General features: G+C 41.8%; 194 protein-coding genes, 2 tRNA genes and 2 riboswitches (2 of these 198 only partly in view). Of the genes, 127 read left to right on the top strand and 69 right to left on the bottom strand.

Translation table 11 applies throughout. The features are described 5' to 3' along the window. The 6 genes from CXF88_RS05510 to CXF88_RS05485 form a co-directional block, all read left to right on the top strand. On the top strand, window positions 1-408 hold the 3' portion of the coding sequence (locus CXF88_RS05510; RefSeq protein WP_101085918.1) for a phosphoribosyltransferase family protein. The gene continues 159 nt to the left of window position 1, outside the view; the window shows 408 of its 567 coding nt (coding positions 160-567); the start codon falls outside the window, past its left edge; it ends in the stop codon at window positions 406-408. A gap of 175 nt (window positions 409-583) precedes the next feature. Then, entirely contained in the window at window positions 584-2,497 is a 1,914-nt protein-coding gene (locus CXF88_RS05505) for a U32 family peptidase (protein WP_101086306.1), read from the top strand. Between the two features lie 194 nt (window positions 2,498-2,691). After that, a complete protein-coding gene (locus tag CXF88_RS05500) occupies window positions 2,692-3,027 on the top strand; it encodes a DUF3622 domain-containing protein (protein WP_101085917.1) in 336 nt (111 codons plus the stop codon). 126 nt (window positions 3,028-3,153) lie between these two features. After that, window positions 3,154-3,819 carry a hypothetical protein gene (locus CXF88_RS05495; protein ID WP_101085916.1) on the top strand — a complete coding sequence of 222 codons (666 nt, stop codon included), beginning with the start codon at window positions 3,154-3,156 and terminating at the stop codon, window positions 3,817-3,819. Between the two features lie 312 nt (window positions 3,820-4,131). After that, window positions 4,132-4,346: riboswitch (cobalamin riboswitch) on the top strand. 140 nt (window positions 4,347-4,486) lie between these two features. Continuing rightward, a complete protein-coding gene (locus CXF88_RS05490; RefSeq protein WP_101085915.1) occupies window positions 4,487-6,466 on the top strand; it encodes a TonB-dependent receptor in 1,980 nt (659 codons plus the stop codon). Between the two features lie 120 nt (window positions 6,467-6,586). After that, on the top strand, window positions 6,587-7,327 hold the full coding sequence (locus CXF88_RS05485; protein ID WP_101086305.1) for an HDOD domain-containing protein: 741 nt from the start codon (window positions 6,587-6,589) through the stop codon (window positions 7,325-7,327). Here the strand turns inward: CXF88_RS05485 and CXF88_RS05480 are convergent. Continuing rightward, entirely contained in the window at window positions 7,310-8,212 is a 903-nt protein-coding gene (locus CXF88_RS05480) for a LysR family transcriptional regulator (RefSeq protein WP_101085914.1), read from the bottom strand. The two genes, CXF88_RS05485 and CXF88_RS05480, sit on opposite strands and share 18 nt — an antisense overlap. 154 nt (window positions 8,213-8,366) lie before the next feature. On the opposite strand from CXF88_RS05480, the gene metE reads away from it, so the two are divergent. Together metE and CXF88_RS05470 are read left to right on the top strand one after the other, a co-directional pair. Further along, the gene (metE, locus tag CXF88_RS05475) at window positions 8,367-10,658 is read left to right on the top strand and encodes a 5-methyltetrahydropteroyltriglutamate--homocysteine S-methyltransferase (protein WP_101085913.1); all 2,292 of its coding nucleotides are present in this window, start codon (window positions 8,367-8,369) and stop codon (window positions 10,656-10,658) included. 338 nt (window positions 10,659-10,996) lie between these two features. Beyond that, complete coding sequence (locus tag CXF88_RS05470) at window positions 10,997-11,209, top strand: dodecin (RefSeq protein WP_041412796.1); 213 nt, start codon at window positions 10,997-10,999, stop codon at window positions 11,207-11,209. Between the two features lie 12 nt (window positions 11,210-11,221). Here CXF88_RS05470 and queG read toward each other — a convergent pair whose 3' ends face one another. Together queG and CXF88_RS05460 are read right to left on the bottom strand one after the other, a co-directional pair. Next, window positions 11,222-12,451, bottom strand: coding sequence for a tRNA epoxyqueuosine(34) reductase QueG (gene queG, locus CXF88_RS05465; protein ID WP_157822774.1), 1,230 nt, complete (start codon window positions 12,449-12,451; stop codon window positions 11,222-11,224). Window positions 12,452-12,491: 40 nt separating this feature from the next. Continuing rightward, window positions 12,492-14,375 carry a diguanylate cyclase gene (locus CXF88_RS05460; protein WP_101085912.1) on the bottom strand — a complete coding sequence of 628 codons (1,884 nt, stop codon included), beginning with the start codon at window positions 14,373-14,375 and terminating at the stop codon, window positions 12,492-12,494. A 422-nt stretch (window positions 14,376-14,797) separates the two neighbouring features. On the opposite strand from CXF88_RS05460, the gene CXF88_RS05455 reads away from it, so the two are divergent. Then, complete coding sequence (locus CXF88_RS05455; RefSeq protein WP_101085911.1) at window positions 14,798-15,232, top strand: DUF3069 domain-containing protein; 435 nt, start codon at window positions 14,798-14,800, stop codon at window positions 15,230-15,232. Between the two features lie 156 nt (window positions 15,233-15,388). Here the strand turns inward: CXF88_RS05455 and CXF88_RS05450 are convergent, their stop codons facing one another. The 4 genes from CXF88_RS05450 to CXF88_RS05435 form a co-directional block, all read right to left on the bottom strand. After that, complete coding sequence (locus CXF88_RS05450) at window positions 15,389-17,077, bottom strand: NAD-dependent malic enzyme (RefSeq protein WP_101085910.1); 1,689 nt, start codon at window positions 17,075-17,077, stop codon at window positions 15,389-15,391. Between the two features lie 284 nt (window positions 17,078-17,361). Next, complete coding sequence (locus CXF88_RS05445) at window positions 17,362-17,826, bottom strand: DUF1456 family protein (protein ID WP_101086303.1); 465 nt, start codon at window positions 17,824-17,826, stop codon at window positions 17,362-17,364. A gap of 523 nt (window positions 17,827-18,349) precedes the next feature. Next, the gene (locus tag CXF88_RS05440) at window positions 18,350-19,615 is read right to left on the bottom strand and encodes a divalent metal cation transporter (RefSeq protein WP_101085909.1); all 1,266 of its coding nucleotides are present in this window, start codon (window positions 19,613-19,615) and stop codon (window positions 18,350-18,352) included. A gap of 12 nt (window positions 19,616-19,627) precedes the next feature. Beyond that, window positions 19,628-20,167, bottom strand: coding sequence for a PH domain-containing protein (locus tag CXF88_RS05435; RefSeq protein WP_101085908.1), 540 nt, complete (start codon window positions 20,165-20,167; stop codon window positions 19,628-19,630). Between the two features lie 223 nt (window positions 20,168-20,390). On the opposite strand from CXF88_RS05435, the gene CXF88_RS05430 reads away from it, so the two are divergent. Both CXF88_RS05430 and CXF88_RS05425 read left to right on the top strand, forming a co-directional pair. Further along, window positions 20,391-22,958 carry a TonB-dependent receptor gene (locus tag CXF88_RS05430; protein ID WP_101085907.1) on the top strand — a complete coding sequence of 856 codons (2,568 nt, stop codon included), beginning with the start codon at window positions 20,391-20,393 and terminating at the stop codon, window positions 22,956-22,958. Window positions 22,959-23,052: 94 nt separating this feature from the next. Next, complete coding sequence (locus CXF88_RS05425; RefSeq protein ID WP_101085906.1) at window positions 23,053-23,685, top strand: glutathione S-transferase family protein; 633 nt, start codon at window positions 23,053-23,055, stop codon at window positions 23,683-23,685. Between the two features lie 61 nt (window positions 23,686-23,746). Here the strand turns inward: CXF88_RS05425 and CXF88_RS05420 are convergent, their stop codons facing one another. The 4 genes from CXF88_RS05420 to CXF88_RS05405 all read right to left on the bottom strand — a co-directional run bounded on the left by CXF88_RS05420 (window position 23,747) and on the right by CXF88_RS05405 (window position 27,997). Next, window positions 23,747-24,247 (bottom strand): DUF4447 family protein, encoded by a 501-nt coding sequence (locus CXF88_RS05420; protein WP_101085905.1) that lies wholly within the window; start codon window positions 24,245-24,247, stop codon window positions 23,747-23,749. A gap of 91 nt (window positions 24,248-24,338) precedes the next feature. After that, window positions 24,339-24,740 carry an SMI1/KNR4 family protein gene (locus CXF88_RS05415; RefSeq protein ID WP_011636316.1) on the bottom strand — a complete coding sequence of 134 codons (402 nt, stop codon included), beginning with the start codon at window positions 24,738-24,740 and terminating at the stop codon, window positions 24,339-24,341. Window positions 24,741-24,915: 175 nt separating this feature from the next. Beyond that, entirely contained in the window at window positions 24,916-25,695 is a 780-nt protein-coding gene (locus tag CXF88_RS05410) for a GTP pyrophosphokinase (RefSeq protein ID WP_101085904.1), read from the bottom strand. 214 nt (window positions 25,696-25,909) lie between these two features. Further along, window positions 25,910-27,997 (bottom strand): M13-type metalloendopeptidase, encoded by a 2,088-nt coding sequence (locus CXF88_RS05405; protein WP_101085903.1) that lies wholly within the window; start codon window positions 27,995-27,997, stop codon window positions 25,910-25,912. Between the two features lie 293 nt (window positions 27,998-28,290). Between CXF88_RS05405 and rsuA the strand changes: the two genes are divergently transcribed. Then, on the top strand, window positions 28,291-28,980 hold the full coding sequence (gene rsuA, locus CXF88_RS05400) for a 16S rRNA pseudouridine(516) synthase RsuA (RefSeq protein WP_101085902.1): 690 nt from the start codon (window positions 28,291-28,293) through the stop codon (window positions 28,978-28,980). 183 nt (window positions 28,981-29,163) lie between these two features. On the opposite strand, the gene CXF88_RS05395 is transcribed toward rsuA, so the two are convergent. The 3 genes from CXF88_RS05395 to CXF88_RS05385 are packed head-to-tail and all read right to left on the bottom strand — an operon-like array spanning window position 29,164 to window position 31,234. Further along, on the bottom strand, window positions 29,164-30,102 hold the full coding sequence (locus CXF88_RS05395; RefSeq protein WP_101085901.1) for a DUF4097 family beta strand repeat-containing protein: 939 nt from the start codon (window positions 30,100-30,102) through the stop codon (window positions 29,164-29,166). Beyond that, window positions 30,099-30,740 (bottom strand): hypothetical protein, encoded by a 642-nt coding sequence (locus CXF88_RS05390; RefSeq protein WP_101085900.1) that lies wholly within the window; start codon window positions 30,738-30,740, stop codon window positions 30,099-30,101. Before CXF88_RS05390 ends, CXF88_RS05395 begins: the two co-directional genes overlap by 4 nt. Beyond that, window positions 30,737-31,234, bottom strand: a complete 498-nt coding sequence (locus CXF88_RS05385) for an RNA polymerase sigma factor (RefSeq protein ID WP_101085899.1) — start codon at window positions 31,232-31,234, stop codon at window positions 30,737-30,739. Before CXF88_RS05385 ends, CXF88_RS05390 begins: the two co-directional genes overlap by 4 nt. 299 nt (window positions 31,235-31,533) lie before the next feature. Between CXF88_RS05385 and CXF88_RS05380 the strand changes: the two genes are divergently transcribed. Next, window positions 31,534-33,396: a methyl-accepting chemotaxis protein gene (locus CXF88_RS05380; protein ID WP_101085898.1), complete on the top strand. Its 1,863-nt coding sequence runs from the start codon at window positions 31,534-31,536 to the stop codon at window positions 33,394-33,396. A 155-nt stretch (window positions 33,397-33,551) separates the two neighbouring features. Here CXF88_RS05380 and rpiA read toward each other — a convergent pair whose 3' ends face one another. From rpiA to CXF88_RS05365, 3 genes are all read right to left on the bottom strand, one after another. Continuing rightward, the gene (rpiA, locus tag CXF88_RS05375) at window positions 33,552-34,211 is read right to left on the bottom strand and encodes a ribose-5-phosphate isomerase RpiA (protein WP_011636324.1); all 660 of its coding nucleotides are present in this window, start codon (window positions 34,209-34,211) and stop codon (window positions 33,552-33,554) included. A 64-nt stretch (window positions 34,212-34,275) separates the two neighbouring features. Then, window positions 34,276-35,088 (bottom strand): mechanosensitive ion channel domain-containing protein, encoded by an 813-nt coding sequence (locus CXF88_RS05370; RefSeq protein ID WP_101085897.1) that lies wholly within the window; start codon window positions 35,086-35,088, stop codon window positions 34,276-34,278. Window positions 35,089-35,099: 11 nt separating this feature from the next. After that, the gene (locus CXF88_RS05365) at window positions 35,100-36,464 is read right to left on the bottom strand and encodes an ATP-binding protein (protein ID WP_101085896.1); all 1,365 of its coding nucleotides are present in this window, start codon (window positions 36,462-36,464) and stop codon (window positions 35,100-35,102) included. A gap of 346 nt (window positions 36,465-36,810) precedes the next feature. On the opposite strand from CXF88_RS05365, the gene pbpG reads away from it, so the two are divergent. The 7 genes from pbpG to CXF88_RS05330 all read left to right on the top strand — a co-directional run bounded on the left by pbpG (window position 36,811) and on the right by CXF88_RS05330 (window position 42,860). Next, window positions 36,811-37,719: a D-alanyl-D-alanine endopeptidase gene (gene pbpG / locus CXF88_RS05360; RefSeq protein WP_101085895.1), complete on the top strand. Its 909-nt coding sequence runs from the start codon at window positions 36,811-36,813 to the stop codon at window positions 37,717-37,719. 170 nt (window positions 37,720-37,889) lie between these two features. Then, entirely contained in the window at window positions 37,890-38,534 is a 645-nt protein-coding gene (locus CXF88_RS05355) for a cupin domain-containing protein (protein WP_101085894.1), read from the top strand. 84 nt (window positions 38,535-38,618) lie between these two features. Continuing rightward, window positions 38,619-39,239, top strand: a complete 621-nt coding sequence (locus tag CXF88_RS05350; protein WP_242445097.1) for an FMN-binding negative transcriptional regulator — start codon at window positions 38,619-38,621, stop codon at window positions 39,237-39,239. Window positions 39,240-39,338: 99 nt separating this feature from the next. Next, window positions 39,339-40,637, top strand: coding sequence for an MFS transporter (locus CXF88_RS05345; protein ID WP_101085892.1), 1,299 nt, complete (start codon window positions 39,339-39,341; stop codon window positions 40,635-40,637). A gap of 241 nt (window positions 40,638-40,878) precedes the next feature. Beyond that, window positions 40,879-41,229 (top strand): HopJ type III effector protein, encoded by a 351-nt coding sequence (locus CXF88_RS05340; RefSeq protein ID WP_101085891.1) that lies wholly within the window; start codon window positions 40,879-40,881, stop codon window positions 41,227-41,229. A gap of 200 nt (window positions 41,230-41,429) precedes the next feature. Then, window positions 41,430-41,978 (top strand): prepilin-type N-terminal cleavage/methylation domain-containing protein, encoded by a 549-nt coding sequence (locus CXF88_RS05335; protein WP_101085890.1) that lies wholly within the window; start codon window positions 41,430-41,432, stop codon window positions 41,976-41,978. Window positions 41,979-42,359: 381 nt separating this feature from the next. Beyond that, window positions 42,360-42,860 carry a hypothetical protein gene (locus CXF88_RS05330; RefSeq protein WP_101085889.1) on the top strand — a complete coding sequence of 167 codons (501 nt, stop codon included), beginning with the start codon at window positions 42,360-42,362 and terminating at the stop codon, window positions 42,858-42,860. A 117-nt stretch (window positions 42,861-42,977) separates the two neighbouring features. Here the strand turns inward: CXF88_RS05330 and CXF88_RS05325 are convergent, their stop codons facing one another. The 3 genes from CXF88_RS05325 to CXF88_RS05315 are packed head-to-tail and all read right to left on the bottom strand — an operon-like array spanning window position 42,978 to window position 47,670. Further along, window positions 42,978-44,267, bottom strand: coding sequence for a cytochrome c (locus CXF88_RS05325; RefSeq protein WP_101085888.1), 1,290 nt, complete (start codon window positions 44,265-44,267; stop codon window positions 42,978-42,980). Continuing rightward, complete coding sequence (locus CXF88_RS05320; RefSeq protein ID WP_101085887.1) at window positions 44,264-44,800, bottom strand: 2Fe-2S iron-sulfur cluster-binding protein; 537 nt, start codon at window positions 44,798-44,800, stop codon at window positions 44,264-44,266. Before CXF88_RS05320 ends, CXF88_RS05325 begins: the two co-directional genes overlap by 4 nt. Further along, window positions 44,797-47,670 carry a molybdopterin cofactor-binding domain-containing protein gene (locus CXF88_RS05315; RefSeq protein WP_101085886.1) on the bottom strand — a complete coding sequence of 958 codons (2,874 nt, stop codon included), beginning with the start codon at window positions 47,668-47,670 and terminating at the stop codon, window positions 44,797-44,799. Before CXF88_RS05315 ends, CXF88_RS05320 begins: the two co-directional genes overlap by 4 nt. Window positions 47,671-48,577: 907 nt before the next feature. Between CXF88_RS05315 and CXF88_RS05310 the strand changes: the two genes are divergently transcribed. From CXF88_RS05310 to CXF88_RS05285, 6 genes are all read left to right on the top strand, one after another. Next, window positions 48,578-50,206, top strand: a complete 1,629-nt coding sequence (locus CXF88_RS05310) for a methyl-accepting chemotaxis protein (RefSeq protein WP_101085885.1) — start codon at window positions 48,578-48,580, stop codon at window positions 50,204-50,206. 360 nt (window positions 50,207-50,566) lie between these two features. Then, window positions 50,567-51,853, top strand: a complete 1,287-nt coding sequence (locus CXF88_RS05305) for an acetyl-CoA hydrolase/transferase C-terminal domain-containing protein (protein WP_101085884.1) — start codon at window positions 50,567-50,569, stop codon at window positions 51,851-51,853. Window positions 51,854-52,587: 734 nt separating this feature from the next. Further along, window positions 52,588-53,700, top strand: coding sequence for an agmatine deiminase (aguA, locus tag CXF88_RS05300; RefSeq protein ID WP_101085883.1), 1,113 nt, complete (start codon window positions 52,588-52,590; stop codon window positions 53,698-53,700). A gap of 95 nt (window positions 53,701-53,795) precedes the next feature. Further along, the gene (locus CXF88_RS05295; protein WP_101085882.1) at window positions 53,796-55,499 is read left to right on the top strand and encodes an amidase; all 1,704 of its coding nucleotides are present in this window, start codon (window positions 53,796-53,798) and stop codon (window positions 55,497-55,499) included. Between the two features lie 966 nt (window positions 55,500-56,465). Then, window positions 56,466-56,738 (top strand): hypothetical protein, encoded by a 273-nt coding sequence (locus tag CXF88_RS05290; RefSeq protein ID WP_101085881.1) that lies wholly within the window; start codon window positions 56,466-56,468, stop codon window positions 56,736-56,738. A 115-nt stretch (window positions 56,739-56,853) separates the two neighbouring features. Then, window positions 56,854-57,339: a hypothetical protein gene (locus CXF88_RS05285; protein WP_101085880.1), complete on the top strand. Its 486-nt coding sequence runs from the start codon at window positions 56,854-56,856 to the stop codon at window positions 57,337-57,339. 491 nt (window positions 57,340-57,830) lie between these two features. Here the strand turns inward: CXF88_RS05285 and CXF88_RS05280 are convergent, their stop codons facing one another. Continuing rightward, window positions 57,831-58,874 (bottom strand): IS110-like element ISShfr7 family transposase, encoded by a 1,044-nt coding sequence (locus tag CXF88_RS05280; protein ID WP_101085879.1) that lies wholly within the window; start codon window positions 58,872-58,874, stop codon window positions 57,831-57,833. A gap of 704 nt (window positions 58,875-59,578) precedes the next feature. Between CXF88_RS05280 and trxC the strand changes: the two genes are divergently transcribed. Together trxC and CXF88_RS05270 are read left to right on the top strand one after the other, a co-directional pair. After that, a complete protein-coding gene (gene trxC / locus CXF88_RS05275; RefSeq protein WP_101085878.1) occupies window positions 59,579-60,001 on the top strand; it encodes a thioredoxin TrxC in 423 nt (140 codons plus the stop codon). A gap of 94 nt (window positions 60,002-60,095) precedes the next feature. Further along, entirely contained in the window at window positions 60,096-60,542 is a 447-nt protein-coding gene (locus CXF88_RS05270; RefSeq protein WP_197708410.1) for a DUF3465 domain-containing protein, read from the top strand. Window positions 60,543-60,627: 85 nt separating this feature from the next. On the opposite strand, the gene CXF88_RS05265 is transcribed toward CXF88_RS05270, so the two are convergent. The 3 genes from CXF88_RS05265 to metH form a co-directional block, all read right to left on the bottom strand. Then, window positions 60,628-61,782 (bottom strand): lipase family protein, encoded by a 1,155-nt coding sequence (locus CXF88_RS05265; RefSeq protein ID WP_101085877.1) that lies wholly within the window; start codon window positions 61,780-61,782, stop codon window positions 60,628-60,630. Window positions 61,783-61,810: 28 nt separating this feature from the next. Further along, a complete protein-coding gene (locus CXF88_RS05260; RefSeq protein ID WP_157822773.1) occupies window positions 61,811-62,296 on the bottom strand; it encodes a DUF6795 domain-containing protein in 486 nt (161 codons plus the stop codon). Window positions 62,297-62,849: 553 nt separating this feature from the next. Next, window positions 62,850-66,566, bottom strand: a complete 3,717-nt coding sequence (gene metH / locus CXF88_RS05255; RefSeq protein ID WP_101085875.1) for a methionine synthase — start codon at window positions 66,564-66,566, stop codon at window positions 62,850-62,852. A gap of 283 nt (window positions 66,567-66,849) precedes the next feature. Between metH and CXF88_RS05250 the strand changes: the two genes are divergently transcribed. From CXF88_RS05250 to CXF88_RS05205, 10 genes are all read left to right on the top strand, one after another. Continuing rightward, complete coding sequence (locus CXF88_RS05250; protein WP_101085874.1) at window positions 66,850-67,593, top strand: histidine phosphatase family protein; 744 nt, start codon at window positions 66,850-66,852, stop codon at window positions 67,591-67,593. A 182-nt stretch (window positions 67,594-67,775) separates the two neighbouring features. Further along, window positions 67,776-67,909, top strand: a riboswitch (cobalamin riboswitch). Between the two features lie 78 nt (window positions 67,910-67,987). Continuing rightward, window positions 67,988-68,797, top strand: coding sequence for an ABC transporter ATP-binding protein (locus tag CXF88_RS05245; protein ID WP_101085873.1), 810 nt, complete (start codon window positions 67,988-67,990; stop codon window positions 68,795-68,797). Further along, window positions 68,790-69,896, top strand: coding sequence for an iron ABC transporter permease (locus CXF88_RS05240; protein ID WP_101085872.1), 1,107 nt, complete (start codon window positions 68,790-68,792; stop codon window positions 69,894-69,896). Before CXF88_RS05245 ends, CXF88_RS05240 begins: the two co-directional genes overlap by 8 nt. A 154-nt stretch (window positions 69,897-70,050) precedes the next feature. Continuing rightward, window positions 70,051-71,106, top strand: coding sequence for a nicotinate-nucleotide--dimethylbenzimidazole phosphoribosyltransferase (cobT, locus tag CXF88_RS05235; RefSeq protein ID WP_101085871.1), 1,056 nt, complete (start codon window positions 70,051-70,053; stop codon window positions 71,104-71,106). 9 nt (window positions 71,107-71,115) lie between these two features. Then, on the top strand, window positions 71,116-71,901 hold the full coding sequence (locus tag CXF88_RS05230; protein ID WP_101085870.1) for an adenosylcobinamide-GDP ribazoletransferase: 786 nt from the start codon (window positions 71,116-71,118) through the stop codon (window positions 71,899-71,901). Further along, the gene (gene cobU, locus CXF88_RS05225) at window positions 71,901-72,431 is read left to right on the top strand and encodes a bifunctional adenosylcobinamide kinase/adenosylcobinamide-phosphate guanylyltransferase (protein WP_101085869.1); all 531 of its coding nucleotides are present in this window, start codon (window positions 71,901-71,903) and stop codon (window positions 72,429-72,431) included. Before CXF88_RS05230 ends, cobU begins: the two co-directional genes overlap by 1 nt. Beyond that, the gene (locus CXF88_RS05220) at window positions 72,431-74,002 is read left to right on the top strand and encodes a cobyric acid synthase (RefSeq protein ID WP_101085868.1); all 1,572 of its coding nucleotides are present in this window, start codon (window positions 72,431-72,433) and stop codon (window positions 74,000-74,002) included. The genes cobU and CXF88_RS05220 overlap by 1 nt, the downstream gene beginning before the upstream one ends. Continuing rightward, complete coding sequence (gene cobO, locus CXF88_RS05215; RefSeq protein WP_101085867.1) at window positions 73,999-74,637, top strand: cob(I)yrinic acid a,c-diamide adenosyltransferase; 639 nt, start codon at window positions 73,999-74,001, stop codon at window positions 74,635-74,637. The genes CXF88_RS05220 and cobO overlap by 4 nt, the downstream gene beginning before the upstream one ends. Window positions 74,638-75,320: 683 nt before the next feature. Further along, window positions 75,321-75,779, top strand: coding sequence for a hypothetical protein (locus CXF88_RS21895; protein ID WP_157822772.1), 459 nt, complete (start codon window positions 75,321-75,323; stop codon window positions 75,777-75,779). 245 nt (window positions 75,780-76,024) lie between these two features. Next, a complete protein-coding gene (locus CXF88_RS05205) occupies window positions 76,025-76,225 on the top strand; it encodes a hypothetical protein (protein ID WP_157822771.1) in 201 nt (66 codons plus the stop codon). A 56-nt stretch (window positions 76,226-76,281) separates the two neighbouring features. On the opposite strand, the gene CXF88_RS05200 is transcribed toward CXF88_RS05205, so the two are convergent. Both CXF88_RS05200 and CXF88_RS05195 read right to left on the bottom strand, forming a co-directional pair. Further along, window positions 76,282-77,091, bottom strand: coding sequence for a transporter substrate-binding domain-containing protein (locus tag CXF88_RS05200; RefSeq protein WP_101085864.1), 810 nt, complete (start codon window positions 77,089-77,091; stop codon window positions 76,282-76,284). A 149-nt stretch (window positions 77,092-77,240) separates the two neighbouring features. Then, window positions 77,241-77,597 carry a helix-turn-helix domain-containing protein gene (locus CXF88_RS05195; protein WP_101085863.1) on the bottom strand — a complete coding sequence of 119 codons (357 nt, stop codon included), beginning with the start codon at window positions 77,595-77,597 and terminating at the stop codon, window positions 77,241-77,243. Window positions 77,598-77,707: 110 nt separating this feature from the next. Between CXF88_RS05195 and CXF88_RS05190 the strand changes: the two genes are divergently transcribed. From CXF88_RS05190 to CXF88_RS05180, 3 genes are all read left to right on the top strand, one after another. After that, window positions 77,708-79,075: an aldehyde dehydrogenase family protein gene (locus tag CXF88_RS05190; protein WP_101085862.1), complete on the top strand. Its 1,368-nt coding sequence runs from the start codon at window positions 77,708-77,710 to the stop codon at window positions 79,073-79,075. A gap of 137 nt (window positions 79,076-79,212) precedes the next feature. Next, window positions 79,213-80,007, top strand: coding sequence for a 2OG-Fe(II) oxygenase (locus tag CXF88_RS05185; RefSeq protein WP_101085861.1), 795 nt, complete (start codon window positions 79,213-79,215; stop codon window positions 80,005-80,007). A gap of 580 nt (window positions 80,008-80,587) precedes the next feature. Next, a complete protein-coding gene (locus CXF88_RS05180) occupies window positions 80,588-81,169 on the top strand; it encodes a hypothetical protein (RefSeq protein ID WP_101085860.1) in 582 nt (193 codons plus the stop codon). A gap of 110 nt (window positions 81,170-81,279) precedes the next feature. Here CXF88_RS05180 and CXF88_RS05175 read toward each other — a convergent pair whose 3' ends face one another. The 4 genes from CXF88_RS05175 to CXF88_RS05160 form a co-directional block, all read right to left on the bottom strand. Then, on the bottom strand, window positions 81,280-83,004 hold the full coding sequence (locus tag CXF88_RS05175; protein WP_101085859.1) for a pseudouridine synthase: 1,725 nt from the start codon (window positions 83,002-83,004) through the stop codon (window positions 81,280-81,282). Between the two features lie 90 nt (window positions 83,005-83,094). After that, window positions 83,095-83,880, bottom strand: a complete 786-nt coding sequence (gene bla, locus CXF88_RS05170; protein WP_101085858.1) for a subclass B1 metallo-beta-lactamase — start codon at window positions 83,878-83,880, stop codon at window positions 83,095-83,097. Between the two features lie 296 nt (window positions 83,881-84,176). Next, window positions 84,177-84,560 (bottom strand): VOC family protein, encoded by a 384-nt coding sequence (locus CXF88_RS05165; RefSeq protein ID WP_101085857.1) that lies wholly within the window; start codon window positions 84,558-84,560, stop codon window positions 84,177-84,179. 65 nt (window positions 84,561-84,625) lie between these two features. Beyond that, the gene (locus CXF88_RS05160) at window positions 84,626-85,948 is read right to left on the bottom strand and encodes an AarF/ABC1/UbiB kinase family protein (protein WP_101085856.1); all 1,323 of its coding nucleotides are present in this window, start codon (window positions 85,946-85,948) and stop codon (window positions 84,626-84,628) included. A gap of 180 nt (window positions 85,949-86,128) precedes the next feature. Between CXF88_RS05160 and CXF88_RS05155 the strand changes: the two genes are divergently transcribed. Continuing rightward, complete coding sequence (locus CXF88_RS05155; RefSeq protein ID WP_197708409.1) at window positions 86,129-87,703, top strand: sulfotransferase; 1,575 nt, start codon at window positions 86,129-86,131, stop codon at window positions 87,701-87,703. Window positions 87,704-87,830: 127 nt separating this feature from the next. Here CXF88_RS05155 and CXF88_RS05150 read toward each other — a convergent pair whose 3' ends face one another. The 3 genes from CXF88_RS05150 to CXF88_RS05140 all read right to left on the bottom strand — a co-directional run bounded on the left by CXF88_RS05150 (window position 87,831) and on the right by CXF88_RS05140 (window position 90,756). Continuing rightward, window positions 87,831-89,015, bottom strand: a complete 1,185-nt coding sequence (locus CXF88_RS05150) for an aspartyl/asparaginyl beta-hydroxylase domain-containing protein (protein ID WP_101085854.1) — start codon at window positions 89,013-89,015, stop codon at window positions 87,831-87,833. A gap of 111 nt (window positions 89,016-89,126) precedes the next feature. Further along, window positions 89,127-90,155: a sulfotransferase gene (locus CXF88_RS05145; RefSeq protein WP_101085853.1), complete on the bottom strand. Its 1,029-nt coding sequence runs from the start codon at window positions 90,153-90,155 to the stop codon at window positions 89,127-89,129. Window positions 90,156-90,213: 58 nt separating this feature from the next. Continuing rightward, the gene (locus CXF88_RS05140; RefSeq protein WP_059746537.1) at window positions 90,214-90,756 is read right to left on the bottom strand and encodes a hydrolase; all 543 of its coding nucleotides are present in this window, start codon (window positions 90,754-90,756) and stop codon (window positions 90,214-90,216) included. Window positions 90,757-90,887: 131 nt separating this feature from the next. Between CXF88_RS05140 and CXF88_RS05135 the strand changes: the two genes are divergently transcribed. The 11 genes from CXF88_RS05135 (at window position 90,888) to CXF88_RS05070 (ending at window position 104,887) form a co-directional block, all read left to right on the top strand. After that, window positions 90,888-91,925 carry a DUF2235 domain-containing protein gene (locus CXF88_RS05135; protein WP_101085852.1) on the top strand — a complete coding sequence of 346 codons (1,038 nt, stop codon included), beginning with the start codon at window positions 90,888-90,890 and terminating at the stop codon, window positions 91,923-91,925. Window positions 91,926-92,173: 248 nt separating this feature from the next. Further along, window positions 92,174-92,992, top strand: coding sequence for a cobalamin-binding protein (locus CXF88_RS05130; RefSeq protein WP_277949082.1), 819 nt, complete (start codon window positions 92,174-92,176; stop codon window positions 92,990-92,992). A 613-nt stretch (window positions 92,993-93,605) separates the two neighbouring features. Then, window positions 93,606-95,240: a hypothetical protein gene (locus CXF88_RS05120; protein WP_101085849.1), complete on the top strand. Its 1,635-nt coding sequence runs from the start codon at window positions 93,606-93,608 to the stop codon at window positions 95,238-95,240. Between the two features lie 680 nt (window positions 95,241-95,920). Continuing rightward, a complete protein-coding gene (locus CXF88_RS05105; protein ID WP_101085846.1) occupies window positions 95,921-96,244 on the top strand; it encodes a hypothetical protein in 324 nt (107 codons plus the stop codon). Window positions 96,245-97,000: 756 nt separating this feature from the next. Continuing rightward, a complete protein-coding gene (locus tag CXF88_RS05100; RefSeq protein ID WP_101085845.1) occupies window positions 97,001-98,260 on the top strand; it encodes an HlyD family efflux transporter periplasmic adaptor subunit in 1,260 nt (419 codons plus the stop codon). Between the two features lie 77 nt (window positions 98,261-98,337). Beyond that, on the top strand, window positions 98,338-98,559 hold the full coding sequence (locus tag CXF88_RS05095) for a hypothetical protein (protein WP_101085844.1): 222 nt from the start codon (window positions 98,338-98,340) through the stop codon (window positions 98,557-98,559). A 140-nt stretch (window positions 98,560-98,699) separates the two neighbouring features. Further along, window positions 98,700-99,398, top strand: coding sequence for an ABC transporter ATP-binding protein (locus CXF88_RS05090; protein WP_101085843.1), 699 nt, complete (start codon window positions 98,700-98,702; stop codon window positions 99,396-99,398). Window positions 99,399-99,408: 10 nt separating this feature from the next. Further along, window positions 99,409-100,722, top strand: a complete 1,314-nt coding sequence (locus CXF88_RS05085; protein ID WP_101085842.1) for an ABC transporter permease — start codon at window positions 99,409-99,411, stop codon at window positions 100,720-100,722. 30 nt (window positions 100,723-100,752) lie between these two features. Beyond that, on the top strand, window positions 100,753-101,961 hold the full coding sequence (locus CXF88_RS05080) for an FtsX-like permease family protein (protein WP_101085841.1): 1,209 nt from the start codon (window positions 100,753-100,755) through the stop codon (window positions 101,959-101,961). A gap of 164 nt (window positions 101,962-102,125) precedes the next feature. After that, window positions 102,126-103,529 (top strand): sigma-54 dependent transcriptional regulator, encoded by a 1,404-nt coding sequence (locus tag CXF88_RS05075; RefSeq protein ID WP_101085840.1) that lies wholly within the window; start codon window positions 102,126-102,128, stop codon window positions 103,527-103,529. A 2-nt stretch (window positions 103,530-103,531) separates the two neighbouring features. Next, complete coding sequence (locus tag CXF88_RS05070) at window positions 103,532-104,887, top strand: ATP-binding protein (protein ID WP_101086301.1); 1,356 nt, start codon at window positions 103,532-103,534, stop codon at window positions 104,885-104,887. 265 nt (window positions 104,888-105,152) lie between these two features. Here CXF88_RS05070 and CXF88_RS05065 read toward each other — a convergent pair whose 3' ends face one another. The 3 genes from CXF88_RS05065 to CXF88_RS05055 all read right to left on the bottom strand — a co-directional run bounded on the left by CXF88_RS05065 (window position 105,153) and on the right by CXF88_RS05055 (window position 107,486). Beyond that, window positions 105,153-105,962, bottom strand: a complete 810-nt coding sequence (locus CXF88_RS05065; RefSeq protein ID WP_101085839.1) for a DNA-binding domain-containing protein — start codon at window positions 105,960-105,962, stop codon at window positions 105,153-105,155. A 2-nt stretch (window positions 105,963-105,964) separates the two neighbouring features. Next, complete coding sequence (locus tag CXF88_RS05060) at window positions 105,965-106,903, bottom strand: DUF692 domain-containing protein (RefSeq protein ID WP_101085838.1); 939 nt, start codon at window positions 106,901-106,903, stop codon at window positions 105,965-105,967. Between the two features lie 124 nt (window positions 106,904-107,027). After that, window positions 107,028-107,486 (bottom strand): hypothetical protein, encoded by a 459-nt coding sequence (locus CXF88_RS05055; RefSeq protein WP_101085837.1) that lies wholly within the window; start codon window positions 107,484-107,486, stop codon window positions 107,028-107,030. A 412-nt stretch (window positions 107,487-107,898) separates the two neighbouring features. Here CXF88_RS05055 and CXF88_RS05050 point away from each other — a divergent pair, with 412 nt between their 5' ends. Continuing rightward, window positions 107,899-108,282 carry an MAPEG family protein gene (locus CXF88_RS05050; protein ID WP_101085836.1) on the top strand — a complete coding sequence of 128 codons (384 nt, stop codon included), beginning with the start codon at window positions 107,899-107,901 and terminating at the stop codon, window positions 108,280-108,282. A gap of 146 nt (window positions 108,283-108,428) precedes the next feature. On the opposite strand, the gene CXF88_RS05045 is transcribed toward CXF88_RS05050, so the two are convergent. Further along, window positions 108,429-108,683, bottom strand: a complete 255-nt coding sequence (locus CXF88_RS05045; RefSeq protein WP_101085835.1) for a hypothetical protein — start codon at window positions 108,681-108,683, stop codon at window positions 108,429-108,431. Between the two features lie 120 nt (window positions 108,684-108,803). Between CXF88_RS05045 and CXF88_RS05040 the strand changes: the two genes are divergently transcribed. Further along, window positions 108,804-109,391, top strand: a complete 588-nt coding sequence (locus CXF88_RS05040; protein WP_242445096.1) for a uracil-DNA glycosylase family protein — start codon at window positions 108,804-108,806, stop codon at window positions 109,389-109,391. A gap of 91 nt (window positions 109,392-109,482) precedes the next feature. Here CXF88_RS05040 and CXF88_RS05035 read toward each other — a convergent pair whose 3' ends face one another. Then, complete coding sequence (locus CXF88_RS05035) at window positions 109,483-109,983, bottom strand: YcxB family protein (protein WP_101085834.1); 501 nt, start codon at window positions 109,981-109,983, stop codon at window positions 109,483-109,485. A gap of 147 nt (window positions 109,984-110,130) precedes the next feature. Continuing rightward, window positions 110,131-112,779 carry a [protein-PII] uridylyltransferase gene (gene glnD, locus CXF88_RS05030; RefSeq protein ID WP_101085833.1) on the bottom strand — a complete coding sequence of 883 codons (2,649 nt, stop codon included), beginning with the start codon at window positions 112,777-112,779 and terminating at the stop codon, window positions 110,131-110,133. A gap of 81 nt (window positions 112,780-112,860) precedes the next feature. Between glnD and CXF88_RS05025 the strand changes: the two genes are divergently transcribed. The 3 genes from CXF88_RS05025 to CXF88_RS05015 all read left to right on the top strand — a co-directional run bounded on the left by CXF88_RS05025 (window position 112,861) and on the right by CXF88_RS05015 (window position 117,327). After that, window positions 112,861-113,574, top strand: coding sequence for a 16S rRNA pseudouridine(516) synthase (locus CXF88_RS05025; RefSeq protein WP_101085832.1), 714 nt, complete (start codon window positions 112,861-112,863; stop codon window positions 113,572-113,574). A 64-nt stretch (window positions 113,575-113,638) separates the two neighbouring features. Then, window positions 113,639-114,595 (top strand): LysR family transcriptional regulator, encoded by a 957-nt coding sequence (locus CXF88_RS05020; RefSeq protein WP_101085831.1) that lies wholly within the window; start codon window positions 113,639-113,641, stop codon window positions 114,593-114,595. Between the two features lie 335 nt (window positions 114,596-114,930). Continuing rightward, complete coding sequence (locus CXF88_RS05015) at window positions 114,931-117,327, top strand: OmcA/MtrC family decaheme c-type cytochrome (RefSeq protein WP_101085830.1); 2,397 nt, start codon at window positions 114,931-114,933, stop codon at window positions 117,325-117,327. 697 nt (window positions 117,328-118,024) lie between these two features. On the opposite strand, the gene CXF88_RS05010 is transcribed toward CXF88_RS05015, so the two are convergent. The 7 genes from CXF88_RS05010 to punC form a co-directional block, all read right to left on the bottom strand. Further along, window positions 118,025-119,560: an MFS transporter gene (locus tag CXF88_RS05010; RefSeq protein ID WP_101085829.1), complete on the bottom strand. Its 1,536-nt coding sequence runs from the start codon at window positions 119,558-119,560 to the stop codon at window positions 118,025-118,027. A gap of 282 nt (window positions 119,561-119,842) precedes the next feature. Continuing rightward, window positions 119,843-120,181, bottom strand: a complete 339-nt coding sequence (locus CXF88_RS05005) for a PBPRA1643 family SWIM/SEC-C metal-binding motif protein (RefSeq protein WP_011636389.1) — start codon at window positions 120,179-120,181, stop codon at window positions 119,843-119,845. Between the two features lie 219 nt (window positions 120,182-120,400). Continuing rightward, entirely contained in the window at window positions 120,401-123,307 is a 2,907-nt protein-coding gene (locus CXF88_RS05000; protein ID WP_101085828.1) for a valine--tRNA ligase, read from the bottom strand. Window positions 123,308-123,340: 33 nt separating this feature from the next. Continuing rightward, window positions 123,341-123,790 carry a DNA polymerase III subunit chi gene (locus CXF88_RS04995; protein ID WP_011636391.1) on the bottom strand — a complete coding sequence of 150 codons (450 nt, stop codon included), beginning with the start codon at window positions 123,788-123,790 and terminating at the stop codon, window positions 123,341-123,343. 466 nt (window positions 123,791-124,256) lie between these two features. Then, on the bottom strand, window positions 124,257-124,949 hold the full coding sequence (locus tag CXF88_RS04990; RefSeq protein ID WP_101085827.1) for a hypothetical protein: 693 nt from the start codon (window positions 124,947-124,949) through the stop codon (window positions 124,257-124,259). A gap of 234 nt (window positions 124,950-125,183) precedes the next feature. After that, window positions 125,184-125,966, bottom strand: coding sequence for a transporter substrate-binding domain-containing protein (locus CXF88_RS04985; RefSeq protein WP_101085826.1), 783 nt, complete (start codon window positions 125,964-125,966; stop codon window positions 125,184-125,186). A gap of 190 nt (window positions 125,967-126,156) precedes the next feature. Further along, window positions 126,157-127,440 (bottom strand): purine nucleoside transporter PunC, encoded by a 1,284-nt coding sequence (gene punC, locus CXF88_RS04980; protein ID WP_101085825.1) that lies wholly within the window; start codon window positions 127,438-127,440, stop codon window positions 126,157-126,159. Between the two features lie 203 nt (window positions 127,441-127,643). Between punC and punR the strand changes: the two genes are divergently transcribed. Further along, the gene (punR, locus tag CXF88_RS04975; protein ID WP_101085824.1) at window positions 127,644-128,546 is read left to right on the top strand and encodes a DNA-binding transcriptional activator PunR; all 903 of its coding nucleotides are present in this window, start codon (window positions 127,644-127,646) and stop codon (window positions 128,544-128,546) included. A gap of 110 nt (window positions 128,547-128,656) precedes the next feature. Here punR and pepA read toward each other — a convergent pair whose 3' ends face one another. Then, window positions 128,657-130,165 (bottom strand): leucyl aminopeptidase, encoded by a 1,509-nt coding sequence (gene pepA / locus CXF88_RS04970; protein WP_101085823.1) that lies wholly within the window; start codon window positions 130,163-130,165, stop codon window positions 128,657-128,659. 273 nt (window positions 130,166-130,438) lie between these two features. Here pepA and lptF point away from each other — a divergent pair, with 273 nt between their 5' ends. Next, the gene (gene lptF, locus CXF88_RS04960; RefSeq protein WP_101085822.1) at window positions 130,439-131,551 is read left to right on the top strand and encodes an LPS export ABC transporter permease LptF; all 1,113 of its coding nucleotides are present in this window, start codon (window positions 130,439-130,441) and stop codon (window positions 131,549-131,551) included. Further along, complete coding sequence (gene lptG / locus CXF88_RS04955; protein ID WP_101085821.1) at window positions 131,548-132,606, top strand: LPS export ABC transporter permease LptG; 1,059 nt, start codon at window positions 131,548-131,550, stop codon at window positions 132,604-132,606. The genes lptF and lptG overlap by 4 nt, the downstream gene beginning before the upstream one ends. A gap of 151 nt (window positions 132,607-132,757) precedes the next feature. Here lptG and CXF88_RS04950 read toward each other — a convergent pair whose 3' ends face one another. From CXF88_RS04950 to CXF88_RS04935, 4 genes are all read right to left on the bottom strand, one after another. Further along, the gene (locus CXF88_RS04950) at window positions 132,758-133,267 is read right to left on the bottom strand and encodes an RDD family protein (protein ID WP_101085820.1); all 510 of its coding nucleotides are present in this window, start codon (window positions 133,265-133,267) and stop codon (window positions 132,758-132,760) included. Between the two features lie 27 nt (window positions 133,268-133,294). Next, window positions 133,295-133,549, bottom strand: coding sequence for a DUF2960 domain-containing protein (locus tag CXF88_RS04945; RefSeq protein WP_011636402.1), 255 nt, complete (start codon window positions 133,547-133,549; stop codon window positions 133,295-133,297). A 72-nt stretch (window positions 133,550-133,621) separates the two neighbouring features. Next, window positions 133,622-133,897, bottom strand: coding sequence for a DMT family protein (locus CXF88_RS04940; RefSeq protein WP_277949081.1), 276 nt, complete (start codon window positions 133,895-133,897; stop codon window positions 133,622-133,624). Window positions 133,898-134,289: 392 nt separating this feature from the next. Further along, the gene (locus tag CXF88_RS04935) at window positions 134,290-134,784 is read right to left on the bottom strand and encodes a GNAT family N-acetyltransferase (protein ID WP_101085818.1); all 495 of its coding nucleotides are present in this window, start codon (window positions 134,782-134,784) and stop codon (window positions 134,290-134,292) included. A gap of 115 nt (window positions 134,785-134,899) precedes the next feature. Between CXF88_RS04935 and CXF88_RS04930 the strand changes: the two genes are divergently transcribed. Then, window positions 134,900-135,472, top strand: coding sequence for a DsrE family protein (locus CXF88_RS04930; protein ID WP_101085817.1), 573 nt, complete (start codon window positions 134,900-134,902; stop codon window positions 135,470-135,472). A gap of 18 nt (window positions 135,473-135,490) precedes the next feature. Here the strand turns inward: CXF88_RS04930 and CXF88_RS04925 are convergent, their stop codons facing one another. From CXF88_RS04925 to CXF88_RS04915, 3 genes are all read right to left on the bottom strand, one after another. Then, entirely contained in the window at window positions 135,491-136,234 is a 744-nt protein-coding gene (locus CXF88_RS04925; RefSeq protein WP_101085816.1) for a transporter substrate-binding domain-containing protein, read from the bottom strand. A gap of 51 nt (window positions 136,235-136,285) precedes the next feature. After that, complete coding sequence (locus tag CXF88_RS04920; protein WP_101085815.1) at window positions 136,286-136,930, bottom strand: DUF2913 family protein; 645 nt, start codon at window positions 136,928-136,930, stop codon at window positions 136,286-136,288. A gap of 157 nt (window positions 136,931-137,087) precedes the next feature. Beyond that, window positions 137,088-137,621: a DUF4136 domain-containing protein gene (locus CXF88_RS04915; protein WP_162024288.1), complete on the bottom strand. Its 534-nt coding sequence runs from the start codon at window positions 137,619-137,621 to the stop codon at window positions 137,088-137,090. A gap of 238 nt (window positions 137,622-137,859) precedes the next feature. On the opposite strand from CXF88_RS04915, the gene CXF88_RS04910 reads away from it, so the two are divergent. Then, window positions 137,860-138,171, top strand: a complete 312-nt coding sequence (locus CXF88_RS04910) for a DUF1289 domain-containing protein (protein ID WP_182744840.1) — start codon at window positions 137,860-137,862, stop codon at window positions 138,169-138,171. 9 nt (window positions 138,172-138,180) lie between these two features. On the opposite strand, the gene CXF88_RS04905 is transcribed toward CXF88_RS04910, so the two are convergent. Together CXF88_RS04905 and CXF88_RS04900 are read right to left on the bottom strand one after the other, a co-directional pair. Next, window positions 138,181-138,768 carry a TetR/AcrR family transcriptional regulator gene (locus CXF88_RS04905; protein WP_101085812.1) on the bottom strand — a complete coding sequence of 196 codons (588 nt, stop codon included), beginning with the start codon at window positions 138,766-138,768 and terminating at the stop codon, window positions 138,181-138,183. A 132-nt stretch (window positions 138,769-138,900) separates the two neighbouring features. Continuing rightward, window positions 138,901-140,322 (bottom strand): coniferyl aldehyde dehydrogenase, encoded by a 1,422-nt coding sequence (locus CXF88_RS04900; RefSeq protein WP_101085811.1) that lies wholly within the window; start codon window positions 140,320-140,322, stop codon window positions 138,901-138,903. 257 nt (window positions 140,323-140,579) lie between these two features. On the opposite strand from CXF88_RS04900, the gene CXF88_RS04895 reads away from it, so the two are divergent. Continuing rightward, window positions 140,580-141,011: a universal stress protein gene (locus CXF88_RS04895; RefSeq protein WP_101085810.1), complete on the top strand. Its 432-nt coding sequence runs from the start codon at window positions 140,580-140,582 to the stop codon at window positions 141,009-141,011. Window positions 141,012-141,052: 41 nt separating this feature from the next. Here the strand turns inward: CXF88_RS04895 and CXF88_RS04890 are convergent, their stop codons facing one another. The 3 genes from CXF88_RS04890 to CXF88_RS04880 are packed head-to-tail and all read right to left on the bottom strand — an operon-like array spanning window position 141,053 to window position 144,024. Beyond that, window positions 141,053-141,613 carry a DUF924 family protein gene (locus tag CXF88_RS04890; RefSeq protein WP_101085809.1) on the bottom strand — a complete coding sequence of 187 codons (561 nt, stop codon included), beginning with the start codon at window positions 141,611-141,613 and terminating at the stop codon, window positions 141,053-141,055. Between the two features lie 4 nt (window positions 141,614-141,617). Continuing rightward, on the bottom strand, window positions 141,618-143,300 hold the full coding sequence (locus tag CXF88_RS04885; RefSeq protein WP_101085808.1) for a PH domain-containing protein: 1,683 nt from the start codon (window positions 143,298-143,300) through the stop codon (window positions 141,618-141,620). After that, on the bottom strand, window positions 143,293-144,024 hold the full coding sequence (locus CXF88_RS04880) for a PH domain-containing protein (RefSeq protein ID WP_101085807.1): 732 nt from the start codon (window positions 144,022-144,024) through the stop codon (window positions 143,293-143,295). The genes CXF88_RS04885 and CXF88_RS04880 overlap by 8 nt, the downstream gene beginning before the upstream one ends. A gap of 252 nt (window positions 144,025-144,276) precedes the next feature. Between CXF88_RS04880 and CXF88_RS04875 the strand changes: the two genes are divergently transcribed. From CXF88_RS04875 to dinB, 19 genes are all read left to right on the top strand, one after another. After that, window positions 144,277-144,603: a winged helix-turn-helix domain-containing protein gene (locus CXF88_RS04875; protein ID WP_101085806.1), complete on the top strand. Its 327-nt coding sequence runs from the start codon at window positions 144,277-144,279 to the stop codon at window positions 144,601-144,603. Between the two features lie 40 nt (window positions 144,604-144,643). Then, on the top strand, window positions 144,644-145,612 hold the full coding sequence (locus CXF88_RS04870; protein WP_101085805.1) for a magnesium transporter CorA family protein: 969 nt from the start codon (window positions 144,644-144,646) through the stop codon (window positions 145,610-145,612). 111 nt (window positions 145,613-145,723) lie between these two features. After that, a complete protein-coding gene (locus CXF88_RS04865) occupies window positions 145,724-146,302 on the top strand; it encodes an alpha-ketoglutarate-dependent dioxygenase AlkB (RefSeq protein ID WP_242445119.1) in 579 nt (192 codons plus the stop codon). A gap of 377 nt (window positions 146,303-146,679) precedes the next feature. Then, entirely contained in the window at window positions 146,680-148,101 is a 1,422-nt protein-coding gene (locus CXF88_RS04860; RefSeq protein ID WP_101085803.1) for a DASH family cryptochrome, read from the top strand. A 119-nt stretch (window positions 148,102-148,220) separates the two neighbouring features. Next, the gene (locus CXF88_RS04855; protein ID WP_101085802.1) at window positions 148,221-148,520 is read left to right on the top strand and encodes a BolA/IbaG family iron-sulfur metabolism protein; all 300 of its coding nucleotides are present in this window, start codon (window positions 148,221-148,223) and stop codon (window positions 148,518-148,520) included. A 163-nt stretch (window positions 148,521-148,683) separates the two neighbouring features. Further along, entirely contained in the window at window positions 148,684-149,808 is a 1,125-nt protein-coding gene (dctP, locus tag CXF88_RS04850; RefSeq protein WP_101085801.1) for a TRAP transporter substrate-binding protein DctP, read from the top strand. Window positions 149,809-149,895: 87 nt separating this feature from the next. Beyond that, a complete protein-coding gene (gene luxS, locus CXF88_RS04845; RefSeq protein ID WP_011636421.1) occupies window positions 149,896-150,405 on the top strand; it encodes an S-ribosylhomocysteine lyase in 510 nt (169 codons plus the stop codon). Window positions 150,406-150,606: 201 nt separating this feature from the next. Continuing rightward, window positions 150,607-152,682 (top strand): TonB-dependent receptor, encoded by a 2,076-nt coding sequence (locus CXF88_RS04840; RefSeq protein ID WP_101085800.1) that lies wholly within the window; start codon window positions 150,607-150,609, stop codon window positions 152,680-152,682. 458 nt (window positions 152,683-153,140) lie between these two features. Beyond that, window positions 153,141-154,475, top strand: coding sequence for a Na(+)-translocating NADH-quinone reductase subunit A (locus CXF88_RS04835; protein ID WP_101086299.1), 1,335 nt, complete (start codon window positions 153,141-153,143; stop codon window positions 154,473-154,475). After that, a complete protein-coding gene (locus CXF88_RS04830; RefSeq protein WP_101085799.1) occupies window positions 154,475-155,674 on the top strand; it encodes an NADH:ubiquinone reductase (Na(+)-transporting) subunit B in 1,200 nt (399 codons plus the stop codon). The genes CXF88_RS04835 and CXF88_RS04830 overlap by 1 nt, the downstream gene beginning before the upstream one ends. Continuing rightward, window positions 155,667-156,452, top strand: coding sequence for a Na(+)-translocating NADH-quinone reductase subunit C (locus tag CXF88_RS04825; RefSeq protein ID WP_101085798.1), 786 nt, complete (start codon window positions 155,667-155,669; stop codon window positions 156,450-156,452). Before CXF88_RS04830 ends, CXF88_RS04825 begins: the two co-directional genes overlap by 8 nt. Then, window positions 156,452-157,084 (top strand): NADH:ubiquinone reductase (Na(+)-transporting) subunit D, encoded by a 633-nt coding sequence (locus CXF88_RS04820; protein WP_101085797.1) that lies wholly within the window; start codon window positions 156,452-156,454, stop codon window positions 157,082-157,084. The genes CXF88_RS04825 and CXF88_RS04820 overlap by 1 nt, the downstream gene beginning before the upstream one ends. A 5-nt stretch (window positions 157,085-157,089) precedes the next feature. Next, window positions 157,090-157,698, top strand: a complete 609-nt coding sequence (nqrE, locus tag CXF88_RS04815) for an NADH:ubiquinone reductase (Na(+)-transporting) subunit E (protein WP_101085796.1) — start codon at window positions 157,090-157,092, stop codon at window positions 157,696-157,698. A 46-nt stretch (window positions 157,699-157,744) separates the two neighbouring features. After that, window positions 157,745-158,992 (top strand): NADH:ubiquinone reductase (Na(+)-transporting) subunit F, encoded by a 1,248-nt coding sequence (gene nqrF, locus CXF88_RS04810; protein WP_101085795.1) that lies wholly within the window; start codon window positions 157,745-157,747, stop codon window positions 158,990-158,992. Between the two features lie 121 nt (window positions 158,993-159,113). Continuing rightward, on the top strand, window positions 159,114-160,127 hold the full coding sequence (locus CXF88_RS04805; protein WP_101085793.1) for an FAD:protein FMN transferase: 1,014 nt from the start codon (window positions 159,114-159,116) through the stop codon (window positions 160,125-160,127). A 70-nt stretch (window positions 160,128-160,197) separates the two neighbouring features. After that, entirely contained in the window at window positions 160,198-160,422 is a 225-nt protein-coding gene (gene nqrM, locus CXF88_RS04800) for a (Na+)-NQR maturation NqrM (RefSeq protein ID WP_011636430.1), read from the top strand. A 233-nt stretch (window positions 160,423-160,655) separates the two neighbouring features. Then, window positions 160,656-161,126, top strand: coding sequence for a bacterioferritin (gene bfr / locus CXF88_RS04795; RefSeq protein WP_101085791.1), 471 nt, complete (start codon window positions 160,656-160,658; stop codon window positions 161,124-161,126). Window positions 161,127-161,138: 12 nt separating this feature from the next. After that, complete coding sequence (bfr, locus tag CXF88_RS04790; protein WP_059746496.1) at window positions 161,139-161,606, top strand: bacterioferritin; 468 nt, start codon at window positions 161,139-161,141, stop codon at window positions 161,604-161,606. Window positions 161,607-161,741: 135 nt separating this feature from the next. Next, window positions 161,742-162,821 carry a DNA polymerase IV gene (dinB, locus tag CXF88_RS04785; protein ID WP_101085789.1) on the top strand — a complete coding sequence of 360 codons (1,080 nt, stop codon included), beginning with the start codon at window positions 161,742-161,744 and terminating at the stop codon, window positions 162,819-162,821. 109 nt (window positions 162,822-162,930) lie between these two features. Here the strand turns inward: dinB and CXF88_RS04780 are convergent, their stop codons facing one another. Then, window positions 162,931-164,394 carry an aminoacyl-histidine dipeptidase gene (locus CXF88_RS04780; RefSeq protein WP_101085788.1) on the bottom strand — a complete coding sequence of 488 codons (1,464 nt, stop codon included), beginning with the start codon at window positions 164,392-164,394 and terminating at the stop codon, window positions 162,931-162,933. 182 nt (window positions 164,395-164,576) lie between these two features. Here CXF88_RS04780 and CXF88_RS04775 point away from each other — a divergent pair, with 182 nt between their 5' ends. The 4 genes from CXF88_RS04775 to CXF88_RS04760 all read left to right on the top strand — a co-directional run bounded on the left by CXF88_RS04775 (window position 164,577) and on the right by CXF88_RS04760 (window position 170,981). Further along, entirely contained in the window at window positions 164,577-166,118 is a 1,542-nt protein-coding gene (locus CXF88_RS04775) for a leucyl aminopeptidase family protein (protein ID WP_101085786.1), read from the top strand. Window positions 166,119-167,015: 897 nt separating this feature from the next. Further along, window positions 167,016-168,305, top strand: a complete 1,290-nt coding sequence (locus CXF88_RS04770) for an NCS2 family permease (protein ID WP_101085784.1) — start codon at window positions 167,016-167,018, stop codon at window positions 168,303-168,305. 281 nt (window positions 168,306-168,586) lie between these two features. After that, window positions 168,587-169,696 (top strand): glutamate 5-kinase, encoded by a 1,110-nt coding sequence (gene proB / locus CXF88_RS04765; protein ID WP_101085781.1) that lies wholly within the window; start codon window positions 168,587-168,589, stop codon window positions 169,694-169,696. 10 nt (window positions 169,697-169,706) lie between these two features. Next, a complete protein-coding gene (locus CXF88_RS04760; protein ID WP_101085779.1) occupies window positions 169,707-170,981 on the top strand; it encodes a glutamate-5-semialdehyde dehydrogenase in 1,275 nt (424 codons plus the stop codon). Window positions 170,982-171,063: 82 nt separating this feature from the next. On the opposite strand, the gene CXF88_RS04755 is transcribed toward CXF88_RS04760, so the two are convergent. Next, complete coding sequence (locus CXF88_RS04755) at window positions 171,064-171,399, bottom strand: hypothetical protein (RefSeq protein ID WP_101085776.1); 336 nt, start codon at window positions 171,397-171,399, stop codon at window positions 171,064-171,066. Between the two features lie 630 nt (window positions 171,400-172,029). Here CXF88_RS04755 and dnaK point away from each other — a divergent pair. The 12 genes from dnaK to secF all read left to right on the top strand — a co-directional run bounded on the left by dnaK (window position 172,030) and on the right by secF (window position 188,381). Beyond that, window positions 172,030-173,946, top strand: coding sequence for a molecular chaperone DnaK (gene dnaK / locus CXF88_RS04750; protein WP_101085774.1), 1,917 nt, complete (start codon window positions 172,030-172,032; stop codon window positions 173,944-173,946). 111 nt (window positions 173,947-174,057) lie between these two features. Then, window positions 174,058-175,188 carry a molecular chaperone DnaJ gene (gene dnaJ / locus CXF88_RS04745; RefSeq protein ID WP_011636444.1) on the top strand — a complete coding sequence of 377 codons (1,131 nt, stop codon included), beginning with the start codon at window positions 174,058-174,060 and terminating at the stop codon, window positions 175,186-175,188. 103 nt (window positions 175,189-175,291) lie between these two features. Further along, entirely contained in the window at window positions 175,292-176,524 is a 1,233-nt protein-coding gene (locus CXF88_RS04740) for a DEAD/DEAH box helicase (protein ID WP_101085771.1), read from the top strand. Window positions 176,525-176,646: 122 nt separating this feature from the next. After that, window positions 176,647-177,453: a M48 family metallopeptidase gene (locus tag CXF88_RS04735; RefSeq protein WP_101085770.1), complete on the top strand. Its 807-nt coding sequence runs from the start codon at window positions 176,647-176,649 to the stop codon at window positions 177,451-177,453. 79 nt (window positions 177,454-177,532) lie between these two features. Further along, a complete protein-coding gene (locus CXF88_RS04730) occupies window positions 177,533-178,150 on the top strand; it encodes an FKBP-type peptidyl-prolyl cis-trans isomerase (protein ID WP_101085769.1) in 618 nt (205 codons plus the stop codon). A gap of 83 nt (window positions 178,151-178,233) precedes the next feature. Then, on the top strand, window positions 178,234-179,046 hold the full coding sequence (dapB, locus tag CXF88_RS04725) for a 4-hydroxy-tetrahydrodipicolinate reductase (RefSeq protein ID WP_101085767.1): 813 nt from the start codon (window positions 178,234-178,236) through the stop codon (window positions 179,044-179,046). A gap of 174 nt (window positions 179,047-179,220) precedes the next feature. After that, window positions 179,221-180,378, top strand: coding sequence for a glutamine-hydrolyzing carbamoyl-phosphate synthase small subunit (carA, locus tag CXF88_RS04720; RefSeq protein ID WP_101085765.1), 1,158 nt, complete (start codon window positions 179,221-179,223; stop codon window positions 180,376-180,378). A gap of 23 nt (window positions 180,379-180,401) precedes the next feature. Then, window positions 180,402-183,623, top strand: coding sequence for a carbamoyl-phosphate synthase large subunit (gene carB, locus CXF88_RS04715; RefSeq protein ID WP_059746481.1), 3,222 nt, complete (start codon window positions 180,402-180,404; stop codon window positions 183,621-183,623). A gap of 230 nt (window positions 183,624-183,853) precedes the next feature. After that, on the top strand, window positions 183,854-184,330 hold the full coding sequence (gene greA, locus CXF88_RS04710) for a transcription elongation factor GreA (protein WP_101085763.1): 477 nt from the start codon (window positions 183,854-183,856) through the stop codon (window positions 184,328-184,330). Window positions 184,331-184,788: 458 nt separating this feature from the next. Beyond that, window positions 184,789-185,505: a hypothetical protein gene (locus CXF88_RS04705; RefSeq protein ID WP_101085761.1), complete on the top strand. Its 717-nt coding sequence runs from the start codon at window positions 184,789-184,791 to the stop codon at window positions 185,503-185,505. 136 nt (window positions 185,506-185,641) lie between these two features. Further along, window positions 185,642-187,453, top strand: coding sequence for a protein translocase subunit SecD (secD, locus tag CXF88_RS04700; protein WP_101085759.1), 1,812 nt, complete (start codon window positions 185,642-185,644; stop codon window positions 187,451-187,453). A gap of 4 nt (window positions 187,454-187,457) precedes the next feature. Next, window positions 187,458-188,381, top strand: coding sequence for a protein translocase subunit SecF (gene secF, locus CXF88_RS04695; RefSeq protein WP_101085756.1), 924 nt, complete (start codon window positions 187,458-187,460; stop codon window positions 188,379-188,381). A gap of 67 nt (window positions 188,382-188,448) precedes the next feature. On the opposite strand, the gene yhbY is transcribed toward secF, so the two are convergent. Then, on the bottom strand, window positions 188,449-188,748 hold the full coding sequence (gene yhbY / locus CXF88_RS04690) for a ribosome assembly RNA-binding protein YhbY (RefSeq protein WP_011636455.1): 300 nt from the start codon (window positions 188,746-188,748) through the stop codon (window positions 188,449-188,451). Window positions 188,749-188,838: 90 nt separating this feature from the next. Here yhbY and rlmE point away from each other — a divergent pair, with 90 nt between their 5' ends. The 14 genes from rlmE (at window position 188,839) to rpsO (ending at window position 201,991) form a co-directional block, all read left to right on the top strand. Continuing rightward, window positions 188,839-189,468 (top strand): 23S rRNA (uridine(2552)-2'-O)-methyltransferase RlmE, encoded by a 630-nt coding sequence (rlmE, locus tag CXF88_RS04685; protein WP_101085754.1) that lies wholly within the window; start codon window positions 188,839-188,841, stop codon window positions 189,466-189,468. Window positions 189,469-189,513: 45 nt separating this feature from the next. Continuing rightward, window positions 189,514-191,487, top strand: coding sequence for an ATP-dependent zinc metalloprotease FtsH (gene ftsH / locus CXF88_RS04680; protein ID WP_101085752.1), 1,974 nt, complete (start codon window positions 189,514-189,516; stop codon window positions 191,485-191,487). 69 nt (window positions 191,488-191,556) lie between these two features. Continuing rightward, entirely contained in the window at window positions 191,557-192,390 is an 834-nt protein-coding gene (folP, locus tag CXF88_RS04675; protein ID WP_101085750.1) for a dihydropteroate synthase, read from the top strand. 54 nt (window positions 192,391-192,444) lie between these two features. Then, window positions 192,445-193,782, top strand: coding sequence for a phosphoglucosamine mutase (gene glmM, locus CXF88_RS04670; protein ID WP_101085747.1), 1,338 nt, complete (start codon window positions 192,445-192,447; stop codon window positions 193,780-193,782). A 139-nt stretch (window positions 193,783-193,921) separates the two neighbouring features. After that, window positions 193,922-194,704, top strand: coding sequence for a triose-phosphate isomerase (gene tpiA / locus CXF88_RS04665; RefSeq protein WP_011636460.1), 783 nt, complete (start codon window positions 193,922-193,924; stop codon window positions 194,702-194,704). A gap of 4 nt (window positions 194,705-194,708) precedes the next feature. Then, on the top strand, window positions 194,709-195,044 hold the full coding sequence (gene secG / locus CXF88_RS04660) for a preprotein translocase subunit SecG (RefSeq protein ID WP_059746473.1): 336 nt from the start codon (window positions 194,709-194,711) through the stop codon (window positions 195,042-195,044). 13 nt (window positions 195,045-195,057) lie between these two features. Continuing rightward, window positions 195,058-195,144, top strand: a tRNA-Leu gene (locus CXF88_RS04655). An 81-nt stretch (window positions 195,145-195,225) separates the two neighbouring features. After that, window positions 195,226-195,301: transfer RNA gene (locus CXF88_RS04650), tRNA-Met, on the top strand. A 169-nt stretch (window positions 195,302-195,470) separates the two neighbouring features. Continuing rightward, on the top strand, window positions 195,471-195,926 hold the full coding sequence (rimP, locus tag CXF88_RS04645) for a ribosome maturation factor RimP (RefSeq protein WP_041413431.1): 456 nt from the start codon (window positions 195,471-195,473) through the stop codon (window positions 195,924-195,926). A 31-nt stretch (window positions 195,927-195,957) separates the two neighbouring features. Continuing rightward, window positions 195,958-197,457: a transcription termination factor NusA gene (nusA, locus tag CXF88_RS04640; RefSeq protein ID WP_101085745.1), complete on the top strand. Its 1,500-nt coding sequence runs from the start codon at window positions 195,958-195,960 to the stop codon at window positions 197,455-197,457. A gap of 25 nt (window positions 197,458-197,482) precedes the next feature. Beyond that, window positions 197,483-200,128 (top strand): translation initiation factor IF-2, encoded by a 2,646-nt coding sequence (gene infB, locus CXF88_RS04635; protein WP_101085743.1) that lies wholly within the window; start codon window positions 197,483-197,485, stop codon window positions 200,126-200,128. Window positions 200,129-200,194: 66 nt separating this feature from the next. Then, on the top strand, window positions 200,195-200,626 hold the full coding sequence (rbfA, locus tag CXF88_RS04630) for a 30S ribosome-binding factor RbfA (protein ID WP_101085742.1): 432 nt from the start codon (window positions 200,195-200,197) through the stop codon (window positions 200,624-200,626). Beyond that, complete coding sequence (gene truB, locus CXF88_RS04625) at window positions 200,626-201,579, top strand: tRNA pseudouridine(55) synthase TruB (RefSeq protein ID WP_101085740.1); 954 nt, start codon at window positions 200,626-200,628, stop codon at window positions 201,577-201,579. Before rbfA ends, truB begins: the two co-directional genes overlap by 1 nt. A gap of 142 nt (window positions 201,580-201,721) precedes the next feature. After that, window positions 201,722-201,991, top strand: a complete 270-nt coding sequence (gene rpsO, locus CXF88_RS04620) for a 30S ribosomal protein S15 (protein WP_011636467.1) — start codon at window positions 201,722-201,724, stop codon at window positions 201,989-201,991. Window positions 201,992-203,094: 1,103 nt separating this feature from the next. On the opposite strand, the gene CXF88_RS04615 is transcribed toward rpsO, so the two are convergent. Then, window positions 203,095-205,131: an EAL domain-containing protein gene (locus tag CXF88_RS04615; RefSeq protein WP_101085738.1), complete on the bottom strand. Its 2,037-nt coding sequence runs from the start codon at window positions 205,129-205,131 to the stop codon at window positions 203,095-203,097. A 398-nt stretch (window positions 205,132-205,529) separates the two neighbouring features. On the opposite strand from CXF88_RS04615, the gene pnp reads away from it, so the two are divergent. From pnp to deoD, 10 genes are all read left to right on the top strand, one after another. Next, window positions 205,530-207,626 (top strand): polyribonucleotide nucleotidyltransferase, encoded by a 2,097-nt coding sequence (gene pnp / locus CXF88_RS04610; protein WP_101085736.1) that lies wholly within the window; start codon window positions 205,530-205,532, stop codon window positions 207,624-207,626. A 147-nt stretch (window positions 207,627-207,773) separates the two neighbouring features. Beyond that, on the top strand, window positions 207,774-208,685 hold the full coding sequence (gene nlpI, locus CXF88_RS04605) for a lipoprotein NlpI (protein ID WP_101085734.1): 912 nt from the start codon (window positions 207,774-207,776) through the stop codon (window positions 208,683-208,685). A gap of 76 nt (window positions 208,686-208,761) precedes the next feature. Beyond that, entirely contained in the window at window positions 208,762-210,342 is a 1,581-nt protein-coding gene (gene prfC / locus CXF88_RS04600; protein ID WP_101085732.1) for a peptide chain release factor 3, read from the top strand. 268 nt (window positions 210,343-210,610) lie between these two features. Then, complete coding sequence (locus tag CXF88_RS04590) at window positions 210,611-211,372, top strand: TatD family hydrolase (protein WP_101085728.1); 762 nt, start codon at window positions 210,611-210,613, stop codon at window positions 211,370-211,372. 177 nt (window positions 211,373-211,549) lie between these two features. After that, on the top strand, window positions 211,550-212,812 hold the full coding sequence (locus tag CXF88_RS04585) for a NupC/NupG family nucleoside CNT transporter (RefSeq protein WP_101085726.1): 1,263 nt from the start codon (window positions 211,550-211,552) through the stop codon (window positions 212,810-212,812). Window positions 212,813-213,174: 362 nt separating this feature from the next. Then, the gene (locus CXF88_RS04580; RefSeq protein ID WP_101085724.1) at window positions 213,175-214,020 is read left to right on the top strand and encodes an outer membrane protein OmpK; all 846 of its coding nucleotides are present in this window, start codon (window positions 213,175-213,177) and stop codon (window positions 214,018-214,020) included. Between the two features lie 378 nt (window positions 214,021-214,398). Beyond that, window positions 214,399-215,172, top strand: coding sequence for a deoxyribose-phosphate aldolase (deoC, locus tag CXF88_RS04575; protein ID WP_101085722.1), 774 nt, complete (start codon window positions 214,399-214,401; stop codon window positions 215,170-215,172). A 127-nt stretch (window positions 215,173-215,299) separates the two neighbouring features. Continuing rightward, a complete protein-coding gene (gene deoA, locus CXF88_RS04570) occupies window positions 215,300-216,631 on the top strand; it encodes a thymidine phosphorylase (protein ID WP_101085721.1) in 1,332 nt (443 codons plus the stop codon). 12 nt (window positions 216,632-216,643) lie between these two features. Beyond that, window positions 216,644-217,861, top strand: a complete 1,218-nt coding sequence (locus CXF88_RS04565; protein WP_101085719.1) for a phosphopentomutase — start codon at window positions 216,644-216,646, stop codon at window positions 217,859-217,861. 102 nt (window positions 217,862-217,963) lie between these two features. Beyond that, window positions 217,964-218,674: a purine-nucleoside phosphorylase gene (gene deoD / locus CXF88_RS04560; protein WP_059746461.1), complete on the top strand. Its 711-nt coding sequence runs from the start codon at window positions 217,964-217,966 to the stop codon at window positions 218,672-218,674. Between the two features lie 76 nt (window positions 218,675-218,750). Here deoD and CXF88_RS04555 read toward each other — a convergent pair whose 3' ends face one another. Next, window positions 218,751-219,443, bottom strand: coding sequence for an AhpA/YtjB family protein (locus CXF88_RS04555; RefSeq protein ID WP_101085717.1), 693 nt, complete (start codon window positions 219,441-219,443; stop codon window positions 218,751-218,753). 162 nt (window positions 219,444-219,605) lie between these two features. Between CXF88_RS04555 and serB the strand changes: the two genes are divergently transcribed. Both serB and CXF88_RS04545 read left to right on the top strand, forming a co-directional pair. Next, window positions 219,606-220,592 carry a phosphoserine phosphatase SerB gene (gene serB, locus CXF88_RS04550; RefSeq protein WP_101085715.1) on the top strand — a complete coding sequence of 329 codons (987 nt, stop codon included), beginning with the start codon at window positions 219,606-219,608 and terminating at the stop codon, window positions 220,590-220,592. Between the two features lie 118 nt (window positions 220,593-220,710). Beyond that, the gene (locus CXF88_RS04545; RefSeq protein ID WP_101085713.1) at window positions 220,711-221,619 is read left to right on the top strand and encodes an alpha/beta fold hydrolase; all 909 of its coding nucleotides are present in this window, start codon (window positions 220,711-220,713) and stop codon (window positions 221,617-221,619) included. A gap of 150 nt (window positions 221,620-221,769) precedes the next feature. On the opposite strand, the gene CXF88_RS04540 is transcribed toward CXF88_RS04545, so the two are convergent. Next, window positions 221,770-224,154, bottom strand: a complete 2,385-nt coding sequence (locus CXF88_RS04540; protein ID WP_101085711.1) for a PilZ domain-containing protein — start codon at window positions 224,152-224,154, stop codon at window positions 221,770-221,772. A 428-nt stretch (window positions 224,155-224,582) separates the two neighbouring features. On the opposite strand from CXF88_RS04540, the gene radA reads away from it, so the two are divergent. Further along, window positions 224,583-225,962 (top strand): DNA repair protein RadA, encoded by a 1,380-nt coding sequence (gene radA, locus CXF88_RS04535; protein WP_101085709.1) that lies wholly within the window; start codon window positions 224,583-224,585, stop codon window positions 225,960-225,962. A gap of 86 nt (window positions 225,963-226,048) precedes the next feature. Here radA and CXF88_RS04530 read toward each other — a convergent pair whose 3' ends face one another. From CXF88_RS04530 to CXF88_RS04515, 4 genes are all read right to left on the bottom strand, one after another. After that, window positions 226,049-226,414 (bottom strand): PilZ domain-containing protein, encoded by a 366-nt coding sequence (locus CXF88_RS04530; protein ID WP_101085707.1) that lies wholly within the window; start codon window positions 226,412-226,414, stop codon window positions 226,049-226,051. Window positions 226,415-226,571: 157 nt separating this feature from the next. After that, window positions 226,572-227,924 carry a YjiH family protein gene (locus CXF88_RS04525; protein ID WP_101085705.1) on the bottom strand — a complete coding sequence of 451 codons (1,353 nt, stop codon included), beginning with the start codon at window positions 227,922-227,924 and terminating at the stop codon, window positions 226,572-226,574. A gap of 367 nt (window positions 227,925-228,291) precedes the next feature. Next, a complete protein-coding gene (locus CXF88_RS04520) occupies window positions 228,292-229,233 on the bottom strand; it encodes a U32 family peptidase (RefSeq protein ID WP_101085703.1) in 942 nt (313 codons plus the stop codon). A gap of 9 nt (window positions 229,234-229,242) precedes the next feature. Continuing rightward, window positions 229,243-230,244, bottom strand: coding sequence for a peptidase U32 family protein (locus CXF88_RS04515; RefSeq protein ID WP_101085701.1), 1,002 nt, complete (start codon window positions 230,242-230,244; stop codon window positions 229,243-229,245). Between the two features lie 140 nt (window positions 230,245-230,384). Between CXF88_RS04515 and CXF88_RS04510 the strand changes: the two genes are divergently transcribed. Next, window positions 230,385-230,686 carry the 5' portion of an SCP2 sterol-binding domain-containing protein gene (locus CXF88_RS04510; RefSeq protein ID WP_101085699.1) on the top strand. 196 nt of this gene lie beyond the right edge of the window, so 302 of the gene's 498 nt are visible here — the first part of the coding sequence; the start codon lies at window positions 230,385-230,387; the stop codon falls past the right edge of the window.

Here is a 230,686-nt window from a genome sequence, read left to right as displayed (position 1 = left end):
AAGAAAGTTGAAACTGACCATATAGCCGTTAGAACGTCTTCTTATTATGGTATTGGCACTGACAAACAAGATAAGAATATCAAAGTACACGGTTTGCATTACATTATTGAAAATGCCAATGCTAGCGATGGTTTGTTGATCGTTGATGACGTATTTGACTCTGGCCGCAGTATTGATGCACTTATTGGTAAATTAAGAAAGTTCATGCGTTTGAACATGCCAACCGATATCCGTATCGCATGCCCTTATTACAAGCCAAAAAACACTAAAGTAGACTTAAAACCTGAATATTTTATTCATTCATCTGAAGATTGGTTAGTGTTTCCCCATGAAGTGTCTGGGCTTAATCCGCAAGAAATTGCTGAAGGCAAAGCTGACTTTAAAAACATCCAAGAGTTGTTTTTATAAGCTATATTCAGCAGTTGTTTAAGCGGTAATTAGCAACGAATTTACTTAGAACTTTGTTCAAAGTTTGCTAAAGTATAAAGCTATGTGAGTGCGTCAACATACTTATGTCAATGCGACAATATTAGTATGCTGGCGCACTTTTTTATCCGAATCAATGCGAAATTTAATTAACATTATGGTTTCTGTAGAATTGTTCACCCCTGAGGCGCCTGTAAAGCGCCAACTTGAACTGTTAGCACCGGCTAAAAATGCTGATTATGGCATTGAAGCTATTCGTCATGGTGCTGATGCGGTTTATATTGGCGGCCCTGCATTTGGCGCGCGTCATAATGCTGGCAACAGCGTTAAAGACATCGCTCGCTTAGCTGAATTTGCTCATCGTTACCATGCCCAAGTGTTTGTGGCGCTCAATACCATTTTAATGGATGACGAGATTGATAAAGCGCAAAAGCTTATTTGGCAACTTTATGAAGCCGGTGTCGATGCCTTGATTGTTCAAGACATGGGGGTTTTACAATTAGATCTTCCACCTATCGCGTTACATGCGAGTACCCAAACTGATAACCGTAGCCCAGAAAAAACGGTTTTTTTCGAACAAGTCGGTTTTTCACAAGTCGTGTTAGCTCGTGAGTTGAATATTCCACAAATTCGCGACATTGCTGCTAGCACAAAAATGAAGTTAGAGTTCTTTATTCATGGTGCGTTATGTGTCAGTTATAGCGGTTTATGTAATTTAAGCCATGCATATTCTAATCGCAGTGCTAATCGCGGTGAATGTTCACAGATGTGTCGATTACCGTGTAATTTGACTACGCGTGAAGGTGAAGTATTAGCTGAAAATAAGCATTTATTATCACTAAAAGACAATAACCAAACGGATAATTTAGAAGCCTTAATTGATGCGGGCATTAGCTCATTTAAAATTGAGGGCCGCTTAAAAGACATTACTTACCTCAAGAATGTTACCGCACATTACCGTCAACAACTGGATGCCATTATTGCTAAACGCAATGATGTAGAATCTATTTCTCATGGTCGTTGCGAGTTTAATTTTACGCCCGATCCTGATAAAAGTTTTAACCGCGGTAAAACAGATTATTTTGTCAATGAACGCACTGAGGCCATTGAGCATTTTAGTTCGCCTAAGTTTATCGGTGAAAAAGTGGGCCGTATCACCCAAGTAGGTAAAGACTTTATTAAAATCGATACCAGTGAAAGTGGCAAAGACATTCATTTTAACAATGGTGATGGCTTATGTTTCTTTGTTGAACATTATGAAACCCAGCGGTTGTCTGACGATAAGCTCTCCGGTGTGCGCATTAACCGCGCCGACGGTAATACCTTGTATTTAACTGAGGTGCCTAAAGATCTTAAAATTGGCGTGATGATGTTCCGTAACTTCGATCATAAGTTTGAAGCTATCTTAAATAAAGATTCTGCCACGCGTAAAATAGCTGTTGATATGCAATTTTTTGATACCGATGACGGCGTCGGATTAACCATCACCGATGTACACGGTATAAGTGCAACCGTTACCTTAGCCTGTGATAAAGCCCCTGCGAATGATCAAGCTAAAACGGCAGAAAATCTGAAAAAGCAACTTAGCAAACTTGGCAGCAGTGATTTTGTATTGAATAAGGTTAATTTACTGACGGAGCAAATGTGGTTTTTACCTGCCTCTGTGGTAAACGAGCTACGCCGCGATGCTGTGAGTGCATTAATGGCCACAAGGGTGACGAGTTACCAACGACCAGAGCGTTGGGTGCACGATAAAACGGCGCGTTTCCCACAAAAAGCATTGAGCTTTTTATCTAACGTGGCTAACGAAAAAGCTAAATCGTTTTATCATCAGCATGGGGTGATTCAAATTGAAGATACCTATGAGAAAAATAACGTGTTGCATGATGCACCGTTAATGGTGACCAAACATTGTTTGCGTTACAGCTTTAACTTATGCCCGAAAGAAGTTGAAGGGATTAAAGCCGACCCAATGTTTTTAGACGTCGGTAAAGATAAATTGAAGTTGGTGTTTGACTGCCATAAATGTGAAATGATGATTGTTGGTTCTAACCAATTAGTGAAACAATAACCGCATCGCAGCGAGATTTTATTCATCATATTTTCTCCAGTGGCAGCATTACGCTTGCCACTGAGTTAATTTTTCAAATAAGCTGCAAAAATAACCATTAAATAGCTGCCCAAACTCGTGCGTTTCGAGTACACTGCGCGGCTGAAATTTCATGGGTTTTAGCCTGTGATACCTTAAGTAGGAAAGAATAGATTATGAGCGATAGCAAAAAGTATGCTTTACGTGTTATTCAAATTGAAAACACGTGGAAAACCGAAATCACTCGTCGTATGACATCGACTAAAACCATAGTATCAAAAAGCCAAGATGGTTTTGCTTCAGAAGCAGAAGCTACTGCATGGGGCGAGCAATCACTGCAAGGTTTTTTATCTAAGCAAGTTGATCGTAACAAGCGTAAAACTGAAAAGCACCTTAAAGCTAAAAGTTTAGCAGCGGCTATAGCTGCAGAATCTGCCGTCGATGAAGAAGAGTTATTCGATGCTGAAGATGAAGACGATGCTGAAGACGAAGATGACGAAGAACTAAACTAACATCTTACCAACGATGTAAATGTTATCGATAAGTGTCAATTTTTGTATGTTCAGGATAGGATATACCTAATTAGAATGATTTTTAGTCAACTTATCTCTTTCTTGACCAAATAAGGATTCATTTGGATGAACAAGATTGCTGCAATTATCGGCTGCTCGGGCTGTCTAGGAATTATGTTCCTGTTCCCGAGTAGTGCATCTGCGACACTTCCAGCACTGATGGCATTTGGCGAAGATGACAACTCATCAGGTGCTATGGTGATGTCTGAGGATGTTCAAAAACTCACGGCCCTATCTGAAAAATTTGGCTTTTTACCGCCATTAGATTGGAAGCTTGCATTCAGCGATAAACGTGGCGATATGACAATGGCTGAGTTTATTCCATCCAATGAATCATTAAATGATTGGTCTCGTTTAGTCTGTATGCAGGGGTTTAAAGGCTTAGCAAATGACGTTGAACCCGACCAGTTTTTAGATTCGATGGCGGCGACATATCAAGAACATTGTGAAGGCAAAATTGTTTATCAACAGCTAGGCAGTTCTAAAGTCGATGGGCTCGAGGCTGTACATGGTTTATTAGGCTGCACCAGTATGCCTAATATTCATCATTCTTCCACAGTGGTTGAAGCGTCTTATGTTTCCAGCCCGCAAGGTGAGATGGGCTATTTTACGGTGATAAGTGATGACGAAAATGTCTACTTAATCCATAAATCCATTCGTACAGCCATTTTTACCACAGAGACAGCTCCTATCACTATCGATAATTATCGTAACTTCATGAGCCAACCTTAACGTCGACATTTATCGCTAACATTGACGACATATTCATATATTAGCGCTGTGTTGATATAATTAGTGCCGTGTTGATAGCGTTGTTGGCCATTTCTAGTGTCACTCTCGCAACATGTTGAATGCCCGACAAGTTGAATAATCTGTGAGTTAAGCTTTTGTTAGTATCAACTTCACCTTAGGATCCGTTATAATCGCCGCGCTAATATTTTGGGATGTCACTCATTAGTCAGACAGTACTATGGTACTCAATGCTAACGCAGACATAACAACAGATATTTTTCAATCATGAGTTGAATATCAACTTATGATAATTTAATAGTCAATCTTTACGGTGCTTGCTTTGAAACGATAGACCAAAGCAGGATAATCGGGAAACCAGTGTAAATCTGGTACTGCCCCCGCAACGGTGATTGGTGAGAGTCAGGTGCGCAATAACCTTGCGTTAATCATCTCGACTCGCGTGCGTTTACCTTTAGTGTAACGCCATAACCTTAGTCCGGAGACCGGCCTTAAAGGTGATTTCGATGATTTCGGTGGGCAGATCTCGAAATGTAATGTGATACCGCTTGTGGGCTTATTTATAGAACCTTTCTGTAGAATAAGGCCCAAGAGGAGTTTTATATTGCGGCGTTATTGCCCCATTTTTCCTTTCAGGAGTTAAAGGTAAATGGGTACTAAACCAACAAAAATTGCACTGTTATTAAGTGCTGTCTTCAGTGTCGCAAGTGTTAATGCTGTTGCGATTGAATCAGTTGTTACATCCCCCTCGTCTTCGGCTATCAGCATGGATGAAACCATTGTGGTTATTGGCCGAAATGCTGCTAAGCCATTAAATATTGCTGCCAATGTTAATGTCATTGATGCTGCTGATATTCAAATGAGCGGCGCCACCAATTTAACCGATTTATTACGTGGACAATCTGGTATTCAGGTGTCGGATAATAACTCGGGCAGTGTATTTTCTATGCGTGGGTTTTCTGCATCACAAGCCGCTAATAACACGCTGATCTTAGTTGATGGACGCAGACTGAATAATATTGATATTGCGGCACCGAGCATTGAGTCGATCCCGATTAACTTAGTTGAGCGTATTGAGATTTTATCAGGCAGTGCAGGGGTACTATATGGTGACCAAGCTGTTGGCGGCGTGATCAATATCATTACCAAAGCACCGACAGAAACGGGTGGTGGTTTACAGGTTAGTGGTGGCAGTTTTGATACCTATGAAGCTAAGGGCGATATTTCAGGGGCTATCAACGATGCATGGCGTTACTTTTTAGCGGCCAGCTATAACGAAAGTGATAATTACCGCGATAATAATGACAATGAAACTAGTTCTATTCTAGGTCGCTTACAATATCAAACAGATACCGAAGACTTCTATGTTGAAGTTAATCATTTTGATAACGATCGCCAAGCACCAGGCGCGCTAACGCTGGCGCAGTACGAAGCAGATCCTCGCCAAGTAGCATCATTTTCTGAAGGTGAATTCTCTCATGAAATAACCACAGCATTGCGCAGCGGTTATCAATACCAGCTGAATAATATTTGGGCCTTAGGTGCTGATTTAACCTACTCGGATACATCAACCACGAGTCTGTTATTTGGTGGAGCAGGGCGTATTGAGCGCGACTTATTAAGTTTCTCACCTAAAGCTACTGCTAACTATCATTTAGAACATGGTGATTTAAATTTTGTTGCTGGTATTGATGTGAGTAAAGGTGAAGCTGATTTCGATACACTTTATACGCAACGAAATAATGAACAAACACAAAAGAGCGCTTATGTGCAAGCATCGGTACCGATAACGCCGACATTATCTTATGTTGTTGGTGGCCGTTATTCTGAAGTGACTGACGATTTATATGACCAATTACTTTACCCTAATCGTGTTGAAATCGATAATGACGCTCATGCTTTTGAGTTAGGTCTAAATTATCGCCCAAGCAGCGAACATCGTTTTTATGTCCGCGCAAATGATAACTTCCGCTTTGCTAAAGTCGATGAACAAGCTTACACCCCGCTTGATGTACAAGGTTTGAATCCACAAACAGGTCGCTCTTATGAAGCCGGTTGGGACTTTACTACCTCGACGCAAACATTGAAAATTAATGCTTATCAACTTGAGTTAGAAGATGAGATTGTTTACGAAGGCGGTCGTACAGATGGGCCTTATGGTGGTGGTGCTAACGTAAACGCCGATGAATCTCGCCGCTTTGGTGTGAGCACTGCTTATGATGTGCAGTTATCAAATGACTGGCTGGTAGGTGCTTCGTACGACTATATTGATGCCGAGTTTACTCAAGGTGAGAACGATGGCAAAGCGTTATCTTGGGTGGCAAAACATTCAGGTAAAGCCTTCGTAAGCTATGATTTTACTGATAATTGGCAAGCGTTTGTTGAAGGTGTATACACTGGCGAGCGTTACATGGAAGGCGACAACAGTAATACCGGTGATAAGTTAGACAGTTATGTATTAACCAACTTAGCCTTAAATTATCGTCGTAATGCATGGACGGCCAGTTTGCGCGTAGATAATTTGTTAGACGAAGATTATGTTGGCACTGGTTATTACTCGGCTTATGGCAGTGGTTATTATTCTGGTACTGGTCGCTCAATTAGACTGACTGCGGGTTATCGTTTCTAGATTATCTTTTTTTAGCGAATAACCTTTCGAAAGCCAGTAAACTATTACTGGCTTTCGTTTTAATATATCGTTAAATTAATGAATAAAGTGATTTATTCTAAGAAAAGGTAATTGATGAATATGACTAATCTTGAGCAACAAGTCCTTACTCAAGTTCAAGCTATTATTGGCAATGAAGAGCAAGTCATTGGTCGTCGTGGCATATTAATTCCATTAAAAAAATCTCTGATTAACGAAGCAGATATTCGAGTCGTTATCGATATCATTTCAGCGGATCCTGCTTTGGCAGCACATTTATTGTTACGCAGTAATACCGCGCAAACAGCAGGTGTCATATCAACAAAAAGCCGTAGTGTAAAAGATGCCTTAATCCGTTTGGGCCAAGTGAACATTTATCGCTACGCGTTTTCGTTTTACCTTAAAGAAAGGCTTGATGAACTTTCTGAGCCTTACAAAAAACTGGTTCAAGGCTATTGGGCATTAAATGAAACCATTGCGGTGGATTGCATACAACTGTTACGTGAAGACAACGACATTGGTGTAGGCACTAAAATCGATGCGGATGAAATGCAAACATTAGCGTTGTTTAGTGTGTTTGGGCAGGTGATTGCGTTAACCGCTTTTGCTTATTTAAATGCTGAGTTGTCTCGACCAGTATCGTTAAAAGTATTGAAGTCGCTTATTGATAAACAACAACAGCAGTTATCGCTCGAAGCATTTGCGTCATTAGGGCTAGATGATGATTTACGCGAAGAATTTTTGATTGCACATAACTTACGCCAAACACAAAACCCTGATTCTCCAGGACTTGTGCTTCGACGCGTACTGTCTAAACGAGGTTTATTAATCAACCCGTTGTAGATTTATGCCTTCACTTGCTACCAGTTCGAGCCACTTTTGGATTAAATTTGCATTAGTGGCATCGCGACGATAGGCCCCAAACAAAGGACGTTTTAGTCCTTCTGCTCCTAATTTTACCGCAGTAAGGCTTAGCCCCTGACTCTCTCGGATAGACCAAGTTGGTAGGGTTGCTACACCATCATTACAGGCTACTCTTTGTAACAGCATAGAGGTTAAATCGCATTGCTTTTGCTCGCCAGGTTCAATACCAGCGGGCTCTAAAAAGTGTTTGTATATGTCTAAACGCGCCAAAGGCACGGGGTAACTAATTAAGGTTTGCTTTGCCAATTGCGCTGGCGTGACAAACGCTTGTGCCGCTAATGCGTGATCACTAGCAACGACTAACTTTACTTCAAAATCAAATAGATGCTGATATGCGACGCTATGTCCTGGCACAGGATCAGATGTTAGCACTATATCTAAACTCCCTGTCTCCAACGCATTGAGTGAATCAAATAAATGACGGCTCGAAATGTCAATTTGAGCTGCTGGCGCATGCTGTTTAAATTGCTCAATAACGGGCATTAACCAACGAAAACAACTGTGGCATTCAATGCCGAGCTTAAGCTGTTGGCTTTCACCTTCTAAACCGCGTTTAAGATCTGACTCGGTTGCAATCACTTTCGGTAAGATTTCTTCCGCTAAATTCAGCAGACGTGAACCTTCGTGAGTAAACGTTAACGGTTTACTTTTACGAACAAAAATAGTTGAGTTAATTCGTGTCTCTAACTCTTTTATTTGATGAGAAAGCGCCGACTGGGTTACAAACCGTTTTTTAGCTGCACCCGCTAAACTGCCACTTTCCTTTAACGCCATCAAGGTGCGAAGGTGTCTAAGCTCTATCATTTTCTCTCCACATGAATCTTGCTCAACTAGCTGATGAAATCAATTCGATTGCTTGACAGCAGAGTAACACAATAAACTTCTAGACGTCCAGACGCCTATGTAGCTTTTCTACATAAATGGCTATAAATTTTTGCTCAACGAAAAGGAAAGCAGTATGAAAATTTCAAGTTTAGGATTTCCCCGCATAGGACGTCAGCGTGAATTGAAGTTTGTTTTAGAACGTTATTGGCGCGGTGAAGCAACATTAACGGAGCTGAAAAACGTTGCCAGTGAATTAAAACGCACTCATTGGCAGTGGCAAGCAGATGCGGGTGTTGAATTACTGCCAGTAGGGGATTTTGCTTATTATGACCAGGTGCTAACCCTGAGCGCGACCTTAAATGTGATCCCCGATCGTCATCGGGCCACTCAAGCTGATGGCAGCCCAGCCGCTGTCGATATTGACACCTTATTTCGCGTGGCTCGTGGCCGTTCGCAAAGCGGTCAACATGCGTGTGCGGCAGAAATGACCAAGTTTTTTAATACTAACTACCATTACCAAGTGCCAGAACTAAGCGCTGATCAAACATTTGAGATTGCCTTCGAACAATTGTTTGATGAAGTCACAGAAGCACAGCAATTAGGTCATCAAGCAAAACCTGTGCTGCTCGGTCCGGTGACGTATTTATACTTATCTAAAAGCCTTTCTGAGTTTAATAAGTTGACGTTGTTACCGCAGTTATTGGTTGCCTATCAACAAATTTTGTCTCGTTTTGCTGCCCAAGGTGTGAGTTGGGTACAGCTTGATGAACCGGTATTAGCGGCAGACTTAACCGATGAGTGGCAGCAAGCCATTAGCCACAGTTATCAAACGTTAGCGCAACAAAAGCCAGCATCATTAAAGGTTTTACTCGCCAGTTATTACGGTTCTATTGCCCATCATCAAGCATTGGTGAGTGCATTACCGGTTGAGGGGCTACATCTTGATTTAGTCACCGCGCCAGAACAGCTTGATGTGTTTGTTAATGCTTTAGGCGTTCAGCAGGTACTTTCTGTTGGGGTGGTTAATGGCCGTAATGTGTGGGCTGCTGATGTTGATGTGATTGCACAGAAGGTAACCGAGTTAGCGACCATGTTAGGCGATCGTTTGTGGATTGCACCTTCATGTTCATTGTTGCATTGTCCTGTGGATGTCGAGGTTGAAAGACAATTAATTACGCCATTACTTGGCCAATTAGCTTTTGCGAAACAAAAATTATTTGAACTTAACGAAATTCATCAATTAATCGTTGAGCAAGGTTCAGCAACTAGCCAAGCGATTATTGATCGTTGCCAGCAACGCCGCTTGGCAAAAGCTGCCGCAGCTAATCAGCAGGTTGTAGAACGTGTGTCGCAGCTAACCGCTGATGATTTTGAACGTAACAGTCCATTTGCCCGCCGTATCATTGCCCAACAACAAAAGTTAGCGCTGCCATTATTACCCACAACCACCATAGGTTCATTTCCGCAAACGCCAGCTATTCGGGGTTTACGCAGTCGCTGGCGTAAAGGCGAAATCAATGACAATGATTACCGTTCACAGCTTGAGCAAGTCACTCAAGACACCATTTCTCGTCAACTTAAACTGGGTATCGACGTGCTAGTTCACGGCGAAGCTGAGCGTAATGACATGGTGGAGTATTTTGGTGAACAATTAGAGGGCGTTGGGTTTACTCAATTTGGTTGGGTGCAAAGTTATGGTTCTCGTTGCGTTAAGCCGCCGTTAATTTATGGCGATGTGTCTCGCCCCAAACCAATGACGGTCGACTGGGCTACCTATGCGCAAAGCTTAACCGACAAGCCTGTTAAGGGCATGCTAACGGGTCCGGTGACCATTTTACATTGGTCGTTCGCTCGTGAAGATATTCCACGTAAAGATATTGCTAACCAACTTGCATTAGCAGTACGTGACGAAGTGGTTGATTTAGAGAAAGCGGGTATTGGCATTATTCAAATTGATGAACCTGCATTTCGTGAAGGTTTACCGATTAAACAAAGCCAATGGGCAGATTATTTAACCTGGGCGGTGGATGCGTTTAAGTTATCGGCTGCAGGTGTTGAAGATGCAACTCAAATCCATACACACATGTGTTACAGCGAGTTCAATGACACCATTAATGCCATAGCGGCGATGGATGCTGATGTTATCACCATTGAGACGTCACGTTCGCGTATGGAGCTACTGAGTGCCTTTGAAGATTTTCATTATCCTAATGAAATTGGTCCCGGTGTGTATGACATTCATTCGCCAAATATTCCAACCGTTGATGAAATGGTCGACTTAATAACTAAAGCGTCGCAAAAAGTGCCGGTGAAACAGTTATGGGTTAATCCTGATTGTGGTTTAAAAACCCGTACCTGGGATGAAGTTGAGCCCGCGCTGCGGAATATGATTGAAGCGACTAAAGTGCTTCGACGTCGGTTCTAATTGGGATGAACTCGTTATAGATAACATTGATTTAAATGAAAATAATTTATCAATATTAGCTGGCAGACATGGCGAAGCCAAATGTAGACTTGGCAATTGTATGTAGTTGTATGTAGTTGTATGAAGTTGTATGAAGTTGTATGAAGTTGTATGAAGTTGAATTTGGTTGTTCTCTGTTGAGAGTAGTTGAAAAAAACTTATCTTAGGGAAAAACGGTGTGAGCCCCCCGGATTCAACGGCTTACCGTTATCTGTTTATTATTCAACGATACTGCGGTGAATAGCGCTATTGTTTACTACACTGAAACTAAAGATGTGCAGTTAACAATAGGAGCTATTATGAGTCACACTTATAAAGTCATTGAACTCGTGGGATCATCACCAATAAGTTCAGATGAGGCGGTCAAAAATGCGATTGCAGAAGCCAATAAAAGTTTACTACATTTGCGTTGGTTTCAAGTTATCGAAACTCGTGGTCATTTAGAAGAAGGCCTAATTGCTCATTGGCAAGTGACCATTAAAGTGGGTTTTACCTTAGACTCTAATGCCTAATGCTTATTTTGTTTATGCGTCTCTTGGTAAACCCTTTTGTATTGATCTGATCACTCGTTGAGTTTTACGTGAAAGCGCCGACTGTGGCGCTTTTTGTATTTGTTGAACTAATGCCCATTCAATATGCTCAAGTACCATATCATCCACTTCTTCACTGTGTTTACGTTGCTCTAACGCATTAATAATGGCCGGATTAGCAGGGGCATTACCTAATGCAATCGCGATATTACGTAACCAACGTTTATGACCAATTCGTCGAATCGCACTGCCTTCTGTTTGGCTGAGAAAATAAGGTTCAGACCAAGCAAATAGAGTCAGTAAATCGGGTTGAATAAGCGCACTGCGAGTATGAAAATCAGTTTCTTTTGTCAGTGGTGCTTTAGCATTGACTGGGCACACTAGCTGGCAGTCATCACAGCCATAAATACGATTGCCTATAAGCGGGCGAAACTCTTCTGGGATAGCGCCCTGTAATTCAATGGTCAAGTAAGAAATACAGCGTCTTGCATCGACAACATAGGGCTCGACAATCGCATCAGTTGGGCATGACTTTATGCAGGCTACGCAAGTGTTGCAGCCTTCTTCAATCGGGATATCTAACGGTAACGGTAAGTTAATGAGTAACTCGCCAAGAAAAAACCAGCTGCCTGCATCTGGGTGTAAAATTAACGAGTGTTTGCCTTTCCAGCCTAGTCCGGCTTTATCGGCTAATGGACGTTCTAAAATAGGTGCAGAATCCACAAAAGGTCTAAAATCAGTCGTATCAAAGTCGAGCTGTTGGCAATACTGGTTAATTTTATCGCCGAGCTTTTTAAGCCGTTGTCGGATGAGTTTATGGTAATCACGTCCACCCGCATAACGAGAGATATAACCAAGATTTGGGTCGGTTAAATTACTGGCAAAGCCAGCGTCAGGCGGTAAATAGTCCATCCGAGCACAAATCACTCTAATGGTTCCGGGATGTAACTCAGCGGGTCTAGCACGCATCATTCCGTGATTAGCCATGTAAGCCATCTCACCGTGATAACCTTTATCTAACCAGTCTTGTAATGCTGCCTCATGCTGAGTTAAGTCGACATCAGCAACACCAATATGAGCAAAGCCAAGTTCTTTACCCCAAAGCTTGATTTGCCTATTGAGCACATCAAGTTGAACCGCGGTCAATGGACAGGGCTCGGGGATTGAATTGATCTCAAGATCGGTAATTGGATCAGGCGTTAATACTGCGGTCGTTGTTGTCATAACACTATCATTGAGTAAACACGCTAAAATTATACGCGTTTTACTCAGCTTTGACACAATTTCGACCAGCAGCTTTGGCTGAATAGAGTGCTTTGTCCGCTTTTAGCAACAACGGAGATAACTCTGTTTCATTACTATAACTCGCCACTCCAGCACTGATGGTTTGATGTAAGTTCGGCGAAATCTGAGTCCAGTCGTAATCAGCAATGGTCTCAATTAACCGATTAGCGATTTCAATGGCTTTCGCTTTGTCGATATTAGGTAATAAAATCAAAAACTCTTCACCACCAACACGTCCAACAACATCGGTATCGCGCATCATACTAGTACTAATAGAGGCCAGTTTTACCAGTACTTTATCGCCCATGTCGTGGCCTAAAGTGTCGTTAACGATTTTAAAGTGGTCGGCATCAAAAGAGATGATTGAAAAAGGTTTACCCGACTGTTGTGATGATTTCAGGAAATAATTGCCTTGAGAATAGGTGTCACGTCTATTGGAGAGCTTAGTGAGCTCATCAGTTAGGGCTAAACGTCTAAAGAGCTGTTTTCGCATGACTTGCTTGTAAGCAAACATTGATACGATAATTAAAATAATCGCAACTAAGATTATAATGATGATTTGCATGCTTTCGTTACGCTGTAAAATCTGTAACTGTTGTTCTTTATCTTTGTCGCGTTGTATTAACCATTCGTTTTCGGTTTGAATTTTGTTGGTGTTAAAGCGCGCTTGCATTTCTGAGTTGCGATCAGACATATTTTGCTTATCAAGTGCCATGTGCATTTTAATAAATTTTTGTAATGTTTTTAATGCGTTTTCAATATCACCTTTAGCTTGGTAGATATCGCTTTTGAGATAGATGTTTTCATTTTCACCGCGTTCATTGCCACCACGGTTAAAATCAATTGATGCAAGCTGACTGTATTCAAGTGCCTTATCTAATTCATTTTTAGCTAAATATACTTGTGCTAGGTATAACATTAATGAGCTATGCGGCCCATCATGACTGACTGGGATTTCTTTTTCTGCTTCCTTTAACAGCACTAGTGCTTCATCTATTTTATCTAGCTTAATCAGATTACCTGCAATATTGGTTTTGGCATCTGCAATCGCAACGTTATCTTTTTGGGTTTTCCAGAAGGCGAGCGACTGTTTAAATCGAGCTGTAGACTCATCGATACGTCCAAGCTCTAAAAGTGAAAATGCGATCTGATTATTGATGTTATCAGCTTCTATTTGTTGATTGGCCTTAAGGTAAGCTTGTTCAAGTTTTATTTGGTATTTAAGAGCGGTTTCAGCATCACCAAAACGCCGATAACTTGCAGCAAGTTCACTCAAGTTATCATTTGCCCAATAAGTTAAATTAAGATTTTCATACAATTGTTGCGATGTAATTAAATCTTCTAATGCAGATGAATAGTTGCCTTGATAGGACAGCATTGCCCCTCGAATGCTGCGGCCGTCAGCGATAAGTCGAGGATCTTCAAGTTCGTATGCATTATTTATTGCATTAGAAAGATCGTCCAGAGCTTCGTCTAATTGCCCTGAAAACTGTTTGTAATAGCCCAAACATAATAATAAATCGGTATGAATTGCGGATGGATAGGGTTCTGAATATATCAGCAGTTGCTGCTCTGCATATTTAATGGCGTTGGTAAGTTCACTCTCTGTAGTAGAAGGCTGGTTCCAGCAGTTTAAACGGACATAGAGTTTTTGACGGATCTCATCGTCAGAGGCAATGATCCGCTTATATTCGTTGAGTAGCTTTTCGCCAGCGATCTGATCAATATAATCAGCTAAATCTATTTTTTTATAGATAGCATCAGCTTTGTCGTTGTCGTAATAAGCGGCAAAGACTGAAGTAGGTAAAAAATATATTGCGATAAAAATAGCAATAAAAAAGTGAAAATTTAGTGATTTATTCAAAATAATAAGCTGCTTTTTTATTTATAGTTTTTGTTGGCAACAATAATCATTGTGTAGGCGTAGTTATAGCACTTTTATATACATCTTTACTATCGATGAGCAATTATTGTGCACAATGGGTGTTTTATCAATGATAAATTGATGTGACCTGCAGATTAAAGTCCATATTTAGAGGCTGATCTGCTCATTAAGTTAATATATCGACGGAGTATTACTTTAAAAACTGATAATACAAACAGTAAAAAATCATGTCATAATTGGATTAGCTTGTTTTCATTTACATGAGTAAAAGACATATCACTGCATAGATATGGCATTAAGAGTGCGTTTGTTCTGGCCTAATTTCAATAAATAATTTGATTATTATGCCATCAAACATTCTGATGCCAATCCATGTGTAGAATGTTAATTGAGAGATAACCATGACCAAAGTTGACCCGCAGTATCAAGACGTAGCAAAACAAATTTCGTATAACGTAGCAAACAAAGTACTGCCGATGGACAAGTTACCTGAAACATTACTTGAGGCCTATGAAGGCTTGTTTAGCGAACTTATTGAAGATAAAGCCAATACATTTACTCATGCTTGGGATGCATTACCTGCGAGTGCGCAAAAGTTAATGACCAAAGCAGAGTTTCATGGCTTTTATATTGCCAATGCGTGGATGCAGTTAAGCCGTGTTGCGCAAGAAATTGCTGATAGTGCTGACTCTGAAGAAGAGATGAATAATAACGAATATGATGGTGTCTTCGGACGCTTAGCTGAGCAGTCGTTGAAAGAGTGTTTACGTAAGCTTAAAAAAGCGCGCACCGACCGCCCATTGTTGAATAGTTTTAAGCTAGTGATGTCGGCATAAATTTACTGTTATTACAGACATAAAAAATCCCAACTTAGGTTGGGATTTTTTTATGGTTAAAAAGCGCATAACCTTTTCAATCAATGAGTTTCACTATCACACTAATGACAATCAGCGCTTTACAATTCTAAAGCGCTGAGTCGTACTTAATTATTGTTAGAATGAGGTACGTTTGTAACGACGATATTCAGGTTCCCAGAAGTTAGCCTCAATCGATTGTTGCAGTAACTCATCGGTACAAGGTAATGCTAAACCTTGATCAATGGCAGCTTTAGCAACAGCAAAAGCAATATATTTACTGACAGCTTGAATATCTTCTAGGCGAGGTAATAGCGAGCCAACACCCTCTTTGCCTAATGGCGAACACTCCGCTAAAGCACGACTTGAAGCCATTAACATTTCATCAGATACACGCCTTGCACCACAAGATAATACGCCTAAGCCAATACCTGGGAAGATAAAGCTATTATTACATTGTGCTATCTCAAAGGTTTCGCCATTGACGACCACAGGTTCAAATGGGCTACCCGTTGCCACGAGTGCTTGGCCCGATGTCCAATTAAGAATGTCCTTCGGGGTCGCTTCTACACGGCTCGTTGGATTCGATAATGGGAATACAATTGGACGTTTACAATGGCTGTGCATTGCTCTAATGATTTCTTCAGTAAATAAACCAGGAGAGCCTGATACTCCAATAAGTACCGTTGGCTTGGCATTGTTAACCACATCAAGTAACGAAATATTGTCACTGTAATTGTCCCATGCTTCTATCGTGGCACAGGGTTGCGCTAGCTTCTGTTGGAATGGAAGTAGATTAGGCATGTTATCGAGTAATAAGCCCCAACGATCGACCATAAACACTTGTGAGCGAGCTTGTTGATCGCTAATGCCCTCAGATACCATTGTCGCCACAATCGCTTCGGCAATACCACAACCAGCGCTACCCGCACCCAAGAAGGTAATACGTTGCTCGCTAAGTTTACTGTTAGCGGCTTTACAAGCTGCCAGTAGTGAGCCTACCGTAACGGCTGCAGTGCCTTGAATATCATCATTGAAACTGCAATATTGATCTTTATATCGTTCAAGTAATGGCATGGCATTTTTTTGTGCAAAATCTTCGAACTGAATTAAGGCATCAGGCCAGCGACGGCTGACTGCTTGCATAAATTCTTCAACAAATTCAGCATATTCATCACCGCCAATACGTTGATGACGCCAGCCCATATACATAGGGTCTTCAAGAAGTTGTGGGTTATCAGTACCAACATCTAAGGTCACCGCAAGACAATACGCCGGGCTTATGCCGCCACAACTGGTGTATAGCGATAATTTACCAATTGGGATCCCCATACCGCCTATGCCTTGGTCGCCTAAACCGAGAATACGTTCTCCGTCCGTCACCACGATGACTTTGACTTTATGGCGGGTTGAGTTATTTAAAATATCATCAATGCGATCTTTGTTAGGATACGAAATAAATAAACCGCGGTTACGACGATAGTTTTTTGAGAAACGTTCACAGGCTAAACCAACCGTAGGCGTGTAGATAATTGGCATCATTTCACTGATGTTATTACGCACTAAACGATAAAATAAGGTTTCGTTAGTATCTTGAATGTTGCGTAAATAAATGTGCTTATCGAGATCATTGGTGAAGTTTTTAAATTGTGCGTAAGCGCGAGCGGCTTGCTCATCAATGGTTTCAATGACCCAAGGAATGAGGCCTTCGAGGTTGAAATAAATTCGTTCTTCTTCACTAAATGCACTGCCTTTATTAAGCAGGGGTGATTCAAGAATCGCTGGGCCGGCAAAAGGAAGATAGAGGGGGCGTTTGTTATCGTCCATGGGGAACCTTAATGTGTGAGATCCAGTTAGATCGTTATTAGAATTGGGCTGGTTTTTTGTGCTTGTAGATTATCACGTCTGATCTTTTTTGTGGTCTGTTAAGTGAGTAAAATCACATAATTGTTAGGTACTTTTACTCACCTCTTACTATTGTGTCATTGCTATGTGAACAATCGTATGGTGTAAATGCAAAATTATTATTGTTTAAATGTAAATCTCACAAACAAAAATGCGCAGCCTAAGCTACGCATTTATAAAGCATTATCTCAACAACTTGGCAGGTTTTACTTACCGCGATGTTTGATTGATAAACCTTTAACGAAATTTCTTAATACCTGGTCGCCACAAGGTTTATAGTTTTTATGATCAGGGTTACGGAATAGCGCACCTAGCTCAGATTTAGTCATTGAAAAATCTGCTAAAGCTAATGCGGCAATAATATCTTCTTCACGCATTTCAAGCGCAACGCGTAATTTTTTGAACATAAGGTTGTTAGTCAATTGCTTTAAAGGTGCTGGTACTTCAGCTCCTGGCTTTAATCCACGATTTTGAATGATCAAACCATCTAAGAATTGACACATTAATGTGTCATTACACGCTTGATAACCTTCTTCTTCCTCTTTTTTCAACAGCGCAATAATTTGCTCTGAAGACATGTCTACTTTGGCTTGGCTGAAAATGTTAATCATTTTGGCATTTGAATAGTCAAACACAAAGCGAATACGGCGAAGAATATCATTGTTAATCATAAGGTTCTCTGGCGCGGATGCGCATAAATGGTTTAGGTCAATTGACGAAACACTAGTATAACGGGTAATCATTGATTAGTCAGATTAATCCTGCTTGAACTGCAATCGATTTCTAACGCTGCTAGTGCCGCTTCGCTGCTAGTGCCGCTTCGCTGCTAGGGCGACCTTCGGTCTGCTAGTATCGCTTCGCTGCTAGGGCGAGCTTCGGCCTGCTAGTGTCGCTTCGCTGCTAGGGCGACCTTTGGTCTGCTAGTATCGCTTCGCTGCTAGGGCAAGCTTCGGCCTGCTAGTGTCGCTTCGCTGCTAGTGCGACCTTCGGTCTGCTAGTGCGACCTTCGGTCTGCTAGTGCGACCTTCGGTCTGCTAGTGCGACCTTCGGTCTGCTAGTGCGACCTTCGGTCTGCTAGTGCGACCTTCGGTCTGCTAGTGCGACCTTCGGTCTGCTGGTATCGCTTCGCTGTTAGGCTGTTGATTTTATAGGATCTAGCCGCGTAGCGTCCTAGCCTCTAGGCTTTTAGTGAGATTATTTTGTGAGATACCAATAAATAAACAAAATAGCGAAGCTAACTAAATACAATAAACCAATCCAAGACAATCCAACCATCACCCGGCCATAACGATGTTTTTTAGCCAAGGTGTCACTGGTCATTAAACGGAAGTTAAGCCAAGCAAAAATAACGGTAGTCATAAAGGCAAGGATCATCACAAATTCAAGCAGCGGTAATAAGGCGCCTTTAAAGAATAAAATGAGTAATAAACCCAGCGCGCTGATCCCGAGCATCACCTGGGTTAAATAACTGCGTGTGGACGTGTTGTTAGACAGTAATCGCCAGCCCATATCAAGTGTGCGGCTATAACCATCAATTACCGTCACTGTGGTGCTAAAAATACATAAAAACGCGACTATCCCAATGAGATAGCGGCTTTCATTGCCCATAACTTGGCTATAGAGGGTGATCAATTGCGACGCAAATACCGCGCCAGAGTCAGAAAAACGCTCGCCACTGCCGTGCATCACTAATGCGCCTAATGCTAAAAATACAATCGCCAGTAATGCCGTGGTGACATAGCCTAGATTAAAATCAAAAATAGCCTGCTTGGCGGTTACCGTTTGAGTTTTACGTTTTTCTATTAACCATAATGAGTTCCAAGTACTGACCTCTATCGGAGCAGGCATCCAACCCATCATCGCCACTAAAAAACCGACATACGCCCATTGCCAAGGAGATTCGCCAACCACTGGAGTGCCGAATCCGCTATGACGATTAAAAGCCAATGCCACGGCGACTAAGGTGGTTAACGTAAGAGCCAACATGATAATTTTGGTCATTTTATCAAGTAGTTTGTAGTGGCCGAAAATTAATAATGCTAATGAGCTGACCAATACAATTAGCGCTAATACATCAATCGATAGCGGAATAAACTGGGTTAGCATGGCCGCCGTTAACATACATACCCCCGCCGTACTGGCAATGGCGGCAATAACATTAAGCCCCGTAAACAGCATCAAATACCCGCGGCCTTGCTTTTGATAACCGTGCAATAAACTCTCATCAGTTGCTGCTGTGTAGCGAGCGCCAGCGGCGAAGAAAGGATACTTAACGATATTGACTAATAAAATGAGCCACGCCAGTTGCCAACCAAATTCGGCACCCGCTCGAGTTGAGGCGACTAAGTGAGAAGCGCCAATCGCGGCGGCGGCCATTAAGATCCCAGGTCCTGTGGCTTTAAAAAGTGTGTTAACACGAGATACCCACGGTAAGGCTGATGCAGTTTGTTGATTAAGCATGTTAAAAAAGACCTAGTTTGATTGTTTAGCGGTTAATGATTGTTCAATACGCAAAAGAGTAGCGTTCATTTGTTGTAGATTGTCGAGGATTAATGCATCGGTATTGGAGCGGGCCGATGTGTGGTCTTTCCGTTCAGTGAGTTGTGTTTTTTGTGCCAGTACTTGTGCTCTAAAATCGACTACATTTATGACGCCCGTTAAGTTAATTAACGCCCCAGCACCAGATTGCCCGGCGGTTTCTACGGTAAGTTTATGTATGCTAAACATGCGCATGATGGGGCCTTGGATAAGCGCCATATCGGTGATTTTATCCAATGGAACGGTATTTTCTGTTCGAGTAAACAACCCTTTGCGGACGATGAGTTTTTGCTCGGTTAATTCAGCACTCATGTTATTGATGTAACGCTTTGTCGCCAGTAATCCTAGGGGAAACCATAATAATAACAATGGAATACCAACAACACTTAGGCAAAAGACTAAGCCGCCAGACAATAACCAGTACAGACCTAGGTTTGCATGAAAGTGGGCACTAACTAGCGTTTTGTCACTCATCTGACCTCCATATCAAAAGCATTTAAATTCACTTTTTTTAAGTATTTATTCTTGTTTAAGTGGCTGGTTACATTTACATTACGGGCTTGTGTTGACTTTGTTAAGAAATGACTTAACTTAGTTGCGTAAGTATAAATCCGCACGAGTTGCGCGTCGTTATAGCTTTAACGGCAGTGTGCAACAGTCAAGGATGTAAAACAATAAATTAACGTTAAGGATGATCATGAAAAAAACTAACCTACTGCGTAGTGCTTGCGCTATCGCCATATCACTGTCCCTTGCCCCTATCGCATTCGTTTCTCAAGCTGCTGAAGCCGGTGCTGAATCAAAAGTTGAACGAATTGAAGTGACTGGTTCTCGTATCAAACGAACTGATATTGAGGGACCTTCGCCAGTACAATCGTTGAATAAAGACGATATCGCCAACATGGGTTTCGATAACCTACAACAATTGCTTGAGCGTATGCCTGCAAACGGTTCTGGTGCATTTTCTACTCGTGGAAACAGCCAAGATTCTACCGCTAACGGTGGTGCATCAATCAGTTTACGTGGCTTAGGGCCAGATGCCACTTTGGTACTTATCAATGGTCGCCGAGTGGGATCGAGTGCCTTTGCTGAAGGTATTTCGAATTCATTTGTTGATATCAACAATATCCCAGTATCAGCGATTGAGCGCATTGATATTCTTAAAGACGGTGCTTCAGCCATTTATGGTTCTGATGCTATCGCTGGTGTGGTTAACATCATATTAAGAAAAGATATCGAAGGGCTTGAAATTAACCTAGGTTATGGTGATGACAGCGGTACGGGTTATGACGAAACCACAGCCAGCTTAGTGTGGGGCGTAAAAGCCGACAAAGGCAGTGCGTCAATTATTCTTGATTACTTTACCAATGGCACCTTGTCAGCAAGCGATATGGGTCGTTTTGGCACCGCTAACCAATCACCTTACGGCGGTGAAGATTACCGTTCATCACGAGGCTTTCCAGGGTATTTTTATGTTAATGGTGTGAAAACTATCGATCCTGATTGCCCCGCTGAGAATGCCACAGCAAGTGGCAGTTGTTTGTTTGATTACGGTCCATACAATTTAACCATTCCAACGTCTGAGCGTGTTGGTGCTATTGGCCAATTTGATTACATGCTAGGTGAAGATTTAACTGCATTTTTAGAGTTATCTGTACAACATAACACCTCTGAAGCGGGTGGTGCACCAACGCCATTAGATGAAGATGCTGGTTTAACCGTGCCTGGTTCTCATCCTAACAACCCATTTGGACAAGACATTGATATCGGCCGTTACCGTACGGTTGATGCTGGCGCTCGTCGTTGGGATATCGAATCAGATACTATGCGTATTGTTGCCGGTCTTCGTGGTGTAATAAACGATTGGGACTGGGAAGTATCAGCGCAACGTGGTCGCAGTGAATCAACTCAAACAGGTGACCGTTCACAAGGTTGGGTAAGAACTGATTACTTACAAGCCGAAATTGATGCGGGTAATTACAATCCTTTTGGCGGCACGATTAACTCAGCAGATGTAATTGATCGCATCACTACTAGCCTAGTAAGACAAGGTAAGTCGAGCATCACAGCTTATGATGCGAGTATTTCGGGCCATGCGTTTACTATCGCCGACCGCGATATCATGATGGCTGCAGGTGCAGAGTATCGCGAAGAAAGCGTTAGTGACGTGCCAGATGAGCAGTTCCAGCGCGGTCTGATTTTTGGTACTGAAGCGGTGTCTGCATTTGGTTCACGTGATCAACATGCTGCCTATGTAGAATTATCAATTCCTATTGCAGATAACTTTGAACTGCAGTTAGCGGGTCGTTATGACAGCTACAGTGACTTTGGTTCAACCACTAACCCTAAAATTGCCTTCCAATGGGGCATTAGTGACGAGATAACTGCACGTGGTTCTTGGTCAACTGGTTTCCGTGCACCATCGTTAGCGCAAATAGGCTTAGGTCCATCTGAAAAAAGTGACTTTTTAATTGATAGCTATCGTTGTGAAGCTGATAACGTAGATTGTGAGTTATTGGATTACAACTTTATATTTGCCGGTAACCCTAACCTTAAAGCTGAAGAGTCAGAAACGTGGAATGTGGGCATTATTTGGGCTCCAAGTCAGCAGTTTGATATTGGTGTCGATATGTACAATATCCTCCAAGATCACAAGATTGATTCACTGCAAAACCAGGTTCTTTATGATGAAAATTGTAATGATCAAAACAGTACGGTCTGTTTGCGAAATGCACCGCAAGCAGGTCAGACATTTGGTCCGCTTGATGTGATTAAATCTGGATTCGTCAATATTGGTTCACAAGAAGTTCAAGGTGTGGATTTATCAACTCATTATGGTCTTGAATTAAACCGCTATGGTGACGTTAAGTTTGGTCTAGAGTACAGTTACTTAATCAGCTTTGAAAAAGAAATTGATGGCGAGATCATTGATTACACTGGTGAGTATGAGTATCCACAACACCGCTGGTTAGCTACAACTAACTGGAACATGGATGACTTTGCCGCTAACGTTAACTTAAGTTACATCGGCGAGTTTGAAGATTTCAACGAAACCCGTACCGTTGATGCACAGTTGTTAGTTGATATGTCTGGTTCATATCGTTTCAATGACACGGTTAAGCTATCTGTAGGTGTTAATAACGTGTTTGATGAAGAGCCATCATTTGCGATTGGTGATGGTGATGCAGACCTATATGGTTACGCAATGGGTGTACATAACCCATTAGGCCGTTATATTTATACTAAAGTCACAATGAAGTTCTAATGACAACGTCATAAGATAACAACAGCCACATTCACTTAAGGTGCAATGTGGCTTTTTTATTCTCATTAACCTCATCATACAAAATGGAGCCAAAATGATTACGTTATACGGAACCCAAAAAAGTCGTGCGCTACGCGTATCTTGGCTTTTAGAAGAGTTAGGTATTGCATGGCAGTTTTATGCTATCGATTTTGCTAATGGTGAACATAAAAGTGACGCATTTTTAGCCCTTAACCCTAGTGGCAAAATGCCAGTACTCACAGAGGGTGATTTTGTGTTAAGCGAATCTGCGGCCATTATGCGTTATTTAGCGGAAAAGTACGGCCAAGGTAAATGGTTGCCAAAACCGGGTACTCAAGAGTCTGCTATCCATGAACGTTGGATGAGTTTTGTCATTAGTGAGCTTGAACAACCGATTTGGAGTATTGCAAAGCATCGTTTTGCGTTGCCAAAAGAACTGCGTGTAGACACTATGTTTACTGTAGCTAAATGGGAGTTTGATCAGGCGACAGCTATTGCTGAAACTTGGATACCGGAGTCTGGGTTTGTATGTGGCAGCGAGCCAATGGTCGCCGATATACTATTAAGCCAAACATTAGGGTGGGCTTTAGGATTCAAGCAAGACATTCCGCCAAAGTTGTCAGCGTATCGTGATAGGCTAAAGCAACGTCCTGCTTTGGCTGCTGCGCTCGCCAAAACAGTAGTACTTGCCGATGTCGCTAAATAACCGTTATTAAAAAGGAAGCCCGAAGCTTCCTTTTAGTGATTGACTGTCAAAATAGAGGTTTTTATAACTGAGTAGCGGCCCATTTTGCACGGCTTTCTCGGCTTTCGCTCATGCCGTTATCAGCACGATAAGCTTTATAGGCTTCGGCATCGAGCGCGACTAAGCTTACATCCACTTCAAGTACGAGTTTACATTCTTTTTTAATACGCCAAGCTGCGGCATTGTACAATTCAGTTAATGGTAAAGTGCTTAAAAATTCTGGATTGTATTGGGTATATAGCGCTTGAGTCGGATACACCACAAAGGCTAACCGACGCTTAGGCTCTTTTTTAAATAGCTCTTCAATACCGTCAGAGGTGTTGAGCACTTGCATTTCGATAATATCATCGATTTCTAGTAACTTTTTTTGAGCCGGAATCGGTGCTTTTTTCTCGCCAGATTCCCATGCCATCACGTCTTCATTACTGGCTTTAGTGATGCTAGCAACCTGTTCAGTTGTTAGGCCTAAAGACTGACGTAAACATTGAATTTCAATTGCATTTAAACCGGTATTTTTCGACATGATCGTTCTCATTGTTAGTGATAATTTGTTTGATAACCGTTTATTATCTCGCGTTGGGTTAGTTAACTCCAACCGAGGCTAATAAATAAGATTATCGATTAAGCCATACGTCTTCGGCCCAATGCCAAAATGATTCCCATACTTTGTCGCTAAATCGGCCTTTTTTCCAAAACAACACTTGGCTTTCTTCATCAATACAATAAAAGCTATCACCGATTTGGCAAATGGCAATTTGTTCGCGAGGTAATCCAATAGACCAAGCATAACAAGCCACTTCAGGTAAGTAGGTATGTGAAGATGGATCGGCAGCGGTAACAGGTTCAAGCGTGCCATAAATAACATCGCTGCCATACAGTAAGAATTCTTTTAGATCGTTGGGTAAACCAATTAAGATCTGTTCTTCAACTTCTACAAGTTGCTCAAAAGTTGGCAATTCTAACGGCACCGGTACGGTTTCGCTTAATTCTTGTAGTTGTTCAATAATGTCATTCATCGCATTGTCCAGCAGATCGTTTTGTAATGGGCGCGAGTATAGCAGAAGTGATTGTTGCGGATCTTGTTTGGCAAAAAAAAAGCGCTCATATGAGCGCTAAAAGGGTGGAAACTTACTGTGATTAGAAAAACGTTAGGGGTTGTGAGTTATTCATAATAAGGATAGTTATCAGTATTTATGCTACTTGTTGTTGTGAACTATATAAACTTTGACGTTTATAGCTTAACCACGCTTTATGATACTGCTTGTGCGAGTCTTGACGAAGCTTGGCTATCATGGCTTGCTCAATGTCATTTAAGTGTCTAGATGTGGCTTTCGCCTGAGACTCAATCTGTTGGATTTGCTCATAAACATGATGTTCAGGGCCACTTTTTATGTCGGCAATATCATTTAAATGAAATTGTACTTCAACCACCATTTGGCTAACGGGTAATTTCACTAATACATTTAAGTCACGATAACCTGACACTTTAGGATGAGAAAAACGATTTTTTAATTGCACAATTTCGGTGTATTGGCTCAACTGTTGGTAACTTGATAGCAAGCTTTTTACGTCATAGGCCACCACACTTGCCCGTGCTATATCGGTTAGTTGGCTGGCGTCGCCATTAAATTTTGTTTGCACTTTTTGAGCAGCACGCTGATAACTTTTGGTCGCAGGAATAATGGTTTTAGTATTACTTGATTGATCAATGAAGTGGAGTAGGTCAATCAGTTCTTGCTGCGCCGCCGGTGCCCGAGACATCAGAGCATGCAAGTTATCACTATCTTGTGTCACCAAGTCGCTGTTGTGATCGTAAAGTGCCATTAGCTGCTCAATATCATTAGATGATTTTTGGCTGAAGTCAGATGGCTGAGCTAGCTTGGTGTATTTAAGCTCGTTAGGCTGGGCAATAGCACCACGTGTAGACAGTAAAATTAAGAATATAAAGAAGGTACGAAACAACTTATTCATTGAATAGCTCCAGCATAATGTCTGTTAATCCAATGTACCGCTTTTTGGCTGAATAGGGGCTGAATGAACAAGGTTTAATGATATATATTAACTTGGCTATGTGTTCTATTCGTTTTTATTATCAAGTGGTTAGTTTTTTTATAATAAAAAAGGGCATCTTTCGATGCCCTTTTTTTGTGTAAATGTGACCTAAGTCAGTCATTCGTCTTGGTGATTACCAAATTTTTACGCGACTAGCAGGCTCAATGTACATTTTGTCGCCTTCTTTCACGTCATAAGTGCTGTAGAACTCAGGCATGTTAGATAACGCACCTAATGCACGGAAATGACCAGGTGAATGCGGATCAGTTGCAACGCGGTTACGCATGGCTTCTTCTTTCATCTTCACACGCCAAATTTGAGTGAAGCCCATGAAGAAACGTTGATCGCCTGTTAAGCCATCAATAACCGGTGCTTCTTTACCGTCAAGTGACATTTTGTAAGCTTTATAGGCGATAGTCACACCTGATAAGTCACCAATGTTCTCGCCTAATGTTAAGCTGCCATTCACGTGTAGGTCGTCAAACACTTGATAACCATTGTACTGAGCGATTAATGCATTGCCTTTTGACTCGAATGCTTTTAAGTCAGCTTCGGTCCACCAGTCACGCATGTTACCTTCGCCATCAAATTTAGCACCTTGGTCATCAAAGCCATGGCCCATTTCGTGGCCAATAACAGCACCAATACCACCATAGTTAACCGCATCATCAGCTTCTAAGTTGAAGAAAGGCGGTTGTAAAATCGCAGCAGGGAACACGATTTCGTTCATGGTTGGGTTGTAGTAAGCGTTAACGGTTTGTGGCGTCATGTGCCACTCGTCTTTGTCAATTGGTTGGCCTAACTTAGCAAGACTTTTGTTATGCTCAACAATCGCTGCACGCTTGGCGTTACCGACTAAATCATCTGCTTTAATGGTTAGTTTGCTGTAGTCATCCCACTTGTTCGGGTAACCAATTTTAGGATTAAACTTAGCCAATTTATCTTTTGCAGCAACTTTAGTATCAGCACTCATCCAATCTAATGAATCAATGCTTGAACTATAAGCGCCACGTAGGTTTTCAACTAACTGTTCCATGCGGGTTTTAGCTTCTGGTGCAAAGTGACGTTTCACATACACTTTACCCACTACTTCGCCTAGCGTGTCACTCACAGTGCTCACGCCACGCTTCCAACGAGGTTCTTGTTCTTCTTGACCATTAAGCGTCTTAGAGAAAAACTCAAAGTTTTCGTTATCTAATGCTTCAGATAAATTGCTGGCATTATGAGTTAATGCCATCCAAGTCATGTAGTTTTTCCAAGTATCAAGGTCGTTATTTTTAAGCACCTCGTTTAAGCCTTGGATATAACTTGGTTGGTTGATAATGATATCTGTTTGCTTGTCGCCGCCAAGCGCCGCTAAATAACCATCCCAGTTAATTTCTGAAGCCAATTCTGGCAAATTCTTAACTTGGTATAGGTTGTATGTTTTAGTACTGTCGCGCGTTTCAACAACGTCCCAATGCTTTTCTGCAATTTGAGTTTCAAGTGCAAGAATGGCTTCAGCGTTGGCTTTTGCATTTGGTAAGCCAGCAAGGTTGTACATTTTCTCAATGTGTTCAACGTAGGCTTTACGGATGTTGACGAAGCGTTCTTCTTGATTAAAGTAGTAATCTTTCTCTGGCAGGCTTAAACCATATTGCCAAATGTGTGTGGCATAACGGCTTGAATCTTTAGCATCAATTTCAACATAGAATGCTAGCGGTGTACCGCCACCGTTTGCTTGGTTTTCACCAAAAAATGCGGTTAATTCTTTTTTATCTTTCAGGGCTGCAATTTTATCCAAATCAGCTTGGATTGGTGCAATACCTAATTTATCAAGCGTTTCAACATCCATGAATGAGCGATATAAATCAGCCACTTTCTGTTCATCTGTGCCATCGGCTAGATTCGGCGTCGCGCTTAAATCTTCAATAATGGCTTTAACGTCATCACGTGCATTTTCACGTAAGTCGTAAAATGCGCCAATGTTGGTACGGTCGCTAGGGATTTCTGCATTTTTCATCCATGCGCCGTTAACATACATATAAAAATCGTCTTGTGGGCGCACTGACTTGTCGATGTTGTCAAACGTGATGCCAGACGTAAGTGCTTTTTCTACTGCAGCAGCAGTAGCTGTTTTTGCGACATCTGCAGCAGGCGTAACGACTGCCTTGTCATCACTACAAGCACTCAAGCCTGCAATTAATGAGGCGCATAGACCGCCAATAACCAATTTTCTCATGTTGTTTCCTTTGCTTGATGTAAAAAGCCCTTCAATGGGGCATTGCGATCAGTGTCGCTTAATTCAGTAATAACCCCTTTATCCAAAGGGAAAAGCTATTACTTTTTATTGTGAATTGTATGTTAAGGCCTTATCCGCCTATAAAACAAGCCGCAAGGAGGCCTTTTTAGCGTGTTTTTTGTGAGGATGTGTAACCAAAAATTACCTTAGCGGTGAAAAATATCGGTGATTGATTTCTATTTAAGCGTGTAAGCAGCATAATAGCGTCAATATTTTTAGATTGAGTAATCATTGTGCGTTTAGACAAATTTATCTGTGAAAGTACCGAACTGACTCGGTCATTGGCCAAGAGAGCCTTGCATCGTGGTGACGTTACCTGTGATGGTGTTGTGGTCAAAAACTCAGGTTTTAAAGTACTACCACAAATGTCGGTGCATTTAGACGGCATATTAATTAGCGTGATTGGCGAGCGTTACATCATGTTAAACAAACCGGTAGACACCATTTGTTCAACCATCGATGAAGAATATCCATCCGTATTGAGTTTGATTGATATTGAGAAAATGGACACTTTGCACATTGCTGGTCGATTAGATGTCGACACCACAGGCTTAGTGTTAATTACCAGCGATGGTCAGTGGTCGCATAAAATCACTTCGCCAAAGAAAGATTGTGGCAAACGCTATTTGGTTGAATTAGCCGAACCTATTGATGACAGTTTAATCCAGGTATTTGCCGATGGTGTTGAGCTGCGCAATGAAGATGAGCTGACCAAGCCTGCTTTGCTCGATATTATTGACTCAACTCATGTGCGATTGACGATTAGCGAAGGTAAGTACCATCAAGTTAAGCGTATGTTTGCCGCGGTGGGTAATAGAGTGGTTAATTTACACCGTGAAGCGGTAGGTGATATCGAGTTAAACACGGACTTAGCCGCAGGTGAATGGCGCTTTTTAACCGATGCTGAAATGAAATCTGTGTAGTCATTATTTGAATATATAAAAGTGCCCGGTTGTCACCATATAATGATTACCGGGCATTTCTTTATCTGCTCATTGCAAATCAATTTCTACTCAATACAAAATCACTTTTTCAATACAGAATCAATTGCGACCAAAGCGCTCTTTTATAAGCATCGCTTACCCCGAGCTAATGTTATTTTACACTTATTGAGTCAGGCTAATTTTGCCACTAATGGTATTGATGTTGACTTGGCCTGTGCCAGCTTGAGTTTTGAACTGCAACGTTTTGGCTGGTGAGTACTTTTGTTTTAGCGGTTTATCATCGGTTAATTGATTGTCGATTTTTCCACCAGGGCCGCCATCAATCATAAAACTGATGTTAGGCATACCAGCAAACGTTAGTGCCATATCTCCACTTATGGTTTCGAGTTGAGCTTTGTTTAAATCGGCCCCTAAGGTTAATTGTGCATCGCCACTGATGGTAACAATATTCAACTCAGTGACTTGGTTAACGATTGCGGTTATGTCACCAGACACTTGGTCGACAGACAAATGTGTAAAAGCGCTTTGGCTTTTTAGTTCGCCACTGACTAAGCGCAGCTCAGCCTCGCCTTGGCTATTGCTATCAGTGATATCGCCCGATACTGTTTCGAGGTTAATTTTTCCTGCTAGCTCAGAGGTATTAATATTGCCTGACACCGTGGTGAGTTTAGTATTGCCACTAAGTTGTTGGGCGTTAATGTTGCCGCTGACTAACGCTAACGATATTTGGCCATTTAGCTGTGATAATTGATAACTGGCTGATACTCCCTCGGCATCTAAACCTAGCTGTTTTGGCAGGTAAATGGTCAGTTGTGACCCTTGTTTATTATTGCCCTGATAACTGCGGGGTAATTTATCTTCTACAATAACGCTATTGCCTTTAACCTCAAATATTAAGCCTTGGCTTAACTCATCAAGTTCACCTTTAATCTGAATGCTATTTTTATCCCAACTGACTAGCTCAACGTTACCCCGTTGTATTTTCATGCTGACCGAAGGGTTATCTGTGACCGTTAATTGTTGGTCAACGGCTTCTTTGGCCATTGAGATAAAACTGATACCGATTAACGGCACGATTAACACGTATTTAAGAATGCTCATATTGTATTTCCTTGTGGTGTCTGTTTAGACGTAAATGGGAGCTTTTGGCCTTGCTGCAATAGGGTTATTTGACGTTGCATGATCCAGCGCCATAATTGCCACATTTGTTGATTAGTCGGTTGTTGTTTCAATGCCGCTTGTACTTGTTTTGAGGCGGTATCCAGCTCGGCTAATGCTTGGCTAATATCGCTCTGTATCTGTTGTGGAGCATCAGTTGATGATAATTGCCAACTCACGGTGTATTGGTTTTGATTAAAAACATCCAGTTGGGTCTGATGAGTCATGGCTATTTGATCGACTAGCTCAGCTAATGTTGTCTCAGCTAATGTTGCCTGGGTGTGTGTTGGTGATGTTACTAGGCTTACCTCAGTATTCAATGTCGACCCTGGGGCGGTTGAGGTTATTGTGGCAGTTTGCGGCAGCAATGAATTACCCTCTGGGCGTTGCCAAAGCAGGATGGTCAGCATACAAAAAACTGCAACGCTAGCGGCGATAAGCCAAGGGCGAACCAGATGTTTTTTTTGCTGAGATTGAGGTGGTAACTTAGCTGCAATCGCTGGCCACAAATCGGTTGTAGGTTGCATCTCTAGCGGCAATGACTTGATTAGGCTATCGAGGTCTTGCGGTGACGGGTTCATGCAAGCATCTCCTGTAAAAATTGTTTAGCATTATGGTACTGCGCTTTACTCGTGCCCTCGGCAATGTTGAGTAGGGCGGCAATTTCTTTATGTTGATAACCTTCAATTGCACACAGTACAAATACCATACGAGTCCGTTGAGGTAATTTGGCAATACACTTATCCAATTGGTGATATTCATCAAAGGCAACCGTGGGTATGTCCTGCGGCTCAAGTTGCTCTGTCGGTATAAAGCGTCGCCACCACGATTGTTGTACCTTTAATTCGTTAATCGCTTGGCGGACGCACAAGCGATGCAACCAGGTGGTAAATTGGCTGTCGCCTCTGAATTGGTCCAATTTATGCCATAAGCGTATAAAACAAACTTGGGTCATATCATCAGCAAGTTGAGCTTGGCCACTCAATCTAAAGCAAATGGCGTAAACCCGCTTATGATGGCGCCGATAGAGTTGCTGGAATGCCTGTTTGCAGCCAGTAACCGCTATTGCGACCAACTGACTGTCGTCAAGTGCCGCTAAGTGGCTTAATTGCTCGGTTTTTGACTGATTAATAGTGGCATCCTTAATGTCACAACATATCCAATATGATGGTGTAGTTATTTGACAGCCTCAAGTCGGCAAAAGGTTTATATGAGTGTTTATAAATAATCACTTTTCTTTTAAAAAGTTTAGCTTTATTCATGTTTGCCGATAACTAATTGCTATACTGATGTTGCAAGATTGATCTAAAAATCCTTATCAGATCATAAAATAATAACAATAACGTTAAATCTTACTCTTGGGTGGTAGAAAATATGCTTATTCGTTCGAAACTTATTTTAAGTTCGATCATTTCAATCTCCTCAGTACTCGCGATGTTCGGGTTACAAAATTATTCTGAATCAGTCCTGTTGGAATTATCAACCGCATCGAGCAGTATTGTTGAAATTGAAAAAAAAGTGCTTGAATTACGTACTGAAGAAAAGGATTTTCTCCATCGTGCAGATACTGTTTATATTGAAAAATTTAAACATAGCATGAATGATATTTTGGCTTATATGGCTGAAGTACGTGTTGCGCTAGAACATCAAGATATGAATGTTGATGCTTTAGATGATTTTGAAAACAACCTCAATGATTATAAAACGATATTCAATGAAATTACTGCACTAAAAATTGAGATAGGCCTAACTCCCGAGTCAGGTTTATATGGCGATTTGCGTTCGGCAGTTAAAAAAGTTGAAACTGTGCTGAGTGATAATGCTGAGGATGCTCTGCTAGTGGCAATGCTACAACTGCGTCGCAGTGAGAAAGACTTCATGCTCCGTCGTGATCCTAAATATGTACAAGCTTTTGATGACGGAATTGGCCGTTTTTTAGCTCAAGTACAACAGTCTACTTTGTCTTTCTCTGACAAGGAGCAATTGAGCGCAGATATTAAAGATTATCGAGTGAATTTTAACAATTTAGTCAATAAAGAAGTGCTATTTGGTTTGTCGGAGCAAGACGGTAAAATGGCTGAGTTGCGTGATAAAATTTATCAAACCGATAATGATACCGTTACCCTGCGAGAGGAAACCTTGGCCGAAATTGAACATGGTAAAAATCAGGCTTTCATTATTGGCTTAAGCATATTTTTGTTAATCGCTGCAGTACTGTGTATTTTCACCTATTTAATTATTCGTAGCATTATTAAGCCGGTGCAAGATATTACCTATGTGATTTCGTCAATTGAAAAAAGTAAAGATTTATCAATGCGTTGTGATGAGTCTGGTAATGATGAAATATCGAAAATCGCCTATCACTTCAACCAAATGGTCATGACTTTTCAAGAATTGATTCAACAAGTGGACGAGTCGGTTACTGCAATGAATGAGTCGTGCCAAGAGCTGTCTCGAAATGCTATGACTGCTTCTAAAGGCGTATTACGCCAGCTTAATGAAACCGACATGGTCGCTACAGCCGTTACCGAAATGGGGGCTACCATTGACGAAATTGCCAAGAATACTGAATTGGCGGCCAGTAAAGCCAGCCAAACTCATGAGAATGCTCAATCTGGTCAACAGGGCGTAGAACTCACCGTTCAAAAAATCACCTTGCTAGCGAAGCAATTAGCCGATTCAGCCGCTGTAGTTACCGAACTTGAGCGAGACAGTGTCACTATTGGCAGTGTGCTTGATGTGATTAGAGGCATTGCTGATCAAACAAACTTATTGGCATTAAACGCGGCGATTGAAGCAGCAAGAGCAGGTGAACAAGGTCGTGGTTTTGCGGTTGTTGCCGATGAGGTGCGCACGCTAGCCCTGCGAACACAAACGTCGACCCAAGAAATTACTAGCATTATTTCAACCTTACAAGCGCGTACTCATTCTATTGTTGAGCTTATGCAAGAAAGCCAGCAGCAAGGGCGAGAGAGTGCTGAACAAGCCGCCATCGCGGGTGATGTTTTACGAACCATTACCAATGACGTGACCAATATTATGGACATGAGTACTCAAATTGCTGCGGCAATTGAGGAGCAAAGCATGGTTGCCGCAGAAGTGGGTAAAAACGTGGTGGTTATCCGTGATATTGCCGATGAATCATCGCAAGCAGCGGAAGAGAATGCCGCGGCTTCTGAAGATGTGAGAGTACGAGCCAAAGCACTGCATGAAGCGGTGAGCCAGTTTAGAGTGTAAGTCGTTGTCATTGCAGAACAGGTACTAAAACAGGTACTAAAATAGATACTAAAATAGATACTAAAACAGATAAAAAAATGGCCTAGCAGTAATGCTAGGCCATTTTTTTGTGCTGTTGCTAAACATTCAAGTTAATCAAGCGAATGGTTTAGTTTTTATAGTGTGATGGTGTTAACGCCATCAGGGGTGCCTACGAGTAGTACATCGGCACCGCGGTTAGCAAATAAACCGTTAGTCACTACGCCGACAATGGCGTTGATTTTAGTTTCCATTACTTTAGGGTCTAAAATTTTCATATTGTAGACATCTAAAATAACGTTGCCGTTATCGGTTATTACGCCTTGACGGTAAACGGGGTCGCCACCTAATTTTACCAGCTCACGCGCCACATAAGATCGTGCCATCGGGATGACTTCAACAGGCAACGGAAACTCACCTAAAATGGGCACTTGTTTAGTATTATCTACAATACAAATAAACCGTTTAGCTACCGCCGCGACAATCTTCTCGCGCGTTAATGCAGCTCCGCCACCTTTAATCATATCCATGCGGTCGTTAATCTCATCCGCGCCATCAACATAGACATCAATCAAATCAACACTGTTTAAATCAAATACTTCAATTCCGAGTTCGATGAGTTTTTTCGTTGATGCTTCAGAGCTTGATACCGCACCTTCAATATCATCTTTCATGGTGGCAAGTGCATCAATGAAGTGATTGACTGTAGAGCCTGTACCTACACCGACGATGGTGTCTTTTTTGACATACTGCAGCGCTGCCCAACCTGCCGCTTTCTTCATTTCATCTTGAGTCATAGCAAATTCTCCATTTTAACAATCAAAAAGTGTTATCTAACAATTGAGTCGATTATAGCGTAAATTACTGAAATACCGTTTGTTGTACATCATAAAATTGGGCATTTTTAAATGCGCTTAATACCCTGATATTGATGTCACTGATAAACTTTTTCTCTAATCTTACGTCCATCACATACGCTTTGACTGTGATGGTTTGTAAAAACTGGCCAAAGTCGTGCTCGTTACCTAAGTTGACAATAATGGGCTTATTTAAAAAGGTATATGGTGAGCATTGCGTCGCTTCTCTGGCCAGCGCGATGGCTTTGTTGTGATCGGCATTCATTGGAATGGTAAAACTCACTACCACCATTTCATCTAAAGCGCCGCTATTTGCATTGGATACTGCAGTTTTTAACGCCTCAGCATTAGGCACCATCACGGTATTATCATCAAAGGTACGCAGCCAAGTTACGCTCCATTCCAGTTTAATGACTTCACCATAATGTCCAGATAACGTTACCATATCACCAACGCGATAAGGCGGGTTGATCATAATAATAAACCCAGCAATCATGTTTTTGGCCGGTTCTTGGGTAGCTAAACCCACCACAATACTGATTGAACCTACCACTGCAAGGATTAAGTTCTCATGTGGATCGATAATGCCAACGATCGAATAAACAATCACACTCAGCCACACAAATAAACGCACAAAAGGGTATGACCGATTCCAAATTAAGCGGTATTTAGGCAAGGCTTTATTCAGTTGATTTAAGCAAAATTGGATCAGTACCAATAACAGCCACGCCATTAGACACAGCAGTAAAATACTGATTATTCGGTCAAACGAAATGATCTCTAAAAATGCTTGTAATGCTTTACGGGAATCTTCCATAGTCGCCTCGTTTAATTAAACAACTTATTGTGATTCACCAAATGGCTGGCGACAATTTTACTGAGTGTTGGAGTAATAAAGTAGAAATGCTCGGCAAAATCTTGTTGTGAATATTGCGCAATAATAAGTCCTTGGCGAGCTAAATATTCTAACTGCAAGCTGCTTTGTTCAATCGTAATGACAAAAATATGTGCATGCTGACTCACTCGTAAGCCACCATGAACATAAATCTCTGCTAATGAAAATAGGTCATTGTCTTGGCATTGTTGCAATACAGATGAGTTAATGCGGCAAATATCAATGCCATTATTTGAACGACTATTTGAACGACTATTTGAACTATTATCCGAACCGATATCGACTTGGTGCGCGAGAGAATACTGTAGCAACAATGATGCTAATTTGGGGTGCCCTTGGCTGATAGTGTACAGCTGTTTTAGCTGGTCTTTATAAGGATTAACAATATCCGCTTGATTATTATTGGTTTGCTCAGCTTGCTGTGCAGTGCTTTTTTTGGTGTTTTTATCGGCTGCAGTAGCGGTTTCTTTGGTCATCACGTCGTTACTGATTAACCCTAAATCAAGCAGATGCTTTGTTTGTATTGTGGCTAATTCGGTTTCACTGAAATAATCGAGCTGAAAAACATGCTTAATAAAGTGATGAATTTGGTACTGTGCGCTTAATCGTTGCCATGCAAATATTTCACAGCTTATGATCCAACAATGATGTTTACGCGTTTCCATCACGATAGTTGCAAAGGTTACCAAGGCTCGATTATTTCCCATCACTCTCAACATCAGCTTGTGCATATCATCTATCATAATTAGCTGTGGTGGTTGCTGGTTGATGGCGGCAATCGTTTCGGTGATGGTGTTTGGTGGCGTAATACCAAAACAATAACAAACATGGGCTATCGCGTCATTTGCGCCTAATGGCGCTTGATAAAAACTCATCAATAGCCACTTGGACGGCAACGGTTTTACGTCAGGCATCGGTGCTTTTTTAGTGTCTTCGGCGATAATGGTTTGCAGTAAAGGCGGCAGTTGGCCTAAAAAAGATGATCCTCCAGCTCCAGCAGGCGAGACAATGGCACTAATTTCGCCGTGATGATTACGCCATTGCTTTATCACATCGGTAATTTGCTTGAGTTGTTTTTCTCGGCCAACGAAATCATCACTGGCATAAAGTGACTGATATAGCATCACCTGAGTAATTGGACCCCGACGAGCTTGAAGCGGATATTGGTTGGCGATAGTCTTGAGCGACATCTGCCCTTTTTGCGCTTCATCAGCCTCTGTTTTTAGGGTAGCTTTAGAGGTCAATAAGCTATTGAGCCATGGGTTTAATCGACTAAAAAAACGCAAGTTAATGTCCATCTATACTCTCTTTTTAAACGACTTATTCAATCTTAACATGAAGACAACAAAAAGCGTTATCTGTGCAGAAGCTCATCTTCTTGTGCCCTTTATTCAATAACAAAGACCTCACTAATCGATTGCCAACACTATGACTAAAATAGCTCGCTTGGCGAATGCAGGGTTATCGTTTAGCTGTTTATCACTTAACTTGAGCCGGATTGAGATGAGTCATTGCGAATGCTTTTGACTCAAACTGCGCCAAATTCACTAAAAACTTACTAATAGTGATTATTTATCTATTGTCGGTCTAATCCTTTATCGTATACTCAGTGGACTTATTAGGTTTATTTTTCAAGTGATGTTAATGAAACTTCGTTTCTTTTTTGCCTGCGCTTTATTATGTTCAACTTCGTTGAGCAGCCCAATGTCTTTTGCAGCACAAGTTGTGCAAATCAAACCTCAACAAGAGTTAGCCTCCGGTAGTGCTATGTTGGTCGACTTAGCCACCAATGAAGTTTTATATTCAAGTAATCCAAATCAACCTGTGCCTATTGCGTCAGTTACCAAGTTAATGGCTGCCATGGTGACATTGGATGCCAAGCTTGCATTAGATGAAAAAATCTCAGTAAAAATTACTGACTCACCTGTGATGCGCAATATTTATTCACGAGTGCGTTTAGGCAGCGTGGTGACTCGTGAAACCATGTTGTTATTAACATTAATGTCGTCAGAAAATCGTGCCGCGACCTCACTTGCACATAATTATCCAGGTGGATTTAAGGCTTTTGTGCGTGCAATGAACGACAAAGCGACCGCACTGGGCATGAGCCAAACCCGTTATGTTGAACCAACAGGCTTGTCACCTGACAATGTATCTAGCGCTAACGATCTCATATTATTGCTTAAAGCCAGTCAAACGTATCCGTTATTAGGCAAGCTGAGCTCGACTACTAAAAAGCACGTTAACTTTGAATCACCACGTTATGCCCTAGATTTTCAAAACACCAATAAACTGGTATTTAAAAATAATTGGAATATTGCATTAACCAAAACGGGCTTTACCAATAAAGCGGGCCATTGTTTAGTGATGTTAACTGAAATGAACAAGCGTAAAGTGGCATTTGTGGTACTGGACTCATTTGGTAAATACACCCACATGGCAGATGCCAACCGATTAAAGAACTGGCTAGAAACCGGACGTACAACACCGATCCCTGCATCGGCTAAAGCCTATAAAAAACAACGTCAAGCGATTCTGAATAACAGTATTTAATCGCTGAATGACCACAATTAACGCCCATTCACTTTGTTGAATGGGCTTTTTTTATCAATTTACTTTTGATGTTGGCTTATTCACATCCATAGGTACCATAAAGTACCTGCTGTTTTATCGATTGTTAAAGCCTTACACTAGTGGCAATTAAACGGTTGTAAGGTAGCAATATGTTAAACATGGATCTTAGCCAACGAGTGGTGATAAACACAGCCGATCTTGAATGGCAAAATAGCCCCGCAGCGGGCGTATTACGTAAACGCCTAGCGCGCGAAGAGGCTGAGCGTGGCCATGCGACCAGCATTGTAAACTATCAAGCTGGTGCTAAATTTAACTCACACCCTCATCCGTTAGGCGAAGAGATTTTAGTGCTCGACGGGGTGTTTTCTGATGAAACCGGTGACTATCCTGCAGGCACGTATTTGCGTAATCCTGAAGGTTTTGTCCATGCGCCATTCAGCGTAGAAGGTTGTACGTTGTTGGTTAAGCTGCACCAGTTTCAACCTACAGACTCACAACAAGTGGCCATTAATACCAATGAGACAGAATGGTTGCCGGGTCATGGTCAGTTGCAGGTTATGCCGCTACACCAACATGGTACTGAGTCGACTGCATTAGTTAAGTGGCCTGCGGGGACACATTTTCAACCACACCGTCATTTTGGCGGCGAAGAAATCTATGTTATTAGCGGAGAGTTTATCGATGAACTGGGTCGCTATCCTGCAGGTACGTGGATCCGCAGTCCGCATTTAAGTCAGCATAATCCGTATGTGGAGCAAGACACGGTGATTTTGGTCAAAGTAGGCCATTTGTAATAATCGCTACAAACCCATAAAACGATGGCATTTATTCGTCAGATTCACTATAAAGACTTTATAGACTATTTTAGTAAAGAGTGAATGATGCAAGTGCCTGATAAGTGGGATATGGGATCTAGAGAGTTAATACATCTGTTTATCAACCAATATGGTTTTGCGACTGTTGTGTCTAACGATTTAGAGGGCTCACACTTACCGTTATTACTCATTGCCTCAGAGGGCGAAAATGGTACCTTATATGGCCATTTTGCTCGTAGTAATCCGCATTGGAAAAGTATTGCGGGTACTAGAGTCCTTTGTATTTTCAATGGCCCTCACTCTTATATCTCACCCACTTGGTATGACTCCTATCCAGCGGTTTCGACTTGGAATTACAGCGTAGTACATGCAAAAGGCATTATTGAATTAACTGATGATGCGACCACCGCACAAGTACTCGAATCTACCATCCAACAATATGAACCTTCATTACTACAAAGTGGTGGCTTTATTGCCGATGATTACCAACAAAAACTAGCCAAGGGCATTGTTGGTTTTAAGATTGTCATCGATGAGTTACAAGGTAAGCAAAAATTAGGGCAGCACCGTAACCAAAGTGATCAACAAGGTGTGGTTCAAGGATTATCGCTGTCAAATAGAGCTGATGAAAAACAGCTATTAGCTTATATGATCAGTAATAACATAGGATTAGGCAATAAATAGTGGTTCATCCGCGCAAATGCCGTTAGGATTAGCTCTATAACAACCCCATCAATTTAGTCTGTCATAATCTATTTCAGCATCACTCTTTAAGGATAAAAAGTGCATAGCGATATTTCTGTAGCGCGGTTTAAGCAATTTCCACGATTAATGTGGATACTGTTATTTGGCTCGTTTATTACTCGCGGTAGTTATTACATGGTGTGGCCATTTTTGGCTGTCATTTTGTATGAAAAATTTGCTTTAAGCGCCACAGAAGTGGGTTTAGTACTATCGAGTGCGGCGATTATATCGGTATTTACCAGCTTTATTGGTAGTGCACTGTCAGACCGAATCGGCCGCCACAAGCTAATGTACTTTACCGGTGTGCTTTATATCATCTCGTTTTCATTACTGGCGCAAGTCGATTCCGTCAAAGGCTATGTTGTCGTCATGACACTGTGTTCTATTGCGACTGCAATATGGCGGCCACTAACGTCTGCCACCATTGGCGACATTATTGACGATCCTAAAACCCGTGAGTTGGCGATGCAATCACTGTATTTTATCGTTAACGTAGGTTGCGCCGTAGGGCCAATGTTAGGAATATGGTTGGGCTTAACCGGAAAACAATCGAGTTTTTACATTACCGCTGCGGCTTTTGCTGCTTTATTGGGGTTATTATTTTGGGGTTTTAGGCATCAAGCTCGCCAGACTCATTCATCGGCTCCAGAGCTGGTTGCAGATGGACTCATTCCAGTTATGGGCGATGCAACAGCTGCTGTTAAGCGTAAACCTGCTATGATGAATCGAAAGCAAATAATGTCGATTTTATGGCAAGATAAATTACTGCAAGGTCTTATTTTTGCAAACATTTTGTGTATGTTTATTTACGCGCAAATGGACAGTTCGCTGATCCAATATCTTACTCGTTCAAATGCCCCCGATTTATTAACACTGATTTCGGCAATGATTTTTACCAATGCCTTAGTCATTATCTCGACCCAATTTTTATTGTTAAGATTAATGGCTGGTTACAGTTTGGTGCATCGGATTCAGTTTGGATTGATGCTGTTGGTTTGTTCACAAGTTTGGTTAGCGTATAACCCCATTGATTTGTTTTGGGGCTGGATTGGCGCTGTTGTTGTTATGAGCCTAGCAGAAACCATTTTATTCCCAACGATGAACGTGCACATTGACAGGCTAGCCCCTAAACATTTACGTGGGGCGTACTTTGGCGCAGCTTCATTTTATGATTTGGGGTTTGCATTTGCGCCGCTGGGCGGCGGGATTATACTGGATCATCTTGGTGGATATTGGTTGTTTATCATCGGCGCATTATTGTCGTTGGTGGTGATGTATTTATACAGTAAGTTGGAAAGGTTACCACGGCCAGATTTTACTGCACTAAAGTTGGATTAAGTGTCGATGGTCTATGCTTGCAAACTTTATTGAATTTAACATTGTAGTAGGCAGTTACAGAGGGTATAGGCCTCGCTTTGCTTTTGAGCTTTTTAATCGTTTGCTTGAGTCTTTTTCACTATAGTAAATGTGATCATTTTGATAAGGTCTCGAACTATAGTGTCGGGAGTTTTACTGTTTATTTTTCTTTTAATTCAATTTTATTTTAACTTTAACTTTAAATTAGGGCAGGGCCAATTTTATGCCATCAACGGCTATTAACCCGTTTATTTCATCGCTAACATCGCAAGCAGATACTATCCGTTTTGAAGAGACTATGGCTGTCATTGATGGCCAGTATGACTTCTCGATAAGTGCATTTAAAAATGGTGATCAGCTTAATGACGCTGGGGAAAATTCTGGTTCTTGTAAGGTGTTTGCGTTTGGGCAAATTCATCAGTTAACGGTGCAACAAACCTTGGCTATGTTTGGCCAACATTACCGAGATGTTGTGGCGACGCCGCAAGGGACGGATCATCAAAATATTCGCCAGTTTATGCAACATGGCTGGGATGGTATTTTATTTTCGCAACAGGCATTAAAGGCTAAATAACCTAGGTGCTAAACAAGGCTTAATACAACAAGGCTTAATACAACAAGGCTCAATACAACAAGGCTCAATACGCAAAACTATGATGAAAGCCTCTATAACTTAAGCTCGTGTTTAGGTTAAAATAACGTCTCATGTAATTGTTTTAAGTAAACTCTTTCTAGCTGAGCAGTTTGTTTACTGTATCAGGAGGCATTCATCATATGATCAAACTTAACCGCAGTATCGTTTCCTCTCGTCAATCCGGTTTCACCCTTATAGAGCTTGTCGTTGTCATTATTATTCTTGGCGTATTGGCTGTTGTCGCAGCGCCTAAGTTTATTAATTTAAAAACAGATGCACATATTGCAGCAATCAAAGGTGCCACAGGCTCAATTAAAACAGCAGTGATGTTATTTAAAACAAAAACATTAACCTCAGGCAATGCGCTTACAGATACGGTTGAATTCTCGGGTGTTAAAGGCAGTCATTACCAACCTTGGGCCGCAGCGGCCAATACTAGTGGTAGCGGTTTTAATGCCGGTTATACAACGTCGTCAGAAATCTTTAAAGCGGCTGGGTTAGAAATGAATGATTGGTCATATCGCATTTTTACATCTAATAGCAGCTATGCTGTTGTTGCAGCCCCAAAAAGTGCACTTGCCCTTGCAGAGCCGACTGCAGCCGAAGTTATTGCAACCAGTTGTTACTTTCAGTATCACTGGCAGAGTACTGGAGAGCCTGTCATCACAACGGTAATCGTTGGGTGTTAACGGTATTATTAAAATCTAAAGGGGCAAACGCACTCTTGTTTATCAACTTTTTTGTATATTCGCTGCTTTTCTGTGTCCCTTTATCATCGATAAAAAAGTCTTAACGAGTAACGTCATAAGGATTAAAACATCAAATATTGCTGGGGTTATGCGGAACGAATAAGGTGTTGTTTTCACAATTGGTATTGAAACAAAAGTAACGATTCTACGCGAACATTAATTAACAATAATATAGATTAGTGTCGACAATAGAGCGCAATACAACTACCTTTGCACCCATATCAACCGTAATATTAATAGTATTGGTTTTTTTAACGGTCAGGCATATCGCTGGTTAACTATTATGACAAGCGCCTATTTAATCGCAAAGGAATCCATTTTATGAATCGACATATACTACCTCTAATCATTATCAGCACCTTAATGGTGTGTGCTTCCGGTTACAGCGTTGCTAAAGACAACGACTCGCATGGTAATAGCGGTAAACACAAATCTGAAAAACATGAAAAAAAGCATGACAAGAAGCATGACAAGAAGCATGATCACGAACAGGAAGAAACTTATCAGACCTATTTTAGTAACGATCGCCAAGTCATCGTTAATAATTACTATTATACCAACCGTGATGCTAAGCATTGTCCACCAGGATTAGCCAAAAAACACAATCGTTGCCAACCACCGGGCAGTGCTAAGCAATGGCGAAAAGGCTACTCGTTACCTGCTGATGTTGTTTACTACGATGTACCATCAGCGCTTACTGTTCAGTTAGGTCGTACGCCAGAAGGACAAAAGATTGTCCGTGTTGGTACTGATTTGCTGTTGATTAGCATTGGTACAGGTATGGTAATTGATGCAATACAAGACCTTAACGATGTGTTGTAACCTCGTTGGGTAAACCTTATTATGGCGTTAGTTTTGCCATTAATCGTTAGTGAAACGAAAAAGCCGACCAAATGTCGGCTTTTGCATAAACGGATATTCTACAACGGACTACAATGGTTAATCGCGTTCGAATATCACTTCTTTTAAATCATTAATTGTATTCAAATCTACATCACCTGGCTGATTACTCCATGTGACGCGCAGATAATTGCTTAAGTCTTTAAGCTGTTCATCACTTAACTCATCGGCATAACCAGGCATGGCATAAAAGCTGGTGGTGGTATTGTAATGTTGGCTCTTTATACCTTTAAGCATTACCGCAACGATATTGTGCGGGCTGGCTTTATCTAATGTGGCGTTACCGGCCATTGCCGGAGCAACATTAGGTCGACCTTCACCATTTTGACCATGACATCCAGCGCAATATCCCATGTATAGGTTATATCCTGGTAATTCACGCTGGTGGCCGTTAAAGGTCAGTGGTTTGGCTTCTACAGTCTCGTCAGTATCAAGTAAGTAACTGCTTACTGCATGCATGTCGGCATCGGTTAAGTGACTAAAGCTGTGGTATACCACAGGATACATGCCACCAAATACTGTACCTTTACGAGAATAACCTTCAGTAAACAGAGACTTTAAATCGTCATGAGTCCAGTTTTGTCGGTTAAGTTCAGCAGGGGTAATATCTGATGCTTCTAAGCCCTCGATAACGGCGCCTTGAAAATGCTTATCCTGCTCCATGGCAAATAAGCTGTCTCTAGGAGTATGGCATTCACCACAATGGCCTAGCGCATTGACTAAGTAATTACCTCGGTTCCAGGGCTCACTTTTGTCTTTCTTGGGGGCAAATTTTTCAGCATCATGAGCGATTAAGTTCCACGCCTTGAGACCAAATCGAACGTTAAAAGGGAAGGAGACATCATTGTCGAGATTAGCTTGCTTGATGGGTTTGGTGCTCATCAAGTAGGCATAAATCGCTTTGGTATCTTCATCGGTCAATAGGCTATAAGACGTGTAGGGCATAGCGGGGTACAAATTACCGTTAATACCGACACCGTGATGCATGGCATCAAAAAATTCGTCATAACTGTATTTGCCAATTCCGGTATCTTTATCTGAGGTGATATTGGTTGAGAATACCGCCCCAAACGGGGTTTCGAACGGCAGTCCACCGGTTAACTCTCGTCCGCCTACCGCGGTATGACAAGCCACACAGTCGCCAATCTTCATCAGATAAGCCCCACGTTCGATATCGCTACTGTTATTGCTCGCCTTATCAGCCGCGCTGCTGGAACAGGCGAACAAACCCAAGCCTAAAATTAGGCCTAAGCTGAGTAAAAGATTTTGGCGGAGATGTTTTTGCGCCTTTATTAAACGGCTTAAGTGATATTGATATAATGGCTTCATGACAGAGTTAGCCCCTCTGTCTTGAGGATCAAATCTTTGATCGCCGCATAGTATTTTACATAACCCGTACAACGACAGACGTGTTCGCCCAAGGCATCTTCAATGACTTGCTCAACTTGATCTTTGGCTATAGGTTTACGCTCTAGTCGTTCAATCAGTGCAGTCGATTCATTGACAAAGCCTGAAGTACACCAACCACATTGAAACGAGAAATGTTCTAAAAATGTTTGCTGTACAGGGCTAAGTGCAGTGATTTCACCTTGGGCATTTTGCTTAGCATGACCTTCAATAGTGCGAATCGATTTGCCATTGAAACGCTCGACGCCATTGATGCAAGTACGAACCGATTCGCTCATACCTTGTTCGTCATCGACGATTACAGTGCAGGCATGACATACACCCGCGCCGCAACCAAATTTAGTCCCGGTGAGATTTAAATACTCATGCAAAAACTCAATCATCATGATGCCATCGCCAACGTCAATCGGGCCCACAGCTTGGTTATTTATGGTTAACTTAATTGACTGGCTCATGCCATGGCCTCCTTGATTTTTTTCGCTGTCATTGGTAATTCGTAAAAACGCACTGCGGTAGCTTGGTAAACGGCTTCAACCAGCGCGGAAACAACAGGTATCATCACCACTTCGGCGATGCCTCGGCTAGGATCGGTTTCGGACAACTGCGGTAAAATAGTATGTCGCTGGCTCCAAACACCAACATGTCGCGCTAACGGCACCTTATAACGATTGATATTCCAGGTGCCATTACCAGCGCCGGCTTCAAATGGGGGTAATTCTTCATGCAATGCATGGCCAATTCCCATAGCAAGACCGCCTTGAATTTGGCCTTCAACTAACTCATTCACAATCACTTTACCGGCTTCTAACCAGGTATGAGAGCTCAATAAACTGACTTCGCCATTACCTTCATTAACGGCTACTTCTACTAAAGTGGCGCATGGAGCGTAGTAAGTCACCATGGCGTTATTCAGCTCGGCTTTAGGATAGCTCATCGCTTGACGATCAATTAAGTGATAGCCGTTTGAACTCATGCGGGCTTTGCGATCCGCGCTGCCATGATACTTGTCACCCTCGCCGTATTGCAGTGCCAATGCATCCAGTGCAATGCGTTCTTTGGTACCGAAAATCTCAAAATCAGCTTCGGCCCAAGCCCAACGGTTAAAGGCATGACCCATTACGCCAACCACTAAGCCCAAATCGTGGGCTCGTTTAGCGAGAATGTCGATTGAAAGCGGCGGGAATCCCATAGCGGTAAGCTTGCCATCAGTCCAGCGGCCGTCGCGAGAGTGATTGAGATTAGTTTTGCCCATTGGGGTGTTGAAATACAACTCGTTCCAAATCGACACCGCAGCAGGCCAGAGTCCGTGACGATAAATAATATCGGCGGCAATACGAGTGACATGGCTTTGATAATATGCCGACATAGATGCCGACGATGCCATGGCTTTAACCGGTGTCCAACGTGGATTTGCCGTCATTTCATCTTGGCGCTGCTGCGAAATAATGTATGGATTGTCGGTTTGCACTAATTGCATTGCATCCCAAATATCTATCTCAGCAAGTTTCACTTCATGAGCAAAACTACCTAATGACTCGCTGACTACCACGGCTTGTGACGTTTGAGTACCAGTACCCATTTCGATAAAACCAATTTCTAAGGTTATTTTACCGTCTTTAGATAATCTAACCGCCGCACTTGGTGCTGCAGCACCGGTACCATAATCTTTCGTCGCAATACCAAAACCAACGCCGTAAAGCATGCCTGGGTTTTTAGCCTCATAACGCGCTTTATTATCTGCACGGTTTTGCCACACAGGGTCTAGTTCGGCCATGTCGAGCATTTCACGGTATCTAAGCGTGCCATTAGGGATAGCACCTTGAGTATTACGCTGTCCTGACTCCATCACGTTAGCCGCGCGTAACTTAAAGGGATCAACCTTTAACTCAGCGGCCATCTCGTGGATCATGCCTTCCATTGCGGTCATCGATTGCAATGTACCGTAACCGCGCATCGAGCCTGCATCAGGGTTACGTGACGCATAAGATGTGGCGATAATATCGTTACGTGGGGTGTAGTAAATGCTTTGCATTGCCGTCGCCCCAACAGAGGTGACCGATGGGCTGAAATTAACTCGACCACCGCCATCAACTGTCATCTGTGAGGTTAACGCTTGAATTTTCAAGGTTGCTTTATCAACGGCTAAACGACTTTTCATGATGAAAGGATGACGCTTAAGACCGGATTGAAATTGCTCGAAGCGGTCGTTAGCTAACCGAACCGGACCGTTGGCGTAAATGGTTGCCAACACGCCATAATACGGGAATATTGAGTGATCTTTAGCGCCAAAACCGCCACCAATATAAGGAGAATGCACTACTAGATTTTTGACTTTGTCAGCCAATGGTCCAGATGACAGCATGTGTACGGCCATCTCTTGAAAGTCTTGCGGCGACTGAGAGGTAATAACGGTATGAAAGGTTTGGCTGCTGGCATCAAACCAGCCATTAAAGGCCTCAGGCTCCATCATCATAGGATCGATGATTTGAGTGCGATATTCGCGCTCTAATACTTGCCACTGTTGATCTGCTTTGGCACTCGCAATCTGTTTTTCTATCTCGCCAGCATAATACAGCCCGCGCTCAGAAACCGAGCCTTGAGCATTAGCATCACCTGACCATACCGGTTTGTGGTGCTTAACGCTGGGGAAAAATAGTCCATCGTGTAGTGGGCTATAAGTATCTTCACGGGCACCTTTTTCGCCTTCAACCCGAATAAGACGCCAGCTGGCATAAGGGTCTTTAGTGTCTGACACAAAGGGCGTTTTTTCACCAAAGCGCAATAAAGTATTGTCGAACTGCAACAATGACTTAGCTTGTTTAAATGCAGGGAAACTATCGAATAATAATATGGCTACCGCATGACCAAGATAATCTGCTGTTTGTCCCTCGGGCAATAACATATTGTCACCGTAAAACTCAGGCAATTTAACTTTGTCGCGGGCAAGGTCTGCTGCAGTAATGACTTTATAAGGCTTAGCTGAAGCCGGGAGGTGGTCGAGGGAGAACCCTTGATAGACATGGGATGCATCTGCAGCGCGTAAGATAAACGCGTAGCCTTGTTGTTTTGGCCAGCCTGCCATGTCCATTGCCCGGTAGTCACGACCATAAACTTTTTGACCGGTGACTTTAGCAATACCGTCGTTACGAAATTTGGGTTTAGATTGGCCGCTAACCTGAGTTTGCCATTGTGCAGCCAGTTCAGGCGAAATGATGGACGCATTGGCCCGACTCATTTCCCACAGTAAAGGCGCGGAATATACCGCGACCCCGCCAATAACACATTGTTTTATAAAGGTCCGTCTCGACGCGTTAGATACATCCATATCTCACCTCAGTTATTCTAAAGGGGAAAATCAGACGGCCTATTCATTGTCGCCCGATTTAGGCTTATTCACTTGATTGTCATTGCATAATTTTTGATTGCGCTGAATCTAAATTAGCACTATGTACGGTAACATACTGATTTAGGAATGCATATTTACGATTGTGATAGGGTTTCTCGGTTGCTTGCCGTGAAGTTGAATAATTCATCTTTTTGATGATTTAATCTGCGAATAAAATGATTGAGTAATTGAACGTCTCATAAAAACCGTTTCGTTTATACTTAAATTATTAAAAAGTCATCACGAGTAATATTTTATTCATTTAGAGGTGCTGATATATTTTTACTATTTAATCAATTATATAGTAAACGATCGGTGATCTCGTTAACTGTATATCTTGGACTCGATCCAAAGTAATTATTTAATTTTAGTCAGTTAAAGTAAATTCTCGATAACGATAATTATATTTTTTCATTTATTTTAGCTAATATATTGAATTGTAAGCTTAAAGTTATCGAGTTGTTTGTGTTTGTCGTTGCTTTTGGTTGCTAGTTAACTTTAACGTAAACTGCTTGTTGCTGATTTAGCTGCGCATATCTGCAAAGTGTTTTTTATAAGACCAAGATTCTAAGTTCTCCAACTTATTTTTGTCGTGTTGAATCGTTTTATCATTATTTAAAAAATTTAGTTTACAGATTTTTAATACCTTGAACAAAATCATATATATCGATGAGTATAGGCATAAAAATGTGATTTATATATTTGATTGGAGTTATATTTTATATTACATTAAAATTCTCAATAACATAATTGTAACATTTGCATTGGTTATTGTTTTTCATCGTAAAGTTCCTCCAAGGATTGATCGAGCTTTTATAGTTAATTTATTTTTACTTGGTGGTCTATTATGCTGAATTTTAAAATTAAACAAAAAATGCTCATTAGTTCGTTAATTCCATTAGCCATTCTCATCATAATTTGTGGCATTGCTGTCAATATGATGGGGAAAATCGAAGATGGAGTGATGAGGATCTATTCTGATCGGGTGGTGCCATTAGAAGATTTAAAAATCATTGGTGATGACTATGCTGTCTTAGTCATTGATGCAATAAACAAAGCCAATGCTGGCGGCTCAACCGCTCAAGATGCTGCTGAGACATTAATGAGTGCAAAAAGTAATATTGATACCCTGTGGAAAAAATATTTAGCCACTACGTTAACACCCAAAGAGAGCCAACTTAGTATTGAAGCCAATGATATGTTTGGTCCTGCGGATGAGAGAATTGATTTTCTTATCAATAAACTGCAAAACATGTCGGGGAATATTTCAGGTCAATTGACCGATGATATTATGCCTTTATATGGCGTAATTGATCCCATTAGCGGTAAAATAGCCGAATTAGTGTCATTGCAAATAAAAGTAGCAGGCGATGAATGGCGATTAACTCAAGATATATACCAATCATCAGTTCAGTTATTTATTTTCTTTACGTTATGTGCAGTTGTTATCAGTGTCGTGTTAACCATTTGGGTGCTGCGCAGTGTGATGAGGCCTGTGACTGATATTTTGATGAAACTAAAGCTCATCAAGCAAAACTCAGATTTAACCCAAGTGTTTACTCCTTATAATGATGATGAATTAGGCATGATTTCAACGAGCCTTACAGGCGTTATCACCCATCTAAGAAGCATTATCGAATCAATTTCAGATGCCGCTAATACCATCAATATTTCATCAGAAGAGTTGCAGCGTTTCACAGAAGACACTAACCATAGAATGATACAGCAGCAAGATGAGTCAGAACAAACTGCAACGGCTATGAATGAAATGACCGCAACAGTGGCTGAAGTCGTTCAAAGTACCAATTTTGCTGCTGAACAGGCGAAACAAGCTAATGATCATGCTGAAAATGGTAATATTATTGTTCGAAATTCAATCGACAGTATATCGCAGTTATCTAATCAAATTGGCACCACGGCGGAGGTGATATCTCATCTCGCTAAAGAAAGTCAAAACATTGGTCAAGTGTTAAGTGTCATTAAAGGTATTGCCGAGCAGACTAACCTTTTAGCCCTAAACGCCGCCATTGAAGCCGCAAGAGCCGGTGAACAAGGTCGAGGATTTGCTGTTGTTGCTGATGAAGTTCGTACTCTAGCTAAGCGTACTCAAGACTCAACACTGCAAATTGAAACCATGATTGGCGGGTTACAAAAAAGTGTCGTGCTTGCGGTTTCTTCAATGGATGAGGGCTTGGTTCTAGTTAATAATGCCAACGATAAAACGAGTAGTGCAGGTGTTGTGCTAAGTGAAATTGTCACTTCGGTCGACAGTATCAATGAGCTTAATACCCAAATAGCTACCGCTGCAGAAGAACAATCCTATGTGGCTGAGAGCATCAATAAAAGTATCATCGCAATAAATGATATTACTAAAGCCTCATCAGCGGCGACTGAAAAACTCACCCATTCTGTCAACGACTTACAATCACTGGCTCGTTCAATGCAACGTCAAGTGGCGACATTTAAAATAGCCTAACGTTTTTATTGATGAGGGCTGAGTTAAACTTCAGCCCTTCCTCGCAATCTCTCAGTTAATTTATCCGTACAACCTGTATGGCTAAAAAGCTAGCGAGGGCAGTGTTATATAATTCCCTTTAATTATGTTGGTTTTTTATCCTTTTGAGCATAACGGCGGCGATATTGTGATTGGCGTTAAAGAGTCGTTTTGATTAACTGAAGCAGCCGTAAGTTAGACATCACTTATTATCAATTAACGTCCTATATGTCTCAATTTCTCCACTATTTTGTGCTAGTTCAACGTTACCATCGTCAACACTATTAAAGGGGTAATTTACCGCTTACACTACAAATAGCTTAATTACCTTGAGTAATATTAATGAAACCAATTATTTGTAGCAGTGCTTTAGAGGCCGTATCCTTAATTGAAAACGGTGAAACCTTGTGGACTCATTCGATGGGGGCAACGCCAAAATTACTGCTCGATGCATTAGCCCAACATGCGTTAACAAAGCATGGTTTAACATTATTGCAGTTGCATACCGAGGGCGCTGAGTCGCTAAGTGATCCCCGTTTAAGGGATCATCTTCGCCATCGTTGCTTTTTTACTGGTTCACCCACAAGGTCACTGCTACAACAAGGTGATGCCGATTATGTGCCAATTTTTCTCTCTGAGGTGCCCAAGTTGTTTCGTTCCGGCGAACAGCATATCGACACCGCCATCGTTCAAGTTTCCCCACCAGATAAACATGGTATCTGTTCTTTAGGCATATCGGTAGAGGCAACCTTAGCAGCCTGCCAAATGGCGGGAAAAATCATTGCTCACATTAACCCCATGATGCCTCGCACCCATGGTGACGGTTTTATTCATTACAATAAGTTCGCTGCCGTGTATGAGCAGAGCATGCCGCTACCACAACACCTATTCGCCCCAAGTGATGCGATAAGCTTGGCCATCGGCCAGAATGTGGCCAAATTGGTACTTGATGGCGCTTGCTTACAAATGGGCATTGGCGCTATTCCAGATGCCGTGCTGGCGTGCTTAACCGAACATAAAGATTTAGGCGTTCACACTGAGTTATTTTCTGATGGTGTGCTTAATTTGGTCGAGCTTGGCGTGATCAATAATAGCCGTAAGAAAGTCCATCCCGGCAAGACAGTGACAGGCTTTGCATTAGGTAGCCAACGACTTTATGATTTTGTTGATGACAACCCATCGGTAATATTCATGGATATTGAGCAGGTTAATGACACGGCTATTATCCGTAAAAACCCTAATGTGATGTCGATAAACTCAGCACTGCAGGTCGATATTTCAGGGCAAGTTTGTGCTGATTCATTGGGTACTCAAATATACTCAGGTGTAGGCGGTCAGATGGACTTTATACGCGGCGCGGGGCTTTCTGAAGGTGGTCGTTCTGTTATCGCATTACCCAGTACTGCGGCTAATGGCACCGTGTCGCGGATTGCCACCGTTTTATCGCCAGGCGCTGGCGTGGTAACCACCCGTGCGCATGTACACTATATTGTTACTGAGTATGGAACCGCTTATTTACGCGGAAAATCGTTACGAGAACGAGCCCGTGCGCTTATCGACATTGCCCACCCTAAGTTTAGAGAACAGCTTTGCCAAGAAGCTTTTGATATGTGGCGACTTAAGGTTTAATCATTGTTGATTTATGAATCTTGTCATTCCGGTAATGCTTATCAGCCGGAATCCAGTTCTTCTTTTATTGTTTAGATTTATGGCCTGCGACCACATCAATTTTAGAAACAAGAGTCGATCGCAAGGTTCCACCCTGCACGGGCCAAGAGGGGATCAACAGCCATCCCTTCTTTACTGTTTATAAAAGAATTAGCAATCTGATAGGCAGGATGCCTGAATGCCTTGAAGCACATGGTCAATGATGTTGCCGACATCACTATGACATTTCCAATATCAATATAGGTCAGATATGCATGAAAGGCCTGTCAGGCTGATGGATTCTTTTTAAAGAGTCTTCAACGTCCTCAAGTTCAAAGTTCAAAGTTCAAAGTTCAAAGTTCAAAGTTGAATTTGTCCATTTCCTGGTCGAGAAAACTAACTCCGTTTCTGCCCTAAAGTAATTTCACTCATCTAATGTGCAATAAACTTACAAGCATTTTATCGTATAAATTCTTATCTATCCTATGCATACAACTATTTAGCGCAAGCAGTCTTAAATGATATGATATACAGTCATATTTCAACGAAGCTAAAACTCACCTAGTAGGACGTGGCAATTTCGGCCTAGCTATCCGTGTGATGAATACGCTATTTCGATTTGTTTATTTGATTAATGTTAGGTGTATTTCTATTCTGTCGTCCTATGTTAGGGCGCTCACCCTTATCGTTTTTAAGCATTACTGGAGATAAAATTCATGACAAACGTGAATGTGGATGCCACGCAGTTAACCACTAAACCATCTCAAGATGGTTTTAGCATGCCCGCCGAATGGGCGGCGCAGCAAGCTGTGTGGATGATTTGGCCATATCGTCCTGACAACTGGCGCTCTGCAGGGGCTTATGCTCAGGCAACCTTTGCTAAAGTGGCCGATGCCATTGGTGCTGTTACCCCAGTTTACATGGGGGTACCTAAGGCGTTTTTGGCAGAGGCCAAAACGGTTATGCCTTCTCACGTTACGTTGGTCGAAATAGATAGCAACGATTGCTGGGCTCGCGATACAGGTCCTACTGTAGTGGTGAATGCCAAGGGCGAATGCCGAGGTGTTGACTGGGGCTTTAATGCCTGGGGCGGTGATAACGGTGGTTTGTATTCACCATGGGATAAGGACGAGCAAGTCGCGCAACAAATGCTTACGCAGCATGGTTTTGAGCGTTATCAGGCTCCGCTTATTCTTGAAGGTGGTTCAATTCATGTCGATGGTGAAGGCACCTGCATGACCACGGCTGAATGTTTACTTAACAGCAACCGCAACCCAGATTTGACTCGTGAACAGATAGAAGCATTACTGGCTGAATATTTAAATGTGCAGCAGTTTATCTGGTTGCCAGACGGCGTATTCATGGATGAGACCGACGGACACATTGATAATATATGCTGTTTTGCTCGCCCAGGCGAAGTGGTTTTACACTGGACTGATGATCAAACCGATCCGCAGTATCCTCGCTCAAAAGCCGCTTTGGATATTTTGCAAAATACTGTTGATGCACAGGGGCGTAAGTTAAAAGTCCATTTACTACCACAGCCTGGTCCTTTGTATTGCACAGAAGAAGAAGCGCAAGGCGTAGTAGAGGGGACTGGTGTTCCACGCACCGCGGGTGAACGCTTAGCGGGTTCTTATGCGAACTTTTTGATTACCAACAATCGCATTGTGTTCCCACTACTCGACCCAGCAACTGACGATATTGCAGCTCAAAAATTGCAAGAAATTTTCCCTGAGTATGACATTGTCGGTGTGCCTGCCCGTGAGATTTTATTAGGTGGTGGTAACATCCATTGCATCACCCAGCAGATCCCCTCTGGACAGTAAGTAAAAACCAACGAGAACACAATGACCATTAATGTCACTATTGTTTTAATAAAATTGACTGTCAATACTTTTGGCTTTTAAGAAGAGGTCGTAACATGTTCGAAGTCACTGAGGTTTCTATTGCCGAGCTGCGTGCAGCCCTCGAATCCGGTCGCACCACAGCGGTTGAGTTAGTGAAGTCTTATTTAGCTCGGGTTGAGGTTTATGACGGCCCAGCGACACAGACCAAGCTAAATGCGCTGGTGGTTCACAATCAAGATGCGATTAAGGAAGCTGAAGCTTCTGATGCGCGCCGAGCGCGTGGTGAAACGCTGAGTCCACTCGATGGTATTCCTTACACTACCAAGGACAGCTACTTAGTTAAAGGGCTCACTGCGGCTTCTGGTAGTCCAGCGTTTAAGGACTTAATTGCTCAATATGATGCATTTGCTGTTGAGCGCCTGCGCGAAGCGGGTGCCATTTGCTTAGGTAAAACCAACATGCCACCTATGGCTAATGGTGGTATGCAGCGCGGTCACTATGGCCGTGCCGAAAGCCCATACAATGCTAATTATCTTACAGCTCCCTTTGCCTCAGGTTCTTCCAATGGCGCGGGTACTGGTACCGCCGCAAGTTATTCTGCTTTCGGCCTAGCTGAGGAGACATGGTCGAGCGGTCGTGGTCCTGCATCGAACAATGGCCTGTGTGCATATACTCCATCACGCGGTGTAATCTCTGTGCGCGGTAACTGGCCGTTAACACCGACGATGGATGTTGTAGTGCCTTATACTCGTACTATGGCCGATATGCTTGAAGTACTTGACGTTATTGTGGCAGACGACCCTATTACTCGTGGTGATTTATGGCGTCTACAACCTTGGGTTGATATCCCAAAAGCATCAACCGTGCGTCCAGCATCGTATCTGGATCTTGCCGCTCAAGCTGACACGCTTAAAGGCAAGCGTTTTGGGGTGCCGCGCATGTACATTAATAAAGACGAATTGGCTGGCACCAGCGAAAACCCGGGCATTGGCGGCCCGACTGGTCAGCGCATTAATACTCGAGCGTCGGTGATCGACCTTTGGCAAGCTGCACGCAAAGCGCTGGAATCTGCCGGAGCTGAGGTCATTGAAGTGGACTTCCCGCTGGTTTCCAACTGCGAAGGTGACCGACCTGGTGCGCCGACCGTGTTCAATCGCGGCATCGTCACGCCTGAGTTTCTCGAGGATGAGCTGTGGGCACTATCGGGCTGGGCTTTAGATGAATTTTTACGTGCTAACAATGACCCTAAACTGAACAAATTAGCTGACGTTAATGGGCATTTGATTTTCCCGCATGACTTAGGCACTTTGCCAAACCGTGAGGGCGACCTCGCAGCTGGCATGGATGAGTACGTCAACATGGCCAAAAGAGGTCTCAAGTCGTATAACCAAATCGATAGCATACCGGATGGTCTGCGCGGCTTAGAGAAGACGCGCAAGTTGGATCTGGAAGACTGGATGGACGAGCTCAAACTTGATGCAGTGCTGTTCCCAACCATGGCAGATGTAGGTCCAGCAGATGCGCACATTAATCCTGCTTCAGCTGACATCGCCTGGAGCAACGGTATTTGGGTCGCTAACGGCAATCTTGCTATTCGCCACTTAGGTGTACCAACAGTTACTGTGCCGATGGGGACAATGGCCGATATTGGCATGCCAGTAGGGTTAACTTTCGCAGGCCGTGCTTATGACGACAACAACCTGCTGAGGTTTGCGGGTGCATTTGAAGCGACAGGCAGCAAGCGCCTGATCCCTACACGCACACCAGCGCTTAGCTGATAAGCCTCAAGAAGTGAAAAACGGGATTGGTTACTGCGCGCCAATCCCGTTTTTTTAACTCAAATGTAGATACATCTTTAACTTATTTTCTATATACAGTGGGCGGGTCATACACACTAGATCAAAGTCGCAAGTTTCACTCTGCACGGACCAAATCCACTGTCGTTCCGGTAATGCTTGTGAGCCGGAATCCAGCTCTTTTTTTATTCTTTAGATTTTATGGCCTGCGGCCACTAACGTCGTGGCGCTTCACCCACACCAGAGCAAAGGGGTAAAGCGCTTGTACCCCTTTGCAAACCCTCAGCGTTCCGGCAACATTTTCAAACAGCGAAAAGGTCGCGACGGAAATAGATCCAGCTTTTGACCTCGCTTGTAGATTGCCTCGGACTTATTCGAAAATGCTAACGCTTCCGATGGTACATCCTGTACCGCGAAAGCTAGCCTGACGTCCTGTCAGGCTCACGCTATTTTCTTCAACGACCTCAAGTTCAGAGTTGATTCAATACCTTTTAAGCCAGTATTACTAAATCATTTATTGCCCCAAAGTTACTTAGAACCAAAGCTCTATTTAACAATGCTTACCTTCGTTTTCCATACAAAATTTAATTGATATTGCTCTTTTACAGATGTCATTTTTACTGCCTAGATTGCATAATTTAATGAACTGGTTTTATATACAGGTATAATGAGATTTGGCTTAATTTAAATCAAACAACTCATTAAGTCAGCCTAAAGTCGTAACGTAGGCTTAATTAGAAAACTATAATTGGTTGATAATATTGAAAATAAATTTTATCTTTTATTTTTTTAACAACATTAACGCGCAAGCTCGTTTTATTTTAGGATGTTGAGAGTATTTTATCGCTTTACATCAAAGACATAGAGAATGTAGGATGATATAAATCAATAACTTGAACAGCCGACTTTATCGGGCGAGCCGTTCAATAAGCTGTTAGGTAATCAAAGATGAGTGCTAAGAAAAATGTAGTAGTTGTCATGCTTTGCCTTATTCCTACAGCAACTCTTTTATTTTTTGTAGATTTTAATAATGACTGCCTTAAAGAAAGTGAAGCCAAATTAATATTCGAGAAAGCTGTTCAATTAGAGAAAAATGGTGATCTTAAAGGGGCTCGCATAAAGTACAAAGTCATTGATGCAAATGCATGTAAAAATTATAAATTACGTGGTGAAGCATTTAATAAAGCAGTAGCGATTCAAAAGGTACTTATAAAATCATGACTATTGCTCAATCACCTAACAAAAAGTTGGTGTTCGCACCTGCGGTGCTGGGACGTTTATACTTCACTCGTTCCTCGTTACGTGTCACCGCCCCACAACAAAAGCGTTAGGTTTTATGAGCATCAGTCAGTATTATTATATCGGCAATAATCAGAATTTATTCTTTGGAGTATTTTCTCTTTCTTTGATTGGCTATATTTTATATACCTTTGGGCTACCTGTCGTTAATGTTACTTTTTGGTCGGTAGTTGGGTATTCTCTTTACGCTGCCTTTATATTCCTATTTGCGTGGTTAGCTCATTTTTCTTTTAAAAATTACTTTAGGTTACGTGGTCATAAACGTGTAATAACTATTAATGACAAATCTATTATTTTTCCTGAGTTAGGTGACTCTTTAAAAGTTATAGAGCTCAGGTTTACTGATATAACCGAGGTGTATTTTGGCGCAGGCAGACATGGTTTACCTAACAACTTAATCATTAAGTATGGCTACGATGGTCACGCATATATTGCCAAGGATTATTTAAAACACCAAGATTTTGAGGCTATTTGTTCGTTGTTTAGAAAAGCCTTAAAAATAAATCAGATAAGTGTAAAATAAAACCTAACACATATGAGCCTTCTACCAGTCAATAGGCGAGCCTAACTTATTTGACTGCTTTTGCAGTCAAATTAAAATCAATCAACAAATTCATCTACTTCGTCTGTCATTTAGCTGTCAAATCATCGTTTACAGCAAACACATATAGAGGCTCTCTTAGTGCGATCTTATCGCTGCCTGACTCTTTTCAATCCGTTGAAATATCAGGGCACTAGACATTTATCGGTTAACCCTAAGATGGCACTATTCAAGTCAGAGGTGCTTTTTTCACAGTTAGTTTCAGGCTCATTTAGGGTGTAAACGACTTTGTTGATTGCATTTATTAATGCGCGCCAATAAGGTGTCTAATCAAGGCAATGTAGCTTAAATAGCATTTGGCATAGTGATGATGGTGAGAAGTCATTGCTTCATTAGCCACATCATTCACGGTCATGCTCGCTTCTCTTTTTAAGAGTATCTAGTTAGACGTTCAGCTCACCTTATTGCGCGACTTATCCTTTTAAGAATCGTTGTTCATCAAACACCGTTTTGTTCTTCAGCATGAAATAGACGCAGCGACCAAGCTTATGTGCCAGTGCAGACAACGCCTTTGCTTTACTCATTCGTTTTTGTAATCGATTAAGGTAGTTACGTGCTTTGTCATTGCCTCGCAGGTACAGCACCGCTGCTTCTGAGAATGCCCATTTCAAATGAGCATTACCGATTTTATTGCCATTGGTGCCATAGGTTTTACCCGCTGATTCTGCTTTGCATTTGACCAATCGAGAGTATGAAGCAAACTTTTGTACTGACTCAAATCGACTGATATCACCGATTTCATAGAGGATTGTCAGTAACAAAATCTTGCCAATACCTGGTACTGTTTTCAGTAATTCTAAATAGACGGGATTATGATTTTTGGCCTGTTTTTCAATGAACCATTCAACCTGTGCGAGTTCCTTTGCATAACAATCAAGTAGTGCCATGTCTAAATCAATGTTGCGTTGGACGATAGGATCTTGATATTGCTCGCGAAGTTTTTTTCTTGCAGAGATGTTTTTAAGGTTAAGTTCAGTGGCAGGTAAATTGTATTGGCTGTTGGTGTTAACCACATGACCTTTGAGCATGGCCCCGTGACGGACAATCTTCATTCTTCGGCGCAGTAGATCACGAGCTGCGCGCATTTCACTTGGATAATCATAAGCTATTGGAAAGTTACCACCACGCAGTAGTGTGGCAATTTTAAAGGAATAGACTTTATCATTTTTGGTTTTACCACCGTGAATCGCCTTCATATAAAGCGCATGACCTAAGATAAAATCAATCCCAAGTTCAGCACACCAGTCTGATACCCAATACCAGCAATGCATGCACTCAACCCCGACAATTACATTGCCGATATAAGGTTCTAGAATGAGTAATAAGTCATCTTTACTGGCACCTATCTTTTTATGAGCTACAACTTCCCCTTTAGAATCAATGATACAGACATAAAGTAAACGTGCATGTAAATCGATACCACAGTAGTATGGATGTGAGTTATTATAAAATCTCATTGAGCTTTCTCCTGTTGGTTTAGTCACCTTAAGCATACCGCTGATGCGGCTTGCTAGGGAGGGGGCTCAATGAGTATCAAGGCGTTCAAACGGACAAAAAAACAGTTGGCTGTTTCACTCCGTTCACAATTTTAGCAAACAATTTTTTGCCGCTTAACGTGGCGTTACACATAGACATTTTAACCTGAAACTCACGAATTAGAATTAATGTTCTAACTCGGAAATGTCCAAAAATCAGTTAGGCTTGCTTAGAAATTTACAAATTCAACTCTAAACAGAGGCCGTTGTAGAAAATAGCGTGAGCCTGACAGGACGTCAGGCTAGCTTTCGCGGTACAGGATGTACCATCGGAAGCGTTAGCATTTTCAAATAAGGCCGAAGCAGGCTGCAAATGAAGTCCAAAGCTAGAGCTATTTCCGTCGCAATTTTTTCGCTGCTGTTGTTTGGTTAAATAGCGAAAATGTTGCCGGAACGGCAGGGGTGATCCAAGAGGGGATTGCTGTTGATCCCCTTTTGGTCCGTGCAGGGTGGAACCTTGCGATCTTAGTTCAAACGAAGTTTGAAAATTCTGGTGTGGGCGAAGCGCCACGACGTTGGTGCCCGCAGGCCATAATATGATAAAAAATTAAAACGATTATTCGTTTAACACACCAACAAGGTTTATGATTAAAGAGTCTCGATAATGAAGTTGATGAGGTCTAATCATGATAATAGCTTGCCCCCATTGCGATACCTTAAATCGCGTACCTGAAGAACGTCTTGAACAACAACCAACTTGTGGGAAGTGTAAACAAAGCCTATTCGTTGGTGAACCGATAGAGCTCACTGCCGTCAATTTTAGCCACCATGCTAATAAATCAGAGTTACCACTGGTGGTCGACTTTTGGGCCAGCTGGTGCGGTCCGTGTAAAAACTTTGCGCCGGTATTTACTCAAGCAGCCAAGAAATGGGAACCTAAGTTTCGTTTCGGCAAGCTCAACACCGAAGAGCAACAAGCCCTTGCTGCCCAATTCAATATTCGCTCGATCCCAACCCTGATGGTATTTAAACAAGGCAAAGTGCTTGCACAACAATCCGGTGCTATGCCTGCATCATCATTTAACCAATGGCTAGAGTCGATTAAATAGATTTTGGACGTTAGATTACTCATTCAAAACGCGATAAACTATCGCGTTTTTGCTTAGCTTTATTTTGATTGTTGTTTAAAAGGAATTGATAAACATGAAAAAACTCTTAGTTATCTGCTTACTTGGCCTCGCGATATTTGGCTATTTAGGCAAAAACGTTGAAACCACTCAAATTGTACAAAACGTTTATGCTGACTATACCGCTGGCAGTGATAGTGCGTTACAAAATGCCATTGATAATAAGCAGAGTAACCTTCAAATCGGTGGTTCAGGGTATGTGGTAAAAATACTTTCCGATGATCTTAAAGGCAGCCGCCATCAACGATTTATTCTAAAAATAGCCAGCGGAAACACGCTATTAGTTGCCCATAATATTGATTTAGCCCCACGGATAGAAAACTTAAATGTCGGTGATACCGTCGAATTTTACGGTGTTTATGAATTTAACAACAAAGGTGGCGTCATCCATTGGACTCACCACGACCCACGCGGCCAGCACCAAAGCGGTTGGTTGAAGCATAATGGCAGCGTCTATAAATAAACAACCATTAGGTTTAAAAGATTAAGACTCAATTTACATTGAGCCTTAAGGGGGCTTATAAGATTTATCTACCGCTACTTATCTATTACTTGTGTACTGATTTAATCGCGTCTTTCACGCTGCTATATAAGCGTGAAAGCATTTTATTGAAAATGGCTCGAATAGTGGCATAAGTTAAGTCAACTACGGTTGTGACTACAGCCCCTGCAAAAGACAACATATGGCCAAGTAGTCCTCTGACATCGTCGGCGAAAGAATCTGCCGCGGCAGCAATTTTTTCAAGGGTTTTAGCGACAAGATCATAGAATGTCAAACCGTAAGATGCCGTCGCTTGCGCTACAATTGCGCCATAATAGCCTGCCTCTTTTAAGACCGTAATTAATGCTGCGCTGAGTTTGTCACTCCACTGGTCTGAATAGCTTGCTTGATTGCGGTTTTCATAACGTAATTTTACCGGCTTTAAATATTCGCTAGCTTTAACATGTAAATGGCCCCAATGCTCAGTGTTTGCAGAGACTAAATAACCTGGTTCGGCTCCAGCTTTAGGATCCATACCATGAGCACTAATCCTCAAACCTTGACTGTTATCTAAGCGATATTCCACTCCTTGATAAGGCGCATGAATAAAAGGCCATAAAGGCACTTTTGGGACTACATCAGCGCCGTGGGTGCAGCGAAAAATTTGATTTAGTCTATGGGTGTTAGCCGAGGCAAAACCTTGTTGTCCAACTCTTGGGGAGCCAAAAGTGTATAAATTAATATTTGAAGCGTAGTTATTAACAGATGCCCAGTCTGCAGCTAGAGAAGCTAGTGCGCCACCTAAGCTATGACCGACAAAATGTATCGCTTTTCCGGGATTTGATATACGCCACTTATCCAAAAAAGTCGCAATTTGTTGTCTTAGTGAAGCAAAAGCATTATTAAATCCAGCGTGCACTATTTGGTTACCATCACCGACGCTTAAACCAAGTTGCGCATTCGTTCCCCAATCTGCAATAAGCTGAGTACCACGAATAGCGATGATTGCATCTCCTAGGTATTGTCCTTTACCTAATCCCATAACAGCAAAACCCGACTGGCGATTAAAAATAAATCCGCCTGTTTTTCCTATACCTTTGCTATTAATGGCAAAGTATTTTTCTATGTAGGTATTTCCAAATATGTCAGCATCCTCTGCATCAATTAAACTATAAACATTTGCTGCTAGTTCTGACGCTAACTTAGGCGATAATTGATTCATAAACTGTCCTTGTCATTTAATGGCTTTATTAATCGTATTTTTCTCTTTTCTGTACTTCCAATCGTTCTAATTCTGGCCAGCGACAAATACTCAATACCTGATAGCGCACAACACCACTAGAGAACGCTTCATCAATGATTTCATTTTTAACTTCTTCATTTGATACGTCGCAGTTTAATTGCGTCAACCTTTCAGCTAAATATGAAATATGTTTTTCGCCTGTAGATACCGATAGCCAAAGTCTTAGATCTGAATGACTTCCTTCAGCGATTTTAATCGTTTGAGATACACGTGTTTCTGCAAAAGGCTTATTTGGATGTGCTGTGCTGTAAATGATTTCAGGAAAGCTAAATTTTCCATCAGCGTCTGTAGTGGTGTAGTCCCATTCTTTTTCTTCCATGACACCAGAGTATTGATAACCTCTTTTTAGCTTAATACCGGCTAGAGGTTTTCCCTCATGGGTTAAGCTACCTATCACTTCAGGAAATACTTCGACATCGACTTTTTTAAACATGCTAAACATTGACTCCTCCGAGTAGCAACTAACGGCGACAATCAGACACAGGAATGCAAAAATCCCAATATATGCTCTATAGGCCATAGATGAAGCAACTCCCTGCTTTGTAATTCAGATGATTATTTTTTAAACGAAGTTATTGTAGAGTGATTCTTTAAGGGTATCTATTATTATAAATGACTATTTTTTATAGTGTAATGATGAAAAGGGTATGTCCAGTTGAGATGTTTTTACTTTATCCAGCAGTAAATTAAATTGAGAAGATCAAAGACGTTTTAAGTTATTTATTGTAAAAACGACGAAGCGTTATCCCGGCTAAAAAGCATTGCCGGAATAACGCTTGATTTGACCCGTGCAGTATGGAGTCTTTTGACCAAAATCCAAACCAAGTTTGGACATAAAAAAGAGTAACCGTGATGACTCAAGGTTACCCTTTTTTCAGGTTCACTTTTTATTCAGAAGCACTCTTTATTCAGAAGCACTATCTACTCTGGGTCTCTCTTTATTCAGGATCTCTTTCTACTCTTGAACCATTCTATTCGAAATAAATCTATTCTGGATCATAGTCCAATATCGGTGACAACCATTTCTCTGCTTCTGCCAACGTCATGCCTTTACGCTGGGCATAATCTTCTACCTGATCTTTACCAATATTAGTCACGCCAAAATAGCGTGATTTCGGATGGGCAAAGTACCAGCCTGAAACAGCAGCCGTTGGGTACATGGCAAAGCTTTCGGTGATGTTCAAATCAATCGTTTCATCTGGTTTGAGCAAATCCCATAACAAACCTTTTTCAGTGTGGTCTGGGCATGCTGGGTAACCTGGCGCTGGGCGAATGCCTTTATAACGTTCGCGAATTAACGCTTCATTGTCGAGCACTTCATCGGCGGCATAACCCCAAAACTCTTTACGAACACGTTCGTGCATACGCTCGGCAAAGGCTTCGGCTAAACGGTCTGCTAAGCATTTGAGCATAATCGCGTTGTAGTCATCGTGATTGGCTTCAAAACGGGCAACATGTTCATCAATACCGTGCCCCGTCGTTACCGCAAAACCGCCCATGTAATCAGCAACGCCTGAATCTTTTGGAGCGACAAAATCTGATAAACAGAAGTTGTCGTTACCCACGCGTTCAAGCTGCATACGTAAATGATGGGTGGTCATTTCCAATGTGGTGCGGCTTTCATCGGTATACAGTTCAATGTCGTCATGGTTGACGGTATTGGCTGGGAATAAACCGATTACTGCTTTGGCGGTAAGCCATTTTTCAGCAATAATTTGCTTCAACATGGCTTGGCCATCGGCAAATAATTTAACCGCTTCTTCACCAACGACTTTGTCTTTTAAAATTTCAGGGTAATGACCGTGCAGTTCCCAGCTTCTAAAGAACGGTGTCCAATCGATACGTTCGACTAGGTCTTCTAATGGATAGTCATCAAACACCTGGCGACCTAATACATTAGGCGTAAATGGGGTGTAGTTTTCCCAGTCGTGTTTGCAACGGTTTTCGCGCGCCGCTTCAATCGACACGATGGTTTTACGCTTGGTTTGCGACAAACGTTTTTCACGCATCATGTCGTATTCTGCGTAGGCTTCGTCAATGGTTGCTTGGCGAGTGGCGTTATTAATCAGCTTAGACACCATAGGTACAGCGCGAGATGCATCGGCAATGTAAATTGCGCCGTGTGGGTAATGCGGTGCTATTTTTACTGCAGTATGAATTTTAGAGCAGGTTGCACCACCGATAATAGCAGGGATGGTTAAGCCTTCACGGTGGAAGGTTTTCACGTTGTGGACCATTTCATCCAAACTTGGCGTGATTAAACCAGACATGCCGATAATGTCGATATTATGCTCTTTTACTGCATCGAGAATTTTATCAACCGATACCATGACCCCAAGGTCGACCACTTCGTAGCCGTTACAGGCAAGTACTACTCCAACAATATTTTTACCGATGTCATGCACATCACCTTTAACGGTGACCATTAAAATTCGGCCGTTTGACTGGCCTGCAACCTTTTCAAGCTCAATATATGGGTTTAGGTAAGCGACGGCTTTTTTCATTACTCGTGCCGATTTGACCACTTGCGGTAAGAACATTTTGCCAGCACCAAATAAGTCGCCGACCACGTTCATGCCGTCCATCAGCGGTCCTTCAATAACATCGAGCGGGCGCACGGCTTCTTGACGAGCAGCTTCGGTGTCTTCATCAATAAATTCGGTAATGCCTTTAACCAATGCGTGCGATAAACGTTTGGATACCGGCCAGCTGCGCCAGGCTAAATCTTCTTTTTTGGCCACTTGTGAGCCATCGCCTCTAAAGCTTTCAGCGATGTCGAGTAGCTGCTCGGTGTTGTTTGAGTCGGCTACCGGACATGGTAAGTTTTGAACTACGTTTTCAACCCGTTTTTTGAGCTCTGGTTCAATATCATCGTATATGGCTAACTGACCAGCGTTAACAATACCCATGTCCATGCCGGCTTGAATGGCATGGTATAAAAACACCGCGTGAATGGCTTCGCGTACTGGGTTGTTACCGCGGAACGAGAATGACACGTTAGACACGCCGCCTGAGATCATTGCGTGTGGCAAGGTGGCTTTGATGTCTTTTATCGATTCGATAAAGTCGACTGCATAGTTGTCGTGTTCATCAATACCGGTGGCAATGGCGAAAATGTTAGGGTCAAAAATAATGTCTTCTGGTGGAAAGCCAACAACATCAACCAAAATGCGATAAGCACGGGTACAGATTTGGGTTTTACGCTCACGTGTATCGGCTTGGCCGTCTTCGTCAAAGGCCATTATAATGGCTGCCGCACCATAGCGTTTTACTAAGGTGGCTTGTTCAATAAATTTGGCTTCGCCTTCTTTCATCGAAATAGAGTTAACAATCGACTTGCCTTGAACGCATTTAAGCCCAGCTTCAATCACTTCCCACTTTGATGAGTCAATCATGATGGGCACGCGGGAGATGTCGGGCTCAGAGGCGATTAAGTTTAAAAACTTCGCCATTGACGCCACGCCATCAAGCATACCTTCGTCCATGTTGACGTCGATAATTTGCGCGCCATTTTCAACCTGCTCGCGCACGACATCTAAGGCTTCTTCAAACTTTTCTTCTTTAATTAAGCGTAAAAACTTAGCCGAACCGGTCACGTTAGCGCGCTCACCGACGTTAACAAATAACGAGTTTTTGTCGATGGTGAGTGGCTCTAGGCCCGATAAACGACACGCCACAGGTATATCTGGTATCTGTCTTGGTTCGTGTCTGAGCACCGCTTCACGAATAGCACTAATGTGTGCGGGTGTACTACCACAACAACCGCCGACAATATTGAGCATGCCTTCTTGCGCCCATTGATTAATGACTTCGGCCATTTCTTCTGGGGTTTCATCGTAGCCACCAAATTCGTTGGGTAAGCCAGCATTTGGGTGGGCAGAGACATAACATTCGGCAATACGTGATAATTCTTCAACGTACGGGCGCAGCTCTTTTGGTCCGAGGGCGCAGTTAAGGCCAATCGATAACGGCTTGATGTGGCGTAAAGAGTTATAAAAGGCTTCGGTGGTTTGGCCGGTTAATGTACGACCAGAGGCGTCGGTAATAGTGCCAGAGATCATAACGGGTAGGCGATCGCCAAGTTGATCGAATACTTTTTCAATCGCAAATAGGGCGGCTTTGGCGTTTAAAGTATCAAAAATGGTTTCAACCATAATGATATCGGCGCCACCTTCAATTAAGGCGCTGGTGGATTCAACATAAGCGTCGACTAATTGGTCGAAACTGACATTACGAAACGCTGGGTCGTTAACGTCTGGACTGATAGAGCAAGTACGGTTGGTTGGGCCTAATACACCAGCAACATAACGTGGTGAACCTGTTTGCGCGGCCACTTCGTCGGCCGCTTGGCGGGCGACTCGGGCGCCAGCAAGGTTAATTTCAGCGGCTAGCGACTGCATATCGTAGTCGGCCATGGCAATGGTGGTGGCATTAAAGGTGTTGGTTTCAATAATGTCGGCACCGTTTAGCAGGTACTGAGTATGAATATCTTTAATGATTTGCGGTTGGCTGAGTACTAATAAGTCGTTGTTGCCTTTAACATCGCAATGCCAATCTTTAAAACGCTCGCCACGATAATCTTCTTCTTCCAACTTATAGTCTTGGATCATGGTGCCCATGGCGCCATCTAAAATCACAATACGCTGCGCTAACAATGCATTAAGTTGTTCAAGTGTTTGACTGTAAGAAGTCGATTTCGCCATAACAGTTACCTTTTTATCACTATGTTGCTTGATACCTTGATTGAGATAAGCATACCCTTATTTTTACAATAGTAGGGCGATAACATCATTGCTGTGCACAAGTGTTGTAAATAACAGTTATACACAACGGTTGCTTTAACCGTTGCAGGCAATTGCCTTGGACAATTACTGCGTACAATGATTATCTTCTAAATGATTATCTTTTAAGATAGTATTTTAGACATATAAACGTATAGACGTCCATAGTACGCGAATTTTTATCACTAGAGCAAGGCTGAATTAAATGAAACAAGCCAAGATAATATTAATGCGCCATGGAGAATGCGAAGGTGGGGCAATATTTCGCGGCCAAACCGATGTAAAGCTCACCGACACTGGAATGGCCCAAATGCAGCAAGCGTTTGCTGAACTGCAATATCCAATTAGCCATGTGTTTAGTTCGCCATTGCAACGGTGTCAGCAATTCAGCCAGCCTTTAACGCAGCGATTAACATTACCGTTAACGACGATACCAGCACTGCAAGAAATTGATTTTGGTGTCTGGGATGGGCAATTGTTTGATGCAATTTATCAGCAAAATCCAGGTAAATTTGATGCTTACTGGCATAACCCATGGTTGGCTGATAGCACGCCTGATAAAGCCGAGTCGGTAAGCGATTTTGCTGCGCGAGTAGAAGCCGGGCTCATGAGCGTGGTTGATGAACTGTGGCGCTCACGTCATCAGCAGCACTCTTGTTTACTGTCTATCGACGAACAACAAGGGCAAAGCTTGCCGCAAACTGCTCAAGCTGTCGATTGTCCCCATGCGTTAGTGGTTACTCACGGTGGGGTGATGCGCTGTTTAATGGGCTACGTGCTTAAGGTTGGCCAATCTAGCGGAATATTCGCTAACCTAGCGATCCCCTATGCTGCTATTATGGTGCTCGATGTATATTGGCCTGATGATGTTGATAAGGTTGACGCTTTTCAAGCGACAGCAATGAATAGCAATACCGCTAAAGTGAGCTTTACATTACATTGGCCGTAACACTTCATTGGCTGAGCGTTACAACCATAGTGTCATTATTTTTGCGCCATAATTTGCATAATAATCTGCGCCATAACGTGCGTAGTCATTAGTGTCACAATTTGCATAGTTATTTGCAAAGTTATTTGCAAAGTTATCAGCGCCGTAATTTGAATAGTTATTTGCGTCATAATTGTCGTAATAATCTGCGTCGAAACCATAGTGCCTTTCAAGGTATTGGGAATTGGGATAAGCCCAAACTGTACCCGCAACTGTAGATGTACCCATCGAATATGGGGACATAAGTCAGATACCAGCTTTGAATCGCCTCAATATCCATGCCTAAGCGGGTGACTTAGGGGAGTTATTAAATAGATGTTTGTGTTAATTAATTGGACATGGCGGGCTAACTTTCATGTCTGAATCTGTATTAGATGTAAATCATCTTTTTTGGCAAGTCGATAATAAAACGATTCTGGCGGACATTCATTTCAGTTTGCCTAAAGGCCAGATGCTAGGACTAATTGGTCCCAATGGCGCAGGAAAGTCGAGCCTGTTACGCTGCTTATATCGCTATATTGTGCCGACCAGCGGCGATATTGAGATATTTTCTAAACCCATCAGTGAGTATTCCTCTAAGTTGTTAGCGCAGAATATTGCTGTGGTGCAACAAGATACCCCGCATTATTTTGACATGACCACCGAGCAATTAGTGTCGATGGGGCTTACTCCGCATAAAGGCTTGTTTGACTCAAACACAGCCCAAGACCGTGAACGTGTGGTGAGTGCCTTAACCAAAGTGGGATTACAGCAAAAAGCTCAGCAACAATATGAACTGTTATCTGGCGGTGAAAAACAACGTGCCCTAATTGCCCGAGCCATTGTGCAACAGCCGCATATTCTTATTTTAGATGAACCGACCAATCACTTAGATATTCGTTATCAAATTCAAATTCTTGAACTCGTTGCATCTTTAGGCATCAGTGTTATTGCTTCTATACACGATCTGAATTTAGCCAGTGCAATGTGCGATAAATTACTGCTACTCGACCAAGGACGATTAATTGCTAAAGGTACCCCAACAGAAGTGCTAACCGAGCGGCAAATTAGTGACGTGTTTGGTGTGTGCTGCGACATTAATCTTCACCCACAACACGGTAAGCCGCTGATCAGTTATTTTTATGGTTACCAACCGAGTCAGAAAGGATGCCCCGATCATGATTGATGCATCGCAACGTCGCTACTATGTTTGTTTCAGTCTGTTGGTATTGGCTACACTGCTTACCCCGATATTTGCCGCCAGTTTTGGGGCGGCTAACATTCATCTTAATGACGTATTAATGATATTTAATACCTTATTGGGCGGCGACATGCCGAGTGCGATTGAAGGCAGTGAACATGCGGTTACGATAACCCAACGTATTGTGCTTGAATTACGCTTACCGAGAATTTTGTTGGCCTTTGTGGCTGGCGCAGGGTTGTCTATAGCAGGCAGTGTATTACAAACCGTGACCCGCAACCCGTTGGCCGACCCGTATTTGTTTGGCATTAGCTCCGGGGCGTCATTTGGTGCAGTGCTGGTGGTGTCGTTATTCAGTCAAACCGGTTTGTTTGCCGAAATGTTTTCTGGTGTATTGACTATAGCGCCAAGCTTTACCGCGCAACCTTGGTGGTCTTGGTCGACATTAAGCATACCGATAGGAGCATTCATCGGCGCCAGTTTATCGGTGTTGGTGGTGTTTATTTTGTCGGGACCTGGTCGAAGTAGCCAAGTTGAACGTATGTTGCTGTCTGGTGTAGCAACGTCGTTTCTGTTTGGGGCATTGACTAGCTTGCTGTTGTATTTTTCAACCCCTCAAGCTGCGGCGTCAGTACTGTTTTGGAGTTTAGGCAGTTTTGCTAAAGCCAGTTGGTCTAATTTACTCTTACCCAGTGTGACGGTAGGGGTGAGTTTATTGATTATGTTGGCATTTAGACGGCAAATTATGGCGCTGCAAGCGGGTGATGAAACGGCTCATACATTAGGGATTAATGTCGCAAAATTGCGCTTAAGTATGTTGTTACTGTGTTCGCTTATTACGGCAATGTTGGTGGCAACTTGTGGTGGCATTGGTTTTGTTGGTTTGATGATCCCGCATACGGTTAGGCTATTATTTTCCGGACGTCAGCCGATGATCTTAACCGCGATGTTAGGTGGCTTATTTATGGTGTGGATTGACGTGATAGCACGATGCATTTTATTTAACCAAGAATTGCCTGTCGGCATTATTACAGCTGCATTGGGCAGCGTGTTTTTCTTGTTTATTTTGCGTCAACGCCGTTAAACACTGAGCTCTTTTTATAGGCACATAGCTAAGCACATAGCTAAGAATTAGATAAGCACATAGATAAGCACATAGATAAGCTCTTTGATAAGCACTGTATGAGTGCTGCAATACATCATATTGAATTTTATCTGCCCGAATTGTTGGAGTCGCCATGTTTGTTATAGAAGCCGTTAAGTCAGATGTTGATGCCAATATTCAACATAAGATTAATCAAAAAACCAAACCATTAGGGGCATTAGGGCAGCTAGAAACCTTGGCGCTACAGATTGCTCGGGTGCAGTACAGCGGCGATAAACAGTCGTTAAGCACACCGCTGCAAATCACTAAACCAACGATGTTAGTGTTTGCTGCCGACCATGGCATTGCCGCTTACGGCGTGTCGATTGCGCCAAGCGAAGTGACCACTCAAATGGTGCATAATTTTGTCCAAGGCGGCGCGGCAATTAATGTGTTTTGTCGCCAAGTCGGGTTTGAGCTTGAAATTATCGATTGCGGAATATTACAACCGCTTACAGGCCAAGCCAATGTTATCGACCAACGCTTAGGCGCAGGCACTAAGGCTATGCATTTAGCTGCGGCTATGCCACTTGAAAAAGTCGCCCAAGGGTTTGAATTTGCTCGACAGTTGGTTGCTCGCCATGTTGATGCCGGTTGTAATTTAATTGCTTTAGGTGAAATGGGTATCGGCAATACTTCTGCTGCGACTGCGGTAATGTCAGCTATGCTCAATATTGATGTTGAGCAATGTGTTGGTAGAGGCACGGGAATTGATGATGCTACCTTGGTTATTAAAACAAAACTCATTAACCAAGCACTTGATTTACATCAACATGAGTTAGTTTCTCCTGAAGCTATTTTGGCTCACGTTGGCGGTTTTGAAATAGTGCAAATGACCGGGGCGATACTGGCAGCTGCGGAACAAAAAATATTAGTGGTGATTGATGGTTTTATCGCTACTGCTGCAGCATTAGTTGCGGTAAAATTATCTCCACAATCAAGAGACTATTTAGTTTTTGCTCATGAGTCGCAAGAGCAAGGACATAAGCTTCTGTTACAACAGCTACAAGCAACACCATTGTTGTCGCTGGGATTAAGACTTGGAGAAGGCACTGGCGCTGCGTTAGCGTTACCGTTAATTCAAGCTGCGGTGAATTTTTACAATCAAATGGCCAGTTTCGATGATGCTGGCGTTAATAATGTGGTTTAAGGGAACAACATGTCTGGCGAGATAAAATGGTTGCGGCAGTTAAATTTATTTTTTGTGGCGATGAGTTTTTTTACTCGGATCCCCGTTCCATCGTGGGTGGTGATTGATAGCGATAAGCTCAACAAAGCTAGCCGTTATTTTGGTTTAGTGGGCTTACTCATTGGCTTAATTTGTGCGTTGGTATTTTGGCTTGCACAGCTGATTTTACCGGCAAGCATTGCCATTTTATTAGCCATGGTCGCGGGTGTATTAGTGACCGGCGCCTTCCATGAAGACGGCTTAGCCGATACCGCAGATGGTTTTGGTGGGGGTTGGACGGTAGAAGACAAGCTGCGCATCATGAAAGATTCGCGTTTGGGCAGTTATGGTGCCTTGTCGCTGGGATTAGTGTTATTGCTAAAATGGCAATTGTTAGTCGAACTGGCTTTATATAGCCCAATGGCGGCGGTCAGTGCGCTTGTAGCAGGCCATACACTCAGCCGCGTTGTGGCATCAAGCTTGATTTTTAGTGAGCAATACGTCCGTGATGACGACACCAGCAAATCAAAGCCGATTGCCCAAGACCAGCAATTAAATGATTTATTTATTTTAATCGCCAGCGGTATTTTTGTGTTGTTATGGCTTAACGGTTTGGCGGCGTTTGTGCTATTTATTACCTTGTGGCTAGTACGCATTTTGTTAGGCGGCTTTTTCCGTAAACAAATTGGTGGCTACACCGGTGACACACTAGGCGCTGCGCAGCAAATCAGCGAAGTGTGTTGTTACTTAGTTATTTTAGCGGTTGGATTAAGCTAATGATTCATTTGGTGTTAGGCGGTGCGCGTAGCGGTAAAAGTCGATATGCAGAGCAATGTGTGGCGGAATACGCTGCTATTGGTTATTCCTGTGTTTACTTAGCCACAGCCACAGCGTTAGACCATGAAATGTCTGCGCGCATTAATCAACACCAACAAGACCGTATGTCCAGCGTCCATAGCTGGACATTGCACGAACAAGCTTATGACGTTGGCCAAACATTGGTGGCGATAGATAAACCACAACAAGTCATATTGCTCGATTGCCTGACGTTATTATTAACCAATCACTTATTGTTAAATGACGGCGCCTCGTGGGCCACGCAAAAGTCATTACTCATCGACAGTTTGTCTGCTTTGCAAAGCGATGTGGTGTTAGTCAGTAATGAAGTGGGCTCGGGCATAGTTCCCATGGGTGAGTTAAATCGTCGTTTTGTTGATGAAGCGGGCTGGCTCAACCAAGAAATAGCCGCAATATCTGATCAAGTCACTTTGGTGGTCGCAGGCCTACCGTTGGCCTTAAAAGCATAATGTCATTGGTTGACGATCAATCTTCAATCGCCCCACCATTACGTGGCGCATTAATGGTGCAAGGCACCACCTCTGATGCGGGTAAAAGCACGCTTGTTGCCGGTTTATGTCGTTTATTTTCCCGTCAAAACATTAATGTCGCGCCTTTTAAACCACAAAATATGGCGCTAAACAGTGCTGTAACTGTCGATGGCGGTGAAATTGGCCGAGCCCAAGCATTGCAAGCTATTGCTTGTGGTTTAGCGCCCCATACAGATTTTAATCCGGTGTTGTTAAAACCAAGTTCTGATACCGGCGCCCAAGTCATTATTCACGGTAAAGCGTTAACTACATTAGAAGCCAAGGCCTTTTTCGGACCCGAGAGTTATGGTTATAAAACCTTAGCGTTAGCGGCAGTGATGCAATCTTACAGGCGCTTGCAGCAACAGTACTCGTTAGTGGTGATTGAAGGGGCGGGCAGTCCGGCAGAAATCAATTTACGTGAAGGTGATATTGCCAATATGGGCTTTGCCGAAGAGGCAGATTGCCCAGTGATCATTATTGCTGATATTGATAAAGGCGGTGTGTTCGCCCATTTAGTTGGTACGTTGGCATTATTAAGCTCGTCTGAGCAAGCGCGAGTAAAAGGCTTTGTGATAAATCGTTTTCGCGGTGATATCAGCTTGTTGCAGCCAGGAATTGATTGGCTTGAAGCCTATACCAACAAACCTGTATTAGGCGTATTACCATATTTGCACGATCTACATCTAGACGCTGAAGATGCGTTAATTGATACCCCTCAAAGCTCATTACCGACAGCATTATCTGCCAACCAGCGTATGTCTGTATTGGTGTTAGTGTACCCAAGGATCAGTAATCATACCGACTTTGATCCGCTGCGTTTACACCCGCATATTGATTTTCATTATGTGAGTATGCAGAGCATGGCTCAATCATCCCATTGGCCCGCTGCAGATTTAGTCATATTACCTGGCAGTAAGAATGTTCGTGCAGATTTAGCTTTTGTACGTGAGCAAGGTTGGGACATCGCCTTAACAAAACATTTACGTTATGGCGGTAAAGTCATCGGCATTTGTGGCGGTTACCAAATGCTCGGTGAGCTTATTGATGATCCTTTAGGTATTGAAGATAATGCTGGTTGCAGTGACGGATTGGGCTTATTACCGATTACGACCGTATTAACTGCCAGCAAAACCTTAACTCAAGTAAGGGGTCACTTACGCTTACAAGACCAGCAGGCAGAGTTTAGTGGTTACGAGATCCATTGTGGTGAGTCTTCACTCACTCAAAGCGACGTTATCCAGCCGCTATTGATTGAACAATACGCCCAGCAGCCAATGGCGATGACCAAGCTTGATGGCATGGTGAGTAATGACCAGCAAATTTTAGCGACCTATGTGCATGGATTATTTGACCATCCCGCTGCATGCCAACTTATTTTGCAATGGGCTGGCTTAGACAGTCGCCATACTATCGATATTAACCAAATTCGCGAGCAGCAACTAAATCGTCTTGCCGACGTATTAGAAGCGCATTTGGACATGAATACATTGAAAGGAATAATCTCATGACAACTGATAACCACGAAAATGAACAAGCTAACACTATTGATGCAAGCAAAGCTGAACGTCATAAAGCCCGCCAGCAGAAAGTCAAAGTGGGCGTTGATGCCAAAATTGCCGCAGCGCAAGACGAAAAAGGTATTTTGCTGGTACTAACCGGTAACGGAAAAGGCAAATCGACATCTGGTTTTGGTTCGATTACCCGCGCTGTGGGCCATGGTCATAAAGCCGCAGTGGTGCAATTTATTAAAGGCACTTGGGCTTGTGGTGAACGTAATTTACTCGAAGGTGCTGGAGTGCCATTTCATGTAATGGGTACCGGCTTTACCTGGGAAACTCAAGACAAAGAAAAAGACACCCAAGCAGCAATGGAAGCCTGGCTTGAGGCAGAAAAACTGCTTAAAGACGAATCGATTAATATGGTGCTGCTTGATGAGCTGACTTACATGGTCAGTTACCACTATATCGAACTTGAGCGAGTATTAACGGCATTAAGAAATCGCCCAGCGATGCAGCATGTGATTATTACAGGCCGCGCTTGTCATCGTGACATCATTGAATTAGCCGATACGGTCAGCGAAGTACAGCCGATTAAACATGCGTTTAACGAAGGTATTAAAGCCCAGTTAGGCTTTGATTATTAAAGTTATTTTTTATTTTTAATTATGGCCTGCGGCCACTAACGTCGTGGCGCTTCGCCCACACCAGATCTTTCAAACTTCGTTTGAATTAAGATCGCAAGGTTCCACCCTGCACGGGCCAAAAGGGGATCAACAGCAATCCCCTCTTGGATCACCCCTGCCGTTCCGGCAACATTTTCAAAGAGCGAAAAGGTCGCGACGGAAATTGATTTAGCTTTAAATCGCGTATTTAATCGTCTTCGACCTTATTCAAAAATGCTAACGCCTCCGATGGGGCGTCCCTTCCCCTCGAAAGCTAGATGGCCATCCTTGGCCAGCTCACGTCATTTTCTTCAACGTCCTCAAGTTCCAGAGTTGAATCAAACCTATTACAAGCAAGGCAAGTAACTTATTTATGATCCATTATGTGGCAGTAAGGTATATCTGGCAAAATTCATAAACGGGTAATATAAAAGCTAAAATATCGAAAAAGCTCTCTTAAAAGATGTAATCAGAACAGGTGATTAGCTACAAGACTGTGCAAAAAACAACTACCGCAAAAAAGCAAATTCCTATAGCATCTTGCGTTTAGTAAAAAGTGACCGATTAATATGGATGTGGCATAGGCCAAGTCCAACAAGCGATTTATTTTTTGCAAAAAACGCAACGCATAAAAACTAGAACGCTATATTTATCAGGGAGGTTCCGTGAAAGCATCTGTTCTGCTAACAATATTTCTAATGCTGCCGGCAGTAGCGCAGGCGGAAACTTGCAATCTAAAAAATGCAGAAGTTTACATTAACCTTATATCTGATTTGAAAAACTCCATTAACCCTATAAATAGGTTTAATGTTAAATACATTTACACCCAAATGCGTGCAGTTGATATTCCAAAAAATGAAATACCTGACAAAATCGCTAATTATACAGCGTTGCTTTACTACCTCCATGAAAATATTACAATCCATGGAGTTTATGCACCACCAAATAGCGCGTGCAACAGATATATTTACAAAATATCCGGGGCACCTGATGAATACAAAAAACTTAGCTACGTAGCTGTTGGGCTCATGGATAATAAAATTACAAACATTTCATTTGAGGAAGATGATACACCAATTGAGGGTAAAGCTTTTTCTACACTTTCATATAGCGAGGTCAAGTAAATATAACTCATATGAGCCTCCTGCCAGTCAATAGACGAGCCATTTTATAAAATCCGTACTTGACTGTTTTTACAGTAAAATTTTAATCAATCAACTAAATTATTAATCAAAGTATACACATTAAGGAGCTGTTGATGACTCGTACTGATATGATTCAAAAACTGCAACAATTCGCCCCAATAATTACGTTGGTGACAGGAACTGAGGACATGGGCTTTTAGTTTTCAGAGGTTGTACCTGACGGGGTGATCTATTCTGAATCAGGCATGTTATTGGAATATTCAAGTGGTCAGTGGCCGCCTAGTGAATGGGAAGATGATACTGATGAAGAGTTAACGTTGTTACGACAAGAGTTTTTGCTAGATGAAACTTGGCAAGTTATACCTTGGGCAGATTTGGAAGATAAAGAAATTGCCCAGTGGCTTGAAGATGTTCAGAACATCTAATGCGGAAGTTAGGAATAACTGAGATAAATCACTGCAGAGATGTCATGACTAACAATCTATTTTTGTACAGCTTGAGTTAAAGCCTTTATGTCAGTTGTTTGTATGATTGATTGTGAACTTAAATCTTCACCAAACCAGCGAGCAGTTATACTTTCAAGTTGGCCACTTTGAGTTAGGGTGTTTAATGCTTGGCGCATACTTTTGGCTAATGCTTCATCTGTATCTTTATGGGTGGCAATACCAATGGGCATGTTTACCACAGGCAATACAGCGGTAAAATCGCTTAGTTTAAAGCCCATTTTTTTAACGTCTTCGCGAAAACCCACTTCGTTATTGTAAATCAAATCTACGCGGTCAAAATTAAGCATTCTTAACGCCGCTAGTTGGCTTCTTACTAGGTATACATTGGGATGTATTCCATCGAGTTTAAGCCGATCTAGTGAGGCATCGTTTCGCGATAATGCCATTGAGTAACGATTAATATCATCTATGGTTTTAAGCTGAATGTCGGGACGATTACTTTTTCGATAGATCATATCTTGCACAGTATAAAAGTCGCCTATCCATTTGAAATAGGCTAAGCGTTTGTTGGTATTGGCAATTGAAAAAATGAACGTATTCGGGTACTTCTGCGCATTATAATAAGCGCGGCTCCAAGGCATGATTTTAATATTGATATCAAAATCAAGATATTGCTGGCTAGCATGTAAAATATCGATCGAAAAGCCTACCAATTCTCCTTGAGAATTTAGCGACTGAAATGGAGGATAACTTTCTGTGTAAAAAGTGACTGCAGGTCTAGCATTTGAAACTGGCGAACTGAAAAATATAATGATGAAAATCACCACAGATAAGTAGCGGAACATAAATAACAACACCTTAATTTAAGGCTTCCATGCACTTCATATCCGTTTTTATAACAAGTCTAACATAGTGTTATTATTTTGTGATCATTAACCCGTTGTGTTGTCAGATAATTAATCATCTGTGATGTTCAACAGGCCATCGTACCTTGTTAAACAATATATTCATCAGCCCAATCTTTTAAACGTTCTAAAATATCCAATGCAGTTCGGCCAAGTTCGGTAATGCTATAAGACACAGCAATAGGACGGTCACTAATCACATGTCGAGTCACCAGTCCTTGGGCTTCTAATTCTTTAAGGCGCTGATCGACCATTTTTTTACTCGCCCCGCCTAACATGCGCGATAAATCATTAAATCGCACTGGACCATCTTGCAAGTGCCATAATATCGATGCTTTCCATTTACCGCCTAATACCCGCATTCCACGCTCGACCGAGCAGGGTTCAGCACAAGCATTAATAACTTTTTTTTGACCGTTAGTCATTGTTTCAATTTTAGTTTTCATTAATTTAGCTTAAGTTATTCTAGGTTACTAAAAGTATACTGGTTGCTTTTGTATTCCATTGTAGCAAAATAGACATCAATTAGACTAGTACCATTAAGGAATGTTTCTCCATGGCAGTATTAACCTCTTACGATCCCGCTAGTTATCACAAAGTCGATGGCGGAGAGCATATTGAAGCCACTGCGGTTGGCAGTGTTGAAACCTTAGCGATATCTCAGTTACCACAAGTTGTCGCCAACGCTCAAGTTGCACAAAAGGCGTGGGCTCGTTTGTCATTAATTGAACGCCAACAATATGTGGTTAAGGCATATCAGCAGCTCGTGGCAGTGCAAGATGAACTGGCAACATTAATTGGCCAAGAAATGGGTAAAGATTATCGCCGTGCCACCTATGAAGTTGGCGGTACAGTGCAAAATGCACCTTATTTTGCAGGTGAAATAAGCGATGCACTAACCACTGAACAAGTTGATAATCGCACCGAATTACAATATCGACCATTAGGTGTAGTGGCAGTGATTTCGCCGTGGAACTATCCGATAGCCATGGCTAACAACTTACTGATGCCTGCCTTAATTGCGGGTAACAGTGTGATATTAAAGCCGTCTGAACAAACTCCGCTGGTGGCCGAGTTATTCATTAATACCCTTAATAAGGTGCTGCCAGAACATGTGTTGCAAGTGGTTCAAGGTGATAAAGCCCTTGGCCAAGCATTAGTGGCAGCAGACATTAATATGGTGGCGTTTACTGGGTCGATGGCCGCAGGTAAACACATTATGGCCAATGCTGCGTCTGGCTTAAAAAGGTTAGTGATGGAGCTTGGCGGTAATGACCCCTTGATTGTGATGGCTAGCGCTAATATCGATTCCGCGGTTAGATTTGCAGTCGCTAGTTCGTTTGAAAATGCCGGACAGATGTGCACTTCAACAGAGCGCGTTTACGTGGATGAGCGTATTGCTGATGAGTTTGAACAAAAGGTGTTGGCTTTAGCCAGTCGTTACCGTGTCGGTAAATGGGACGACGCGAATGTGAATATTGGCCCTATAGTGAATCCAACCCAACACCAAAAAGTGCTTGAACAGTTGCAAGATGCCAAAGCCAAAGGAGCGAGCTTTTTACTCGGTAGTGATGAGTATCCATTACCGTTTATTCAGCCTACTGTGGTCTCCGGTATTACCCCTGACATGCTCCTAGAACGTGAAGAAACCTTTGGCCCTGTGGTGGCTATCAGCCGTTTTAGTGATATTGATGAAGCCATTCGTCGTGCTAATAACAGTCACTATGGTTTAGCTGCAGTCGTGTTTGGTGGTCAAGGTGCCAAAGCCGTTGCTGAACAACTTGAAGCTGGCATGGTTGGGGTTAATCAAGGTGCTGGTGCGGGCAATGCTCCATGGGTAGGAGCAAAGCATAGTGGTTTTGGTTTTCATGGTACTGCTGCAGGGCATCGCCAATTTGCCCAAGTGCGAGTGATGAGTTATTAATTTCTGGGTTTAACCCATATTGATGAGTAAGCCGTCATTAGTAAGCTTTTATTTGTAGAACATCATTAGTAAACAGTCATTAGCACACTTTTTAGTAAAGCATTGCTAGCCCATTTTATGGTTAAAGGTATAAACAAATGAACACAACAAGTGTAAATTCAGATTATTTTGTGGTGGCACTAGAACCCGGCGCTGAACATCCAGCTTTGCCAACATGGGCTAATCATCAAGCTAATGTGGCTGAGCTTAATGAAGCAGAGCTGACGGATGCTGAGCGGGCTAACGTGAGTAAAAAAATGTTAGCCGAAGTACCTGGTGCGTTCCAATTAATGAATGTATTGACGCCAGCTGAGTGCAAACGGTTAATTTCGGTCAGTGAGTCGATGGGCTTTTTACCCGACGCCGCGGTGTCATTACCACGCAATGTACGCCATAACGACAGCTTAACCTGGGTGGTTGATAACACCACAGAGCAAGTGATTTGGAGTAGAGTTAAGCATCTTATGGATGATAACTTGGGCATTTTTGGTGGTAAAGCTGCTTTAGGATTAAATAATCGTTTTCGTTTTTATCGCTATAACGAAGGCGATTTCTTTAAGCCACATTCAGATGGTTCGTGGCCTGGAAGCCAAGTTGTAGATGGTCAGTTAGTGCGAGATGCCTTTGGTGATCGCTACAGTCTGCTGACATTTTTAATCTTACTGACAGAAGACTTTGAAGGCGGTGCAACGCGCTTTTTAGTCAATGCCGACAACCCAAGCTTACCAGCAAAACACGGCGATAATATGCGCCAAGTTGATGTGCGAACGCCTGCGGGGAGTGTGTTGTGTTTCCCACATGGCATGCATCCGCTGCATTGTATTCATAGCTCAGAGCCTATTTTCTCTGGGGTTAAATACATTATCCGCACTGATGTGTTGTTTGAGTTGTAACATTATTCATCAATATGGGTTAGCTTATTGATAAGCTAACCCATTAGTTAACCACTGTATTATTTTAACTAAATAAAGCACCAGGTTCGCTTTTTTAGTGCCGTTGTTGTACTTTTTCTCCTTGCTTAATCCTCGTGAATTAAGTCGATGTTGGTAATCCGCCATGTATTTTCTGCTCCATATAAGCACGCTGCTATCAAACTGACTCGCTTATCTCTTTCAAGAATAAACTGCTATAAAGCTGATCAAATAAGCTTACTCTTCGAGGGTGCTATTGTGATGGCGAATGCTCGTCAAATAAAATTATCAGCGTAAATAGCCAGTGATATGACTAGCATTTTTACCCATTAGCATTGACAAAAACATACTGATAGCCAGAGGTGATACGGTGCAATAAATCAATTAAGTAAACAGATAAAAAGCCGATGAGTTTTTTACTATTGAGTTTATCAATCGGCGCTGTTGCCCCCGAGTACACTAGATTCATTAACGCGATTTAATGTGCCGCAGTACTTGCTATTTGACTGACTAAACTATCTAATTGCGCCGCTTTCCTAACCACATATATAGAGACGTTTACATGAAATCAGTACTGTGTAGTTTGTTTGTTGTCAGTGTTATTAGCCTAGCTGGATGTGCTGCACCGCAGAATAATTTCGCGTCTAAAGTGAAAGCCGAAGGTGAGCAACACCTCGACTTGTCTCAACAGTGGGAACAAGGACAAAAAGACCTCAGAAAAGGTAACAGTTTATTAATCGATGGGCGTGAGTTAATCGGTAAAGGTAAAAACCAAATTCGTGAAGGTGAAGCGTTAATAGCACAAGCCAAACAAGCTGCGCAGCAACAACGTCAACTATTTCAGTCGATGGCGAATACATTAAACGGCGCTCAAAATGGTGCCAGTGCAGTAATGTTAGTCGACAGGTTAGATGATGTAGCCGATGCTTGGGAAGATGCTGATGATAAGTATGCAGATGGTAAAGAGCTGATTGAAGACGGCAATACCAACGTTGCTGAAGGCGAGAGTTCAATTGAACAAGGCCAAAACATGGTGACGAGCGGACGTAGTAGAATGCAACAAGCGGAATCTACCTACCAACAACGTACTGGTAAAGGTTTAGTCGAGCAAATGCATTTAGAAGAGCAACCTAGTAACTTCTAATCAATAGAACTGAGACTAATCAAATAAACCGATATTGTTAATTCAATATCGGTTTTATCGTTTCTAGCGGATTTACTTTCAGCAAAAAGCGATTATATTATACGACTGCTCTATTCAAAATCGGCTTTGATTTCAAACACCATATCTTCGCCGGTCACTGGATGATTTAAGCCTAAATATTGGGCGTGTAAATGCAATCTGTTGGTCGCAACACCGTATAAATCATCACCTACTATTGGCATGTGCAATCCGTCATGATGAGCACAATGCATGCGTAACTGATGGGTTCGCCCCGTTTTAGGATACAAGTGAACTAAGGTTTGATGTTGTTGACGCTTAAATACCTGCCAATGCGTCTCGGCATGCTTGCCATGTTCATAACACACTAGCTGCTTAGGACGGTCGTCTAAATCTACCCGCAATGGCAAACTAATATCACCCTCATCTTGGCTAGGCACCCCATCAATTAACGCGATATAACGTTTGGTCACGCTGCGTTGAATAAACTGTTGTTGTAGGGCTTTGTTGGCTTCTTTGGTGAGAGCAATCACCATTAAGCCTGAGGTCGACATGTCTAGGCGATGGACTATCAGCGGCCCCGTCGCATTGGGGAACAGCTGCTGCATACGGCTAAACACCGAGTCGGTGATATTTTTGCCAGGTACCGATAATAGTTCCGCAGGTTTATTAATAATCACCATCGCATCATCTTGATAAATAATATCAATGTGCTGATCTTTACCCGGATTAATCAACAGTGGATCGTTATCAACTTGCATGCCTTTTAGCATGTGAGTCAAAATAGGTCGGCATTTTCCGTGACAAGCGGGGTAGAAGTTTTTGTGCTGTTTTATCTCAGATTTAGGCGATGAACCCCACCAAAACTCTGCCATGGCAATCGGGGTCAATTGATGTGTAAACGCGTATTGTAATAACTTAGGTGCCGCACATTCACCCGCACCTGCAGGTGGCAAATGGTTAGGTGCGTCATTGAAAATATCGTTTAAATCTCGCGCTTCACCCAAGACATTTAAAAACTGATATTGAGCAAAAAGTTTGTTTTGTAATCCATTTGAAAGTTGTTTGCGCTGACGTTTAAGCTGTTTGATTTGCTGCGCAAGTGCATCTAAGGCCACTTTAGTGACTTCGATTTGAGTCTGCCACTGTTGCTTTAACGCGTTCAGCTGATGCTTTTGCTGCACACTTTGACGGCTTAACTCGATAGACAATGTTTTATGGGTATCGTCGTTAATGCTTGCTTGCGCTAATGCATCATCTGCTTGCTCACGTAGCAGCTTACGCATTTTACGACCTTCAACTATTGCGTTACGTTGCTGCTCAAGCTCACTTTCCGCTTGGTGTTGTTGCGCAGTTAACGTCGCGGTTAATGTTGCCAGTACTGGATTAGCTTCTTGCTGACTAATCGACAGATTAATTTGGTTAATCTGTTTATTTTCATGACTGAAAAAACTGTCTTGGGTCAGCATATCAAACACCGGCGGCACAAACGGCGGCAAGATATTTTGATCGGCTAACTTACCTGAAAATGCGGCTAAAAAACCAAGTTGCCCAAGGGTGTCTTTGACCACCAACACACCAAACATCTTACCAATCACCATGCCAAGGTCATGTTCGCTGTCTAAGCCAAAATTATGTCCCCAGGGATTCGTCTCAAGTAACTCCTGCTGCAACTGCTGTGCTGCCAGTATCGTCAATGGATGAGGTTGATAATAAAACGGGAAGGTAAAAGATTCAGGCAACCCTTGTTCGGCAAGCGTGTTATTGAAAGCTATCGCATCATTAAAAGGAATAAAGCACGGGTCGTTAACAGACATCAAAAACACACTCACTACACTAAAGGGCGGCTATTTTACCCTTTCAAACTAGCAGATGCATTATTTACTGAGCTCGGTTGTTTTGGAATGTTAATCTAAACGTAGTTTGGCAAGGAAATCGTTAACCAACCCTTGAGTATGATCAAGCAACTGAGCATTACCAATGGCGCCATGCCCTGGCACAATAACCTCAGCGTCAGGATATGTCGCTTTAACCTTACTAATCGTTACTGGCCAATCGGTTAACGATGCCTCTGCAATGTAGCCCATACTCTTACTGTGAGCGCTTTTTACCAGGCAGCCGCCAAAGAGTAATTGTGCCTTCGGGAGCCAGACCACAATGTTATCAATTGTATGGCCAGCGCCTAAATAGCGAGCTTCGAGTAAACCATTAGCTAGGATAAATGAGTCACCATCAAACGGCTGGTTTGCGAGAGTTTGATGTTGTGTGGTCAATATTTTCTGAGTCATTGCAGACACATGAGTGCTAACCCCAATACTGTTTAAATAACCTATCCCAGCCGTGCGGTCGGCATGAGAATGAGTCGAAATACTGGCTTTGAGTACAAACCCTTGCTGCTTTATCCACTCGACTAACGCAATAGTGTCTTTCTCGCTCCATGGAGTATCGATTAAATACGCCTCTTTGCCTTCAACAACCACTAAGCCATTAGCATCGACCAAACCAAAGTCTTCAGTTTTGAAATATGACTGATATTCAAATAGTTGGATTTGTGTCGCTTGAGCTTGGTTAGCCGTAACCAAAGCATTGCTACTGAGCGGTGTAATAGTCAGTTGGCCTGATGACTCAGCGCTCATCGCAAGCGGTACACAGCAAATAAAACCAACTAGTAATATCAATATTCGTGAAAACATAATGGTACTCAATTAACGTTCAGTCAAAGTTCAGTCGAAAAGAATAGGCGTTAAAGTGTATCACTGAATTTGTGAGTAATGGATAACATAGAGGGAAGTCATGCTTGATGACATTGGTTGTGTGAAGCGGATAGTGTTGAACGAATCGATGGGCAATAGCCTTAAGCTATCAATTCTTAAGCTATGAATTCTTAAGCTATGAATTCTTAAGCTATCAATAATAGATGAAACCGTACTGGTTTCATCTATATTTGGACATAGTTATTGATAATAGACGTTACTATAAATAACGACGATTATGCCTTTGGTCTGTGTAATACGCAGACTTTGTTACCAGAAGGGTCGCGTAAATAAGCTAGATATAATGGACCATTTGGACTGTCGCGAACACCAGGAGCATCTTCGCAAGCTTCGCCACCACTTGCCACACCAGCAGCATGCCAAGCATTGGCTTGCTCTGCGCTATCGGCATGAAAACCTATGGTGCTGCCATTACCATTACAAGCGGGTTCACCATTAAGTGGTTTAGTGAGGGCAAATACACCTGCGCTAGTAACATAAAAACAACGGCCTTTAGGATCAATCATCCCAGGTTTAATGCCTAGTGCGCCAAGTGTGGCGTCGTAAAAGGTTTTTGATTTGTCGATATCATTAGCACCAAGCATGATGTGGCTGAACATTGTGACTCTCCTTGTTGGGGTGAATAAACACCAATTTTATATATCTATTTTACTTATTTGTTAACTTATTCGTTTTTACTATTAACTACCTGATTAAACAGGGCGTGTACATTAATATTGGCGTTAAGTTTAGCGGCTAATAAATACATGCCTGCTAACTTCCGATGTATGAAAATAGCATCGGTTGGTGGTGTGTGCCATTCATTTTGTTGAGTGCTCATGGCTTTACCTGCCTGAGTGATCCTTTTAGCCAAATTACTTGCACCAAAATCATACGTTCCTTGAGTACGTAATGGCTCACAAGCTTGGTAAAAAATATCAATAATCAGTTGTTTTTGTTGTGGGTCGATGGCGTCTTGAAAAAAGCCGATCTGTTGTGCCGCTTGTATCATTTGTTGTTTATCATCGGCAATCGCACCTTGCATCAATTGCATATAACCTTGCGATAATGTGTCGCTAATGGTGCGAGTGGCGCCAAAGTCGAGTAATACAATTTTCTGGCTGTCGGCTTGATACTGGAAATTGGCAAAATTAGGATCGCTTTGCACCAGTTGAAAACAAAACAGCTCTTTAAAACACAGCTCCATCAACGCGCTGGCAACCTTGTCACGCACATCTTGCGGATACTGTTCGACCGATTCAATTGCGGAGCCTTCAACATATTGCATACACAAAATGCTGTCGTTGCTCAATTTCGGATACACCTTAGGCACGACGAAGTGAGGACTGTCGCCTAACTGTTGCTGATAGAGTGCGATTTGCTGTGCTTCAAAGTGATAGTCTGCTTCGTTATGTAACTGCGCTTTAGCTTCGGCCAATAAAGTATCGAGTTTTACGTTAGCGGGGATTAACCGCGAGACTTTTAATAGGCTGGCAACGTTATCTATGTCGCTGTCGATGCTGTCGCGGATCCCTGGATATTGAATCTTTATCGCCAGCTTTTCGCCAGTATCCAAATAGGCTAAATGTACTTGGCCGATAGATGCGGCGGCAAACGGGCGCAGTTCAAATTGGGCAAAAGGTGCTAGCCAGTCATGGCCCCAGTGCTGAACTAATAATTGAGTTAATTGTTTGTGCGGCATGGCTTTAGCGTCAGAACGCAGCTTCGCCAATATTTCAGCCAATTCAGGAGGCACTAAGTCACCGGCATCCATTGACAACATTTGCCCCACTTTCATGGCAGCGCCGCGCAGTTGCGACAGCTTATCTGCCACATGACCAATGTTTTTAGGGGTCATCATCAGTTGTTGCATTGACGGCGATTTACCCTGGCTAAGCTGCTTTGCCCCTTCTAACAGCACATTACCCGCAAGGCGAGAAGCCAGTCCGCCCATTTTTGATAATCGGGACAATCGACTGGTTGGCACTTTAGCTTCATTATTTTTCATCAGATCTCACTTGTGTCGCATGAACTCGTAGCGAATATAAATAATTGTACGCTGAAGTTGATTATTTCGTTCAATATGAGCCAATAGCGTGGTCAAAATTTACTATTTTCTATGTTACTCTGATTTTAGAGGCATTTAAGCCATTCTTTGGGTGAGCAAAACAATAATAAGGACCCTAGTTTGAGTATTATTGAACAATATTTAAGTCAAGCTGAAGCGCTGTTTCAGTCTAAAAACTATTCATCGGCCAGAATGTACGCACGAAAAGTGGTTAAGCGTGATGATAAACACCTTGGGGCATTGAGCTTATTAGGTCAGATTCATTTACAGCAACAACAATATAATGAGGCCGAAAACTATTTTGTCAGTGCAGCAACTATTGATCCCCATGCGGTTTCAGTGTTGACTGGCTTATTGGCTATTGCTGAAGTGAAACAAGACTTTTTCTTGGCGAAAACGTATTTATTACAATTAATTAATACCCAAAGTAACCTAGGGAAAAATCAATACAAACTCGGATTAGTCGCCACTAAAGTCGGTGATATGGCCTTAGCTGAACAATGTTTTGAATGGTGTGTAGCAAATGATTTTTCTGAACCCGCTGTGCAGCTTAATTTAGGTCATATATATAAAGCCAAAGGCGACACGTTACGAGCGGCAGATTTTTATCAGCAATATATTCAATTAAGCCCAAAGCAAGTGGGTGTAGGCTATTGGAGTTTGGCAGATTTAAAGCAGTATCGATTCAGCACGGCTGATGTAACCTTATTGCAAGGTTTTGCAACCGATGAGTCGTTAAGCAAACAAAATCAGGCGTTGGTGTATTTTGCTTTGTGTAAAGCTTACGAGCAAACACAGCAAATCGATAAAGCCTGTGAGTCGATGTTATTAGCCAATCAAATAATGGCGCAGCACAGACCTTTTAAACAAGCCCAGTTTGCCAATATTGTGTTGTCACTACTTTGGCACACACCATCGCCACATATTGATAGCTTGCCGACCGCGAGTCAAACACCAATTTTTATTGTAGGGATGCCTCGTTCTGGTACCACATTAGTAGAGCAGATTTTGGCTTGTCACAGTGACGTTGGCGCGACCGATGAGTTACCGTTTATGGAACGCTTTGCGCTGCAAATGGACATGTCGGGTGGCTATAATGCAAGACTAAGCCAGCTTTCTGCCAGTCATATCGATCAATTCCGCCAACGGTATTTAGCTGAAGTGAATCATTACTTTAGCGATGCACCAACCTATGTAATCGATAAAAACCCAAATAACTTTTTACACATTGGGCTAATTAAAACCTTATTTCCTCAAGCAAAAATCATTAATGTGGTACGTAATACCGTCGACAATGGCTTGAGTGTATTTAAGCAGTTTTTCAGTTTTGGCCATGACTATTCGTATTCGTTTGCGGGTATTTCAAGTTACTGGCAACATTATTTAGACATCATGCAACATTGGGATAGGTTGTACCCTAATGAGATTTTACATGTTTGTTTTGAGCAATTAGTGCGTGAACCAGAGTCACAAATTCAACGCATATTAGATTACTGTGAGTTAACGACTCAAGCGCAATGTTTTACCTTTTATGAGTCTGACCGAGCCGTATTAACGCCTAGCGCTAGTCAAGTTAGGCAGCCTATGAATCCTAAGGCAATTGGTCAGGCAGACAAATATCAAGCTTTTATACCTGAGCAAATAGCCGAGTTGGATGCCATTGCGAAAAAAGCAGCACTGCAATTCTTTAGTTAAGCAGAACTTGGAATAAGAATTTGCTATAAGCCAAAACAACCTAGTTTGGCTGACTTTATAGAAATGGCGCCTCAGGGCGCCATTTTTGTATATATTCTCAGATAAACCTATGCAGGTATTCGTCTTACTAACTCACTTTACCGTGACAGGCTTTATAGCGCTCGCCACTGCCGCAGGGGCAAGGACTATTGCGAGATGGCGGTGCAGCAATAGTGCGGGCGTTATTTTTAGCTGCTGTTTTTGGTATTATTGTTGATGTTGATGTTGCTGATGCAGATTTTACGGATGCTAAATTTGCACTTTTTGGTGAGCTTTTTGGTAAAGTAATAGCCTGTTTGCGTGTTGCTAATTGCTCACTAAGTTCAACATTCATACACGCCACGATAACCAATTGTTCGAACGCCTTTACCGCTGAACCAGAATGGGTCAGTTGTAGTGACTTAGCGCACTGTAGTGCTTTTATCATGGTTTGTTCACGTAACGCATGATAATGCGGCCAACCTGCTTTAGTGCACTCATATTGCAGCCATAACATCCGCCAATCGGCCACAAACTCTGCGATGACTACTGAAAATGCATTCACTTCGGCAATCTGATTTACAGGGTTGTGTTTAACCTCAGTTAACAGCTCATTAGTTAAGTATTCAACCTCAGCAACAGGCATGATCACTGGGGCATTAAATTGCTCGGTGATGAAGGTTGTAGGTGAGTCTGGGTTAAAACCGACGAATTGACTGTTTAATGTTGTTGATTGATCATCTGCGATTGAACGCGAGTGTTGAAACACCGTGCGCCAAAATTGACTAGAACCGGCTAAATCAACCACTAAATGAACTCGGTATTGGTCGCTGTTATTCTCCACTTTGTGGAGCTTCCACGAGTCGAAAATCCAACACTCTCCGGCGCCCATGTGCACTTGTTTGTCATGGCAAAAAAACTGTACTTGTTCAGTGGTGGTAATGGGAATATGCACTCGAACCCGTTTATACCAATGATAATTAATGTCTGAATGCAGTGGCACTTGTGCACCTGGCGCTAAGCGCATTAACCTTGATCGGCTGAGCACCTCACCAAAGGAGGCGAGGATTTGTTTTATGTAAGGGCTTTTTGCTAACGCCGCAGTGGGCTGCATTGGCCCTTTAAAGTCATTATTAAACTCGCCATTGACAGAGATTAACGGAATAGCCGAATTGCCCTGAAAACCTTCATGATGAGTTACCCAATCTGCTTCGGTAAATTGTTCGATCTCTTTGGTTAATTGACCAACATCAAAGCGAAAAGGTAACTGATAAAACTCATGGGGTAACTTCATAATTGGGCTCTCTGTAATACGGCGCTTAATGTTATGATTTTCTACACAGGTATTTTTACCCGTTCTACTGACTATTTACAAATGACTTACTCAAATGACTAACTCAAACGGCTAACGCAACTGGCCATGGCATTGTTTAAATCGTTTGCCAGACCCACAAGGGCAGGGACTGTTACGAGATACATTTTGCTCGCTTGGCGTAGCGAGTTTTTCAGTTGGTTCGGGTGTCAGTGCTACAGGCTCTGCAATGTCGTGTTGCTGCCATTGAGTGTCATAGATGGGATGACCGCGCTGGCGTAAATGACGATTGATTTTGTTCAGTGTTGTAGAAATATTTGGCCAGATTTTGGCGATGTCATGGTAATTCTCAAGCCATTTATTGGGTTTGGGTGTCGAGATGGTGTAGCGAGAATGCGCTAATGGCTTACTGCATAATTGCGCTAAAGCAGGGTCAAAATCCGTACCGGTAAATTGGCATAGTTGCTTAACGGTTTTCGCAGGATCTGCAATTAATTGATCATAAGACACCATGCACCAGCGATTACTGTCAATCTTTTGCAATGAATCCATAATCGCTTCATTAGCGGATTGCCATTGAAACGCGGCAATAGCCTGTAATGGCTGGCGATTAAGTTGCTGCCATTTTTCTGGTAACAGTAGCGACCAATTACGCTTATCCCATCCCGGTAGATTTGGGTAAGTGACAAACTTATTCGACCGCCACGCTTGCATAATACTGCTGATGTTTTCTTTAGGCTCCCTCACTAAATAGATAAATAAAGCGTCGGGAAACAGCGCATTAAAAAAGTCGACCCGCAAACTGTTTTTTGGGGTTTTTTCTAAAAAGCGGATATTAGTCGTATCAATACTATCGGGTTTATTACCCTGATTATCTTGCAGCGCATCGCTAAAACGTAGCAGTAATTGCTGGCGTAATTCGTCATCGATATCTTGTTCCGTTAACGCATTAGAACTAAATTGACGATAGGCGATATTCAGCTTGGGTATGGTTTCAATTAGCGCATGACTTTCGCCGCCAATGGTCCATATAGACTGGCTTTTTGATAGAACTTCAAACAACAAAGTGCTGCCTGAACGAGGCGCGGATAAAATAATAATGGGCCGATCAAATTGATGCATAGCGGTATGATGTTATTGTTATATTTTTTAACATCATACCCACACCGATATCATATGGCTACTTTATCAATTTCAGTAGAGCCTTAAAGCGGTCACCTTGGGCAACATGTTGTAGCTCAAACAGTAGTGATTCAACATTGGTGAGATTGGCACCATCATTAAGCATCATTTGCACCCCAAGTACTTTATTGTCTGTACCCCTTGATGCAACAGCATCGGCAACAAGATGCACTTGATAGTCGTTGGCCAGTAAATCTTTGCACGTTTGGTAAACGCAAACATGGGTTTCGATACCCGCAAGAATGACATTATTGCGGTTTAATGCTTTAAGTTGTTGTTTTGCTTCTTCACAATGCCAGCCACTAAAGTGCTCTTTAGCGATAGGTTTAGTTGTTTGCGATAATATTTGTGCGAGTTCGTCGCTGGTATGGCCTAATTTATTGGGTAATTGTTCTAACCAAATAATCGGAATATCAAATAGTTGTGCACCTTGAATTAATACTGCAAGCTTTTGGTGTAGTTGAGCTGATTGCTGCATAACCTGGGCTAGCTTGCCTTGTACGTCTACAATCATTAATACACTTTGTTCTGCTGTTATCATGGTCAGTTACTCGAATGATTAAGTGAGCTGTCGAGTATTGGTTATTTTTACCGTGGTGCAAATAAGCATTTAGTCTATTATGGCTATGATAATTTTTATGAATGTTCACTCAAAGAATGTCAGGGATTGATATGAATAAACGTATTGTCATTTGTGCCGATGGAACCTGGAATCGGCCAGAAAAAGATCTTGAAAAAGATCACGCCACTAATGTACTTAAACTCGCCAGAGCCATCAAACCCATTGCTGATGATGGTGTACCGCAACAGGTGTTTTACGATTGGGGAATTGGTTCGTACTATGACTCCATGATTGGTGGGGCAACTGGGCGCGGCTTACATAAAAACATTATGGATGCTTATCGCTACATAGTGCAAAACTACTCTCCTGGCGACGAGATATACCTGTTTGGTTTTAGCCGTGGTGCATACACAGTGCGTTGTTTGTGTGGCCTCATCAATAATTGCGGTATTGTCACTCGGCCAGATGCCAAGCTTATTCAGCAAGCGTTTGACCACTATAAAATGAAAACTCAACCTTTTTCACCAGATGGTGATCGCTCTGTGGCATTTCGTCTGCAACATTCGCATCCTTCACGTGAAGTGGCTTTTGTTGGCGTGTGGGACACCGTAGGGGCGATGGGGATCCCGCTGTCTTTTTTAGGCATGTTTGAAGATAAAGATGAGTTTTATGACGCCAAGTTAGGCCGAAATGTCAAAGTGGCTCGCCATGCACTCGCGTTAGATGAGCATCGCAGCGATTTTGAACCCACCATTTGGGCACCTCGTACCAGCATAGACATACAGCAGGTTTGGTTTATTGGCGCCCACAGTAATATTGGTGGTAGCGTTGCCCCCAATGATGACGGTAGCACCTTGTCTGATATAGCGTTGCAGTGGATGATAAGCCAAGCGCGAGCAGTTAACTTAACGGTCGAGTTACATTTAGCCGATGCTTTATTGCCTAATCCTATGGCGGATATTCAAGATTCATATCGCAGCTTTTATCGGGTTAAAAAACGCTTTATACGCGAGCTTGACCCCGAGCAAGCGCTGATATTATTACATCAGTCGGTTAAAACGCGCTGGCTGAATGACAGTAATTATCGACCGAAAAATTTAGTAAATTACATTGATAACCATGGTTGGCCCGATAAACTGGTGCAATAATCTGTGTTAACACCATCATTAAATAACGAGTGTTAGCAACCACTAATAGCAACCACTAATAGCAACCACTAATAGCAACCACTAATAGCAACCATTAGTACTACTAATAGTCACAACTAATAGTCACCACTAATAGTCACCACTAATAGTCACCACTATTACTATTCATTACTAAAAACATTTCGATTAAGGACAGTATTTTGCTACGTGTATTTTTATCGCTCATCACAGTGATTGGGCTCTCGTCTATATCACTCATTTTACCCGCGGCTGAATCGACGGCTTCAGATGATTTACAAGATAAGCCGCCGGCAAAACGGATTATTGCTTTATCGCCTCATGGAGTTGAAATGCTGTTTGCTATTGGTGCCGGCGACTCAATTGTTGCCACCACCGATTATGCCGATTTCCCTGCAGCAGCTAAGAATATTCCGAGTATTGGTGGTTATTACGGTATTCAAATCGAGCGAGTGATTGAACTGAATCCCGATTTGGTGCTGGTGTGGCAAAGCGGTAATAAAATGGAAGACATTAATCAGTTACGTGATTTAGGTTTTACCGTTGTGAATAGTGATCCTAAAAGCTTAGCTGATGTTGCGACGGATATTGAACTGCTGGGTAAACTCACCGGACATTCGGTTAAAGCCAAGCAAGTGGCCGATGACTATCGTCAGCAATTGGCTGATATTACGTTGCAAAACCAAACGAAGCCTGCGGTAAAAGTGTTTTATCAATTATGGTCAACACCGTTGATGACAGTTGCTAAGGGCAGTTGGATCCAAAACCTTATTGAAGTGTGCCATGGTGAAAATGTGTTTTATGATGCAGCAAGTGAGTATCCACAAATTAGCATCGAAAATGTGTTACTAACTGGCGCACAAGTGATTTTACAAAGCCAAGATGAAGGCAATATTTTAGGTATTAATTGGTCTGACTGGCCTGAGCTACCCGCGGTAAAAAACCAGCATATATATCAGTTTGATGCCGATTTACTGCATCGGGCAACCCCAAGGGCAATTCAAGGCGTTAATGCGGTTTGTGAGGCGTTGGATAAAGTAAGAAAGTAAGACTTTATTTCGTCGTGCAGCATAATCGATTTCTTATTTCGTCGTGGCGGTATATTCGATTACTTATTCCGTCATCCCGGTAATGATTGTGAGCCGGGACCCAGGTGTTTGCTTGTTGCTTTTATGGCCTGCGGCCACTAACGTCGTGGCGCTTCACCCACACCAGACCAAGAGGAAACCAACGGCTGTTCCCTCTTGGAACTCCCAGCCGCCCCGCAACATTTTCAAACAGCGAAAAGGTCGCCATGGGGATAGATCCAGCTTTTGACTTCGTTTGAAATCTTCTTCGGCCTTATTCGAAAATGCTAACGCTTCCGATGGTACATCCTGTACCGCGAAAGCTAAGCTCACATCCATGTGAGCATCACGCTATTTTCTTCAACGGCCTCAAGTTCAGAGTTGAATCTGTCCTTTTTAAAGACAAGAGAACTAACTCGTTTTTGACCCAAAGTGATTTAGAATTATAACGTGCCTCATACAAATAGTCATGACAAAAGCAAAGCCATTGGCTTTTTTATGGATGCTTACACAGGTGCTTTATTTTGTACAACATATTGATTAATTAGTTTATATTGGTCTCGATACCATTCTGTTCTGTAGGGAATTTACAAATATGTCAATTGAATTAGTTAAAGAACAAATTCGAAGGTTCCTTTCCTCAGATACTCCTGAAGTGCTGGCTATTAAAGGTGATTGGGGGGTCGGTAAGACTTATAGCTGGGAGCGGTACATAGAAGAATTCAAACATGAATGCGTTTTGAAATCATACTCCTACGTTTCACTGTTTGGGATTAATTCTATTGCTGAGCTAAAACAAACTACGTTCCTAAACACGATTGATACCAAGCAAATTGGAGAATCGCCTAACATCAAAGGCTATTCAAAAAAAGTTGCTGATCTGATTAAGGATACAAAAATACCCTATGTGAGTAAGTATGTCGGAGGTATCGGTAGCCTTATTAATTCACTTTCTCAATTAGCAATGAACAAAACGATAGTCTGTTTTGATGACTTAGAGCGCCATAGTAACGGTATCAGTATCAAAGACTTTATGGGATTAGTTTCTTTCTTCAAGGAGCAAAAAGGGTGCAAGGTTGTCTTATTGCTTAATGAGCAAGCTGGGGACGCAACTTTCGAAGATTACAGGAAGTACAAAGAGAAAATAGTCGATAGACAACTCCACTTCGAACCTACCGCAGGACAGTGCTTTGACACTATGTTTGCTGAAGACTTCGAGTTCAGGCATTACGTTCGTGATTGCTGTGTTGGACTAGATATTAAAAATAAACGAGTAATCAGAAAGATAGTTGAGCACACGAAGGAATTCTTAGAGTTGGTCAACGGCTTCGATGAAAGCATCAAGAGGCAAGTGATTCACTCTACTATAGTGCTTAGTTGGTGTTACTACTGCCATGGTGCTGATGAAAAATGCATTCCAGAATTTGCGTTTGTAAACCAATCTGGGATTAGGAAGGAAAATGAACAGGTGGGATGGACGAAAGAAATAACCGTTCGTTGGAATATTACGTTAAATCGATATGGTTACGGATATACCGATGAGATAGATTTGGCTGTTGCTCGTGGTATTGAGCAGGGGTTTCTTGATAAAGAAAAGTTAATTCCTCTATGTATACATAAACAGAAAGAGTTTGAAATTCAAAATGCTAGTGCTAAATGGGATGAGGCTTGGAAGCTTTTCCATGGATCATTTAATAGTAACGAAAAAGATATTACTTTAGCATTTGAAGAGGGAATGCGAGATATAGCGTCTAGTACTTCTGCTTCTCAATATAGCTCTGGTTTGAAGGTGTTACGTACGATTGGAAAGGATGAAAAAGCGGATGAGTTGATTGAGTTTTTCATTGACTCGAAGCGTGGGAGTCCCGAAGATTTTGATGTAGATAGTGTTTTCTCATTTGAGATTAAAGACGAGCGGTTTATTGAAAGATTGCGTAAAGCTTACTTAGAGTTAAAGCCAGAGCCGACAGTGAAAGATATATTGGACTTGAGGAGTGGTTCAAATTCTTACAACTCGTCTGAAGCTGAAATATTAGCAAGGCTCAAGACAGAAGAGATTTATGATTTATTCATGAGCTTTGAAGGTGAAGAGCTAACGGATTATATTCGAGTCTTTATGCTACTTTCAGGGAGCAGCCAAGATTTGGCCACTAAGGTTAATGAAGCCCTTGATAAAATTGCAAGTATCAGTGAATTAAATAAAGACAGAATGTGTAAATTTCGAAACTAGTAAAGCATTAATGCTGGTCGCATGAGTATGCAACTTTTTCATATCCTAACTGATTCTCGAACTTCTAATTTAGCTAAGCCCATATCAAGATTTTGTTCATAAATGACTTAGAAGTCTTGTTTAAAAATGTACAAATTCAACTCTGAACTTGAGGCCGTTGAAGAAAATAGCGTGAGTCCAGACATGGATGTCTGGCTAGCTTTCGAGGGGAAGGGACGCCCCATCGGAAGCGTTAGCATTTTCACTCTTTATTGCAAAAAGGGCCGAGGCAGGATTCAAATACGGTTTAAAGCTGGCTCAATTTCCGTCGCAATTTTTTCGCTGCTGTTGTTTGGTTAAATAGCGAAAATGTTGCCGGAACGGCAGGGGTGATCCAAGAGGGGATTGCTGTTGATCCCCTTTTTGCCCGTGCAGGGTGGAACCTTGCGATCTTAAGCGTTAGTGGCCGCAGGCCATATCTTAAACCAACGTTTGTCTAAAAAACGAGTTAGCCTCAGCTTACAAATGTATAAATTCAACCTTGAACTTGGATCTGTTGAAGAAAATGCTTACAGCATCATGTTAAGTAAAAGTTACCTAAAATGTATATATGGTATCGACCAAGTCCAACAAGTGATTTATGCTTTGTAAACCGTGTTAAGCACAAATACTAAAACATTATTTTTTATGGATATTTGATAATGGATATGACTCAAAAAGAAGTTGCAGTTGTTAAAGCTGCCATTAAATCACGAAACAAAAGTAAACTGTTCCAGCCAGTGTTATTTGCGATATTAGTTGGCCTTTTAATCGCCATGTTGTTTGGCGTTTTACCTGAAGAACAGTTTGCCTATTTGGCTATTCCCTTAGTTATTTTAACGATATTGTTGCCACAACTTGGTGCTTCACCTAAATATAATGAACTAGTTGATATACTTGAAAAAAAACTACCGCAACACGACACAGTGGAAAGTGTTTTGTCTCAAGAGTTAAATAAAATACAAGCTAATCAAAAAGCCAAATAACTGTCGTTTTTCGGGAATGCTTGTTTTAGCAATTTGTCATTTACTTATTGTTGGCGTTAAACCAAGTTGAACGGGTTTGTTAGCAAAGTAAATCAGTATGTCTCGATTTAGAAATTTAGTGTGGTCAGAGTAAACTTTTATAAAAAGTAAATTGAAACATTGGCTTCTCTAAAATGCTTCTGCCCATAAATGACTCAGATACCTCAGCTTGAAATGTCTAAATTCAACTCTGAACTTGAGGCCGTTGAAGAAAATGACGTGAGCTGGCCATGGACGGCCAGCTAGCTTACGAGGGGAAGGGACGCCCCATCGGAAGCGTTAGCATTTTCGAATAAGGCCGAGGCCGGCTACAAATACGGTTTAAAGCTGGCTCAATTTCCGTCGCAATTTTTTCGCTGCTATTGTTTGGTTAAATAGCGAAAATGTTGCCGGAACGGCAGGGGTGATCCAAGAGGGGATTGCTGTTGATCCCCTTTTGGCCCGTGCAGGGTGGAACCTTGCGATCTTAAGCGTTAGTGGCCGCAGGCCATAAAGTACATAAGTACAAAGCAAACCATAAGTGTCCGCTCGGACACTTTCTCAATAACCGGACAGTTTTCAGCGCTGTCCGCGGACACTTTTAGGGTGTTCGGTTATCTTTTTAAATTTATATCATTATGAAAAACAACAATAAATAACTATTGGCATGGCTTGTGCTTTATCTTGGCATAAATGTGAAGAGGTGGGTGCGGTCAGCGCGTTACCTAAGGACCTGAGATGATTAAAGACACAAGTAGCCAAGATACTGTTATTGCGCCTAAGTTAGGCCGTAAATTGCGCTTACCCTTGATGATAGGTTGTGGTGCAATTTTGATGAGCGCGTTGGTGTGGGCGAGTTTAAGTCATGACAGTAATCAACGTTCGGTTGATGGTGCAGATTTACGTTTGGCAACCTTAACCCGTGGCACGTTGGTGCGTGATATTGCCACTACCGGTAAAATTGTCGCGGCCAATGCGCCCATTTTATATAGCACGGAAGAAGGTGTGGTGACGCTATTAAGTCAGCCTGGTGATGAAGTTGAGCTGGGGCAAGTGGTAGCCAAGATTGAAAGTCCGCGTTTACAAAGTGAATTGCAACAACAGCAGTCGATGCTTGAAGGCATGCAGGGCAGTTTAGAGCGCGCCAAGTTAGATGCCCGCCGTGAGCAATTGCGTGTTAGCCAGATTTTAGACATGGCGAAAGTCGATTTAGAAGCGGCTGATCGTGAAAGTCGTCGTGGTGATCAATTGATTGAGTCGAGTTTGATCAGCAAAATCGATTTTGAAAAAAGCAAAGATGATTTACATAAAGCCAAATTATTACATAAGCATGCCCAGCAAGAAGTCGAGCTTATGCGTGACACCCTCAGTTTTGAAATTAAAAACCGTACCCTTGAAGTACAACGTCAAGCGCTAGTGGTGAGGGAGTTAACTCGTCAAGCCAACGCCTTGAGTATTATCGCGCCGGTTAGCGGCATTATTGGTAACTGGCTGGTGGAGCAAAAAGCCCGTATTGCCGCCAGCCAACCAATATTAACTGTGGTCGATTTAACTGCCTTTGAAGCTGAGTTGGCTGTGCCAGAGTCTTATGCCGATGAACTGGGTTTAGGGATGGATGTCGAGCTGAGTTTTGGCAACGTTAATGTGGTAGGCCAATTATCGTCAATTTCACCCGAAGTCCGTAATCGTGAAGTGACCGCCCGAGTGCGTTTTGCTGACAGTAACACCTTATCGTTACGTCAAAATCAGCGTTTGTCTGCCCGAGTCTTACTGGAAAACAGACCCAATGTGTTGATAGTGAAACGCGGTGATTTTCTCAATATGGGCGGCGAAGTGGCGTATCAAGTGAGTGACGCTGTTGCTCATAAGAAAGTCGTTAAATTGGGCGCACGCAGTATGAGCCAGGTTGAAGTGCTTGAAGGCGGTGAAGCAGGTGATGTATGGGTGATATCCGGTACCGAAACCTTTAAAAATGATCCAACAATTCAAATCCGATAGCTAAGTTGATAATTAAGTCGATAGCTAAATCAATAACGAATCAAATAACCAAACACTCAACTGAGTAAGGACATTCTATGACTTTTATTCAACGTAGACAGCTTATCGCGCTACTGGCGTTATTTATTCTCGCAATAGCGGTGAGTTATCGCATTGATAATCATACAGATTGGTTATCGGTTAGTTTGCAATTAATTGACATGAGTAGCCAGGTTTCGAATCGATTAAGAGATATTAGTCCTACCGTTAGTTTGCATATTGATATTAGCGACATGGTCAAGATTAAGCTGCTGTTTTAGCCATGACTGATACTAACGGCACTGACGCCAATAACATTAAAAACAAAAGTATTTAACAAAGCCGTATTCAGATTTGCAAGATTGACATTATCAGCCCTAGGCGCTGGGATGCGACAACCGAATTAACCAAGGAAGCCATTATGTTATCCATGAAAAATATCAGTAAAGTATTCAAAACTGACTTAGTTGAAACCCATGCGCTACGCGACTTTAACCTTGAAGTACAAGAAGGTGAGTTTGTTGCGGTGACAGGCCCGTCTGGTTCAGGTAAAACCACCTTTTTGAATATTGCGGGTTTGCTCGAAGGCTTTACCTCTGGCGAGTTCAGCCTTGATGGCGTTAATGTGTCGAATTTAAGTGACAACAAAAGCGCTAAAGTCCGTAATGAAAAAATTGGCTTTATCTTTCAGGGGTTCAACCTTATTCCCGATCTTAATCTGGCCGAAAATGTTGAAGTGCCGCTGCGTTATCGCGGTATGAATGCCAGTGAGCGTAAGCGCCGAGTCGAGTCCGCATTAGAACAAGTCGGCTTAGGTGCGCGGATGAAACACTTACCGACGCAATTGTCTGGCGGACAACAACAACGTGTCGCTATTGCGCGTGCATTAGCAGGCGAACCACGGTTTTTATTAGCCGATGAACCAACCGGTAATTTAGACAGCTTAATGGCGCGCCAGGTGATGGAATTACTTGAAAATATCAATCAACAAGGCACCACTATTATTATGGTGACCCATGACTCAGAGCTTGCGCGTCGTGCCCAGCGCAATATTCAAATTGTTGATGGTCAAGTGTGTGATTTTTCGATGTACCAACCAGCTGCTACCGGCACTCGCTAAGGGGAACACTATGTTTTTTTACTATTGTGATTTAGCGTGGCGAAGTATCCGTAAAACACCGATGTTATCGATGTTGATGGTATTAGCGATTTCGATTGGTATCGGCATTACTATCACTACGCTCAATGTCTATAAAACTATGTCTTATAATCCGGCGGGCGATCGCAGTGAGGTGATTAATTCAGTGCAGTTGTGGAGCCAAGGCTTGGATACCTGGGATGAGTTTATTCCAAGCATCACCTATATGGATGCGATGAACTTGCGCAATAACAAAGAATTAAGCCTCAAAGCAGCGACTTATCGAACCGGCTTAGCATTACAATCTGACAATCCTAAAATTGAACCCGTGTTGAACAGCGTTAGGTTAACCGACAGAGACTTTTTTCGGATTTTTTCGGTACCCTTTATTTATGGCAGTTACTGGGATGCCAGTGTTGATTTACGCCCAGCTTACCAAGTAGTGATTAGTCAAAAATTAAACTTACGCTTTTTTGAAGGTAAAAATAGCGTAGGCAAAACACTCTTTTTAGACCGTAAACCTTATCAAATTGTTGGGGTGATTGATGACTGGAATCCGCAACCTAAATACTACGATCCACTTAATGGTGCGTTTAATGATGCTGAAGAGATATTCATTCCGTTCTCGTTAACAGGCCAAGAAGAATTTGATGTATGGGGTAACACCAGCGGTTGGAAGTTCGAACCCATGATCACATACAGCGACCGCTTAGCGTCAGAAAAAGTATGGATTCAATTTTGGACTGAACTGAACACCGATGAGCAGAAACAAAGCTTTTTAGGCTGGTTAACGCGTTATGTTGAGCAGCAAAGAGCGCTCGGCCGCTTTACTGATACCGCTAAAACCCCTAGCGAGTCAGTGCAAATTAGCGACATCGCGAAATGGCTCGAAGATAACGATGTGGTGCCTAAAGATAATAAAATATTAGTCGGCTTAAGCTTGCTGTTTTTAAGCGTGTGCTTGGTGAATATTCTCGGGCTGTTGCTAACCAAGTTTTTAAAGCGTGCGCCAGAGGTGGGTGTTCGTCGTGCTATTGGTGCCAGCCGTGGACAGATTTTTAGTCAGTATATGGTCGAAGTGGGTATGATTGGTTTTATTGGTGGTGTGATTGGTTTGTTATGGGCTTGGGGGTCGTTAACGGCGCTGCACAGCTATTTTTCAATGGACCAAAGTGTCACTGGGCTTGATGCCAGTATGTGGATTATCACGCCATTAATTGCTATCTCTACCGCGGTATTGGCTGGGGTTTACCCTGCTTGGGTGGTGTGCCGCACTAAACCCAGTGTGTATTTAAAAGCCCAATAACTCCAGTTAAGCTTAAGAAAGGACATCACCATGTTACATATCAAACCGATTTTATCCAGTTTAATGCGCAGTAAAAGTGCGCCGGTTTTATTGCTATTGCAGATTATTTTGTCGGTTGCGATAGTCGCCAATGCGAGCTTTATTATTAACGAACGTTTGTCGCTAATGCAGCGAGAATCTGGCTATGCCGAAGATCAGATCCTGACCTTTAACCTGTATAACTTTGATCCCGCTATCGACAACATGAAACAAAACCAAGTTGACCAACAAATTTTGCGTTCGCTGCCCAATGTAATTGATGCCAGTTACAGCAATATGTTGCCGTTAAGCGGCAGCGGATGGATGGATCGCTATGTTGACGGCCCAGATGCAGATACCGCTAAAAGCACCCCTGGGTTTGCCTTTTATTTGGGTAATGAGCACTTACTCAATGTGATGGGAGCGAAGTTAATTGCCGGGCGAAATTTTACCGCCGATGAAATTAATACCAGCTTAGATGACAGCGGCATGATGGCGTTAGTGTCGCAACCGTTAGCCAAAGCCTTTTGGGGCGATGAGTCGCCTTTAGGTAAAACCATGTATCAAGGTGAGCAAGCCGTGACCATTATAGGCATAGTGGATAAGCTGCAAGGTGCTTGGGTTGACCACGAAAACTTTGAATACAGCGTGATCCAGAATATCGATTTTGGTGGCAGTAGTAGTAATAAATCATACATGGTGCGGGCATTACCTGAACATATTCCAGCGTTAGAAGAAGCCATTAGTAAAGCCTTGCATGCAGAAAACCCAAACCGTGTAGTGGAGAACTTCCAAACACTCACCACGATTAAAAATTTAACTTACAGTAACCACCGTTTAATGGCGACAGTGTTAAGTATTATGGTGGTGTTATTGCTGTTAATTACTGCGTTGGGATTAACCGGTATGGTGATGTTTAATATTCAACGCCGCACCAAACAAATAGGCACTCGCCGCGCGCTGGGTGCACGTAAACGTGACATTATTGAATACTTTATGGTGGAAAATTACCTAATTTGTATTGTCGGTGGGGTCATCGGTGGCATGCTATCGTTGGTACTTGGGCAGCAATTAATGTCACTGTATAGCTTACCTATGGTACCGGTGATTTATCCGATTATCTCTGTTATTGGTTTGCTGGTTGTAACTACGCTAGCGGTAATAGTGCCCGCAGCTAAGGCGGCTAATATTTCACCCGCCATGGCAACGCGCAGTGTGTAATTTGTTAAACTGCGGCGCTTGCGCTTAACAATAATGTGACAGTGAGGTCTTCTGTCATGTTATTGTTTATTTACGTTTGTGAGTAAATGTTTATTGTATAAACATGCAGTTGCATAAACATGTTTTTGTATAACAGCAACCTAATTGGACTCAAACATATTCTAATGGATAATATTTTAATTGTTGATGACAATCACGCCATTTGCCAAGCGCTTGCGCTAATGATTGAGCTGCATGGCTATCAAGCTATTTTTTGTCACTCACCTGATGCGGCTATTGAGATTGTGACTAATAAAGAGATCAGCTTAGTCATTCAAGACATGAACTTTAGCCGTGATACCACCTCGGGTGAAGAAGGCAAGCAACTGTTTTACGCATTGCGTCAGTTACAGCCTAATTTACCGATTATTTTAATGACTGCGTGGACCCAATTAGAAACCGCTGTCGAGTTGGTTAAAGCGGGGGCAGCTGATTACATGGGGAAACCGTGGGATGACGCTAAGCTGCTCAATAGTATTAGCAACCTATTATCAATTTATCGACTGTCTCAGCAAAATAGCCAATTAACCCGGATAGACAGTGAACGCATGTCGGCCATTAATGGCGCCGATTTATGTGGCTTAATTTTTGGTAGTGGCGCCATGCAGCGCTGTGTTGATTTGGCATTGCAAGTTGCGCGATCCGATGTGTCGGTGATGATCACTGGCCCAAATGGTGCGGGCAAAGACAAAATAGCCGATATTTTACAGGCCAACTCGCCATTAAAAGACAAACCGTTTATTAAGGTCAACATTGGTGCTTTACCAATGGATTTATTAGAGGCCGAATTGTTTGGCGCCGAAGCGGGTGCTTTTACGGGCGCCAATAAAACCCGTATGGGCCGTTTTGAAGCTGCCGATGGTGGCACATTATTTTTAGATGAAATTGGTAATTTGCCATTATCTGGCCAAGTGAAACTATTGCGCGTGTTGCAAACCGGTGAGTTTGAACGTTTAGGCAGTCATCAAACCCGTAAAGTGAATGTGCGAGTGATTAGCGCAACCAACGCGGATTTAGCCGACGACATTGCTCATGGGCGTTTTCGTGAAGATTTATTTTATCGTTTAAATGTCATTGAGCTAGCCATATCACCATTGAATCAACGCCAGGATGATATTTTACCGTTAGTGAAACACTTTATTGGTGCTCATTATAGCCTTGATAAGTCGACCCAGCAGGCGTTAATTAATCATAGTTGGTCGGGTAATGTGCGTGAATTAGAAAATGCCTGCAAAAGGGCGGCGCTGTTAGCTAAGTCACCACAATTAACGATTGATGACTTTGGCTTGATGGCGATAGCTAATGGCGGTGCAGCTACCCAGCATGCGCTTGTTGTTGAACATCATCTTGGCCAACAAGATCAGGGCATTGATGACACACAGTCGATTTGCGAACCCGATAAGCAACAGCTAGAAGACGCTTTAGCGCAATATAATGGCGTCATTGCCAGAGTAGCAAAATCGTTTGGCTTGAGTAGACAAGCCCTTTATCGCCGTATGGAGAAATATGGCCTTAGGGTGACTAGATAATGATGTTATCACTGCGCACTAAATTGCTGATCAGTAACATGTTGAGCTGCCTTTTGGGAGCGATGTCAGGCGCTTTAGTGTGGCTTACATTGGGTGATGACACCTTATGGTTGGCTATTATTGTGATGCTGGCGGTGTGTTATTTTTGCAGTATGTGGCTAACAAGACGATTAAGTGAAAGTCTGCAAGCATTGGAAATCGGTCTACTTAACTTTAAAGATAATGATTTTAGTGTGTCGCTGCATCCCTACGGCGAACCACAATTAGATGCGCTAGTGAGCTTATATAACCAAGCATCGGCAAAATTGCGTAGTGAGCGACAGTTTATTTATCAGCGCGAGTTAATGCTCGATAAAGTGATTCAGAACTCACCTAATGTCATGTTATTAATCGATGATTCCCAGCGAGTCATTTACGCCAATGGCGCTGCAAGGCATTTGTTTAATCAGGGCGTCAAAGTAGAAGGCATGTTGTTACCTGATCTTGTGGTGATGTTACCCGACACGCTTAAAGCGGCGTTAAGCAGTGAGCAAGAAGGACTGTTTTCGATGGGCGGTAGCGGGGCCGATGGTGTTGATAGTCATTCTAATACTGATGCTGACAGTAGCGACGTTGAAACCTGGCATATCTCTCGTGGCCGCTTCACTCAAAACAATCAGCAGCACCATTTAATTTTGCTTAAACAGCTCACCAAAGAACTTAACCGCCAAGAAGTGGCTGTGTGGAAAAAGGTGATTCGAATTATTAGCCACGAGCTTAATAACTCGGTCGCGCCCATTGCTTCTATGGTCAACTCCGGTAAGTTTTTAACCCAGCACTTAGACAACAGTAAGTTGCAATTGATTTTTGATACCATCGAAAATCGCACCACACACCTGAGCCAATTTATTTCCCATTATGCTCAGTTTGCTAAGTTACCACTGCCACAAAAAGCCTCAATTGATTGGGCTAAGATGACCCAGCAATTAGCGCAGCAATACCCATTTAACCTGTTATCACCTTTACCAGTTAATCCAATCAAGCTCGATGCAGTGCAATTAGAACAAGTCTTTATCAATCTGCTTAAAAACGCTCACGAGTCTGGCGCGGAGGCAGACACTGTGTCGATAACGTTTGAGGAAGTGACTCATCCAATTAACGGGTTATTAATCAAAGTAGATGACCAAGGTTGCGGGATGTCTAGCGAGGTATTGTCGCAAGCCTTGTTACCGTTTTACTCAACTAAACAATCTGGTACAGGGATTGGTTTGCCATTATGTCGCGAGATTATTGAAGCCCACGGTGGCCGAATTAGCATGCAAAACCGCGTAGAGGGTGGCTTAAGCGTTAAAGTATGGTTGCCTTCACAGCAGGGTTAACACTGACTAATGATGAATAAAGTCTGATTTTTTCGAGTTATATTTTCCAAAAGAGAGTTGGAGCCGTAAAACTTTTTGCCCCAAAGCTTGTTTAGGCTATGGCCTGCGGCCACTAACGTCGTTGCGCTTCGCCCACACCAGATTAAGGTAGTAAGTTGTCAACTTACGCAGGGTAATTTAATCGTCTTCCCGGCTCAAAAGCACTGCCGGGACGACGAGAAAGTAGTTATCAAGCTTTGTCCAGAAATGAGTTAACGTAAATTAGCTACTTACTCACTACCGCTCGAATTAAGCCGCGTTGAAACCAGGTTTGCATGGTTTGCAGTACCATCATTGGCGCAGATTGCTCGTCGTGCCATTGCAACATTTGTTCGCACTGGTCGGCAAAGTTGTTGCCATGAATAAACCCAAGTAACAACGCATGTTGCTCTGTCGATAACGACACAAACTCGGTTAAGCGAGACTCTCCCCGCCATAATAACCACGCTCTAGATGATTGATAGTCTGGCGTCGGTGGTGCAGTGTCTATTTTCAAGGCTTGCCAAGCTTCGACTGCATTACTGTTACAAGTGAATATTTGTACGCTAGGATGAAAGCGTAAACAGCAATTGGGCCACAATTCTGGTGATATGGCCTGTAAGTCGCTAAAGCTTGTACGGGCACAATCGGCTGCATCAAATGCATTGAGTAACCGGCGCTCGAATCGCGCTAAATCGGCAATAATGGGATGCTGTTTAAAAAATGCATCTTGCTGTAAAAACTCCGGTAAACCATCACAAAACTGGCGCAATGACTTATTACTTGATGGATATTGACGAGTATAGTCGGCTGCCATTTTATCGAATAAATCGTCACCCAAATACAAACCTAGCAGCTGGTGGTCGGTTTCAATGGTTTCTTTTAATCGAATTCGGTAAGCATTTGCATAAATTTGTAGGCGATCATCGGCGCTGATCCCCGCTTGTTCAGACACGTTTGCTTTCATCACCGACTGAATCTGTCCGTGCTGTGTATCCGAACCATCAGACAGTAAATATTGCATAAATTGTTGTTGAATTTCAGCTAAACGACTCATGTTTATGCCCTGACTTTTTGCGATGAAGCATGATTAGCGCTGATGAATTTGCTGACGTCATCAAGTGAACGAGTGCCAAACTGTGAGCGTGCTAGGGCAGGGTCGTCGGGCAAGGTTAACTGAGCAATGTTTTTCGCTTCGAGTAATTCTTGGTATAACGCTGGGAACTCGGGAATATTAGCGTCGCGCTCAATCATGGTGCTAACCGCGCCAAAGCGCTCTAGTGCCGCTTGGTATAAGGTCCACACTGACGGCGGAATATCGTGGTCGTGGGTATCAATGACATAATCACCAAAATCGCTGTGGCCAGCTAAGTGAAACTGTTGTACCCGGCGTGGGTCGATTTTTTTAAGGTAATCGAGTGGATTAAAATGATGATTACGGGCGCTGACATAAATATTATTGATGTCGAGTAATATTAAGCAATCTGCGGCTTCTGCTACTTGGCTTAAAAAATCCCATTCATCCATGGTCGAGTCTTGGTATGACAAATAGCTCGATACGTTTTCCAGTAAAATTCGACGACCTAGTACGTCTTGTACTTGCCGAACTCGCTGCGCTACATGATTAACGGTTTCTTCGGTATAAGGCAGTGGCAGTAAGTCATGGCTATTGACGCCGTGAATTGAGGTCCAGCAAATATGATCAGATATCCATTTAGGTTGAATGTCGTTACTGAGCTTTTTAAGGGCTTTTAAGTAATCCATGTCTAAAGGATCGGTACTGCCTATCGACATCGATACGCCATGCATCACTACAGGATATTGTTCGGCAATGGCTTCTAAATAATATCGGGGTTTACCACCAGCGACTAAGTAGTTTTCAGATAGCACTTCAAACCAGTCAATATCTGGCTGGTGTTGCAAAATGTATTCAAAATGGTCGGTTCGTAAGCCCAAGCCAAATCCGAGAAAGTCTTCTGTAATGCGCGTATCTGGCATGGTGAATCCTATTTTAATGCAAATGTTCTAGCTTAATTTAGGCAAAACTTGCGTTAATAATTGAGATAGTAAGCTGATGACCCTGTCACAATAGTAGGTGACAGCGTCATCAAACGAAGCTTAATTAGCTTGTTTTACCGCCAATATCAGCACAAGATTTTGCTGTAGTGCTAACAAAACCAGTGCCTTTACAACTTGCCATACCGCCACAAGCGTTATCAGCACCTTTACAATCGTTATGGCCTTTACAGACGTTAACACCGTAACAATGTACTAAATCAGCTTTAGTGACTTTACCAACCCAATCATCTTTTTGCGTGCCGCCTACATCAGCACAGGCTTTTGAAGGCATGCCAACAAAACCAGTGCCTTTACAACTTGCTTGACCGCCACAGGCATTGTCGGCTGTTTTACAATCGTTATGGCCTTTGCAGGTGTTAACGCCGTAACAATGGACTAAATCTGTTTCGCCTGCTGCCAAAGGTGCCGTGCTTGTTTCAGCGGCCATAGCCTGACCTGATAAGCTTGCCATTGCGAGTGCTAATGCTGCGCCGGTTAAGCTGCTTTGTGCTTTCATATTCATGATGTATTCCTTGCATTTGTGGTTATTATGTTTACTGCTATTCATGTTTACCCATGACAAGATTGACTAGATACAGCCATTATTCTTGTTAGGAGGTATTAGTAATGACCGTGGTGCTGCGAAAGATCTTTCAAGTTAAAGTGTAGACTAGTCACTAAAATGTTGTTGATGTGTTAACTTGTGATTGATTTATAAGGTGAAACAATAATTTACGATTTTGCAGATGAGTGCTTAAGCATTATATGAATTAGGTTGTTATTAAGGCCGGTAGATTATGTTATTTTGTTCTGATTACACTAGTGGTTAACACAACGCGTTCAATCGTAACGAATACAGCTAATACAACTAATACAACGAATACAACTAAAACACAGCTACACATAATAAGAATATTAATAACTAAGGATAGATTATGCAGACGATACTGATATGTTTATTGATTGCCATGCTGTTGCCGTATGCGGCAAAAGTTCCATTAGCGATGGCAATGGCTAAATTAGGCCGATATGACAATGACCATCCAAGAGCCCAGCAAGCTCAATTAACCGGTTTTGGGGCGCGAGCATTAGCAGGGCATCAAAATGCATTTGAATCGCTAATCGTATTTGGGATTGCAGTATTAACAGCATTACTGACCAATAATGTCACCGATATTGTTGCGCTTTTAGCCATAGTACATGTGGTCGCACGGCTGGTTTACCATGCGCTGTATTTATTGAATTTTGGCACATTACGTTCATTGTCTTGGTTTGTTGCCATCGGTGCATCGATTGGAATATTTTGCCAAGCGTTTTAAGCTTATGTTACTCAAACAACGGTGACTCCCATAAAAAAACGCCTTAATGGCGTTTTTTTATGGGAGTCAGTTGATACTCGTCATCATGAGGGTAGTCTAGGCTTAGTATTGGTTTAGTATTGGTTTCGCATTGGTTTAGTATTGGCTTAATCTAGACTCGCAACACGTTCGTAGCCCATTTCGGTTAATTGGTCGTTAACGCAATCAAGCAAAAATGCGCCGAGTTCACTTTCTGGCAGTTGGTCTTCAAGTGCAATTTGCTGGCAGGCTTCTTTTAATGAAACTACATCGCTAACGGGTGCTTGGGGAAGTGCAGCAGCACTAAAACTCATCGCTGTACCGCTAATTAACATAGCAGCTAAAGTCGTAAGGGCTAAACGTGAATGACGTGAATGTTGCATGGTTGTTCCTTCTTGGGAGAACTTTGTTATTTTGACAAATACTACTGCAGCTTAGTTCCGTTAGATATAGCGATTAACGCGCTTTTTATGATTTTATATACAAAAAGTAAGGTATTGAATATGGTTTCGTTGCTCACTCAAGTAAAAAGTTGTCAACTTTGCGTATCAAGCCTGGTAGATGGTGTACGCCCAGTAGTGCAAATTGATCCGCAAGCAAAAGTGTTGATCATCGGTCAGGCCCCTGGACGTAAAGTACATTTGTCGGGTATTCCATTTGATGACGCCAGTGGCGACCGATTGCGTCTGTGGTTAGGGGTAACGAGAGACGTTTTTTACGATGCAAAACAGATTGCTATTATGCCGATGGGCTTTTGTTATCCGGGCAGTTATGCCGGTTCTGGTAAAGGAAAATCTGGCGACTTACCTCCTCGGCCAGAATGCGCGCCTAAATGGCATGGTTTATTGCTGCAGCAGTTAGTTAACGTCAAGTTGGTCTTGCTGGTGGGGCAATATGCACAACAGTATTATTTAACCGATAAGCCGAAAACATTAACCGAAACAGTGCAGCAATGGCGCAGGTTTGGGCCTCGTTATATCCCAATCCCACACCCCAGTCCGCGCAATAATATTTGGCTTAGTCGTAATCCATGGTTTGAAGATGAGTTACTTAGCGACATTCGTCCACGCATTGCGAATGCGTTAGCCTAAACGTGGTGTTTTTTGATCTACTGTATTTAACTACTGTCTTGAACTACTATATTTAAATACTGTCTTGAACTAGTACTTAGTTATTTTTAAGCTATTGTTTTTGATTAATAAAGTCGATAACGCTTTTATCTAAGCAGCGTTTAGACAAATAAGTCGTGGTTTTTTGCAGTTTAATTAACAAGCCCGCATCGGTTTCAGTAATTCGATAAATATCAGTCCACAAAATCTGTTGATTAACATGCAGTGACTGACTACTGATACCATTATCATCTATTGTAAGATTGACATGCTCACCTGCCGCTTTACTCATCATTTGACGCCATAACCACCAGGTTTTATTAAAACGAATACTCAAAAACTCTACCACGGCTAAGCCAATAAAAAAGTAACCTAAATAGTAGGTTTCTTTGGTGCTCATTGATGTTGGGCTTAGAGTGTCGAGCATTAAAATAGCCAAACCAACCAGTGCAAAAATGGCGGTTTTAATAAAACGTTTTGGTGATGTGCTGGGATGAATTGATTGCAGATAGCATTCTTCAAAGTACGACTTGTCTAGTACATATTCAGCAGTATAACTAAAGGCTTGTGACATGATGACCTAATTTACGGCAGTTGATGGGCATGATTATCGCATAGTCATCAGTTTGCTCAAAGCCTGCTTAGTGGTGAAATAAAAGCGCCATGGTGATTCATTCACACATGGCTCATTTGTATCAACAACACTGACTGATTAAGGTCGTTATTCGTCTGTGGTGATAGCTTGCATTAATGTTGCCGACAATTGCTGCTGTTGTTCAGGGGTTAACTGCTGATCGTCTTTATTGGATAATAAAAATACATTGTCTGCGCGTTCGCCGACCGTACTGATGGTGGCCGAATGAATATTCAAATCCAATTCCCTGAATGCACTGGCAATTTGTTCCATAAACTCACTGGTGTCTAATGCAGACACATTGACTAAGCTACGGGTCGATTTACGTGAATGCAAAAATTCGATATTGGGCTGATTATCGAAACTCTGATGTCGCCTCGACTGGCGTTTTTTCGGTAAATTAATACCTTTATCCAGCACCTGATGTAACTTGTTGATGACTTGTTCACGACGCTGTGCACTGGTAATTGGCTTTTCATCAAAATCGAGTACTTTAAATGACTCAACCACATAACCGTCTTTAGTTCGGGCTATTTGTGCCTGTTTCACCGAAATACGTAATGTCGCTAATGTATTGAATAATTTTACAAACAATCCGTGTCTGTCTTTGGTGTAAACAAACACGTCACTGCAACCTTTTACCACGACATCGTCGAGTAAAATTAGCGTGTTGTATTGATTGTCTGTTACAGGCGTAAGATCGTGGTTAATCATCGCTTGGGTGTATCTGGCGATATCATCCGCTTCGGCATTACTGAAAAAGGCGATAGGTAAACGACGCCATAATTTTTTGATATCGTCACTGCTATCGTCATCTGTGGCTAATAAATTCAGTGCTTCTTGCTTGTGTTCCCGTACCAAAGTACGCAGTTGCAGAATATTTTCAAAACCATTGCGCAGTGCTTTACGAGTAACAAAATACAAATCTTTTAATAGTGACGCTTTCCAGTCATTCCACAGATCATCATTGGTTGCCTGAATGTCGGCAATGGTCAGGCAGTACAGGGCGTCTAAACGGGTTAAGGTACCTACTTTTTTGGCAAAAGCATTCACGACATCAGGATCATAAATATCCATGCGTTGTGAGGTAATAGACATTAACAAATGATTTTCTACTAGCCAGCAAATCAGTTTCTCTTGTGACACTTTTAAGCCATGAAACTTAGCAAATAAATTGGCATCAACAGCACCGAGTTTACTATGGTCACCGCCACGGCCTTTGGCTAAATCATGAAACAATGCAGCAAATAACAGCGTCGACTTATTAGACATTTTTTGATAAATATCAGCGGCTAATGCCAGATCTTTATCCAACGTTTTGATGTCGTTTCCGTAGAGATATATATTTTTAAGCACCTTGTGGGTGTGCTCGTCGACTGTATAGGCATGGAATAAGTCAAACTGCATCTGGCCAACAACTTCACGCCATTGCGGTAAATAAGAGGCTAGAATACCATGTTGATGCATCAAGGTGATGGCGAGTCCCATGCCTTGAGGGTGAACAAATATCGCTTTAAATTGCTCTCGACAACGCTGAAAATCTTGTAAATCACCCATTAAACGACGTCTTACTTGGCGTAAAGATCGTAAGGTTTCTGCGGTAATACCGATTATTTTGTCGTGATGAATCGCGATAAACTCAAATAACGCCATAATTTGGGTGCGATCGATAAATACGGTTTCGTCGCGAACGTGAATGTACTTATCAACAATTTCAAAATTATCGTTAATCGCGATTATTTGTGGATTGAGCTCTGGAATAATTTCTCGTTGGAAATACGCCATTAAAATTTTGTTTAACTCGCTGATGCGCTTCATGGCGCGAAATAATTGGCGCATCATTTTTTCAATAGCAATATTGCCGCTTTCACCGATGGGCATACCATCACCAAAACCCATTAATTTAGCCACTTCAGCTTGGTATTGCAGTAATAAACGATTTTCAGAACGTTGGGCTGCTTGATGTAAGGCAAAGCGCACTCTAAATAAAAAGTGTTGGCACTCCATTAATTCAGCATATTCGTCATTAGTTAAAAAACCAAAGCGACGTAGTGATTGCATATTGGCAACGCCGAAATGTTTGCGAGCAACCCAGGTAAGGGTTTGAATATCACGCATACCACCTGGGCTGGTTTTAAGATTGGGTTCAATACTGTATGAAGTGCCTTGTGCTTTGGCATGACGTTCTTGTTGTTCGCTGAGTTTGGCATTAAAAAACGCTTGGCTTTGCCATAAATCCTGGCCGTACAGTGCATTCAACACTTGCTGTTGGTGCTGACTATTACCGAATAAATGACGAATTTCCAGTAAACTGGTTGCAATGGTTACGTCATCCTTACACGCTTGGAATGTGTCAGTTAAACTGCGTACAGCGTGACCTAAATCGAGATTAAGATCCCAAAGTTGAGTCAGAAATTGGCTTACAGAAGCGGCTTCCGTAGGCGTTAATGGACCATCGTGAATAACGCAGATGTCGATATCAGAGAAAGGATGTAAGGTTTGCCGGCCGTAACCCCCAACTGCATTGAGCGAGATACGCGCGGGATCTAATTCGAAGGGTTGCCAAAGTTGGCATAATAGCGCATCGAAAAAATGTGATCGCTTATTCAAGGTGTCATTAATTGCACTTTGAAAAATGTTATCTTGTAAATATTGATCCAGTGACTTAATCGCCTGTTTTAATTCAGCGCTGGTCATATCTGGGCGCAAATCTGTACTAGCAGGTTGCGAAAGCATGTTACTCCTTAATGTTTTTGCCTTTTAACAGAATAAGGTATTCTTAAACAAATTGGTATCATTCTATATTGGTGAAGTTTTATGGTGTCTAAACGAGGTCGACTGGACCAATTTATTGCTGGTACGTTACAAATTCCAAAAAAAGCGGTTCGGCTATTGTTAGTCACCAATAAAGTGCTTGTCGATGGCCAGTTTGCTAAGTCACCAGACTTACAAATTGATGAGTTTACTCATATTGAATGTAATGGTGTGGTGCTGCGTCAATATCAAAAACAGTACTATATGCTTAATAAACCTGATGGGGTAGTAAGTGCAACCATTGATGATAAACATGCAACAGCATTAGGATTAATGACCGGGGTTAACACTGAAATGTTGCATATTGCCGGTAGATTAGATTTACATTCTACCGGGTTATTATTATTAACCAACGACGCTAAATGGTCCGAAGCATTAATGTCGCCGCAGCATAAAGTCGACAAACAGTATCTGGTAACCTTAGCTAATCCGTTAGAGCAAGGGTATGTAGAGGCATTCGCTAAAGGGATGTATTTTGAATTTGAAGACATCACCACATTGCCGGCACAACTCACGGTATTATCGAGTCATCAAGCTCGGGTGGTGTTGCGTGAAGGTAAGTACCATCAAATTAAGCGAATGTTTGGTCGTTTTAGAAATCCGGTGGTGGCGCTGCATCGTGAATCTATTGGTGAAATCGTGCTTGATAGCCAGTTAGCGTTGGGTGAATTTCGTTCATTAACAAAAGCTGAAGTTGATAGCATTTTTCAGCACTAGATCAATTTTTTTTATTTGGATACATGTTAATTTAATCGCCTCATTACAGCAGATTAGGTGATATGTGGATATTCAAGCACTGAAAAAAGTCAGCGAATTAGATGTATTTAGTTTGTTGGTGTTTAAGCTCATTTACGAAACCGGCTTTGCTAATTTTGCAGCCAAAGAGCTTGCTGTATCCGCGCCAAAAATTAGTCGATGTTTAACATCATTAAGGGCTATTTTTAATGACGAATTATTTTTTCGTCGCCAACAAGGGCTAAAACCGACCCCATTAGCTGAACGTTTATATCAGCCTGTATGCCAATTGTGTGACATGGTGAGCCAAATTGAGCGAGTGGCAGACGACCGCTTAAATCACCATCAAACACCGATTTTACATATTGCAGTATCGCCGAGCATTATTACCAGTGTAGCCATTGCGTTAAGTAAGCTTCCGCGTGATGTTATCGGCAAAGTTAAACTTCACAGTTGGCAAGCTGACACGGAAGAGTTGATTTACAATGGCGAACTCGATTTTGGTATTGGCTTTGAAACTCAAGATGCTCATGGTTTAGAGGCTTATCCTATTGCCAATGTGACGTCTTTATGCGTTGTAGGTAATATTAACCATTCATTTTGGGGTAGTGTTGAGAACATCAAGTTAGAAGATATTATTCAACACCCTGTGGTGTATTTACGCTGTAAAGGCTTTAACAATCGTATTGATCCTTTAGAGTTATATTGTCAAACCCATGGTTTGCTACTAGAAGATATTGAGTGCGCAAGAAAACTCGAAGATTGGTATTGGCACATACTGACCATGGACAGCTTAGCCATTACGATTTGTAATGAAGGTTCGTTTGCGCAACAAATTCCTCAATTACGAGTAGAAAAACTTCCACATGATGAATTTAATAAGCTCAATAGCGTGATGGCTATGCCAAGTTATTGTTTAATTGAGCGAGCAGAACACTACCGCCGTTATTCGTCAAATGTTAAGGAAGTGATAATCAATATCATTAAGTCATTGCTAGTGTGAAGATTGGTAACATTTTTTGATGAGATTCAGAACACTTAATTTTGTGGTCTGAATCTTTTTTATAGCCATTATTTATGTAAATCGCTGATTTTATGGTTTTTTATTGGTCACCCACTATTTTTTACATTATCAAAATACATTTAATACCTCTTTAGGGTTACTTAATCTGAAACTGACGGTTTCATTTTTGCGTATACCTAAAACTAAAACTATCGATTACTGTTAACGAATTTGTAACCAAACCTCACAGGTTTACCACTGCAGACGGGTGTTTTGTTCTATTTCCTTATATTTTAGATGCGTAAAACCTACAAATTTAAATCGGGGGATTTAAAATGAAGAAATATAATAGAACATTACTTGCTGCAGCGTTTATTGCAGCGTTAGGTGTGACCGGTTGTGGTTCTGACGGCAGTGATGGTGCTGACGGAGCTGCTGGTGCCGCGGGTACAGATGGAACACCTGGCACGCCTGGTACTCCAGCTGGTTCGGTTGTTACAACAGTTGAAAATGCCTATGACTTTACCTTAACACTGGCTCCTACGGATATCGTCGTAGTAGGTGCTGATCCATTTAACGTTAAATTTACTGTAACAGGTAAAGGAAGTGGCGGAGCGGACGTTCCATACACTGGGCTTGATAAAGTTGCGTTATACGTGACCAGTCAATCAGCTAATGCTACTGACACTGGCGCACCAATGTTGTGGACAAACCATGCACTTGCCAATGATTTTGGTAGCAGCATGTATTGTACCTTAACCGGTACTGCCGCAGCTCGAGGCGGCGCTGTAGTCGATGCTTGTACATTAGTTGAAGATGAAGCTAATCCTGGTACTTATACTGGTTCTTGGGCACATGATGGTAATGCGCCTGTGGTATTAGCAAGTGGTGATGCAAACGATTTAGTCCGTGTGTTTATTCGTGCCTATGACGTTACGATGGCTGATGGTACAGCAGTAAGTGATAAGATTTTATCAACTCCAGTAGATTTTATTCCTGCTACTGGCGAACTTGCTGTTTCTGCAAAAGATGCTGTGTCTAGTGCAGCATGTATTAGATGTCATAGCCCAATGGAAGGTTACGCTGATACTGATATGCGTATTGCCAACATTGGTGCTCATCATAATTACCAAAAAGTTGAAAATTGTGTAGCTTGTCATAATCCTGCTTATGCTGGTGGACAAGACGATCCTGAAGTTGGTTTTAACGTTAACTTCAATGCCATGATCCATACTATTCATGCTGGTCATCATATTGCTGACAAGTTGACTGGTGAAGCCAAAGAAATGTTTGGTGGAGTTGGATTTCCTGCTGAGTTAAATGAATGTACTGTTTGTCATGATAATGGCACACAGTGGAACGACAATGTCTATGCTGAAGCCTGTTTATCATGTCACGTTGATGTTGATTTAACGACGGGTGTTAACCATAGAGGTATCGTTCCTGCTAGTGACGCTGTTTGTTCTGGTTGTCATGGCGCAGGTAGTTTAAGCCCAATCGAAGCTCACAGTGTTGATCGCCGTGCCGCCTTTGAAAATGGTTTGGTACTAGAGGTTGCTTCTGCTGAAGTCGCGTCAGACGTATTAACTGTCATCATTGATGTTAAATTAAATGGTGTGGTTGCGGCTGATGGTACTGATTTAACTCAGTACTTAAACAAAGCTAAATCAGGTGATGATATTTTAATCGGTACACTTGATGGCAATGGCGATTATGTGCGTGGTTTAAGTATCAATACAGCTTCTAATCCAGAAATGTTTGTGGTTCAAAGTGGCAAGTTAACCTTAACTAAAGCACTTACACCTAATCAGTTAGACGGCCAAATACTTTCAGTTACTTCTGAAATGAACATGTGTGGTAATACAACGACCGATATGGTTGTTGTTAATACCAAACTAGCTGAAGGTGCAGGAACCGATACTGGTGCTTGTGATGTACCTGTTCCAGCTAACATTGTCACTAAGTACTTTATGTTTGATGCAGTTGCGGCTAAAGGCGTATTAACTGAGGACAATCTACGTTTCGTTAGTCCTGAGTTGACAGCTTATACCTCACCTACACAGGCTGGTAACGACCGTACAACAGCTGACGAAGCTAAATGTAATGCTTGTCATGACAACTTGTCTCACGTTAAATCACCTAACCATGGTGTGACTAACTTTACACAATGTGCTGATTGTCATAACAACAACTATGCAGGTTCTTACCATGCAGATGTTTACAAGCAAGCTGGTGTAGATGCTGATGGCGAACCTACGTTTGAAGTCGTTGAAGGGTTAACTTATAACAACCGTGATCTAGTGACCGTAGCACATCGCTTCCACAGTGGTTTGTTTGCAGGTAGCACAGGTGCTGGCATTTACTTAGGTACAGATGGTGAAACTTGGGTTAACTATCCTGCAACTAAAACAAATTGCCAAGCTTGTCATAAAGATGCGAATGCTGCAGGGGATGCTATGCCATTCTTCTCTGGCACTGGTACGTTAACATCTGGCAGAACTGCAATTGCAATCAGTGGTGGCGAATTTATTTCTCCTGTCGCTGAAGCATGTCGTAGTTGTCACGCTCACTCTGGTGCTGCTGCTCTAGCTCACTTCAAGAGTAATGGTGCGACAGTTGCTGGTGATAGCGTAATGTCTGCTGCCGGTGTACCAATTGAGTCTTGCGCAACTTGTCATGCTGAAGGTAAAACTTACGGTCTTGATAAAGTTCACTCTGGTGCAGCGCACTAAATATCTAGATAACTTCTTAATCATCACTTAAGAAAGTAAGTAAGAGGGAGGCAGCAATGCCTCCCTTTTTTTATTCATTTTATCCATCAGTGTATAAGCACTTAATGGCCAGCCGGTATTAATATTTCTTCTCAAGAAGATATCGTTCAGTATCATTTATTACCCAATCTAATCCGACTTAAACCAAACCAACCTAATCAAATCTGCTCAATCCAACCAATGCCAATAGCTTTAGTTATCGCTATTTAATCGACCATTGAAGAGGTTAATGACATTTCAACGTCAACTGAATCATCTAACCTAGTGGCGCTTTATCTAAACTGATAATGACTTAATGGGCCAGACAGTTCGGCATGTAAATCGTTGAGATTATTGACACATTACGTCTGTTATTTGATGTGCGTCATTTGATGTATATGGGCTACCAATTGGCAGTGGACTGTGTAGATAATAAATAGAGTAGGTAATAAATAGAGTAGGTAATAAATAGAGTAGGTAATAAACCATAGTCGGTAATAACAACGGAGTTAATGCGTTATAAGTTAATGGGAAGTAAGTTGACGAGAGGGACGTTAACGAGGGACTGTATTATTGCTTCATTAATAATCTATCAACCTATTTTGGGCGAGAAAAACAAAAGGGAAGCATTGCTGCTTCCCTTATATCAAATATGGAAAGTACTCTACAGTCAGCTCAACTAAGCCACTTGTTGGCGCAGCATCCTTAATAGCCATTTTCCGTAGATGAAAATACCTACTGCAGAAATAATCCCAATGGCGGCTATAATATACCAAGCCATGCCGATATTGTTGGCTTGATATAAAGCTTGGGTTAATGCCTGTGGGTCTTGACCTGTGGTACTGACTAAGCGACTAAATGCTTCACCTTGAGGGATGTTAGCAATATCGGTTAAGTTCATACCATGTTCAGATAGCGCTTCACGGGCGATGCGTTCTTTTGACGCGTACATGTCATAAAGCTTAGGGCCGAAATAACCTTCTAACGTCCAACCTATGCCTTGAGGAAGCATGACAAAGCCTAAATACATGGCTTTTTTACCTTCAGGTGCGATGTTACCCATAAACTCGTTTTTCTTTGGGCTGATCATCATTTCGCCGACAGAGAACATGGCAATAGCCAATACAATCATCCAAGCCGCATTAAATGCACCGACCAAGGCAATGGCTAAAATACTCAATAAGCAACCGACAAACATGGTGGTGGTAATGCGATATTTAGCCGTAAGCGCAGCAACAATAAAGCAAGTGGTCATGATCATCCCCGCGTTGAGGTTAAGCATACCCTCTGGCATCACTTTGGTGCCGTCATTATTCAACCCTAGCCAGAACTGCAATATGCCGCTGCTGGTGCCTTCTGGGCCAAATAAAGAGGTGACAATGACGCTGGTATCAACCCATTCCGCAATGTGAATAGGCAATACATCAAATAATGAGTTGTATAAAAACCAAAAACCGGCAAACACCAGCATGTAGTAAATCACCACAGGTTTCTTTAGTTCTCTTAAGGCATCCTTCCACAGTGCTTCTTGTGTGATTTCACCATTTTTCACTTGGCGTGCGCGCTCTAAGCGCTCAGCTTTGCCGGGCTCTTTGTAAGCCAATAAGAATAAAAAGTTAAACGAAATAATGGCTGCACAGGCGTAAAACACGTTATCCCAAGATAATTGACGCATATGTACCGCCACCAATGGACCTAAAAATCCACCGATGTTAACCACTTGGTAAAAAATGCCCCAAGCCATTGAAGTATTATTTCGGTTGGTTGACAGTACTAAAGTGCCTTGAATACCAGGTTTGAATACCCCTGTACCCATGGCTAGCAACATGGCGCCAGCGAGAAAACCCCAGAAGCTAGGGAAGAATGCCATGGTTAAATAGCCACAGATTTTGATGATGGTAGAAACGAAAATGGTTTCTTTGTAACCGACACGGTCAGAAATTCCGCCAGTTAGCACTGGTACGAAGGTTTGTAGCAACGCCCACACGGATATAATAATACCGTAATCGCTTAAATTAATGCCCAGTCCGCCTTGTGATACTGGCGCTTTAGCGTATAAGCCAGCACTGGCTTTGACACCATAATAGGCAATGCGTTCTATTAGCTCCATACCACCGACAAGCCAAAATATATAGCCTAAACTGGTGATCGCGGCCCACATGCCTAACTGTTTTACTTCACTCAAATCATTGTCTGAGTGCGAATTAGTGCTCATAAGTCACCCTTTTATTTTATGGTCTGTTTCATTTTTATAACAAAGGCTGACACTTTACCTAAGTTCGTGATTAATACCAAACCCTATCCATAAGTGATCCGCCAAGAGTGCCGCTCATTTGTGAATTTGTGATGTGGTTACATAGGTAAGCCTCGATTGTTAAGTGTATACAACGTTAACGTTAACAATCTAAAGGCAATAAAAAAGCGGATCGTAAGATCCGCTTCAATATTTAATCATTGGTCCGTTAGTGACCAACGAGCCTAACGTTGGTATTTTGGTTTAAGCACCGCAACACTTTTTGTACTTTTTACCACTGCCGCAAGGGCAAGCATCATTGCGGTTTGGCTTAGCTTCAGAAGTAACCGCTTTGGGTTTATTCAATAAACCAGTTAAATCAACAATGTTTTCAGGCTTATCTGCATCAATAGTGATATTAGCAAAGAGTTGCTGTTCAGCGACCATAGCAGCCACTTCATGTTGGCGAGCTTCGGTTTGAACTGACAATATTAACGGTAACGCTTCCGTGCCCAGTTTGGCGGCACGTTTGGTGTTATAACCACTTTCACCATAAGCTGGCTTAGGGGTTCTACGACCTTTAAAAAAGTATTTATCAGACATGGTTTTGACCCATTAGATAGAATGATGATATTGGCCGAAGCTTATACACCAAAAATGTAAGTTGAGATATCAAAGTTTCAATTTTGAACCAAATAAACCTAATATTATCGCCATGGGTCACATCAACGAATATAAAAAACCAGCGAGTTATTCGCTGGTTTTTTTGAAGAGTGCTTTGTTAAACAAAGTAAACCTTAAGACAACAACTTATGTTTGCCGTTAAATCTTAGCTAATTCGACTTTTTGTTCGTTTAACTTTTCAATGTCACGAGTTAAATCGGTCATTTTAGCGCGTTCTTTATCAATTACCGCAGCAGGGGCTTTAGCCACAAAACCTTGATTAGATAATTTACCTTCAATACGGGCAATCTCTTGAGCAAGCTTTTCTAACTGTTTATCGATACGGGCCATTTCTGCGCCTACATCGATCAAACCTGCCATTGGGATTAATAGCTCCATATTGCCAACTAACTGAGTGCTCGACATTGGCGCCGTTTCACCTTCAGATAAAATGGTCATCGTTTCGAGTTTAGCCAAACTTGCAAAGAATGTTTGGTTTGCTTCAAGACGAATACGATCTTCGTAGCTCACACCACGCAGTAACGCATTAAGCGGCTTTGATGGGGCAATATTAAGTTCAGCACGAATATTACGTACAGCCACAATCACTTGCTTAACCCATTCAAGATCGGCCATCGCGGTCGCATCAACTTGATCTGCTTGATAAGTTGGGAATGATGCTAGCATGATGGTATCGCCAGTTACGCCTGCTAACGGTTTAACACGTTGCCAAATCGTTTCAGTAATGTACGGCATAAATGGATGCATTAGACGTTGCATTTTTTCAAGCACGTTGACCAAAGTGTGGCGAGTGCCGCGCATTTGCGCTTCAGTGCCATTTTGCATAACAGGCTTGGTTAATTCCAAATACCAGTCACAGAATTGATTCCAAGTGAACTCGTATAAGGTGTTAGCGGCTAAGTCGAAACGGAAAGCGGCCATGTGGTCTTCAACGGTTTTCACGGTTTGATTAAACAAACCAATGATCCAACGATCGGCTAACGACAATTCCATCTCACCCGGTTTGCCATCTACTAACAGTTGACCGCAATCTAAAGGCTCGCCCGCTTCATCGCTATCAGGATCCGTCTGCACTTCAGTGTTCATTAACACGTAACGTGACGCATTCCATAACTTGTTACAGAAACTGCGGTAACCATCAAGACGTTTCATGTCCCAGTTGATGTCGCGGCCAGTTGATGCCATTGCTGCTAAGGTAAAGCGCAGTGCATCAGTACCATGAGCTTCAATGCCGTCGGCAAATTCTTTACGGGTACTCTTTTCAATCTTCGCGGCAAGTTGCGGTTGCATCATGTTGCCAGTGCGCTTTTCAACTAAGGTTTCAAGCTCGATACCGTCAATCATGTCTAATGGATCAAGTACGTTACCTTTAGACTTTGACATTTTATTGCCGACTTCGTCACGGATAAGACCGGTAACGTAAACGGTTTTAAAAGGCACTTGTGGCTTGCCATCTTCATCTTTAATAAAGTGCATGGTCATCATGATCATGCGGGCAACCCAGAAGAAGATGATGTCAAAACCGGTAACCAACACGTCGGTTGGGTGGAAGGTTTTTAAATCTTCTAAATTGTCTGGCCAACCTAAGGTTGAGAATGTCCATAATGCTGAACTGAACCAGGTGTCTAATACGTCATCGTCTTGACGTAGTACCACAGAGTCAGCAAATTGATGTTTAGCGCGCACTTCTGCTTCGTTACGACCAACGTAGACTTTGCCGTTTTCGTCGTACCAAGCTGGAATACGGTGTCCCCACCATAACTGGCGTGAAATACACCAGTCTTTAATATCGCGCATCCATGAGAAGTACATGTTCTCGTATTGTTGCGGCACAAACTTAATTTCGCCAGTTTCTACTGCTTCAATGGCTGTTTTAGCCATTGACTGCACAGCCACGTACCATTGGTCGGTTAGTAATGGTTCAATCACCACACCAGAGCGATCGCCATAAGGTACTTTTAAGCCGTGCGGAGCGACCTTTTCAAGTAGACCTAAGCTGTCAAATTCAGCCACGATAGCATCACGGGCTTTAAAGCGATCGAGGCCAACATAACGCTCTGGCAAGGCCATCTCGACGCCTTTGTTTGGGGTGCCATCAGTATTAATCACTTCAACAAAACTGCGTACGGCGGCATCTAAGGTGAAGATGTTGTACATAGGCAGTTGATGACGTTTACCGACTTCATAGTCGTTAAAGTCATGGGCTGGAGTGATTTTTACACAACCGGTTCCAAATTCCATGTCGACATAATCGTCGGCAACAATCGGCACTAAACGGTTAACGATAGGCAATAGAATGAATTTACCAATTAATGACTGGTAACGTTCATCATCTGGATGCACGGCTACTGCGCTGTCACCTAACATGGTTTCTGGGCGCGTAGTGGCCACTTCTAGGTAATCTTTACCGTCGGCTGTTAATGCGCCTTGGGCCAAAGGATAGCGGAAGTGCCACATGTGGCCTTGCTTCTCTTTGTTTTCAACTTCAAGGTCTGAAATGGCGGTGTGAAGCTTTGGATCCCAGTTAACTAGGCGCTTACCACGATAAATGAGCTCATCATCGTATAGGCGAACAAACACTTCTTGAACCGCTTTTGATAAGCCTTCATCCATAGTGAAACGTTCGCGATCCCAATCAACCGATGCGCCCATACGGCGAAGCTGTTTGGTAATCGTGCCACCAGACTGTTCTTTCCAGTCCCACACTTTATCAATAAAGGCGTCACGGCCTAAATCATGGCGAGTTTTACCTTCTTCGGCTTCAAGCTTACGCTCTACCAACATTTGAGTCGCAATACCCGCGTGGTCGGTGCCGACTTGCCATAAGGTATTTTTACCTTTCATCCGCTCAAAGCGGGTAAGGGTATCCATGATGGTGTCTTGGAAGGCATGACCCATGTGCAAGCTACCGGTTACATTCGGTGGCGGGATCATGATGCAGTAATTGCCTTTTGATTCATCACCATGCGGCTTGAAGTAACCTTGCTCTTCCCAGTTTTGGTAAAGGGCTTGTTCGATAGACTTTGGGTTGTATGTTTTTTCCATAGGAGCGTTATGTTCTCTATCTAAATTAAGTGTTTATTCAGCTAATGCTTGAGTGCTGGGCGTAATGCCTACATTCTGATATTGACGGTAGCGATTGCGAGCAATGCGCTTAAGTTCGTCATCATTAGCGACAAAATCGATAATATGGGGCAAGTTTACCGCAAAACTGGGCATTTGGTCTGCAAGATTAATCAGAACTTGACGACTTTTATTTGGCCCTAAAGTGTCAAAACCTATTTCCACAGGTGCACCTGTTACTGGGCCTTCACCTTTTAAGTTGTGTGGTACAAAGGCGTTTGGCTCAAATTGCCACAGTAATTCGTCAATGGCATAAGCTTGCTGTTTGTCTTTGCAGTGAATGTAGACGGTTTTTTGTTGACGATATTGTTGTTCAGCTAACCTGCAAGCAGCTAAATAGAGCGCATCTAATGCACTCATTTGATTATGATTATCAGGCATAAGGTAAAACAAGGCTTGAGTCATGTGGTGATGCTTATAACAGGTTAATAAGTTGGGCTCGAGTTTACACTAAAATCGTCTGCGGGTTAATGGCCTCGTGATGCGATATTCATATGACGTTGGAATAGATTAATATCCCTAGCGTCAGTTTAATACTGCTAATTAATCCTAAATATATCGCGATCATAATGGATTTTCTACGCCGTTCAGGCAGAAGTTCTATAATTGTAGGATGGCGGTCTGACTGCTGAGTAGGGGTTAAACTGGATCGCCACAATAAAAACCAAATGATGGTTAAGTTGTATGGCGTGTTGTTTATAAGGATTTGTTGCTTTCGCCATGGGCTTAACAGCAGTAGTCGACTATAAACCTGTTGCTGATTTATGGATAAGCTAAAACGGGTGGTGACACGATTGTAATAGACATCTATTTTCTGATTATCAATTAAATGTGTTTTGTGTTGTTTGGGTTCAAATCGCATTGGTTTGCCTTAACGGATTAACTCACATTTTACATGAGTAGGACGAGTCCCTTTGGTGCACTCTTTTAAAGCTCTGCGTTGTGCTTTTAACATTGAGTCATAACCATAACCGTATCCATATCTAACATTACCCATATCGTTAACCGATACAGCCAGTGCTTTATGGTTTTTAAAGCCTTCATACTTGATTAACACATCAATAAGTTTCTGATCATTTGTCACAAACTGACACGCTTTAGGTTGCGGCGTTTGTTCACAGGCTAATGGGTAATGGTCAAATACAGGGTAGGAAATATCGATACTGTCAAACCAAGAGGACCAAGTCGTTTCTTGAGTCTCAATTACGATATCAGCTGGAATATGAATTTGCAGTTGTTGGTCGTCAGAATCTTGTTGTCCTAACCAGACTAAGTTGAGTTTATTATCGTTAGGATGGTCATTGGCAACGAACACGTCGCCAGCACAATTGTCACACAGTTGCTCGTCAGCTTTTATGATTGATATTTGAGTTGAGTAGCCAGAAGCGCCACCGCAACTTTTTTCAAAGATAACAGCCTTGTACATTTTATCTAATGAAAGTGATTCGGTGTAAACGTTATTACCGCACATGGAACTGAGTAGCCAGCCCAATAAAATAGCCATTAACCCAAAAAGCGCCAACGCGCTGACTATTGAAATGAGTATGACTTTCATCGCCTTCATCTGAACATTCCTTTCAGTGAGTTTTATTTCATTAAATTATACATTTAAGCTATTTTGGGTTTTATATTAAATTTGTTACTTACATGTAACAAGTTAATCATTGTTTATTCTTAGTCAGTTTGGTTTAGAGAGGATCTTTTGGGGATATTGCATTAAGCATATTTAGCGGATAACGAAAATTCGATAGTAAAAATTATCTATTGCAGTTGTTATGTATTGGAAATTAATGATCCGTTATCGCTTAGCAATATCGGTATCAGTTGGAAAATAATCTTGATAAATGGTCTGGTACATACCTGATGATTTTAACTCATCAAATGCTTGCTGCCATAGTGCAATAACCTCATCAGAAGTGTCGTTTGAAAATGCGATATACAAGGTAGAGTCGTATAACTTAATCGGGGTACGTTCTATTGAGTTGATATCGATATCGGCTGCTTTTGCCAAAAATGGCATCACTAGTTCGCTCATTGGCGCAACATCAACTCGGCCATAACTGAGCATTTTGAGCGATTGTAATTGGGATTTATCAGTACTGAGGTTAGTGAATCCTTGGGAATCCAAATAGGTGTGATCAGCATTACCAAGTACTACACCAACATTTCGGACACGTTTTAAGTCTTCTAAATATGCTAATGAGAGTCCGGAATTACGTTTTTGGTAAAAATACACTCCGCTGCTAATAATGGGACCTACCCATTTCATGTTTACTTCTCTTTCTGGCCTTTTAGCAATGACAAACAACGCAGTGTTTGGTTGTGATTTCAATATCTGAAATGCTCTATTAAAGGGATACATTTCAATGTTGGCTGTGTGCTGGGTATGTTGCATCATCGCTTGAACAATATCGATAGAAAAACCGCTTAAAAGATCATTGTCAAGATAACTAAATGGGGGTAAAGTATGGGTGATAAATCGAACTTGCGGATGGTCTTTTGCAAATAGCTCGCCCGTTGGCGTGAGTGCAAAGCAAACGCTGAGGAAGATGATATAAAGCGTTAAAGGCAAGCGTTTCATTTATTGGTTTGCCAACGCTAATGACATTATCAAGCGGTTGTGTTGCGTCATTCAACCCATTCCTTGTGATTGTTAATTTGATGATTAATTAGAACATTAAATTGTTCAATAAATAACCTAGCATATGATGAAGTTATAGACAAATTTATAACCTCATCATATAAGGCGTTATTTTATCGCCAGACCACGGTTACTGGTCATTTTTAGTTGAGGCTTGAGATAATCTTGCTGGATCAGGAAAGGTAAAATTCTGATGTATTTGTGCCCAAGAATCATGGCTTTTAATTATGTGGCCAACGGCAACCAATACTGAACAGGCCAGAATTCCCCAACCAATAGCGTTATCACCCGCACTTGCCCAAATTGCCACCAGACTTGATGCCCCAAAAGAGATAGTAATCTGCAAAAAGTTTTGTAATCCTGCAGCTTTAGCCGCGTTATTGCTGAACTCTTGCAGAGCATTATTGACCACAATAGGATAAATAGCGCCATTGCTTCCTGCTAGCAAAGAGAATGCAATGAGCAGTGGCAATATTGTTTCTGTATCGAGGATCACACTGGAGGTGAAAATGGCCGCAACACACAAACCAAACAATATCAGTAAACAGTTTAGGCTGCCTTTGGTGCCAAATTTGCGGATCAGTAATTTACTTGAGTAGCCACCGACAATAAACATGATGGTTTGGGGAATAAAACTTAAGCCAATTTCTGTCGCGGCGTAACCATACTGCTCCATCACTGCAGGCCACAACGTTAAGTAAGCAAAAAAAGCCCCTGAACACGCACCAAAAATTACTACATTACCTAGATATTGGGTATTGGCCAGTAGTTGCTTATAGCGGATATGAGTTTTGCTTTTGTGTACGCTAGCTTTTTCTTTTGGCACAAAAAAATACGTCATGGCAATGAGTAATACTGCAATGATACATAAGCTAATAAACACCGCACGCCAACCAAAACTATTCAGTATCAGTGCGCCAGCAATGGGCGCTAATGCTGGAGACAATGCCACTAAAGGCATAATATTAGAGAAAATATTTTGAGCTTTATCGGCTGGGTATTGTTCTATCACAATCGCTTGCCAAATAACGGCTGCACTGCAAGCACCAATGGCTTGGAAGAAGCGGGCAATATTCATCATCAACATGCTGTCACTGAACGCAATGAGTGCACTTGCCAGCATAAACAGGCTTAGACCCGCAAACAGTGAATTCCGTTTACCTATTTTATGCACTAACGGCCCATACAATAACTGTCCGATAGCGAGGCCAGCCAAAAAGCTGGTTAACGAGATGGCCACTTCTGAGGTACTTGCATTAAAAGTCCCTTCAATAGATTTGAATGATGGCAGGTACATGTCGGTAGCGACAAAACCTAACATACTCAGTAAGGCTAAATAAAACAGAAACAAGTAGAATGTTATATTTGTTTGTTTTGTGTTGATTAATATATTGTTATTGTTCAAATTAGGCATATCTATTTTCGTCAGTTCAATAAAGGCCGCTAGCTTAATGGTTTACTAAATTAGCTGGAAACGTTTATTTTTGACAGCTGCTATCAAAAATATTGATACCATGATGTAATTACAGGCATGGAGGGTTTCAGTTCAATATTAAACCTCGAATGCGTTATTCATCTTGTGCTGTTACCGTACATTTTCTAGCGAGTTAAATTGATATGCTTTCACAGCAAGTTTTTGAGCTAATAGACGTTGTCGCCCAAACGGGCAGTTTTACCGCCGCTGCGAAAAAATTGCACAAGGTACCGTCAGCGATAAGTTATTCAGTCAAACAAATTGAAACTGAACTGGGAGTCGAGTTATTTATTCGCCATCATCGCAGTGTCAGCCTAACCCCAGCAGGAAGGCATTTCGCCGTAAAAGCGCGCCAGTTTCTTAACGATATGGAGTTGATGAAACGAGACACTCAACGAGTGGCTAATGGCTGGAAGCCTATGCTCTCTATTGCATTGGATAATATTGTGAGAACGGATAGCGTTCATGCGTTAATTGCAGATTTTTATAGACAGTTTCAAGATGTTGAGCTGATTATTCGGATTGAAGTATTTAATGGCGTATGGGAAGCACTTGCCGCAGGAAGAAGTGATATTGCCATTGGTGCGACAACCGCAAATCCAGTCGGTGGGGCGTTTAAATTCACTAATATGGGCAATATTGATTGGCTGTTTGTGGTCAGCCCTGATCATCCATTGGCAAATATTATGGGTCCACTTCATGATGATGAGTTGCGTGTTTTTCCGTCTATTTGTCTTGAAGATAGCTCTCGTGATATTCCTAAACGGATTACGTGGTTGTTAAACAGTCAACGACGCTTAGTGGTGCCCGACTGGCACAGTGCCATTAACTGTTTTGTCGAAGGTTTAGGGATAGGCTACATGCCGCAGCATTTGGCTGGACCGTTAATTGAGTCAGGTAAGTTAGTCTGTAAAACGCTCCATAGAGTTAAACAACCTAGCGCCTGCTGTTTGGCGTGGAATGATGAACAAATGTCACCCGCGCTGGCTTGGGTATTGGATTATTTAGGCGATGAAGAGCAGTTACATCGTCAATGGTTAGCCTAGTACAGATGGTTTTAAGGGTTTACTTTACAGGTTAATTTATTGGCGTCTTCCACAATAAAAAAAGGGTAAAGCCTTAAGCTTTACCCTTTAATATGCGTCAAAGTTAATACTTATTCGCTAATTTCAACACCAGCACGATTAATTAAGAACTGGCTTAAAATGGGTACCGGACGACCGGTAGAGCCTTTGTTTGCACCGCTGTTCCAAGCTGTACCTGCGACATCTAAATGTGCCCAGTTGTACTTTTTAGTAAAGCGAGACAAGAAACACGCTGCAGTAATCGAACCTGCCGGACGACCACCTAAGTTAGTCATGTCAGCAAATGGGCTGTCTAGCATGTCTTGGTATTCATCCCATAACGGCATGCGCCATGCGCGGTCACCACTTTGCTCACCAGCATTTAGCATTTCGTGTGCAAGCGGGTTATGCGAACTGAATAAACCAGAAGCGTGCTTACCTAATGCAATAACACAAGCACCGGTTAAGGTAGCGGTATCAATCACTAATTCAGGGTCAAAGCGTTCAACGTAAGTTAATACATCACACAACACTAAACGACCTTCGGCATCGGTATTAAGCACCTCAACCGTTTGGCCCGACATAGTGGTTAAAATGTCGCCTGGACGATATGCGTTACCAGCAGGCATGTTTTCACAACCCGCTAATACACCAATAACGTTGATAGGCAATTTCATTTCACACAATGCTTTCATGGTGCCAATAACACCAGCAGCGCCACCCATGTCATATTTCATTTCATCCATGGCTTCGCCAGGTTTTAATGAAATCCCGCCAGAGTCAAAGGTTAACCCTTTACCGACAAGGACAATTGGCTTTTCAGTACTGTCAACGGCGCCCTGATATTCCATCACAGTCATGATAGATTCATTGGCACTAGCACGACCCACAGCAAGGTAAGCGTTCATGCCCAACTTGGCCATTTGCTCTTCGCCTATCGTCGTGACTTTAAGGTTTTCATACACTTCAGCCATTTGACGCGCTTGAGATGCCAAATATGCAGGGTTACAAATGTTAGGCGGCATGTTGGCCACGTCACGACATAAATGCATACCAGCAGATACGGCTGTTCCGTGTTCAATTGCACGCTCACCAATGGTGAGTTCACGGCGTGTCGGCACGTTGAATACCATTTTTCGTAATGGACGACGAGTTTCGCCTTTACGGGTTTTTAATGCATCAAACGAATACAGACTATTTTGGGTGCTCTCAATGGCTTGGCGAACTTTCCAGTAGGTGTCGCGGCCTTTGACATGCAGTTCAGTTAAGAAGCACACAGCTTCCATTGAACCGGTTTCATTTAGGGTACTGATGGTTTTTGTGATAATTTGTTTGTATTGGCGCTCGTCTAACTCACGCTCTTTGCCACAACCAACCAGTAAAACACGTTCGCTTAGTACGTTTGGTACGTGATGCAATAGCAACATTTGCCCTGGTTTACCTTCAAGGTCACCCCGACGAAGTAGGTTACTAATGTAACCTTCACTGATTTTATCCAATTGCTCTGCGATACCAGACAGACGGCGAGGTTCGTACACGCCGACAACGATACAGGCTGAACGTTGTTTTTCTGGGCTGCCGCTCTTTACGCTAAACTCCATGAGCACTCCTAGATTCTTAAAGACAAATTTTTATATTTATTAGATAATGTTTGCATTAGGCCATCTGGCATATAATCAACGAAAAGGTGATAACTGTTTGGGATTATTAACGAAAAAGAGGCGTAAATTGACAGCCAAAATAGATGTTAACCATGACCCCAAAGCACCTTCCGCGCTGGTCAGAAAACTAGCAAAACTGCTGAAAGTAGACAGTTTACATGAAAGTTGCTCTGATACCAGTAAAAAGATAAGTTTAGCCACCGGATCCTACTTGTGATTGTATTTAGATATCTTATTAGTGAAGTTTTAAAAGCACAATTTGCGGTACTTTTGGTGCTGTTAACTATTTTTATTAGTCAACAATTTGTGCGCGTGTTAGCCGATGCATCTGATGGTGAATTCCCCGCTTCGTTAGTGATGACATTATTAGGGCTAAATCTGCCTCAATTGACGGTGTTAGTGTTACCGCTGAGCTTCTTTTTAGCGATATTATTAGCTCATGGGCGAATGTATGCTGAAAATGAAATGGTGGTATTGCATGGCGTCGGCGTGAGTGAATGGTATGTCACTCGAGTAACCCTGTTGCTTGCTTTTGCCAATTTATTATTCACAGCTTATTTGTCGGTTTATGTCGGACCTTGGGCCGAAGAACGTCAGAATCAGGTATTAGAAAAAGCCCAATCTGAAGCTGGATTAGCAGCCTTAACACAAGGTCGGTTTCAAGCTAGTCCGAATGGTCGAGCCGTTTTGTTTGTTGAAAAAATAAATAAAGACAATAGCTTAGATAAAGTTTTTGTGGCGCAGCTTCCTGATCCTGAAGATGAAAATGGCCTGACAAATATTGTCGTCGCTAATAAAGGTCGTGTGATTGAAGATAATATTGGCAGCCAACAGTTACAACTTGAAAAAGGCTTCCGTTATCAGGGCAGTCCTAAATCACTCGAACTGCAAGTGATTGAGTTTGGTGGTTATAAAATGGAGATTAAAGAACAGGAAGTGGATGAGCGGCGACGTAAATTATCTGCAATGCCAGTTGATCAATTATTGGATACTCCAGGACCTGAAGCTGCAGCTGAATTTCAATGGCGCTTAGCCATCCCTATCGCGATCCCATTATTGACCTTGATTGCGGTGCCGTTAGCGCGGGTTAATGTTCGCCAGGGTAAGTTTGCTAAAATGGGTCCCGCTATTTTGCTGTATTTAGGTTACTTTGGATTAATGATTGCAGGCCGAAAAGCTCTGCAAGATGAGGTGGTGCCGCAGTATTTAGGCATGTGGTGGATCCATGGCTTTGCGCTGTTATTAGGATTGTTGTTACTTATTAAAGAGCGCCCGACAGGGATGAAGTTCTTAGGCTTATTTAAACGTAAGCAGGTGACGGCATGAAAATATTAGACCTTTATATCGCACGTATGATCGTGAGTACATCAGGCTTGTGTTTACTTATTTTGACTGGGCTATCAGGCATCATTAAGTGGGTTGATCAATTACGTTTGGTCGGGCGCGGTGCTTATACCATGCTAGATGCCGGTATTTACGTGCTGTTTTTAGTGCCACGTGATATTGAAATGTTTTTCCCAATGGCGGTACTGCTTGGTGCGTTAATTGGTATGGGCATGCTAGCATCAAACTCTGAATTAGTGGTGATGCAAGTTTCTGGCATGTCACGTTTACAAATCACTCAATCTGCGATGAAAACGGCCATTCCGTTGATGATTATGGTCATGGCGCTGGGAGAGTGGGGCGCACCCATTGCGGAGAAAAGCGCAAAAGAGCTTCAAGCGACTAAAATATCCGGTGGCAGTTTGATTAAGTCTCATCGTGGTATTTGGGCAAAAGATGGTGATTTATTCGTTAATATTGGTGAGGTTCAAGACGTTAATACGCTCAGTAACATCAGTTTATATGAGTTTAACGATCAACAAGAATTAACCCGAGTGACCCATGCGAATACCGCGGTATTTATTGACGATGCTTGGCAGTTATCTGTGGTTGAAAATACCACGGTTAAAGATGATCGGGTTATTCGTGATCACCTTGATACTGATGTGTGGCAATCTTCGTTAACACCAGATAAGTTGAGTGTAGTGTCGGTTAAGCCTGAGGCATTATCCATTAGCGGCTTAATTGACTACCTCGATTATTTGAAGGTTAACCAACAAGATCCTAGTCGTTATGAACTGGCTTTATGGCGCAAGGTTATGCAGCCGGTAACGGTCGCTGTGATGATGCTGGTGGCATTATCGTTTGTGTTTGGACCATTACGCACGGTGACCATGGGAGCTCGTGTACTACTGGGTGTTGTGGCAGGATTTAGCTTTTATATCAGTAATGAGATATTTGGCCCGATGAGCATAGTATATGAATTGCCAGCGGCGGTGGGTGCAATTGCGCCCAGCATGTTATTTACTGGCTTAGCTTTGTATTATATTCGTAAATAATCAATTGGTTGTTTAGTCTATATTGAAAGTGAAAGTGAAAGTGAAAGTGAAAATGTATATAAAAATGGCAACCCAAGGGTTGCCATTTTTATTACTTGTTTGATGCGTGTTTATTCGTTTTGCAGGTAAGTTAGTTTGGTATGTGACTTATTTATGCACCACGCCAGTTACGCATTTGATTGGCTTCTACTGATAACACGACAACCTCAGAACGAGTCATCATGTCTTGTAGTGCTAACTTATCAGCATTGATGATAATCCACAGATTACCAACACCTAATAAAGACCAAATGACGCGAGCACAGGCCGTAATAAAACTTAAGTTCTGACCATTAGGGTGCTGAACCTTAAGTCGCCAAGCTCGCATACCTAAAGTTTGTCCACCTCTGCTCCAAAACATGGCGTAAAACCCACCAACACAAATGGCTATCCAAAATTGATAAATACCATGGTAAAGCGGGGTGTTGTTGAGCAAGTCTGACACATGCTCGTACTCACCCATCGCGATAAGTCCGGTGCTCTGCAGACCAAAGAAAAACCCAAAACCTAACGCACCAGCAAACATATAAACGGCAATAGCAAGCATTGAGTCATACGCCATTGCACCTAAACGTCGAACAAAACTCGCTCGTGGGAAATTAGCATGATCTGAATTCAACATAGTTAGCCCTTACGTAAACCAAAATGATTAAATCTCATCATCTTCACGAACAAATTTGATACTCGTAAAACCAAAACGTGCAAACTCGGTTTTACGAAATTCTTTCTCTGCTTTAGCGCCTTTTTTGGACGTTAACGCAATTTGCTTTTCCAAGATTAGAAACTTTTTTAAATCAATCCCTTCAGCTTCAGCTGCTGCTTCATAAAGATCATGATGTACGTCATAGCTAAAGGCGATAGTTTTGGTTTGGCCTTTAAAGGTATAGATCACTTGGCGCGCCATGGAGAACTCCTGAAATTAATGTAATTCACTTTTAAATATAAATAATACGGCACCTAAAAGGCATAACCCAGCCTATAAACAGTTAAGCTTTAAGGGGTGTTTGAGATACCTAACGGCAAAAGGGATAAATACACATAAGGTGATGACCTCTTGCACAATCTTTAATTGTCCCACGTTAATCACGGTATAACCAAGACGATTCGCAGGAACTTGCAATAAATATTCGAATAAGACGATACCTCTGCTCACTAAAGCCGCGATAATCCAGAGTTTGCTATTTAAGGTTTTTAAATGACCATACCAAGCAAAAGTCATGAAGATATAACTAATACCAATCTCATTAAATATCTGCTCAGTTCAGAGTCTCTCAGGTTTTTCAATTCAAGGCGCATTGATGTAGAAATGGTTGTTCCCTTTTAAATCGATGCAACACAGAAGTGGAATACCTGAGAGACTCCATTCTGGCGGGTTTCAAAGTACTTTATGCTGCGTTAGATGTTTTCAAAATACGACGGCATGGTCTATTTTTTTCCATAAAAAATAAGACATTCCCACCATCCATGGCGGTCAGATGCTGGAGGTAGAGTAACGCAGGAGCTTGTTACCGAGAATCACTATTCGCTTCAATCATCTGCCTTGCCTACAGCACTTTGAACTCCCGCTGAAAGAGCACATATTTAATAGGATTGGTATAACACAATAAACCGATGGTGATGACAGATGGGTGCATGAGATAGACCTTATGATAAGGATAAATACAGGTAACATGCACCAGCAGGATAACTGTCGAGTGACTTTGTCAGTTTTGCTGAGGTGGTGCTTGGTGTAAACCCTTGTTGCTGCCAATAAGTTTGTGCACCTTGCACAGCCACTAGCCCAATGCCATTAACCGCCGCTGATTTAGCCTGATTGACTATATGATTAAACAGCTTTTTACCTATGCCTAAACCTTGAGCGTTGGGTGAGATGGCCATGTCATGTAAATACCAGCTATCGGCATTAATCTGGCCACTTATCTCGGTATCCAGCGATGGGGCATCGCCTTGCAACCAAGGATGAACAAGCGCGTAGGCTAGCATGTTACCTTGTTGTTCAAACACCACACAGCTAGCGGGCGAAGATCGCCATTTACTCTGCATGACAGATAGTGATTCTGGCGTGAGTTCGACATAGCATTGTGCTTGTATCGCCATAATAGCGGGCCAGTCTGTAGCGGTAATTGGGCGGATTGACATATCACTCAGTGTTCATATTATTTAAGTGACAATTATACTCAGAAACAGCCTAAAACCTAAGCGTTAATCTGTGCTAGAGTAAGTATAAAAAATAGATATAAGGAATATCAACATAATGAAACTCGGTTTACGTTCAATGAGTAAAAACCTGTTTACATCGACAATAGTGACGTTAATTGCATGTTCATCATTTACGGCAACAGCGGGTATTGATGCATTTAAATCGGGTTCTGTGATTAAAGACTATGGCAAAGTGGCTGAAGTAAATAGCGGCTTAGTCATACCAGCCGGTATGAAGTTTAAAGTCGCTTTTGATTTAAGTAGTGCATCTAAACCAGCAGAATTAAATCGTAGTATCGATACCCTGGCGCGCTTTATTAATATGCACGTCGCTGCTGGAGTTAAGCTTGAGGACATTTCTGTTGCGATGGTGGTGCATGGTAAAGCGGCTAATGATATGACTAAGGACAGTTTTTATCAGCAACTTAATGCAGGGCAAAAGAATGCTAATAAAGATTTAATTGCGCAGCTGATTAATAATCAAGTTAGGTTTTATGTGTGTGGTCAAACAGCTGCATATTACGGCATTACACCACAAGACTTATTACCAGGCGTTACCATGGCATTATCCGCGTTAACTGCACATGCAGTATTAGCCCACGAAGGCTACAGCGTAAACCCGTTTTAGCGTAATTGTCTTATTGAATTATCGATTAAATACATCTTGCTTGGTGTATTTGTCGATAATGCTTTGAGTTGTACCATTTAGTTCAAGTTCTGCTATAGCGGCATTAATTTGTGGCAGTAAGGCCGCATGCTCTTTACGAAGGCGCATAACTAAGTGGCCTTTTGAATGAATAGCAGCGAGGGTAATTGGGTTGTTGAGTTTTTTGGCCCAATACAACGCTGGTAAATCACCAGATATAGCAGCACCAACGCGATTTTTATAAAGTGCTCTTATGAGGTCGCGTTCAGAAGTAAAATCGACTCGAATAAATTCAGCATCATCATGGTACAAATAACCACGTACTGTGCCTATTTCTTTACCTTTAATGTTATCAATACTTTGCCAATCGTTGGCTTTTTCTTCTAAGGTAATAATGTTTTCTTGGATAGCGATAATGGGGTTTGACTGGACAAAAAGTGTGCCTAATTCTTGATTAGGAAACCAACCAGGGCTCACAAAGTCAAAGTCTAATAAGCCATTATCGAGTGCATAGTTTGTTCTTTTCGGCGGAAAATTGTGTTTTTCAATTTCAATATTAGCTTTGGCAAGCAATAACGGAACCAACTCCCCTAATATTCCAGGCTCTTTTGGCGATTCTGTAATGTAGTAGGGCACCCAACTGCTTGAAGCGTTGACGTTGTACTTCAGCGCTGTGTTCGCTTGAACGGTGGGACCACAAAAAAACATCACAAGGCAGGTGAGTGCAATAAAGCATTTTTTCATGGTGTTTCCTTATTCTTACCGTTGTATTAATACGACACCAACTTTTAATACTTAATATAGATCAAGACACAGTAAGCATAAACTCTGGTGTAAATTGCTTGGCATTAATACGTAAGTTTTATGGTGTTTGATTAATGAGGTTTTTTTATTGCCTGGACTGAGTAATATACCTTGCTCTAGCGCTAAACGAGCCACCAGCTTTTCATCTCCCCGAATGTACATTGAGATGGGTTTTACTATTTTGTCATCTACAATGTGTTGATTAAAATCTTTTGCTGAGATAATTAAACTGGATTTACCATCACTGTCGAGTTTCAGTTTTGCATCAATATCGGTATCGGTGATCACTACCCATTCTTGTGCTGTGAGCCCCGCTAACATGTTCTTAAGACCAACACCTGTAGCGATGTCACTGTTGTTAGCCTGTTGGTATTGATCGGCAATACAGATTAATAATCGTTTTAGTTGAGCCCCAGCTCCTTGACTACGCGCTTGACGGATCCAGGCCGTTAAGTCGTCGGCCATTAGTTTTGAAAAACGTTTTGTTTTTAACGACTCAACCATCCAGTTACATAAAAAATGGCTTTCTTGTGCTGGCGTTCTGACCGCTTTGTGCTGTGACGCGGAGGTGTTTATGGCTTCTATTCCAGCTAGCGCAAGTGTTAATAAAGCTTGGTTATATGTTTCTGTCGTCATTTCAACTGGGTCAATAAAGTAGTGTGATGGCTAGTTTACCGTGTAGTGGCAAATTGCTAAATAGATATTTGTGTTTAGTCGCTTAGTTGAGCGGTAGTCTCTATTTGAATAAGCCGCAATTCACTTATGAGTAAGTTGCGGCTAAATCGATGGTAGATTATTTTTTGGGTGGAAATTGCGCCAAAATAGCAGCAACCGTTTGATTAATACCTTTGGCTTTATCTTCACCGCCCTCGTCAAAGTGGTACTGACCATTACCACGCCAAATGAGGCGTTTATCTGTGGGATCGATAATATCAATTTGAATGGTTTGAGTTTTAGCGGTGTCACTGCCTAGCGGGATACCAATACTGGTGCCAAGACTAATACCGCCACCAGACCCCCAAGTACCCGAACCTAAGCCAATAGATAATCCTGAATCTTTTTCTTTGTTTTCAGTCACAAAAGCATAGTTCACTACAAAGTCGGCATTATCGGCTTTAAATACATAACCTTGGCTAAGTAATGATTGTTTAATATCATCATTAATGCGATCTGCAGTTAACGGATCATCTGTTTGCTTTACAGTGAGTTGGTTGAATGTTTTGAGTGTTGAAAAATCATAATTAACATCATAATCTTGCTTTGGTTTTGTTGCACAAGATGCAAGTAGTACTAAGCCACTTAACAGTAAAATAGTTTTAATCCACATTGGTTTACGTGTTGAATCTTGCCCTGAACGTCTTAAATTTATCATGAGACCCTCCTTATTAACTTGCAATAATGTACAAAATTAGCTCAATTAGTATAACCTTAATATAACAATGTTTAATGCTGGCTTTGGTTGATATGGCAAGCGATTGCTTTCTATCTCAGTTACAAATAACTATATCGTGTATTTAAATGTTAAGTACCAAATTCAATATTAGCTGAGGTTAAGTATTCTAATGATGGAACAGTTAAGTTTTTTTGCGGTGCCCAGTCCATGTATCGGCGTTTGTCAGTCAGACAGTCGTGGGTATTGTATGGGCTGTCTTCGAAGCCGTGATGAACGTTTTAACTGGATGAGTTACAGCGAATTGCAAAAACAAGATGTGATCCGTTTGTGCACACAGCGCAAACGTCGCCGTCAATATGCCTTACATAAAGCTAAGCAGCTGGAGTTACAAACCCAGCAAACGTCACACACTCCACAATTAGATTTTGATAGTGCGTCAACACCTGCTGATGATGTTGATTTAACCAACTTTAGTTTAGATTAATACTTTCTATCACGCTTTCATTGCCTGCCAAAATAGTCTGAAACTGGCGTGTCTGTATATTTCGTCATCACCTAAATGCGGGTTGTCAGTAAAAAAGCGGATGGCCGCTAGGTATTGACCATGGCAATTTTCGAGCAATAAGGCGTTGGGAATGTCAGCGATAATTTGCTGTTGTTTACCTTGAGTAATCAATTCGACGACAAATCCAAGAATGCTGTTCATTGCTTGCTTTCTGACCTCAGCATCAATGTCTGCTGACATCGAGTATTGTAGAAAAAAAAGTTGCTTTAAGGGTTGTGCAATGGCCCAGTCGATGGCTTTTTGCCATAACGTATTGGCATCTTGTTCGATATCGCCACTAAAATCGGTACTGCTCACCATGTTGGTGGCAAACTCTTGTTTAATCGATAAAAAAAGCTGATTCATGATGTCTTTTTTTGTCGGGAAATGATGAAACAACGTGCCTGTTGCCACGCTCGCCGCTTTGGCTATGGATGCCGTCGATGTCGCATTGAAGCCTTTGTTAACAAACAGCTGTAAAGCCGCGTTTAAAATGGCTTGTTTTTTATCGGTGTTCACAATCGATTTACTGCTCATGGAGTCAACATACCTACTTTATCTATTTATCTATTAGGTTATGGATAATTTATCTAGTCATATTTTATGACAAACTTTGCTCAGCAAGTATCGCTAACAACAGCAATACTTGCAGTCGCGACTATGAGAGAGTTAACGTAAGAAAAACTTCATCAATAATTTTTGAATCACGCCGCCATAAGGAGGATGAACAAAAATGCCGGTATTGATTTTGCCACTGTTCAATATGGTCTTAGCATGACTAAAGGTTAAGAAACCTTCCTTGCCATGATAGTGCCCCATGCCAGACGGACCAATACCGCCAAAGGGCGCGTCATCCGCGGCCACATGGAATACTGTGTCATTAATACAAACGCCACCAGAATGAGTTTGCTGCAATACTTGTTGCTGCGTTTGTTGTTCAAAGCTCATGAGATACAAGGCTAATGGTCGGTCATTTCGGTTGATATAACCTATTGCTTCATCTATCGACTGATAGCCAATAATGGGTAATAAAGGGCCAAAAATTTCATCCTGCATAATGAGCATATCGTCTGTGGTATGTGTGACTAGTTGAGTGGCTATTTTTCGCTGAGTTGTCGATATTGAACCATCAATTGCGGAGGTGACTGTTGCACCTTTGGCTTTGGCATCTTCTAGCACCGCTAGCAGACGCTGGTATTGGCGATCATTAATGATATTGCCGTAATCTTGGTTGGTGTCGAATTTAGGGTACATTTTATTAAAGCGACGTTGATAAGCAGCAATAAACGCGTCAACTTTTTCCGCAGGGCACAACACATAGTCAGGCGCGACACAAATTTGGCCAGCATTTAAACATTTACCAAAAATAAGTCGTTCTACAGCGGTGTCGATTGGCATGTCGGGAGCGATGATGGCTGGAGATTTACCACCTAATTCTAATGTTACAGGTGTCAGGTTATCAGCTGCTGCACGCATAACATGGCGGCCAACAACGGTTGAGCCGGTAAACAGAATATGGTCAAACGGTAATGCTGAAAATGCAGCGGCTACATCAGCTTCACCTTCCACTAGCTCGACTTCAGTAGGGGCAAAAATAGTTGCTAACATTTTGCGTAATACGGTGTTGGTCGCCGGCGTAAATTCTGACATTTTCAACATTGCCCCGTTACCAGCAGCAATGGCGGTGGTTAACGGACCCATAGATAACATTACCGGGAAGTTCCACGGCACAATAATACCGATTACGCCCAGGGGCTGATATTGCACCGACACTTTGGCAGGGGAGAGTAATAAACCGGCATGACGACGACTGGGTTTCATCCATGTTTTAAGATGCTTGATAGTGTAATTGATGTTATTTACACAAGGCATAATATCCGAAATGATGGTGTCGTTTGGCGATCTGTGACCGTAATCACTAATTAATGCATCGATGATGGGTTGTTGGTAATCAAGTAAAGCTTGTTTTAGCTTGGTTAATTTATCTACCCGAGATTGGTAATCAGGTGCCGGATTGGACTGAAAACGTGCTCGTTGATCAGTCAGTAACTGTCGCAATTGAGTTTGATTATTATCAACGGCCATATTCATATTAAAGCTCCAGCAAAAATAACGATGTTGATTTGATAAACCCTACATGAATCGAGCTAACAAACCGACTGATTAGTCGGTCTGATATTATGCTTGTTTATGATCCAAAGCAAGTTTTCGCATTTGATTTGATTTTGATCACTAAGTAAGTTTTTAATACTGACTATACTTAATTTGTTGAGATGGATCCGAGTGTGTTCTAGTAAGGGGTGTCATGTCGTTGCAAAAGCACACTTTGCATTGTGGAGGAGAATAATATGCGAACACGTAATATTTTATGGCCTACAGATTTTTCTGATACAGCGGCACATGCTTTACGATATGCCATTGAAATGGCGAATTTATATCAAGTGGGCATTCGTATTTTACACGTAGTAGATCAACCTTTCGGTGATGAGAATTATATGATTCTTGCGATAACGCCCGAAGAGTTGGCTAAAAGTATGGAAGATGCAGCGGCGAGTAAAATGCACGAGTTATTAGGTCAGTTGAATACTAATTTAAAGATTGAAACGGTTATTCGACGTGGTGATGCCATTGATGAAATTTTGGCCGAGGCCAACAGCGGTGACATTGGTATGGTGGTTATTGCCAGCCATGGTCGAAGCGGACTGTCTCATTTTTTGCATGATAATGTGGCTGAAGCGATTGCCAATAAAGCTGATTGCCCGGTGTTAGTGGTTAAATAAAATCGACATTTATCGTTTATGTCGTGGTGATTTTCGTCTGCTTAAAAGCGAGAACCGGGTTGAGTTAAAAATGTGAGTTCGGCAGCCGTAGACTCGCGGCCTAATAAGGCATTGCGGTGTGGATAGCGATTAAATTGAGCAATAATCGCTTGGTGTTGTCGCTGGCTGCGTAAATTGTCGGGTGCATATTGTTCAAATAAAGGCAACGCTTGCTGGTGGATAACTATTGATTCGCTATGCATGTAGGGCATGATTAAAAATGCAGCCTGTTGAATGGGTAACTCTGCTAAACAACCTAGTGCAACGGCTTGTTGCGCAAGCTCTAACGCGATATTGTCAGCGGCAAACGCGGTTGGAGTATCGCGATAAATGTTTCGCGAAAATTGGTCTAATACGATTATTTCGGCCAATCGACCTTGGGCATCTTTACGCCAATGTTGTAACTCACCCTTGATGGCCGCCTGTAACGTGGCGCCATATGTGTTTTTTATGTGCAAATCTAACTCGATATCTTTTACCCACCATTGTTTAGGGGATATTTGAACAAACCAAAAGTCGATAACATCGTCGACGCTGACATTTGTTGTGTGTATTTCATTCATTATATTAAATCCAATTGTGATTATTATGGACCGTGGCATTGAGCGACAGGGCCACTATTTGTTGTGCAACCGATATGGGAATATACGGGAATATCACACTGCCACTGGCTAATCCGATTTCAACATAGGCTAGCTGAGCATGTTTTTGGCCTTTAGTTTGGGTAATTTTAACATGTTGAACTTTGTCAAATGCGACCCGTTTCCATTGTTGACCGAAAAAGCCGCTATGCTGCCAAATAACCTTATCTGCTAATACATATCCCCATTGTTTATAACGAATATAAATCGCTAGCATCATCATTGTTGTAGCAAACCAAGTGAACTCAAAAAACTCATGGCTATGATGACCACTGTAACCCACAATGGTAAGTACGATGGCTACAAACAGCGGTAAAACGATTCGCTTTGTGAGCCAATTAATATGGATAGGCTTATAACTACTGGGTAATGCACTTGCACCGCCACTAATATTTGGAATGCTAGCCAAGAGTGATGCTATTTCAGCTGACTTTACACTAGGAACTAACATGTGCTGCTTGGTTTTTTGTTCAACCTCATGGCCTTTGACTTGTTTAAAGTATAAGGTCCAGCGGTTAAATAAACGTGCAATAGCAGGTTGTTGAACCTGGATTAGTTGAATGCGTTTTATGGCCAACGCATCTTGTTGATGCGAAATGACACCGCCACTTCGCTGTAGGGTTTCATCATGTTTGTCGAGCTGATATGGATGATATTTTAAAATGGCTGCCACAATTGAAATTAACGAAAACAAACTGTAAATCGCAACTAAGGCCACGATTAGCATAATAGTTTGCAAACCAATGTTTTGATGGGTTTGCTGCTGGACCCACAGCCAAAACTGTTGCGCAAGCGGTGAGTCGAATATGTTATCCCAATCTATTTGGCCTGCAATGGGGCCAGCGATAACCGCAAACCAAATAAAATTGTTTTGATAAAAACCAAATAAGACTAAATCAGCTAAACTTTTACGCACAATGGGTTGGGTGTTATCAACGTTTTGTTGACTGTTTACGTTTGGAAGCTCATATGTCGAGGTTGCTTTTGTATGGCTTAAATTTAACAGTAAACGTTTTAACGTTTGTGCCTGTAATGTATCTAAGGCTGCTAAATGAGCTTCGTCTTTTTTAGAACCAGCGGTTTCAATCACTAGAGTGCCGAGTGACAGCGGCTTAAAGTAAAACGGCTGTTCATAACGAATGTTTTGTATTCGGCTTAGCGGTATTTCATCCTTTTTGGTAAATATTAAACCGCGTTTGACTTCAAGTTGATGGTTATGAAGACGAAAACGAAATTTACGCCATTCTATTATCGCAAAAATTGTCACCAGTATTAATAAAACACTCGAGGCCAATATGCCCCACTGCATATCAAAACCTTGTTGCCACCCTGTATACACGATTGGCACGATAGCGAAACCGTTACTGAGGATATTTTTCAACGTACTGAAAATATTACTGACAATGGACCAAGGTGACAATGCTTGCCATTGTTGTAAATCACTTATTGAATTGCTGTTCTGCTCCCTTGTATCGGCGCTATTGTTTTCTATTGTCGTATCAAGGGTATTGGCCACCTCGGCAATATTGGCATCGGATGAACTATTCGTTGCGATGCCATTGGTATCAACAGGCTGGGCATCATCTGATGATGTTGATGACTTATCCATTGTGATTATCCTGTTGAGGAGGTTGAATGGATAACGGATCCATTTCAGCGTCAGATGGCGTTGGATCAACAATTTCTGTTTCGGTGCGGAGTAATTGATGACTTGCTGCTGCTTGGCTCAATAAATGTTGACGTAAATGTTCAGCTAAATCGGCATTAAGACCTGGCAGATCTATCTCAGCTAATCCGCTGCCAGCACTGAAGCATTTTAAGGTGACTAAGTTGTATTTTCGCTCGAGCGGCCCTTGAGACAAATTAACATGTTGCAGCCGAGTGTAAGGTAGTGCCGTTGTTGATACCCAAAATAAACCTTCACGAAACACCATTTCATGTTTAAACAATCCGTAAGCAATTTTATGTGCTTTAAGGTGGATAAGTTTAATCATCACAACGGCCAATAACATGGCTGAAACCAAACCAACTGAGGCTATCATCAATGGCAGCGGTTTAGTGATTAATAGAAATGCGCTTAAAACAGTTATGATTATCACCGCCACGACACTGCTAATGATCAATAATAGTTTAGGGTAATTAGGATCAATATTGCTCAGTGGTAACTCGGTAAGTTGAATATACTCATCTTGGGATAAACGTGGCCCATGGTCATAAACGTGCGCTAATGTGTCTCCTGCAGAGGACGTAGCTGAGTTGGTATCACTTACCGCTGACGGATCATTTGATTGCGGTTGTGCTATTGGGCTCTTTGACTGCGGCGGGGTATCCATGTCTATTGGTTTTCCATCTTTGATGCTATCGATTGTTAAAAACTATAACCAGATTGTCTCTACTTAGGTAGCGTTAATCATAATGGGTTATTGATAAATCAATCAATTATCCTTTGATCCATGATTAATTCAGTCGCAATGCTGCGATTAATTCAGTCACAATCAACTGACACTGGCAATAGTGCTTGCGTGATTGGCTACAGATGCAGTAATTTCTATTAAGTGATGAAGAGGTAATAGGGCGTGTGAAGGATGTTTTCGAATAATTACGTGATCAATAAATCGCAAAAAGCATTTTTACGAAAATTGTATTTAGCGCACCTGCTGGATGAAGAACAACACAACTTATTAAGCTTACATAAACTGACTCTTATGCCAAGAAGGACATTGCAAGATGCGATAGCTGCATTTGCTGATATTGGTATTGAAGTGGATTTTGTGCAGCAAGGTCAGCGTCATAATGAAGGTTATTATCGCATTTCAACTTGGGGCCCAATCAGTAGTGCTTGGGTCAATAGTCATTTTGAGCAGATTAAACAACACATTGAAACGGCTGGCGAGTCAGAGATGATCAGTTAGGCCATATATAGAGTAATAATGGGTTGTTGAAAGGGTTTTCATGGCGATACAAATACTATTATTTAATGGGCAAGGTCAGTTGATATCACAAGGTGATGAGACTCTCATGAGCCAGTATGACCCGCAACAGCAGCTAATATGGGTCGATATTTCAGGCCAGCATAGCCAAGCGTTTTTCAAGCAATATCCTTTGTTTGGGATTGACCACCTCGATTTTGAAGAAGCACAACGGGAGCGTCATCCCCCTCAGTTTGAAGAATATGATTCACATTCATATTTGTTAACCCACGAGCTTATGGCTAGAGATGAGTATCTTCTGCTCGAGCGCAGCCAGTTGTTATTGCATGTAAATGACCGTTTTTTAGTCACTCAGCACCTGAAACCTTCTATCAGTGTCAACAAAGTTATCCAACGCATTAGTGCACAAGGTAGCCTCGAAAGTTCAGAGATGAGCCGAGTCAGTTTTGAATTGATGCGCCAAATTGTGATTGATTATCTGGCGGTGATGTTGGCATTAGAAGAGCGTTTAGGGGAAATAGAAGATGAAATTTTTGATGTATCTACAGATGATTTATTAGCAGAGCTAATCGCTTATAGCAGTAAGCTACAAAAAGCCAAACGTTCGTTTAGTTACCACGAAGAAATCTTGCAACAATTACTAGGCGAGGACACCCATCTGCATATTAAGATGGACTACGAACAATTGAGCTATTTATATAATCAATTTGAACGCCTATCCAGTCGTGCCAGTCTTTATCAAGGTTTAGTGGACAGTTTAATCAATGGTTATATTTCGGTGAGTGCTCATAAAACTAACCGCGTGATGATGACATTAACAATGGTCACCGCGATTTTTTTACCATTAACATTAGTCGCCGGCATTTACGGAATGAACTTTGACAATATGCCTGAATTAAAATGGCATTTTGGCTATTTTTCGGTATTAATCTTAATGGCAGTCATTGTGGTTTCAGGTTTATGTATTGCTAGAATCAAACGTTGGTATTAATTAAGGTAAACGAGATAAAAGGGTGATCGGGTGACAGGATTTCAACATGGATTAGATTTTGGTGAGCCACAAAGCGGCTTCACTCAAGATACCGTTGTTGTGCCAACAGCGATGAACCAAATCAGTCCACCAGTTACTTGGATTAAAGGTTTTTTGTCACCCAAGCAGCAACAGTTGTTAATGATGGAAGTCGAACAATACCCATTAGATCGCGTGGCGATTGAAGTCTATGGTAAGCAGCATTTTATTCCTCGCACCCAAGCTTGGTTTGGTGACCTTGGTTGCGATTATCACTATTCTAAATTACACATCACCGCGCTCGCTTGGCCAAAAGTGTTAAGTCGATTACGGGCAAAATTACTCAACGATCATCAAATAGACAGTAATTCAGTGTTAGTTAATCGCTATGCCGATGGCCGTGACTGTATGGGCTGGCACAGTGACGATGAACCTGAAATTGTCACGGGTTCGGCGATTGCGTCTATCACGTTAGGCGCCTGTAGAGATTTTGTTGTGCGCCATAAACCGACGCAAACCAAAGTTACTTTTCCCTTGGCATCCGGCGACTTACTGATTATGCATCCCGGTATGCAGCAACACTGGCAACATGCGTTACCTAAGCGTCTTAAGGTAACTGAACCGCGTATTAATTTTACTTTTCGACACATTATCCCTAATTACTATGGTTAACAAATCTCGTTAATGGCCATAGCTAAAAGCTAAAAGCTAAAAGCGAAAGGCCTAGAGGCTAGTAAGCTGCGCGGCTAGATGCTATAAAATCTTAGCAGCCAAGCGGTTCCTATCCTATAAATGACAAGCGATAACAAGCGAAAAGCTAAGCGCCTAGGATGCTGCGCGATTAGATGCTATAAAATCTTAGCAGCGAAGCTGTTCCTAGAAGCGAAGCGCTCTATCCGCGTAGCGAACTAGCAGCGAAGCGACTCTAGGACCTCGAAGACCGAAGGTCTAGCTAGTTTGGGGATATCGCTAAAATGGATCATTATTGAACCGTTAACCGCTATGTATACGTACTCATTAGCAATAGTACAAGCCGTGGTAATGAATAGATGAATAATGCTGATGGGCAAACTTTCGAAGAAACGAATTTACAATCGACATCACACTCTACTGTCAATGCACTTTATTGGTTAGGTGATGATCTGCGGGTAGCAGATAATGCCATCTTTGCAGATATAGCCCTGCATGCACAACAGTTGATGGTGGTGTACTGCATCGACCCTAACTGGTTTCGCCAAGCTCAATATCAGGCTGAGTATGTCGGTAAGTACCGACTGCGGTTTTTATTAGAATCATTGCGGGCTTTAGATGAAACGCTTAATCAATATGGTCAACAAGTGCATATTGTTTATGCCTCAGCGCAAAAATCGTTACCCTATATAATTCAAGCCCATAATATTTCAAGGGTATATCGTAGTAACCATAGTGGTGCTGATGAGCAATCGGCTTGGCAAGTCATTCAGCAGCAGTGCTCCAATGTTGAATATTCGACGATTACCACCCAAACTCTGTTTGATCTGCAGCAACTGCCTTTTGAATTAGCCGATCTAGCTCCGACATTTAGTCAGTTCCGTAAAAAGGTCGACAACGTTAATATCAGCCCTGCCATTGATGCAGTATCTTGGCTCCCGTCTATGGTCGCACTTAAGCCACATGACAAACAACTTCAGTCTTGGCTGGCTTATCCTAGCTGGTTGCCACAAACTCAAACGATGAGTAATGTCTTTTGCGGTGGTGAAGCACAAGGGAAATTGCAACTAGACAGTTACTTTTCGTCAAATTTAGCCCATAACTATAAAGCCGTACGAAACGAACTTGATGGCTGGGAATGTTCAACAAAGTTTTCGCCTTGGTTAGCCAATGGTTGTCTATCGGCAAGACAAGTCGTCGCAGCATTAAAGCAATTTGAGTTACAACAAGGTGCTAACGAATCGACCGAGTGTATTTTGTATGAGCTGCTTTGGCGTGAGTATTTCCATTTTTACGCGCATAAATTCAATACGCTGGTGTTTAGATTTTCAGGCATTAATGGACGTAAACCATTAACCAGTTTTTACGCCCAACGCATTCGAGCTTGGAAAACCGCCACTACACCTTATCCGTTTGTGAATGCATTGATGAAGCAGTTAAATGACACTGGCTATATGTCAAACCGCGGCAGGCAAATTGTAGCAAGTTGCTTGGTCAATGAACTGCAATGTGATTGGCGATATGGGGCGGCGTATTTTCAACAGCAATTAATTGATTATGATTCAGCTGTGAATTGGGGTAATTGGCAGTATCTAGCCGGTGTTGGTGCTGATCCACGCGGTTCGAGACGTTTTAATCTGCAAAAACAGCAGCAGACATACGACCCACAAGGATTATTTATTAATGCATGGTTGGGACGTGAGGCATTACAGCAACACAATGAGAGTCATGCGTCATATTGTATCGATAGTGTTGATATAACCGATTGGCCAAGGAGTTAATTTCAGATCGACTTGAGAAAGTTGTGCTCAAACGTTAACTTTTACCCTGCTTGTTTGACCTTTATTCGGCAAACCAGTACCCTTTGATTTAATCGATATGGATTAATAAGAGTACCACTATGTCTGTCGAACAAATCATTACCGATAAATTGAATCACGCCTTTTCGCCTTTGCATCTTGAAGTGATTAATGAGAGTAATCGTCATCATGTGCCGCCTAACTCAGAAACCCATTTTAAAGTGGTTGTAGTTAGCGATCAATTTAGCGAACAGCGCTTACTTGCCCGTCACCGGTTGGTAAACCAAGCGCTAGCAGATGAATTAGCCAATGGCGTTCATGCGCTTTCCATAAATGCTTATAGCCAGCCAGAATGGCAAGCTTTGGATGAAGTGCCTAGGACTCCTAATTGTAAGGGATAACGATAAAGGTTAATTGTTATTAACTTGCTGACAGAACTATACAAAAAACCTCACATGTCCTGTGAGGTTTTTTATTTTGTATTGTAGTGAGGTGATGTTTGTCACTGGTTATGATTATGTTACAGTTATGAAAATAAGCGTGCGATTGAGATAGGATATTTACATGATCAAGGTGATACAAACCTGCTGGTTGCTGGGCTTAACGTTATTGTTAGGCTGTCAACAAGATACGCCTTCGAAGACAAGTTCTGTTGCGCAAAATGATTATATTCCTCATCAAGTGATTGAATGGCGTTTAGCCACCTCATGGCCAAAAAACTTGCCCGGTTTAGGCATGGCTCCAGAAAGATTTGCTCAATTGGTCGAGCAAATGTCTAACGGTCGCTTAGTGATTTCCGTTTATGGTGCCGGCGAATTAATGCCAGCGTTGTCGGTTTTTGACGGTGTGAGTAATGGCACGATTGAAATGGCTCATAGCGCGTCATATTATTGGAAAGGTAAAGCGCCTGCCGCTCAGTTTTTTTCATCTATACCATTTGGATTAAATGCACAGCAAATGAATGCGTGGCTTCATTATGGCGGTGGCATGGAATTATGGGAGGAAGTTTATCAGCCTTTTGGCGTATTGCCGCTTGCTGGTGGAAATACTGGCATGCAAATGGGCGGCTGGTTTAATAAAATCATTGCAACCCCAGAAGATTTTAAAGGCCTCAAGATGCGCTTACCAGGCATAGGAGGTGAAGTGCTCAAGAAGCTCGGCGGCGTTCCTGTTGATGCACTCGCTGGCAGAGAATTATATGGCGCACTGCAAACTGGCGCGATTGATGCTGCTGAGTGGGTAGGGCCTTATAATGATTTGCCGCTCGGGTTGGATCAGGTGGCTAAATATTATTATTACCCTGGCTGGCACGAGCCGGGTTCGACGATGGAGTTTTTGATTAACAAACAGGCATTTTCCACTCTGCCCAATGATTTGAAAATGATTGTTAAAGTTGCAGCCAGAGCCATTAATCAAGATATGTTAGATGATTATACTCAAGGCCATATTGCTGCAATGGACGTATTGCTTAACGAGCATAATGTGCAAGTTAAACCTTTTCCCGACACTGTGATCCGCGCATTAAAATATGCAAAAGATGATGTGCTTAACAGTGAAGCGGCTAAAGACCCGTTATTTAATAAAGTACTGAAGTCTTACATGGCAAACGAGAAGTCAGTAAAGCGCTACTTTAGTTACACAGAAGACGCCTTAAGTCGCTTTGAGTTAGATGGCAAACATCAACCGTAAACTCTCACTGTGACCATGCATAAATAGTGATATTATCGTGTTATTAGGCTTTATATTGTCAGATTATTATTTACTTTGGAGAAAGCAATGCCTTTATTAGACAGTTTTACCGTAGATCATACACGTATGAATGCTCCAGCGGTTCGCGTTGCCAAGCACATGAGCACCCCTAGTGGCGATGCCATTACGGTATTCGATTTACGTTTCTGTGCACCCAATAAAGATATCCTCAGCGAACGTGGCATCCATACACTTGAACATTTGTTTGCAGGTTTTATGCGTGAACATCTAAACGGTGATGGTATAGAGATTATTGATATTTCTCCGATGGGATGCCGTACCGGTTTTTACATGAGCTTAATTGGTCAACCGACAGAGAGTAAAGTTGCAGACTCCTGGCTAGCGGCAATGGTTGATGTAACCAATGTGATTGATCAGAAAGATATTCCTGAGTTAAATGAATATCAATGTGGTACTTACGAAATGCATTCATTAGAACAAGCGCAAGATATTGCTCGGATGATCATTGCTGCAGGCGTGAGCGTCAACCAAAACGATGATTTGAAACTGAGTGACGAAATTTTAGGGAATCTTTAATCTAATCGATTAACTGATATCTTGATAAAAAAGCGGCTTTAGCCGCTTTTTTTTGCGAAGCAACGATTAATATGTCGAGTAAACGTTAACAGTACGCTATTTTTATGTAACTGAAACCGTTATTGTAATGAACGATTTTTACTAAGTGATTCGCCATTTTAGCGATTTTTTGCGTGAACAGACACATATACGGAGATTAATATGTCTAACCACCCATTTAGCCTGTCAGTGATAGCAGCCGCAGTGCTTTATGTTTGCCATTCTACCAATGCCGTTGCAGAAACGGTGACCGAGTCTATTGATAACCTTAATAATCAACTCGATTTACAACAGTTATCGATAAGCCAATTTCATTATCGCCAAAGTGATATTGCACTAGGGTTGACGGGCGCGACAGTGTTACCTACCGGACCACATCAGGATGTGACGATCACACATGCAGGTGCCACTGACGGTGTTGCCATTTTACAAGATGGTATATTCTTTTCTCCAGCGCCGTATTCTGGACAACATTTAGTATTGCAGCCCAATTTATTGCACCAGCAAAAAGTGTCTTTTTCGAGCATGACCAGTGTGACTGAAAGTTCAGAAGCTGCTTTTGGTAAGCTTGATTATGAGTCTGTACAAATTAGTCCGCAAAAATATGCAACCGATATCAACGTTGAAGGCAGTAACAATAATGCCATCAATGGTGGGGTTGTGCTAAGTGGTACTTCGAAGCAAAATGGCATGTTATTAGCCGTGGATTATCAATCTGCAGCTGACGATGTGGGTTATCGTATCGCCCGAGATGCCGACACGACACAAAAAGATATTCTGTTCAAAATCGCTGCCGATAGTTTACCCGGAGCGCGCAATGAACAAATGACCGAATTTAGTTATCAGTACTCATCGCAAGAAGCTGACCGCGGAACGTTGGGGTTAACCAGTGTTGATTTTTCGGTAAATCCGACTCAATTATATTCAGCAGCCAGCACCGACAATACTGAAGGCGAGCGTCAACGCTACGTGTTAGCACATAAGCTAATCATGTCATCCACTTCGACGATGGCTACCGACTTTTATTATCAAACCTATTCACAACAATCTCAAGCAATGCAATTTGTTGATGGCGAACAAATTAATAGAGCGTTGCTGTCTCGTATTGCCATGTTTGAAGCAACACCTACCGCTGATGGGATGAACTTAGGATCGTTAACCCAAAATAACGATTTTGCTGGGTTTGGTATGCAAACTAAAGGTGTCAGCATGTACGGTCAGCATCAGGTGACTTATAGTGCGCGCTACCATACAGATAAAGCTGAAATGCGTTTAGGTCAACGTGATTGGTCTTGGAACAATGATTTATCACTGACGCCGACAACAGATGATGAATATGCACTGACGTATACTGATGATGCTTCGGCATTTTCATCAGCGGTAGACACTAAGTTAAATTATGGTCAGTGGTCTATTAATCTCGGTTTAGGTTATGAGCATGTCAGCGTTTCTCGTGAGCTTGGTGATGTAAATACGAGCCTTAATGCGGCAGACTTTTCTGATGATGGCTGGTCGCCTTCTATTGAAGTAGCTTATCAGAGTGGGCCGTGGTTAGCCGCGTTACAAGCTAAGCAAGCTTGGACAGCCGCTTCAGCCGGCAATATTGAGCAAACGGCGCAAGAAGCGCTGCAATATCAATTAGCATTAAGCTACCAACAAGATGCTTTATCGATTGCCATGACGGCTTATATGCATGATTACGATAACCAACATGTAAGCTGTATGCAGGGCATGATATGTGATTATGAACAAATATCATTACAAGAGAATATTAAGGATGTCTCTGTTGTCGGCGCAGATTTGAGCATAGCGTATGGACTAACATTTGATCACTTTTCAATTCCATTCAAAGCCAAATACCAATATACCCAAGCAGAAACAGACAGTGCTAATTGCAATGAATTGATGGCATGTTTTGCTGCCAATAGCCAACTACCTTGGGTGCCAGAACAACAACTGGCGTTAAGTTCTGGTGTTGTTTATGGTGATATGTCCGTTATGGCGCAAGCTTTGTATCAATCTGAGTTAGGTTATCAAGGTGGGTTCACCAATGAACGTGCTATTGATAGTCAGTGGAAGGTTGATATCGCTGCAACTTACCGTTTGACTGAGCAGCACGAGTTGTATTTACGTGTAGAGAATTTGTTAGACGAAGAGTTAGTGGCAAATAGCACCGCAATGGGATTTCAAGCACAATCTGAAATGACTACGTACTTTGGTTACCAAGGCCATTTCTAAGTGGTTTTTTCCAGACATAGGCAGTGTTGAACACTATTTGAACGCTGCTTGCTGTGCCTTTTATTCCCAAATACTAATACTGCTCAAGTGATGACTCATTTGGGCGGTGTTATTTGAGGCGCAACTGTTCTTGTAAACAAACAACTAAAATTATTTCTTTAAAAATTAATGCTATATTTTTTTTAAATCAGAATTCAGCAGATAACATTCACTCCTAGGTTCTAATTTAATTAGTCTGATCTAAAAGCCACCGATTGTGTTAGGTATTGGTTTGAAAACACCTATAATTTTCGTGGCGATAGTCTCATATTTGCGGTAAAATGCGCGCGACCAGCGTGATTATGATCGCATTTTCGAGTTAAATCTGCGCTAGCTCAAATGGCAAGTGTTTGTTAACACTTTGTTTTTGTAGCGGAACGTGGCGCATTGTCTTTCCTTCAAACGTAGTGCTTGTGGATATGATTACAATTAAGAAAGGATTGGAACTGCCTATAGCAGGCGGACCAGAGCAAGTTATCCATAATGGCCCAGCCATTAGACACGTAGCGACTTTGGGTGAAGAGTATATTGGCTTACGTCCAACGATGAAAATCAAAGTGGGCGACAAAGTACAAAAAGGCCAAGTTCTTTTTGAAGATAAAAAGAATTTAGGCGTTAAATATACGGCTTTAGCCAGTGGTACTATTTTAGAAATCAACCGAGGTGCAAGACGTGTACTTCAGTCAGTTGTTATTGCTGTGGAAGGTGACGATAGCGTTGCTTTTGCTCAATACGATGCTGATAAGTTAGACACGTTAGACGCACAAGTTGTTCGTGATAATCTGATTGATTCAGGTTTATGGACTGCTTTGCGTACACGCCCTTTCAGTAAAGTGCCAGCTGTAGATGCTACTGCTGCGGGTATTTTTGTGACTGCAATTGATACTCAACCTCTTGCTGCCGATCCTGTGGTAGTCATAGCTCAACATAAAGAAGATTTTGCAAATGGCCTAAAGGTCCTAGCACGATTAACTGAAGGTAAAGTTTACCTATGTAAAGCTCAAGGTGCCGATATCCCTGCAGCTAATGCCCAAGTTCAAGAGTTTGCGGGTAAACACCCAGCAGGTCTTGCAGGTACGCATATTCACAACGTTCTACCAGCTTCTGCAACACGTACTGTTTGGCATATTGGCTATCAGGATGTGATTGCTTTTGGTCAACTGTTCACTCAAGGTGTGTTAAACACTGAACGTGTGGTTGCTATTGGTGGTCCTAAAGCGAAAAACCCTCGTCTAGTTCGTACCGTTTTAGGTGCTAGCATGACTGAACTGACTGCTGATGAAACAGTTGGTGATGGTGTTCGTGTGATTTCGGGTTCAGTGTTAAGCGGCCGTACTGCGGTAGGACCTCAAGCTTATTTGGGGCGTTATCATCAGCAGGTGAGTGTACTGGAAGAAGGTGATGAAAAAGAATTATTTGGTTGGGCTATGCCTGGTGCTGACAAATTCTCTATTACACGTGCATTCCTAGGCCATTTAAGCCCATCGCGTCTATTTAATATGACCACTAGTACTGGCGGTTCAGACCGTGCAATGGTACCTATTGGTAACTATGAACGCGTGATGCCTCTAGACATTCTACCTACTATGCTACTTCGTGATTTACTCTCTGGCGACTTTGATGGCGCAGTCCGTTTAGGCGCATTAGAGTTAGATGAAGAAGATTTGGCATTGTGTACGTTCGTATGTCCAGGTAAGTATGACTATGGTTCATATTTACGTGATTGTTTAGATACGATCGAGAGGGAAGGCTAATGAGTTTGAAAGATTTTATCGAACGTATTGAGCCGCAATTTGAAAAAGGCGGCAAGTACGAAAAGTGGTATGCCCTTTACGAAGCGGCAGCCACAGTATTTTATACTCCAGGTAAAGTGAACAAAGGGGCAACCCACGTTCGCGATAATGTCGACCTAAAACGTATTATGATTACGGTTTGGGCATGTACATTCCCAGCAATGTTTTTTGGTATGTACAACGTAGGTTTACAGGCTCAAGTAGCGATGGTGGCCGGTTTCGGTACACCAGATGTTTGGCAAGTAGGCTTATTTGAATTATTTGGCGCTCAACTCTCTGCAGACTCGGGCATTACGTCTCTGATGTTCTATGGTGCGTGTTTCTTCTTACCTATCTATGCAGTGACTTTCATTGTTGGTGGTTTTTGGGAAGTACTCTTTGCGTCAGTGCGTGGCCATGAAATTAACGAAGGTTTCTTCGTTACTTCAGTGCTATTTGCATTAACTCTACCGCCAACAATTCCTTTATGGATGGTCGCTTTAGGTATTACCTTTGGTGTGGTTGTAGCAAAAGAAATCTTCGGTGGCACAGGGCGTAACTTCTTAAACCCTGCATTAGCTGGTCGAGCTTTCTTGTACTTTGCTTACCCATTAAGCATGTCTGGCGATACCACGTGGGTTGTTGCTGACGGTTATTCTGGGGCAACGGCCTTAAGCCAAGCAGCGCAAGGTACATTTGACTACGCCTCAACGGCTAACTGGATTGACTCATTTATGGGCTTCATTCCAGGTTCTGTTGGTGAAGTGTCTACCTTTGCTATCTTGCTAGGTGGTCTAGTTATCATTTACGCCCGTATTGCCTCTTGGCGAATCGTTAGTGGTGTTTTCTTAGGTATGGTCGCTATTGCGACGTTGCTTAATATGATAGGTAGCGACACCAACCCGATGTTTGCAATGCCTTGGTATTGGCACTTAGTGTTAGGTGGATTTGCATTCGGTATGATGTTTATGGCGACAGACCCGGTTTCTGCGTCGTTTACCAATACTGCAAAGTGGGCATACGGTTTCCTCATTGGTGCAATGGTGGTGTTTATCCGTGTGGTTAACCCTGCATTCCCAGAAGGTATTATGTTAGCTATTTTGTTTGCTAACCTATTTGCTCCATTATTTGACCACTTTGTCGTACAGTCAAATATCAAGCGGAGGATTGCTCGTGGCTAGTAATAAAGATTCGTTCGGTAGAACGCTATTTGTTGTTGTCGGCTTATGTCTTGTTTGTTCAGTACTGGTTTCGACTGCTGCCGTGGTGTTAAAGCCTATTCAGCAAGAAAATAAGTTACTCGATAAGCAAAAGTATATTCTTGAAGCGGCGAGCCTGATAAACACCAAAGAAGGCAAAGTCACAAAGAAAGAAATTCTAAGCAAGTATGAGCAATATGTTGATGCTCGCTTAGTTGACCTTAAAACCGGTGAGTTTGTTGAGGGTAATGCTAACCTTTACGATCAACGCAAAGCGTCTCGTGATACTGACACTTCGTCAGTGCCAGAAAACGATATTGCTTCGATCAAACGTGTTGCAGATACCGCCGTTGTATACCTTGTTCATAATGATGAAGGTAAACTGACTAGCGTCATTCTTCCTATTCACGGCTATGGTTTGTGGTCAACGATGTATGCACTTTTGGCACTTGAGGCTGACTTAAACACAGTTCAAGGACTTGTTTACTATGACCAAGGTGAAACACCTGGTTTGGGTGGCGAAGTTGAAAATCCAAAATGGAAAGCATTGTGGAAAGGTAAAAAGTTATTTGATGAGCAAGGTAACTTGGCCATTAGTGTAACTAAAAACCCTACAGTGGCTAGTTCTGTTCATGGTGTCGATGCTCTTTCAGGTGCAACACTTACCAGTAACGGTGTACAACACTCATTGACGTTTTGGTTAGGTAAAGAAGGCTTCGCAAACTTTATCGCTAAAGCACGCAACGGAGGGTTAAGCTAATGGCTGACGTTAAAGAACTTAAACAGGTTCTGACCGGACCGATTATCAATAATAACCCAATTGCATTGCAAATTTTGGGTGTGTGTAGTGCTCTTGCTGTCACTAGTAAATTAGAAACAGCATTAGTAATGACGATTGCATTAACTGCGGTAACAGCGTTTTCTAACCTGTTTATCTCACTTATTCGTAACCACATTCCAAGCAGTGTGCGTATTATTGTACAGATGACCATTATCGCTTCATTAGTGATTGTAGTTGACCAAGTATTACAAGCTTATGCTTATGCCATTTCTAAACAGTTATCGGTATTCGTAGGGTTGATTATTACTAACTGTATTGTAATGGGTCGTGCTGAAGCTTACGCAATGAAAACCCCTCCAATGATGAGCTTTATGGATGGTATCGGTAACGGTTTAGGTTACGGTGCAATTCTATTGTCTGTTGGCGTTGTGCGTGAACTATTTGGTAATGGTTCATTATTTGGCGTAGAAATCCTCAGCAAAATCTCTGACGGCGGTTGGTATCAGCCTAACGGTTTATTACTACTGCCACCGAGTGCATTCTTCTTGATCGGTGGTCTGATCTGGTTGATCCGTACGTATAAGCCAGAGCAAGTTGAAGCAAAAGGGTAAACGCAATGGAACATTATATTAGTTTATTAATTCGCTCCGTTTTCATTGAAAACATGGCGCTAGCGTTCTTCTTGGGTATGTGTACTTTCTTAGCTGTATCAAAGAAAATCACTACTGCAATGGGCCTAGGTGTTGCAGTTATCGTGGTACTGGCTATTTCGGTTCCTGCTAACCAAATTATTTATCAAGGTTTATTAGCTCCAGGCGCATTAGCTTGGGCTGGTTTTCCTGATGCTGATTTGAGCTTCTTGAAGTTCATCACCTTTATCGGTGTGATTGCAGCACTTGTACAAATTTTGGAAATGGCTTTAGACAAGTACTTTCCACCTTTGTACAACGCGTTGGGTATTTTCTTACCTTTGATTACTGTGAACTGTGCGATTTTTGGTGCAGTATCTTTCATGGTTGAGCGTGATTATAACCTTGGCGAGAGCGTAGTATTTGGTATTGGCTCTGGTATTGGTTGGGCGTTAGCAATTGTATTGTTAGCCGGTATCCGCGAAAAGATGAAGTATTCTGACGTGCCAAATGGCTTACGTGGCTTAGGTATTACCTTTGTTTCTGCAGGTCTTATGGCTCTAGGTTTCATGTCATTCTCAGGTGTTTCTCTTTAAGAGACCTTGAGAAGACGCATTAATTTGAACCTTTAAGGATAAGTGAATGGGTATTCTTGAATCTACTCCGCTAGATGTCTATCTAGGTGTGAGTATGTTTACTGTGATTGTCTTGGTTTTGGTGTTAGTGATTTTATTTGCTAAATCAAAACTAGTGGCAAGCGGTGATATCATGATTGGTATTAACGGCGACGCAGATAAAGCAATTAAAACAGGTGCTGGTGGCAAACTACTTAGTGTTTTAGCTGACAACGGTATCTTTGTATCGAGTGCGTGTGGCGGTGGTGGCTCATGTGGCCAGTGTCGTGTACACATTAAGTCTGGTGGTGGTGATATTCTACCTACTGAGCTTGATCACATTAGTAAAGGCGAAGCACGTCAGGGTTGTCGTTTATCTTGTCAGGTAAATGTAAAAACTGACATGGAAATCGAACTTGATGAAGAAATTTTCGGCATCAAGAAATGGGAATGTGCGGTTCTATCTAACGATAACAAAGCGACGTTCATTAAAGAACTTAAGCTGCAAATTCCTGACGGCGAATCTGTGCCTTTCCGTGCCGGTGGTTATATTCAGATTGAAGCTCCTGCTCATCATGTTAAATATGCTGAGTTTGAAGTGCCTGATAAATATCGTGGCGACTGGGAACACTTTGGTTTCTTCAAGTTAGAGTCAAAAGTAGACGAAGAAACCATTCGTGCCTACTCAATGGCTAACTACCCAGAAGAGTTCGGTATTATTATGTTGAATGTGCGTATTGCTACGCCACCGCCACGTAATTTAACCTTGCCTTGCGGTAAAATGTCTTCGTACATTTGGAGCTTAAAAGCCGGTGATAAAGTGACAATTTCTGGTCCATTTGGTGAGTTTTTTGCTAAAGACACCGAAGCAGAAATGGTATTCATTGGTGGTGGTGCTGGTATGGCCCCAATGCGCTCACACATTTTTGACCAATTAAAGCGTCTTAAATCTAAGCGTAAAATGAGCTTCTGGTACGGTGCGCGTTCGCAACGTGAAATGTTCTATGTTGAAGATTTTGACGGCTTAGCGGCTGAAAATGAAAACTTCAAATGGCACGTGGCGTTATCAGATCCGCAAGCTGAAGATAACTGGACTGGTTATACCGGTTTCATTCATAACGTATTGTATGAAAACTACTTACGTGACCATGATGCGCCAGAAGATTGTGAGTTCTACATGTGTGGACCTCCAATGATGAACGCAGCAGTTATTGGTATGCTAAAAGATTTAGGTGTCGAAGACGAAAACATCTTACTAGATGATTTCGGTGGTTAATGAGTTAATCCATAACATCGACATGTAAGTCATGAGATTGCAGCAGTGCAGACAGGGTGGTTAAACACTGGTCTTGCACGCTGCAATTTTTTTGTTTATTTATTACAAGTGTAAATTTGACATGACTGTAAATTCAATCAAGTTATTGCTATTGCCGGCGTTATTGCTATTGGTGAGTGCTTGCAGTTCACCAGAGCCCATTATTTCATTATCTGGTAGTACGATGGGGACCACTTATCACATTAAAGTAGTCAACAATGACCGCTTGCCAGAACCGCAGTTACTGCAAGCTGAAATTGATATGGCATTGGAAGTGGTAAATGATCAAATGTCGACTTATCGTTCGGACTCAGAACTGTCTAAGTTCAATCAATTACAAGTTCAACAAAGCGTTAAAGTATCCGCTGATACCATTAAGGTTATCGAAGAAGGTATGCGTCTTTATCAAGAGACTGATGGGGCGTTAGATATCACCTTAGGGCCAGTGGTTAATTTGTGGGGCTTTGGTCCCGATAAACGACCTACAACCATCCCGACGCAAGCTCAAATCGATAATGCTAAAGCTAAAATGGGCATCAAGGAACTGTCGATAAAAGGCTTAACATTAACTAAGCATAATGCAGACCTGTATGTTGATTTATCTTCAATAGCAAAAGGTTTTGGTGTCGATAAAATTGCCGCGCTATTAGACAAATATCATGTGTCTGGTTATTTAGTCGAAATAGGTGGTGAGCTTAATGTTAAAGGTACTAAAGCCGATAAAACCCCATGGCGAGTGGCTGTTGAGCAACCTACGAGTGAAGGGCAAGCCGTTCAGCAAGTGATTGAACCTGGCACCATGTCATTAGCAACATCGGGTGATTACCGTAACTTTTATCAAGAGAATGGCGAACGTTTTTCACATTTAATCGATCCTCGTAACGGTTATCCTATTAAGCATCAACTTGCCTCTGCAACCGTGTTACACTCAAGTTGTATGACCGCAGATGGATATGCCACCGCTATGATGGTGTTAGGTACTGAGGCTTCATTGGCACTTGCTAAAGAGAAAAATTTAGCAATAATGTTGATTGAGAAGCAAGAACAGGGTTATCAGGTCTATTACAGCGATGCGTTTAAATCGTATGTTAAGTAGGTTCTTTATTTTAAACTGATTGATTAAAAAAGTATTATACCCTTATCTGAATGAGTAATTGGAGTTTGTAATGAGTACATTTATAGCAGCATTTGTAGTGTTATTATTGTTCTTTTTGTTAATGTCTATCGGCTATATCGTAAAGAAGAAAGCGGTAGAAGGTAGTTGTGGTGGTTTAGGTGTTTTAGGAATTGAAAAAGCGTGTGACTGTGATGATCCATGTGACAAACGTAAACGCCGTATGGAAAAAGAGCAAGCTCGCAATGAGTTGCTAAATCAAAATCGAATTATTTAACACCGTTAATTGCCTAAAGCTTAAGTTAATAAACTCATGCTTTGTAAAGAGCCTTCATTTTGAAGGCTTTTTTTATGTTTATGTATTGCTAACGAGTTACAAAGCTTAGTTATAATGATAATGGTTATCAATTGTAAGTGTGTGAAAATAAAGGAAAATTTGCAATTACCCCTATAGTGTTTTATCCTGTTTGTAATTGATCGAGATCACATTATTTATCGAGGGACATTACTATGAAAGGTCATCCTAAAGTCATCAGCCAACTCAATCGTGTACTTACCTGTGAGCTGACCGCCATTAACCAATACTTTTTACATGCTCGCATGTTTAAGCATTGGGGATTGGAAAAGCTTAATGAGAAAGAGTATAAAAAATCGATTGAAGACATGAAGCATGCTGACAAGCTGATTGAACGTGTATTGTTTCTTGAAGGTTTACCTAACCTACAACAGTTAGATAAATTGCGCATTGGTGAACATGCTGAAGAAATGCTTAGCTGTGATCTAACTGCAATTACGGAACAAATTGCCATTTTGCGTGAAGCCATTAAGGTATGCGAAACTCAGCAAGATTATGTTAGCCGCGATTTATTTGAAGATTTACTCGAAGACGAAGAAGAACATCTAGATTGGATTGAGTCGCAGCAAGAGCTAATCAATCAAACCGGTATTCAAAATTATCTTCAATCACAAATTAACGACTAATAGGAAATTATCATGAAAGGCCATCCAGAAGTCATCGACGCTTTAAATAGTTTATTAACCGGCGAATTGTCTGCCATGGATCAATATTTTGTCCATGCTCACATGTATGAAGACTGGGGGTTCAATGAACTGTATACCCGTATTCTGCATGAGTCAGACGACGAGAAGTTGCATGCAGCTAAATTAGTTCAACGCATTTTGTTTTTAGAAGGCACTCCAGATGTTGGCAGCCGTGAAGCGCTGAATATTGGTAAAGATGTGCAAGAAATGCTGAGAAATGATCTTGCATACGAATATCATGTAGCTGATCATTTGCGTAAAGTTATCGCGCTATGTGAAGAAAAAGCTGATTACCAAAGCCGTGAAATTTTAGAAGTGTTATTAGATGACACTGAATCTGACCACATGTACTGGTTAGAAAAGCAACTCGGTCTAATCGAACGTATTGGTTTACAAAACTATTTACAGACCAAAATGTAATGTCTTAATTGCTATGTTACATGTTAATAAAGCCCAACTGCGTTTGGGCTTTTTTGTATCCTTAAGAGAATGATTGAATACTGTTTATATGTACAGTATCATGGTTTTAATTGAGATAATGATGATGGTTATAGAATGCGTAAAATCATTCACATCGATATGGATTGTTATTTTGCTGCGGTAGAAATGCGTGATTTTCCTGAGTTAAGAGGAAAGCCCATTGCTGTTGGCGGCAGAAGTGATCGCCGTGGTGTGATAAGTACTTGCAGTTATGAAGCCCGCAAATTTGGGGTGCGAAGTGCTATGTCCAGTTATCATGCGTTGCAGTTATGTCCGCAGTTAATTTTAGTGCCTGGACGCATGGAGGTGTATAAATCTGTGTCACTCCAAATACGTGAGATTTTTCATCGATACACTGATCTTGTCGAACCATTGTCTTTAGACGAAGCTTATCTTGATGTCACAGATTGCGATGCTCATCAAGGCAGTGCGACATTAATTGCCAAAGCGATACGTGATGACATTTATGAGGTCACTGGATTAACGGCTTCAGCAGGTATTGCACCCATTAAGTTTTTAGCCAAAATTGCATCCGATTTAAATAAGCCTAATGGACAATATGTTATCACCCCAAATCAAATTGCTGATTTTGTAAAAGACCTACCTCTGAGTAAAATTCCTGGCGTCGGTAAAGTCACTTCAAAAAAGTTAGCCGATATTGGCTTAACCACTTGTTATGACGTGCAACAATACCCTAAAGTGCAATTAATTGAGGCCTTTGGTAAGTTTGGCCATGTGTTGGCTGAGCGTGCACAAGGTATCGATTCAAGGCAAATTAGCCCGCACCGAGTGCGTAAGTCCGTAGGGGTTGAAACCACGTTAGCCAAAGACATTTTTACGTTAGAGCAATGTCATCAAGTATTACCACAGCTTATTCAAGAGCTGAGTGCTCGGGTTCATCGGAGTGCGAAAGATAGACAGATCCATAAGCAGGTTGTAAAACTGAAATTTAATGATTTTAAGCAGACCACCATCGAGCATCGCAGTGATGAGATTTCAATTAACCTGTTTCATGAATTATTACTGCAAGCATTACAACGAAGCCAAGGGCGAGGGATTCGGTTACTCGGTGTGAGCGTTGGCCTAGCGGATGTGACGTTGGTTTCTTCCGAGAATAGTGCCGATCAAATTACTCAACTCGATTTACAATTTTAGGCGCCCATTTTATAACGGAAACCATAGAGAGCAAAAAGGCGACATTGCTGTCGCCTTTGATTTATAGCTTATCCGCCAATTATAACCTTGGCCATAATCACTTGATTGATTACGCCTCTTTAGCAGGAATACGCTCTAATACAGCAAGCAGTAATTCCCAATATTGACCAACCGTGGTGATGTTAACCATTTCATCTGGGCTGTGCGGATAGCGAATCGTCGGACCAATCGATACCATGTCCATATGTGGATAAGGTTCTTTAAATAAACCACATTCAAGACCCGCATGAATAACCATCACAGTAGGATCTTTTTTATAAATATCGTTATAGGTGTCACGCACAATTGCCATAACAGATGAGCTAGTGTCTGGTTTCCAACCTGGATAAGCACCGCTTAAATCAATGCTAGCACCCGATAGATTTGATAGTGCGGTTAGCATACCGGTGACTTCTTCACGCCCCGAATCGATTAATGAACGAATAAGGCATAATATTTCTACGCTTTCATCTTCAGTACTGATCACGCCTATATTTAGTGATGTTTCAGTCACACCCTCCACTTCATCACTCATGCGCATTACGCCGTTAGGGCAAGCATGTAATAAGTCGATTAAGGTATTTTGCGCTTCTTCGCCCATGACTTTTGTTGGTGCATCAATAGCGGCTAATGTGAGTAACATCGATGGGTCAGCTACGGCTAACTCTTCACGCACTAACGCTTGGAATGACTCAATAGCTTGTTTTAATGCTTCAACATTTTCAGCTGGCAACATCAATTGAACGTTAGCTTCACGTGGAATAGCATTACGCAGCGAACCACCACTAAAGCTGACCAGCTCTAGGGCTAATTCGTCACTGTATTTAAACAAAAATCGCGCTAATAACTTGTTAGCGTTACCACGACCAAGATGAATATTGACACCAGAATGGCCGCCTTTTAAACCCGACATAGTCAGTGAAAAGCTGGCGTTGCTTTGTTCTGGTGCTTGCCAAGACATTGGTATACTTATCTGTGCATCAACACCGCCGGCGCAACCCATGTAGATTTCACCTTCTTGCTCTGAATCAGTATTAATTAAAATTTCAGCATCAAGGTAACCGGCTTCTAAACCAAAGGCGCCAGTCATGCCGGCTTCTTCATCAATGGTGAGCAGCACTTCGAGTGGCCCGTGCTTAATGTCTTTACTGCCTAAAACGGCCAGCGCCGAAGACATACCAATACCGTTATCTGAACCTAAGGTTGTGCCTTTGGCTTTAACCCAATCACCGTCTACATAGGCTTCTATCGGATCGGTTTCAAAGTTATGTACTTTGTCGGCATTTTTTTGCGGCACCATATCAATGTGCGCTTGTAACACTACTATTTTGCAGTTTTCCATTCCTGCAGTAGCAGGCTTACGGATGATTAAATTACCCACTTTGTCTTCAACAACCGCAAGGCCTTGAGCTTTTGCCCATTGTTGAATATGTTGTGATAACGCATGTTCATGTTTTGATGGATGTGGAATAGCACAAATTTGTTCAAACCATTGCCATAGAGGCTGAGGATATAATTGAGTTAATGCAGTCACGAAACGCCCTCTAAGATGAAATCAAGTCGATATACGACACAAAATATTACTGCCACTATTTTAACATATTCTGCGCAGTTACTTGATATTGCGATAGCGATTTGCCAAGGTTTAGTCCACAAATCTGTAAATAATTATGAACCCACTAATTTATCTATATTCCTAAAGAGTAAGGATCTTGTATGACCCAAGTGAATAAAGCGGTTACCGCGTTCCAAGTGCCAATTATTGATGTCACAAGTGATGAGGCTATTTTTGAAGGCGAAGGTTGGGACGCTGTTGTTGTGATAGCGACGAGTTTAGCTGAGATCAAACAAGATGAAGTGAGTTTGCTTGCTGCACACGCTAGTCAAATAGATTTCCGTGTCGGTAAAAGTGCCACGCTCCTTTTTGCGCCAGGGTTAGCCGGTGGTCGTTTGATTATCTCCCCAGTGACAGATAGCGACAATGAGTATAGCGATGTCAGGATTTTTGCCAAAGCCGCTCGAGAAGGTATTGCCATTGCTAAAGCCGCAGGTGCCACTAAACCTTTACTTGTTGTTCCAAGGGTAACTGACAATCGCTTTGCCAATGCAGAACAAGTTGCCGCACTGGCGTGTGGACAAGAGCTTTGGCAACCGTTAGAGGCGCGAGAAGCAAAGTCTTTGCAACCGAGTTTAGAGGCTATTGGATTATTGAATACCGCCGCGCACAGTAGGTTAATTAATGCGGCAGAATCTGGACGAGTATTGGCGCGCGATCTTTGTGGTACAGAACCTGAGCGTATGTCGGCTATTGGGTTTGCACAATATTGTGTTGATGCTTTTGCTGATAGCGGTTTGGCTGTATCTGTGGTTGATCAAGTCGAGCAGTTAAAAGCGCAATACCCATTACTCAGTGCGGTGGGCAGAAGCTCTTTTGATGTTGCACGTCATCATCCTCGAGTGGTAAAGCTTGAATATGTTGGTGAAGGCCCTATTACAAAAACCTTATTCTTTGCTGGCAAAGGTGTTGTTTACGACACAGGCGGCGCTGATATTAAAGTTGCAGGTTCTATGGCTGGTATGAGCCGTGATAAAGGTGGCGCGGCAGCAGTTGCCGGTTTAATGAAAGCACTATCAATACTGAAACCTAAAGGTATTAAAGTCATTGCTGAACTCGGATTAGTAAGAAACAGTATTGGCAGTGATGCATTTGTCACCGATGAGATCATTACTAGCCACGCAGGTGTGCGAGTCCGTATTGGTAATACTGATGCAGAAGGTCGCTTAGTATTGGCTGACTTATTATCGCATTTGCGAATACAGGCTCAAACCGCAGTGAATCCACAATTATTTTCGGTGGCGACGTTAACTGGTCATGTTGTGCGAGCCTACGGTGGTTACCCTGCATTAGTTGAAAATAGCGCGGCTAAAAAGCAAGGGGTTGCAGCAACACTCGCTGAAGTGGGTCAGTTATGCGGTGAACCATTTGAGGTTTCACGATTACGTCCAGAAGACTTTGATAAAGTTGCCGATAAAAATGGCGCTGCAGATGTGGTGTCATCGAATAATGGTCCGTCTTCAATTACGGCTCGTGGGCATCAATATCCTGCCGCTTTCTTGATAAAAGCCTCTGGATTAGCTCAAACAGAGCTGGCATTTACCCATATTGATATTGCAGGTAGTGCGGTGGAGGGCGATCCTCTGTATGGAAAGCCAACTGCAAGCCCTTTGGTTGCTTTATTACAGTTTTCAAAGTTGTAGTCATATAATATCTAATTATCTGTTTTATATTGATTTTATTTGCAGTTTACATGTTGATAACAATAGTTATACATAGTTTTAATACGAAGTGATTGTAATTAAATCACTTTCAATGATGTTTTTGTGAATTAAAGCAAATAATACTTGTAATTAAATTACAGTTTTGTATAATTCACTTCGTCGACAAGCAATGTGTTTGTCGACTCTAGTTAATCCAGGATGGATATAACCTCCAAGGATCTGAGTGACAAGTTGTCTCAATGGATTTGAGAAATGTACGTTCCAGGGAACCGAGCCAAGCTTTACTAGGTTTATACAACTTTACTTTAATCAGGAGCATGACTATGTCTTATACAGGTAACAGCAAATTTTATTGGCAGAACACTTGGTTTGCCGACGTAACAGTTTTACGTGGCGGTATATTCGCCATGAAACGTTAAGAATTGACCCTCTTTACGTAGTGTTAATATCCATCAACCTTTTGTTCGTCTCGTTTGACGGTTTTAGACAGGGTGGTAAATTAATTAATTTATCGCCACATCACGTTAAGTGGTGCTAGCTTTCCTTTCCCCATATGGGATGCTTGTAACATGTCTGCCTACTCTATTGAGTAGGCTTTTTTTTGTCTTAAATTCAGCTAGCTTTTAGTTAGATTCAAGCTAATTGGTTAGTAGCTAATTGATTAGTGCGCTATATAAAAAACTGAAATCTTTCAACAAAAAGGCTATTGATAGCTATAAAGGTCGTAAGTATTTATAATTCCCCGCAATAAAGTAAGCCCTCTGTAATGATGTCGACTCAGCGAGTATGGTCAGTAGCACAAGGCTTACCGCATCCTCATCTGTAGCAATTTAACCATTAATCCAATGTTAACCTTTGCCCAAGGAACCCCGTTCCATGTTAGAAAAACTATTTAAACTTAAACAGAACAACACCAGTCTTAAGCAAGAGGCTGTGGCCGGTCTGACTACTTTTTTAACGATGGCCTACATCATTTTTGTTAACCCTATGATGCTTGCTGATGCAGGGATGGATCATGGTGCAGTATTTGTTGCCACATGTTTAGCTGCTGCCATCGGTTGCTTAGTTATGGGGTTATTAGCTAATTACCCGATTGCATTGGCTCCGGGTATGGGACTGAATGCTTTTTTTACTTACACCGTTGTTGGTGAAATGGGTTATAGCTGGGAAACAGCACTTGGCGCGGTCTTTATGTCAGGAGTGTGTTTCTTAATTTTATCCTTAGTTAGGATCCGAGAGTGGATAGTCAACAGTATTCCAATGTCGTTACGTTTTGGTATCGCAGCTGGTATTGGATTATTTTTAGCCTTAATTGGCTTAAAAAATGCCGGTATTGTAGTGGCTAGCCCTGCAACATTAGTGACTATGGGCGATATCACCTCATTTCCTGCATTGATGGCTGCGTTAGGTTTCTTCTTAATTATTGCTATGGTTCAACGTGGCTTAAAGGGTGCTGTTATTTTCAGTATCCTAATTGTGACTGTTCTGGGAATGATATTTGGCGATGTGCAATACCAAGGCTTAATTTCAATGCCACCGTCTATTGCACCAACATTTATGAAGATGGACTTGTCTAGTGTATTAGAAGTAAGCATGTTATCGGTGGTTTTTGCCTTCTTGTTTGTCGATTTATTTGATACATCAGGTACCTTAGTCGCTGTTGCTCAACGTGGCGGACTGCTTGATGAAAAAGGCCGTTTACCTCGAGTAAAACGTGCCTTAACCGCAGACAGCGTCGCCACGATCACTGGTGCTGCATTGGGTACATCAACTACCACTAGCTATATTGAAAGTATCGCAGGGGTGAGTGCAGGTGGTCGCACAGGTTTAACTGCCGTTGTAGTTGGATTACTGTTTTTAGCGGCGTTATTTGTGTCGCCATTAGCGGGTATGGTGCCAGCGTATGCCACAACTGGAACCTTGTTTTATGTTGCTATTTTAATGATGTCTGGCCTAGTCAATGTTGATTGGGAAGACTTAACTGAAGCCGCTCCTGTTGTCGTGACTTGCTTATTAATGCCGTTAACCTTTTCTATTGCCAATGCTATTGGGCTTGGGTTTATTTCTTATGCTGCGATCAAATTGATGACAGGGCGTTTTAAAGATTTAAATCCAGGTATTTTAGTGGTGGCCGCATTGTTTATTGCCAAGTTTATTTACGGTTAATTAGCTGTCCATGAGTACAGTGAGTTAATATATTGGCTAAAGCCAATATAAAAAAGGGCTATTAGCCCTTTTTTTGTTTTTCTAATAAGGCGCCAATAACTACCCTATTGCAGCTCAATGCAACTGAGTTAGCAGAATTAAGGACTGTTTGATAACTATTTATTAACCTGAAAATGGTTAATCTAGACAAATATTCCAGTATTAGCGGCTTTCACTATGAATTATCGAGTGAATTGGGTATAAAAATGAACTGAATATTTTTTGTAAGCTGAGTAATACAAATGGGTTATCGCCGCGTAGTAGTTAAGTTAGGCACCAGCGTGCTGACATCGGGCAGTAAAAAGCTTGATAAAGCACATATGGTTGAATTAGCCAGGCAAATGGCCTCGCTTATGCGTTCAGGCGTTGAAGTCGTATTGTGTACATCAGGCGCTATAGCTGCTGGGCGAGAGCATTTACAATATCCGGTGTTGCCAGACACTATGGCCAATAAACAGTTACTTGCAGCTGTGGGTCAAAGTCAGTTAATTTTGGCTTGGTCACAATTGTTCGGTATTTACGGGTTGCATGTTGGCCAGTTATTGTTAACTCGTGCTGATTTACAAGATCGTGAACGTTACCTTAATGCGCGCGACACCTTAAATGCATTATTAGCTCATAATATTATCCCGATAATTAATGAAAATGATGCAGTTGCAACCAATGAGATTAAAGTGGGTGATAATGATAATTTATCAGCCCGTGCAGCCTTACTTTGCGATGCTGATTTACTTATCTTACTGACCGACCAAAAAGGCTTATTTGATGCCGACCCACGCACCCATCCCGACGCACAGTTAATTAAACAAGTTGTCAATATTGACGACAGTTTACGTTTATTGGCTGGCGGTTCAGTGTCAGGACTTGGAACGGGCGGAATGGCGACTAAACTTGAAGCGGCGGATGTGGCTCGACGAGCGGGCATAGAAGTTGTCATCGCTTCCGGTCATCATCCTGATGTTATTGCCAAAGTGGCGGCGAGGGAGTCTGTCGGTACTCATTTTAGTGCAATCGAAAATCCATTAGAAAGTCGCAAACAATGGATATTGGCTGGTCCTGCTTCACAAGGTAAATTAGTTGTAGATGCTGGAGCATCGGTTGCCGTTGTTGCTAATGGTCGTAGTTTATTATCTAAAGGCATTGTCGATGTTGAAGGCAATTTTGAGCGCGGGGCGACCTTACTGATTGTGAATCAAACCGGTAAGATTTTGGCTAAAGGCATTAGCCGATATTGCGCCAATGATTTAACCAAAATTAGCGGTAAACATTCTGATGATATAGAAAGTCTACTGGGCTATAACTACGGCGATGCCGTGGTTCATCGCAATGATATGGTCGTACTTGATAATTAAGGATAAACATATGTCAGCCACAGAAACAGAATATTTAACTCAATTAGGGCAACGTGCTAAGGCTGCAAGTTTTATTTTAGCGAGTTTAACAGCGAAACAAAAAAACGTATTGTTAGCTACGATTGCAGACCACTTAGCGCAGCGGAAAAATGATATTTTACAAGCGAATGCACAAGATATCATTGCAGCGAAGCAAAGTGGTTTAACCGAAGCCATGATAGATAGGTTGATGCTGGACGAAGGGCGGCTAGGCGGAATTATAGCTGACATTGATAATGTCATCGCACTAGCCGACCCTGTCGGCAAAGAAGCTGACAGTCGGGTATTGGATAACGGCTTACGCTTAACTCGTCGCAGTGTCCCATTAGGTGTGGTGGGGGTTATTTATGAGGCTCGGCCAAATGTCACCGTTGATATTGCCGTGTTGGCGTTAAAGACCGGTAATGCAGTGATTTTGCGTGGCGGTAAAGAAACCCTAACCTCAAATAAAGTGCTAAGTGAAGTTATCCGTGATGCATTGGTGAGTTTAGATTTACCTAAAGATGCCGTGCAGCTCATTGATTCACCAGAGCGGAGTCTTGTCAGTGGCTTACTAAGACTCGACAAATATGTTGATATGATTATCCCTCGTGGTGGACAAAACCTGCAGCGATTGTGTGCTGAGCAATCGAGTATTCCTGTCATTTTAGGCGGCATTGGCATCTGTCATTTATTTGTCGATAAACAAGCCGATTTAGTGCGTGCAATCGATGTGATTGCCAACGCTAAAGTTCAACGCCCGACTGTGTGTAATGCCTTAGATACATTATTAATACATCAACAGGTTGCTGCCGAATTTATTCCTAATATTGCCTCACATTTACACTCACTTGGGGTTCATTTCCATGCTTGTGCAATGACTTTACCTTATCTTGATGGGTTAGGTTTTGATGTTACACCTGCACATGATGAATCGTTTTCAACAGAGTGGTTATCGCTCACGTTAGGGATCAAAGTGGTTAACGATATTGACGAAGCCGTGGAGCATATCCGTCATTATTCTACAGGACATTCTGAAGCCATTTTAACGGATAATATTCACACAGCGAATGACTTCATGAATCAAGTAGATTCCGCCGCAGTGTATGTGAATGCCAGTACTCGTTTCACCGATGGTTCACAATTTGGTCTTGGCGCTGAAGTGGCCGTGAGCACCCAGAAATTACATGCCCGTGGTCCAATGGCGTTAGATGCACTGACCACATACAAGTGGCTAGCTTGGGGTGATTACACCTGTAGGCAATAATGCATTTTGTTGTACTTATAACAATAAAGGGCGCAAATAAGCGCCCTTTATTGTTTGTGCTGAGAGACGCTATAACAGAGCGCTATAAATTATAAATAAGATGACTGGGCGTTACTGGCTCAACCAAACGTTCATAGGTGGTTAATAACCAAATTGCAAAAAAGGCACAAGTCATTAATATCGCCACAATTCTAAATGCTTGCGCGTATTCCATCACATAAGTGAAATATCGACGTTGTACTGCATTGGTCATAAAAGTGGCGATAAGTGAAAATACACACAAATACATAGCTGGATATTGTGTGGTACTTACGCCATAAAACTTTTCATAAACTAGAATTACCATAACAATTGCTAAGGTAACAATGCGTATCTTACGTTCGGTATTATCACTGAAATTCCATCTTGGCAGTCCCATTGCCTTACTTCCTCTACAATCATTTGAATTTTTAGTACTTTTTTAAACATCTATATATACTTTTATAACGCTAGTTGTATTTTTTATCAAATGATTAGCGTTATTTAATGCTTTTGTTTGCAGTGTGACAGCAAAATACGACTAACACCGCTGAAATGCCAAGCAGGTTAATATGATATAAACCAATGTCGATTGAAAATGAACGATGTGCTTAATAAACTCAATACTGGTATGAGTAACGATTATATCGCTATTACAATCTAACTCATCATTAGAGTGGGTGACTTTCGGTAAAGTATTAACGTGTCTACGCTTTGTTACTGCACTATTCCGGCTGGTTTTACTGTTTTTTTCACTATTTCGCTTATTTTGGCAGTGGTTGTGATTTATTGTTCATCCATCTTACCTTATTGGTATGGCCCGCATAAAAAAACCCATAAAACAGGATAAATATTTACTTATCCCCTTGTAATTCACTTTGTTGTCCCAATATAGGTATCAAGGCTGATATGAGTGGTTAATTTTGAATCTCAAGTTAAGCAACAAAATGCTTGAAATACTTGTTGTTCATCCCCATATCAACATCAAATAACATATTTGTGACGACTAACGTCAATTTCGGAGGACCCCATGGGCAAAATTATTGGTATCGATTTAGGCACAACAAACTCGTGTGTAGCAGTCCTTGATGGCGGCAAAGCACGCGTAATTGAAAACGCAGAGGGTGATCGCACAACCCCATCAATTATCGCTTATACCGATGATGAAATTATTGTAGGCCAGCCAGCAAAGCGTCAGGCTGTAACCAACCCAACAAACACATTCTTTGCCATCAAGCGTTTAATCGGTCGTCGTTTTAAAGATGACGAAGTTCAACGTGATGTGAACATCATGCCATTCAAAATTATCGCAGCTGATAATGGTGATGCATGGGTTGAGTCACGTGGTAACAAAATGGCACCACCACAAGTTTCAGCTGAAATCTTGAAAAAGATGAAAAAGACTGCTGAAGACTTTTTAGGTGAAGAAGTGACTGAAGCGGTTATTACCGTTCCTGCTTACTTTAACGATTCACAACGTCAAGCCACTAAAGATGCTGGTCGTATCGCAGGTCTTGATGTTAAGCGTATTATCAACGAACCTACTGCTGCTGCACTTGCATACGGTATCGACAAGAAACAAGGCGACAACATTGTTGCTGTATACGATTTAGGTGGTGGTACATTCGATATCTCTATCATCGAAATTGACAGCAACGATGGCGACCAAACATTTGAAGTACTAGCAACCAATGGTGATACTCACTTAGGTGGTGAAGACTTTGATAACCGTATGATTAACTATTTAGCTGATGAATTCAAAAAAGACCAAGGCTTAGATCTTCGTAGAGATCCTTTAGCAATGCAACGTTTGAAAGAAGCCGCTGAAAAAGCAAAAATCGAGCTTTCAAGTACTAACCACACTGAAGTTAACTTGCCTTACATCACTGCTGATGCATCAGGTCCTAAGCATTTAGTGGTTAAAATTACTCGTGCTAAGTTAGAGTCATTAGTTGAAGATTTAATTCAACGTACTCTAGAGCCGCTTAAAGTTGCACTAGCTGATGCTGATTTATCAATATCAGATATCAATGAAGTGATTCTTGTGGGTGGCCAGACTCGTATGCCTAAAGTACAAGAAGCAGTCACTAACTTCTTTGGCAAAGAGCCTCGTAAAGATGTTAACCCTGATGAAGCGGTTGCTGTTGGCGCGGCGATTCAGGCTGGCGTACTTTCTGGTGAAGTGAAAGACGTACTTCTACTTGACGTTACCCCACTATCTCTTGGTATTGAAACCATGGGCAGTGTGATGACAAAGCTTATCGAGAAGAACACCACTATCCCGACTAAAGCTCAGCAAGTATTCTCAACAGCTGATGACAACCAAAGTGCCGTGACTATTCACGTACTTCAGGGTGAACGTAAGCAAGCGAGTGCTAACAAGTCATTAGGTCAATTTAACCTTGAAGGTATTGAGCCAGCACCACGTGGCCAACCACAGGTTGAAGTGATGTTCGACATTGATGCTGATGGTATCTTACATGTGTCTGCAACAGACAAGAAAACAGGTAAGAAACAAAACATTACTATCAAAGCCTCTTCAGGTTTATCTGATGAAGAAGTTGAACAAATGGTACGTGATGCAGAAGCTCATGCTGATGAAGATGCTAAATTTGAAGAGTTAGTTAAAGCGCGTAATCAAGCAGATGGTTTAGCTCATTCAACTAAAAAACAAGTTGAAGAAGCTGGCGATGCACTAGCTAGTGACGAAAAAGAAAAGATTGAAGCAGCAATCGCAACTTTAGAAACTGCCATAAAAGGCAAAGATAAAGAAGCCATTGATACAGCAACTCAAGCGCTAATCGAAGCGTCTGCTAAGTTAATGGAAATTGCTCAAGCTAAAGCTCAAGGTGAAGCAGAAGGTCAAGCGCACGATGCTGGCCAAGAAAAGCCTGCTGATGATGTTGTTGATGCTGAGTTCGAAGAAGTTAAAGACGACAAAAAGTAATTAGCAATTTCAGCTAGTTACCGTTAAAGCGGGCGTTGGGGGTATCCTCAAACGCCCGTTTGTATAATTTAAGTTTAACAATTTACTCACACCTTCGAGAAACAGAACACTATGTCAAAGCGTGATTATTACGAAGTTCTCGGTGTTGGACGTGACACCAGTGAACGCGAAATTAAAAAAGCGTACAAACGCTTAGCGATGAAGTTTCACCCAGACCGTAATCCGGGTGACAAAGCCGCAGAAGCTAGCTTTAAAGAAATTAAAGAAGCGTACGAAATTTTAACCGACAGCGACAAAAAAGCGGCTTACGATCAATTTGGTCATGCTGGCGTCGACCCTAATCGTGGTGGGCACGGCGGTGGCCAAGGTGATTTTGGCGATATCTTTGGAGATGTATTCGGTGATATTTTTGGTGGTGGTCGCCGTGGTGGTGGTCAACGTCAAGCTGCGCGCGGTAGTGACTTACGATACAACCTTGAATTGTCTTTAGAAGAAGCCGTACGCGGCTTAACCAAAGAACTGCGAATTCCTACTTTAGCTGCCTGTGATTTATGTGACGGGAGTGGTGCTAAAAAAGGCACATCTGCAACCACATGTGGTACGTGTCATGGCCAAGGCCAAGTGCAAATGCGTCAAGGTTTCTTTGCTGTTCAGCAAGCGTGTCCTACTTGTCATGGTCGCGGTAAAATCATTAAAGATCCTTGCGGCAAGTGCCATGGTGAAGGTCGAGTTGAGAAAAGCAAAACCTTATCAGTTAAAATTCCTGCTGGTGTCGATACAGGCGATCGTATTCGTCTTACTGGCGAAGGTGAAGCGGGCGAGTTTGGTGCTCCACCAGGTGATTTATACGTTCAAGTTAGTGTGCGAGAACACGCTATCTTTACCCGTGACGCCAATAACCTTTACTGTGAAGTACCTATTTCATTCAGTAAAGCAGCATTAGGCGGCGAGATTGAAGTACCGACATTAGACGGTAAAGTTAGCCTTAAAATCCCAACAGAAACCCAAACAGGGCGCATGTTCCGCCTACGCGGCAAAGGGGTTAAGTCGGTCCGTAGCCATGCAGTAGGTGACTTACTGTGTAAAGTGGTAATGGAAACACCGGTTAACTTGAATGAAAAACAAAAAGAGTTATTGCGTGAGTTTGAAGCAACGTTAACTGGCGAATCAAAAAAGCACAGCCCTAAAGCTGAAGGCTTCTTTGATGGCGTTAAAAAGTTCTTTCAGGATTTAAACAGTTAATCGCGATGATCTAGCGACCTCGTTAAAGGCTGTTTACTTTGGGTAAGCAGCCTTTTTTATTGGCGAATATCGTCAATTTATCCTATTAACATTAGGCGTTAACATGTCATTTTCAGCGTTATCACTCGATTCAAGTTTATTAGCCGCATTACCGCCGACAGTGAATCAGCCGAGTCGTATTCAGCAACTGGCTATTCCAACTATATTGGCGGGGCAAGATGTGTTGGCATTAGCCCAAACCGGCAGCGGTAAAACCTATGCTTATGGTTTGCCTGTATTGCAACGCATTAGTCTGCTTCCAACGGCTCATTTGTCTGCCGTGATCATCGTACCGACCAGAGAGTTAGCATCACAAGTATCGCAAAACTTAGTGCCGCTGGCACAATCGCTTAATTTGCGCGTAGAGGTACTGTGTGGCGGTGAAGTAATAGAGCTTCAAATTGATCGCTTAGCTCAACCGGTTAACATCGTCGTTGCTACACCGGGCCGTTTACTCGCATTAGCACAACAAGGTGTTATTGATTTTGAACATCTGCAGAGTTTGGTCCTTGATGAAGCAGACCGATTACTGGACATGGGATTTATCGCTGATATTAATGCGCTGATTACATTAATGCCAAGTGGCCAACGGTTATTATTTTCGGCGACGTTACCCGAATCTTTGGTCGCATTAGCTCAAAAGGTACAGTCTGCATCTTGCGTACGAATTGAAGCGCATGCTTTAAATAGTACCGTGGCTGATATTGATCAAACTCTCTATCACGTCAATAAAGGCAGCAAAGCCAAAGCGCTGATTCATTTAATTGCTTTACATCAATGGTCGCAAGTATTGGTGTTTGTGAATGCTAAAGATGATGCTGATGCATTGTGTAAAAAGTTAATTAAAGCGGGTATTAACGCTGCGGCGCTTCATGGCGATAAAGAACAAGCGCTGCGAAGTAAGACCTTAGAGCAATTCAAAACGGCACAACTGACTGTATTAGTCGCAACCGATGTATTAGCGCGCGGTATTCATGTCGACGCATTGCCAGTAGTCATTAATGTTGATTTGCCTGCCCAAGCAGCAGTATATGTTCATCGTATTGGACGTACTGCACGGGCGGGATTAAGCGGCGTGGCATTATCATTAGTCGGTCATTCTGAATTACTCAGTTTAGAGGCTATTCGAGAATTAACCGGACAGGCATTACCATTAGTTGAATTAGCTGGTTTTGCGGTAACAGACAAACCTATTAGCGAAAACAGTAAGCGAGCGCCGCGCGATAAGCAAGCCAATCGTCGTACCGCCAATAAACGCAGTATTAGTGATTTCGCTAAACGTAAATCAACACGTTAATCAACACATGAATTGTGGCTGATGTTTAATATCGCAAATGGTGCATTGGTCCAGTTGATTGGTATAAAATAAATGAATGATCGATTAGCTTTTTGGCTAAATGAATTTTAAGGGATGACAACATGAAACCTCTCGCGCTAACCCTACTCGTTTCTGCTTTATTAGTTGGCTGTGTTAATAGTCAATCGCCAACAGGTCGAGGGCAAACCTTGTTGTTTTCTGATACCCAGATGCAGCAAATGGGTGCTCAGTCGTTTGAGACAATGAAGCAAAGTGAAAAAACAAGTCAAAACCAAGCGCAAACTCAATATGTGAACTGTGTTGCCAAACGTATCACTGCGGTGTTGCCCGACCAATCGCAGCAATGGGATGTCGTGTTGTTTGAATCAGATCAAGTCAATGCGTTTGCGCTACCTGGTGGCCATATTGGTGTCTATACCGGTTTACTAAATGTGGCGACGAATCAAGATCAATTGGCTACGGTTATGGGACATGAAGTGGCGCACGTTTTAGCACAACATGGAAACGAGCAAGTATCTCGAGCGCAGATAACGGGTCTTGGCATGCAAGCTGCGGATGCCGCATTAGGAGCATCGGGTATTGCCAATAAAGATTTGTACATGGCCGGACTGGGGCTCGGGGCGAATGTGGGCATTATTTTACCTTTTGGCCGCAGTCAGGAATCTGAAGCTGATATTGTTGGTCTTGAGCTAATGGCCAAAGCAGGTTTTAATCCAGCTCAAAGTGTTAATTTGTGGCAAAACATGGCTAAAGCGGGCGGAGCCCAAGGCCCTGAACTGCTATCGACTCACCCGTCACACAGTCACCGAATTGAAGACTTGCAAGCGGCACAGAATCAAGTGATGCCGCTTTATACACAGGCAAGAAAACAGTCTTTGGCTGAGTGTAAAATTGCTCAAGTTAAATAGCGTTTTTTGCCAACATTTACGGGGTTTATTGTGATAAACTCTTGTGCGAATTTTTTATGTTTATTGAGAGAAAATTATTATGTCAGATTTGTTCAGCACTATGGAACAGCATGCTAGCTACGGTGTAGGTCGTCAAATGGGCGAGCAACTAGCAGCAAACTCTTTTGAAGGTATTGATATCCCTGCTGTTCAAGCTGGTCTTGCTGATGCATTTGCCGGTAAAGAAAGCGCAGTATCAATGGAAGAGCTTCAAGTTGCATTTACTGAAATTAGTCGTCGTTTACAAGAAGCACAAGAAGCTGCTGCAGAAGCTGCTGCCGCTGAAGGTGATACATTCCTAGCTGAAAACGCTAAGCGTGACGGTATTACGATAACTGAGTCTGGTCTTCAATACGAAGTGCTTGTACAAGGCGACGGTGAAACACCAACGTATGATTCAACCGTACGTACTCATTACCATGGTACTTTCATCAGTGGTGATGTGTTCGACAGCTCTGTTGCTCGTGGCCAACCTGCTGAATTCCCAGTATCTGGTGTTATCGCTGGTTGGACTGAAGCATTACAGTTAATGCCAGTTGGCACTAAGCTAAAATTATATGTCCCGCATCACTTGGCTTACGGTGAGCGTGGCGCGGGTGCTTCAATCCCGCCTTATTCAGCTTTGGTCTTCGAAGTTGAATTGTTAGAAATTATCTAGTTGTTAAAAACGCCTAAGTTAACTTAGGCGTTTTTGTATATGCTGTTTGTGTGTTTACCTTTAGTTAACACTGGGAGAATGAAATGACTGCAAAAGTGAGAATTGCTGTAGTTGGTGCCAGTGGCCGTATGGGCCGTACACTGATTGAATCTGCTAAACAGCAACAAGTCATAATACTTGGCGCAGCTATTGAACGTACAGGTTCAAGTTTAATCGGTATTGATGCTGGTGTACTTGCTGGTGTTGGCGCGATGAATGTTGCCATTACCGATTCACTGGATAAAGTGGTTGACGACTTTGACGTATTAATTGATTTTACGTCACCTGAATCTTCCATTATTCATCTCGATTGGTGCGCAAAAAATCACAAAGCTATTGTCATTGGTACCACAGGTTTTAATCATGCTCAAAAAGAGCAAATTGGTGCCTATTCAGAACAAGTGCCAGTGGTATTAGCGCCTAATATGTCTGTCGGTGTTAACGTGATGTGGAAGTTGCTCGCACTGGCTACAGAGGTGATGGGTGATTATACCGATATCGAAATAATCGAAGCGCATCATCGGCATAAAAAGGATGCACCGTCAGGTACTGCACTTAAAATGGGTGAAATTATAGCCCAAACATTAGGTCGTGATTTAGACCAATGTGCGGTATTTGGGCGTGAAGGTATTACTGGTGAACGTGATCCTAATACCATAGGTTTTGCAACGGTTCGTGCTGGTGACATTGTCGGTGAACATACCGCAATGTTCGCTGACATAGGCGAACGGCTGGAAATAACCCATAAAGCATCGAGTAGAATGACCTTTGCTAATGGGGCAATGAGGGCGGCTTTTTGGCTCTCCGATCAAAATGCAGGTCTGTATGACATGCAACAAGTATTAGGATTGAACTAGATAATAAAAACACCATTCGTTGGTGTTTTTTTTTGAAAACAATCCTACAAAATATAGACGTAAAAACGAATTTCTTATACAATCGCTAGAATTTGTCAAAATTTCGTAATTTATCGAAAATTGGTATTTTAGTGCAAAATAAAAACACATAATTTTAAGTGGCTTGGCTCTTTTCTGGAGGTCGCGTTGACACAGTCTGCCTTACTCGTACTCGAAGATGGATCAGTATTCTCTGGCACCGCAATTGGTGCTACCGGTATCTCTGTTGGTGAAGTGGTATTTAATACTTCAATGACAGGTTATCAAGAGATCCTTACAGATCCTTCATATTCACGCCAAATAGTAACATTAACCTATCCTCACATCGGTAACACAGGTACTAATGATGAAGACACAGAATCGGATTCGGTTCATGCATGTGGCTTAATTATTCGTGACTTACCGCTTATGGCGAGTAATTTCCGCAACCAACAATCATTAAGCGATTATTTAAAAGCGAATAATGTGGTTGGTATTGCTGATATTGATACCCGCAAACTAACTCGAATTTTGCGTGAAAAAGGCGCCCAAGCCGGTTGTATTATGGTCGGCGACCTAGATGAAGCGAAAGCTCTGGCAGCTGCGAAAGCGTTCCCAGGTCTAAAAGGCATGGATTTAGCCAAAGAAGTGACCACCGATAAAGCTTATACATGGCGTAACGGTAGCTGGAAATTAGTCGGTGGTTTACCGTCTGAAACACCAGCAGCGGAACTCAAATATAAAATTGTCGCGTACGATTACGGTGTAAAACGTAATATTTTACGTATGTTGGTTGACCGTGGTTGTGATGTGACGGTAGTGCCTGCTCAAACATCTGCTGCAGATGTCCTTGCCATGAACCCTGATGGGGTCTTCCTATCAAATGGTCCTGGCGACCCTGAGCCATGTGATTATGCTATTACTGCTATCCAGCAAATATTAACAACTGATATTCCAGTGTTTGGTATTTGTTTAGGCCACCAGTTACTTGCATTAGCCTCTGGTGCGAAAACCTTAAAAATGAAGTTTGGTCACCATGGTGCAAACCATCCAGTGAGCAATGTTGAAAATGGTCGCGTGATGATCACCAGTCAAAACCACGGTTTTGCTGCTGATGAAACCACATTGCCAGCAAACATCAAGGTGACGCATAAGTCGTTATTTGATGGTTCGTTACAAGGTATTCACCTAACGGATAAGCCAGCATTTAGCTTCCAGGGACACCCTGAAGCGAGTCCTGGGCCAACCGATGCCGCACCGCTGTTCGATCATTTCATCGAGCTAATTGAACAATACCGTCAGCACGCCAAGTAGTTATCTGGGAGAAGACAGAAGCAATGCCAAAACGTACAGATATAAAAAGTATTCTTATCCTAGGTGCCGGTCCAATTGTTATTGGCCAGGCGTGTGAGTTTGATTATTCAGGTGCGCAAGCTTGTAAAGCACTTCGTGAAGAAGGCTATCGCGTTATTCTGGTTAACTCTAATCCAGCAACGATTATGACCGACCCTGAAATGGCCGATGCAACCTATATCGAGCCTATTCATTGGGAAGTGGTACGCAACATCATCGCCAAAGAACGTCCAGATGCAATTCTACCGACGATGGGTGGACAAACTGCACTGAACTGCGCGCTTCAGCTTGAAGCACAAGGCGTACTAAAAGAGTTTAATGTTGAAATGATTGGTGCGACAGCGGATGCGATTGATAAAGCTGAAGACCGTAGTCGTTTCGACAAAGCGATGAAATCCATTGGTTTAGACTGCCCGCGTGCGGGTATTGCTCATAACATGGATGAAGCGTATGGCGTATTAGATATGGTGGGCTTTCCCTGTATCATTCGTCCGTCTTTCACCATGGGTGGCAGCGGCGGTGGTATTGCCTACAACAAAGAAGAGTTTGAAGAGATTTGTTCTCAAGGCTTGGACTTGTCGCCAACTAACGAATTATTGATCGATGAATCATTAATTGGTTGGAAAGAATATGAAATGGAAGTGGTTCGTGATCGCAACGATAACTGTATTATCGTGTGTACTATCGAAAACTTCGATGCGATGGGTGTTCACACCGGTGACTCAATTACCGTTGCACCGGCACAAACGCTAACCGATAAAGAATATCAATTAATGCGTAACGCTTCTTTAGCGGTACTGCGTGAAATTGGTGTTGAAACCGGTGGCTCAAACGTACAATTTGGTATTTGTCCTAATACTGGCCGTATGGTTATTATTGAGATGAACCCACGTGTATCACGTTCATCTGCTTTAGCCTCTAAAGCAACCGGTTTCCCGATAGCTAAAATTGCTGCTAAGTTAGCGGTTGGTTTTACGCTTGATGAGCTTAGCAACGACATTACTGGCGGTAAAACACCAGCGTCGTTCGAGCCTGCAATCGATTACGTTGTGACTAAAATCCCCCGTTTTAACTTTGAAAAGTTTGCCGGTGCAAATGACCGTCTAACAACCCAAATGAAATCTGTGGGTGAAGTAATGGCCATTGGCCGTACTTTCCAAGAGTCATTACAAAAAGCGTTACGTGGCCTTGAAGTGGGTCGTAACGGTTTTGATTCTCTGGTTGATTTACAATCACCAGAAGCGATGCAACGTATCCGTCATGAATTAAAAGAGCCAGGTTGTGACCGTATTTGGTATATAGCCGATGCATTCCGTGCTGGTTTAAGTCGTGATGATATCTTCACTCTGACTAACGTTGATCACTGGTTCCTCGTTCAAATCGAAGATTTGGTTACCCAAGAAGCGAAAGTCGCTGAGCTTGGTATGTCAGGTTTAGAGCAAAACTACTTACGTCAATTAAAGCGTAAAGGTTTCTCTGATTTACGTTTAGCTGATGTGTTAGGTGTGAGTGAAGGCGAAATTCGTAAACTACGTCATCGCCATGAAATTCATCCGGTATACAAGCGTGTAGATACATGTGCTGCTGAATTCTCAACTGACACGGCTTACATGTACTCAACGTACGAAGAAGAATGTGAATCTAACCCATCGAACCGTGACAAAATCATGATTTTGGGTGGTGGCCCTAACCGAATTGGCCAGGGTATTGAGTTCGATTATTGCTGTGTCCATGCTGCATTAGCATTACGTGAAGACGGTTATGAAACCATCATGGTTAACTGTAACCCTGAAACGGTATCAACCGACTACGATACATCTGACCGCTTATACTTTGAACCTGTAACGCTAGAAGACGTACTCGAGATTGTGCGTATCGAAAAGCCAAAAGGTGTAATCGTCCAATACGGTGGCCAAACTCCGCTTAAACTCGCGCGCGAATTAGAAGCCGCAGGCGTACCGATTATTGGTACCAGCCCTGATGCGATTGACCGTGCAGAAGACCGCGAACGTTTCCAACAAGCCATTCAACGTTTGAACATGAAGCAGCCAGAAAATGCGACAGTGACAACAGTTGAAAGTGCTGTGATAGAAGCGGAAAAAATAGGTTATCCGTTGGTTGTACGTCCGTCTTATGTGTTGGGTGGACGTGCGATGGAAATCGTATACGACAAGCAAGATTTACTACGCTACTTCAATGAAGCGGTTAAAGTATCTAATGCATCACCAGTATTACTTGATCACTTCTTAGATGATGCGATTGAAGTGGATATCGATGCAGTGTGTGACGGTGAAACTGTGGTGGTTGGCGCCATTATGGAGCATATTGAACAAGCAGGAGTTCACTCTGGTGACTCAGGTTGTTCATTACCACCTTACACCTTGAGTGCTGATATTCAGGCCAGAATGCGTGACCAAGTGTCTAAACTGGCTTTTGAATTAGGCGTGATCGGTTTAATGAACGTGCAGTTTGCGGTAAAAGATAACGAAATCTATATGATTGAAGTTAACCCGCGTGCCGCTCGTACAGTACCATTTGTGTCTAAAGCGACAGGCGTGCCGTTAGCTAAAATTGCAGCTCGAGTGATGGCTGGCCAAAGCTTAATTTCGCAAAACTTTACTAAAGAAGTGATTCCACCATATTTCTCGGTAAAAGAAGTGGTATTACCGTTTAATAAGTTCCCAGGTGTTGACCCGCTATTAGGCCCAGAAATGCGCTCAACCGGTGAAGTCATGGGCGTGGGTGATACTTTTGCTGAAGCTTATGCCAAAGCACAGCTTGGTGCTACATCTGAAGTGCCTAAATCGGGCCGTGCGTTATTATCTGTGCGTAACAGTGATAAAAAACGCGTTGCCGATTTAGCTTCTAAGCTGATTGAGCTAGGTTATGAAATTGATGCCACTCATGGTACCGCGATTATTTTAGGTGAAGCAGGGATTAATCCTCGCTTAGTTAACAAAGTGCATGAAGGTCGTCCACACATTCTTGATCGTATTAAAAATGGTGAATATACCTACATTGTTAACACCACTGAAGGTCGTCAAGCAATTGAAGACTCACGTCAGATCCGTCGTGGAGCATTGCGCTATAAAGTGAATTACACTACGACATTAAATGCTGCCTTTGCGACGTGTTTAGCGCATTCTGCAGATGATCGTATCAAGGTGACGTCTTTACAAGAGTTACACAAACGCATCAAAAGCTAATTTTATGGTGCGTTAACGATTAAGGTCGCCTTTTGGCGACCTTTTTTATGACATTTTGATGATGGATGACTAGCAAGTCTGTAAAAGCTTAGGTAAGCTGTCTGCCATCATCGAAAAGATGCATCCTAGATACGCACGCTAAGTCGATTGCGTACTTCCAACTGAATTTTTACTGTGTTGACTTATCGTCAGCACGGGATGCTTTTGTTTTTAAAGGAGACAAAGACATTATGAGTAAGGTCCCAATGACTGTAGTTGGCGCTGATCAATTACGTAAAGAACTTGAATTGTTAAAGTTCGATCGCCGTCCAAAAATTACTGAAGCAATTGCTTCAGCACGCGAATTAGGCGATTTAAAAGAAAATGCTGAATATCATGCAGCCCGTGAAGATCAAGGCATTTGTGAAGCACGTATTCGTGACATCGAAGGCAAGTTATCTAACGCTCAAATTATTGACGTCACAAAGTTAGAAAATACTGGCCGAGTCATTTTTGGTACAACAGTAACTATTTTGAACATAGATACTGATGCTGAAGTGACGTATCGCATAGTCGGTGATGACGAGGCGGATATTAAGCAAAATTTAATTTCTGTTAATTCACCTATTGCACGTGGATTAATTGGTAAAAGTGAAGGCGATGAAGTATCGATTACCACTCCAGGTGGATTGACTGATTATGAAATCATAACGGTTAAATATCTTTAAGTATTGTGAATAATCGAGTGTGCCTTTTTCTTAACCATTTGTTTTAGTTATTGTATTAAACTAACTGCTTAAGCATTTATCATACTTTTATGCACAACCCAATACCGATATAATGGCCACTAGCCAGACATCGCACTAAATAGAATACTGTTTAGTGCTTTTTTATATCCATCGTAGAGTTAATGCATGTGCTAGATATGATAGAACATGTAAAAAAATTCATTTGCAGATTAAAGGTGCAATAGATATTATCGTTTAAGTTTACATTGTTGTTACATTTTACCGTATGAGCAATAATATTCTTTGAACAATCTGTTAGAAAATCGTTTAAAAACTAATTTGTTAGATTACTTTATTAGGCAGTGTTGTTAGATGATTTTATTAGATAGTGTTTTTGACATGTTAATTTTAGAATTTTGAATTTTAGAAATTGTGTAGCTTGATTAAATAAGGTCATTATGACGTTTCCATGGGCTCGTATACTACTAATGCTGGTAATTGTGGGGTTGTGTTCAATCTTCCTCCTCAATAGCCGTGTGTTAGTTTTAGCATCGATGCCATTTGCTTCGTCTACTTCTTATTCTTGTTCATATAATGTGGATTCGCTGACAGATGATCGAATTTGTGAACAACCAATAAGTTCAGCCCCTGTTGATATCACCTTGGCGTCAGTTAAATCAATAGACAGTTCAATCGACAATTTAGCCAATAATTTAGAAAATAATTTAGAAAATAATTCAGCAGATAGCACAATTGATACTCTCGTTAACAGTCCAGTAGATTCAAATCAACTAACTGCGTTAACCAATACGCTTATTGATGTTAATAGCACATTATTGGGCTACGTTGGCGAACCTTCATCAACAAACCCAGTCTCTGAAAAATCTGTCTCTGAACGTTCTGTTTCTGAGAATTCTAGTTCAAACGATATTCATTTTGTTCCTACCTATTCAGCGCGTTACCTCAGTATTGTTCAATATCAATCGGATGAATCAAAACCTAATTATCTATTGGCCTATGAATTTGTTTCTCCGCCAGTACCAAGTTTAACCATAGGCTATCAAATTAACTTTAGTCCGCAATTGGACTGGGTATTATCAACGGCTTCAGCCCCTTCAAGACTTTCCGCTTGGAAAGAGTCTAATCTACTTTTCGTTCACGCTCACACCTGTTAACTACATTATATTGATTAAAAATGTCATTAGCCTTGCTAATGAGTTTTGCTGTGGGTAGATGAATTGGGTCAATACCTATCATCACTCACGTACATTTTTATCGAGGTTTTACCCCGATGTAGTGAGATCAAGTGTTATGAAATCAAAATCGAATACCAAACCGTTAAATCAATATGCTCAGTGGAAATACTGGCTATTAATTAGCACACTCATCATCTTATTTATGAGTGCTTTGCCATCTTGGTATGGTGAAGACCCTGCCGTACAACTTGCCGTTAAACCGACCCAATCATTAACAGTGGAACAAATCCACCATGTGTTACAACAAGCGGGCATAAACAGTAAGCGTATCGAGCAGCAACAAGATAATTTACTTGTGGTGTTAGATGATCCCGATATGCAAACCCAAGCTAAAAAGACCTTAGCACAACAGTTTGAACACCAAGCTCAAGTGACGTTAGCGTTAGCTCCAGCAGCGCCGGATTGGTTATTAAATTTAGGCGTTAAACCGATTAAACTTGGTTTAGATTTACGCGGTGGAGTGCAGTTTCTACTGGATGTGGATCTTGATTTAGTGTTTCAAAACCAAGCAGTATTAGTGAGTGATGCTGTAAAGCAATTTGTCAGAGAGCAGCATATCAGCGGTGTAATGGTGCGTTTTGGCACTGGAGCGGAACTGACGGTTAACAGCGCCAGTGATGATGCTCGTGGTCAAATAAGACAATTTATTGCTCAGCAGTACCCTCAATGGCAAGTCACAGGCCATCAACAAACTTTGAGTATCAATCTTTCCCAAAGTGAACAGCTCAAATTAACCAATTTAACGGTACAGCAAAACTTGCAAATTATGCGCAGCCGTATTGAAGAACTTGGTATTACCGAAGCGCTAGTTCAACGTCAAGGAGAGAACCGGATTAGGATTGAGTTACCAGGAGTGCAAGATCCTGCCACCGCTAAAAATGTTATCGGTGCAACCGCTAGTTTGGCATTTTATCCAGTGGTGCAAGCTGACTCTCTTTATGCTGTTGTGATGAATGATGAGCATAATGAGCCAGTCTATGTGTCAAAAAAACCAGTACTCGGTGGTGATCACATTATTGATGCTCGAGCCACTACTGGCGATTTTGGTATGGCGAAAGTAAACATCAGTCTTGACGCTGCAGGTGGCAAGTTAATGTCTGATTTTTCGCGAGATAATATCGGTAAACCTATGGCAACAGCTTATAGCGAATACAGCCGTGATGAACAAGGTAAAGCCAAACAAACCACTAAAATTATCAGTGTTGCAACCATTCAGAGTCAACTCGGTAACCGCTTTGAAATCACTGGAGCAGGTAGCCATCAAGAGGCGCAGCAATTAGCTTTGTTATTAAGAGCTGGCTCTATGACTGCACCTGTAACCATAGTGGAAGAACGTACTATTGGGCCTAGTTTAGGGGCCGAGAATATTGTTAATGGTTTTGCTGCTCTAGCCTTAGGTTTATCGGCTACATTACTGTTTATGGCTTGTTGGTATCGCCGTTTAGGTTGGGTTGCAAATATAGCGTTAATCGCCAATTTGGTGATGTTATTTGGATTGTTAGCGCTCATTCCTGGAGCGGTATTGACCTTACCAGGTATTGCCGGGTTAGTGCTTACTGTCGGTATGGCAGTCGATACTAACGTACTTATTTTTGAGCGAATAAAAGAAAAGCTTGCGGAAGGTCGTAGCTTTGCCAATGCGATTGATGTGGGATTTGATAGTGCGTTTTCAACCATTTTTGATGCTAACTTCACCACGATGATCACCGCAGTGGTGTTATTTTCGATTGGTAATGGCCCTATTCAAGGCTTTGCGTTGACCTTAGGTTTGGGGTTATTAACCAGTATGTTTACCGGTATTTTTGCTTCACGCGCATTAATCAACTTAGTTTATGGTCGTGACACTCGTCGCGCTATTAAGGTGTAATTTTATGAACTCAACTCAAACAAATTATTCAACAGACAAGCTCAAATACTTAACTCAGTGGCGTTATGCATCGAGTCTGATTTCGATTGTATTAATGCTGTTATCGTTAACCGCGATAGGAATAAAAGGGTTTAATTGGGGCTTAGATTTTACCGGCGGTGTGGTCACAGAGATTCAAATGGATCATCACATCACTGCCAGTGAAATACAGCCATTAATGACTGCAGCATATCAACAAGAGGTCAGTGTTATTTCAGCCAGTGAACCAGGCCGTTGGGTATTACGATATGCCAATATACCTGATGAGAATCAACGCCCAGAACTGGCTGAAGTATTGGCGCCATTAAATACTGACATCAACGTGTTAAATAGCAGTATCGTCGGACCACAAGTGGGACAAGAGTTGGTTGAACAAGGCAGTTTAGCTTTATTAGTCGCCATGCTGTGTATTATGGGGTATCTAAGTTTTCGCTTTGAATGGCGTTTAGCGTCAGGTGCACTGTTTGCTTTGGTACATGATGTGGTGTTTGTGTTAGCTTTTTTCGCGTTAAGCCAAATGGAATTTAATTTAACTGTATTAGCCGCGATAATGGCAATTTTAGGGTATTCACTCAATGATTCAATTATTATTGCGGACAGGATCCGGGAGCAGTTAGTGGCTAAACCACAGTGGAACATAACTGACATTAACAACTTAGCAATTAAATCAACCTTTTCCAGAACTATGGTCACTTCAGGAACTACATTGATAACGGTAGTGGCTTTATGGATTTTGGGTGGGGCACCGCTTGAAGGTTTTTCTATCGCGATGTTTATTGGTATTTTAACCGGTACTTGGTCATCGATTTCAATTGGTGCTACCTTGCCTGAGTTTCTAGGCTTAAAGGCAGAGCATTATCAAGTTATCCCAATACCTGATCATCCCTGATTAACGATAATTCATCTCCAATAAAAAAGCCGCTGTATTCAGCGGCTTTTTATAAAAGGGTGCGAAATTATTTGGCTTTAGGCAAAGCAATTTTCATTTCAGCCGAATGACGGAAAATAACTAACACATGACCGATAAGTTGCACTTTCGTAGACTGGGTTTCACGTACAATGGCGTCAACGATGGCATTTTTTAGCTCTCTGTCTGCAGAGGCTACTTTCACTTTAATCAATTCATGATGTGTAAGAGCGCTATCAATTTCAGCCAGAACACCTTCAGTTAGTCCATTGCCACCAAGCAGCACCACTGGTTTTAGACTGTGCGCCAGACCTTTTAAATGCTGTTTTTGTTTGGTTGTTAAGTTCATTTGTACCAACTTTTGCTGAGTTACTGTTGAAAAACGGGTATTCTACCCTTATATAGAGCTTATGTAACTCTGAATCGTTGCGGAATTTAAATGACAACCAAAAAACGTACGGCGAGCTCAACTCGCTGGATGCAAGAACACTTTGATGATCACTATGTGAAATTAGCCCAAAAACGAGGCTTACGTTCACGAGCAGCATTCAAGTTAGAAGAGATCCAACAAAAAGATCACTTAATAAAACAGGGTATGACAGTCGTTGACTTAGGTGCTGCTCCTGGTGGTTGGTCACAAGTGGCTGTTAAACTTACTGGCGACAAAGGTAAAGTGATTGCTTGTGACATTTTACCGATGGATCCTATTGTTGGCGTTGATTTTCTTCAAGGTGATTTTAGAGAGGATAAAGTGCTGCAGGCATTGCTTGAGCGAGTAGGTCAAGATAAAGTGGATGTGGTACTATCAGATATGGCTCCGAACATGAGTGGTTCGGGTGCTGTAGATCAGCCAAGAGCTATGTATTTAGTTGAATTGGCGCTAGATATGTGTCATCAAGTGTTGACGCCTAACGGCTGTTTTGCTGTTAAAGTCTTTCAGGGGGAGGGCTTTGACGACTACATAAAAACAGTCAAACAGGCATTCAAAGTAGTAAAAACCCGTAAACCAGACTCCTCTAGAGCGCGCTCTCGAGAAGTCTATCTAGTGGCGACTGGTTACAAGTTGTAGTAGTCTAAAGTTAATAATCGCAGGACTGTTAAGAGGTCGAGTAATTTGAGTGACATGGCTAAAAATTTAATACTCTGGGTTGTCATCGCTGTTGTGCTGATGTCAGTTTTCCAGGGTTATTCCCCCTCTTCTTCGAATTCGCAGAAGATGGATTATTCCGCCTTTTTGGACAATGTTCGAAATGGTCAAGTTAACAAGGTCGAAATAAAAAGCGATCAACGAACTATTGAAGGGACTAAACGTACCGGCGAGAAGTTCACCACAATTATGCCTATATATGATCAAGATTTAATTAATGATCTTCAAACTAAAGGTATTGACTATAAAGGCCAAGAAGCTGAAGAATCTGGTTTCTTAACTCAAATCTTTATTTCATGGTTCCCAATGTTACTGCTAATTGGAGTATGGATATTCTTCATGCGTCAAATGCAAGGTGGTGGCGGTAAGGGCGCAATGTCATTTGGTAAGAGTAAAGCCAAATTGATGAGCGAAGATCAAATTAAAACCACTTTTGCAGACGTCGCTGGTTGTGATGAAGCAAAAGAAGAAGTGAAAGAACTGGTTGATTATTTGCGTGACCCAACTAAGTTCCAAAAATTAGGCGGCCGTATTCCTACGGGCGTGTTAATGGTTGGGCAACCAGGTACAGGTAAAACCTTGCTAGCGAAGGCTATTGCTGGTGAATCTAAGGTGCCATTCTTTACTATTTCAGGTTCTGATTTTGTCGAAATGTTTGTCGGTGTTGGTGCATCTCGTGTGCGTGACATGTTTGAACAAGCTAAAAAATCTTCTCCTTGTATCATCTTTATCGATGAAATTGATGCTGTAGGCCGCCAACGTGGCGCTGGTGTTGGTGGTGGTCACGATGAGCGTGAGCAAACATTAAACCAGTTACTGGTTGAGATGGATGGTTTCGAAGGTAATGAAGGCGTTATTGTCATTGCGGCAACTAACCGTCCAGACGTACTCGATTCTGCATTACTTCGTCCAGGTCGATTTGACCGCCAAGTCGTCGTCGGTTTACCAGACGTGCGTGGTCGTGAACAAATCCTTAAAGTACACATGCGTAAAGTACCTTTGTCAGACGATGTTAAAGCAAGTGTTATTGCCCGTGGTACCCCAGGATTTTCTGGTGCAGACTTAGCAAACCTTGTTAACGAAGCTGCGTTGTTTGCTGCTCGTGGTAATCGTCGTGTAGTCGGTATGGAAGAGTTCGAGCGTGCTAAAGACAAAATCATGATGGGTGCTGAGCGCCGTTCTATGGTGATGTCTGAATCGGACAAAGAGATGACGGCTTATCATGAAGCCGGACATGCTATTGTTGGTTGCTTAGTGCCAGAACATGACCCTGTACATAAAGTGACCATTATTCCGCGCGGTCGTGCATTAGGTGTGACGTTCTTCTTACCTGAAGCTGATGCTGTTAGTCAAAGCCGTCGCAAATTAGAATCACAGATTTCAGTTGCTTACGGTGGACGTTTAGCCGAAGAGCTTATTTACGGAAGCGAACAAGTCTCTACCGGCGCTTCGCAAGACATTAAATACGCGACATCAATTGCACGTAACATGGTTACGCAATGGGGTTTCTCTGACAAGTTGGGTCCTTTACTCTATGCAGAAGAAGAAAACGAAGTTTTCTTAGGTCGCAGTATGGGTAAATCAAAGGCTATGTCAGGTGATACAGCGTCATTAATTGATTCAGAAATCAAAATGTTTATCGATAAAAACTATCAACGTGCACAAACCATGTTGACAGAAAATATGGATATCTTACATGCGATGAAAGACGCACTGATGAAGTACGAAACGATTGATTCGTTGCAAATTGACGATTTAATGCATCGCCGTGAAGTGCGTATGCCAGCTGAATGGCAAAAAGATGAATCATCTGACGATAAAGATAATGGCAATACCACGCCTAAATCTGAAATTGAAACGCCAGTGGATGACGCTAAAACCGACGCTAAAGTCGATAATAAAGCCGATACTAATGATGCGGATGAATCACCAGCTAAATAAATAATTTAGTGAATAAAGAAAACCCCGCAAGGGGTTTTCTTGTTTTTAATCTACTGTAGGAAAATACCATTGTTTCAATTAACTCATGCCAATAAAACGCTCGACTTGTCAGCCCCTGTAGTAATGGGAATTGTAAACGTGACACCAGATTCGTTTTCTGATGGTGGCGAATACATCGATTTCGAACAAGCTTGTCGACATGTTGATTATATGGTTGAACAAGGTGCATTAATTATAGACGTCGGCGGTGAGTCTACTCGCCCTGGAGCAGCAGAGGTTTCTGTTGAGCAAGAGCTCGCACGGGTTATTCCTATTATTGAATATACTGCAAAAACACACGACGTATGGATTTCGATAGACACTAGCAAACCTGAAGTGATGGAACTGGCGGTAAATGCCGGTGCTAATTTGATTAATGATGTGCGCGCATTACAAATGCCTGGGGCTTTAGCAATGGCTGCGACGTTAGATGTGCCAATTTGCTTGATGCACATGCAGGGCGAGCCAAAAACAATGCAAGATAAACCTGAGTATCAGGATGTGATTGATGAGGTTGCCGCTTTTTTTGAATTGCGTATAGCTTACTGCGAAGCAGCCGGAATTGAGCGCGAACGCTTAATTCTTGATCCAGGTTTTGGCTTTGGCAAAACTTTAGCGCATAATTACCGCCTGTTAGCTGCGTTGCCAAAATTGCATGAGTTTCACTTACCTTTACTGGTGGGCTTATCACGTAAGAGCATGATGGGTGACCTGTTAGCGCGTGATACCGATCAACGTCTTGCGGGTAGTCTCGCAGGGGCATTGATTGCTGCTCAGCAAGGTGCGCATATTATACGTGTCCATGATGTACCCGAAACTGTCGATGTACTTAAAGTGATGTCAGAAACAATGGCCTACTTGTAGTGGCAGCGGCACAATAACGTTATAAGTACAGTGAAATCACTTAAGTAGGGATCTGTGAAACAAAGAAAATTTTTTGGAACCGATGGTATTCGCGGCAGAGTCGGGGCGGGTAAAATGACCCCTGAACTGGCATTGAAGCTCGGTTGGGCTGCTGGACGAGTATTGTCTCGAAATGGCACTCAAAAAGTGATTATTGGTAAGGATACCCGTATTTCAGGTTACCTATTTGAATCGGCGTTAGAAGCTGGATTATCAGCTGCTGGATTAAACGTGTTATTACTTGGCCCAATGCCGACCCCAGCAGTGGCTTATTTAACTCGTACTTTTCGTGCAGAAGCTGGTGTGGTAATTAGTGCTTCGCATAATCCTTACTATGACAACGGTATCAAGTTCTTCTCTACCGATGGCAGTAAGCTTGATGATGCAATTGAATTAGAAATTGAGGCTGAACTTGAAAAGCCGTTAGTGTGTGTTGAGTCGCACTTATTAGGTAAAGCTCGTCGAATTGAAGATGCTGCAGGGCGTTACATCGAATATTGCAAAGGGAACTTTCCTGCCGACCAAACTCTTGAGGGCTTAAAAATTGTCGTCGATTGTGCTCATGGTGCAACGTATCATATTGCCCCTAATGTATTCCGTGAATTGGGTGCTGACGTGATTGCTATTGGCGATAAACCCGATGGACTCAATATCAATGATAAAGTTGGCGCAACATCAATGGCTAAGATTTGTGAGACTGTATTGGCTGAAAAAGCTGATTTAGGGATTGCATTAGATGGTGACGGTGATCGTATTATGATGGTTAATCGTCATGGTGAAGTAGTCGATGGTGATCAGATCCTGTATATTTTAGCGGTAGATGCTCAAAAACGTGGTATTTTAAAAGGTGGAGTGGTCGGCACCTTAATGTCTAATTTAGGTTTAGATTTAGCGTTGCAAGCACTTGATATTCCTTTTGTTCGCTCTAAAGTCGGTGACAGATATGTCATGGAAATGCTGAGGGAGAATGAATGGCGTATAGGTGGTGAAAACTCTGGTCATATTCTCAACCTAGATCATGGTACTACCGGTGATGGTATTGTTGCAGGTATTTTAGTGTTAGCAGCGATGCGCCGTCAAAATGCGTCGCTTGAACAATTAACAGAGCCGATGAAGATGTTGCCTCAAGTATTGGTTAATGTCCGCTTTGAAGGGGACTCTAATCCGTTAGATACCGATGCGGTGAAATCTGCGCAAGCTGAGGTTGAGTTGCAATTAGGTGCTCGCGGACGGGTTTTATTACGAAAGTCGGGTACCGAACCGTTAATCAGAGTGATGGTTGAAGGTGATGATCATCCGCAAGTGCTTGCACATGCAAATCGTATTGCTGACGCGGTAAAGGCAGCATGTTAATCATTTGAATATTCAGATATGTTGTTGCTCGCTTAAAAAGTAGACGCTTCGACACTTTATGTGAAATATTCCCCTTTTAGCTCTTGTAACTTGATAAGTGGTTCGCTATTATTCACGCCGCTTTCAGAGGAGACAGTGAATGGCACTCAGACGTCCTATGGTCGCTGGCAACTGGAAAATGAATGGTAATTCAGCACTAGCAGAAGAACTATTTAAGAAGTTTGCTACAAAGCTCCAAAATGATTCCGCTGAAGTGGTTTTATGCCCGCCTTCAATTTATCTTGAAAGTGTTAGGCAGCTGCTTGAAGCCAATAAGCAAACCTTAGATGGTGCGCTTGTTAGAATGGGTGCACAAAATCTTAGTCAACATGATTTTGGTGCATATACCGGCGAAATATCCGGGCAGATGCTAAAAGATTCTGGATGTCGATATGTTATTATCGGCCATTCCGAACGTCGCCGTATGTACGGAGAGACGAGTAATATCGTGGCAGAGAAGTTTGCCGCAGCACAAAAATATGGTCTGACACCGATTTTATGCGTAGGTGAATCAGGGCCAGCTCGTGAAGCAAGACGTACCTTTGAGGTGATTGCGGAAGAGCTTGATATAGTAATTGAAAAAAACGGTACCATGGCTTTTGATAACGCAATTATCGCCTACGAACCTTTATGGGCTGTAGGGACAGGTAAAAGCGCAACACCAGAACAGGCACAAGAAGTACATGCGTTTATTCGCAGTCGCCTCTCTGAAGTATCTCCCTTTATTGGTGAGAATATCAGAATTCTATACGGTGGTAGCGTCACCCCAAGCAATGCGGCAGATATATTTGCCCAGCCTGATGTTGATGGTGGTCTGATTGGCGGTGCAAGTTTGAACTCAAGTGAGTTTTTAAGTTTATGTACCATAGCAATGAGCGCGTAATTATATGTACGAAGTTCTGATAGTTGTATACTTGGTGGTAGCTTTAGGTCTTATTGGCTTAATTTTAATTCAACAAGGAAAGGGTGCCGATATGGGCGCATCTTTCGGAGCCGGTGCCTCAGGCACTTTATTTGGCTCAAGTGGTTCAGGTAATTTCCTGACTCGCAGTACTGCAGTATTAGCCATTGGCTTTTTTGCATTAAGTTTAGTGATTGGTAATTTAAGTGCTAATCACACTGAGCAAAATGATCAGTGGAAAGATTTAGGTCCAGCAGCAGAGCAAATCATTGATGATGCGCCTGTTCAGACCGAACAGTCAGAAACGAAAATTCCTGACTAGTATACCAGGTGTCGCCGAGGTGGTGGAATTGGTAGACGCGCAGCCTTGAGGTGGCTGTGTCTTAACGGACGTGCGGGTTCAAGTCCCGCTCTCGGCACCAGATTTAAACTAACAAATCATGGATTGAGTTTGATTAGTTATTGCAAGATATAGTGTAAATCAATATACTTGCATCAGTTGACGCGGGGTGGAGCAGTTGGTAGCTCGTCGGGCTCATAACCCGAAGGTCGTCGGTTCAAATCCGGCCCCCGCAACCAGCTCCTTGTGATTTAATTTCGTAAGAGAATAAATCACAATTTACAGGTTTTATAATAAAATAACCTCGTGATTACGGGGTTTTTTGTTATATGAACTTTTAAATATCCGTGTTAGATGCGGGTTGCAATGGGGCTATTAGCCCTTTTTTTGTTTTTTTGGGGGTCATTTTTGGCAACAATAGAATCCAAGCTAGTTGAAATGTTAACAGTACCTGTTGAAGCTCTAGGCTTTAAACTATGGGGCATTGAGTATATTCAAGCTGGTCGTCACTCAATTCTTCGTGTGTTTATTGATCACGAGAATGGCATCAATATTGAAGATTGTGCAGAAGCCAGTCGTCAAGTTAGCGCAGTTATGGATGTTGAAGACCCTATTTCTACAGAATACACATTAGAAGTATCTTCACCTGGCGTAGATAGACCGTTATTTACCGCCGAGCAATATAGAGCTTATATCGGTGAAGAAACAAAAGTACAATTGACTATGCCTGTTGCCGGTAGTCGTAATTTAAAAGGCGTCATCAGTAGTGTTGATGGGCAAATGCTCACTATCACCGTTGATGGTAAAGACTTGATTGTTGCTTTGGATAATATCCGTAAAGGCAACGTTATAGCTAAGTTTTGATAGTTTCAGGTGAAGAACGAGGCAAGACCAAATGAATAAAGAGATCCTGCTAGTCGCAGAAGCGGTTTCCAATGAGAAAGGCCTTCCGCGCGAGAAAATTTTCGAAGCGCTAGAAATTGCACTGGCTACCGCAACAAAGAAAAAATATGAAGGCGATATCGAAGTTCGCGTTGCTATTGATCGTAAAACAGGCCATTACGACACTTTCCGTCGTTGGATGGTAGTTGACGATAAAGGCGAAGCTCTGGAAAATCCATACAGCGAAATTACGTTTGAAGCCGCTCGTTATGAAGAACCAGAGATTCAAGTGGGTGAGTTTATTGAAGATCAGATCGACTCAGTTGCATTTGACCGTATCACCACACAAACCGCGAAACAAGTTATCGTACAAAAAGTACGTGAAGCTGAACGTGCACAAATTGTTGAACAATTTATTGAGCGTGAAGGTGAGATTGTTACTGGTGTTGTTAAGAAAAGCACCCGTGAAAGCGTAGTTGTTGATTTAGGTAACAATGCTGATGGCGTGTTATTTAAAGAAGATTTAATCAGCCGTGAATCTTTCCGTCCTGGTGACCGTGTGCGTGCATTATTGTACTCAGTACGTCCAGAGGCACGTGGTGCGCAGTTATTTTTAACCCGCAGTAAATCTGAAATGTTAATTGAACTGTTTCGGGTTGAAGTACCAGAAATTTACGACGAATTAATCGAAGTAATGGGTGCCGCTCGTGATCCAGGCGCTCGTGCTAAAATCGCTGTGAAATCAAATGATCGTCGCATTGACCCTATTGGTGCTTGTGTTGGTATGCGTGGCGCACGTGTACAAGCCGTATCAAACGAATTAGGTGGCGAGCGAGTCGATATCGTGTTGTGGGATGATAATCCTGCACAATATGTGATCAATGCCATGGCGCCAGCTGATGTTGCATCTATCATTGTGGATGAAGACAACCACTCGATGGATATTGCTGTAGAAGCTGACAGTTTGGCACAGGCTATTGGTCGTAATGGCCAAAACGTACGTTTAGCCACTCAACTTACTGGTTGGGAACTAAACGTAATGACAGTTGAAGACATGAACAAAAAACACCAAGCCGAAAGTGCAAAAGTGATTGATTTGTTTGTAGCTTATCTGGATGTAGATAAAGATTTTGCAGCCGTATTGGCTGATGAGGGATTCACTTCGCTAGAAGAGATTGCTTATGTCCCAGAATCTGAACTATTAGCAGTAGAAGGTTTCGACGAAGGAATCGTTGAAGCATTACGTGAACGTGCAAAGGCGGCAATCTCTACAAGAGCATTAGCGTCGGAAGAAGCGTTAGATGGTGCAGAGCCAAGTGATGATTTACTAGCATTGGAAGGATTAGAAAGACATTTAGCTTATGTTCTTGCGAGCAAAGGCGTAGTGACTTTAGAAGACTTGGCCGAGCAAGGTATTGACGATTTAATTGATATTGAAGAATTAACAGAAGAAAAAGCAGGCGAGCTCATCATGGCTGCCCGCAATATCTGTTGGTTTGGCGAAGAAGCATAAGTCGATCAACAGGGGGATCTAATTGATGGCAGATACAAGCGTAGAAAAATTAGCAGCGGAAGTGGGAAAATCGGTTGATCGATTAATCGAGCAATTCTCACAAGCTGGTATGAACAAAAAACAACTCGATACTGTTTCAGAAAAAGAGAAGCAACAACTTCTTGATTATCTAAAAAAACAGCATGGTGCAGATTCAGTTCCGACTAAAATGACATTGCAACGTAAAACGGTGTCTACGTTAAGTGTTGCAAGCACTGGCGGTCAGTCGAAAGACGTGAAGGTAGAAGTACGTAAAAAACGTACTTTTGTTAAGCGCGATGATGCAGAATTAGCAAAACAAGCTGAATTAGAAACTCAAGCAAAAGCCAAAGCAGAAGCTGAAGCCCAAGCAAAAGTGGAAGCTGAAGCAAAAGCAACTGCAGAAGCGAAAGCTAATGCAGAAGCGAAGAAAAAAGCGGAAGCAGAAGCCAAATTGAAATCAGAAAAAGTAAAGTCTGAACCTAAAGTAACTAAAGTTGCTGACCCAGAAACTGCAGCAGCAAAAGTTGAAGCAGATCGTTTAAAAGCGACTCAAGAAGCAGTGCTTACTCAAAAGCAAAAAGATGAAGCCGCTAAAGCAGCTGAAACTGCACGCCTCCTTGCTGAAGTAAACTCAAAGCGTTGGGCTGAAGAAGAACGCCAACGTTTAGATGCTGAAAAGAATGGCGATCACCACATCACAACCTCTAAAGTTGCTCGTGCAGCAGAAGACAGTTCAGATGCTGATGATGAAAAACGTGGTCGTCGTGCGCGCAACAAAAACGCCAACAAAAAACGTGGCGGAAAAGATGCTCGTGACGGTCGTGAAAAACACATGCGTAACCGCAGTACAGCACCTGAATCTATGGCACACGGTTTTAATAAACCTGCTGCAGCTGTTAGTCGTGATGTGCGTATCGGTGAAACCGTAACCGTATCAGAATTAGCGCATTTAATGGCAATTAAAGCCACTGTTATCATCAAGCAAATGATGAAAATGGGCACTATGGTAACGATTAACCAAGTACTTGACCAAGAAACAGCCCAAATGGTTGCTGAAGAATTAGGTCATAAAGTGGTGCTTATTCGTGAAAACGAACTTGAGCATCAAGTACTGAAAGATCGCGATGACAATATCCAACTAGAGTCTCGTGCTCCAGTTGTGACTATCATGGGTCACGTTGACCATGGTAAAACGTCATTACTTGATTATATCCGTCGTGCGAAAGTTGCTGCTGGCGAAGCCGGTGGTATTACTCAGCATATTGGTGCATACCACGTTGAAACTGAAAACGGCATGATCACTTTCCTTGATACTCCTGGTCACGCGGCGTTTACGTCAATGCGTGCTCGTGGTGCTAAGGCGACTGATATTGTTATTTTGGTTGTTGCTGCCGATGATGGCGTAATGCCACAAACGATTGAAGCGATTCAACATGCTAAAGCGGGTAACGTACCGTTAATCGTAGCTGTTAACAAAATGGATAAGCCAGATGCTGATCCAGAGCGCGTTAAGAGCGAACTGTCTCAACATGGCATCATGTCAGATGATTGGGGCGGAGATAACATGTTCGTTCACGTTTCAGCCAAAACGGGTATGGGCGTTGACGAATTGTTAGAAGGTATCTTACTTCAATCTGAAGTATTAGAACTTAAAGCAATACGTGATGGTATGGCAGCGGGTGTTGTTATCGAATCAAAACTTGATAAAGGTCGTGGCCCAGTAGCTACTGTCTTGGTTCAAGAAGGTACGTTACGCCAAGGTGATATCGTTTTATGTGGTTTAGAGTACGGTAAAATCCGTGCGATGAAAGACGAAAACGGTCACGCTATTACCGAAGCTGGTCCATCTATTCCAGTAGAGATTTTAGGTCTTTCTGGTGTGCCTTTAGCTGGTGATGAAGCGACAGTTGTACGTGATGAACGTAAAGCTCGTGAAGTTGCATTGTATCGCCAAGGTAAATTCCGTGACATTAAGTTAGCGCGTCAGCAGAAGTCTAAGCTAGAAAACATGTTTGCGAACATGGAAGAAGGCGAAGTACAAGAGCTGAATATCGTACTTAAAGCTGATGTTCAAGGTTCTCTTGAAGCGATTTGTGAATCTTTAGCTAAACTGTCTACAGATGAAGTTAAAGTGAATATTATTGCTCGTGGTGTAGGTGCATTAACCGAAACCGACGCAACATTAGCAGCAGCTTCAAATGCGATTCTTGTTGGTTTCAACGTCCGTGCTGATGCACAGGCTCGTAAGACCATTGATTCAGAAAGTGTTGATTTACGTTATTACAGCATCATCTACAATCTAATTGATGAAGTTCGTGCTGCAATGACAGGTATGTTAGCGCCTGAATTTAGACAAGAAATTATCGGCCTTGCAGAAGTTCGTGATGTGTTTAAGTCACCTAAAATCGGCGCTATCGCTGGTTGTATGGTTACCGAAGGTATTGTTAAACGTAGCGCACCAATTCGTGTACTACGTGATAACGTGGTTATCTTCGAAGGTGAACTTGAGTCATTACGCCGCTTTAAAGACGATGCACAAGAAGTCCGTAATGGCATGGAATGTGGTATCGGTGTGAAGAATTACAATGACGTCCGAGTGGGCGATCAAATTGAAGTCTTCGAAATAGTCGAAATTGCTCGCAGCTTATAAGTACCAATGGAAGGGCGGCTTTAGCCGCCCTTTTTGATTGTAGACCTAACGATATGGCATATCATCATGGCAAAAGAATTTAGTCGTACCCGCCGTATTGCACAACAACTCCAGCAAGAACTGGCAATGGTGTTGCAACGCGATATGAAAGATCCTCGCATTGGTTTTGTCACAGTAAATGACGTCGACGTCTCTCGTGATTTAAGTTATGCAAAAGTTTATGTGACTTTTTTTGAAGAAGACACTGAACTTGTTCAACAAAAAATTGATGCGCTGACTGTAGCCGCGCCTTATGTACGTACTTTAGTTGCTGGACGTATGAAATTACGTGTTATGCCTGAATTACGTTTTATTTATGATAGTTCGCTAGTAGAAGGCATGCGTATGTCTAACCTAGTCACACAAGTCATAAATAAAGATAAAGCCAAACAGCAGCAATTTACGCCTGACGCACCTGATAACAGCGAGTCTGTTGATGGTGAAAAGGAGCAAGATTAATGGCTCGTCGCCCTAAAGGTCGCTTCATCGACGGAATCGTATTACTCGATAAAGATACTGGCATGAGCTCTAATTTTGCCCTGCAAAGAGTGAAGCGTTTTTTTAATGCCAATAAAGCTGGCCATACAGGTGCTTTAGACCCGTTAGCAACAGGTATGTTGCCTATTTGCCTCGGAGAAGCGACTAAGTTCTCTCAGCATCTATTAGATTCGGATAAGCGCTACCTGGTGACCGCTAAATTGGGTCAACGTACTGATACGAGTGACTCTGATGGGGAAGTCGTGCAAACGCGCCCTGTGAATGTGACTCAAGCATTACTAGATGAAAAGCTCGCGTTTTTTCGAGGAACCACTCAACAAATACCATCAATGTATTCGGCATTAAAATACCAAGGTCAACCTTTGTATAAATATGCCCGTGAGGGGATTGAAGTTCCACGTGAGTCACGGCCAATTACCGTATTTGAGCTAAATTTTATTAAGCTTGAAGGTGATGAACTAACCCTAGACATTCATTGTTCTAAAGGGACTTACATACGTACCATTATTGATGATTTAGGTGAAATGCTTGGATGTGGAGCACATGTTATTATGTTGCGTCGTACTCAAGTTGCCGAATATCCTTATGAAAAAATGGTTACCTTAGCGCAATTAGAAGCACTACTTGAACAAGCTCATAGACAAGATGTTGCTCCTCAGACCCTAATGGATCCGTTATTGTTACCAATGGACACTGCAGTGGCTAAATTCGCTGAAATTAACTTGCCTGAGGCGATGTTATATTACGTCATGCAAGGACAAGCAATTCAAGCTGCGGGACTTAAGCCTGATGAGTTAGTTCGTATCACTATTGGCGATGAACGTCGATTTGTTGGTATGGGTATCATGAATGATGATGGTTTATTAGCGCCAAAACGTTTGATTGTAATCCACGATAATGATACTGCTGAGTAGTCGAGTCGGTTTCGTCGTTGGCTTTTTCAGATAAATAATCGAATTTTATTGCGGTTAACTAACAATCTGGTTAGAATATCGCGCTCACTCTGGCTGAGTTAGTGATCGGCTAGAGATACATTTACTTTTTTTGGAGATACACATGTCACTAAGTGCTGAAACAAAAGCAAAAATTTTGGCTGATTTTGGTCGCTGCGAAAACGATACTGGTTCAACTGAAGTTCAAGTAGCTTTGTTAACTGCTCAAATTAATCACCTTCAAGGTCACTTTAAAGAGCACATCCATGATCACCACTCTCGTCGTGGTTTATTACGTATGGTTAGTGCACGCCGTAAGCTTTCAGCTTACTTAAAGCGTACTGACGTAGCTCGTTATACTGCTATGATCCAGAAGTTAGGTTTACGTCGTTAATTCGACATCTGCTTACTTTTGTAAGTAGTTTAACCGTAAAGAGGGAGGCCATAAGCCTCCTTTTTTTATTGCCTAAAATAATGAACTCGCCTCAAAATATTGCCAATTTCGTACCTACCAGTTGTCTTGGCGTTATCTCCCCAATATATGGGAGTATCATCTTGGTAGTCTTTTATATCTTCAGGCTATTCTAATGGCTAAATATCCCAATGTAAGTTGTTGTACGATGTTTTGCTGGACGAGAACCGCTGTTTTTGTTCTTGCATTGTTTATACTCGCTTAATCCCACCCTGCTAGCTAATTTCATCGATATTTATCGTTTAATTGACTATGACTAATTTACGGTTCGATCTTTCATAGTCATCATGATTTCTGAATATTTTATTTCATTATTTCAGAAGATCTTGATTCAGAAACTATATGGCCATTTGATTAAAGATATAAGCTATTTATTTGTCTAAGCATTTACGTTTCAGCATAATCTTCAGGTTATTATTCATCTGCAACATCTTTTAACATCATACCCAACACAGTAAATTGAATACTTAATTTGTTCCATAAACATAGGTGTGAGCACTCTTATATGATTTAACATTGAATGTAGACTAGAGATTGCAGGATTAAAGGCGTTAGGGCTCGCAGGAGTCGTTATCTAGTACAATCACACCAACAATTATGCAGTAGCCAAGAAAGTGCTAATCACTTGCTCAGGGACTTAATAGTCAATGCATGGGCTTTGACAACTTAATATCCTGCCATCGGCAACTTCTAGTGAGTGAGTAAATAAAACAACAATTTGAACCCTACATTTGTCTCAAACCATTACGGCAATGTACTAAGTTTGATGACCATTTCAATAGAGTGCTGCTAGGATTGTTTAGAGAATAGAGAATAGAGAATGCTTACAATTTTGCCGAAACAATTAAGCTCTTTAGATGAGGTAATATAACCTGCGGAAGGTTAAGACAGCCACCTTTAGATAATACCGCTTTATTGTGACGAACTCGCCACAGACCAACCCAACTCTTACGATCAAGCTTTATTCATAATTGGCCGCTAATGAATACTTTGGCATGTCTGATTTAGGCTTGCATTTGTTGCCGTTAAACATGCATTATTTTCGCGGTATTGCAGGCAATATATTTTTCTTCAAATTCTTCTATGGGTAATGGCTGGCTGAAGTAAAAACCTTGACCGATTTCACATTGATTTTCTTTTAACCATTCAAGTTGTTGAATGTTTTCAATACCTTCAGCAACAATGGTCAAATCAAGCTGGCGCCCGAGCATTAAAATAGTTGACGCAATTGCGCTATCTTCTGGAAGATCGCTAACAAATGCACGGTCAATTTTCATTGTGGTAATCGGCAAATGACGTAGATATGATAATGAAGAATATCCTGTGCCAAAATCATCGACCGCAATACCAAAACCCGCTGATTTGAGTTGTTCTAATTTGGTAATTGCTTGTTCAACATCATTCATCAGTGACGTTTCTGTAATTTCTATTTCAAGTAATTCCGGACGTATTTGATAACGGATCGCCAGTTGCTTAATATCAGGTACTAAACTGGCATCTGCAAATTGTTGCGAGGCCACATTCACAGCAATAGGGATAGCATAATTATATTTACGTTGCCATTCCCTGATGACTTTACAGCTTTGCTCGATAACCCAACGTCCAATAGGGATGATAATACCGGTTTCTTCGGCTACAGGGATAAATGACATAGGACTTATTAATCGGCCGTCTTTTTGCCAGCGAATAAGAGCTTCACATCCGACGACTTTATTGGTCTTTAAGTCAAATTTAGGTTGAAAATATAATAAAAACTCGTTGTTTTTCAAAGCATCGTGTAACGAGGCTTCTGTACGTAATCTTACTGCAGCACGTTCGGTCATTTGTTGTTTAAAGAACGACCATTGATTAGAACCAGCGGCTTTAGCGCTGTACATGGCAATATCTGCATGACGAATTAAATCCTCTGCGGTGTTACCATCTTCGGGATATATCGATATACCGATAGACGCTGCTGGGTGAATAGCATGTTCGTTTAGCTGAATTGGAGTGTTTAATTGGATCAGCAACTTATCAACAAAATCAGCTGCTTGTGACGGGGTTTGAATTTCATCGGCTAAAATCACAAATTCATCGCCGCCTAAGCGCGCTACGCTACCTCGATCACCTACCACTCTTTCTAAAATACGTGCGATTCGGGCGAGGAATTGATCTCCTAATGCATGACCTAAAGAGTCATTGACGTTTTTAAAACGATCTAAGTCTATAAAAAGTAGTGCAAAATTTCGCTTATGAACACGTGAACGTTGAATTGTCACATTGAGTGTTTCTAACAATAAGGTTCGATTCGGTAGCCCTGTTAATGGGTCACGCGTCGCCATTTTTCGCAGTTTATTTTGAGTTTGGCTGAACTGTAATAAGATTTGATTAAATTTACTGGTCACTAGGCCTAATTCATCATCTTTATGGGCTTGAGACATCGGCAACAAGTTTTCATCAGGATAGTCTGGATCAATTTTATCAATAGCTTCACTAATGCGTGCGATGGGTTGTGTTAAAAAACGATGAAACACCACTGTTAATACTAAAGTGAGCAATAGTGCGCGAGCCAATGTTGCTATTAGCCCAAGTTGTAGCTGACTAAAGAGTTTAGTCGTCAGTTTTTGGGTGTCGTAAAAAATGGTCAATGTGCCAATGAGTTGCTGTTGTTTGTTGCCTTCAAAGTAGAACGGACGATACAGCGAACGGGAAATTTCTTTCAAATTACCAAAAAGACGATTACTTAACGATATGTAGTTATTGGAAAACTCATCAGATTCATTGGCCACAGATACAAATAGCGAACCATCATCAAGCTCAATGACCGCTGAACCAACGTTATCAACTTTGATGATGCCTTCGAGTGTTTGACTCGCAAGTTTGTCATCTAACGACCATACCGCATTCGTAGTGGTTTGCTCGACGGAATTGAGTAGTTCTTGCTGTGCTGCTGTAAGCTGTTGTTTAGTCGTTATAACAACTAACGCAATTTCTACGATAAAGATGGCAATTGCAAAAAACAAAGCAGTAAATACCACTAAGTTAGTTTGTTTCCATGTAAGAGACTTAAAACGAGCAGTCATGTATTATTCCATGTCATATAAGTGACTAATTCTACGTTGGTTTTAGCATTTTTAAATGCTAAAGTTACTCATGATTTATAGGTTCTATTAAATCAATCTTAACGTGGCTAATTAATTAGTTAACCCTTACAAAAATTGACACTATTGGCTACAACTTTAGTCAAATTCATCTGTCTTGTCATCAATAATCAAATCAAATAGCAAACCTCAGGTCACTTAATCGTAAAGTTTTTTGCTTAATAACGTCTAAATCATTTGTTAATACGATGATCTCATGTAGGAAAATGATTATTTTAAAGATTTTCACATTCTGTAACTCGCGTCTATTTAACTATTCAGTCTAATTGAAGTATACTTGTGCGCGTAATTAAAGGTCATTAAATTAAGGAATGGGTCACGTGAATCCAATTGTAAAGAGTTTTGAGTATGGTCAACATACAGTCACCTTAGAAACAGGTGTTATTGCACGTCAAGCTGATGCTGCAGTTTTAGCAAGCATGGGCGATACCACAGTATTAGTTACTGTAGTTGGTAAAAAAGTAGCGGATTTAAGCCGTGACTTCTTCCCGCTAACTGTTAACTATCAAGAAAAAACCTATGCTGCAGGTAAAATTCCTGGTGGTTTCTTCAAGCGTGAAGGCCGTCCATCAGAAGATGAAACTCTGATTGCGCGTCTTATTGACCGTCCTATTCGTCCTTTATTCCCTAACGGTTTTAAAAACGAAGTTCAAGTTATCATCACTGTGGTTTCTGTTGATCCACAAATCGAGCCAGATATTGTTTCGATGATTGGTACCTCAGCAGCGTTAGCTATTTCTGGTATTCCTTTCAGTGGCCCACTAGGTGCTGCGCGTGTTGGGTATATCAACGATGAATATGTACTTAACCCAACAGTTGATCAGCTTGCAACAAGTTCACTAAACCTAGTGGTTGCGGGTACTAAAGCTGCTGTACTTATGGTTGAATCTGAAGCTAAAGCGCTTGCAGAAGAAATCATGTTAGGTGCGGTAACTTACGGACATGATCAACAACAAGTTGTTGTTGATGCTATTGCCGAGTTCAAGGCTGAAGCTGGCAAACCAACATGGGATTGGACTGCACCAGTTCAAGATCAAGTGTTAGTTGCTAAAATCAAAGATCTTGCAGAAGCTGGCATGACAGAAGCTTACCAAATTGAAGTTAAACAAGACCGCTATGTACAAGTCGGTATTGTTAAATCTACTGCTAAAGCTGCACTAGTTGCAGAGAATCCAGATGTTGATACTCGTGAAGTAGACAACTTACTCGGTAGTTTAGAGAAAAGCGTTGTTCGCGGCCGTATTATCAGTGGTAAGCCTCGTATCGATGGTCGTGAACCAGATATGATCCGCGCGTTAAGTGTTTTAGCGGGTGTACTTCCACGTACTCACGGTAGTTCATTATTTACACGTGGTGAAACTCAAGCATTAGTAACCTGTACTTTAGGTACTGAACGTGATGCGCAGAAGATTGATAGCATCATGGGCGAACGTACTAATCGCTTTATGCTTCATTATAACTTCCCTCCGTATTCTGTTGGTGAAACAGGTATGGTTGGCTCACCTAAGCGCCGCGAAATCGGTCATGGTAAGTTAGCATGGCGTGGTATGAATGCCGTGATGCCTTCAGCTGAAGAATTCCCGTACAGCATTCGTGTTGTATCTGAAATTACTGAATCTAACGGTTCAAGCTCAATGGCTTCAGTATGTGGTACTTCATTAGCATTGATGGATGCAGGTGTACCAATCAAGACTTCTGTTGCGGGTATTGCAATGGGTCTAGTTAAAGAAGGCGACGATTTCGTTGTGCTTTCTGACATCTTAGGCGATGAAGATCACTTAGGCGATATGGACTTTAAAGTAGCCGGTACTCGTGATGGTATTACTGCATTGCAGATGGATATCAAAATCGAAGGTATCACTAAAGAAATCATGGATATCGCACTGCAACAGGCTTATGGTGCTCGTGTTCATATTCTAAACGTTATGGATCAAGCTATTGGTTCACATCGTGACGATATTTCTGCCCATGCTCCACGAATCACTACCATCAAGATTAACCCTGAGAAGATCCGTGACGTTATTGGTAAAGGCGGTGCGGTAATTCGTGCGCTTACCGAAGAAACGGGTACTACGATTGAGCTTGATGATAATGGTACTGTGAAGATTGCCTCTTCAAACGGTGAAGCGACTAAAGAAGCAATCCGTCGTATTGAAGAAATCACTGCAGAAGTTGAAGTGGGCCGTATCTACAACGGTAAAGTTATTCGTATCGTTGATTTTGGTGCGTTCGTTAACATTCTTCCTGGTAAAGACGGTTTAGTTCACATCTCGCAAATTAGCGATGAGCGTGTTGCTAACGTGTCAGACCATTTAGAGATGAACCAAGAAGTTGCTGTTAAAGTAATGGAAGTGGATCGTCAAGGTCGTGTAAGACTATCAATTAAAGAAGCTCAAGCGAAAGAAACTGCTGAGTAATGTAATTTAAAGGCTTAACGACACAAAAGGAGATCATTTGATCTCCTTTTTTTTATCTATAAAAAAATAATCTGTAATGTGCATGGCTCTTAGATTGCCAGATTGCTATGATATTGAATATTAATAGAACCTGATAAGGTAAAGCGGATGGAATGTAAACTACGCACCACAATCGTTGCCGTTGTTGTCGGTGCAAGTATGTTGTTGTCAGGTTGTGCTGCAACGTTAGGTTCAAATGATAATATTGCAGGGCAGATGATTGTCGCGCCGGTTATGCCTGATTATAAATTAGAAGTGACACTCGCAAAGCTAAATGAAATTTTAGCTACCATGGAGTTAACTGACGAACAACGTGCACGTTTTCATTACGATCGAGGGGTCATTTATGACAGTGTCGGATTACGTCTACTTGGCAGAATCGATTTTCATCAAGCATTAAAATTACAACCTGATCTAGCCGATGCATATAACTTTCTTGGTATTTATTACACTCAAGAAGGCGAGTTTGATAGTGCTTATGAAGCATTTGATGGTGTACTCGAACTGTCACCAAACTATGACTATGCCTTTTTAAATCGTGGTATTGCATTATATTATGGCGAACGTTACGAATTAGCCGTTGATGATATGAAAGCATTCTATGATCGTGACCCAAGCGACGGTTATCGAGCTTTATGGTTGTATTTGATGTCTTCCTCAATCGATAGTAAGCCTGCTTTGGCAGACCTTGCGATACAGCGTCAGCAGTTAAAGGATAAAGACTGGTCCAGTGTATTAGTCGATTTTTACTTAGGTAAGATAAATCAAGAACAAGTATTTGCTGCCGCAAAAGAAGGTTTGTCTCAGCCTAAAGAATATGCAGAACGTTTATGTGAAGCCTATTTTTACTTAGCGAAACATGCTGCTGAAAATGGTCAATATCAGCAAGCGGCTAATTTCTATCGTTTAACGTTAGCCACCAATATTTATGATTTTGTTGAGCATCGTTATGCGAGAATTGAATTAGCCAGAATGAAAAATATGATTCAACAATCTAACGAATTGTCATCTAAGAGCTAAAAAACACTTTGCCTAGCCAATTCTATCGATAGGCGCTATAATTTGCGCCTTTTTTAGCGGCTAGTGCAAGGTTAACATGTCAGGCAATAAAGTTGAGGTCGACAAGCGTCGTACCTTCGCCATCATTTCGCACCCCGATGCGGGTAAAACCACCATCACCGAAAAAGTGCTTTTATTCGGAAATGCCTTACAAAAGGCTGGCACGGTAAAAGGCAAAAAGTCTGGTCAACATGCTAAATCTGATTGGATGGAAATGGAAAAAGATCGTGGTATTTCGATTACCACCTCTGTGATGCAATTCCCTTACGGTGGCGCGCTCATCAATTTACTTGATACGCCTGGTCACGAAGACTTTTCGGAAGACACCTACCGTACACTAACCGCAGTAGATTCATGTTTAATGGTTATCGACTCCGCTAAAGGTGTCGAAGATCGTACTATTAAGCTTATGGAAGTGACGCGCTTGCGTGACACACCTATTGTGACATTCATGAACAAATGTGACCGCGATATTCGTGATCCCATTGAATTGATGGATGAAGTAGAAGACATCTTAAAAATAGCTTGTGCACCGATTACTTGGCCAATTGGTTCAGGTAAGGAATTTAAAGGTGTGTATCATATTCTGCGTGATGAAATCATTTTATACCAGAGCGGTATGGGTCATACAATTCAAGATGAGCGTATTATCAAAGGATTACATAATCCTGAATTAGATAAAGTTCTTGGATCGTATGCCTCTGAAATACGTGATGAAATGGAACTGGTCGCTGGCGCTTCAAATGAATTCAATCAAGAAGCTTTTCTAAAAGGCGAGCTTACGCCAGTATATTTTGGTACAGCCTTAGGTAACTTTGGTGTGGATCATATTTTGGATGGTATCGTGGAATGGGCTCCAAAGCCGCTTCCCCGTGAAAGTGATGTACGAAATGTCACGCCTGATGAAGAAAAGTTTTCTGGTTTTATTTTTAAGATACAAGCCAATATGGATCCAAAACATCGAGACCGTGTTGCTTTTATGCGTGTTTGTTCGGGTATATATGAACAAGGTATGAAAATGCACCATGTTCGCATCGGTAAAGATGTCAATGTTAGTGATGCTTTGACCTTTATGGCTGGTGATCGAAGTCGTGCCGAAGTGGCGTACCCAGGCGATATTATTGGATTACATAATCATGGCACCATGCGAATTGGTGATACATTTACTCAAGGCGAAAAACTTCGCTTTACTGGGGTGCCAAACTTTGCACCTGAAATGTTCCGTCGTATTCGTTTAAAAGATCCACTAAAACAAAAGCAGCTGCTTAAAGGGTTAGTGCAATTATCTGAAGAGGGAGCCGTTCAGGTCTTCAGACCAATTGATTCTAACGATTTAATCGTAGGTGCGGTTGGTGTGCTACAGTTTGAAGTAGTTGTTGGACGCTTAAAAAGTGAATATAACGTAGAAGCTATTTACGAAGGTATCAGTGTGAGTACCGCACGTTGGGTGTATTGCAAAGATGAACGTAAATTAGAAGAGTTTCGACGTAAATGTAGTCAAAATTTAGCCCTAGATGGCGGTAACAACTTGACCTATATTGCTCCTACTATGGTGAATCTAAACTTATCGATGGAACGCTACCCTGATGTTGAGTTTGCCAAAACACGCGAACATTAAATGTTAAGAAGTTTTTTACAGATATGTTAAAAAAGGTGGCTGTGCCGCCTTTTTTATTATTATTTTTAACAGGGAATTAAGATGATTAAGGCTATTTTTAGGCTATTTATTGTAAAACCCTGGAAAAGGTACATTTTATGGTGTGATGAGATGGGGTTAACCCTAGAAAATAAACGCAGCTGTGTACCACGATTGAGCGAACCTAAAAATGAAGCATCGACATCTGAGCCCGTCATAAATCAGAATGGCAATAAAAAAGAGCAACCTTATGATTGATACTCATGCTCATCTCGACATGTCAGAGTTCGATGATGATAGAACACAATTATTTGATGCCATGCATCGCCATGGTATTAGCTCTGCTATTTTACCTGGTGTGTCGGTTGATAAATGGCAAAAGCAAATTCTAATAGCACAGCAGTTTAATTGCTATTTCTCCCTTGGTATTCATCCGTGGTACGTGCCTGAGGACATTGATGCTGCCATTATTAAGCTTGAAGCAACGATACAACAATATAGCAAGAATAGGCGTTTGGTTGCTGTTGGGGAGTGTGGGCTGGATAAATTGCACCATTGGTCAGATAAACAATTGTTGTTACTTGAGAAACAGTTATCGCTTGCTCAAATTTACCAATTACCCGTCATTTTACATGCTGTTAAAGCTCACCAAGAATTATTGTCAATGTTGGCACATATTAGACTGCCTAAAGGCGGCGTAGTGCATGGGTTCTATGGCAATAGTGAAATTGCGAAACGTTATATTTCACTCGGTTTTAAATTAGGTGTTGGTGCTTTAATACTCAATCCAAGTGCGAAAAAGCTCCGAGAAACAGTGGTTAATTTACCTTTAGAACACTTTTTATTGGAAACTGATTCACCAAGTATGCCTCCTTTTGATCATCCTAAATCACGTAATACCCCTCTTATTCTTCCTCGAATTGTGTCCGAAATCGCATTTTTAAAGAAAAAGCCGACTGTTTGTATATTAGAACAGTTGAATAAAAATGCATTGCAACTGTTTGAGCTTTAATTGTTTTTTAATGAACATAGAGACATAAATTGTTTTTAATGTCGTAAGGGTTTGAAATTAAACTTTAAAAACTTGATCAAAACGACGCTTTTCGTTTCACGCTCAGTTATAATCATCAGCGGAAATTAGGTGAGTTAACAACATTCAAAAAAACTGTTAACAAAAGGGTGATGATTAATGGATATAGTAATGAGTTTAGTAGGGGTGGTCACCTTACTATTGATAGGTTTTGCACTATCAAATAATAGAAAAGCAATTAGTGTACGTACCGTTGGTGGTGCTTTAGCAATTCAAGCATTCTTCGCTGGTTTCGTATTATATGTTCCAATCGGTAAAGATATTCTGAAAGGTGTTTCTGACGCAGTATCAAGTGTGATTAGTTATGCACAAGCAGGTACTAGCTTCTTATTTGGTGATTTAGCTAACTTTAAAGTTGGTTTTATTTTCGCCATCAACGTATTACCTGTCATTATATTCTTCTCTTCTTTAATTGCAGTGCTTTACTATTTAGGCATTATGCAGTGGATCATCCGCATTATTGGTGGCGGTCTACAAAAAGCATTAGGCACAAGCCGCACTGAATCAATGTCAGCAACAGCGAACATTTTCGTTGGTCAAACTGAAGCACCGCTAGTTGTGCGTCCGTTTATTGCTACTATGACTCAATCAGAGTTATTCGCCATCATGGTGGGTGGTTTAGCATCAATCGCTGGTTCTGTATTAGCGGGTTACGCGCAAATGGGTGTTCCAATTGCATACTTAGTTGCAGCGTCATTCATGGCGGCACCAGGTGGCCTATTAATGGCTAAACTGATGCACCCAGAAACAGAAGCGGCTATCAATGAAATGGACGATTTACCAGATGATCCTGATAAGCCAGCAAACGTGTTAGATGCTGCTGCTTCAGGTGCTGCATCAGGTATGCACCTTGCATTGAACGTTGGTGCTATGTTGATCGCATTCGTTGGATTAATTGCAATGGTCAACGGTATCATCGGTGGCGTAACAGGTTGGTTCGGTTTAGAGGGTATTACGCTAGAACTTATCCTTGGTTATATCTTTATGCCTCTAGCTTTCTTAATCGGTGTACCTTGGAACGAAGCGCTTGTTGCTGGTTCTTTCATCGGTCAAAAGATTGTTGTTAACGAATTTGTTGCTTACTTAAACTTCGCTCCGTATCTACTAGATGCATCTGCTGAAGGCTTTAAAGTAGTAGCTGAAACTGGCGCAATGATGTCAGACCGTACTAAAGCGATTATCTCTTTCGCATTGTGTGGATTCGCTAACTTATCTTCTATTGCAATCTTACTTGGTGGTTTAGGTGCTATGGCTCCTTCACGTCGCCATGACCTTGCAAAACTAGGTATCCGTGCTGTTATCGCTGGTTCATTAGCTAACTTAATGAGCGCGACATTAGCCGGTTTATTCTTAGCTATCTAAGTTAAGAGTAATTCCAGGGGGAATACCTCCTACAGCTGGGTCTTTACTTTAATAATTATTAGAGACCCAGTTTTGTAATAAAGTTGTTATTGATTTTTGTGTTAATCCACCGTTTCCCAATACGAAGTTATGCTGTTTTAGTGATTGCAAAAGAGGATGCATTAAATTCTCTAGTCAAGATTGAAATGTCAAATTGTTAATGATGTGTGGACAAAAAGTCGCGACATTGTTCACAAAAAAGAATTTTGTATTCGTTTTTTATCGATTAAATATTGAGATTTATATCAGTAACGGTAAAATACGAATGATTAAAAAGAAGTGCTATCCAAGAAGATAGTTAAATAATATACATGGGGTTGATGATGAAAAATGTAAAAATGTTAGCTTTAGCGGGTGCAACAGTTGCTGCTATTTCTGGTAATACTTTCGCGGCAGATCGTACAGATCTTCACGCTACTGATTATAAATGGTTGCAGTTTAATGCGATGTATTCTGTTGGCGAGAAGCCTGATGACAAATCAACTGGTGATCGTCACAATTATCTAGAAATGGAGTTTGGTGGACGTTCTGGTGTTGTTGATTTATATGGTTATGTTGATGTTTTCAACTTAGCTAACCAAGAGTCTAGCAATAGTGATAAAGGTGCTGGAACAAGTAAATTGTTCATGAAATTCAATCCACGTTTTTCACTAGACGCTATTACAGGTAAAGATCTTTCTTTTGGTCCAATCCAAGAAGTATATTTTTCTACACTTTTCAACTGGAATGGTCAAAACAATGATAAATCTGGTAATAGTGTAAACATGTCTTTTTGGGGACTTGGTGCAGATGTAATGGTTCCTTGGTTAGGTAAAACTGGCATGAACCTTTATGCAACTTACGATTTCAATAAAAAAGATTGGAATGGTTATCAATTCTCTGCAAACTGGTTTAAGCCTTTCTATTTCTTCGACAACAAGAGCTTCATGTCTTTCCAAGGTTATATCGATTATCAATTTGATGGCGATGACAAAGGTAACGAATTCGTACCAATGACCTCTAACGGTGGAAATATCTTCTTTGGTTTATACTGGCATTCAGACCAATATGCGCTTGGTTATGGCTTAAAAGGCTTTAAAGATGTATATCTACTTGATGATGGTGCTGGTATTGTCGGCTTAGAATCTACTGGTTGGTCACATTACCTATCTGCAACTTACAAGTTCTAAGATTGGTATAGTGAATCTGTTGGAGTCGCATTAGCGGCTCCAAATTTTACAATAAAAAAATATCGAACTTTCATTTAAAATCATTGTCTAATAAGAGTGTTTTTATATAAAAGTTTGTACCCTACAAAGTTTTATTTTTACGCGCTAAAATGGATTTTTCGCGGAACAGTTGAAACAATTATCTTTGTTTTATCTTTTCCGGTCTTCAAGGATTCAAGTCGTGGTACTCGTTATCAGATTGAATACTTAGGTTAGTAAATAGTAGTAAGATTTACTGGCAATACTGAAGGCCCGGCCATAATTATAATCATATGCCAGCTACATAGTGTTGCCTGAAAAAAATTTATCAACTTTGATTTATCGTTTCGGAGAGCAATTATGACTGATTTAAAAAAAGCGGCACAACGTGGTATTGAATTAATGGATTTAACCACTTTAAATGACGATGATACTGATCAAAAGGTCATCGATTTGTGCCATAAAGCCAAGTCTCCAGCAGGTAATACTGCCGCAATTTGTATTTATCCTCGTTTTATTCCTATTGCACGTAAAACACTAAATGAACTTGATTGTGAAGACATTAAAATCGCAACCGTAACTAATTTTCCACACGGTAATGATGATATTGCCATCGCAGTACTAGAAACTCGTGCCGCAGTTGCCTATGGTGCTGATGAAGTCGATGTTGTGTTTCCATACCGTGCATTAATGGAAGGTAACGAAACCGTCGGTTTTGAATTGGTTAAAGCCTGTAAGGAAGAGTGCGGCGATGATGCGATTTTAAAAGTTATCATCGAATCTGGTGTGTTGAAAGATCCAGCTTTGATCCGTAAAGCATCAGAATTAGCTATCGATGCCGGTGCTGATTTTATTAAAACATCAACGGGTAAAGTACCGGTGAACGCCACACTTGAAGCGGCTGAAATTATGCTAACTGTAATCAGTGAGAAAAATCGCAATGTAGGCTTTAAGCCTGCCGGCGGTGTTCGTGATGCAGCACAAACAGCAGAGTTTTTAGACTTGGCTGCGCGCATTTTGGGTGCTGATTGGGTTACCCCACAAACTTTCCGTTTTGGTGCATCTAGCTTATTAAATAGCTTATTACATACATTAGAATTAGTTGATACCCCTAAGCCTACTTCAGGTTACTAATCGCATAGATAGTCAAAAATCTCAGTATGGCCTTGGATCATTGTCGTACTGAGGCGCTATCACTTGATAGCATCCTATTATTAAAGGCGACCCTAAAGGTGATGGGTTGCCTAAAGGGAGACGTAACATGTTTTTAGCTCAAGAAATTATACGCAAAAAACGTAATGGCGATGTATTAAGCACTGCAGAAATTCAATTCTTTGTTGATGGCATTACTCATAACACCGTTTCAGAAGGCCAAATTGCTGCGTTCGGCATGGCAGTGTATTTCAAAGATATGAATATGGACGAACGGATTGCATTAACGATTGCAATGCGCGATTCCGGAACCGTATTAAATTGGGATTCTCTGGGCCTCAATGGCCCGATTATCGATAAGCATAGCACTGGTGGTGTTGGCGATGTAATCAGCCTAATGCTTGGCCCTATGGCTGCAGCTTGTGGCGGTTATGTACCAATGATTTCAGGTCGTGGCTTAGGTCACACCGGTGGTACGTTAGATAAATTTGATGCTATTCCTGGCTATCAAACTGAGCCTTCAAGTGAATTATTCCGCAAAGTGGTTAAAGATGCTGGTGTTGCCATTATTGGTCAAACCGGTGACTTAGTCCCTGCTGATAAGCGTTTCTATTCGATTCGTGATAATACCGCCACCGTTGAATCTATCTCACTTATCACCGCATCTATTTTATCTAAAAAGTTAGCCGCGGGGCTTGATGCTCTTGCAATGGATGTCAAAGTCGGCAGCGGTGCATTTATGCCTACTTACGAAGCATCTGAAGAATTAGCTCGCAGTATTACTGCTGTTGCTAATGGCGCAGGAACTAAAACAACGGCATTGTTAACTGACATGAACCAAGTATTGGCTTCGTGTGCAGGTAATGCGGTTGAGGTTCGTGAGGCGATAAACTTTTTGACTGGTCAATATCGTAATCCACGTTTATATGCTGTCACCATGGGATTATGTGCAGAAATGCTAATTTTGGGTGGTATTGCACAGAATGAAGCAGAAGCTCGTCATAAACTAAATACTGTATTAGATAATGGTAAAGCAGCAGAGGCATTTGCTAAAATGGTGTCTGGCTTGGGTGGCCCAACAGATTTTGTTGAGGCATATGATAAGTATTTACCTCATGCGAAAATTGTACGACCTGTATATGCCAATACATCTGGCTTTGCTTACAAAATGGATACACGAGAACTTGGTTTAGCCGTAGTGACCTTAGGTGGTGGACGTCGCAAACCAGGTGATGCACTGGATTACAGTGTTGGATTAACTCAAGTATGCGCATTGGGTCAGGAAGTTAACAAAGATATTCCGTTAGCGATGATCCATGCTCAATCTGAAGATGCTTTCGCCGAAGCTGCCGCTGCTATTCAGCAAGCCATTATTATTGGTGATAGCGCGCCTGAGAAAACGCCTGAAATATATCGTTATATTCGCGCTTCAGATTTATAAAGGAAACAAATAATGAAACGTACTTTTATCTTAATGCTCGACTCTTTTGGTGTTGGTGCTGCTACCGACGCCGATAAGTTTGGTGACGTTGGCTCTGATACTTTTGGTCACATCGCGCAAGCCTGTGCTGACGGCAAAGCGGATATCGGCCGTCAAGGTCCATTGAAATTACCTAATCTTGCTCGCTTTGGTCTAGGCCATGCTGGTTTTGAAAGTACGGGTAAATTTGCTGCTGGATTTGCTGATAATGTCGAACTCATCGGTGCTTATGGCCATGCTGACGAATTAAGCTCAGGCAAAGACACTCCTAGTGGTCACTGGGAAATGGCGGGTGTTCCTGTCCTTTATGAGTGGGGTTATTTTAGTGACTTAACCAACTCATTTCCTAAAGAACTTACAGATAAAATTCTTGAACGTGCTGGTTTAGATGGTTTTTTAGGTAACTGCCATGCGTCAGGTACTCAAATTCTTGAAGAGTTAGGCGAAGAGCACATGAAAACAGGCAAGCCTATTTTCTATACCTCTGCGGACTCTGTATTCCAAATAGCATGTCATGAAGAAAGTTTTGGTGTAGAAAATCTATACAACTTGTGCAAAATAGCGCGTGAAGAGTTAGAGCCTTATAACATTGGTCGCGTAATTGCTCGTCCGTTTGTTGGCACTGGCGCGGCTGATTTCGCTCGTACTGGTAACCGTCATGATTATGCGGTATTACCACCAGCGCCTACGGTATTAGATAAGCTTAAAGATGCTGGCGGTGAAGTGGTGAGTATCGGTAAAATTTCTGATATATATGCGCACAGCGGTATTACTCAACAATTTAAAGCGACTGGTCTTGAAGAGTTATTTGACGAAACCTTAGCGCAAATTAAACGTGCTGGCGATAACACGATTGTGTTTACCAATTTCGTTGATTTTGACTCTCATTATGGTCATCGCCGTGACACTGCCGGTTATGCTAAAGCACTTGAGTACTTTGATTCTCGTTTACCGGAATTATTAGCGATTTTACAACCTGAAGATTTAGTGGTTTTCACTGCTGATCATGGTTGTGATCCTACTTGGGTTGGCACCGAACATACTCGTGAACGTGTGCCGGTACTCGCTTATGGTGCAGGTTTATCTGCAGGCTCGCTAGGCCGTCGTAAGTCTTTTGCTGATATTGGCCAGTCTATTGCGAGTTATTTTGAGTTAGAACCGATGAATTATGGTGAATCTTTTATTAATTAGTCACATTTTCAAACGACGGTTCTATATAAAGTTTAATGGCTTTGCTAAACTGTAAACATGACTAAGCAATACAAAATAAAATAGAAACATAGGGGTTATAACATGGCTACACCACATATTAATGCTGTTGAAGGTGCTTTTGCTGAAACGGTACTTTTTCCAGGCGATCCATTACGTGCAAAATATATTGCTGAGACATTTTTAGAAAATGTTGAGCAAGTGACTGATGTACGTAACATGCTAGGTTTTACCGGTACCTATAAAGGTAAGCGTATTTCTGTTATGGGTTCAGGTATGGGTATCCCATCTTGTTCAATCTATGCACACGAACTTATCAAAGACTACGGTGTTAAGAACTTAATCCGTGTTGGTACTTGTGGCGCAATCAGCACTGACGTAAAAGTACGTGATGTGATTATCGGTATGGGTGCATGTACTGATTCTAAAGTGAACCGTTTACGTTTTAAAGATAACGATTTTGCTGCAATCGCAGACTACAGCTTACTAAGTGCTGTTGTTGATTCAGCGAAAGCGCACGGCACTAAAATCCGTGTAGGTAACGTTTTCTCTGCCGACCTATTTTATACTCCAGATCCTCAAATGTTTGATGTTATGGAAAAAATGGGTATTCTTGGCGTCGAAATGGAAGCCGCTGGTTTATACGGTGTAGCACATGAATTAGGCGCCAAAGCGTTATGTGTTGTAACGGTATCAGACCACATTCGTACCGGTGAGAAGACGACCTCTGATGAGCGTCAAACGACATTCAGCGACATGATCATCATGACTTTAGATGCAGCGTTAACACTGTAATTTAATCGTTAGTCATAAAAATGGGCACTCATTGAGTGCCCATTTTTTATGTTTGTCATTTCTGTCAGCAATCTCTCTAGGCAGGAGGATCTTGTTTTACATCTTCTGACTCGTCTGCTTGCGTTTCGTTTGAAGCGATCAAGGTCGATTTTTTAGGCTTTTTACGTAATTTAGCTTGGGCTTTTCGGCGGTCAAAATCGGCACGCTTAAATGAAAGTGCTCGCGATAACAGCAAACCAATAAAGCCAGCTACAATTAACATCATCTGCTGTAATTGCATGTTCTGTTCATGCAATATTTTTATTTCGTCGAAAAATATATCAAGATTTAAACGTACTTCAACGTAACCTAAATTGTTGTCGTCTTGAACAACGTTCTCAATCAGGGGGGGATATGGTTTTAATAAGCCTTTTAATATTTCAGAGTCGGCTTCTAAGTTTTCATAAGACACACTTTGGGCAAAGGCTAGCCTTACACCTTGTGAATTATAGATATTCACCGACATCACTTTAGGATCAGCAGCAAGTGCTGATGCTAACCATTGCAGTTGCTCATCATTTTGTAAAAACATTGCTGGAGCCGCACCATTAGCGGCTTGCTGTGCTAATAGCCTTGCCATCACTTTGGTTTGTGAATTTAATAATTTTTGACCATTACGTAAACTTGATTGCCACAAGTACATTAGGCCGAAGATCAGTGCTATTGCCACAATGATTTGCACAATTCTGCTAATTTTTTGCCTTTTCTTAAGACCTTTAACAAAAATCACTTTAATCCTCAGTGTTTTTTCTATTTAATTGGAGGCTGTTTTAGGGAGTTCTTTTACCGAGCAACCATTCTGTGCTAACCCAATTACAGAGAATTATCAAAAAGCTATACTAATCGAAAAATTTGTCAGTAGATAGTCGTAACATACTAAGAGGCCGTATTGATGCTTGAACAACGTGATAATGTTTTACTAAATTTTTTATTTTCAGATACTTGTGAGACATATCAACATTTAGGCTGTGTGCTATATCGTTATCAAGAGTCAGATTATTTACGTAACTTACAATCTCACTTACCGTATCGTTGTCGAGTTATTTTTAGTGCGCAATGCTCAACAGAGATAGAAGCCTGGTTATCTTCAATATCAAGCGATACTCATATCGCAAGGCTTGACAGGCAAAACGATTTATTTGGTTTTGAACTGTCGGCTCAAACTGCTAATGACGGGTGGGTCGCGTCATTTCCTCAAAATATACCCGCCGAAATTGTACTCATTCAACAGCCATTAGCACGGTTAAACCAACCCGGTTTATTAGTGATGGATATGGATTCTACTGCCATTCAAATTGAATGTATCGACGAACTCGCCGCTATGGCTGGCGTGGGTGAGGAGGTCGCAGCAGTTACGGCAAGTGCTATGCGTGGTGAATTGGATTTTGAACAGTCTTTAAGACAACGAGTCAGTAAACTTGCTGGTGCTGATGCCTCTATTATTCAGCAGTTGTGCGATACCTTGCCTTTAATGCCTGGTCTTGAAGTGATGTTAGCCGAGTTAAAAACGCATCAATGGAAACTGGTTGTCGCTTCTGGTGGATTCACACCATTTGTGGGCCATTTAAAAACATTACTTAATCTTGATGCGGCGTTTGCCAATGAGCTGGTTATTGTTGATGGTAAGCTAAGTGGCGCAGTGACAGGTGAAGTAGTAGATGCTCAATACAAAGCTAATGTGATTAGTCAATGTGCTGAACAGTGGGGCATTCCATCAGGTCAGCGAGTGGCAATTGGTGACGGCGCTAATGATATTCCGATGATCCAAGCTGCAGATTTAGGTGTGGCATTTCATGCTAAACCTAAATTAATTGCTGCTGCTGATGCATCGATACAAAATGTCGATTTACGAGCATTAGTGTTTTGCCTACAACTATAACGTTTTGATGTTTATCTTTATGAACAAGGCTAAATATAGAATTATTACTCTATTCTAGTTGTATTTCATGGTAGTAATGTTAGTTTTATATTTATAATCACTAACATAACTGCCTATTTTGACTATAGAACTCCTCCAAGATTCACTTTTTATACCATACAGAGTTGGTCAATTGCACCTGCGGCATATTCGTCCTTCGTTGCCGACAGCCCTAGGTATTCCTATTTTGATGTTGCATGGAGCTATGTCTAATGGAAGAGTGTTTTATAGCAGTTCTGGCCGTGGTTTAGGCTGTTTTTTAGCTAACGCTGGTTTTGATGTTTATGTGATGGATACCGCAGGACGAGGCTTAAGCGAGCCTAAAATTCACCGTGACTTTACGTTGGGACAAGGAGAAGTCATCCGTGAACAATTGCCACTAGTGCAGCAGTTTATTCTACAGCGTCATCCTTTGGTTAATAAAGTCCATTGGTGTGCCCATTCATGGGGCGGGGTGTTAATGGCCAGTAGTCTGGCTCGTTATAGTCATTTACAGTCTAGTGTTGCATCGTTACTAACCTTTGGTTCCAAACGTACTATCAAAGTGAAGTCATTTAAAAAATGGCTTATGGTCGATTTTTTCTGGAATCGTTTTGCGCCTTTTTATATTGGCAGACAAGGCTACTTTGATGCCTGTCGACTCCGTGTTGGTATGGATAATGAGAGCAGTGCATCATTATTACAAACGATTGATTGGGTGCGAGGTGATTGGGTTGATCATGATGATAATTTTCACTATGCAGAAGCCGCAACTAAAGCGGTATGGCCACCGGCATGGTTTATCGCTGGTAAAAATGATCACGTATTAGGCAATCCGTCAGATGTACGCGATATGATTGATGAATGTGGTTTTAGCCAGGTTAAGTACACTTTACTCGCCAAAGAAAAGGGCAATTTATTGGATTATAATCATGCTGGTATGTTGACTGAACGACAAGCCGAGCAAGATCACTTTGTACAAATTAAACAGTGGTATTTATCAATGTGAGCCAAGTTAGCTGTATGGGAATAGTAAGTGGTTATTAACCTATTCTCTGGTTACTCAATCTTTGACTAGCAAAAAATGCTGATTTGAACTAAATCCTTCTTATCGATTTATGCCATAGCTTATTACGAGTAGCGGTTTCTGAAAGATTGCTTAGGCTAGTATCATTAAGCTTGGAAAACGGATTTCAACTTCAGTAGTAATATCTAATAGCTCACCCGAACCGATAACTCTCCATAATTGTTCTTCTAATTGCTTTGCACGGTGATTAGCATGAATGTGGATATATTCTAGCTCGCGTCGAATATAGCTCATATCGGGCTTGTCAGTTGCTCCTATATACACCCTTAACGCCATGAAGCGACCCACTTTTTTGCTTTGAGTAATAAATTGAATTTGTTGTTCTCTATTACCCAGTTCTGATTTAAGTTTACATTGGATCTGTACTGTACCTCTAGGGTGGCGGGTGAGTTGCATAAACACTTCAAAAAAGGCCATATCATGAGTGGGTTTCATTAACTTGATAGGGTCTATGATGTGTTGTTTTAATACATTGTTGTCTAGTAGTGGCTTTAAATTGTATTGCAGTACCTTATCGCTGTCTTGAGCAAATAAATGGCTTATTTCATCAGTCGTGGTACCAATACCTATGTAAGCCATTTGTGCCGCTTTTACTGTTTTTTCGATAAAATATGGCACTCCTGGCAATTGGCGCATCACGAGATTTTTCATACCATCAGCCAGTTCTTTTTTCTGGCCTTCATTGTCTGATAATTGCTCGAGTTTTTGTTTATTGTGAGCAATTAATTTACTTAAAAACTCAACGCCTTCATGCGGAGAGTGGCCAATGATGGCACTCAAATGCAAAGTTGCACCATTCATCCGGCTGCGAATTAGCTGATAAGGTAAATTCGATAAATTAGTTTTTCCAGCAGCGGCTTGCAGGCGTGGAAATGATAATGTAACCGGACCCGGTTCGTTGAAATTAGCTGATTTATCTAGAGTCAGTTGTAAACCTCGACTCGAAATATCATGAGTAATACCAGTGGCCTGTTTATCACCTTGTTGAATTGTGACTAAGGTTTTAAAGACGAATCGAGCCTCATGGCGCCGCTCACTAAATGGCATTGATACTTTTTTGATGCTGTGTTGTTTTATTTTTGCTTGAGAGAAAATCTTTAAGCCATTCACATCAGATTGATCAAACCAGCATTGATAGTCTTTACGAGCTTCCTCGTTGGTTAAATCAATAAGTTGTAAAGTATGACTAAATTGAGCTAATTGTTGCTCAGTGAGGGCCGCATAACGAGCATCATCCCCCGGTAAGGTGGATGTTTTATAGTTTTTGCTATGATCAATAGGCTGCATTACAATTTTAAATACGCGCCAGCTGGTTTTTGTCGACGCAAAACCTAAAAAGAGATGCATATTTTTGGTTGCTTTAAGCTCTGCTAAGGTAGCAGAATAAAAATGTAATTTACCATTAGCATTGTGTGTAAAACTGAATAAATAACAATGTTCATTATTTTCGGAGCTTTTGATCATTTGGCTTAAGCGTCGGGTATTAATAAAGCTCGGTAGCTGACTTATTTCATTTTCATCTTGAAAATAATGTTGGATTGGTTGGTTACCTCTACCCAGTAATTCGTAGGCTATGATTGGTTTACCATCGACAATCGAAACAAATAAAGGAAGATGCGTTAATAGTGGTAAGTAATGACGTTCATAACCTAATCCGGTAGCAGTAACGATGACGTCGTTGACATCAACTTTATAACGGAATTTATAACTGCGTATAAGCTGCGATAGTACGCCGTCTAATGCTTCTCCACTACCCAGTCTTTTCAATCTAAAAATAGCACTATCATCTTTGTTTTGAATATCCACTATTTGATATTCAACACCATGCTTTAGATCATCTAGATAAAATTCATCGCTGAGTTCAAGTAGTTTTACTCGCAAAGGTTTATCTTGGTCTAAATGATGCTTTAATGGCAACTTAATGCGAGCGCCGCCGACAGATAAATCTAGCGTTGCGCCATTGACTTCGGTTATGCCTTGCTGAGAAACCATAATTCGAATGCTATAATTCATTCGTTCTTCACAGCGATTAAAGTAGCTGCCAAGTACCACACCAGGCACTAAAAATGGATTTTCCTCGTCGACAACCTCAATTGAAACATTTTCTCTGAGTTTCAGACGTCGCAGTTTATGCGCTTTTATAACGTGCTCGTATACACCTAAGGTATATTTGTTGCGGTATAATGGTAGTGCTTGTAGCAGTGCTTCTTTAGCGGGTTCGTCTAGAAAATATCTTTGGTTAGCGATGACAACTTCTTCGCATGGCAGTTCCGTTTTATCTCGTAAATCTATAATTCGTGTACATAAAGATGAGATACGGTTTAGCTCCATTTTCAATAGAAAACGGGTTGAATTAGATTCGTCAACGGTTAACTGTTCAAATACGTCCTGAAAATCAGGTTCCATGATCAGTGGTTTTAGTTGTTCGATTAATGCCCTGTGGTTATCTAAACTCATTATTTTATCGTTTTAAATGCTTATTGTGAGCCTGGCTGATAATTTTATCGGCAAGAAATTGCTGATCTTTATAGTAATATACATTTCAATGTTGTTCGATAGGTATGCACAAATGATATCGTTGTTAATTACTCTGAAACGAAGACTAACATAGCGTATTAATGTTAATGCTGTATTGATGTAACGTTTGTTTATTGATTTTTACAGTTTGTTTACATGAGTGTGGACAATATTTTAATCATTGGCAAGACTCTGACTAAAGATCGTTGTTATTATTATACTTATGAGTTGCCTAAACCGTCATATTTGATTCGTTCGATGTGAGGTTTAGGCAGTAAAGAAATTTCTAACAATGATGCTTTATTGATTCGTAGACTGAGTGACATGGGTCATAAAAGTACTAATTGATTTGCAACCTAGGAACTAACATGGCGAAAGCTCCAAAAATGGCATTTGTTTGTGACGATTGTGGCCTGGATTATCCGCGTTGGCAGGGACAGTGTCGTTGTGGTGCGTGGAATTCTTTGGTGGAAATGAAACTGTCGGCCTCAAAGAGTTCAACTTCACGTTCATCGGTATTGGGATACGCTGGTGCTGTGGGGGGGGGCTCTAAAAAACTCAGTGAAGTTGAATCACAAGATGCCGAAAAAAGACTGACTGAAATCGGTGAATTAGATAGAGTGCTCAGTGGTGGTTTAACGACGGGATCGGTGAATATTATTTCCGGTGACCCAGGAGCTGGTAAAACAACATTACTGTCTGATTTGGTTGCTCGGATGTCACAATCTATGGCTTCACTGTACTGTACTGCAGAAGAATCATTATCTCAGTTCAAAAACCGTGTTAATCGTTTAAAGCTTAATTATAACGAAGATAACTTGTTTCTGCTGTCTGAAACCAGTGTAGAAGCCATTATTGAAGAATTAGAAGCCAAGCAAATCAAGTTTGCTGTCATTGACTCTATTCAAGCGGTTGTCACAGATGCGGCCAATGGCAGTCCGGGGTCGCCTTCACAAGTTAAAACGGCGGCTCAAGCATTTACTCAATATTGTAAAAAAAATAATGTCACCATGTTCATTATTGCTCACGTAAATAAAAATAACGAAATAGCAGGCCCGCAAACCTTGGTTCATATCGTAGATTCATTGCTACATATCGACACCAACGACGGGCAAATTCGTACCTTGCGCGCCAATAAAAACCGTTTTGGTGATGTTGATACCGTGGGGATATTTCGCATGAGTGAACGCGGTATGATCAGTGTTGATAACCCAAGTGAAATATTTTTATCGGGTTCAACCACCGAATCGCCGGGCTCGACCATCACTTGTATTCGTAAAGGTAACCGTAATTTACTATTGGAAATACAATGTTTAACCACCGAGACTGAATCTGAGTTTCCACAACGAGTGTGTGTGGGCTTAAACATGAATCGGATTAAAATGTTAACCGGTATTTTACGTAAGCATACTAAAACCAAAATTTTTCATGATACATTTTTTAATATAGTAGGCGGTTTAAAAATTGATGAGTCAGAAACCTGCATCGATCTAGCGCTTGTTACGGCATTACTGAGCAGTTTAAACGACTTTGTCGTGCCTAGAACCACTTGTATTATGGGCGAGTTGAGTTTGAATGGCGATGTCCGCCCAATTGATAGTGGTGTGCCGAGAGTCAAAGAAGCTGCGCAGCATGGTTTTACTGAGATTTTTATCCCATTTCGTAATTATCACAAAACCATGGAAGGGCTTGGGGCAAAAATTATTCCAGTGAAAACTATCCATGAGCTGCTTGAATTAATTAATTAACCCTCGGTTGCTAAAAGCAAAACTTGAGCATAAAAAAGGTAAGTCATTGACTTACCTTTTTTGCATTTTACGGTATATCTGAAAGCTTAAGGCGCTGGAGTGATTAACGACGTAAGCTCACGATCTAATAACTCTGCATCGCCTATGTTGAGTTCAATAATTCGGCGCAGGTGGGTAATACTGTCAACGTCAATGTGAGTACACTTTAAGCCCAGGTGTTCTGGGGTTTTATGGACAATTGCCGCTTCCATTTTGAGTTCAATATCAGAGTCGGGTAACACAAACTCTAAGGTTAAAATGCTATTGAGTTGACCTGTATACCCAGATGGTAATTCTACTAATGCACCGTTAAGACTTAAATCTAAAATTTTAGTGCGCCAAGTTTGTTCTGTTTGCGCGAGATGAGCACTGGCTGCAAAAAAAATACGAGAAAATTTACGTCTGTCGTCCATAGTTTGCCCTTAGTAATCAATATCGCAAAGACACATAGTCAGTGTTTATTGTTTAAGCATACTCGATTTATCTCGATTACGCTGATAATATTTAGTTTAAAAAAGGAGCGCATTGCGCTCCCTGGTTATTTTGAGTGGTTATATATACTGACTTCAACTAAATGAGTAAATGACCCATTAATGCAATAATCGGTAGTGTTACTAAGGTTCGTAGAATAAAGATAACGAATAGCTCAAAAAAGTTAACCGGTATTTTACTACCAATTAAAAGAGCACCTACCTCGCTCATATAAATAAGCTGAGTAACCGATAAAGCAGCAATAACAAAACGGGTCAAATCTGATTCTATAGAGCTGGCCAAAATGGATGGGATAAACATATCGGCAAACCCTACCACAATCGTTTTCGAGGCTTCGGTAGCTTCTGGAATATGCAGCAGTTCTAACAGCGGAATAAATGGCATACCTAAGTAATTAAAAATAGGCGTATGCTCAGCCAACACTAATGCGACGGTACCAATAGCCATAACAACAGGGATAACCCCGAATATCATATCGACAACGTTTTTAATCCCTTCCGTTAGCACATGCTTAATTCCACCTGCAGAAGATGCGCGTTGCATTGCTTGATCAAATCCCCACGAAAACACACCATGATTGGCTGGGATCGTTTCGTCATCTTCATGGCGAGGGGTATTATCAATATACAGATCTTTCTTCCATGATAGCGGCGGTAATTTAGGGACTATTATTGCAGCAACAAAACCAGCTAAGCACACTGTCAGATAGAACGGCACAAACAAGTGCTCAAGTTTGACCTGTGATATCACCACTAAGCTAAAGGTTATCGATACGGCAGAAAAGGTTGTACCAATAACAGCAGCTTCGCGTGCAGTATAGAAACGGGTTTCGTATTGTTTAGTGGTCATTAAAATGCCCACACTGCCATCACCTAACCAAGATGCCATGCAGTCAATAGCACTGCGACCAGGTAAATTGAATATTGGGCGCATTACTTTGGTTAATAATGTGCCAAAAAACTCCAATAAACCAAAATTGAGCAATAGCGGTAATAACATGCCAGCAAAAATAAATACTGAAAATAGTACAGGTACTAAATCATTCAGAACTAAGCCACCCGTGGCCGATGAAATAATCGCTTCGGGGCCCACTTGCAAATAAACCATGACGATAAAAATTGCGCCTAGAATGCGCACCGCTAACCAAAATAAATTCACTTTCAGTAAAGTGCGTAAAAAAGTACTTTTACGTACGAATTTAGGATTAATGAGCTGTGTGAGTAACGAGGCCAATGCCATTAATACTACAATGCAGGTAACAATAAGCTGAATCGAACTGCCCATTTGGCTTTGCAACGCTTTTGAGATGATTGCAATCGGAATGGTAATCGAACCTTCGACATTGATAGGCGTCATAAACAGTAACAAGCCAATCAGTGACGGAATAATAAAGGTGAGAATTGTTTTAATGTTATGTTTTTTATGTGTCACGTTAAATACACCTTACTTATGTGTTCTAAGTTGGCCAGCTGTGCTACCCAACTGTTTATTATGGACCAAAATTGAATGTCCATTCAGTTGTTTTTTTGGGTAGGCAAGGTTACCCCCTTATTTGCTGTATGTAAAATGATAACTTAATCGAATAGATATTAGTTAAATGTGAGTAGATATTTACTTTAAGAAATTGTTGGGGTATATGGTTAAAATCTAATTTAATCAGCCTGTTGAAACTTTGTTGCGGGTGTGTGTTATCTTTGGATCTAGCACTTTTTTATGGTTTGTATGCCATTAATAAACATGGATATGATGACGGTTCATGACCACTTTTATTAATGGCTATCAAGTAGCGTTTATAAGGTTAACGCGCTGGAGTATTGGGCTCAAGGGAATAGTCCATGCCCGGTAACCCTAACCAATAGCCATTGCAATGATGATTGATAATCGATGCCTGTTTATTGTCATTAAACTGTTTATTAATTAGCGATTTACTATTAAGCGGCTCTTCTGTTATTTGTGTTAATACATCAGTAAGTTCTGAACCCATGGCTATATCGGCTAATTTATTGGGGGATATACGCCAATAATCAATCCCCATGTCTATCATTTGTGGAATTTGGTTAATCAGGTTTACCTGCGCCGCAGATTGAGTTTGAATGCCATTTAAGCGGAGTAACGGTTGTGACTCTTGAGTTTGAGCCAGTAAGCCTTTGCTATGGCGTTGGCAAATAGTTTGACACTTATCTTTTGGCAATTGGTAATGTTTGGCGGTAAAACAGCGTGCAGAATGTGCCAAGGGTAAATAGCCGTGACCGAGCACCTCTATTTCAAAAGCGGGTTTATCGCCTTGATTAATGACGGTGTTTAACCACTGCTGTGATAATTCACAAGGCATGACAAAACGATACATCCCTTTTTGGTGCAATAAATCAAGACTGGTCCGATTGTAATTATTGATTGTTGGCCCACACACAAAGGGGACTTTCGCTTGGTGCGCATAATGTACTGCAGCCATATCATTCGCTTCGATACTAAAATCACCATTATCAATAGCTCGTTTCAGTTCATTAAGCTCAGATTGTGCTTCTATCAAAGCCATGGTTGATAACACCACATGTTTGCCATGAGACTTAAGCATATTGGCGAGATCTAGGTAGTCGTTAAACTTCAGTTCACGGCGGCGGCTGCATACGGTTTCACCTAAATAAACGCTATCGATGTTACTCAATGCTACTTGCTGATAAAAGTGCTCAACGTCAGATTTTGACCAGCAGTAACTAATTGGAGCGAGAGATATTTTCATTGTAAAACCTTATTGCCATTGACGCTCGTAAGCGCCCAATGTAGTGATTTGTCCTTCGGATACTTTTGCTAACGCTTGCGACCATTGTGGTTGCTCGCAAAAAGACTCGGGGTTGGCTAAATAAGTGTCGATAGCGCTACGCCAAACGTGGGTGACTTGGCTGACGTAAGCAGGGCTTCGCTGACGTCCTTCTATTTTAAGTGATTTAATTCCCGCTTGGGCGAGCTCGGGTAACAAGCTTAAGGTGTTTAAACTGGTAGGTGACTCCAGTAAATACTTTGCATCATGATCGTACTCAGCAACATAACGGCCTTTACAGACCACTGGATAACCCAGTTGTTGGTTCGCATCAGCTTTATCGATTAATACATTATTGAGTCGGGTCAATTTATCGCTGCCAGAATCTTGCCAGCGCACATGATTAGCCGGGGAACATGAGCCGCCGGTATTAGGTGATTGTCCTGTTACATATGATGATAAATGGCAGCGTCCTTCAGCCATGATACATAAACTACCAAAAGCAAATACTTCAAGCTCAACAGGGCTCACTTTAGCTAAATCTCTAACCTGTTTAATCGACAACACTCGTGGCAATACTGCTCGTTCGATATTAAAAGCTTGTTGATAAAATGACAGAGCCCCTAAGTTTGTGGCGCTGGCTTGTACCGATAAATGTAGCGGAAGGTGCGGATAATGCTGGTGGGCATAATCGAGTAATGATAAGTCAGCTACGATGAGGGCATCCATTTCTAATTGTGCGGCTAAATCAACGGCCTGATACCAGCGCTGTTCTTCGCCGGGTTTCGGAAAAGTGTTTAGGGTTAAAAATACCTTTCGCCCTTGGCTTTGGGCCAGTTTTGTCGCTTGTGCCAGTTGTACTGCAGAAAAGTTTAGACCTGCAAACGAGCGCGCATTAGTGTCATCTTTTAGTCCGAGGTAAACCGCATCAGCGCCAGCGTTCAGAGCGGCTTTGAGCGACGCTAAATTACCTGCAGGGCATAAGAGTTCCATGTTGGTGTTCTCATTTTTTTCAAAGAACAGGAGTGTAAATGTGATTGAGTTAACATGATTTGATTTAAAACAGGTTTCGTTAGATAAATTGCCAGTAAACTGACTTGATTATTGGTTCAATTTACAAGTAGGTACTCTCGATGGCTCAAGCATTTACACAACAATTATCGGCGCACTTGTTACATTTCGCGCCTCAAGTAAGCCGTCGCTCGCTGAACTTGATGCCTGAAGCGTTAAAAATAATCGTCATTAATAAGCTGCTTAATTTAGTGTTAGCGGAACAATTGAAGGCAGATGAACTCCATTTTCTCAAACAAAAGTGGGTAGGCATTTGTGTTGATGATATTGGTTTGCGTTTTGAGGTGGGTGTCGAACAACAACTACGAGTGCGTGCTTTTACTCAGCCTGATGTGACATTAAGTGCCAATGTGCCTGAGTTAAT

It is taken from the genome of Shewanella sp. ALD9 (assembly GCF_002836315.1).
Classification (GTDB): domain Bacteria; phylum Pseudomonadota; class Gammaproteobacteria; order Enterobacterales; family Shewanellaceae; genus Shewanella.
Note: the sequence above shows the minus strand (reverse complement) of the source record. Positions and strands in the feature narration are given on the sequence as shown.

Bases quoted from the DNA above. Each gene is read 5' to 3' on its own strand.
- CXF88_RS05505 (WP_101086306.1), top strand. From the start codon at position 584: ATGGTTTCTGTAGAATTGTTCACCCCTGAGGCGCCTGTAAAGCGCCAA.
- CXF88_RS05500 (WP_101085917.1), top strand. From the start codon at position 2,692: ATGAGCGATAGCAAAAAGTATGCTTTACGTGTTATTCAAATTGAAAAC.
- CXF88_RS05495 (WP_101085916.1), top strand. From the start codon at position 3,154: ATGAACAAGATTGCTGCAATTATCGGCTGCTCGGGCTGTCTAGGAATT.
- CXF88_RS05490 (WP_101085915.1), top strand. From the start codon at position 4,487: ATGGGTACTAAACCAACAAAAATTGCACTGTTATTAAGTGCTGTCTTC.
- CXF88_RS05485 (WP_101086305.1), top strand. From the start codon at position 6,587: ATGACTAATCTTGAGCAACAAGTCCTTACTCAAGTTCAAGCTATTATT.
- CXF88_RS05480 (WP_101085914.1), bottom strand. From the start codon at position 8,212: ATGATAGAGCTTAGACACCTTCGCACCTTGATGGCGTTAAAGGAAAGT.
- metE (WP_101085913.1), top strand. From the start codon at position 8,367: ATGAAAATTTCAAGTTTAGGATTTCCCCGCATAGGACGTCAGCGTGAA.
- CXF88_RS05470 (WP_041412796.1), top strand. From the start codon at position 10,997: ATGAGTCACACTTATAAAGTCATTGAACTCGTGGGATCATCACCAATA.
- queG (WP_157822774.1), bottom strand. From the start codon at position 12,451: ATGACAACAACGACCGCAGTATTAACGCCTGATCCAATTACCGATCTT.
- CXF88_RS05455 (WP_101085911.1), top strand. From the start codon at position 14,798: ATGACCAAAGTTGACCCGCAGTATCAAGACGTAGCAAAACAAATTTCG.
- CXF88_RS05450 (WP_101085910.1), bottom strand. From the start codon at position 17,077: ATGGACGATAACAAACGCCCCCTCTATCTTCCTTTTGCCGGCCCAGCG.
- CXF88_RS05445 (WP_101086303.1), bottom strand. From the start codon at position 17,826: ATGATTAACAATGATATTCTTCGCCGTATTCGCTTTGTGTTTGACTAT.
- CXF88_RS05440 (WP_101085909.1), bottom strand. From the start codon at position 19,615: ATGCTTAATCAACAAACTGCATCAGCCTTACCGTGGGTATCTCGTGTT.
- CXF88_RS05435 (WP_101085908.1), bottom strand. From the start codon at position 20,167: ATGAGTGACAAAACGCTAGTTAGTGCCCACTTTCATGCAAACCTAGGT.
- CXF88_RS05430 (WP_101085907.1), top strand. From the start codon at position 20,391: ATGAAAAAAACTAACCTACTGCGTAGTGCTTGCGCTATCGCCATATCA.
- CXF88_RS05425 (WP_101085906.1), top strand. From the start codon at position 23,053: ATGATTACGTTATACGGAACCCAAAAAAGTCGTGCGCTACGCGTATCT.
- CXF88_RS05420 (WP_101085905.1), bottom strand. From the start codon at position 24,247: ATGTCGAAAAATACCGGTTTAAATGCAATTGAAATTCAATGTTTACGT.
- CXF88_RS05415 (WP_011636316.1), bottom strand. From the start codon at position 24,740: ATGAATGACATTATTGAACAACTACAAGAATTAAGCGAAACCGTACCG.
- CXF88_RS05410 (WP_101085904.1), bottom strand. From the start codon at position 25,695: ATGAATAAGTTGTTTCGTACCTTCTTTATATTCTTAATTTTACTGTCT.
- CXF88_RS05405 (WP_101085903.1), bottom strand. From the start codon at position 27,997: ATGAGAAAATTGGTTATTGGCGGTCTATGCGCCTCATTAATTGCAGGC.
- CXF88_RS05395 (WP_101085901.1), bottom strand. From the start codon at position 30,102: ATGAGCATTCTTAAATACGTGTTAATCGTGCCGTTAATCGGTATCAGT.
- CXF88_RS05390 (WP_101085900.1), bottom strand. From the start codon at position 30,740: ATGAACCCGTCACCGCAAGACCTCGATAGCCTAATCAAGTCATTGCCG.
- CXF88_RS05380 (WP_101085898.1), top strand. From the start codon at position 31,534: ATGCTTATTCGTTCGAAACTTATTTTAAGTTCGATCATTTCAATCTCC.
- rpiA (WP_011636324.1), bottom strand. From the start codon at position 34,211: ATGACTCAAGATGAAATGAAGAAAGCGGCAGGTTGGGCAGCGCTGCAG.
- CXF88_RS05370 (WP_101085897.1), bottom strand. From the start codon at position 35,088: ATGGAAGATTCCCGTAAAGCATTACAAGCATTTTTAGAGATCATTTCG.
- CXF88_RS05365 (WP_101085896.1), bottom strand. From the start codon at position 36,464: ATGGACATTAACTTGCGTTTTTTTAGTCGATTAAACCCATGGCTCAAT.
- pbpG (WP_101085895.1), top strand. From the start codon at position 36,811: ATGAAACTTCGTTTCTTTTTTGCCTGCGCTTTATTATGTTCAACTTCG.
- CXF88_RS05355 (WP_101085894.1), top strand. From the start codon at position 37,890: ATGTTAAACATGGATCTTAGCCAACGAGTGGTGATAAACACAGCCGAT.
- CXF88_RS05350 (WP_242445097.1), top strand. From the start codon at position 38,619: ATGATGCAAGTGCCTGATAAGTGGGATATGGGATCTAGAGAGTTAATA.
- CXF88_RS05340 (WP_101085891.1), top strand. From the start codon at position 40,879: ATGCCATCAACGGCTATTAACCCGTTTATTTCATCGCTAACATCGCAA.
- CXF88_RS05335 (WP_101085890.1), top strand. From the start codon at position 41,430: ATGATCAAACTTAACCGCAGTATCGTTTCCTCTCGTCAATCCGGTTTC.
- CXF88_RS05330 (WP_101085889.1), top strand. From the start codon at position 42,360: ATGAATCGACATATACTACCTCTAATCATTATCAGCACCTTAATGGTG.
- CXF88_RS05325 (WP_101085888.1), bottom strand. From the start codon at position 44,267: ATGAAGCCATTATATCAATATCACTTAAGCCGTTTAATAAAGGCGCAA.
- CXF88_RS05320 (WP_101085887.1), bottom strand. From the start codon at position 44,800: ATGAGCCAGTCAATTAAGTTAACCATAAATAACCAAGCTGTGGGCCCG.
- CXF88_RS05315 (WP_101085886.1), bottom strand. From the start codon at position 47,670: ATGGATGTATCTAACGCGTCGAGACGGACCTTTATAAAACAATGTGTT.
- CXF88_RS05310 (WP_101085885.1), top strand. From the start codon at position 48,578: ATGCTGAATTTTAAAATTAAACAAAAAATGCTCATTAGTTCGTTAATT.
- CXF88_RS05305 (WP_101085884.1), top strand. From the start codon at position 50,567: ATGAAACCAATTATTTGTAGCAGTGCTTTAGAGGCCGTATCCTTAATT.
- aguA (WP_101085883.1), top strand. From the start codon at position 52,588: ATGACAAACGTGAATGTGGATGCCACGCAGTTAACCACTAAACCATCT.
- CXF88_RS05295 (WP_101085882.1), top strand. From the start codon at position 53,796: ATGTTCGAAGTCACTGAGGTTTCTATTGCCGAGCTGCGTGCAGCCCTC.
- CXF88_RS05290 (WP_101085881.1), top strand. From the start codon at position 56,466: ATGAGTGCTAAGAAAAATGTAGTAGTTGTCATGCTTTGCCTTATTCCT.
- CXF88_RS05285 (WP_101085880.1), top strand. From the start codon at position 56,854: ATGAGCATCAGTCAGTATTATTATATCGGCAATAATCAGAATTTATTC.
- CXF88_RS05280 (WP_101085879.1), bottom strand. From the start codon at position 58,874: ATGAGATTTTATAATAACTCACATCCATACTACTGTGGTATCGATTTA.
- trxC (WP_101085878.1), top strand. From the start codon at position 59,579: ATGATAATAGCTTGCCCCCATTGCGATACCTTAAATCGCGTACCTGAA.
- CXF88_RS05270 (WP_197708410.1), top strand. From the start codon at position 60,096: ATGAAAAAACTCTTAGTTATCTGCTTACTTGGCCTCGCGATATTTGGC.
- CXF88_RS05265 (WP_101085877.1), bottom strand. From the start codon at position 61,782: ATGAATCAATTATCGCCTAAGTTAGCGTCAGAACTAGCAGCAAATGTT.
- CXF88_RS05260 (WP_157822773.1), bottom strand. From the start codon at position 62,296: ATGTTTAAAAAAGTCGATGTCGAAGTATTTCCTGAAGTGATAGGTAGC.
- metH (WP_101085875.1), bottom strand. From the start codon at position 66,566: ATGGCGAAATCGACTTCTTACAGTCAAACACTTGAACAACTTAATGCA.
- CXF88_RS05250 (WP_101085874.1), top strand. From the start codon at position 66,850: ATGAAACAAGCCAAGATAATATTAATGCGCCATGGAGAATGCGAAGGT.
- CXF88_RS05245 (WP_101085873.1), top strand. From the start codon at position 67,988: ATGTCTGAATCTGTATTAGATGTAAATCATCTTTTTTGGCAAGTCGAT.
- CXF88_RS05240 (WP_101085872.1), top strand. From the start codon at position 68,790: ATGATTGATGCATCGCAACGTCGCTACTATGTTTGTTTCAGTCTGTTG.
- cobT (WP_101085871.1), top strand. From the start codon at position 70,051: ATGTTTGTTATAGAAGCCGTTAAGTCAGATGTTGATGCCAATATTCAA.
- CXF88_RS05230 (WP_101085870.1), top strand. From the start codon at position 71,116: ATGTCTGGCGAGATAAAATGGTTGCGGCAGTTAAATTTATTTTTTGTG.
- cobU (WP_101085869.1), top strand. From the start codon at position 71,901: ATGATTCATTTGGTGTTAGGCGGTGCGCGTAGCGGTAAAAGTCGATAT.
- CXF88_RS05220 (WP_101085868.1), top strand. From the start codon at position 72,431: ATGTCATTGGTTGACGATCAATCTTCAATCGCCCCACCATTACGTGGC.
- cobO (WP_101085867.1), top strand. From the start codon at position 73,999: ATGACAACTGATAACCACGAAAATGAACAAGCTAACACTATTGATGCA.
- CXF88_RS05200 (WP_101085864.1), bottom strand. From the start codon at position 77,091: ATGTTCCGCTACTTATCTGTGGTGATTTTCATCATTATATTTTTCAGT.
- CXF88_RS05195 (WP_101085863.1), bottom strand. From the start codon at position 77,597: ATGAAAACTAAAATTGAAACAATGACTAACGGTCAAAAAAAAGTTATT.
- CXF88_RS05190 (WP_101085862.1), top strand. From the start codon at position 77,708: ATGGCAGTATTAACCTCTTACGATCCCGCTAGTTATCACAAAGTCGAT.
- CXF88_RS05185 (WP_101085861.1), top strand. From the start codon at position 79,213: ATGAACACAACAAGTGTAAATTCAGATTATTTTGTGGTGGCACTAGAA.
- CXF88_RS05180 (WP_101085860.1), top strand. From the start codon at position 80,588: ATGAAATCAGTACTGTGTAGTTTGTTTGTTGTCAGTGTTATTAGCCTA.
- CXF88_RS05175 (WP_101085859.1), bottom strand. From the start codon at position 83,004: ATGTCTGTTAACGACCCGTGCTTTATTCCTTTTAATGATGCGATAGCT.
- bla (WP_101085858.1), bottom strand. From the start codon at position 83,880: ATGTTTTCACGAATATTGATATTACTAGTTGGTTTTATTTGCTGTGTA.
- CXF88_RS05165 (WP_101085857.1), bottom strand. From the start codon at position 84,560: ATGTTCAGCCACATCATGCTTGGTGCTAATGATATCGACAAATCAAAA.
- CXF88_RS05160 (WP_101085856.1), bottom strand. From the start codon at position 85,948: ATGAAAAATAATGAAGCTAAAGTGCCAACCAGTCGATTGTCCCGATTA.
- CXF88_RS05150 (WP_101085854.1), bottom strand. From the start codon at position 89,015: ATGAAGTTACCCCATGAGTTTTATCAGTTACCTTTTCGCTTTGATGTT.
- CXF88_RS05145 (WP_101085853.1), bottom strand. From the start codon at position 90,155: ATGCATCAATTTGATCGGCCCATTATTATTTTATCCGCGCCTCGTTCA.
- CXF88_RS05140 (WP_059746537.1), bottom strand. From the start codon at position 90,756: ATGATAACAGCAGAACAAAGTGTATTAATGATTGTAGACGTACAAGGC.
- CXF88_RS05135 (WP_101085852.1), top strand. From the start codon at position 90,888: ATGAATAAACGTATTGTCATTTGTGCCGATGGAACCTGGAATCGGCCA.
- CXF88_RS05120 (WP_101085849.1), top strand. From the start codon at position 93,606: ATGTCAATTGAATTAGTTAAAGAACAAATTCGAAGGTTCCTTTCCTCA.
- CXF88_RS05105 (WP_101085846.1), top strand. From the start codon at position 95,921: ATGGATATGACTCAAAAAGAAGTTGCAGTTGTTAAAGCTGCCATTAAA.
- CXF88_RS05100 (WP_101085845.1), top strand. From the start codon at position 97,001: ATGATTAAAGACACAAGTAGCCAAGATACTGTTATTGCGCCTAAGTTA.
- CXF88_RS05095 (WP_101085844.1), top strand. From the start codon at position 98,338: ATGACTTTTATTCAACGTAGACAGCTTATCGCGCTACTGGCGTTATTT.
- CXF88_RS05090 (WP_101085843.1), top strand. From the start codon at position 98,700: ATGTTATCCATGAAAAATATCAGTAAAGTATTCAAAACTGACTTAGTT.
- CXF88_RS05085 (WP_101085842.1), top strand. From the start codon at position 99,409: ATGTTTTTTTACTATTGTGATTTAGCGTGGCGAAGTATCCGTAAAACA.
- CXF88_RS05080 (WP_101085841.1), top strand. From the start codon at position 100,753: ATGTTACATATCAAACCGATTTTATCCAGTTTAATGCGCAGTAAAAGT.
- CXF88_RS05075 (WP_101085840.1), top strand. From the start codon at position 102,126: ATGGATAATATTTTAATTGTTGATGACAATCACGCCATTTGCCAAGCG.
- CXF88_RS05070 (WP_101086301.1), top strand. From the start codon at position 103,532: ATGTTATCACTGCGCACTAAATTGCTGATCAGTAACATGTTGAGCTGC.
- CXF88_RS05065 (WP_101085839.1), bottom strand. From the start codon at position 105,962: ATGAGTCGTTTAGCTGAAATTCAACAACAATTTATGCAATATTTACTG.
- CXF88_RS05060 (WP_101085838.1), bottom strand. From the start codon at position 106,903: ATGCCAGATACGCGCATTACAGAAGACTTTCTCGGATTTGGCTTGGGC.
- CXF88_RS05055 (WP_101085837.1), bottom strand. From the start codon at position 107,486: ATGAATATGAAAGCACAAAGCAGCTTAACCGGCGCAGCATTAGCACTC.
- CXF88_RS05050 (WP_101085836.1), top strand. From the start codon at position 107,899: ATGCAGACGATACTGATATGTTTATTGATTGCCATGCTGTTGCCGTAT.
- CXF88_RS05045 (WP_101085835.1), bottom strand. From the start codon at position 108,683: ATGCAACATTCACGTCATTCACGTTTAGCCCTTACGACTTTAGCTGCT.
- CXF88_RS05040 (WP_242445096.1), top strand. From the start codon at position 108,804: ATGGTTTCGTTGCTCACTCAAGTAAAAAGTTGTCAACTTTGCGTATCA.
- CXF88_RS05035 (WP_101085834.1), bottom strand. From the start codon at position 109,983: ATGTCACAAGCCTTTAGTTATACTGCTGAATATGTACTAGACAAGTCG.
- glnD (WP_101085833.1), bottom strand. From the start codon at position 112,779: ATGCTTTCGCAACCTGCTAGTACAGATTTGCGCCCAGATATGACCAGC.
- CXF88_RS05025 (WP_101085832.1), top strand. From the start codon at position 112,861: ATGGTGTCTAAACGAGGTCGACTGGACCAATTTATTGCTGGTACGTTA.
- CXF88_RS05015 (WP_101085830.1), top strand. From the start codon at position 114,931: ATGAAGAAATATAATAGAACATTACTTGCTGCAGCGTTTATTGCAGCG.
- CXF88_RS05010 (WP_101085829.1), bottom strand. From the start codon at position 119,560: ATGAGCACTAATTCGCACTCAGACAATGATTTGAGTGAAGTAAAACAG.
- CXF88_RS05005 (WP_011636389.1), bottom strand. From the start codon at position 120,181: ATGTCTGATAAATACTTTTTTAAAGGTCGTAGAACCCCTAAGCCAGCT.
- CXF88_RS05000 (WP_101085828.1), bottom strand. From the start codon at position 123,307: ATGGAAAAAACATACAACCCAAAGTCTATCGAACAAGCCCTTTACCAA.
- CXF88_RS04995 (WP_011636391.1), bottom strand. From the start codon at position 123,790: ATGACTCAAGCCTTGTTTTACCTTATGCCTGATAATCATAATCAAATG.
- CXF88_RS04990 (WP_101085827.1), bottom strand. From the start codon at position 124,949: ATGAAGGCGATGAAAGTCATACTCATTTCAATAGTCAGCGCGTTGGCG.
- CXF88_RS04985 (WP_101085826.1), bottom strand. From the start codon at position 125,966: ATGAAACGCTTGCCTTTAACGCTTTATATCATCTTCCTCAGCGTTTGC.
- punC (WP_101085825.1), bottom strand. From the start codon at position 127,440: ATGCCTAATTTGAACAATAACAATATATTAATCAACACAAAACAAACA.
- punR (WP_101085824.1), top strand. From the start codon at position 127,644: ATGCTTTCACAGCAAGTTTTTGAGCTAATAGACGTTGTCGCCCAAACG.
- pepA (WP_101085823.1), bottom strand. From the start codon at position 130,165: ATGGAGTTTAGCGTAAAGAGCGGCAGCCCAGAAAAACAACGTTCAGCC.
- lptG (WP_101085821.1), top strand. From the start codon at position 131,548: ATGAAAATATTAGACCTTTATATCGCACGTATGATCGTGAGTACATCA.
- CXF88_RS04950 (WP_101085820.1), bottom strand. From the start codon at position 133,267: ATGTTGAATTCAGATCATGCTAATTTCCCACGAGCGAGTTTTGTTCGA.
- CXF88_RS04945 (WP_011636402.1), bottom strand. From the start codon at position 133,549: ATGGCGCGCCAAGTGATCTATACCTTTAAAGGCCAAACCAAAACTATC.
- CXF88_RS04935 (WP_101085818.1), bottom strand. From the start codon at position 134,784: ATGTCAATCCGCCCAATTACCGCTACAGACTGGCCCGCTATTATGGCG.
- CXF88_RS04930 (WP_101085817.1), top strand. From the start codon at position 134,900: ATGAAACTCGGTTTACGTTCAATGAGTAAAAACCTGTTTACATCGACA.
- CXF88_RS04925 (WP_101085816.1), bottom strand. From the start codon at position 136,234: ATGAAAAAATGCTTTATTGCACTCACCTGCCTTGTGATGTTTTTTTGT.
- CXF88_RS04920 (WP_101085815.1), bottom strand. From the start codon at position 136,930: ATGACGACAGAAACATATAACCAAGCTTTATTAACACTTGCGCTAGCT.
- CXF88_RS04915 (WP_162024288.1), bottom strand. From the start codon at position 137,621: ATGTGGATTAAAACTATTTTACTGTTAAGTGGCTTAGTACTACTTGCA.
- CXF88_RS04910 (WP_182744840.1), top strand. From the start codon at position 137,860: ATGGAACAGTTAAGTTTTTTTGCGGTGCCCAGTCCATGTATCGGCGTT.
- CXF88_RS04905 (WP_101085812.1), bottom strand. From the start codon at position 138,768: ATGAGCAGTAAATCGATTGTGAACACCGATAAAAAACAAGCCATTTTA.
- CXF88_RS04900 (WP_101085811.1), bottom strand. From the start codon at position 140,322: ATGAATATGGCCGTTGATAATAATCAAACTCAATTGCGACAGTTACTG.
- CXF88_RS04895 (WP_101085810.1), top strand. From the start codon at position 140,580: ATGCGAACACGTAATATTTTATGGCCTACAGATTTTTCTGATACAGCG.
- CXF88_RS04890 (WP_101085809.1), bottom strand. From the start codon at position 141,613: ATGAATGAAATACACACAACAAATGTCAGCGTCGACGATGTTATCGAC.
- CXF88_RS04885 (WP_101085808.1), bottom strand. From the start codon at position 143,300: ATGGATAAGTCATCAACATCATCAGATGATGCCCAGCCTGTTGATACC.
- CXF88_RS04880 (WP_101085807.1), bottom strand. From the start codon at position 144,024: ATGGATACCCCGCCGCAGTCAAAGAGCCCAATAGCACAACCGCAATCA.
- CXF88_RS04875 (WP_101085806.1), top strand. From the start codon at position 144,277: ATGTTTTCGAATAATTACGTGATCAATAAATCGCAAAAAGCATTTTTA.
- CXF88_RS04870 (WP_101085805.1), top strand. From the start codon at position 144,644: ATGGCGATACAAATACTATTATTTAATGGGCAAGGTCAGTTGATATCA.
- CXF88_RS04865 (WP_242445119.1), top strand. From the start codon at position 145,724: ATGAACCAAATCAGTCCACCAGTTACTTGGATTAAAGGTTTTTTGTCA.
- CXF88_RS04860 (WP_101085803.1), top strand. From the start codon at position 146,680: ATGAATAATGCTGATGGGCAAACTTTCGAAGAAACGAATTTACAATCG.
- CXF88_RS04855 (WP_101085802.1), top strand. From the start codon at position 148,221: ATGTCTGTCGAACAAATCATTACCGATAAATTGAATCACGCCTTTTCG.
- dctP (WP_101085801.1), top strand. From the start codon at position 148,684: ATGATCAAGGTGATACAAACCTGCTGGTTGCTGGGCTTAACGTTATTG.
- luxS (WP_011636421.1), top strand. From the start codon at position 149,896: ATGCCTTTATTAGACAGTTTTACCGTAGATCATACACGTATGAATGCT.
- CXF88_RS04840 (WP_101085800.1), top strand. From the start codon at position 150,607: ATGTCTAACCACCCATTTAGCCTGTCAGTGATAGCAGCCGCAGTGCTT.
- CXF88_RS04835 (WP_101086299.1), top strand. From the start codon at position 153,141: ATGATTACAATTAAGAAAGGATTGGAACTGCCTATAGCAGGCGGACCA.
- CXF88_RS04830 (WP_101085799.1), top strand. From the start codon at position 154,475: ATGAGTTTGAAAGATTTTATCGAACGTATTGAGCCGCAATTTGAAAAA.
- CXF88_RS04820 (WP_101085797.1), top strand. From the start codon at position 156,452: ATGGCTGACGTTAAAGAACTTAAACAGGTTCTGACCGGACCGATTATC.
- nqrE (WP_101085796.1), top strand. From the start codon at position 157,090: ATGGAACATTATATTAGTTTATTAATTCGCTCCGTTTTCATTGAAAAC.
- nqrF (WP_101085795.1), top strand. From the start codon at position 157,745: ATGGGTATTCTTGAATCTACTCCGCTAGATGTCTATCTAGGTGTGAGT.
- CXF88_RS04805 (WP_101085793.1), top strand. From the start codon at position 159,114: ATGACTGTAAATTCAATCAAGTTATTGCTATTGCCGGCGTTATTGCTA.
- nqrM (WP_011636430.1), top strand. From the start codon at position 160,198: ATGAGTACATTTATAGCAGCATTTGTAGTGTTATTATTGTTCTTTTTG.
- bfr (WP_101085791.1), top strand. From the start codon at position 160,656: ATGAAAGGTCATCCTAAAGTCATCAGCCAACTCAATCGTGTACTTACC.
- bfr (WP_059746496.1), top strand. From the start codon at position 161,139: ATGAAAGGCCATCCAGAAGTCATCGACGCTTTAAATAGTTTATTAACC.
- dinB (WP_101085789.1), top strand. From the start codon at position 161,742: ATGCGTAAAATCATTCACATCGATATGGATTGTTATTTTGCTGCGGTA.
- CXF88_RS04775 (WP_101085786.1), top strand. From the start codon at position 164,577: ATGACCCAAGTGAATAAAGCGGTTACCGCGTTCCAAGTGCCAATTATT.
- CXF88_RS04770 (WP_101085784.1), top strand. From the start codon at position 167,016: ATGTTAGAAAAACTATTTAAACTTAAACAGAACAACACCAGTCTTAAG.
- proB (WP_101085781.1), top strand. From the start codon at position 168,587: ATGGGTTATCGCCGCGTAGTAGTTAAGTTAGGCACCAGCGTGCTGACA.
- CXF88_RS04760 (WP_101085779.1), top strand. From the start codon at position 169,707: ATGTCAGCCACAGAAACAGAATATTTAACTCAATTAGGGCAACGTGCT.
- CXF88_RS04755 (WP_101085776.1), bottom strand. From the start codon at position 171,399: ATGGGACTGCCAAGATGGAATTTCAGTGATAATACCGAACGTAAGATA.
- dnaK (WP_101085774.1), top strand. From the start codon at position 172,030: ATGGGCAAAATTATTGGTATCGATTTAGGCACAACAAACTCGTGTGTA.
- dnaJ (WP_011636444.1), top strand. From the start codon at position 174,058: ATGTCAAAGCGTGATTATTACGAAGTTCTCGGTGTTGGACGTGACACC.
- CXF88_RS04740 (WP_101085771.1), top strand. From the start codon at position 175,292: ATGTCATTTTCAGCGTTATCACTCGATTCAAGTTTATTAGCCGCATTA.
- CXF88_RS04735 (WP_101085770.1), top strand. From the start codon at position 176,647: ATGAAACCTCTCGCGCTAACCCTACTCGTTTCTGCTTTATTAGTTGGC.
- CXF88_RS04730 (WP_101085769.1), top strand. From the start codon at position 177,533: ATGTCAGATTTGTTCAGCACTATGGAACAGCATGCTAGCTACGGTGTA.
- dapB (WP_101085767.1), top strand. From the start codon at position 178,234: ATGACTGCAAAAGTGAGAATTGCTGTAGTTGGTGCCAGTGGCCGTATG.
- carB (WP_059746481.1), top strand. From the start codon at position 180,402: ATGCCAAAACGTACAGATATAAAAAGTATTCTTATCCTAGGTGCCGGT.
- greA (WP_101085763.1), top strand. From the start codon at position 183,854: ATGAGTAAGGTCCCAATGACTGTAGTTGGCGCTGATCAATTACGTAAA.
- CXF88_RS04705 (WP_101085761.1), top strand. From the start codon at position 184,789: ATGACGTTTCCATGGGCTCGTATACTACTAATGCTGGTAATTGTGGGG.
- secD (WP_101085759.1), top strand. From the start codon at position 185,642: ATGAAATCAAAATCGAATACCAAACCGTTAAATCAATATGCTCAGTGG.
- secF (WP_101085756.1), top strand. From the start codon at position 187,458: ATGAACTCAACTCAAACAAATTATTCAACAGACAAGCTCAAATACTTA.
- yhbY (WP_011636455.1), bottom strand. From the start codon at position 188,748: ATGAACTTAACAACCAAACAAAAACAGCATTTAAAAGGTCTGGCGCAC.
- rlmE (WP_101085754.1), top strand. From the start codon at position 188,839: ATGACAACCAAAAAACGTACGGCGAGCTCAACTCGCTGGATGCAAGAA.
- tpiA (WP_011636460.1), top strand. From the start codon at position 193,922: ATGGCACTCAGACGTCCTATGGTCGCTGGCAACTGGAAAATGAATGGT.
- secG (WP_059746473.1), top strand. From the start codon at position 194,709: ATGTACGAAGTTCTGATAGTTGTATACTTGGTGGTAGCTTTAGGTCTT.
- nusA (WP_101085745.1), top strand. From the start codon at position 195,958: ATGAATAAAGAGATCCTGCTAGTCGCAGAAGCGGTTTCCAATGAGAAA.
- infB (WP_101085743.1), top strand. From the start codon at position 197,483: ATGGCAGATACAAGCGTAGAAAAATTAGCAGCGGAAGTGGGAAAATCG.
- rbfA (WP_101085742.1), top strand. From the start codon at position 200,195: ATGGCAAAAGAATTTAGTCGTACCCGCCGTATTGCACAACAACTCCAG.
- truB (WP_101085740.1), top strand. From the start codon at position 200,626: ATGGCTCGTCGCCCTAAAGGTCGCTTCATCGACGGAATCGTATTACTC.
- rpsO (WP_011636467.1), top strand. From the start codon at position 201,722: ATGTCACTAAGTGCTGAAACAAAAGCAAAAATTTTGGCTGATTTTGGT.
- CXF88_RS04615 (WP_101085738.1), bottom strand. From the start codon at position 205,131: ATGACTGCTCGTTTTAAGTCTCTTACATGGAAACAAACTAACTTAGTG.
- nlpI (WP_101085734.1), top strand. From the start codon at position 207,774: ATGGAATGTAAACTACGCACCACAATCGTTGCCGTTGTTGTCGGTGCA.
- prfC (WP_101085732.1), top strand. From the start codon at position 208,762: ATGTCAGGCAATAAAGTTGAGGTCGACAAGCGTCGTACCTTCGCCATC.
- CXF88_RS04590 (WP_101085728.1), top strand. From the start codon at position 210,611: ATGATTGATACTCATGCTCATCTCGACATGTCAGAGTTCGATGATGAT.
- CXF88_RS04585 (WP_101085726.1), top strand. From the start codon at position 211,550: ATGGATATAGTAATGAGTTTAGTAGGGGTGGTCACCTTACTATTGATA.
- CXF88_RS04580 (WP_101085724.1), top strand. From the start codon at position 213,175: ATGAAAAATGTAAAAATGTTAGCTTTAGCGGGTGCAACAGTTGCTGCT.
- deoC (WP_101085722.1), top strand. From the start codon at position 214,399: ATGACTGATTTAAAAAAAGCGGCACAACGTGGTATTGAATTAATGGAT.
- deoA (WP_101085721.1), top strand. From the start codon at position 215,300: ATGTTTTTAGCTCAAGAAATTATACGCAAAAAACGTAATGGCGATGTA.
- CXF88_RS04565 (WP_101085719.1), top strand. From the start codon at position 216,644: ATGAAACGTACTTTTATCTTAATGCTCGACTCTTTTGGTGTTGGTGCT.
- deoD (WP_059746461.1), top strand. From the start codon at position 217,964: ATGGCTACACCACATATTAATGCTGTTGAAGGTGCTTTTGCTGAAACG.
- serB (WP_101085715.1), top strand. From the start codon at position 219,606: ATGCTTGAACAACGTGATAATGTTTTACTAAATTTTTTATTTTCAGAT.
- CXF88_RS04540 (WP_101085711.1), bottom strand. From the start codon at position 224,154: ATGAGTTTAGATAACCACAGGGCATTAATCGAACAACTAAAACCACTG.
- radA (WP_101085709.1), top strand. From the start codon at position 224,583: ATGGCGAAAGCTCCAAAAATGGCATTTGTTTGTGACGATTGTGGCCTG.
- CXF88_RS04530 (WP_101085707.1), bottom strand. From the start codon at position 226,414: ATGGACGACAGACGTAAATTTTCTCGTATTTTTTTTGCAGCCAGTGCT.
- CXF88_RS04520 (WP_101085703.1), bottom strand. From the start codon at position 229,233: ATGAAAATATCTCTCGCTCCAATTAGTTACTGCTGGTCAAAATCTGAC.
- CXF88_RS04515 (WP_101085701.1), bottom strand. From the start codon at position 230,244: ATGGAACTCTTATGCCCTGCAGGTAATTTAGCGTCGCTCAAAGCCGCT.